This window comes from Pseudomonas sp. NPDC090201, from assembly GCF_044746825.1.
Lineage (GTDB): Bacteria > Pseudomonadota > Gammaproteobacteria > Pseudomonadales > Pseudomonadaceae > Aquipseudomonas > Aquipseudomonas putida_AD.
In genome coordinates this window covers 579,807-810,492 of the sequence record NZ_JBIVCX010000003.1, presented here as the reverse complement: position 1 = coordinate 810,492, position 230,686 = coordinate 579,807, and the positions used below count along the sequence as shown (strand labels likewise).

Below are 230,686 nucleotides of genomic sequence, written 5' to 3'. Positions count from 1 at the left end.
GGCGCGCACTTCACCGGCGATGGCGCCGCCGGTGTCCTGAGCCGCGACCGGACGCACCAGCGGTGTGCCATCGGGGCGGGTCGAGGACAGCCACAGCAGGCTGCCCAGCGGAATCACCTTGCGGTCGATGGCCACGCTGTAGCCAGCCGTCAGTGGTACGTTCAGCGAGCCACGTGGCCCCTCGGTGCTGTCCGGGCGCAGGGTGAAGAACACGTAGCTGGGGTTGCTGCCCAGTAGTTCGTGAACGCGCTCAGGATGGGCGATGGCCCAGTCACGGATTCGGCCCATGGACACTTCGTCCTTGGTCAACTGGCCTTGTTCCACCAACCAGCGACCGACCGGTTTGTAGGGGTGGCCGTTCTGGTCGGCGTAGGCGATACGCAGTTGGCGACCGTTCTCCAGTTGCACCCGGCCCGATCCCTGAATCTGCAGGAATTGCAGGTCGATGGGGTTTTCCAGCCAGGCAAGGACCGGCGCATTGACTCCTTTTTCGCCAATGGTTGCGGCGTCGTCATACGGGCGCAGGATGCGTCCATCCAGACGGCCACGCAGGCGTTTGCCCTTGAGTTCGGGGTAGATGCTGTCCAGATTGACGATGATCAGATCATCCGGTACACCGTAGATCGCCACCGGGTGCGCATCGTTGTGCTGCTCGCTGCCTTTGTAGATAGGCTCGTAGTAGCCGGTAATCAGGCCGTTGGCGCCATGCTCCGACGAGCGCAGGCTGTAGACCTGCAACTGGTTCTTGAGGAAATCGCGCACCGCCGCAGGGTTGGCCGGCACCTGTGCGGCCATGGCGCAGGTGCTGCCCCATACCGGATCTTTGGCCAGACGCTTGCAGGCCGAGAACCAGCTGTTGTACCCGGCCATCAGGTCCTGATCGCTCACGGCAGGCAGTTTGTCCCACTCGACGCTCACGTAGGTGGTGGCTTCGGACGGTTTGGTCTTGGGTGCACCGCCGTCACAGGCGGCGAGCAGGGCGATCAGCGGGGCGAGGCAAAACAGAAAGCGGCGCCAGTGCAGGCTTGGGGTCATCACGCGGGGTGTTTCCTGAAAACAAGTGAAGGCGGCTAGCTTGGTGAAAGGCGAGGGCGACGTCAAATCGGCGAAGCATTTTCCCAGGCCTGTGGGTGGGCGGGCGCGGGCCGATGTAAGGCCAATTTACCCCGATATCGCACTTTTTCCCGGTTTGTCGCTCTATCCATGGCCGGGACGCCGCGAGCCGCGGGGCGTCCAGATTGTTGAAACCTGTGATTGATGGCCTCTGATTCTTTCCCCATTCGAGTGCGCCGACGCGGCCGCGCCTTGTTGATGCTGTGCCTTGCGGCGCTCTGCGCCGTGGGCTGCACGCGCCAGGACGGTCGCGACGTGGCCACCCAGTTCAGCGAAACCAAACCCCAGGAATTCTTCCAGACCAGCGTCGATCGCATGGCGACCCTGGCGATGCACGACAACCTGGAAAGTTTGTATCTTTTGATGAACAAGCTGTATCTGCGCAACCCGGCGGAGTGGCGCAAATCAGGCTTTGTCGATGCCCGCTCGGCCGAACGCAATGTGCGCAATGCCATCGAGCAGCGTACACCGCTGGCGCAGTTGGGTAATCGCCGCGATCTGGCGGCCTTGAGCTACGCCCTGAGTCCTGAGTTTCTCGGGGATCGGGTCGGCGCGTTCATCTACGCCATCGGCAGCATGCTGGTCACCGCCCATGGCGGGCGGACCGAGTTTTTCATGACCGATCAGATCAATCCGACCTTTGTCAGCAACGCAGCGCGCAACATCGAGAAGGCCACCTGGCTCTTGGGTCAGCGGCAGAATGCCAATGGCGAGCTGATGCTGTTTTCCAACGAGATTTCGGAGGAGGGCACCAACCTGAGTTTCGCCACCGAGTTCGGCAAGATCGTGGCGCGGCTGGATTTGCTGGCGCAGATGCTCGATGAGCGTTATCGCAGGATCGGGCTCAATTATGCGCAGAGCCTGTTGTTTCTGAATTTTTTGCCGGTGCAGTGAGGCTTGGGTATGGGTCGCTTCGACTATCGTCCCCGCCGGCAAGCCGTGCTGCTAAGGGGCGGCGGGTGGCCGCACATTCAGCATGCGGCTTAGGCCCGTAGCAGCCGGGCTTGCCCGCGGGGCGATTTCAAGGACGCCGACGCCGGCGAGCCGGACTGCTACACAGACAACTGCTAGTAAGAATCGCCCCGAATATATTCTTCCATCTTCTGAATCAACCTGGCCTGTTCGGCGATGGCCGCCTTGACCAGGTCGCCGATGGACAGCAGGCCCACCAGTCGCCCGTCTTCGACCACCGGCAAGTGCCGCAGGCGACCGTCGGTCATGATGTTCATGCACTGGTCGATCTTGTGCTGAGGACCCACCGTCTTCACCTCGTGGGTCATGATTTCACTGATAGGCGTGCCTACCGAGGCGCGTCCGGCCAGTTCCATCTTGCGGGCGTAGTCGCGCTCGCTGACGATCCCCACCACCTTGCCGCCCTGTACCACCGGTACGGCACCAATGTTCATTTCGGCCATCAATTTGATCGCGTCGATCACCATCTGGTCGGGTCTGACGGTATGAACTTCACCGTGGTGCTTGTCTTTCAACTTCAGTAGTTCGGCTACGGTCGTCATGCTGGCCTCTCCGGCGCTTATAGGTGAACACGGCCCCGGGAGTCGGGCCGTCTCTAAAGAATCGTTGAGAGAAGGCATTCCGGCAAGTTTGGATGCGGCACGTATTGTGCGAAAAACGTCAGTTGGCGCTGTTTGTCACACTTTACCCCGTGGCCGGCGTTTCAAGGGCGGGGACGACGAGGGCGAGACACCACCGATTCGATGTTCTTGCGCCCGATCAACAAGGGGCTTTTGGCCTTGCGCGATGGCGGCATGTCGGCCAGCCATTTGAACATCACCAGGCAATCCACCAGTCCGAGGCGGGCGTGGCGATAGGCGCGGGGCAGGCGCCCGACGGTTTCGAAACCCAGCTTGTGCCACAGCGCCACCGCGACTTCGTTGGTCGCGACCACCGAGTTGAATTGCATAGCACTGAAACCGCTGTCCAGGGCCAGTTGCTGGGAGTGTTCGCACATCTGCCGGGCCACGCCGCGGCCACGGGCCTCTTGGGTGACCATGTAGCCGCAGTTGCTGACGTGGCTACCGGGGCCTGCGGCGTTGGCCTTGAGGTAATAGCTGCCCAGCAGCACGCCGTCGTCTTCGGCGATCAGGGTGTGCAGGGGATATTCAAGCCACAGGTGCAGGGCTTGCTCGTAGGTGAGGTCCGGATCGTAGGCATAGGTTTCCTGCGCCTTGATAACGGCCTGGAAGGTGGGCCAGAAGCGTTCGAAGTCTTCGGGCGTCATGGGGCGGATGTGGATCATGGGCAAGCGGCTTCATCAGGGCAAAGGTAGTTGTAGGAGCGCGCTTGCCCGCGACGCGTCGGGCCAGACGCCGTGAAGGTGGCCGGTGGACCCGTCGCGGGCAAGCGCGCTCCTACAGGGAGATGTGTCTCAGGAAACCACTCGATAGCACGGCACGTACGCCGCGCCACCTGGCAACTTCATCCGGTGCTGCTCGACGAACGACTGCAGCAGGCGGTCCAGCGGCTGCATGACCTCGGCGTCGCCGTGGATCTCGTACGGACCGTGCTCCTCGATCAGGCGGATGCCCTTGTCCTTGACGTTGCCCGCCACGATGCCGGAGAACGCCCGGCGCAGGTTGGCCGCCAGTTCGTGGGGCGGCAGGCTGCGGCTCAGTTGCAGGCTGGCCATGTTGGCGTGGGTCGGATCGAATGGCCGCTGGAAGCTTTCCTCGATCTTGAGCAGCCAGTTGAAGTGGAACGCATCGGCACGTTCGCGACGGAACTGGCGCACGGCGGCCAGGCCTTCGGTCATCTGCCGGGCGACTTCGGCCGGATCGTCGATGATGATCTGGTAATGCTTGTGCGCTTCCTCGCCCAGGGTGGCGCTGACGAACGCATGCAACTGCTCCAGGTAGCTGGCGGCGCTGCGTGGGCCGGTCAGGATTACCGGGAACGGCAGGCCGGCGTTGTCCGGGTGCATCAGAATGCCCAGCAGGTAGAGGAATTCCTCGGCGGTACCGGCACCGCCCGGGAAGATGATGATGCCGTGGCCGACCCGCACGAAGGCTTCCAGGCGCTTCTCGATGTCCGGCAGGATCACCAGTTCGTTGACGATGGGGTTTGGCGCTTCGGCGGCGATGATGCCGGGTTCGGTCAGCCCCAGGTAGCGGCCGCCATGGATACGCTGCTTGGCGTGGGCAATGGTCGCGCCCTTCATCGGGCCTTTCATCACGCCCGGGCCGCAGCCGGTGCAGATGTCCAGTTTACGCAGACCCAGTTCGTGGCCGACTTTCTTGGTGTATTTGTACTCGTCGGTGTTGATCGAGTGGCCACCCCAGCACACGACCATCTTCGGCTCGACGCCGGCGCGCAGGGTGCGGGCGTTGCGCAGCAGGTGGAAAACGTAGTCGGTGATGCCCTGGGAATTGCTCAGGTCGATGCGCTGGCTGTCCAGCTCGCTCTCGGTGTAGACGATGTCACGCAGGGCGCTGAAGAGCATTTCCCGGGTGCTGGCGATCATTTCGCCGTCGACGAAGGCATCGGCCGGGGCGTTCAGCAGTTCCAGACGCACGCCGCGGTCCTGCTGGTGAATACGGACTTCGAAGTCCTTGTAGGCTTCGAGAATGGTTTTTGCGTTATCGACATGGGCGCCGGTGTTGAGGATGGCCAGGGCGCACTGGCGGAAGAGGTTGTAGATGCTGCCAGAGCCTGCGGCGCTGAGCTGCTGGACTTCACGTTGCGACAGAGTCTCCAGGCTACCTTTGGGGCTGACTTGAGCGTTGATTACGTTTCTTGGAGCCATTCTGAATTCCTTGAAAGCGATGCCGGTCATCCGGTGTCGGTGGCAGGCATTGGAACAGTGAGCGAGTTCGCGCTCACCCTTGCAGCCATTTTTTACATTGCTCGGTCAGGAAAGCAAACGTTGTGAGTGAAAACCCCGTTCGGTCAGCGGATTTTTGATTTTCCGGCCCGCCCCGGTATGCTGCACCTCGACGTCCGGACGCCTGCGGCAACCTCGATACGATGTTTCCTACCTCATGATTTTCAATTTCTCGATATTCCTGGCCACCCTCATCGCCATGGAGGGTGTCGGCTTTCTTGCGCACAAGTACGTCATGCATGGCGTAGGCTGGTTCCTGCATCGCTCGCACCATGAAGAACAACTGGGCGCCTTCGAAACCAATGACATCTACCTGTTGGTACTGGGGCTGGTGGCGGTCGGGCTGATCGTACTCGGCAACAGCGGCCATGACCCGTTGCAGTGGGTGGGCGCGGGCGTGGCGGCCTTCGGGCTGATCTACATTCTGGTGCACGACGGCATGGTCCATCGCCACTGGCCGCTGCGGCCCCGACCACGCAACCGTTACCTGCGCAGGCTGTATCAGGCGCACCTGATGCACCACGCGGTCAAGGGCCGGCGCAATAGCGTGTCGTTCGGTTTCCTGTACGCGCCACCGGTGGCGACCCTGCAAAAGCAACTGCGGGAAATGAAACGCCCGCGCTCGTCCGAAGCCGCTCCCGGGGCACGAATCGACCTTGGCAACGCATCGCCTCTTTCCAGTCTCGATCAAGTCCCGTAGAACAGTGTGCTCGGGCTGGCTGACGGGTTTGTCGGCCAGCGTTCAAGGCATTTCATGTCAATCGGGAGAGCCTCGTGAATACAGCCACTGCATCTGCAGCATCCAGCAAGACCATCACCTATCAGCGTCCGGACGGCAAAAGCGTCAGCGGCTACCTGGCCAGCCCCGCGAAACCTGAAGGCGCACCCGCCATCGTGGTGATTCAGGAATGGTGGGGGCTCAACGACCAGATTCGTGGCGTGGCCGATCGCCTGGCGGCTTCGGGCTACCTGGCCCTGGTGCCGGACCTGTATCGCGGCGAGATGACCGTCGAGGAAGAAGAAGCCCATCACCTGATGAGCAAACTCGACTTCGCTGACGCCGCCACCCAGGACATTCGCGGTGCCGTGCAGTACCTCAAGGGCCACACCCAGAACGTCGGTGTCACCGGCTTCTGCATGGGCGGCGCCTTGACCTTGCTCGCGTTGAACTTCATTCCCGAACTGACGGCGGGCGTGGTGTTCTACGGTATGCCGCCGCTGGAATACCTCGATCCCAAGGCGATCAAGGTGCCGGTTCAGGCGCACTGGGCGACCCAGGACGAATTCTTTCCCGCAGAGAACGTCGACAAGCTCGAAGAGAAGCTCAGCGAGGGTGGGGTGGACATCGAATTTCATCGCTACCTGGCGCACCATGCGTTCGCCAACGAGACCGCCATCGGCACCGGACGCATCCCCGGCACCCAGTACGATCCGGTCTGGGCGCAACTGGCGTGGGACAGGGCGTTGACATTCTTTGGCCGTACGCTCTGGGGCTAAGCACAATTTCCGAGCGCAGATAATCCTGTAGGAGCGTGGCTTGTCCCGCGATCTGCCGGGAACCGGCAGCAAATCCGCATTACTCGGAGTGTCAGACACACCGAGTTCGCTGACTTTACGACTGCTGCGCAGCCGATCGCGGGACAAGCCACGCTCCTACAGGAAAACGCGAAAGGGGCGCGCTCCTTTCGTTGCCGAATGTGTCGGATTGAAATATATTGCGAACCATTATCATTTGGCCGCAGCATTCATCATGTCCGTCCCTCTCTCTTCCTCCAACGACCAGCAGGGCGTCGCTGCGCTTTATGGTGCGCATCATGGCTGGCTGGTGAACTGGCTGCGTGGCCGTCTGGGATGTTCCCATCAGGCGGCGGACATGGCTCAGGACACCTTCATGCGGGTGCTCCTGGCCGAGCGCAAGGCGCCGGTGGCCAGCGAGCTGGTCGAGCCCCGGCATTTTCTGGTGACCATCGCCAAACGAGTGATGATCGACAGCTTCCGGCGCACTTCGGTGGAGCAGGCCTATCTGCAGGTGCTGGCCGAACAGCCTGAACGTTTTGTGATATCCCCCGAAGAGCGGCTGATCCTGCTGGAAACCTTGCACGCGCTGGACGCCATGCTCAATGGCCTCGGCAGCCGGGTGAAGGAAGCGTTCCTGCTCTCGCAATTGCAAGGGCTCGGATACAAAGAGATCGCGGCGCAGATGGGCGTATCGGTCAGCTCGATCACCAAGTACATCGCCCGCGCCACCGAGCATTGCCTGCTGTTCGCGCTGGAGCATGGCCAGTGAGTTCTCCCGAACACCAGGCATTGAGCCTGGCCGCCCACTGGTTCGCCCGGTTGGGCGCGGCGCCGGGCGACGCGCTGGTGCAGCGCCAGTGGCAGGCCTGGCACGACGAAAACCCGCTGCATCAATGGGCCTGGCAGCGAGTCGGGCTGTTGCAGACGCAACTGGGCAATGCCAAGGGCGCGCTGGGTTATCAGGTGCTGGAGCGGGCAGGGCGTGGCGTTGCGGTGTCCGGACGGCGCGGGTTGCTCAAAGGCCTGGTGCTGGGTGTCGGCGTGGGCGCACTGGGTTGGGCGGGGTATCGTCAGGCACCGGTGCTGCTGGCCGATCTGCGCACCGGCACCGGCGAACGCTTGACCCACACCCTCGATGACGGCACGACGCTGGTGCTCAACACCGCCAGCGCCGTGGACATTGCCTACACCGCACAGACGCGCCTGATCGTGCTCCGCACCGGGGAGATTTTCATCGCCACCGCCAAGGACCCGCGACCCTTTATCGTGCGCAGCGTACAAGGCGCGATGCAGGCGCTGGGCACCCGTTTCAGCGTCAGGCAGCAGGATGGATTCACTCAATTGGGGGTGTTCGAGCACGCCGTCGCGGTTCGCCCGCAGGCCGGTGAGAGCGTCGTCATCCCCAGCGGTCAGGCCGTCAGTTTTAATACCCAAGCGCTGTTCGACCAGTACCCGCTGGATCCTTCTGCCGACGCCTGGATCAACGGCCGGCTGGTCATCGATGGCTGGCGCCTGGACCGTCTGATCGGCGAGTTGCAGCGCTACCGCAGCGGCTACCTGGGCTGCGCGCCTGAGGTCGCCCACTTGCGCATTTCCGGCTCCTATCCGCTGGATGACATCGACCTGGCATTGTCGGCCATCGCCCGTTCCTTGCCGGTGAAGGTCGAGCGGCGCACCGATTGGTGGGTCCGTCTGACCGCGAAAAGCGCCCTCGCATAATTATTTGATTCCGTTTCGCATTCGCATTGTCGATTTGCGCAAGCTCGCGCGACTCCTTGTGAGAAACCCTTACAACGCCCGCCAAGCGGGCCTCAGGAGAGAGCATGCGTAACCCGAACAAACCGGCTGCAAACCTTCGTGCATTCAAGCCCAAAAACACACTGAAACTCGCGGTGCTCGGGGCTTCGCTTGCCTGGCTGGAACCGGTCTTGTTGGGCGGTGCCTACGCGCAGGCGGCCAGCGTGCAGAAAAGCTATGCCATCGCACCGGGCCCGCTGGGTGCTGTGCTGGGGCGTTTCGCCAACGAGGCCGGCATCGTGCTGTCATTCCAGGCAGGCCTGACCGATGGCAAACAGAGCGCAGGGCTCAATGGCACCTACAGCGTCGAGCAGGGATTCGCCACCCTGCTGGCAGGTTCGGACCTGATTGCAGCCCCCGGTGCCCAGGGTGTCTACGTGCTGTACCGCGCAGAAAAATCCTCGGCCCTGCAACTGGGTGCCACCAGCGTGGTGGGCACCGGGATCGATGAAACCACCGAATACAGCGGCACCTACACGCCGCGCCAGACCAGCACCGCGACCAAGATGGGCCTGTCCCTGCGCGAGACGCCGCAGTCGGTCACCGTGATCCCGCGTCAGGTCATGACCGACCATCACCTGGCCTCGCTGGACGATGTGGTCAAGTTCACCCCGGGCCTGTCCAGCAACCACCGCGACAGCGATCGCTACACCTTTTATTCGCGCGGTTTCCAGATCCAGAACTTCGAGTACGACGGCATTCCTTCGCAGACGGTCAACGAATCCCAGCAGTTCACCAGCACCCTGGCTGACATGGCGATCTATGACCGTGTGGAAGTGGTGCGCGGCGCAACCGGCCTGCTCAGCGGCGCGGGTACGCCATCGGCCACGCTGAACCTGGTGCGCAAACGCCCCACCGACGATTTCCAGGGGTATGTGTATGGCGAGGCGGGGGCGTGGGACAAGTACCGCGCCGAGGCCGACGTGTCCGGCCCATTGACCGAGAGCGGCAACATTCGTGGGCGGCTGGTCAGCGCCTACGAGACTTCGCGATCCTTCGTCGACTGGTACAGCACGGAAAAACGCGTGATGTACGGCGCGGTGGACGTGGACCTGAGCGAGGACACTTTGCTGCGCTTCAGCCTGGACTATCAGAACAACGATTCGGACGGGGTCAGCTTCGGCCACATCCCGCTGTTCAATAGCAATGGAACAGCGACCCATTTCTCCCGCTCGTTCAACCCCGGCGCCAAGTGGAGTTACCTGGACAACAGCCACTACAACTTCAGCACCGTGCTGGAGCACAAACTGGCCAACGACTGGACCCTGAAGGCCGCTTACAGCCATCAGTACGCCTACCGTCACGGGGTGGTCGGCTCGGCCAGCGCAGGCGCTCCGGAGTTCGAGACCGGCACCGGGGTGTCGATGTACGTCAACCGCCTGGACAGCTACCAGACCCAGGACAACGCCGACCTTTACGTTACCGGGCCGTTCCAGTTGGGCGGGCGTGAGCACGAGCTGGTGTTCGGCGCCAACGTCGCCTACACCCACCTCAACTTCCCGACCTACGAGCGTGCCACGCCTTCGGTCGACAATATCTACCAGTACGACGGCAACCCCGGCGGCAAGCTGCACCTGGGTAAAACCGAAGAAAACCTCAGCCGCCTGAGCCAGAACGGTGTCTACGGTGCATTGCGCTTGAAGCCTACGGATTCGCTGTCGGTCATCCTCGGCACGCGGGTCAGTTCGTGGAACGAGCGTGACGACAGCAGCGACGATCTGACCGGCGAAGTCACCGGCCGCGACCGCACCAAAAAGACCGGCGTGGTGACGCCGTATGCCGGGGTGATCTACGACCTCAACGAGACGTACTCGGTGTACGCCAGCTACACCAGCATCTTCCTGCCGCAGACCTTCTACAAGACAGCGGGGGGCACGTCGCTGGAGCCGCTTGAAGGTGACAACTACGAGATCGGCCTGAAGGGCGAGTTCCTCGATGGCGCGCTCAATGCCAGCGTCGCGCTGTTTGAAGTCAAACAGAAAAACACCCCGCAACTGGTAGACGACAGCGGCCCGCAGGAAATCTACCGGGCGATCAGCGGCACCACCACGCGCGGTATCGAGACGGAAATCTCGGGTGAAGTCCTGCCGGGCTGGAACATCCTCGGCGGCTACACCTACCGCGAATCCCATGACAAGGACGACAACCGGGTCGAGACCAACCAGCCGATGAACCTGTTCAAGCTGGGGACCACCTACCGCTTGCCGGGCGAGCTGAACAAGCTGACCGTGGGCGGCAACATGACCTGGCAGAGCGATATCTACGCGGTCAACGAGGAGTTCAACACCAAGGCCCATCAGCGTCCCTATGGTGTGGTGGGGCTGCTGGCCAACTACAAGGTGGACGAGCACCTGAGCCTGGGGCTGAACGTCAACAACCTGTTCGACAAGAAGTATTACGACGGGCTGGGCACGTTCAACTCCGGCAGCTACGGCGAGCCGCGCAATGCGGTGGTCAATGCGCGCTGGAAGTTCTGATCAGAGACGCTGTTGTGGTGGGATCGAGTAAGTGCCCACCACATGCGCCACGGCGTCCGGCAGGCCTTCGGAGTAGAGCGAGACCTCGCCGATGGCCAGGGTCCTGCCGACCTTCATCAGTTGGCATTCGGCGATGATCCGCCGCCCGGCCTCGGGTTTGCGCAGGAAGTTGATTGTGAGGCTGGTGGTTACAGTCAAGGGCACAATGCCGATGACCCCGAGTACAGCGACATACAGCGCCACATCGGCCACCGCCATCAGCGTAGGCCCCGATACCGTGCCGCCTGGGCGCAGGTCGGTGTGTTCGACGACTTGGGAAATGGTCGCCCGCTGATCGCCGACCGCCTCGACCACAATCCGCGTCTGCGGAAATTCCCGGGCGATGAACGCCGCGATTTCTTCTTTACTCGCCATCGTAAGCTCCTGCCTGTGCCGATGGGCAAGAGTTGATGAGGCTGGGGCCGGTTGTCAACGAACCGCAGATCTCTGCCCACTCGAAGCCGCCCCCGCGGGCAAGCCCGGCTGCTACGGGATGATTGGCGTACCCGAGATTTGTGCCTCACCCCTGACCCGTAGCAGCACGGCTTGCCGGCGGGGGCGCCCTCGAAATCGCCATCGCCGGCAAGCCGGACTGCTACGTGGAGGCGTGAGTGTTGACGGAATTTGTGTCCCGCCGCATACCCCGTAGCAGCACGGCTTGCCGGCGGGGGCGTTTTCGGCATCGCCATCGCCGGCAAACCGGACTGCTACGCGGCATCAATCAAGATTGCCGGGCGGGGCGTTGAGCCAGGTGGAGGCTTTCCAGTACATCCAGGCAATCGCCGCCAGCAGCACAGCCCCTGCCAGGGTCGGTATCAGGATGAAGGTCCAGCCGGGCTGGGTCATGAAGATGATGATCGGGTTGCCGCCCGCAGGTGGGTGCGTGGTGCCGGTGATTGCCATGGCCATCACGCACAGCGCCACCGCAAGGGCCATGGGGGCGATGCCCGGGCCGAACAAGGCAAGGCATCCCACGCCGATGGTCGAGCACAGCACATGCCCGCCAATGACATTGCGCACCCTGGAGAACGGCCCTTTGGGAAAGCCGAACAGCAACACGCACGATGCGCCGAACGAGCCGATCAGCAGGGGCTGCTCGCTGAGCGTGGTCACTGCACCGACCACGCTCAATGCCAGGAATGCCCCCAGACCGGCCAGCAACAGCTGGCCGATCCGCGCCCGTCGGGAAGTGGCCAGAGTACCTGGCACCGTCGAAGAGAGCTGGGTCATGGGGCGTTACCGTTTTTTGAAGCGTTCGGCTTCTTCCGACCCTTTGGTCGCATTCCCCGCGCTGTAGGAGTGCGCGCCGACGCCGGCCAGTTTGCCGGCCTGGAGGATCAGATACTCGTCGCGGATCGGACGGTTCTCGAAATAACACTCGAGAATCTCCCGGGTACCTGCCGCATAGCGGGCCTGCGCCGAAAGGCTGGTGCCGGAAATGTGCGGGGTCATGCCGTGATGGGGCATGCCGCGCCATGGGTGATCGGCAGGTGCCGGTTGCGGGAACCAGACGTCGCCGCCGTAGCCTGCCAGTTGGCCACTCTCCAGTGCCGCCGCGATGGCGTCGCGGTCGCACAGCTTGCCCCGCGCGGTGTTGATCAGATACGCGCCGCGCTTGAAGTGCTTGAGCGAATCGCCGTTGATCATGTGCTCGGTTTCAGGGTGCAGCGGGCAGTTGAGCGTCACCACGTCACAGACCTTGGCCAGGCTTTCCAGCGTCGAGTGGTAGGTCAGGTTCAGCTCTTTCTCCACCGCTTCGGGCAGGCGATGGCGGTCCATGTAGTGCAGGTGCATGTCGAATGGCTTGAGCAGACGCAGCACGCGCAGGCCGATGCGCCCGGCAGCGACGGTGCCGACGTGCATGCCTTCGACGTCGTAGGAGCGGGCCACGCAGTCGGCGATGTTCCAGCCGCCCTTGAGCACCCAGTTGTGCGACGGCAGGTAGTTACGCACCAGCGCCAGGGTGGTCATCACCACGTGTTCGGCGACGCTGTTGCTGTTGCAGTAGGTCACTTCGGCCACCGTGATGCCGCGGTCCATGGCCGCCTGCGGGTCGGTGTGATCGGAGCCGATGCCGGCGGTGACGATCATCTTGAGTTTGGGTGCCTTGTCCATGCGCTCGGCGGTCATGTAGGCCGGCCAGAACGGTTGCGAAATGATGATCTCGGCATCGTGCAGTTCGCGATCCAGCACGCTGTCCACGCCGTCTTTGCTTGAGGTCACGACCAGTTGGTGACCGTTGGATTCCAGGTATTTGCGCAATCCCAGCTCACCCGAAACACTGCCCAGCAGCGTGCCGGGCTGGAAGTCGATGGCCTTGGGTGTCGGCAGCGTCTGGCCGTCGGGATAGCGTTCCAGATGGGGCAGATCATCGCGGGCGTAGGACTGGGGTTGGCCGTTGACCGGGTCGTCGTAGAGTACGCAAACAATTTTCGCCATGGTGCCTCCTGATTGTTGGATGAACGAGGGCGCGTCACGCCACTCGCCGAAGCGGATCGTTGCCGCTTGCGAGCCATCCTCGGGGAGGCTGCGATCCAGAGCCAATCGCTTGTTCCGATCTATAGATCGGACAGACCGATCAACAGCGCAGGAAGGAGTCGACCCGGCTTTGCAGGTCCAGTGAACGGATTACGTTCAGCGCCGAATTGATCAGCAGCGGTTGCGGATCGCGCCGCAGAAACACCAGGCCGATCTCCCTGGCCAGCTCCGGGACAATGGGAATCGCGGTAATTTCTTCGCGCATCTCGCTCATCGAGAGCGCGCTGTGGGGCACCACGCTGTACAACCCCGAGCAGCGTACGTGACCGTAAAGCACCATCATCGAGTCGGTCTCGACCCTGGGTGTCACGCATACGCCCGCTCTGGCAAAGGCGTCGTCCACCCCTTTGCGGCACTGCATGTTGCGGGTCAACAGGCACAGCGGCAGTTGCGCCACGGCGTCCTAGGTCAGGCTCTGTTCGTGGCTCAGTGCCGTGTCGTCCCGGGCGATCAGCACGTAGCGTTCCTTGAACAGCGGCAGCGTTTCGAACGCCTGCAAACGAACGTCGGCCAGGTACGTCATGCCCAGGTCCAGCTCGAAATTGGCCAGGCGCTGCAGGATGTCAGAGGTCGCCAGGGTGTACACCTCGTGATTGAGGCGAGGGTAGGCGGTCAGGCAGGAGTCGGTCATCAGCGGCACCATCGACAGCACCGTCGGGATGGCCCCCAGGCGCAACACGCCGGCGGGGTCTTGCTCGTTGTGGCCGGCCTCCTGACGCATGGCGCCACAATCGGCGAGGATCCGCCGCGCCCAGACCAGCACCTTCTCGCCGTCGCAGGTCAACCCTTCGAAGCGGCGACTGCGCTGCACCACTGAAATGCCCAGGTCCTGTTCCAGGTTGCGGATGGCCTCGGAAAAGGCCGGCTGCGAGACGTTGCATTTCTCTGCGGCACGGCCGAAGTGCTGTTCTTGAGCGAGCGTCACCAGGTAGGTCAGTTGGCGCAGGAGCATGGGGGAGCGGTTCCGTTGTCGTTGTTGTGGGTATTGGAGCGGTGCAGTTGTCACCGAAGGATACAGATCAGCACAGAGAACGATCGTTGTATAGCGTTGGATATAACGATGGGGCCGGGCGGGATGGACCTGGATGGCGTATCTCGCAGATGGCATTGATCTTGCCTTTTCATGAAGTGTTTACTTCATGAAAAGAGTGTTCGCCATGCAACCGCTTGATCTGCAGGTGATTCAACGGGCAATTCACTGGCTCGAATCGGGGCAGACGGTGTGGCTGTGCACCGTGATTGCCAGCTTCGGCTCATCACCGCGCCCGCCCGGTGCGATGCTGGTTGCCAAGGGCGATGGCGCGAGCTGCGGGTCGTTGTCGGGGGGCTGCATCGAGGAGGATTTCCTGCAGCGGGTTGCCCAGGGCGGCTTTGCCGAACCCATTGCACTGGTGCGCTATGGCGACGGCAGCGACGCTCCGCAAGTGCGTCTGCCCTGTGGCGGGGTGCTGGAGGTGTTGGTCGAGCGGCTTGAGGCGCATGGGACGAATATCGAGCACCTTCGTCGGCTGGAATCGGCGCTGCTGGGGCGCGGACGGCTGGTGCGGGAATGGCGCTTGCCGTTCGCTGATCCACAACTGCTCGAAGACAACCAGGACGGCCCGCGTGTGGAACGCTCCGGGGAGCGGTTGCGCGTGCGTTTCGGCGCGGCTCAGCGGTTGGTCATCGCGGGTGTTTCGACGGTGGCGTTGTTCTGTGCGCAATTTGCCGTGGCGCTGGATTTCGAGGTGATTATCTGTGAGCCCCGCGAAGAGTTTCAGCATCCATTGGGGATCGCCAATGTGCGCTTTGAACCGATTCTGCCGGCGCGTTATATCGCTGAAGGTGGCTGTCATGACGCGACGGCGGTGGTGGCGCTGACCCACGATCCACGGCTGGACGACCTGACCATGATGGAGGCGGTGAACAGCCCGGCATTTTACATCGGGGTCATGGGGTCGCAGAAGACCAGCGAAAAACGCATGGAGCGCCTGCACCGGATTGCCGGGATGGACGAGGCGACGCTGGGACGCATCCATGCCCCGATCGGCCTGGCGCTGGGCAGCAAGACACCCGCAGAGATCGCCCTGGCGGTGGTGGCGGACATCGTTCGCGTGAGAAACGGCGTGGCGCGGGAGCGGGTTTGAATGCGGTGTGCGCCGTGGTGGACACACGGGGTTTCATTCCGATGGCGCAAGGGCGTGCGTCCTGGGCTACGATTCGCAGGTTGTCACGCACGGATGGAGCAGGGCGCGCATGCACGAGTTGGTCATCGGTATCGATCTTTCCACCACCACCTGCAAGGCCATTGCCTGGGATGCGCGGGGCGTGCTGGTCGCCCAGGGGCGGGCGCCGCTTACGTTGTCGCGTCCGGCACCCAATGCCTACGAGCAGGACCCCGAGCACTGGTGGTGCGCCACGCAGCAAGCGGTGAAATCCTTGCTGACCCAGATCGAAGGCCGCTCCATCGCAGCCGTGGCGGTGGTCAACCAGCGGGAAACCGTGGCGGTCACCGACGCCCGTGACCAACTGCTGCGCCCGGCCATGCTCTGGCTCGACGAGCGTCGCAAGGATGAGGTATCGGCGCTGTGTCAGCGGGTCGGCCACGAGCGCCTGCACAGCATCACCGGCAAGCCCCACGACTGGGCGCCGGCCATTTACAGCCTGGCCTGGCTGGCCGATGCCGAGCCCGAGCTGTTTCGCAAGATTCGCCACGTCTACGATCCCCACGCCTGGCTCGTGCGCAAGCTCACCGGCGCGTTCGTGACAAGCTGGGCCAGCGCCGATCCGTTCGGAGCCTTCGACATCCACCAGCATCGCTGGGCGGAGGATGTGCTGGGGGCGCTGCCTATCCCGCTGGCCAGCGACTGTTTCCCCAAGGCCTGCGCTCCCGGCACTGTGCTGGGCACAATCACTGAAGACGCCCATGCACTGACTGGTTTGCCTGCCGGCACGCTCGTGGTCGCCGGCGGTGGTGACGGCCAGGCCGGCGGCCTTGGCATCGGTGTGGTCAGCCCCGGTACGGCGTATCTGAACCTGGGCACCGCGATCGTCTCGGGCGTCTACGCCGCAACCCCTCGGGTGAACGACGCCTTCCGCACCCTCTGCGCCATTGACCGCAAAGGCTACGTGCTGGAAACGTCCTTGCGCTCAGGCACGCTGCTGATCAACAGCCTGCTCAAGCAGTTTTTCGAAATCGACGTGGTTGCCCAGCCCGACAACCTGATCCGGCTGGAGATAGAAGCCTCCCGCGTCGCACCCGGCAGTGAGGGGCTGATCCTGTTGCCGTACTGGAACGGGGTGATGAACCCTTATTGGGACCAGGACGCGCGGGGCTGCCTGCTTGGGTTGTCACCGGATCACGGCCGGGCGCAGATCTACCGCGCCGTGCTCGAAGGCATCGCCCTGGAGCAAGCCCTGGCGACTCAGCGCATGGTCGAGGCCACGGGCGAGCCGGTCGATGCTTTCGTGGCCATTGGCGGCGGCGCGGCAAGCCGGTTGTGGTGCCAGATCATTGCCGACATCACCGACCGCCCGGTGATTCGCGCCGTCACCCAGGAAGCGTCGAGCCTGGGCGCCGGAATCGCAGCTGCCGTAGGGGCGGGCTGGTACGAGGATTTCGCCAGTGCGGCGCAGGCCATGACCCAGGGCGGCGAGACGTTCTCACCCAACCCCGCGCTGCGGGAATTTCATCGCGAACTGCTGGCGCTGTACAGCGAACTCTACCCGCGCTTGCGCGACCTTTATCCACGCCTGGCAAAACTCAACCAGCGCTGAATCCACCGTCCACCGTGAGGGTCACGCCGTTGATCATCGCTGCGTCCTCGCTGAGCAGAAAGGCGATGGTCGCGGCGATTTCATCCGGTTGCACGAAACGCCCCAATGGAATGCGCGACAGCATCGACGCCGCCTTGACCGGGTCGCTCCAGGCCTTGTCGGCCATGGGCGTGAGGGTCACCACCGGGTTGACGCTGTTGACCCGAATTCCGTACGGCCCAAGCTCCACGGCCATGACCCGCGTCAGCGCATCCAGCGCCGCCTTGGACGCGCAGTAGGCGGCGTGATCCCGCGTGCCCACCGCGGCGGCCAGGCTCGACACGTTGACGATGGCCCCCGGCACGCCACGGGCGATCAGATCCCGCGCAACCACCTGGGCCACCACCATCGGTGCACGGGTGTTGACCGCGATCATCTGGTCGAAGGTTTGCACCGAGGTGTCGAGAAAGGACTCAAGCTCGACCACGCCGGCGCAGTTGACCAGCAGGTCGATGGGCAGCATCGACGCCACCGCCGCCTGGGTTGCGGCCACGTCCGCCAGGTCAACCACCAGCGTCTGTTCGCAGTAGGCCAGATCGGCCGGATTGCGGCCCAGGGCGATCACCTCGGCGCCGCAGCGGCTGAGCCACTCGACGGTCTGGCGACCGATGCCTTTGCCCGCCCCGGTGACCAGAATGCGTTTGCCGATGAAATCATGGGAGGGCATGAAGGTGGCTCCAGAGGTTGGGTCAGGGTTCTTGTTCGAGCAGTTCGAGGGCTGCGCTCTCGTCGATCACCAGTTCGTGGACGACGTTGCGCAGCAGCACGGCGCGGATGATTTCGGCTTTGTACGGGCCTCCGGACACCAGCACCACTTTCTTGATCTTGCGCAGGTCGTCCGGGTCCAGCGAAATGGCCCGGCGGTTGAGCGGGTGATTGACCTCGATGCCGTCGCGGTCCAGCCAGCGCCCGAGCAGATCGCCCACGGCACCGGCGGCGCGCAGCGAGCGGGCGTCCTCGGGGTTGACCAGCCCCAGTTCCAGCATCAGCGAGCGCTCGCTCAGGTCACCCACGGTGAGCAACGCGACGTCCGCTTCCCGCGCCTTGCCCAACACCGCTTGCACCGAGGCTTCGGCCAGGATCATGTCGCGGTAGTGCTCCGACGGCGCGAAGAGCGGGGCGGCCAGGTAGTAATAGGAGCCTTGCAGCAACCCCGCGAGGCTCGAGGCGATTTCCACGGTGTTGTTTGCCGAACCGTAATGCAGGCCGCCCAGCAGCGAGACCACGGTGGTGTTCGGCAGCGAGCGGCCCTGCAGCTCGCGCACTGCCTGGCGCAGGGTCCGGCCCCAGCCCACGGCGACGATGCAGCCATCGCTCAGGGACTCCTCGATGCTCGGGGCCACGGCAACGCCCAGCACGCGAAAGATGCTCGACGGATCGTCCGGCGAGGGCGCCACGGTGACTCGCTCCAGGCCAAAGCGCTCCTGCAGGCGTTCCTCCAGGGCCACGCAGGAGGCCAGCGGCGAATTGATGCGGATCTGCACCACGCCGGTTTCGCGGCAGGTCGCCAAGGCCTTGTTGACCCGCACCCGGGTGATCCCCAGGCGGTCGGCGATCTGCTGCTGGGTCATGCTGTTGACGTAGTAATACCAGGCGATACGGATGTTCAGTTGATCCTCCGCGTTCACCGTTTCGGTGTCGGCGGTAAATTCCGGATAGCGATTGTGCACGGCGGCGTCCTTCAAAACCTGGGAAGCGCGGCGCCTATTTCACGGCGCCCATGGTCAGACCTTGTACCAGATGCTTTGAAACCATCAATGCAAAAATGATCACGGGGAACACGATCAGCGTGCCGGTGGCCATGATCTCGCCCCAGGGCAGATCATAGCCGCTCATGAAACTGGTGGCGGTCACCGGCGCCGTGCGCGCTACGTTGCGCGTCAGCACCAGGGCGTAGAGCAGTTCGTTCCAGGAAAAGATGAACGAGAAGATCGCCGACACCGCCACGCCCGGCATCGCCAGCGGCAGCGCGATGCGCCAGAAGATGGTGAAGCGCGAGGCGCCGGACAGGCGTGCGGCTTCATCCAGATCCTTGGGCACGCCGCGAAACTGGTCGGTGCAGATCCACACCACGATGGGCAGGTTGAAGGTCAGGTAGATCAGGATCAGCACCAGGTGCGTGTCGATCAGCCCCAGGTTGCGCGCCATCAGGAAGATCGGCAGCGCCACGACAATCGGGCTCAACATGCGGTTGGTGATGAACCAGAACCACAGGTCCTCCTTGCCCCTGAACTCGAATCGCGCCAAGGCATAGGCGGCAGGCGTACCCAGGCCCACCGCGAGCACGGTGGTGCAGGCGGCAACGATCAGCGAGTTGCCCAGGCTGTGCAGTACGTCGCGCTCGAACAGCACCTTGACGTAGTTGTCCAGGTGCGGGGTGAACAGCCACACCGGCGGCGAGGCCAACGCTTCGGCCTGGGTCTTCATGCTGGTGGCGACCATCCAGTAGAACGGAAACACCGCGAACAGGAAGATCGCCAGGAGGCCCACCAGATGCCAGGCGCTGACTTTCATGCGCGGGCGGGTGCGTGCAGGCTTGGCCACGACGTGGGCGGCAGGAACGGTTGCCATGTCAGATCTCCCGGTAGACGAATTTGATGTACAGCCGCGCCAGCACGATGGTCAGGATCAGCAGCAGGATCGCCTGCGCCGAGGCCACGCCCTGGTCGAACACCCGAAAGCCGATGCGCTGGATGTACACGCTGACCAGCTCCGTGGCCGCGCCCGGCCCGCCGCGGGTCATGGTGAATACGGTGTCGAACATCTTGAGGATGTCGGCGGTGCGCAGGATCAGGATCACCGTCGCGCTGGGCAGCAGAAAGGGCAGTTGCACGTAGCGCACGATCTGCCAGCGGCTGCGGGTTTCCAGGCGCGCGGCTTCTTCGATCTCATTGGGCACCATGGTCAGCCCGGCTAGCAGCACCAGTGCGCAGAAGGGTGTCCATTGCCAGATGTCCATCAAGGCCACGGCGATGAAGGCGTTGGTGGTGTCGCCCAGCCATTCCACGGGACCTGCGTGGAGCATCGCCAGCAAGGCGTTGGCCACGCCGAAATCGCGGTTGAAGATCAGCCGGCCGATCAACCCGGCCACGGCAGGGGCGGTGGCCAGCGGGATCACCAGGCTCATGCGCGCCAGCAGCTTGAAGCCTGACAGACCCGGCTTGTGCAGCAGCAGGGCGATGACCAGCCCCAGGGCCAGTTGAATCGGCACCACGGTGACCAGAAACAGCCCGGTACGCCCCAGCGCCGCCCAGAACGAGGCGTCGTTGAGCACGTTGAGGTAGTTGTCGAAGCCGATGAAGGGCGTCGGATCCTTGGGCCGCGCCAGGTTGTACTGGCGGAACGAATTGACCAGCGCGAACACGGTGGGAAAGATTCCGATCAGCGCCAGCGCAACGGTGGCCGGCGCCAGAAAGGAAAAGGCCGCCCGGGTGTTGTTCCAGAGCGTGGGGAAGCGTGGTTTCTTGTTATCGGACATGGGTCGAATCTCGTGTACGGACATCGATACAGCCCCGTAGGAGCGCGCTTGCCCGCGACGGCGTCGTGTCAATCACTCCAGATGGCGACAGGCACACCGCAATCGCGGGCAAGCGCGCTCCTACGGGGAGCAGGATCACTTCAGCAACTTGACCTTGCCGTCGTAATAGCCCGCCTTCTTGAGGATGTCCTCCATCTTCGTCCCGATGGCCTTGGCTCCGGCTTCGACGCTGGTCTTGCCGAGCATGATGGCGGTGCCGTTTTCGCCGACCACTTCGGAGATTTCCGGCCATTGCGGGAAGCGTGGACGGTAGTCAGGCACGCCGCCTTCCCAGGAGGTCACCATCGGCTGCACGAACGGGTATTTCTTCTGCACCTCAGGATCCTTGTAAACCGACATCCGCCCACTCACGCCACCGGCCTCCAGGTACGGCTTGGCCATGGATTCGGAGGTCACCCACTGGATGAACAGCCACGCGGCGGCTTTCTGTTTGTCGTCCGAGTGCGCGTTGACCCCCAGCGAGAACCCGCCCAGCGCCGGCTTGAGCCCCGCAGGCCCCTTGGGTTCGGTGGCCACGGCCAGGCAGTCGGTAATCTTGGATTTTCCGGGGTCTGCCAGGGTGCTGTAGAACGCCGACCACTCGGTGATCATCGCCACCTTGCCTTGGGCCAGCGCATTGACCGCTTCGTTGTGGTCATAGTCGACGATGCCCGGCGGCATGAACTTCATCAGGTCCTGGCGGAATTGCAGGCCTTCCTGAGAAGCCTTGGAATTGAGGTTGGACTTGAAGTTGGCGTCCAGCAACGAGCCGCCGAACGGCCAGAGGAAGCGCATGAAGCTGTCCGCCGACTGCGTCTCGCCACGGCGCGATTGCAGAGCGTAGGCGTAGCGGTCCTTGGCCTTGTCGGTGAGCTTGGGCCCATAGACCTTGAGCACCTCGTCCCAGGTCGCAGGCGGCTTGTCGAAGCCAGCATCCTTGAGCATGCACTTGTTGTAGAACAGCAGGCCCGAATAGTTGTCGAAGGGCAGGCCGTACGTCTGGTTGTCCCAGCCGCCGAAGGACTCCAGCAGGATCGGGAAGAAGCCGTCGAGCTTGAGGTCCGGGTCCGCGAGCTTGGGGTCCTTGGTGAAGGTGGTCACCGGTTCCAGCCAGCCGTTGCCGGCGAATTCGCCGATCCACACCACGTCGGTCAGCACCACATCGAGCTGTTCGCCGGAGGTGAAACTCAGCACCTGGCGTTCGCGGCTGTTCTCGTAGGGGATGGTTTCGTAGCTGACCTTGATCCCGGTTTTCTTCTCGAACTCGGGCAGCAGCTTGATGGCGGCGGCGTAGCCCGGGCGGTCGAGGAAAATGGCCTTGATCTCGGTGCCCTTGTAGGGCGTTGCGGCCTCTTCGAGCGTCCAGGCCTGGGCGGCGCCTGAGCCGAGTGCGATTGACAGGGCCAGGGCATTCCATACCAGCTTGTTCATTACGTGACCTCTTTGTTCTTGTTGGTGAGGATTACGCGTTGTGTGCGCTGACGCGCGTCGGGAGTTACAGCACTGCTTATTCGGGGTGGGGGAGAATCACCGTCTTGAGCGCCCCGTCGAGAAATTCCGAGGGGTAGCTGAACGCTTCTGTGGCCTGGGCCAGGTCGAAGCGGTGGGTCACCAGGCAATCGACGTCCACCGAGCCTTGGGCGACCAGTTCAATCGCCCGGTCATACACATGGCCCATGCGCCGGGACATGCGAATGTCCAGCCCCTTGCGCCGCAGCAACGAAGCACTCAGGGGCGCGTACTGGTCGCCATCGGGAATGCCCACCAGCACCACCCGGCCGCCGATGCGCGCCGATTGCGCGGCGATCTGAAAACCTTCCGGGGAGTTGGTCGCCTCCAGCACCAGGTCGACGCCGCGCCCCTGAGTCCATTCGGCGATGGCGGCGTGATCGGCGGACACCTCATCGGCACCCAACTGGCGGGCCTTTTCGGTGCGGTAGTTGATCGGGTCGATGGCGTAGATCGCCTTCTTGCACAGCATCCGCGCCAGTTGCAGCAGGCACAGGCCGATGGGGCCGCAGCCGATGATGGCGACGGTTTCGAAGAGTTTTTTACTGCCCGCCAGGTCCATCGCATGGATTGCCACGCCCAGGGGTTCGAGCATGACTGCCTGAACCGGGGTGAAGTGATCGGGGACGGGGTAGATCTGGCTGGGCGCGACCACAATGTATTCGGTCATCGCGCCGTGGGTGTGGGGCGGGGAGCCGAGGAACTGCACGTGGGGGCAGAGGTTGACGTGGCCGCGATGGCACCATTCGCACTGCCCGCAAGGTTTGGCCGGGTCCACGGCGACCAGTTGCCCGGCCGCAAGGTTCAAGTGCGGATGATCGTCGACCACACGGGCGGCAAATTCATGCCCGGCGATGAATGGCTGGGTGATGCGGGCATGGCCGATGGCGCCTTCCTTGTAGTAATGCAGGTCGCTGCCACACACGCCGACGGCGCTGACCCTCAACAAGACCTCACCGGCGGCAGGCACCGGCACCGGCTTTTCGCCGATGCGGATGTCGCGGATGCCATGGATATACGCAGCCCGCATTCGGTGTGCTCCTTGACATTTGTATTTTTAGAATTACAAATGATCGTAGAGCGAAATATTTTGCTGTCAAGTTCCAGACTTGCTGATATCGCCGTAGGAGCGCGCTTGCCCGCGACGGCGATGTGTCAGGCACCCGCGATGGCGACAGGCACGCCGCCGTCGCGGGCAAGCGCGCTCCTACAGATGCGACGCAACCCGACAACAATAAATCCAGGGGACACGATTTTGACTGAGCTCAGTTTGACCGGCATCGAGAAGGCCTACGGCGATATCAAGGTGTTGCACGACATCCACCTGAACATCGAAAGCCGCGAATTCGTGGTGTTCGTCGGGCCGTCCGGTTGTGGCAAGTCGACCCTGCTGCGCTGCATCGCGGGGCTTGAAAGCATCACCCAGGGCCAGATACGCATCGGCGCCCGGGACGTGACCTACCTTGAGCCCGCCGACCGGGGCGTGGCGATGGTGTTTCAGTCCTACGCGCTGTACCCGCACATGTCGGTCTACGACAACATCGCCTTCGGCCTGAAGATGCAGAAGACCCCTCGCGAGCAGATCGAAGCCAAGGTGCGCAACGCTGCGCGCATCCTGCAACTGGAACCGCTGTTGGAGCGCAAGCCCAAGGCGCTTTCCGGTGGTCAGCGTCAGCGGGTGGCGATCGGCCGTGCCATCGTTCACGAGCCCGAGGTGTTCCTGTTCGACGAACCGCTGTCCAACCTCGACGCCTCGCTGCGGGTGCAGATGCGCATCGAGATCGCCAAACTGCATGCCGACCTGCAGGCGACCATGATCTACGTCACCCACGATCAGGTGGAAGCCATGACCCTGGCCGACAAGATCGTGGTGCTGAACAAGGGCTGCGTCGAACAGGTGGGCTCGCCGCTCGAGCTGTATCACCACCCGCGCAACCGCTTCGTGGCAGGCTTCATTGGCTCGCCGCAGATGAGTTTCCTGCCGGTGCAGGCAGTGCTGGTGAGCGCCGAAGGGGTACAGGTCAGCCTGCCGGGCGGCGCCAGGCTGTTGGTGCCGGTCAAAGGTGAGAACGTCAGCCCCGGTCAGCCGCTGACCCTGGGTTTGCGCCCGGAGCACTTGTCCGAGCGTGGGGCAGGGGATGCGCAGATTCCAGTGACGGCATTGGTGGTTGAGCACCTGGGCGGCGAGACCTTCACCCATGCCCAGACCGCCGAAGGCAGCGACCTGATGGTCAAGGGCGACGGCATGTCTTCGGTCAAGGCCGGGCAGGCGCTGGCGGTGGGTGCATCAGGGGCGCGGTGTCATTTGTTCGACGAGCAGGGACAGGCGTTGGCGCACCTTCGGCATTACACCCAGACCTACACCGACGGTGGTGCCCTGCACGCCGTTTCGGTCATCGCGCAAGCCACCTCATCACCCCTGTAGCAGCCGGGCTTGCCCGCGGGTGATCTTGAAATCGCCCCCGCCGGCAAGCGGATCGCCGCCCGGCCGGGCTGCTACGAGGGATCGGCGTCGGAGCAATGGTTGGTGTTTTACTCCCGCTCCGACATCGTCTCCTCCAGGTGGTCGATGTGCTCGAAGCGCTCCACCAGAAAATCGATCAGGCTGCGCACCCTCGCCGACAGGTGTAATTGCTGCGGATACACCGCGTAGACGTCGGCTCGGGTCGGGGTCTGGTCTTCGAGCACCAGCCGCAGGCGACCACTGCGTACATAGCGAGCGATGTCCCACTCGGCGCGCAGCAGAATGCCGAACCCCTCCAGCGCCCAGTTCAGGGCCACCTCGCCATCGTTGCAGCCCAGCGCGCCTCGCACCTTGACGTTCTGCGTCTTGCCGCCGTTGGTGAAACTCCACACCCCGTAAGGCGTTTCGTTCTGGCGCAGAAAAATGCAGTTGTGATCCTGCAGATCTGCCAGGCGCGTCGGCACGCCATGTTTTTCCAGGTACAGGGGCGATGCGCACAACAGGCGCCGGTTGGAGGCGATCTTGCGGGCATGAAAGGCCGCGTCGGGCAGGGTGCCGAAACGGATGCCCAGGTCAAAACCGTGGGCGGTCAGATCCAGCGGGTGGTCGCTGATTTCCAGCTGGATTTCCACCTCCGGATAACGTGCGAAAAACGCCGCCAGCGCCGGGCCAATGTAGCGCCGCCCGAAGCCCAGTGACGCATTGACCCGGATCAGGCCCTTGGGCGTGGCGCGGCTGCTGCTCACCAACTGCTCCACCTCTTCGATCTGCGTGAGGATCCGCGCGGCGTGGGAAAAATACAGCTCGCCCTCGGCGGTCAGGCTCATGGAGCGGGTAGTGCGGTTGACCAGCCGGATGCCCAGCCGGGCCTCAAGGGCGGTCAGGCGCTTGCTCACCGCAGGCGGCGTCACGCCCAGCTCCCGGGCCGTCGCGGCGAGGCTGCCTTGCTTGGCCAGAAGATAGAAAAACTGCAGGTCCAGAGACTGATTCATTCGTAACTCAAAGTTATGGATGTAGTGATTTCAAGGAACTCACTGCTTTGGTTTCACTACATATACTCCGCTCACACCCCGCTTGAACAGCCCTGTTCGAGGGGAAAAACAAGAACGTTTCGAGAGTGGAGTTGAACATGAGCGCATACAAGATTGCAGCGATCCCGGGCGACGGCATCGGCGTGGAAGTGATTGCCGCAGGCGTCGAAGTGCTGCAGGCCCTGTCGAAGAAATCCGGCTTTGCCCTGGACTTCAAACACTTCGACTGGAACTCCGACAATTACCTGAAAAACGGTTACTACATCCCCGAGGGCGGTCTCGCGGAGCTTAAAACCTTCGACGCGATTTTCTTCGGCGCCGTGGGTGCGCTGAACGTGCCGGACCACATCTCGCTGTGGGGCCTGCGCTTGCCGATTTGCCAGGGCTTCGACCAATACGCCAACGTGCGTCCGGCCCGGGTGCTGCCAGGCGTGAAGAGCCCGCTGCACAACGGCGAGCAAATCGACTGGGTGGTGGTGCGCGAAAACTCCGAAGGCGAGTACTCGGGCAATGGCGGTCGCGTGCACCGTGGCCTGCCGGAAGAGGTCGCCACTGAGGTGTCGGTGTTCACCCGTGCCGGGGTCGAGCGCATCCATCGCTTCGCTTTCGAACTGGCCCGCAGCCGTCCGCGCAAGCACCTGACCATGGTCACCAAATCCAACGCCCAGCGGCACGGCATGGTGCTGTGGGACGAGATTTTCTACGAAGTCGCCAAGGACTTCCCGGACGTGAAGATCGACAAGGAACTGGTGGACGCCGTCACCACGCGCATGGTGCTCAAACCCGGGACGCTGGACGTGATCGTCGCCACCAACCTGCACGCCGACATTCTCTCGGACCTGGCCGCCGCGCTGTCCGGCAGCCTGGGCATTGCGCCCACCGCCAACCTCAACCCGTCCCGCCAGTTCCCGTCGATGTTCGAACCCATCCACGGCTCGGCCTTCGACATCACCGGCAAGGGCGTGGCCAACCCGGTCGCGACCTTCTGGACCGCCGCCCTGATGCTCGAACACCTGGGTGAGCCGGCGGCGGCCAAACAGCTGATGTCGGCCATCGAAGCCGTCACCGAAAGCGGCCTGCACACGCCTGATCTGGGCGGCACGGCGACCACCCGGCAGATCACCGATGCGGTGCTGGCGCTGGTCAATCGCTGATTCGAATCACAGGCTACACCGATGCTGATTGTAGGAGCGCGCTTGCTCTGGGCGGCATTCCGACGATTGCGGTAGGTCTGCAACGAATGAGTTGGCTGACACTATGTCATCGTCGGAATGCCGCCCAGAGCAAGCGCGCTCCTACAGAGACTGGGCTTCGGCCTGACCTCAGCTATTCCTGACAACAATAAAAAATCAGGGCCCTGTCATGAAAAGAATCCTGTCCAAGCTCTATGTCCAAGTGCTCATCGCGGTGATCCTCGGCGCCATCGTCGGCGTGCTGGTTCCCGACACGGCTGCCTCGCTCAAACCCCTGGGCGATGCCTTCATCAAACTCATCAAGATGCTGCTGGCCCCGGTGATTTTCCTCACCGTGGTGTCGGGCATCGCGCGCATGGAAAGCATGAAAGAACTGGGACGCGTGGGTTTTCGCGCGCTGCTGTATTTCGAGGTGGTCTCGACCCTTGCGCTGGTGGTCGGACTGATCGTGGTCGACGTGTTCAAGCCCGGCGCCGGGATGAACATCGACGTCGCGACGCTGGACACCTCGAGCCTTGCCACCTACACCGCAGCGGTCAAGCATGACTCGTTCATGGACTTCGTCATGAACATCATCCCCGACACCATCGTCGATGCGTTCGCCAAGGGCAACGTGCTGCAGATCCTGCTGTTTTCGATCCTGCTGGGCGTGGCGCTGGCGCAGGTCGGGCCGCGCGGCAAGGTGTTCGTCGATGCGCTGGACAGCCTGATGCAGGGCATGTTTCGCATCGTCAACATGGTCATGCGCCTGGCACCGATCGGCGCGTTCGGGGCGATTGCGTTCACCATCGGCAAGTACGGCTTCGGCTCGCTGTTCTCGCTGGGCAAGCTGATGGCGTGTGTCTACCTGACCTGCGCGCTGTTCGTGATCTTCGTGCTCGGACCGATCTGCCGCTACAGCGGTTTCAGCCTGTGGAAATTCCTGCGTTTCATCAAGGAAGAACTGTTCACCGTGCTCGGCACCAGTTCTTCGGAGTCGGTGCTGCCGCAGATGATTTCCAAGATGGAAAAGGCCGGGGTGTCCAAGCCGGTGGCCGGGATGATCATTCCCTCGGGTCTGACCTTCAACCCCGACGGCCAGGCGATCTACTACACCATCGCGGCGATCTTCATTGCCCAGGCCACCAACACGCCGCTGACCCTGACCGACCAGTTGATCGTGCTGGCGGTATTGATGTTCACCTCCAAGGGCTCGGCGGGGGTGACCGGTTCGGGCTTCATCATCCTGGCTGCAACCCTGGCATCGCTGGGGACGATTCCGGTGGCCGGGATGGTGTTGCTGCTGGGCGTGGACCGCTTCATGTCCGAGGCGCGTGCGATCACCAACACCATTGGCAACGGCGTCGGCACCATGGCCATCGCCAAGTGGGTCGGGGCGCTGGACACCGCGAAGATGCACCGTGCCCTCAACGGCGAGCCTGAGCCTGTCGCGCAGCCGCAGCCTGTCGAGAAAGCACCATCGTCGTCAACGGGGCTTCGGCCTGCGCTGGGGAGCGTTTCTCAGGGCTGATGCTTTGGCGCGCAGTGGATGAAGGTTGATGACTTGAGCCACTGCGCGTCGGGGTAGTAGATGAACAGCAGTTGCCCGTCTTTCAGGGTATCGATCAAGGGCCTGGCCACGGCGCTTCCCACAGCGGGGCAGCCGTGGCTTCTGCCGAGCCGGCCATTCTCGCGGGCGAAGGCATCGCTGACGTAATCGGCCCCGTGAATCACCACATCCCGTTCGAACGCCCGGTCATTGAAGCCCGGCTCCAGGCCGTCCATGCGCAGGGAATAGCCGTTGCGCCCGGTGTAGGGTTCGCGCGTGCTGTACAGGCCGATGCTAGACGCAAGACTTTGCGACTCGTTGGAGAAATGCGTGGCCAGGTTTTCGCCGCTGTTGCGCCCGTGGGCCACCAGCTCGCGAAACAGCAGGCTGCGCTTGGGCAGGTCGAATACCCACAGGCGCGGCGTCGTGGAGGGCAACGAGTAATCGATGACCGCCAGGCGTGTCGGCTCAAGCGGGGTTTGCCCGGCGCGGCATTGTGCCGACTGCACTGCAAGCTCGATCACCTTGGGGTCGGCATCCGGCGCGGCCTGTTGCAAGGCCGCTTGCAGCGAGGGCGGGGAGGCTGCACACGCAAGGTTTGTGCAGAGCATCAGCGCTGGCAGAATCCACGGTTTGAACGGCATCGGCAGGCACTGCACGGGCTGTGAAGGTAGCCGCCAATATCCTCAACCACACCCGTGTTTGGCAAGCCTCAGTGATCCCGATGTCACGCGCCCATTGCATAAAGCCAAAGGGCCACTATGCTGCTTCCAGCGACTTGTTTTACAGTTGCGCTTGCTGTTCGGCGTTCCATTCATAACAACCCATAACTTGTCGAAGACAGCTTGCGATGTTCCGTGCGTTGCTGCCTGGCGAGCCTTGAAATGGCACCGCAGGCGTGACACGGGTGCAGGAATGATCGGCCTCGCAAAGAAGGTTCGACGATGCGCCTCACTTCTCTGTTTACCGGCCTGTTGCTGACGCTGTTGGCAAGCTCCGTGCTGGCCGCCGACGCCACCCCGCAACCTGAGGCCGTGGTCAGCAAGGCTCAGGTACTGGAAGAAAAAGCTGCGGAAAAGGACGGCCCCACATCACCAGTGCCCAAGAGCGAAACCATTACCAAATCCGAAGCCCAGGCGGTGGATCCTGCTGGCGTGCAGCCGGTGGATGATGCGCTGGTGTGCCTGTCGCGCACCATCTATTGGGAAGCCAAGGGTGGCAGCGACGCGGACATGGAAGGGGTGGCCAGCGTGGTGCTCAATCGCCTTGGCCATGAAGGGTATCCAGACACCATCTGCGCAGTGGTCAAGCAGGGTGTTGAGAAGAAGGCCTGTCAGTTTTCCTGGTGGTGTGACGGGCGCTCCGATCAGGTCAAGGAGGATGACCGCTACGCCGCCTCCAAGGAAATCGCCCGCAAGGCCCTCAACCAGCAATTGACCGACCGCACCAAAGGCGCGATGTATTTCCACGACCGCAACGTCAAGCCAGACTGGGCCAGCGAGTACATCAAGACCGCCGAAACCGGGAAGTTCCTGTTCTACAAGCCCAGGGACGGCAAGGCGAAGTAAGAATCCTGTAGGAGCGCGCTTGCCCGCGACGGCGGTGTGTCAGACGCCATCCATGGGGCAGGTCTGACGCCATCGCGGGCAAGCGCGCTCCTACAGATCCAGTGGCGCTCAACGACTCCAGCCCGGACCTCGACCCGCTGTAGGAGCGCGCTTGCCCGCGACGGCGGTGTGTCAGATGCCATCAATGGGGCAGGCCTGACGCCATCGCGGGCAAGCGCGCTCCTACAGATCCAGTGGCGCTCATCCACCACCGTTGCCGACCGTCCCCAGCCAGCCATTGGGCCTTTGCGTTCCGCTACCCTTGTTCATGTGGTTCCGTTGAATAAGGACATTCCGATGAAAACGCAAACGAGCAACTCGACTCCGCTGCCCAGCCAGGTGACCGATTACGTGAACGGCTGGATACACCGCAATGCTGACCTGGTTGTATCTTCCATGGCAGACGGCGCCATCTACATAGACAAACCACACCCGCTCATCCCAAAGTCCAGGATGAAAGCCCATCTTGAACAGGTGGCGTGGGTCAACTTTCCTGACATGACGTTTGAAACGCTGATGCTGTTCGGCTGCGCCACTGCCCGCGCCTATGCATGGGAATGGGCGTTGCGTGCTTCGATGTGCGGCATTGTCGTCGGGGATCCGAAGAATCGGAACATCTACTGCGAGGGCGTGGACATTCTCACCCTCAACGCAGAGGGGATGATTGAGCGGTGTGTTTGCCACATCGACCGCAAAACCCTGTGGGATTCAGTCGTCCATTGAGCCCCTCATTGCTCATCAAAGGGCTAGCGAGGTGGAGGCAACGCCTGTAGGAGCGCGCTTGCCCGCGACGGCGGTGTGTCAGACTCCATCAATGGGGCAGGCCTGACGCTGTCGCGGGCAAGCGCGCTCCTACAGGTTTTGTGGCGCTCACCGATTCCAGGCAGGCTCCCGACTACTGCTGCACCCCAAACATCGCCGTCCAGTAAATCCCCGCATCGCTCTTGGGATCGGTCGCATAGGACGCGCCCAGTTCGCGGTACGCCGGGTTCATGAGGTTGGCGCAATGGCCGGGGCTTGCCAGCCAGCCTTCGACCACTTTGCGGGCGCTGTCCTGGCCTGCGGCGATGTTTTCGCCGATCTGCTGGCCGATGTAGCCCGCCAGTTCAGCCCGGTCCCCCGGCGTTCCGCCGTTGCGGCCCTTGTGGTCGAAGTAGTTGTTGTTGGCCATCGAGCGGGTGTGGCCCTCGGCGGCGCTGGCCAGGCTGTCGTTCCAGGTCAAGGGCGAAGCAGGGCCGTAAGGCTGTCCGCCACATTGATGGGGCACGCTGCGGGCGGCGTTGATGAGCCCGAGCAGTTTCTGCCCTTCAGCCTGGGAGTTGCCCAGCCCGCCTGCCAGCAGCGGCCGCGCCAGTACGATGCGCCAGTCACGGTCGACACGGCTGACACCCACATCGACGAATTGCGGATCGAGCACCACCTGGCAGAAGCTTTCCTGCACCGCCTTCATGGCCGACTGCGCATCCCGGGGGCCGGACAGTGAAATCGCCTGCACCGTCACCATCGGATACGAGGCCCGGGCCAGCACCTGTTGCAGATCGACGCTGCCAGTGGCCGGCAGGTTCAGGCGCGGGTCGGCGGTCAGGGGAGGGAGTTCCTGCGACACCACGTTGGCGCAAGGCTGGGCCTGGCTGCGGAAGGTATTGATGGACTGGATCAGTTGCGTTTCTTCGCTGGCCAGCGCGGTCCCGGTCAACATCAGCAGCGATGACAAGGCTGCAAGACCTGTAGTGAATGAGGTGAAGCGCATGTGGATCTCCCTTGAACTGGCTGCGGCCATGATGCGCGATTTTGTCAGTATCGAAATAGTCTGAGCGACAGAATCTGCGGAGGTTGCAGTGTGATGGCAGCTTTTTGCAATGATGTGGGCAAAAAACACTGTGACCAACTGCATCCTGCCTGAGTTGCCTTGCCACCATTCTGCTCGATTCACGCCTTGCATTGACAAGATTCCATCCATGAAAGCTCTTGCAGACAAGCACCTTCCAGCCAGTCCCCTCAGGAATGGCTGTTATCACCCGGCCCCGTCTTCTGAGCGGGCAGGCGGATTGAGAGGATGACGACGTCGAAACCCTCACCCTCTACAAGGAATACCGCCATGACCCTGCAAGCAAGACTCGATGCCTTCAAAGCCGATTTCGTCGCTGGCAAACCGCCTTACAACGCCCCGGCGCCGGTGCACGCGATCATGAAGCGCGCCACGGACGAACTGATCGCCTCAGGCCAGGCCCTGCGCACCCTGAAAGTCGGTGACAAGGCGCCGGTCTTCACCCTAAACGACCCGGAGGGCAACCCGGTGTCCTCCGCCGAACTGCTGGCCAAGGGGCCATTGGTGATCAGCTTCTACCGGGGCGTGTGGTGCCCATACTGCAACATGGAGCTGCAAGCGCTGGAAGAGGCACTGCCGCAGTACCGTGAGCTGGGCGCGAATCTGGTGGCGATCTCTCCGCAGACCCGCGTCAACAGCCGCAAGTCTGTGCGCCAGAATCACCTGAGCTTCCCGATTCTCAGTGACGTCAAAAGCCGCGTCGCCGAAGCCTTCGGTCTGCGTTTCAAACTGCCGGACTACCTGATCGACCTGTACAAGGGGTTTGGCAACGACCTGCCGGTGTTCAACGATGACGACGCCTGGGTGCTGCCGATGCCGGGCCGTTTCGTGATTGGCCAGGATGGCGTGATCGCATACGCCGAGGTCAATCCGGATTACACTCAGCGCCCGGAACCCACTGATTTGCTGCCCGCGCTGCGTGGCTGAAACCTGCAATGCAACCGGGCCGTCACTGTTGTGGCGGCCTCTTGCGTATTGATCTGTCTTGAGTCTTGCCGAGGAGTGTCGATGGATCGCCTGGCCGCGATGCAAACCTTTATCTGCGCTGTGGAAACCGGCTCGTTTTCCGCCGCTGCGAAGCGTCTGGGCGTCGGACAGCCGGCGGTGTCGAAGTCCATCGCGGCGCTCGAGGAGAATCTGGGCACGCGCCTGTTGCTGCGCACCACCCGGGGCCTGACGCCGACTGAAGCCGGGCAGACCTACTACGACGCTGCGCGCAGGGCCATCGATCAGGCCGACGAAGCCGATGCCGCCGTGCGCGGGGCAGGTTCGGGGTTTACCGGGCGCCTGCGGGTCAGCGCCGCCGTGACCTTCGCCAGCATGCACGTGGTGCCGTATCTGGGGCCGTTGCTGGCTCAGCATCCACAATTGGAAATCGACGTGGTGCTGGATGATCGCAGCGTCGATCTGGTGGAGGAGGGCATCGACGTTTCCCTGCGCATGGGTGACCTGGACGATTCTTCGATGACGGCCAGGCGCATCGCCCGGGGCAAGCGTCGGATCATTGCCACGCCCGCTTACCTTGAATGCTATGGCACGCCGAGCCATCCGCGGGATCTGGAACACCATCAGTCGGTGGTCTACAGCCGGGGCAGTGGTGGCAACAACTGGCAGATGCGCCGAGGGGATGAGGTGTGCAATGCATCGCCCATAGGGCGCTTGCGGGTGACGGCGGCCGAAGGCGTGCGAGCGGCGGTGCGCGCCAATCTGGGGCTGGTGATGGCTTCGGAATGGATGTTCGCCCCGGAGCTGGCGAGCGGCGAGGTGGTCACCGTGCTCGACGACTGGACGCTGCCCCCCATCGACCTGTGGGCGGTCTTCCCCGCAGGACGCATGAGCAGCGCCAAGGCGCGGGTGTTCGTCGATTACGTGGCCGCGTTGCTGGGCGGTCTGCCGGCCCCGGCGTAATGCTACGGGGCAGGCGTTACAACGTGGCCTTGACCTGCAAACCGACGATCAAGGTGTTGTCGATGTTCTCGCCATAGAACGCGCCGGGCTCGATGATGTACTGCACCGACGGGCGCAAGGTCAGCCATGGCGTCACTTGTGCGCCATAGGTCATCTCCACCAGACCTTCGCCACTGGCCAGGTCGGGGAAGTCCTGACCGTTGGCCAGCGCGGCATTTTCCTGCACGTCGCGGCTGCGGGAGTTGAAGACTGCGCGACCATAGCCGATGGCGACGGTGTCATTGGGGCGCGACACGAACGGCTTTTTCAACGCCAAACCGGTCGAGTACCAGCGACGAAACGGCGCGGCGGCTGCGCTGGCATTGGAGAACTGGCCGAACACATGCACGTTGCGGCCGCTCACCTCATCGGAATTCCACACGGCCTGGTCCATCAGGAAATACGAGCCTTCGCGGCCGGCGACTTCCTTGTTGGTGCCAATGCGCGGCGCGTCAGAGGTGTCGTAGTAGTAACCGATGCGGTACTCGCCGGGCATGTCGCCGAGCACGTTGTAGATCGCTTCGATGGGCAGGATGTTGCCGGTGCTGTCCTTGGGGGTGACGTGCCAGGCGCGGCTGGAATTGCCGTTGCTTGCGGCATCGACCTTGAAGGCGGCGACCTGCACGGCGAAATTCGGCGTGAAGCGGTACTTGGCCATGCCGCCCAGGTGCGCGTTGGGGTAGTTGCTCCAGCCGCTGCCGCCGGACATCGCCAGCGGGTGGCCGCAGAAACCGGCGTTCATGAAGTTGCACAGGATTCCGCTGGACAGCCCGCCCAGGTCGTTGCCCATGGCCATGTAGCCCAGCTTGACGTTCAAGGCCGGCGTGAACAGGGTGTTTTCGTAGCTCAGTTCGGTCAGGCGCGTGTACAGCCCGCCGTAGTTTTCCTGCACCGGCAGGCGGTTGCCCACCAGGTCGCCCGAGCCGTCGTTGCCGCGTCGGTCGTTGATGGTCAACTGCACCTTGCCGCCGCTTTCCAGGTCCAGGAGCTTGCCCAGATCGAACTGCGCACCCAGCTTGACGTTCTGCGAGTAACGGGTGCCGCGCTGCTTGCCGCCGTGGGCGTTGTAGACGGTCTCGCCGCTGTAGTCTCCGGTGAGCTTGACCCCTTGTTCCGCCAGGCGCGTACGGCTGCCATTCCAATCGCCGGTCATGGTCGAGCGGTCCATCCAGTCATCGGCCATCACCGGCGCGGACGCCGCCATTGCCAACACGGAACCGACGACCAGCGCCGTAGAAAACCCACGGCGCGAGCCGGAATCTGCGAAGAAATGCGAAGGAGTGCTCATCAAGAAACCTGAAATTACATAAGACCACCCCCAAGGGCGAGGGCGGCAAAAGAAGGGGATGCGCAGGCGCGCTCAAAAGCGGGCGACATGAAAACATATTTATGTACCGACTAGTTAATTCATTTTGGCGATTGCGACTATCGTCGTAGGTCATTGTTCCTGGACTACCTCGATCGGCATCTGGCCGATGTCTGTAGGAGCGCGCTTGCCCGCGATCTGGCGCGAAGCGGCAGCAACGTTGGTGGATGCGCAGTATCTGGAGGAACTGCGCCGTCTGGTTTTGCTGCCGGTCCCCAGCAGATCGCGGGCGAGCGCGCTCCTACGGTCTGCGGCCAGAATCCGTGTCAGTTCAGCCCTTCCACCAGCCGCCTGAAAGCCGGCAACGCCGGATTGTCGTTGTCGTGCCGCGAGACCATGTACAGCTCGGCATGCAGTTGCGCATCGAGCAGCGGCTTGAACACCAGACCCTCGCTGTGCAGCTGCGCGGCAGAGGCGGGGACGATGGCCAGGCCCAGTCCGGCCTTGACCATGCTGACCACCGTATGGGTCTGCCCCAGGTGGTAGACGTAGCGCGGCTTCACCCCGCTCAGGGCGAACTGGCCGGCGATGCAGTCGTAGAAATAGCGGCCTTCGTCGGGCGCATACATCACGAATGGCTGCTGATCGAGGGCGCTCACGGCAATGGCCGTCTCCCTTGCCAGCGGGTGATTGTGCGGCAGCACCACCAGCAAGGGTTCGCGGCTGATCAACTGCCCATCGAGCCCGTCGGCGTCGTTGATCTGCCGCACGAAGGCGACGTCGATCCGGTGCGCGGCCAGCGCTTCCAGTTGCGCGCTGGACACCATCTCCCTGAGGGTGAATTGCAAACCCGGCAGCTGTTCCTGCGCACGGGCCAGCAATTGGGGAATCATCTGATAGGCGCTGACCGCTGTGAACCCCAGCGTCAGGCTGCCGGCCTCACCCCGTGCCAGGCGTCGCGCGCCGTCGGCCGCCTGATCGGAAAACGCCAGGATGTGCCGCGCATCACGCAGGAATCCCGCCCCCGCAGTCGTCAGCCTGACCGAGCGGTTATTACGCTCGAAGAGTTGAATCCCCAACGCCCGTTCCAGCAACTGCACCTGTCGGCTCAGGGGCGGCTGGGTCATGTGCATGCGGATCGCGGCGCGGCCGAAATGCAGCTCCTCGGCCACCGCGACGAAGCAGCGCAGTTGATGTAATTCCACGATTCAATATCCGCATCAATCCATACAGTCTCTATGTTAGACCTGAATCGATCCCTGCTCCTATCATCGCGACGAGGTTGTACGACAACAAAAACAATATGCCCGCCCTACAGGGAGCGGGAGGGAGACACACCATGCTCAGCAAAGCCCTTCCAGCGGACTATGCCGACGCGCAAGCGAAGGTCGGCCGCCACCGTTTTCTGATTCTCTCGATGATCTTCATCGTCACCGTGATCAACTATGCCGACCGGGCGACCATGTCCATCGCCGGCACCGGCGTGGTCAAGGACCTGGGCCTGGACCCGATGATGCTGGGCATGATCTTCTCCGCATTCGCCTGGGCCTACGCCCTGGGGCAGATCCCCGGCGGCTGGCTGCTCGACCGCTTCGGCGCGCGGCGTGTGTATGGCGCAAGCCTGGTGCTGTGGTCGGTGTTCACCATGGCTCAGGGCACCGTGGGCTGGTTCGGCCTGATGGGCGCATCCGCGGCGATGAGCCTGTTCGCCATGCGCTTCATGCTGGGGCTGGTGGAGTCCCCGGCGTTTCCGGCCAACAACCGCATCGTCTCGTGCTGGTTCCCCACCAGCGAGCGCGGCACGGCCTCGGCACTGTTCAACTCGGCGCAGTACATGGCGGTCGTGCTGTTCACCCCGTTGATGGCCTGGCTGACCCACGCCCTTGGCTGGGAACACGTGTTTTTGTGGATGGGCGCGCTGGGCCTGGTGCTGAGCGTGTTCTGGTTCGCCCTGTACCGCGAGCCCCACAGTGACAAGCGCCTGAGCTCCAAGGAACTGGACTACATGCGCGAAGGCGGCGCCCTGGTGGATCTGGAACTCAATCGCACAAAACAGAAGAGCAAAATCAACTGGGGCGAAGTCCGTCAGCTGTTCACCAGCCGCACCCTGTGGGCGATCTACATGGGGCAGTACTGCATCACGGCGCTGACGTATTTCTTCATCACCTGGTTCCCGATCTACCTCATCAAGGGCCGTGGCATGACCATCATGGAGGCAGGCTGGGTGGCTGCGTTGCCGGCGATCTGCGGCTTCTCCGGCGGTCTACTGGGCGGGATGTTGTCTGACCTGCTGATCCGTCGCGGCATACACCCCTCCATTGCCCGCAAGACCCCGTTCCTGATCGGCATGCTGATGTCCACCGTGCTGGTGCTGGCCAACTTCACCGACGCCAACTGGATCGTCATCGCCCTGATGGCCATTGCGTTCTTCGGCAAGGGCCTGGCAGCGGTGGGCTGGGCAGTGCTGTCCGACACGGCGCCGAAAAACATGGTGGGGCTGAGCGGCGGCGTGTTCAACGGCATTGGCAACATCGCCGGGATCATCACGCCGCTGGTGATCGGCTACATCGTCGCCACCACCGGCTCGTTCAACACCGCCCTGTGGTTCGTGGCGGCCCACGGGTTGCTCGGGGTATTTGCCTATGCCGTTCTGGCAGGGCGTTTCGAGCGAGTGGTGCTGCGCTGATCCCCTGGCGCAGGGACGCGCTCGAACAATCATTGCAGGATGTATCAAGGCGGCGGACAGTGTTTCTTACTGTTGCGCCGTCACCCCCTGGTTTTCCTTCCCCACAGGTCAGTCCTGACCTGCCTTCGCTGATTGATGAATCCGACTCAAAAGCCTGTGCCATTCCCTGTGTATAGTCATCTTGGTTGCCCGCCGTTAACGTCGCCGTCTGACGCCCATGCCTGTTTTTTGGCTGGCGACGGGCCATTGGTCCAGTTCACGACACATCAGTGCTCACTTTTGCAGTGAAAGCCTGTCGGAATCAATGAACAGGCTGAGGGCATTACTGGCCCAGCTCATTTCCGCCCGTTTCACCAAGGCATTGGTCATTGCAGCAGGTAGGCGCTTGATGAAACAGCTCGATCTACAAGTGATACAAAAGGCCCGCCAGTGGCTCGCTGCCGGGGAGTCGATATGGTTGTGCACGGTGGTGTCGACCTTCGGCTCGGCACCTCGCGGGCCGGGGGCGATGCTGGTGGCGCTGCCCACCGGGGAGCATCGCGGCTCGCTGTCGGGCGGGTGCGTGGAGGATGATTTCCTTGAGCGCGTTGCCAACGGCCAGTTCCCGCCGGGCAATCAGGTGGTTCGTTACGGCGAGGGTGGGCTGGCCCCGACCTTGAAACTGCCGTGTGGCGGCGTCCTCGATGTGCTGGTGGAATTCATCACGCCGGATGAGGCCAACCGCGCCCATCTGGCCTGTGTCGAGGAGGCGTTGACCGGCGGTGAACTCGTCACCCGCCGGGTTTTTCTCGACAGTTGCGAAAGGACCCACCGCCCCGGCGCCATGAACGAGCCCCGTGTCGCGGTGGACGACGGCTGTATTTCGGTGCGCATTGGCGCAGCGTTTCGCCTGTTGCTGGCGGGGCTCTCACCGGTGGCCGAGTATTGTGCCAACTACGCGCTGGCGCTGGGGTACGAGGTCATCCTGTGCGACCCGCGCACCGAGGTGACCGCAGGCTTTTCCATGCCCGGAGTGGAGCTGGTGCCAGTGCTGCCTGCGGTTTTCATCTCGGAAGGGGGCTGCCACGGCGCAACGGCGGTGGTGGCGCTGACCCACGACCCGCGTCTGGACGACCTGACCCTGCTCGAAGCGGTTCGCACCCAGGCGTTCTACATCGGCGCCATGGGCTCCCAGCGCACCAGCGACACCCGCCGCGAGCGGCTGGTGCGCATTGGTGGGTTGAATGAGACCGCACTGGCCAGAATCCACGCGCCCATCGGGCTGAACCTTGGCAGCAAGACACCCGCTGAAATCGGCATCGCGGTGATGGCCGATATCATTCGGGTGTCCAGCGGCGTCGAACGCCGGGCGCTGTGACTGGCGGATCGGGATTAGCGTGCGGCTAATACGTCCTTGAGCAGCGGTACGGCAGACATCGCCTTCGGCCAGCCCACGTAAAACGCCAGATGAGTGACCACTTCCGCCGCCTGCTCGCGGGTCAGGCCGTTGTCCATCGCACGGTTGAGGTGGAAGGTCAGTTGGGCGGACTGGTTCTGAGTGATAAGCGCTGCCACGGTGATCAGGCTGCGGTCCCTGGGCGTGAGGTCAGTGCGGCGCCACAGATCACCGAACAGCACGCCATTGGTATAGCGCGCCAACTCCGGCGCCGTCGCGCCGACCGAGCCCTGAACCGAAGCTCGGCGTTTGGCCTCGCTGTCGGGGTCCAGTTGCAGGGGCTCGCTGGGCGGCGGGGTGATTTGCGCGGGGTCCAGCCCTCGTTCGGCAAACACCTGTTTAGCGACGCCCACTGCCGACATCGCGTTGGGCCAGCCGCTGTAGAACGCAAGGTGGGTGATAAGGCCGGTGATCTCGCTCGGCTTCACGCCATTGTCCAGCGCAAGCTTGATGTGCCCGGTCATTTGCGCCGTCTGGCCGCTGGCGACCAAGGCGGCCAGGGTAATCAGGCTGCGGTCGCGGGGCACCAGGCCCGGGCGCTTCCACACCTCACCGAACAACAGATCGGTGGTGTAGGCGTACAGTTGAGGCGTGACCTGCAGCACGTCCGGTGAGGGCTTGGGGTCGGGGCGCGGTTTGCCTTCTTCGGCACTGGCCAGCGCGGAAAACAACACGCTGGCCAGGGTGGTGGTGATGAGTTTCATGGGTGTGCACCTGTGCAAGGGCCCGTCCGCCACATAAGCGGCGAGGGGCGGTAAGGGACAGAATCAGCGGTTCACATTCTTTTGCAGGTGCGCGGGGTAGCGCTCGCCGACGATCTGGATCTGGCGCAGGGCCGAGTCGATGGCGTGCAGGTCCGAGACTGTCAGCTCGATGGCCGCCGCCCCGTTGTTTTCTTCCAGGCGATGGAGTTTGGTGGTGCCGGGGATGGGGACGATCCAGGGTTTTTGCGCGAGCAACCAGGCAATCGCGATTTGCGCGCGGGTGGCGCCTTTATCGTCCGCCAGCACCCCGAGTACCTCTACCAATCGGGCGTTGGCCTTGCGGTTTTCCTCGGTGAAGCGCGGCGCGACGTTGCGGAAGTCGTCCTGGGCGAAGGTGGTGTTGGCGTCGATGGCGCCGGTCAGAAAGCCCTTGCCCAGCGGACTGAACGGCACGAAGCCGATCCCCAGTTCTTCGAGCAACGGCAGGATTTCCTTCTCCGGCTCACGCCACCACAGCGAGTATTCGCTCTGCAGCGCCGCCACTGGCTGCACGGCGTGGGCACGGCGGATCGAGTCGACGCCGGCCTCGGACAGGCCGAAATGCTTGACCTTGCCTTCGGCGATCAGATCCTTGATGGTCCCGGCGACCTCTTCGATGGGAACGTTCTGGTCGACGCGATGCTGATAGAACAGGTCGATGCGGTCGGTCTTCAGGCGTCTGAGCGAGGCTTCGGCCACGGCACGAATGTTCTCGGGGCGGCTGTCCAGTCCTTGGGGGACTTCGCCGTTCTTGAAGCCGAATTTGGTGGCGATAACGACCTGATCGCGAAAAGGCGCCAACGCCTCGCCCAGCAGCTCCTCATTGGTGAAGGGGCCGTAGGCTTCGGCGCTGTCGAAAAAGGTCACGCCCTGGTCGAAGGCGGCATGAATCAACTCAATGGCGGCCGATTTTTCCATCGCCGGGCCGTAGGCGAAGCTTGCGCCCATGCAGCCCAGACCGATGGCCGAAACCCTGAAGCCGTTGTTGCCCAGTGTGCGCTGTTGCATCTGTTGTCTCCTCGATTGGCATTTAACACACCTTATATTCCTGTACCATCCTCAACAATCTTCCAAAGGCTGCATGAGTACATGAGGAAAATTCAGTAATGATTCGTGCCGACCTGCCCGAGCTGACCGCCTTCATCGCGATTGCCGAGCACCAGAGTTTCAGTGGTGCGGCCCGGGTACTGGGGGTTTCGCCTTCGGCGCTGAGCCATTCGATGCGCAACCTTGAGGCGCGTCTGGAGATGCGCCTGTTCAACCGCACCACGCGTTCGGTGAAGCTGACCGAGGCAGGTGCGCAGTTGCTTCAGGGCGTGCGCCCGTTGCTCGTTGACCTGACCAATGTGGTCAACGAAGTCACCTCGGCGCGCAATACGCCGTCAGGTTCGATTCGTATCAGCGCTTCGGAAACGGCGTTTCGTCCGCTGGTGCGGCATGTGGTGCCGGGTTTTCTGGCGAAGTATCCGCACATCCATCTGGAATTCATCGCCGACGGCAAGCTGCTGGACATCGTGGGGGAGGGGTTCGATGCCGGGATCCGCATTCTCGATGATGTACCCAAGGACATGATCGCCGTGCGTTTCGGTCCGCAGATGGTGTTTGGTGCGGTGGCGTCGCCCGATTATCTGGCGCGTCATCCAGCGCCGGTGACACCGCAGGATCTGAGGCAACATCGTTGTATCCGTTTTCGTTTTGCCAGTGGTGCGCTGTTTCGCTGGGACATGCAGTATCAGGAGCAGAGTACGAGCCTGGATGTCGACGGGCCGATCACCCTGGACAACCTCAATCTGATGATCGAAGCGGCGCTGGCCGGGGTCGGGATTGGCTGGGTGCCGCTGGACCAGGTGAGCGGGCACCTTAAGGCCGGGCGTCTGGTGCAGGTGTTGCCGGAGTGGGGCCCGACCTACCCCGCCCATTGCCTGTATTACCCGGCCAACCGCCATCCGCCAACGGCCTTGCGATTGTTTGCCGAAGCGGTGCGCGAATGGGCGGCAAGCCAGGAAGACAGGTAGCGATCTTGAGGACGCCCCCGCCGGCAAGCCGTGCTGCTACGGAATCGGAGGGGGTACGCAAGTCCTGTGAGCACCACAGATCCCGTAGCAGCCGGGCTTGCCCGCGGGAGCGATTTAATGGGCGCCACCGTGAGCAAGCCCTGCCGCTACGGATAATACCGCTCCATCACATAATGCAACGAAGCCGGCAGGGTCTGGCCGTGGCTCATGCCGTCGAAGCTGTGGTACTCAAGCTTCAACCCTGCAATCCCCTTGAGCCTTTCAACCAGTTGCCTGGCCAGCCGATCCGAACCCATCGCCGGTGTCGCTTGCGGGGTGGCGGGCTCGGCGCTGCCGCGCATCAGCAGCAGGCTGGCGTGGGGCGTACGCAATTGCCCGCTTTCCTCCTCGATCAGCTTCTCGTCCCACCACAACGACGGGCTGGCCGCCGCATAGTGGTTGAAGAGCAGCGGGCGGGTGAACAGCGTGTGCAGCACCAGCAGCCCGCCATAGGAGTGACCCCACACCGTTTGCTCATGTTCATCGAGCTTTAACTGCCCGGCCACTTGCGGCCGAATCCGGTCGCGCAGCAGGTCGAGAAACCGGTCGGCGCCGCCGCTGGGCACCTGGGTCAACGGATCGGTCTGGGGTGCGGCTCCCGGACGCTGCGGGGTGTAGTCCAGTGTGCGGGCATTACGCTCGATGCGCAGCGGCGTCTGGTAGCCGATGGCGATCAGCACGGGCGCCTGTCCCTGCGCCAGCTTCTTCAGGGCAGTCTCGTCGAACGCACCCATCGCCGCATTGCCATCGAGCATCCACAACGAGGGATAGCCCTGGGCAGATGCCGGCTTGTGCGGCTTGCCGATCCAGATCCGGTAATGGCGCTCGCCATCGGCTGAATCCAGATCGAACGAGGTGAAACTGTAGGGCAGGTCCTTGCGCTGCAGGATCTGCGTGTCCATCGGCTGGTCCGGTGCGGGCCGCGCCAGGGTGGTCAACCCCGGCACAATCAGCAGCAGGACGAGCGCCAGAGGTCTTGGCAAAAGGTTCATCAGGCGGTCTCGTCAGGTTCAGAACGATGCAGTCAGGCTGGTGTACAGCGTGCGGCCAGGCTCGTTGTAGGTCGCCGCGCCCGCGCCGTCGATGTTGGCCACGCCCTGTGCATTGCCCTCGCGGAACAAGCGCTTGTCGAACAGGTTGTCGACGCCTGCGGTCAGGCTCAGGTTCTTGGTGATGGCGTAGGTGCCGCTGACACCTGCGATGGCGTACGGCGACAGCTGGTTGTTGGAACTGCCGGTGACCCGCGCGCCGTGGTAGTCGTATTTCTTCGGCTTCTGTTTGCCGTACCACGCCACGCTGGCCTGGAACGACAGGTCGTTGGTGGCTTGCCAGTCGAGCATCGAGTTGAGGGTGTACTTGGGCGTCACCGACAGCACATCGCCGGTTTCCTTGTTTTTCGATTGCAGCATGTAGGTGAAGTTGTTGTTCCACGTCAGCGCCTCGGCCAGCGGAATCGTCAGGTTGCCCTCAAGGCCCTCGACCAGCGCCTTGGGCACGTTCTCCCACTGATACACCGCCGCGTTGGCATAGGTGCCGGTGCCGCCGGTGGCTCTGCCGACCGGGGACAGGCCTGACTCGATCTTGTTCTTGTAGTCGTTGCGGAAGTACGTCAGGCCCGCGACCCAGCCATCGGCCTTGTACTCGATGCCCAGTTCCTTGTTGACGCTGGTTTCGGCCTTGAGGCTGTCGTTGCCTTGCAGGTAGCAACTGGTGGTCTGGCCGTAGCAGCCCTGGCCGCGGCTGTAGAGCAGGTAGTTGGGGTTGAGCTGATACAGGTTCGGCGCTTTGTAGGCCCGGGCGATACCGGCCTTGAGGGTAAGGGTGTCGGTCAACTGGTGCGACAGGTTCAGCGACGGGCTCCAGTTGTCGCCGACGATGTCGTGGTGATCGAAGCGCAGGCCTGGGGTGAGCATGGTGCCTTCGAACAGCTCGATATTGTCTTCGGCGAACAGCGAGAAGATGTGCGCTTCGGAGCTGGTGTCGCGCCCGTTACTGGCCAGGCCGCTGACGGCGCCGCCTTCGCTGGTGGTCTGGGTGTTGGCGCTGGGGTCGTCGAGTTTCTGCTCGACCCACTCGCTGCCCAGGGTCAGGGTCTGGTCCACGCCTGCGTGCAGCGGCAGGTTGACTTCGCCATGGGCAGTCAGGTCGTGGAGAGTGGCGGTGTAGAAATCGCTGTTGCTGAAGATGCCTTCGGTGCCGCCCGCCAGGCCTTCGTTGATCCGCCGGTTGCGGGTCTTCTCGTATTGCAGGTAGGCCAGGGTGCTGCCGAAATCCCAGTCGCCGCGATGGGTCACCGAGTAGGTTTCGCGGTAGGTGCGGTTGGTTTCGTGGCCCAGCAGGTTCTTCACCGTGGCGTTGCTGTTGGTGTTCTGGGTGTCGCCGGTGTAGATGTTGCCCTGGCGGCTGAAGCCGGCTTCGAATTCCAGGGTCTGCTCGGGCGTCAGGTGCCAGCTGAGCAGGCCGTTGACGTCCTTGTTGCGTACGCCTTCGCGGCCAGCGGGCAGGGTGCCGATCTGGTTGCCGGTGCGCAGGGACTCGTGGCCTTCGTTGATGTCGGCGTCGTCGGCATCAGTCTTGGCGACGTTGCCGTACACCCGGTAGCTGAGGGTGTCGGTCAGCGGGCCGCTCAAGCCGAAGTTCATGCGCTTGGTGGCGCCTTCGTCCTTGTGGGTCGGGAACGAGGTGTCGACCGTGGCGCTGCCGTGGGTCTGGGTCCCGGCCTTCTTGGTGATGATATTGATCACGCCGCCCGCGGCACCGTTGCCATAACGCGCCGCAGCCGGGCCGCGGATGACTTCGATGCGCTCGACCTGATCGGCCGGCACCCAGTTGGTGTCGCCACGGCTGTCGCGCTCGCCTCGCCAGCCGTAGCGCACCGAATTTCGGCTGCCGACCGGTTTGCCGTCCACCAGGATCAGGGTGTTTTCCGGGCCCATGCCGCGGATGTCGATCTGGCGATTGTTGCCGCGCTGGCCACTGCTGGAGTTGCCGGTCAGATTCACGCCCGGCATGGTACGGATGATCTGCGACAGGTCATTGGCCGGCGGGCGTTTCTTGATGTCCTCGGCAGTGATGACCGACACCCCCGGTGCCTGCCTGATCTCTTCTTCGGCGGTGGCGACCACGTTCTGGTCAGGCAGCTGGATGGCGGTGGATGGCTCCGGTTCAGCAGCGGCGTGGACGGCGCCCGCCAGCAGGCAGCCGGACAGCAGCACGAAAGGGGCAAGTGAGGGCAGGGGGCGCAACGACATCGATGATCTCCGAGGGAACGACATGACGCAGGAAGATCACGAATGATAATGACTGCTTTTTGCGAGTAAAGCGCATTAACTTTCTAAACATACTCCGCCGTTTCACACACTTGCAGGAGCGCGCTTGCCCGCGACCGCTGTCTGACCGGCAATGCTTTATCGCCAGAACTATCGCGGTCGCGGGCAAGCGCGCTCCTACAGGTCGCAGGTACACAGGCGCAAGCGTCGGCGATTTCAAGGACGCACCCGCCAGCAAACCATGCTGCTACGGCTGGTGCTCATGGGCCGCTGGCAACGTCATGTGCATGATGAGCCCGGGCGTGCCGTTACTGGCCCACAGGTTGCCGCCTTGCAACTGCACTGCGCGGCGGGCGATGGCCAGGCCCAGGCCGAAGCCTTCGCTGCTGGTGTCCAGACGCTGGTAGGGCACGAAGATGGTTTCCAGATCACTCTCGGCCACCCCTGGCCCTTCATCCTGCAGGCACAGGTGCCAGTGTTCGTCCTCGCGCCAGCCGGAGAGGGTGATCTTGCCTTCGGCCGGGGAGAAGCGAATGGCATTGCGCAGCAGGTTTTCCAGGGCCTGGGCGACGCTGTCCAGATGCACCTGCACACAGCAGTCGGTATCCAGCAGGCACAACAGGCGCCGGGGTGACCAGCCACTTTCGAAACAGGCGTCTTCGCACAGCGCTTCCCAGATCGACAGCATCAGCACCGGCTCAGTGGGCAGTTGCGGGCGTTCGGTGTCCATCCAGGCCAGATCGAGGGTGTCTTCCAGCAGGCGCTGCATGTCGTTGATTTCAAGATCAAGCCGCGCTCGCAATTGCTCGGGGGCAAGATCGCTGTCGTGGGCGATGCGCAGGCGCGCCAACGGTGTGCGCAACTCGTGGGACAGGGTGCGCAACAACAGCCGCTGCTGGTTCAGGCTCTGGCGCAAACGCTCGGCCATGTGCTCGAAGGCGCCGGCCAGTTCACCCAGTTCATCGCGCCGGTTCATCAGCGGCAACCCTGGGCCGGCGCTGTCCAGGTCATCGGCCTTGAGGCTGTCGGCGCGGTCGCGCAGGCGGTTGAGCGGCACCACCAGATGGCGATAGATCAACAGCCCAAGCAGCGCCGCCAGCAGCGTCGGCATGACCCCGTGGCTGAGCACGTGGGTCCAGGGCGTCAGGCCGCCGGGCAGCAGGCGTTCGGGCAGTTGCATGACCAGCCGGCCCTGTTCCGGCGCCACGGGGAACTCGATGCTGACAAAGGGCAGCTCATCCTGAAGGCGCCGGCTCATGGGCCAGTCGAGTTTGCGCATGAAGGTCAGGTGACTGGATTCCAGTGCGGTCAGCCGCGTCGTGCCCAGGCTCTCCAGATGGGGACCGATGATCGCCACCCAGGTGTTCTCTTCATCCGCCAGCCGATGACGAAACTGCTCGATGCCTGTCGCACCCTGATCGCGCCAGATCTGCTCGGCCTGTTGCGCGTAGCGGGCCAGATAAAGCCGGTCCGCCTGATCCAGGAAATAGGTGCTGCGCTCGGCCGAGAGGCCCCAGGTCCAGATGATCCACGTCAGCAGCAGGCAGAAGGAAATCTGCAGAAGCGCCAGCTTCCACAGCAACGGATGACGACGCATCAGCTTCTGTCCGTGTCGATCAGGATGTAGCCCTGGCCGCGCACGGCCTGAATCTGCAGATGGTTGACCCCCACGGCGAGCAGCTTGCGTCGCAGGTTGCAGACGTGCACGTCCAGCCCGCGATCCAGCCGGGTGTAGATCCGGTGCAGCACCTGCTGATAGAGAAACGCTTTGCTCAGGGCTTCACCGGCGTGCTCGCGCAGGGTCATCAGCAGCCGGTATTCCGAAGCGGTCAGGCCTGCGCGCTGGTGGGCGTGGGTGACGTCCTGCACCTCGTCATCGAACTGCACCAGGGCGTCGTCATGGGCGACCCTGGGCGCCTGGGTGCGGGCCATTCGGCGCAGCAACGCATTGGCGCGGGCATCCAGTTCGGCGAGGCTGAACGGCTTGGGCAGGTAATCGTCGGCGCCCCGGGTAAACCCGGTGATGCGGTCCTGCTCGGCACCCAGGGCCGACATCAGCATCACCGGCGTGTCGTCCTCCGTGCGCAGAGTTTCGAGCAGTGTCAGGCCGTCCATGCCGGGCAACATGATGTCCAGCAGCGCCAGGTCGAAACGCTTCGCTCGCACCGCCGCCAGGCCCTGATTGCCGCATTGGCAGGCGGTCACGGCAAAGCCGCGCTTTTGAAAATGCAGGTCCAGGTCGTTGCGCAGGCGCGCGTCGTCTTCGACCAGCAGCAGAGTAGGGGTCATGGGGAGGCTTAGGTGAAATGACTTTATGAGAATCGTTCGCGGTTGCGAATATCTCATTCCTGGCCTGTTTGCGCAAACGTTCAGTGATGTCCTACGCGGCGCAGTGCCGACGCGGTTGACGTTCTGATTGTTGTGGATGTGCCGGTTTGAAGATCGACCCGCGGGCAAGCCCGGCTGCTACGGGCTTATGTCGATCCCCTCGTAGCAGCACGGCTTGCCGGCGGGGCGATCTTGGAAATGCCTCACACCGACTGCACACCCTCGCACCTTTGGTTGGCGTGACTGCGCTGCAAAGCCACAAGCGCCAATACCGCCAACCCCGCGATCACACTTGCCAGCACGCTGATCGCCACGTGCAGACTGAACAGGTCAATCAGGTACCCGGTCACCACCGGAATGATCCCCGCTGGCACATAACCGCCCATGTTGAAGATTGCGTTGGCCTCGGCACGGCGCTTGGGCGCGACGTTCCGGGCGATCAGGGTCAGGCCGCCCAGTTGACCAAAGCCTTGCCCGGCACCGGCCAGCAGTGCCGCGGCGATCAGCCAGGCCGGTGAGCCCAGTTGCAGGGCGGTCCACAGGCTGCCCATCGCCAGAATCGTCATCAGGCCGCTGAGCATGAACACCTGGTTCATGCCACGTTTCTTCGCTGCAAACTGCACACCCACGGCAGTGAGAAACATCGCAAAAGCCATGAAACCGGCAATCAGCGGGCTGTTGGCCTGCAACAGGGTGGCGAGCATTTTCGGCCCCAGCGCCAGCACGAAACAGGTGGACGTCAGCCCCGGACCGAAGAACGAAACGCCACGTGCCACGATGCCGACGTGTTCTGCGGCCACCGATGGCAGCTTCGGCCGAAAGCGCCCTGTGCCCAGCTTGACAGCGGGCTGGCGCATCACCACCAGCAAGGCAAGCAGCAACAGCAGGATTTCGCTGTTGAACACCCAGTCGATGGGCGCTGCAACGTATTGCGCGATCACGCCTGCCAGCAACGGCCCGGTGCCTGCGCCCAGGACCATCGACACCGAGGCGATCAACGAGGCGAAGGGCTTGCGCTGTTCGCTCGCGTGTTCGACCACATTGGCCATGCCCGCCGACACCACGATCCCCACTGAAATCCCGCTGAGCAGCCTGGCCAGCATCAGGATGGCGACGCTGTCTGCGTGTTCGAACAGCAAGGCGGCGACAATGGCGATCACCACTCCCGGCACCAACAGCGCCTTGCGGCCATAGTGGTCAGCCAGTTGCCCGGCCACGGCGAGGGTCAGCAGCAGGCCAAGGATGTAGCAGCCGAAAATCACCGTCAGGGTGCCGGAGCCGAACCCCAGGCTCTGCTGCCAGTGGCTGTAGAGCGGGGTGGCGGCGTTGGACAGGATGAACACCGCAGTGACGATCCAGGCGGCCCTGAAGATGGGCAGATTTCCCGAATGTGGGGGTTGAACGTTCATGGCAAAAGCCTCTCATGGATTTCTCTGTTGCCGCCGAGGATAGAGAGCAGCATGAGGGGCGGGAATTGGCCGCAGGCGCATACGGCATGTGAAAAAATTCACATGGGGTCGGGTGACGCCAGGCATTCGATGAGGAAATCCAGCACCACGCGAATCTTGCCTGCGTTGCGCAAGTCCTCGTGATAGGCCAGCCAGACGGGCAGGCTCAGGGCGGTGTCGCAGGCCGGAGCGCGCTTGAGCCGGTACTCGTGAGCGAGAAAGCCGGGCAGCAACACCAGCCCGCCGTCGCCGGCGGCCGCCTGGGCCTGGACCCGCAGGTCATTACTGGAAATCACCAGCGCCCGACCGTCCAGATGGCCGCGCAACCATTGCTGTTGCACCGAATGTTCCATGCTCTGGTCGTAGCCGATGAACTGATAGTCGGCAGGTGTGTGGTTGTCCAGGTAACGTTCGCTGGCGTACAGCGAGAAGGGCAGGTCGGCCAGGTGTTTGGCCACCACCTGGGCCTCTTCGGGGCGGGCGTAGAGCAGGGCGACGTCGGTTTCCTTGCGCGCCAGCGAAGCAATGGATTTGGAACCGACCATGCGCACCTTCAGCCCCGGATAGCGCTCGCGCAGCCGGCCGATGTTCGGGGCGATCAGGGTCGCGAGAAAGGCCGGGGGCGAGGAGATGACCACCTCGCCTTCGATGCGGTCATGCTCGCCACCGGCAAAGCGTTGCAGGGCGAAGGAGGCGCTGGACATCTGCTCGGCGAATTCACTGACCCGCAACCCGTCGGCGGTGAGTGTGTACACCCGGCCACGGCGGTCCACCAGCTTGAGTGCCAGCGACGCCTCCAGTGATGCAATGCGCCGCGCCACGGTCGCGTGCTCGACGCCCAGCGTGCGGGCTGCGGCGGCGAGGCTGCCTTCACGGGCAAAGGTTGCAAAGAAGCGCAGATCGTCCCAGTCGAACATGGTCGCGGCGGGGTCCTGAAAAAGTGGGATTGCGGCCGCTCACCTTAGCAATTCGAGCGCGCCGGCAGAAGCCGGTATGATGCACGGGTTCAGCCTTCATCAGGATTTCCATGTTCACCATCACGCGCCTTGCGAACACCCCACCGGAATCGATCGACAGCCAGATCATGCAGCTGGTGATCGACTACGTGACCGACATCAGCATGGTCGGCATCGCCCCGAGCAACCCGTTGTACCCGCTGTATCAGTACGGCGTGGGCCATGAAGTGCACCAGTACCTGCAGGCGATGGATGGCTCGCGGGGCATGCCGGTGGAATTGATCGTCGCGCTGGATGCCGAGGATCCGTCGATTGTCGCAGGCTTTCTGCTGTACCTGCCGGTGCAGGACGATCCGCAGGCCTGTGCGGTGGCGTACATGGCGGTGCAGGCAGCCCGGCGCAGGCAGGGTATCGCACGGGCGATGCTGGAGAAGATGCTCGAGCGTTATCCCCATGCGGAACTGGCCTGCTTTGTCAGCAAGGTGCCGTACTTCGAGGCGATGGGGTTCCAGGTGCTGTCCGCCCGCGGACCACAGGTGGTGATGAACACGCGGGACCGACAGACCGACGGCTTGCTCGCGGTGCTCGACGTCGCGCCGATCTACAGCTCGGTGGAAGTGCGGCAGATCCATGCGTACCTGCTCAACCAGCACGGCAAACGGGCCATGGTAGACGCCGAAAAACAGCGCGACCGCCACCTGGACCAGATGACCCGCCAGGCACGGTTGTTCGTGATGGGCCGGTTAGCCGCTAACGACCCGCAATCCCCAACCCAGTAGCAGCACGGCAGGGCGGCGTCGGGGATTTCGAGAACGCTGACGCCGGCAAGCCGGACTGCTACGGGGGTGAGGGTTGTTCTCAGGTTGCGTGACCACCGCGATTGCGTAGGAGCGCGCTTGCCCGCGAATGCGTCAGGCCAGACACCTCGATGTCGAGTGAACCACCGCCGTCGCGGGCAAGCGCGCTCCTACAGGTGTGTGCCAAACCCGGATAGCGCGCACCACGCAAATCCGTAGCAGTCCGGCTTGCCGGCGTCGGGGATTTAGAGACCGCCAACGCCGGCAAGCGGAGCGCCGCCCGGCCGTGCCGCTACGTGGGTGAGGGCTGTTCTCAAGTGGCGTGACCAACCCGATTCCGTAGGAGCGCGCTTGCCCGCGAATGCGTCAGGTCTGACACCTCGATGTTGAATGAGACACCGCCATCGCGGGCAAGCGCGCTCCTACAGGCTTGTGCCAGACCCGGATCGTGCGCACTACGCTCAAGCCTCCCGAACCTGCTCATCCAGATCGATGCCGCCTGGCTGTCTGCTCCAAGCTCCCGCAAATATCAGGCGCTTCACCTCGCTTTGATCTGTCTTGGAGGAATAGTCCGTAGGGATTTTTTCTAGCTGTTGTAGGAGGCGTCTTGATTTTTTCGGAGTCGGGCTGGCAATCAATTTCCTCCATAGAATCTGCGCTTCACAGTAGACCAGAGATCATATGTAATGGCGGCGCCACCACTAGCTCCTCCAGGAGTTTCGCTAGACAAAAACATGAGTGAAGCTTCCCGGCGGCGACAGCATTTTCATCGGGGCGGAGATGCATTTCTGTTTAGCTGGTTCTATACGCAAGTAAGGAATCGAGGGCCGTGGGATTTCAAACAGAGGGGCGCGCACTATGAGGCTTTTGGCAACTTTCATTATGGTGCTGTTGGAACTGCTGCCGGTTTCTCAAAGGAGACGCTGCTCCGTGCAGCAGGTGTAGCTCAGACATTTGCAGGGACGAGTGTGAGCGCTTTCGGACGATGGTGGTCGGCAGCACCATACGGTGATGACCCTCGTGACCAGCGTTGGATAAGGGATGGAATCGAGTATGCAAAGTCCAAGGGTTTTTAAAGTTCTGGCAGGATTGCTTTTCATCATCTGTGCCACTCAAACCGTCTGGATCCTTGGATACATGCCGAGTTCGGCAGTTCTATCAAAGGTAGTGCAGAAGTACTCAGTCGGTGAAAACGCAATGGTTTATGTCGTGCTGAGTGATGCAGGTGGTGCGACAGTCCCGGTTACGTATCACTACTTTCTGCATGTGCCCGTCATTGATGATCGTGCGCTGCTTGCAGAGCTGAACTCGTCAGGAAGTGCTTTTTTGGTGACCCGAGACAGCGACGCGAGAGTATCCACAGCTGATGGTCATATCGATATTGCTGTCAAAGGTAGTATCTACAGCTTCACAAATGTCGCTTTGTTGCGGCAAGGCGACCATTACCAACCGATAGGTATTGGGTTGGATGCACAACCCGATTTCTGACGGATTGATATCGGGCGAAATGACCCGGTCTACAGCCATGCGTGCTGCTTCGGGGCATTAGTTCAGTCCTCCCGAACCTGCTCATCCAGATTGATGCCGCCAGGCTGTCTGCTCCACACCTCCAGCAGGAAATCCGGTTCCTCGTGGCGCAGCGTGCGATGCAGTCGCAGCCTTGAATGCAGCAGGCTGTGGGCCTCGCGTCCGGTCATGGCGCAGCCGTCGATCGGTTGCAGCCAGTGGCAGGCCAGCACGGCGCCGTCGGGCGTCAGGCTGGCGAGCATGTGGTCGATCACCTCGATAAAGGACGCAGGCGTCAGGTAATAGGCCCACTCGCTGACCACGATCAGGTCGAACGCGCCTTCGGGCCAGTCCTCCGGCAACCGGCCCTGCACGACCCTGGCTTTGGAAAACCGCTTGAGCCGCTGCACGGCCAGTTCCACGGCGCGCGGGCAGAGGTCCATGCACACCAGGCTGTCGCAACGCCGGGCCAACGCCACGCTCAGCTCGCCGTTGGCGCAGCCGGGTTCGAACGCCCGCTCATAGCGCTGGCGGGGCAGTGCGGCCAGGGTCAGGTCGCGTTTGCGCTGCTCGTACCAGCGGGTGCGAAACGCCCAAGGATCGTCGCTGTCGGCGAACAGTTCATCGAAGTAGTCGGCAGGCAGGCTCACAGGAACACCAGTTCGAAAGGCTGCAGCATGCGCTCCAGCGTATCCGGGGCCAAGACCGGGGCGCTACCGGTGCTGGAGTCGGTCTGCAACTGGGTGGCATGGGCTTCGATGGCCCAGCGCTTGCGCCGCTGCTGCTCTTCATTGAGCACCAGCTTGCGTGCATGGGCCCAGGGGATTCGTGGGTCGTTGGGCTCGGCCCAGTGCCAGGCCCACACCGGTGTCTCAAGCAAGGTCGCACCGGTATTGGCCGCTGCCTGAGCGGCGCAATGGCCTACGGCTTCGTGATCGCAGTGGCCGTCATGCCGCCAGGTGGTGATCACCACATCGTCAGACCCCAGGTCTTCGCTGAGCAGGGCGATCAGCGATTCCGCCCGATCCGCCACCTGGCCGTCGGCGATGCCCAGGCGTTGCCAGCACAGACGCTGCACATCGAAGCCCAGCCGGGCGACGGCGCGCTCGCTTTCCTTGCGCCGCTCCAGACGCAGCATCATCTGTGGCCACTGCGGCGAATCCGCATGGCTGGCCTCGCCATCAGTCACCGAGATCAGTTGAACAGGATTGCGCCGCCCGACCATCCCCGCCAGCAGGCCACCGCAGGCGAGGATTTCGTCGTCCGGATGGGGCGCCAGCACCACCAGCCGCGAGCCGGTGGGCACCAGTTCGCTGAGGGTAATGGGGCGCACGCCTTGCAGTGCCGGGCTGGTCTGCCAGTCGGTCAAGGGTGTGCCACGCACGCCAAAGGGATCTGAGTTACTCAGGGCCATGTTCATAGGGTCCAATCCTCCGTTTCCTGTTTGGCCAGTAACTGGCCCAGGTGCGCCAGATCCCGTTCGGCGTGGCTCTGACGAATAAAGACCGGCAAATCCACTGCCAGCCGGGCAAAGTGCGAGTCGCGACAGAATGGCGTGGCGCCCAGTGCGCGGCCCACGTGCTGACACACCTGTTCGACAGTCATTTCCACCTGGGCGCGCAGGCGTTGCACTGCCAGTTGCGCGTCATCCCGGGGATGGGCGTCGATCCACGCGGCGCATTCGCGCAGGGCCGCTGCCGCGCCGCACAACGCGGCATCTACCGCGCCCAGGTGTGCGTCCCCATGAGGGTCGTCGCGGCCTTTGCCACGCTGCTCGCGCAGGGCCTTGGCCAGCGCCACCGCCGCGCCATACCACGCCGCAGCGATGCCTGCGCCGCCGTGCCAGAATCCGGGCCTGCTCAAGTAGGCGCCGGGCCCGCCGACGCTGTGGCCCACCACGCCGTCGAAGTGCACGTCGACACTGGCGGTGCTGGCCATCCCGACTGCCTGCCAGGCCTGGCCGTCGACACTCACGCCGGGGCTGTCCAGGCGCACCGCGACCAGTTGCGGTTGATCGTCCGCGCCCCAGACCGTCAGCAGCGCGTAGTCGATCTGCCGGGCGCCGGAACACCACGCCTTGCGGCCGCGCAGCAGCACTTCGGTGCCTTGTTGCTGGACGATAGAGACACGCGCATCCGGCGGCTCGGCCGCCCAGACACCCCAGATGCCGGGCAGGAAAAACGGGTTGAAAGACAACTCGGCGAGGATCGCCAGGGCATCGGTGTGACCCTCGTACAGCTTGAGCAGCGCCAGATCGATGCCGCCCACGGCTGCCAGTTGCTGCCAGCGCGCCAGGGTCTGGCCGCTGGCGGGCAAGGGCAGTTGGTCCAGGCCGTGCTCGATGCACAGGCGCATGGCTTCGGCCAGCGCGTCGCCGCTCATGGGCGGGTTGGGACGCCGGGCAAAATCGGCCAGCAGCGCGTCGAGGGTGAGTGCGGTGTCCGCCATGCCTGAAGTGCTCCCTGAGGTATCTGGCTGTCGAGCAGCTCCTGACATTCGGCACTGACCCGGGCGCGGGGTTCCGAGAGATTTCAGGTCAAATAAACCAGGCTGATAGAGATGCGCGGTTTTGTCGCACCCGCAAGTCCGGCCCCGTTACATCTCGGGGGGCGCAAGCAGGTAGAATGCGGCCCCATGAAACTCGTCCGAACCCACCAATCGCTCATTGCCTGGATGCTCTACGGCGCCATCCTGTTCACCGGGCTTGTGTGCAGTACCAGCCATGGACAGATGCTGCGGGCGTTCAATCAGGCCGGCCCATCGGCCGATTGCAGTGCCGACCATGGGATGTCGGGGCAGATGGACATGGCGCAGATGGGCGATCACGCGCAACTGATGAAACTGTCCATGACCGATTGCGCCTTCGCCGGCAGCCTGGCCCTGGCGCTGGTGTTCTACATCGGCCTGGGCTGGCTGGCGCGCACCTTGCGCAAGCGCGTGCCGCGTTCGGACTACCTGCTGCGCAAACCTCCGCGACATCTCTTCCCCGGTCTTTCGCCCCAGGCGCCCTGAACGCTGGCCGCGAAACCCGCTGACTGTTTGGCGTCGCCCGCCCTGGGGCCTAGAAGGCTGCAGGCCGGGCGAGTAAAGGCTGGCGCCAACGCTGGCCGCTGCTTCAGAGAGTTCGTCACATGAATGATTTATTGACCCGCCGTCAGGTCCTGACCGGCATCAGCGTGCTGGGCCTGGGCCTGCTTGCGGGCTGCGATGGCTCGACCACCGCGCTGGATTTCAAATACGGCAAGGATCTGTCCAACAAGATCATGGGCCGTACCTTCAAGCTCACCGACACTCAGGGCGAGGTGAAGACCCTGTCCAGTTATCGGGGGCTGATGCCGATGGTGTTCTTCGGTTTCACCCAATGCCCGGCAGTCTGCCCGACGGCCCTTGCCCGCGCGGCCCAGATCAAGAAGATCATGGGCGAGGACGGCAAGACGCTGCAGGTGATCTTCATCACTGTCGACCCCGAGCGCGACACGCCAGAGATCCTCGACGCCTACGTCAAGCAGTTCGACCCAAGCTTCGTCGCCCTGCGCGGCACCCTGGAGCAGACGCAGCACGTGGCCAAGGAGTTCGGGGTGTTCTACGAAAAAGTCCCGGCCGGTGAGACATACACCATGTCCCACACCGCCACCAGTTTCGTCTTCGACTCCCGGGGCAACCTGCGTCTGGGCCTGTCGCCATCACTGTCCGCCAAACAATGCGCGGAAGATCTGACCACTGTCATGGAGGTCTGCTGATGACCGCTCTGTTTTCCAAATCCGTACTGGCTTTCTCGTTGCTGCTGGGTGTGAGCCTGTCGGCCATGGCGCAGACCCGCGTGGACGATGCCTGGGTGCGCACCACGGTGCAGGGGCAGCCGACGTCGGGCGCGTTCATGCGCATCACCGCCGATACCGACAGCAAGCTGCTCAGCGTCAGCTCGCCGGTGGCCAGGGACGTGCAGATTCACCAGATGAGCATGACCGATGACGTGATGCGCATGGGCCCGGTGGATTCGGTGGCGTTGCCTGCGGGCAAGGCGGTGTCGCTGGACCCGGACGGGTACCACGTGATGCTGATGGGGTTGACCGGGGCGATCAAGGAGGGGGATCAGGTGCCACTGACCCTGATCATCGAGAACGACAAGGGCGTGCGCGAAGAAGTGCAGGTCACGGCCCCCGCCAAGGCCATGTCGAGCCAGATGGACATGGGCCACGATCACAGCAAGATGCATTGATGTAAGCGGGGGGCAACCGATATCGCCCCTCAGTCCCGTAGCCGCCGGACTTGCCCGCGGATCGATCTCGATCCCCTGTGGGAGCGGGCTTGCCCGCGAAAGCGTCAGGTCAGACACCTTGATGTTGAATGACCTACCGCCTTCGCGGGCAAGCCCGCTCCCACAGGTAATCGCTGGAACCCCGACGGCAAGCGGAACCCCGCCCGGCCGGACTGCTACGGTTCATGCCATTGCCATCCCTACCAGCAACACCAGGTTCAATCCGATAATCAACAACGCAATCCCCCACGCCAGCCCCGTCAACACCGGCCCGGTGACGAAACTGCCCATCAACTTCCGGTCCGATACGAAACGCACCAGCGGCACGATCGCGAACGGCAATTGCATCGACAGTATCACCTGGCTCAACACCAGCAACTTCGCCGTTCCTTCCGCACCATAAAGACTGGTCACCACAATCACCGGAATGATCGCCAGACCCCGGGTCAGCAGGCGTCGCACCCAACCCGGCAGTTTGAGGCGCAGGAACCCCTCCATCACGATCTGCCCGGCCAGGGTGGCGGTTACCGTGGAGTTGATCCCGGACGCCAGCAGCGCAATGGCGAACAGCGCTGAGGCTATCCCCACCCCGAGCATCGGCGAGAGCAGGTGATAAGCCTGCTCGATTTCCACCACGTCGGTCTTGCCCGCCTTGTGAAACACCGTGGCGGCGGTGATCAGGATCGCTGCGTTGACGAACAGCGCCAGCGTCAGTGCGATGGTGCTGTCCGTCACCGCCCAGCGCAGGCCGATGCGCCGGCCCTCATCGGTGCGCGGGTAGGCGCGGGTCTGCACGATGGAGGAGTGCAGGTACAGGTTGTGGGGCATCACCGTCGCGCCAATGATGCCGATGGCCAGGTACAGCGCCGCAGGGTTGGTGACGATTTCGGCCTTGGGAATGAAGCCTGCGAAGAGTTCGGCCATGTCCGGGCGGGCAAGCACCATCTGGATCGCGAAGCAGCCGAAGATAATCAGCAGCAACGCAATGACGAACGCCTCCAGCGCCCGAAAACCTTTGCCCATCAGCAGCAAGATCAGGAATACATCGATGGCCGACAGCACCGCGCCCCACACCAGCGGGATGCCGAACAGCAGGTTCAGGGCAATCGCCGTCCCGATTACCTCGGCCAGGTCGCAGGCGATAATCGCGATTTCACAGGCCAGCCACAGGGCAATGCACACCGGGCGGCTATAGCGCTCGCGGCAGGCCCGGGCAAGGTCCCAGCCGGTGACGATGCCCAACCGCGCCGAGAGCGCCTGCAACGCAATCGCCATGAGGTTGGACAGCAGAATCACCGACAGCAACAGGTAGCCGAATTGCGAACCACCGGCAATGTCGGTGGCCCAGTTGCCGGGGTCCATATAACCTACGGCGACCATATAACCCGGGCCGGTAAAGGCCAGCAGGCGTTTGAACCAGTGCGTGGTGTTCGGCATCGCGACACTGGCGCTGGGCATGCCGCCCCCCAGTGTGTCGTCGCCGGGGTTGGCCCGGTTCTTTATCGGTTGCATCACTCGCTTTCCCGCTCTGATGAGGATCGCCTGGGCGCAACGTCGACAATCCGGAACAGGCCCCCGGATCTCTGCGCGTACTCAGGGTTAGCTTAATAACGAAGAACTGGCCAGTGAATTTAGGTAATCGCCAAAACCTTCCCGGCAGCGGCATGCCTTGCGTGCGCTGGTGATGACGCTGTTGCGGGCGGTCCAGACGATCTGCGCGCCGCTGCGTTCGAGGTCTTGCACCAGGTGCACGTCCTCGTGGGCAGGCAAGGCGCGGAAACCGCCGGCCCGCACATAGGCCGTCGAAGACACCCCCAGGTTGGCGCCGTGGATGTGCCGGTGGTCTTCGACGAACCGGTAATGGGCGTCGTAATGAATCTGCACATGAGGCGGGTGTTCCGACCAGTCGGTGACCTGAACCACGCCGCACACGGCATCGGCGCTCAGGGCGACCTGCTGCGTCAGCCAGCCGTGAGGCACCACGGTGTCGGCGTCGGTGAAGGCCAGCCAGCGGGCACCGCGTTCGAGCATGCGCTGGGCGCCGGCGGCGCGGGTCATGCCGACGTTGCGATGGCTGCAGGCGACGGTCAACACGCCATGGGCCTGCGCAATCATGGCCGAATTGTCGGAGCAGTCGTCGAGCATGACCAGGATTTCTACCGCCTCGCCCTCGAGCCCGTCGTGGCGGGACGCTGCGATCAATGAACGGATGCAGTCATCCAGGAATTCTTCTTCGTTGTGGGCGGGGACGATGATCGCAATCATGGGCGAGCCTCTGACTGGCGCTCGCGAGAATCGCGCAGGCCTTTGTGATGTCGACGGGCCGCGAAAAAATTGGTTGCAAGTATTTTCGTTCAAGCCGACGCCGCGGCATGCGGCGTGGGCGTCTGACAACGAATCAGGCGGCGAGGAGGGCTTTGCCGATGGCTTCGTTGAAGGCTGGCAGGTCGTCTGGCGTGCGCGAGGTAATCAGCGTCCAGCCGTTGGCCGGGCACGCCTTGACCTGGGTGTCGACCCAGTCGGCAGCCTTGGCGTTGAGCAAGTCGATGCGCACGCTGGGGTAGGACGTCAGCGTCTTGCCGCCGACCACGCCCGCGTCGATCAGCAGCCAGGGGCCGTGGCAGATCGCGGCGACCGTCTTGCCGGCGTCGGCGAATTCCTTGACCAGACGCTGGGCATCGGCGTCCTGGCGCAGGGTGTCGGCGTTGACCGTGCCGCCAGGAATGACCAGCGCGTCGAACTCGGCGGCGGACAATCCGGCGAGGCGCGTATCGGAGGTGACGCTGGTGTCTTTCTCGGTGTCGTGCAGGAAGGTCTGCGCGTCACCGCCCTTGATGGTCGCGTGGGTCACCGTCGCGCCCATGCCTTGCAAGGCTTGCAGCGGCTTGAGCAGCTCATCGCGTTCGATGCCGGTGTTGGCGGTGATGATCAGGACTTTCTTGCCGGTGAGGGTCGTGCTCATGATGGTGATTCCTCTTGAGTTGAACAGCGCCCGACAGGTCGGGCGATATGGTTCTCTGAGGAAATCGGAAATACGAAGTTCAGCCCGATTGCATCACCGGGCCTTGGCCGCGACCTACAGGCAGTCGCGTGCCGCTTTCTCCAGAGCACTCTTGCCGAACGCCGAGGCCAGTGGCGCGCGCTGATAGAGGAAGGCGCGAGTATTGGGGTTGCCCTTGAACACTTCGAGGATATCGTCCTGGGCCACTTTGCCGGACACCAGCAACTTGTAATGACCCTTGGTCTCGGTCAGCGTGGTGTCTGGCTTGATCTTCTGCCACTTCTCGAAGACGCACTGCGCGTAGTCAGCGGCGGGCTTGGGAGTTTCCATGTTCACGGACGGATTGTTCGGGGTGGAACCACAGCCGGCCAGGGAAAGGGCCAGCACACTTGTCAGCAGTAAGAGACGCATCTATTTCATCCTGAAAACAGAAGTTGAAACACTTATTAGGCGATGAGCTGCCGCGCTATCAACGTGCCATTACCTGGCAGTTTCCAGGTGCCCGGCAAAGTGCTTGTTTTGTCTCGATTTAATATTGTTTGAAGTTAAGAAACAAAATCATTTGCGTTAATGATGGGCGCGCCCACTATTAGTTGGCGCGTATGTTGACCATCAATTCGGGAAATGAAAAGAGCGCATTCGAAAATATCACCCATGACCGTTCGTACGGAAAAACGAATATTTCTCAACGCCCGCGTGTTCACCTCACGAACACCGTCCGGCACTGGATGATCCAGGCGCCGGGTCTCACGGTACATGTAGCTACGTGGCATTTTGAGGCCACAGGCTGTTTTCTGTGCCCAAGCGAGATGTGCTGAGGTTTCGATTGCCCTGGGGGCAATGGTCTTCGATTTGCACCGGCTTTGTTTGCGGTTCGATAACCAGAACAAGAAGGTGGAGGTATTTATGCAATTCAAACAAGCGATCCTTGCTCTTGCCATTGGTGGGGTGCTGTCGGCATCCACCGTGCTGATTCCTGACTCGATCTCTCACTCCAGCAGCGCCTACGCCAAAGACGGCGGCGGTGGCGGTGGAGGCGGCGGTGGTGGTGGTAACGGCGGCGGTGGTGGAGGCAATGGAGGCGGCGGCGGTGGTAATGGAGGCGGTGGTGGTGGCCACGGCGGAGGCGGCGGTGGCAACGGTTCTGGAGGCGGTGGTGGCGGCTCCGGCGGCGGATCAGGCGGCGGATCAGGCGGCGGATCAGGCGGCGGCTCGGGTGGTGGCAATGGCGGCGGCAACGGCGGTGGCGCCGGTGGCGGAAACGGTGGCAACGCAGGTGGCCATGCCGGTAACGACCACGGCAACCACGATGGCGCCAATCATGATCGCGGCGATGACCATGGCAATCATGCAGCCAACCACGATGCAAATCATGAGGCCAACCACGAAGCCAACCATGAGGCGAATCACGCGGCCAACCACGAAGCCAATCATGAGGCCAACCACGAAGCCAATCATGAGGCGAACCACGAAGCCAACCACAACGTGGGCGACGACCGTGGCAACCACGCAGCCGATCACACCCAGATAGGGGACGATCGCGGCAACGACCAGGCTCGCGCAGGCGACGACCACGGCCGTGACCGTGGCAATCATGACCGTGGTGACGATCATGGCGGCCGTCGCGGCCATGCCCAGCCAGGTGATGACCACAGCGCCGACCAGGCTCGCGCAGGCGACGACCATGGCCGTGACCGTGGCAATCATGACCGTGGTGACGATCATGGCGGCCGTCGCGGCCATGCCCAGCCAGGTGATGACCACAGCGCCGACCAGGCTCGCGCAGGCGACGACCACGGCCGTGACCGTGGCAATCATGACCGTGGCGACGACCACGGTGGCCGTCGCGGCGTACAGGCTCAGGCCGCTGACGAAAGCCGTGTCTGACATGCTCTGAAGAACCGGGTGAAGCCGCAGGAAGCGGCTTCGTACCGGGCTGCAACCCTTCGGTATTACCCCCAATACCTCGTGAATTTCCCCACCGGCAGCGGGGACCAATCCCCGGTCCTGACATTTACCGTGCCAAGTTTTTGCATCAAATTGTTACGATATTTTTCACTGGAACCCGCGAGTTTCCTGACTCCGCTGGCCATCGTTTTAATGTCACAACGCGCGCTTTCTGACTCTGGCAAGGCTTTTGCCCCTTCACCCAATACCTGCGGACGCCACGGCGTCTGACCGCAGCCGTTGGATGAAACACAAATGCCCTGTGCATGAGTTGAAGGTGAGCCACCATGAAGCAACCCACGCGTTTAAAGTTCCCCTCCATCAACGGGCTTCAGCTTTTGCGCGGATCTTCCGCGGTATTGATCGCCCTGAGTATGGGGTTGACGGCGGTCCATGCCGGGCCGATCGACAACGAAGATCAACCTCCAGTCACCGACCCATCGGCCTACACCGATCCGCCTGCGGATCCAGCCGCTGCGTTGAACAACCTGCTGACGCTGCCTGAAGCCAACGAAGGTGCGCTGGACCTGCCCAATGGTATAGAGGGCACGCGCGCCTCGACCCGGGTTGAAAACGTGCTGCCGCCTTCGGCGCAGACCAGCTTCAATTACCCCACCAATGGCAAGCCCAGCCCGTTGTTCGGGGCCCAGCCATTCACTCAGCCAGTGCTGTTGTTCGAAGAGTTCGGGCCGACGAAGCTCGATCCAACCCAGACCTCGCAAGTTCCGTTCCCGCCGCCCACCCTGGGCCCGGGGCCTGCTCAGGACCCGACCAGCGTCGCCCGCAGCGGCCCGTCGCCTGAAGCCCTGGCTGCGTTTCTCGCGGCACCCGGCCTGACGCCGTATCCGACGCAGTACGCCAACTCGCTGGACCGCAACCCCTGGCAGGCGCAGATTCAGGATTTCCTGAACCGTCGCGTGGATGCACCGGCTGAAGGGCGTCCACCTGGAAAGGGCTGGTCCCATCAGCGCTGGAACGAGTTCTACCCGCAGATCGCCTACAAGACCGTGCAGACCGGTGCCCACAGCAACAGCGGGTTCCGCGATCACTTGCAGCTGCATGATTACAAAGGCGGGGAGTGGGGGCCAGGCGGGCTGAACTACTACCCGGACGGCAGCACCAACCATGGCGGCACCGCCAGCGGGATCGGCGTGCGCATTCACCCCTTGATGCCGGTGCAGGAACACAACTCGGTCTGGACCTTCGACGGCACCCTGCCGCCCAAGCTGCTCATGGTGCGCTACGGCCAGCCGGTGCTGATGCGTCACTACAACGGCCTGCCGATCGACCCGTCCGCCAACAAGGGCTTCGGTCTGCACACCATCTCCACTCACGAACACAACGGCCACAACCCGGCCGAGAGCGACGGCTATGCCAACGCGTTCTTCTTCCCGGGGCAGTACTACGACTATCGCTGGCCGATGCAACTGGCCGGCTACGACACCATCAACACAAACGCCAAGGATCCGCGTGCGGCGTTCCCCTGTGCGCCGGGCGAAACCCTGTGGGTCAACGATGACTCGCCAGGCCTCAAGACCTGCGACCACGGCACCATCAAGATCCGTGGCGACTGGCGCGAGACCATGAGTACCCACTGGTTCCACGACCACATGATGGATTTCACCGCCCAGAACGTCTACAAGGGCAACGCGGCGATGATGAACTACTACAGCGCCCTGGACCGCGGTAACGAAGCCATCGACGACGGCGTCAATCTGCGTTTCCCCAGCGGCTCGTACCTGGCCTGGGGTAACCGCGACTACGACGTCAACCTGACCGTGGCGGACAAGGCCTGGGATCAGAACGGCCAGCTGTGGTTCAACCCGTTCAACACCGATGGCTTCCTCGGCGATGAGATGGTGGTGAACTGGGGCTACAAACCGTACCTGGATGTGCGCGCCCGCAGCTATCGCTTCCGCATCCTCAACGGTTCGGTGTCGCGCTACGTGAAGATCGCCATGGTGCGCGAAATCAAGGGCAACGGCGGTGAATTCCCAGGGCCGCAAGGCTCCGGTGTGTCCTACGCCCGGGTGCCGTTCCACATGATCGCCAACGACGGCAACATCATGGAACACGCCGTTCCGTTCGACGGCACCATGGACCTGGACGGTGACGGTGACCTGAAAAACAACTTCGGCATCCTGCCAACCCAAGGCATCGCCGAGCGCTACGACATCATCGTCAACTTCGGCAAGAACGGGATCAAGGCCGGGGACAAGATCTACATGGTCAACGTCCTCGAACATGAGACCGGCAAAGGTCCGAAAGGCGAAGTGCCGCTGGGCGACGTGTTGTCCGGCAAGTATCAGGCGGTGATCAAACAGGGCAGCAAGGGGCCGCAATGGGACAAGGGCGATCCGGTGGTCGGCATGTTCATGCAGATCAACGTCAAGCCTTATACCGGCCAGGACCTGAGCATGGATCCGGTGGCGTACGAACCGGCCAAGCCCGGCAAGGCAGAAGGCAAGGTGATGATCCCGCTGACGATTCACCGCGACAACGCGGCGGATCAGGCGCTGTTGGCCAATGCGCGGCACCGCACCTTTATCTTCGGCCGCTCCGACGGGACCGACTCCACCCCATGGACCATCAAGACCGACGGCGGCCTGGGCTTCAACATGGACCCTCGGCGGTTGTCTGCCTCCACCCACCTGGCCAACGGGCCGACCTCGGCGGGGTACCAAGGCACCGGGACTCTGGAAATCTGGAAAATCCAGAACGGCGGCAACGGCTGGACCCACCCGGTGCACGTGCACTTCGAGGAAGGGATCATCCTCAGCCGTGGCGGCAAGGCTCCACCTGAGTGGGAAAAATGGGCGCGCAAAGACGTCTATCGCATCGGCACCGACAGTGGCGACAACGTAGAAATGGCGATCCATTTCCGCGAATTCGCCGGGACCTACATGGAGCACTGCCACAACACCCAGCACGAGGACAACTCCATGCTGCTGCGTTGGGACATCGAGCATCCAGGGCAATTCCAGCTGATGCCCAACCCGATGCCGACCTGGGATGGCGTGGGCTACGTCAGCTCTGCGGCGCTGCCTACCGCCTACACCGGCGACGGCAACGGTCCTTCGGTGAAACTGGTAACTGCCAGTGGTGGCACCAGCTCCGGCGGCGGTTCTTCCTCTGGCGGTGGCTCGGGTGGTGGCTCCGGTGGTTCCGGCTCGGGTTCGGGCGGTGGTTCCGGTTCGTCCGGCTCGGGCAAAGGCAAATAGCGATCCGGGGGATCGGGGAGGTTGAAGTCATGTTCCAGATGCTTCGCAAGGCGGCCATTGCTGTGACCGTATCGATGATCGCCATGGTCTGGGGCAGCGCCCCGGGCGTGGCCGGCGATGTTCAGCCGGACACGCCCTGGGGCAAGGACTTCTTCCCCAACACGGTGCTGATCAACCAGGACGAACAGCCCATGCGGTTCTTCGACGACCTGATCAAGGGCAAGGTAGTGGTGATCAATTTCATCTTCACCTCCTGCTCCGACTCCTGCCCGCTGGAGACTGCGCGCCTGCGTCAGGTGCAGAAGCTGCTGGGGGATCATGTGGGGCGTGACGTGTTCTTCTACTCCATCAGCATCGACCCGGAAACCGACACCCCGGCCGTGCTCAAGCAGTACGCGGCCAAGTTCAAGGTGGCGCCGGGCTGGCAGTTCCTGACCGGCAACAAGGACGACATCGTCGAGTTGCGGCGCAAGCTTGGGCTGTTCATCGAGGGTGTCGACAACGGTCGCACCACCGATCACAACCTGAGCCTGATCGTCGGCAACCAGGCGACCGGGCGCTGGATGAAAGCCTCGCCGTTCGAGAACCCCTACATCCTCGCCGACCACCTGGGCAAAAGCCTGCAGAACTGGAAAGTGGCCGACGCCAATCAGAACAGCTACGCCGATGCGCCTGAAGTACGGCCTCCAAGCCTGGGCGAACAGATCTTCCGCACCCGCTGCAGTGCCTGCCACACCCTGGGCAACGAAGGTGAGCAGACCACTGGTATTCGTGGGGTAGGGCCCGACCTGCTTGGGGTGACCCGTCAGCGCGACGGCGAGTGGCTGGGGCGCTGGCTCAAGGAGCCCGATGTGATGCTCGCCGAGAAGGATCCTGTGGCGATCAAGTTGTATGAAGCCTACAACAGGGTGGCCATGCCCAACCTGCGCATGGAAGACAACGACATCGGCCAGGTGATCGCCTACCTGCAAGAGGAGACCGACCGCCAACAGCCGCAAGAGCACATGCATATGGCCGGGGATGATCCCCATGCCGGGCACAACATGCATGAGATGCACGAAGGGCACGTAATGCCGTAGCAGTCCGGCTTGCCGGCGTCAGGACTTTGTGGTCTTCACGCCGTGCATGCCTCCCCAATCCCGTAGCAGTCCGGCTTGCCGGCGACGGCGCCCTTGAGGTCGCAATCGCCGGCAAGCCGGACTGCTACGGGGTTTTTGCTGTTCTCAGGTTCTTCATGCCTGCACCCATTCCCTGGGTGGCACGGCTTTGCTCGCTTCGGTGTTCTTGAAATCGCTCCCGCGGGCAAGCCCGGCTGCTACGGGGATTTGTGTTGTTCACGCGATCTTTGATGCGACCGCAACCCCGTAGCAGCACGGCTTGCCGGCGGGGCGTCTTCGGAATCACTGCAATCCCATGGTGTTTGGTTGTGATCGTTTGTGCTCGATGTGCGCGAAGTAATTTGACAATGCTCGTTTAATCTTTAGAGTGAGCGATATCGAGCATCATCGCTCTTCAAGCAAAACGAGGTAACTCCATGTCGATCGACCTGCAACGGGCCGCCTATTCGGTGCTGCTGCCTGCATTCTCCGGGCTGGAACTGACGGATGCCGTGCGCCGTTATCTCGAACGCGGCGGGGTGTCGATCCTGCTGGGCGAAACCCGTGACGAGTACCTGGCACGCAACATGAGTTTCGAACGTCGCCGCTCGGAGACCCACGCCCATTTCAGCCATATCGCCGAACAGGCTGCCGCGTTGGCGGGTGTGCCAGTGCTGGTGGCCGTAGACCAGGAACTGGGCGGTATCCAGCGTTTGCACCGGCTGGTGCCGGGCATGCCATCGGCCGCTGCGCTCAAGGAATTGACCGGCGATGAGATCGAAGCCCGAAGCTACGAAATGGCCAGTGCGGCGCGAGTCATGGGGGTGAATCTGTTCCTCGCGCCCATCGTCGATGTGGTCACCGGGGCCAACCCCTGGCTGCACAATCGCAACCTGGGAAGCGACCCGCACGAAGTGTCGCGCATCGCCTGCGCATTCATTCGTGGCGTGCAGAGGGCGGGGGTGATTGCCACGGCCAAACACTTCCCGGGGCACCATCAAACCGAGCATGATCCAGCAGTCAATGAAGCAACGGTGCACGGTTCACTGGCTGATCTTGAAGACGGCCTGCAGGTCTTCAGGCAAGTAATCGCCACCGGCGTGCAGGCGATCATGCCCGGCCCTGCGGTGTTCCCGGCGCTGGATGAACAGCAGTCGGCATCGACCTCACAGAAGGTCATCAGCCTGCTGCGCGATGAGCTGGGCTTCGATGGGCTTATCATCTCCGATGACCTGGACGCCGTATCGATCCTGCGTGGCAACAGCCTGGCAGAGACTGCCGTGGCTTCATTGCGCGCGGGTGCTCACTTGTTGCTCGTTTCCAGCGAAGCGGGACTGGATGACCTGGCCGCCGCCATCGTGGAGGCGGTGGAGCAGGGCAGACTGGCGCAGGACGCGCTGCTGCGTGCCGCGCAGAAAGTTCGGGACCTGGCCCAGACATCGCGGGCACAGGTTGACTCGGGTCTGTACGTCTCGTACCCGATTTCGGGTGGCCATCTGACTCGTCGCGTTGTGCGCTGAAACCATCGCGACAGAGCGATTTTGCCGTAGGCAGGACAGGGCGCGGCGCGGCACAATGGCGGCACGCTCAAAGACCTACCTCACCAAGAGTCTGCCGCCCATGTTCACTCCGCTTGCCATGCCCCGACTGCTGGAACTGGCCCAGCGTTCTGCCGCCGTCACTGAACCTTGCACTTGCATCAGCAAATCCCTGGCCGGATGGGAAGGGCTGCCGGTTTCACTCAAGGAATCGCAATTGCAACAGGTCGCTTCCCTGGTCGCGGCCGAGGAAGAAGACCTGACGCTGGACGAGTACCACCCCAACGGCACCCATTACTGGTCCGTCGAGGCACCCATCGCCCCACAATTTTTCCCCTACAACCGCTGCGGCGTGTGGGCTTGCACGCTGTGCAGCCGGCACTTCCTGCGCTACGCCGAGGCAGGGGCCTATCACATCGAACAACGCATCCGCAGCCTTGACCCGATGTTGATCGTGGACGTGCCGTTCACCGGCATAGGCCGCAGCTGATTTCCTACGGGTTTGGAGAGCCCTCGTAGGAGCGCGCTTGCCCGCGACAGCGCCCGGCCAGACCCCTCGATGTCGAATGACCCACCGCAGTCGCGGGCAAGCGCGCTCCTACGGCCTTCGGCCAGAATCACATGATACTCACGACGCAAACCTCGTAGCAGCCGGGCTTGCCCGCGGGAGCGATCTTGCGGACGCCCCCGCCGGCAAGCCGTGCTGCTACGGTGAGATCACCGCAATACCACCCCCATAAAAAATTATTTCAACCGCCCGTTGACAGCTTCGTTCGTTCAAAACTAATCTGCATACAGCGCTGCACACATGACGGCGCACATGCTCGTACATGAGCTGCACTTGTACCTTTCTGCCCAAAAACAAATACATCGGTGAGGTCAAAAATGCTTCGTTCCTTCTCTCGTTCCGTCCGCAACATGCTCCTCTGCGCCGCCGCCACCGGTGCGCTGCTCAGCCAGGCCCCGGCGCAGGCCGCCGATTCGCTCTGGCAGGGTGTGCAGAAAAACGGTGTCTTGCGTTGTGGCGCCGCAGTCGCTGCGCCTTACGTCATGCGCGATGCCAAATCCGGTGAATACAGCGGCTACTTCGTCGACCTGTGCCGTGACTTCGGCGAGCGTGTGCTGAAGGTCAAGGTCGAGTTCGTCGACACCAACTGGGACAACCTGGTGGCCGGGCTGCAAAGCGACAAATGGGACCTGGCCATGGCCCTGAACCAGACCCCTGAACGCGCGATGGCCGTGAGCTTTTCGGTGCCTGCCACCGACTACCAGGTGTCCTTGCTCATCAACAAGGACAACCCCAAGTTCGCCAACGCGCAAAACAGCCTCGCCGACTACGACAAACCTGACGTGACCTTCGCCGTGATGTCCGGCACCGCCCAGGACAAGGCCATTTCCGCGGTCATCAAACAAGGCAAGATCATGCGCCTGGCCGGCATGGACGAAACCCGCCTGGCGGTGATGTCCAAGCGCGCCGATGTGCTGGTCGACGCCAGCGACACCAACCACCTGTTTGCCGTGGCCAACCCGGGCTGGAGCAAAGAGGTCCTGCCAAAACCTGCGCTGGCCAAGCAGGGCGTAGCCTTCGGTTTGCGCCGTGATGCATCCCCGGCCGATCTGCAGGCGCTCAACATCTATCTCTCCCAACGTCGCGACACCGGCGAAATCGACGCGCTGGTGGACAAGGCATCGGTGCTGGCCAACGCCAAGCCTGCGCAGTAACCCTGGGCACATTCATTCAGCGCAATTCAGGGAGAGCCCCATGACCGATCTGGCACAACCACTGGCCGGGCAGACCATTCTGGTCACTGGCGCGTCCGGCGCCATCGGCAGCGCGATTGTCGAGCGACTGGCCGCCGAGGGCGCGCGCCCGATCATCCACTACAGCCGTGACCGGCAGGCAGCCGAGCAGTTGCTGGCGCGAGTGGGCGGCGACGGTTTCATCGTCCAGGCCGATCTGTCCGCCGAAGGTGGCGCCGATGGCCTGTGGGATCAGGCGCTGAGCCTGGCCGGGCGCATTGATGGCCTTGTCAATAACGCCGGCATTCGTACCGAGGTTTCAATCGATGCCGATGTGGATACCTGGCGCGCTGCCTGGAACCGCGAGTTTCAGGTCAACTTCTTCTCGGCAGTGGATCTGTGCCGTCAGGCCGTGAAGCACTTCCGCGAAAACGGCGGCGGCAAGATCGTCAACATGGCGAGCCGGGCAGGGCAGCGCGGCTACTCAGCCCAGGCACTGCCGTATGGCGCGACCAAGGCGGCGCTGATCAACCTGACCAAATCCATGGCTGCAAGCTTCGGCCCCCAGGGTGTGGTGGCGGTGGCCATCGCGCCGGGTTGGGTCAAGACCGAGATGGCCGACCAGTTCGTCGCCCAGTTCGGCAAGGCGGCAGCGGTGGCTGATATCCCGATTGGTGACATGGCTCAACCCTCGGAAGTGGCGGAACTGGTGGCGTTTGTGCTGCGCGACTCACAACGCTCTCTCAATGGCGCGACGCTGGATGTCAACGGCGCCAGTTATATTCGCTGACAGGAACTTCATACATGAAACGCTTTGCAGACAAAGTTGTGATTGTGACCGGTGGCGGTGGCGGAATTGGTTCGGCTATATGCCAGCGCTTTGCAGATGAAGGCGCCACGGTGGTGGTCACCGACATGAATAAGGAGGCGGCCCAGGCGGTTGTCAACGATATAACGGGCAAGGGTGGAAGTGCAGTGGCCATTGCGGCGGATATTGCTTCAGGTGATGCCTGCCGTGATCTGGTCCGGCAAGTTTTCGAAGCATTCGGGCGTATCGATGTACTGGCCAATAACGCCGGCATCAATCGCCGTGGCAACTTGCTGTCGCTGACCGAAGATGACTGGCACGCCAGCTTCGCGGTGAACCTTGATGCGATGTTTCATCTGTGCCGCGCGGTGTTGCCGCACATGATCGCCGCCGGTGGCGGGGCCATCGTCAACACTGCCTCGCAGTGGGGGCTGTACCCGGCGCCCAACCACATCGCCTACAACGTGACCAAGGCGGCGGTGGCGTCCTTTACCCAGAACCTGGCCCGGGATTACGCGCCGGACAAGGTACGGGTCAATGCCGTCTGCCCGGGCGAGGTGCACACGCCGATGCTCGAAGCCGGGGTCAGGCGTTCAGGTCGCACCATCGCCGACCTGGACCGGATGGTGCCCTTCGGGCGCATCGGCAAACCTGAAGAGGTGGCGGCACTGGTGGCGTTTCTGGCCAGCGACGAAGCGCAGTTCATGTGCGGCTCGTTAGTTGAAATAACCGGTGCACAAGCGGTCGCCTGATTTAACCCGCTATCAGGCAAGTCATTGGTGTTATCGAAACAACAAGAGCATGACGTGTTCAGTGCTCGCGGTGAAGTGTTGCCCGCGGGTACTGAAACTCACACTTTGCAACTTTACCGATTCCCGAAAACAGCCAACTTGCGGCGTTTTCCTGGAGAACCCGATATGACAGTTCCTCATCTCGTGGCCAGCACGCCACCGGTTTCGCTCGTCGACAACAAGCCAGGCGGCGACTTCATCCAGCTTCGCGACGTGTACAAATCCTATGGCGAAGGGTTGGTGGTCATGGATCGCCTGAGTCTGGACATGCGCGCCGACGACCGTCTGGTCATCATCGGCCCGAGCGGCAGCGGCAAGAGTTCGTTGCTGCGGGTGATGATGGGGCTGGAGAGCATTCAGGGCGGCACCATCAGTTTTCAGGGCAAGCCGTACATCGACGGCCAGGCGAAGAAATCCGGCAAGCCGCTGGACGCGCGCCTGCAGACCCAGGTCGGCATGGTGTTCCAGCATTACACGCTGTTCCCGCATCTCTCGGTGCTCGGCAACCTGATCCTCGCGCCAATGAAGGTCCATGGCCTGTCCCGGGCCCAGGCCACGGAGAAGGCTCGGTTGTTTCTTGCCCGTCTGGGCCTCGAAAGCAAGCTCAACGCCTGGCCCAGCCAGCTCTCGGGTGGGCAGAAGCAACGGGTGGCCATCGCTCGTGCGCTGATGCTCGAACCCAAGTTGATGCTGTTCGATGAAGTCACCTCGGCGTTGGACCCGGAAATGGTCATCGAGGTGCAGAACGTCATGCTGCAACTGGCCGAAGAAAAGATGGCGATGATCATCGTCACCCACGACATGCACTTCGCCCGACACATCGCCACCCGCGTGGTGTTCTGCGCCAACGGCAGGGTGGTCGAGCAGGGCCCGCCCGAGCAGATCTTCACCTCCCCCAGAGAGCCTCGCACCCGCGAGTTCCTGCAAAAAGTGCTGCATCTGGATTGAGGGCGCGACCATGAACTATCAGTTCGATTTTCACTTCCTGACCGGCAACTGGGGCGTGCTCTGGGATGGCCTGAAGGTCACCCTGGAGCTGGCGCTGATCTCCAATGTGGTGGGTGTGGTGCTGGGCTTCGGCCTGTGCCTGCTGACCCTGAGCCGCTGGTTTTTCGTCCGCTGGCCGGCGCAGCTGTTTATCGAGTTCTTTCGCTGCACCCCGGCGTTGCTGCAGATCGTCTGGTTCTTCTACTGCGTGCCGATGCTGTTCGACGTATTCATCGGCCCGATCACCATGGGCGTGCTGGCGCTGGGCCTGAACCTCACGGCCTTCAACGCCGAAGCCTATCGCGCCGGGGTTCAGGCGGTGCCTCGCGAGCATCTGGACGCCTGCGTCGCCCTGGGGCTCAAGCCTTGGCAGCGCACGCTGTACGTGATTCTGCCGCAGTCCCTGCGCACCGCGCTGCCGGTGCTGATGACCAACGGCATTTCGATCCTGCAACAGAGTGCGCTGGTGGCCATCGTCGCCGTCGCGGACCTGATGTACGTCGGCAAGAGCATCGCCACCGAGGCCTATCGCCCGCTGGAAACCTATTCGTTGATTGCCCTGATCTACCTCGCCCTGTCGCTGCCGATCGCGCAGTTCGTGCAGTGGCTGGAGCGTCGTCAGGACAGCGCCCTGGCGCGTTGAGGAGAAGCTCATGCAGATCGATTTCATGGTGGTGTTTTCTTACTGGCAGGTGCTGGCCAAGGGACTGGCGCTGACCCTGGCGTTCACCGTCAGCTGCGCGATCCTGGGCAGCCTGGGCGGGTTCTTCCTGAGCCTGTTGCGCCTCTCGAAAAACCGCTTCGTCAGCGTGCCGACCGGCCTCTACGTGGAGCTGTTTCGCGGAACACCCTTGCTGATCCAGCTGTTCTGGATCTTCTTCTGCCTGCCGGTGGTGTTCGGTATTTCGGTACCGCCGTTCGTGTCGGTGGCGCTGGCCCTGACCCTGTACATGACCGCGATCACCAGCGAGACCTTTCGCGGCGCGCTCAAGTCGATTCCCTCCGAGCAGCATGACGCCTGCGTCGCGCTCGGCGTGGCGCGCTGGAACAAGGTGCTCTACGTGATCTTCCCCCAGGCCCTGCTGCGTGCGGTTCCGCCGCTGCTTTCCAACGTGGTCAGCCTGTTCAAGGAGAGCGCGCTGATCTCCTCGGTGGGCATCGCTGACCTGATGTTCGTCGGCCAGAACATTTCCAACAGCACGGCGCGCCCGGTCGAGTTCCTCACCGCGGTGGCGGTCATCTATTTCCTCGTCGCGTTCCCGCTGACCCGGCTGGTCGGCGTGGTCGAGTCGCGAATGCTCAGACGCTACGCCTACTGAGCCAAGCCCTTACAAACCCCTGAATGCACCAAGTGGAGAGACGACCCATGCAACAACTCAAAGGCATCATGCCCGCCCTGGTTACCCCGTTCGACAAAAACGGCGCGGTGGATTACGACACCCTGGGCTCGCTGGTGGAGTTCCACCTCAAGCAAGGCGTCACCGGCCTCGTGCCGCTGGGTTCGACCGGCGAATCCTACGCCCTGACCAACGACGAGCGTCGTCAGGTCATGGCCACCGTGCGCGAAGTGGCAGGCAACCGCGCGATGCTGATCGCCGGGGCCAACGGTTCCTGCACCCGCGAGGTGATCGAGCAGGTGCGCCAAGCCCGCGACAGCGGCTACCGTAACGTGCTGGTGGCGCCGCCTTACTATGCGATCCCGACCCAGGAAGAATTGACCGGTCACTACCAGGCCATTCTCGATGCCGTGCCGGACATCAACGTGGTGCTCTACAACTACCCGATCCGTACCAACGTCGAAGTCGGCTACAGCGTGCTCGACGCCTTGAAGGACCACGACCGGGTGATCGCCATCAAGGAAAGCGCCGGCAACCTGCTGCGGGCCATCGAGATCGGCGACAAGTACAAGGGCAAGATCCAGCTGTCCTGCGGCTCGGACGATCAGGCGCTGGACTTCTTCCTGTGGGGCGCGACCAGCTGGATCTGCGCGCCGGCCAACTTCCTCGCGCCGCAGATCGTCTCGTTCTACAACAAATACACCTCCGGCGATCTGTCCGGTGCGCAACAGATCGTGCGTTCGATGTTCCCATTGATGAACAACCTGGAAAGCGGCAAGTTCATCCAGAAGGTCAAGTACGGCTGTGAGCTGGCCGGCTTCAAGGTCGGGGTGGCGCGCATGCCGCTGCTGCCGCTGACCGACGACGAGAAAACCGAATTCCGCAAGGAGTTCGAAAAGCTGTTGGGCTGATACCTTGCCCGCACCGATGCCCCGGGTGTCGGTGCGCGCGCCCTTGATCTCAATCCTGTCATGACCGAGAGCTTTTCTATGATGCCCATGCAATCTTCCACGCCGCTGCCGGGTGCAGAGTCGGCCCTGCGTGAAACCGCTGTCGTCGTGGGCGGCGGCATCGTCGGCGTGTGCTGCGCGTTGTACCTGCAGCGCGAGGGGTATCGGGTCACCCTGATCGACCCCGAAGCACCGGGCGACAGCACAGCCAAGTGGAGCTGCGGGCAGATGGCGGTCAGCGAAGTGATCCCGCTGTCCAAGCCCGGCATCCTGAAAAAGATCCCGGCCTGGCTGCTGGACCAGAAAGGTCCGCTGGCCCTGCGCCCCAGTGCGTTGCCGGGGATACTGTCGTGGTTCCTGCGCTTCGTCGCCTGTGCGCGGCATTCGCGGATCGTCGATATCTCCAACGAGATGGCGACTTTGACCCGCCACGTTTACACCGATTACGCACCGCTGCTCGAGGCCTGCCCGGACAAGACCCTGATGGGTGAACGGCCGATCATCGAAGTCTTCGACTCGGCTGCCGGCCTGCAGGGCGAAGCCGGACACATGGACCTGCGCCGCTCGCTGGGCTTTACGTCCGAAGTGCTGGACGCGGCGGCCATCGCCGACCTGGAACCGGCGCTGGCGGGAAAATTCAGCCACGGTCTGCTGTTCCCGGACTGGCGCGCTGTCAGCGACACCAAAGGTTTTATCGCGGCACTGACGGACAGTTTCGAAAAGCAGGGCGGGGTTCGGATTCGCAGTCAGGTTCGCCAACTGGATGAAAGCGCCGACCGCGCCACTGGCGTCACCCTGGCCAACGGCGAGCGGCATCGGGCCGACCATGTGGTGATCGCCGCAGGCACCGGGTCCAGTCGCTTCTTCCAGCAAGTGGGGAGCAAGGTCCCGTTGGCGGGAATCGCCGGGTATCAGGTGCTGCTGCCGGACGCCGGCGTCGATGTGCGCCATTCGGTGATCTACGCCGATGGCGGTTTCTGTTTCGCCCCCATGACCCGTGGCTTGCAGATCGGCGGGACCATCGAGTTCGCCGCTGCCGATGCGCAGCCCAATTTCAAGCGCGCCGAAATCATTCTGGAAAAAGCCCGCAGGATCCTGCCGGACCTCAAGCTCGACGACATCGAATACGGTGTCGGCTACCGGCCATTTTTGCCGGACACCAAGCCTGTGATCGACTGCAGCCAGCGCCTGGGCAACGTATTCATGGCCTTCGGTCACGGCCAGTTGGGCCTGACCCTGGGCGCGACCACCGGCCGCCTGATCGCTGACCTCGTGGCGGGCCGCAAGCCTGCCCAGGACCTCAAACCCTTTAGCGCCACCCGCTTTTGACGGAGCTGTTGATGAAATCCTATGCGCAGTTGTACATCGATGGACAATGGGTCAGCCCGGTCAAGGGCGGCCTTTTCGAAACGGTCGATCCTGCCAGTGAAGCGGTGATCGCCCAGGTGGCCGCCGCCACTTGCGAAGACATCGACCTGGCGGTGAAAGCTGCCCGTCGTGCGTTCGACGAAGGTCCCTGGCCGCAGATGAGCGGGGCAGAACGTGCCGCCGTGCTGCGGCGCATCGCCGAGGGTATTCGCGAGCGTCAACAAATGCTGGCGGAGCTTGAAGTGCGCGACAACGGCAAGCCTTTGCCCGAAGCGCTGTGGGACATCGGCGACACCGCCGGCTGCTTCGATTTCTACGCAGACCTTGCCCAGGGGCTGGACGATCAGCGCGAACAAAGCGTGGCGCTGGCCGATGAGCGTTTCAGCTCGGTGGCGCGCAAGGAGCCGGTGGGCGTGGCCGGGGCCATCATTCCCTGGAACTTCCCGATGCTGATGGCCGCCTGGAAAGTCGCGCCTGCACTGGCGGCGGGGTGCTCGATGGTGCTCAAGCCGTCGGAGATGACCCCGCTGACCGCGCTGGAACTGGCCGACATCGCCCATCAGGCCGGGCTGCCGGCCGGTGTCCTGAACGTGGTGCCGGGCCTGGGCCCTGATGCCGGTGCGCCGCTGAGCGAACATCCGGGCATCGACAAGCTGGCCTTTACCGGCAGCGTGCCCACCGGTTCGCGGATCATGCAGGCAGCGGCGCGGGACATCAAAAACATCAGCCTGGAGCTGGGCGGCAAGTCGCCGTTCATCATCTTCGATGACAGCGACATCGAGGCAGCGGTCGAGTGGATCATGTTCGGCATTTTCTGGAACCAGGGCGAGGTCTGCTCGGCCACGTCCCGGGTGCTGGTGCAGCGTGATCTGTATGAGCCGTTGCTGCAGCGGCTGGTGGAACAGACCCGCAGCCTGAAAATCGGCCAGGGCCTGGAAGAGGGCGTGTTGCTCGGCCCGCTGGTCAATCGTGGGCAGTATGACAAGGTGCTGGCGGCCATCGCCCGCGGGCAGGAAGAGGGCGCCACGCTGCTCTACGGGGGCACGCGTCCGGCCGGGTGCGACAAGGGCTTTTTCCTCACCCCGGCGATTTTTGCCGACGTGCCGCAGGACAGCTGGATCTGGAACGAGGAGATCTTCGGCCCCGTGGTGTGCGTGCGGCCATTCACCGATGAGGCCGAGGCTGTGCGCAGTGCCAACGACTCACGCTTCGGCCTGGCCGCAGCGGTGATGTCGGCCGACCTGCCACGGGCCGAGCGGGTGGCGCGCAAGCTGCGGGCCGGGATCGTCTGGATCAACTGCTCGCAACCGACATTCACCGAAGCGCCCTGGGGCGGTTACAAGCAGAGCGGCATCGGTCGCGAGCTGGGTGAGTGGGGCTTGAACAACTACCTGGAAACCAAGCAGATTACCCGTTATGACAGCCAGCAGCCCTGGGGCTGGTACATCAAATAGGAGCCGTTCATGCGCTGGAAGAAAACCCTGCAGATGGCCGATGTGCACTGCGAAGGCGAGATCGGCAAGGTGATAACCGGGGGCGTGCTGGATATCCCCGGCAAGACCATGCTCGACAAGATGAACTACATCAATGAGGTCGACGACAGCCTGCGCCGGCTGGTGGTGCTGGAACCGCGCGGCTGCCTGCAGATGTCGGTCAACCTTCTGCTGCCGCCGACCCGCCCCGAAGCCCAGGCCGGGTTCATCGTGCTGCAGGCCGACAAGGCGCACCCGATGTCCGGCAGCAACTGCATCTGTGTGGTCACCGCATTGCTGGAACTGGGGATTGTGCCGATGCAGGAACCCCGGACCACGGTGGTGCTGGACACCCCGGCGGGGCTGGTGACGGCCACGGCCGACTGTGAAGACGGGCGCTGCAAGCGTGTGTCGCTGGACATGGTGCCGGCGTTTGTCGAACAACTGGACGCCGTGATCGAGACCGAGGCGTTCGGCCCGATCAAGGCTGACATCGCCTTCGGCGGGGTGTACTACGCCCTGATCGATGTCGAGCAGATCGGCCTGACCATCGCCCCTGAAAATGCGCGGGCCCTGGCGACCCACGGTGTGCAGCTGCGCGGCCTGATCAACCAACAGGTCTCGGTGAGCCATCCGACACTGCCGTCGATCAATGAAGTGGCCTACGTGATGTTTCGCAATCGCGTGGACGACAGCACCTGGCAAACCTGCACCACCTTGCCGCCGGGCAGGGTGGATCGCTCGCCCTGCGGCACCGGCAGTTCGGCCAACCTCGCGACGCTCGCGGCCCGGGGCAAGGCGGTGCCGGGAGACCGGCTGACGTCGCGCTCGACCATTGGCGGCGAGTTCAAGGTCGAGCTGCTGGGCTTGACCGAAGTGGGGGAGCGCGCCGCGGTGCTGCCTCGGGTGACGGGCCGGGCGTGGGTCTACGGACTGCACCAGATCGGCGTCGACCCGGATGATCCGTTGGCGGCCGGTTTTATGCTGAGTGATACTTGGGGCGATGGTTTTTAACCTGGCCTGCGCTGGTGTAGAGTTGCGCGCCGGTCCATTGCCCGGCCGCATTGCCGAGAACAAGACCTGATGAGCAAAGACACCGCTGAACCCAGTGCCAAGCGCCATGGCGGGCGCTATATCTATGAGGAGCTGCGCAAGCAGATCCTGACCCTGAAACTCAAGCCCGGCGTGCCGCTGGACGAGGTGTCGCTGGCCGCCCAGTTCGGCCTGTCGCGCTCGCCGGTGCGCGATGCGCTGGCGCGTCTGATCAGTGAGGGGCTGGTGACCATCCTGCCCAACCGCACCACGCTGGTGACGCCGTTCGAGATCGAGGAATTTCCCAATTACGTATCGGCTTTGGACCTGATCCAGCGCGCCGTGACGCGGCTGGCGGCGCTGCACCGGACCGAGGAGGATCTGGTGCGCATCCGCGCAGCTGATGCGGCGTATCTGGAGGCGGTGACCTCGGGGGATTTCCAGGCGATGTCGGAGATCAACAAGGCCTTTCACATGGCCATCGCCGACGCGGGCAAGAACCCGTACTTCATCAGCTATTACGAGAAACTGCTGGGAGAGGGGCAGCGGTTGCTGCACCTGCATTTCGATTACATCGTGAGTTCTGTCAGCAGTTCGACGCAACTGGGCCGCGATCACGACGAAATCATCGACGCCATCACCGCCCGCGACGCCGACAAGGCCGAACAGGCCGCGCACGAACACACCATGCTGTTCCAGCGGCGTTTTCTGGCGTATCTGCAGCAGAACCTGACCCAGGGGATGTCGGTGAAGTAGCCGAATCCAACACCGCCCCGTAGGAGCGCGCTTGCCCGCGACAGCGTCAGACCAGACACCACGATGGCGAATGACCCACCGCCTTCGCGGGCAAGCCCGCTCCCACAGGTTCGGCACAAGCTCCGGATTTCGTGACCACCCCGATCCGTAGCAGCCGGGCTTGCCCGCGGGGGCGATTTCGAGACCGCCCCCGCCGGCAAGCCGTGCTGCTACGGGTCCTGTGTGAACGCTAATTTCACGCCAACCTCGATCCCCCGTAGGAGCGCGCTTGCCCGCGATAGCGTCAGACCAGCCACCACGATGCCGAATGACCCACCGCCTTCGCGGGCGAGCCCGCTCCCACAGGTTAGGCGGCGTGCTCATTGTTGTGGGCACCCTGAAAACCCGTAGCAGCCGGGCTTGCCCGCGGGGACGATCTTGAGACCGCCCCCGCCGGCAAGCCGTGCTGCTACGGGTCCTGTGTGAACGCCAATTTCACGCCAACCTCGATCCCCCGTAGGAGCGCGCTTGCCCGCGACAGCGTCAGGTCAGACACCACGATGCCGAATGACCCACCGCGGTCGCGGGCAAGCGCGCTCCTACGGCATTTGGCCAGAATCACACCGCAAACCCCGTAGCGGCCTGGCTTGCCGGAGATGGGGTCTAGAAGTAATACCCCACGTTCACGTACACCTGGTTTTCCCACTGGTTGCTGCCGCCGGCGCCCAGGCTCTGGGCGTAGTCGCTGCCGCCGATGTAGGGATCGTTCTTGCCGATCAGCCATTCGGTGGCGACCCAGAGTTTGCTCACCGAGAACGAGCTGCCGAGGATCACCCGCTGGGAGTCTTCATAACCTGAAGCGGACTTCTGATAGGCGCTGTAGTTGGCGTACAGCTTGACCCCACTGATCTGGTCGAACAGGTACTTGCCACTCACGTCGTAGCTCAGGTCGGCGACGTACAGGTTGGCGCGGCTGGCGACGTTGTAGGTGCCGTCGTAGCCGCCAAAGGTCACCACCTGGTCAGTACCGGGGTTGCGCGGCGACATCTGCTGGCGCGCCGCCTGCAATTGCACGCCCCACGGGCCGTTCTTGCCGATGTAGTGCACGGCCACCGCGTTGCGTCGGCCGTCGCGGTCGGTGTCGTTGTTTTCCAGTGTCGAGGTCAGACCCGACACGCCGACTTCAGAGGTCCAGGGCCCGACATCCAGCGCCTTGGCCACCCGCAGCACGACGGTATTGCGTTCCTGGTTGTCGCTGCCATCGGCCACATAGCTGTCTGCCTGGGAAACGACGCTGGAATACGTGCGGCCATGGCTGGTGCCCTTGCCTTGCCACGCGGGACGTACGTAGTAGCCGGCCTGAATGTTCCAGTCGCCGTGCTGCTGAATGTACTTGGCGCCCATTTCCTCGACGTCTTCCAGGCCCACCACGTTGCCGAGGGTCTCGAAAAACGTGCTGCCAAAATACGGCTGCAAGCCGAACGGCACCTGATTGAGCCCCACCTGAATCTGTTGCTCGGGGTTGAACTTGTAGCCTACCCAGGCGTATTCCGGGAACGACACATCGCCCACGTGCTTGGTGTATTTGTACGGATAGGAGTGACCATAGAAACGGTACTTGGCCGCACCGATCCAGCTGTCGGAGGTGTATTTGGCGGTGAGGAAGACCGTGTCGAAGTTGAATTTCTGGATGTCGCGATCCGGGTCGTAATCCCAGCGCGCACGAATGGCGCCGCCAAGGTCCAGGTGGTCGGTGACCTGCACGGCCATCGCCGGAGAACAGCAGACACACAGAAGGGTGAAGCACGACGCAGACAGCCGCAGGGAAGTGCAGGAAGGCATGGAACGCTCTCGCTTGTTTTTATTAGATGGCGCGCAGTCTTGTGATCCTGCCTGCAATCGACAAACGATAAATTGTCCGGGCAAACCTTCATCAAATGCATGTTACTGGGCGGAAAGTGGTGCAGGGCTCTGGCAGTACCGGGTGGGTCCATGGGATATTCGCCGCGTTTTCTGCCCCGACCGAGAGCGACACATGAAGCGCAAAATGCCCGGCCTCAACGCCCTGAAGGCTTTTGAAGTGGCCGGCAGCACCGGCAGTTTTACCCGCGCCGCCGAGCTGTTGAACGTGACCCAGAGCGCGGTCAGCCGGCAGGTTCGCCAACTGGAAGAGCAGTTGGGCGAAACCCTGCTGGAGCGCCGACACCATCATCTGGACCTGACCAGCGCCGGCCGCGTGCTGTTGCGAGCCCTGCACCAGTCCTTCGACAAGATCGAGATGACCGTGCGCAGCCTGCAACAGAAATCCCACTCCAATCGCCTGCGCATCAACGCGCCGCCCACCTTCACCAGCCGCTGGCTGATGCCGCGCCTGGGCCGCTTGCGCGAGCAGCACCCGGAGCTGGAACTGAGCATCAGCACCCGCTTGCAGGACAGCCTGGCGGAAACCAGCGTGCTCGACTGCGCCATTCGTTTCGGCAATGGCGAGTGGGACGGGCTGGACAGCTCGCTGCTGTTTCAGGAGCGGCATGTGGCGGTCTGCGCGCCGTCATTACTCGCTCGTGAATCCAGCGAGGAGGGTGTGGATTTCAACCGCATGACCCTGCTCCACGTGCTGGCCAGCGAGGACCAGCGCTACCTGACCTGGAAACACTGGCTCGATGCCGCGCGCATCCACGGCGTCGATACCCAGGGCGGCTACGAGTTCGACCTGCTGGACCTGGCGATCCGCGCGGCCACCGAGGGACTGGGCATTACCATCGCCGACTGGCACATGGTGGTGCCGGAACTGGCCGCCGGCGAGTTGACCCAGGTGCTCAACGTGCATGTCGAGGGGCATCAGTCGTACTGGCTGGTGACCCGTCCCGAGCAGGATTTGCCGCAATTGCAGGTGTTCGGGCAGTGGTTGCAGGAAGAAATCTGGCTCAGCCAACGCCAGCTCGAACCGTCTACGGCGGCCCTTACATCCATTCCGTGACCGAACGGGTAGGGTGTCGGGCAGTAACCTGCGTTTTATGAATGTTTGCCAGTGCAATAAATCGTTTGTGGCCGCCGTTGCGGATGACAAGACTGATCGTCATTCGGATAAAAACAACGGTGGACGCCCCACATGCGACTCGAACGAAATTTCATCAACGGCCAGTTTGTCGAGCCTGCCGACAGCGCACAGATCGCCGTGTACAACCCGGCCACCGAAGCGCTGGTCGGTCACGTCCCGGCCGCCACCTCCGGGCAGGCACTGGCTGCGGTGGATGCCGCTGCCGCTGCGCAGAAAACCTGGGGCGGCCTGACCAGCATCGAGCGCGGTGAACACCTGCGTGCCCTGGCCGATGCCCTGGATGCCTGCGCAGAAAACATTGGTGTAGCGCTGGCCGCCGAATCCGGCAAGAGCGTCGCCGACGCCAGTAACGAAGCGCGCTATGCCGCGCAGATCACCCGCTACCACGCCGAATGGGCACGCCGAATCGAAGGCGAGATCATTCCCAGCGACACCCCCAACGAGAACCTGCTCCTGCAACGCCAGCCCATCGGCGTGGTGGCGGCACTGATTCCGTTCAACTACCCGGTCTACACCCTGTTGCGCAAGATCGCCCCGGCGCTGATCGCAGGCAACACCGTGGTGGTGCGCCCGAGCAACAACACGCCGATTTCGGCCTTTGAAATCGCCCGGGCCGTTGAGCAGTCGGGCATCCCGGCCGGCGTCATCAACATCCTGACCATGGACCACGCCACTGCGGCGAGCCTGTGCACGCACAAGGCCGTGGGCATGATTACCCTGACCGGCAGCGTCAAGGCCGGGCGCATCGTGCTCGACTACTGCAAGGAAAACATCGCCAAGCCGTCGCTGGAACTGGGCGGCAAGACCCCGGCGATCATCGAGCCGGACGCTGATCTGGAAAAGGCTGCCAGCGACATCATCGCCTCCAAGACCACCCACTGCGGCCAGTTGTGCACAGCGGTGGAGCGTGTCTACGTTCATGAAGGCGTGCACGACCAATTCCTCGCGCTGCTCAAGGCCAAAATTTCTGCCGTCGCCTACGGTGACCGCGCCGAGGATGCCTCGCGCATGGGCCCGCTGGTCAGTGCCAGCGCGCAACAGAACATTCACGCCATGGTCGAGCGTGCCATCGGCGAAGGCGCGGTGCTGGAGGCGGGCGGCGTGCTGCCGGTCGGCAAGGGACATTTCTATCCGCCGACGCTGCTGAGCAACTGCCGCCAGGACATGGAAATCGTCCAGGAAGAAATCTTCGGCCCGGTGCTGCCGGTGCTCAAGTACCGCGACATCGACCAGGCGCTGGCGTTTGCCAACGATCACCAGTTCGGCCTGTCGTCGGTGCTCTATACCGAGAGTTACCGCACGGCGATGAAAGTCGGCAATGCCATCGAAGCCGGCGAGCTGTACGTCAACCGCACGCCCGCCGATCCGTACCAGGGCTTTCACGCCGGCTGGAAACGCTCGGGTCTCGGTGGCGATGACGGCAAGCACGGCATGCTCGAATTCACTCAGACCCGTTTGGTCGTACTGAAGTACTAGCGCCAAGCCTCAAGCTTCAAGCTGCAAGAAAAAACGCATCGCGTTTAAGCAGCGGTAAGTGACAACCTGCAAGGTACAAGGCAAGAGCACTTCACGGACTGCTTTAGCTTGTAGCTTGCCGCTTGAAGCTTGCCTCTGCGCCCAATAACAAAAACTACAATTGCCCCCGAAACCAGGGGGCGCTGAGGTCTGTTGTCATGTCCAAGCCTGCTTCTGTCGCGGCCGCTGTTCAGAATCCTGCCGCCTCTGTCGCCAAGAGCGACAAAGCCACCCGTTACCTGCAACTGATGCTGCTGGTGCTGGCCGCCGGGGCGATCTATCCGATCCTCTATCTGCGCCAGGTCTACCAGACCACCATGCTCGAAGTGTTCCAGATCAACCACAGCGAGCTGGGTTACCTGTACTCGATGCTGGGCACGATTTTCCTCATCAGCTACCTGCCAAGCGGTTGGCTGGCTGACCGCATCGCGCCACGTTTCCTGATTTTCTTCTCGCTGGTGGCCACCGGCGCCCTGGGCCTGTGGTACTCCACCGTGCCGTCGATGACGGGCCTGATGATTATCTTCGGCTGCTGGGGCCTGACCACCGGCCTGACCTTCTGGGCCTCGGTGCTCAAGCGGGTGAAGATGATCGCGCAGCATTCCGAGCAGGGTCGTTTCTTTGGCATTCTCGATGGCGGTCGCGGTCTGGTGGAAGCCTTGCTGGCGACCGTCGCGCTTGGCCTGTTCGCCTATGCCATCGGCACCGGCGGACAGACGGCAGCCGAAGGTTTCCGCCATGTCGTGTACCTCTATTCGTTCATCTGCATCGGCCTGGGTTGCCTGCTGGTGATGGTCAAGGACCCGAAATCAGTCGCCGCCGAAGCCTCGGCCACTGATGAAAAGCACAACCTGTTCAAGGATCTCGCCACTCTGGTGAAGATCCCTGAATTGTGGCTGGTCACGGCCATCGTGTTCTGCGGTTACCACATCTTCTGGGCCACCTACAGCTTCTCAGACTACCTGCAAGGCAGCGGCATGACCGCAGTCATGGCCGGCACCATCACCACCATCAAACTGTGGATGCGCCCAGTGGGCGGCATCGGCGGCGGCTGGCTGGGTGACAAGTATTCGAATATCTCGGTGCTGATCGTCGCGCTGGCCCTGGCCACCCTGGCGATGGCGGGCCTTGTGGTGTTCCCGGCCTTCAACAATCTGGGCCTTTTGGTAGTGACGGTGATTTTCATTGGCCTGATGACCTACGCCATTCGCGGCCTGTACTGGGCGATTCTCGACACCTGCAACATTCCGCTGCGTATCACGGGCCTGGCCATCGGCATCGTCTCGGTGGTCGGTTACCTGCCTGACACCTTCATTCCGCTGATCAACGGCTACCTCACCGAGCACTACCCGGGAGCCGCCGGTTACCAGCTGTATTTCAGCTACATCGCTTTCGTCGGCCTGATCGGCACCCTGGCAGCGCTGACGCTGCGGGCGCGGATCCGTCGCTCTTCCCTATCCAAGATTTCCAACGTCTAAGGTGCCCGAGATGAAAGTCATCGCCCTGGAAACCCATATCGTCGCCGTTCCACCCCCGCACATCGGTGGCATGTACTGGATCTTCGTCAAACTCAAGACCGACTGCGGCATTGAAGGCGTCGGTGAGATCTACGCCGCCACCTTCGGCCCCAAGGCCATGCTGCCGATCATCGAGGACGTGTTCGAGCGCCACCTGCTCAACCACGACCCGCATCACATCGAGCGCTTCTTCCGCCAGGCCTATTCGAGCGGCTTCACCCAGCGCCCGGACCTGACCATGATGGGCGTGGTCAGCGGCCTGGAAATGGCCTGCTGGGACATCATCGGCAAGGCGGCGAACAAGCCGGTCTATGAACTGCTGGGCGGCAAGGTGCATGAGCGCCTGCGTTCCTACACCTACCTGTACCCGGTCAATAGCCAGGGCGAGTACGACTACGACGACCCGGACCTGGCCGCCGAGTGCGCCATCGAAAACATGAACAAGGGCTTCACCGCGGTGAAGTTCGACCCGGCAGGCCCGTACACCGCGTACTCCGGCCACCAGATCTCGCTGGAGGTGCTGGAGCGTTGCGAAACCTTCTGCCGCAAGATACGCGAAGCGGTGGGCAACAAGTGCGACCTGCTGTTCGGCACCCACGGGCAGATGGTGCCGTCCTCGGCGATTCGCCTGGCCAAGCGTCTGGAGAAATACGACCCGCTGTGGTTTGAAGAGCCGGTGCCGCCTGGGCAGGAAGAAGCCATGGCGCAAGTGGCGAGCAAGACCAGCATCCCGATTGCCACGGGCGAGCGCCTGACCACCAAGTACGAGTTCCACAAGCTGCTGCAGGCCGGCGGTGCGTCGATTCTGCAAATGAACGTGGCCCGCTGTGGCGGCCTGCTCGAAGGCAAGAAGATCGCCAGCATGGCCGAGGCGCACTACGCGCAGATCGCTCCGCACCTGTACAACGGCCCGATTGGCGCTGCGGCCAGTTTCCAGCTGGCAGCCTGCACGCCTAACTTCCTGATCCAGGAAAGCATCGAGACCTGGGGTGGTTTCCATGCCGAAGTCCTGACCAAGCCGCTGCAATGGGAAGATGGCTACATCATCCCGTCCAGCGAGCCTGGCCTGGGTGTCGAGCTGAACATGGACGTGGTGCGCGCACACACGCCGTATACCGGGTCGCGCTTGCATCTGCAGATGGCTGCGCTGCCTGCGGATGTGAAGGATTTTTCCCCGGCCAAGGGCTGACACCTGTAGGAGCGCGCTTGCCCGCGACAGCAATCTGTCTGGCAACTCAATGTGCCTGATACGACGCCTTCGCGGGCAAGCGCGCTCCTACTGGCAGGAAGTTCGCAGGCTCACGCTTTTTTTATCGGTAACCGTGCATGACATACGACTACATCATCGCTGGCGCTGGCGCCGCAGGTTGCGTTCTGGCCAACCGGCTCTCGGCATCGGGCCAATACACCGTGCTGCTGCTCGAAGCGGGCGGCAAGGACAGCTCGCTGTGGTTCAAGATCCCGGTGGGCTTCGCCAAAATGTATTACAACCCCACCTTCAACTGGATGTACTACAGCCAGCCACAGAAGCAGCTGGGCAATCGCGCCATCTACGCCCCGCGCGGCAAGGTGCAGGGTGGTTCCGGCTCGATCAACGCGATGATCTACGTGCGCGGCCAGGCCCATGACTTCGACGACTGGGCCGCCAACGGCAACGACGGTTGGGGCTTCAAGGACGTGCTGCCGTACTTCCGCAAGCTGGAAAACCACCCGCTGGGCGACACCGAGTACCACGGCGCCAGCGGGCCGATCAGCATCACCCCGATGAAGGGCCAGACGCACCCGATCTGCGACGTGTTCCTCGAAGGTTGCGAGCAACTGGGCTACTCGCGCAGCGATGACTTCAACGGGCCGAAATTCGAAGGCGCCGGGCTGTACGACGTCAACACCCGCAATGGCGAGCGCTGCTCCAGCAGCTTCGCTCACCTGCACCCGGCGCTGAGCCGCAAGAACCTGACGCTTGAGCATTACGCCCTGGTCGATCAGGTGCTGTTCGATGACGAAGGCAAGCGGGCAGTGGGTGTCGAGATCAGCCAGAACGGGGTCAAGCGCACCTTTGCCGCGCGCAAGGAAGTGATTCTCTGCGCAGGCGCCGTCGACACGCCGAAGATCCTGCAACTGTCCGGCGTCGCGGATAAAACGCTGCTGGCAAAGCATGGCATCAAGCCGGTCAAGCACCTGCCAGCGGTGGGGCAGAACCTGCAGGATCACCTGTGCGTCAGCTACTACTACAAGGCCAATATCCCGACCCTGAACGATCAGCTCAGCTCGCTGTTCGGCCAGGCGCTGCTGGGCCTCAAGTACCTGTTCACCCGCAAGGGCGCGCTGGCGATGAGCGTCAATCAGGCCGGTGGCTTCTTCCGTGGCAACGACGATCAGAGCCACCCGAACCTGCAGCTGTATTTCAACCCGCTGTCCTACCAGATTCCGAAGAACAACAAGGCCAGCCTCAAGCCCGAGCCGTATTCCGGTTTCCTGCTGTGCTTCAATCCGTGCCGTCCCACCAGTCGCGGGCACATCGAAATCGCTTCGAACAACCCCCGTGATGCGGCGTTGATCGACCCCAATTACCTGAGCACCCAGAAGGACATCGACGAGGTGATCCAGGGCAGTCGCCTGATGCGTAAGATCATGTCGGCGCCTGCGCTCAAGGACATTACGGTGGACGAAGTGCTGCCGGGGCCTGTGGTCGAAACCGACGAGCAGATGCTGGAATACTTCCGCCACAACTCAGGTTCGATCTATCACCTGTGCGGCTCATGCGCCATGGGTGCCGACGAGCAGACCTCGGTGGTGGACAAGCGCCTGAAAGTGCATGGCATCGATGGGCTGCGCATCGTCGATGCGTCGATCTTCCCCAACGTGACCTCCGGCAACACCCATGCGGCGGTGCTGATGGTGGCGGAGAAGGGCGCGGATCTGATTCTGCAAGACGCCGCGGCGGTGTCGGCAAGCGCCGTGCAGGCCTCGCCTCACGCAGCCTAACGCCGCAGGTACGCTGCGAAATCGATATCCCCGGCGCTGAGGATCGCCTGCACCCGATTGTGCACGTTGAGCTTGCGCAGGATCGCCGAGACATGGGCCTTGACCGTGGTTTCGGCGATCGCCAGGCTGAAGGCGATCTGCTTGTTGGAGTCGCCCTTGGTCATACGTTCCAGCACCAGCAGCTGTTTGCGGGTCAAGGCCTGCAGCAGCTCGGGCGGGAAGTGCGGCGCTTCGCTGGCGCTGCGGCGGGAAGCGGGTTTCTGGCTGCGGATGATGTCCGATGGCAGGTAGACGTTGCCGTCGAGGATCTGCTCGATGGCATCGGTCATCTGCTTGCGGGGCGAGGATTTGGTGATGAAGCCCACCGCGCCGTAGGTAATGGCTTGCAGCACCACCTGTTTGTCCTGCTCGGCCGACACGATCACCACCGGAATCGTCGGCGCCTCGTTGCGCAGATTGATCAGGCCATTGAGCCCGTGCATGCCCGGCATGTTCAGGTCCAGCAGGATCAGGTCCAGGTCGTCGTGGTCGCGGGTCAGGGCCAGGGCGCTGTCCAGGTCCTGGGTTTCCATCACTTCGCTGCCGGGAAAGCCGTCGCTGATGACGTTGGCAATGGCCTCGCGAAACAGCGGGTGGTCATCGGCGATCAGGATCTTGTACATGGTTTTCCACCTTTATTATTGTCGCAACGCTTCAGCGCAAGGGTTCGGGTTGAGCGGGTTCGACTGCAAGCCCGGCAGCCAGCCAGGCGTCCAGGCCATCGCGGTACCAATACAGATGACTGTAGCCCAGACCGCTTGCCCGCTTGATCGCGTTCCAGCTCAGCCAGCAGTCTGAGCGGCAGTAGAACACAAGCGGCCGATCCTGCCGACCGTCGCTCAACCTGCGCAGGTTGAGGGTGAAGTACTCCATCCACAGCGGCGATAACTCGCCATCCCCGGTATTTGCCAGCCAGTGGCTGCCCGGCAGGTTGGCGTGGGATTCGTCTTCGATGAAGCGGCCTTGCAGCCATTGGCGGCGGTAGACGTCGATCAGCAGGGGCTTTTCGGATTGCTTGAGCAGGGTTTGCAATTGCTCGGTGTCGATGACCTGCGCGCCAGGGATCTGGTCCGGGGTGGGGCTGCGGTAGAGGGAAATGCGATAGCCGTCAGCGTTGAACAGCGCCGCGTCCTGGGCCTGGCACAAGGCGTTCGTACCCAGAAGGATCAGCAGACAGGCAGACAACAGCGCACGGGGCATGGCAGGTTTTCCTTTTTCTTGTGCCTGCATTACAAGCCAGTCCCGATGCTTTGTGAATGCGACCAATAGCGTGGAAAACCAGTACTAAAGTCGTAATTTTGTGCTCCCGATCACTCAATTCTGTGGGAGCGGGCTTGCCCGCGAAAGCGGTGTTGCTGACCCTGGATGTGTGGCGTCTGGTCCGTCGTCTTCGTGGGCAAGCCCACTCCCACAGGTTGTAAGGCGCGAGTGAAACCGGGGAAACGTCATGACGCTTTGCGCACCGCTGCATGCTGGGGGTTGAAGGTCAGCACCGCGAGGCTGGCGAAGACTGCCGTGAGGATCGCGCAGACGGCGAGGGCCAGGGGGTTGAAGCGTTCATACAAGGCAAATCGCACCAGCTCCACCGCATGGCTGAACGGGTTGACCGCGCACAGCCAGTACAGCCACTCGCTGGCCTCGCGCATTTTCCACAGCGGGTACAGCGCCGACGACATGAAGAACAACGGGAAGATCACGAAATTCATCACCCCGGCGAAGTTCTCCAGTTGGCGGATGGCGTTGGACAGCAGCAACCCCAGGGCACTCAACATCAGCGCCACCAGCAGCAGTGCAGGCAGGGCCAGGAGCAGGCCCCCGGCGGGCGGTTGCACGCCATAGACCCAGGCCACGCCGAGAAAGGCATACACCTGCAACAGCGAAATCAGCGAGGTTGCCAGCAGCTTGCACAGCAGCAGGAAGGTGCGCGGCAAGGGGCTGGTGAGCAGCACGCGCATGCTGCCCATCTCGCGGTCATAGACCATCGACAGCGAGCCTTGCATGCCGTTGAACAGCAGGATCATGCACGCCAGCCCCGGAATGATGTACACCTCGTAGGGAATGTAGGTGTCATAGGGCTCGATGATCGCAATGCCCAATGCCGCCCGAAATCCCGCCGCGAACACCAGCAGCCACAGCAGCGGGCGGACCAGCGCACTGAGAAACCGCGTGCGCTGCATCACGAAGCGCAGCCACTCACGCAACACGATGCCGCTCAGGCACTGCCAGTAAGCGTTCATCGTGACATCCCGCTAGTGGTGAGTTCCCTGAACGCGGCATCCAGCCCTCCGCCGTGTTCGGCGCTGACATCGCCTGCCTGACCGCTGGCTACAAGACGGCCCTGATGCAGGATCAGCAGATCGTCGTCGGGATGCACTTCGTCGAGCAGGTGAGTGGTCCACAGCACGCTGATCCCCTGGTCGTGGCACAGGCTGCGCACATGGGCGTTGAGCGCCAGGCGGCTGGCAGGGTCGAGGCCGACGCTGGCCTCGTCCAGCAACAACAGGCGCGGCTGGTGCAGCAGGGCGCGGGCGATTTCCACCCGCCGCCGATGGCCCCCGTTGAGGGCGCGCACCCGCTCGCGGCGGCGCTCGGTGAGCCCCTGGCGATCCAGTTCCAGCGCGACCCGTTCGCTCACGTCACGCCGCGCCAGCCCGTGCAACGCCGCGTGATAACGCAGGTTCTGCTCCACGCTCAGGTCAAGGTCCAGGGTGCTCTGCTGGAACACCACACCCATCTGGCGCAGGGCAGGTCGGGGCGACTGACGCAACGAATGCTCACCCATGCGCACCTCGCCTTTCTGCAGATCGTAGAGGCGCGTGAGCAGCGCGATCAGCGTGGATTTGCCCGCGCCGTTGGGGCCCAGCAGCGCGGCAAAGCGCCCCGGCGCGAGGTTGAATGACACCCCGCGCAGTGCCTCGCGTTCGCCGTAGGCAAAGCTCAGCTCGCTGACCTGCAGCGCGCTCATGGCGCCACCGCCACACCCCACGGGTAACGCCCGACCTTGACTGACTTGAGCACCTTGCGGCTGGCAACATCGATCACCGAAACATCACCGCTTACCCCGTTGGTGGCCAGCAAGCGGGTCTGGTCCGGGGTGAACGCCAGTTGCCAGACGCGCCGGCCCACCAGTAGGTAGTCGATCACTTCCAGGGTCTTCACGTCGATCACCGCCACGTGGTTGGCCGGTCCCAGGGCAACGAAGCCGTATTTGCCGTCATCGGTGATGCGGATGCCCACCGGTTGCACCTTGTCGGGGTGCACGCCCTTGATCTCGAACTTCAGGGTCTTGAGAATCTTGCGGCTGGCGACGTCGAGCACGGTCAGGGTTCCGCCGATTTCGGCCGAGGCCCACAGCTGGCTGCCGTCCTTGCTGAACTCGACGAAACGCGGGCGCTGATCCACCAGGGTGTTGTCCACCAGCTTCTGGGTCGAGGTGTCGATCCAGTGCAGCATGTTGGTGGTTTCACTGGTGTTGATCGCCCACTTGCCGTCGGGGCTGACCGCCATGCCCTCGGGCTCCACGCCGACGTCGACCTGGGCCAGCACCTTGGAGGTCTGGGTGTCGATCACCGTGACCAGCGAATCGTCCTCGTTGGAAACGTACAGCCAGCGGTCGTTGGGGTGCAGGGCGAATTGTTCGGGGTCTTTGCCGGAGGGCAGTTCCTTGATGATCTTCAGGGTCGCCACGTCCATCACCTGCACCCGGTCCGAGTCGCTGGCGCAGATGTACAACAGCTTGCTGTCGTGGGACAGCAACAGGCCGCGCGGACGCATGCCCACCGGCAGGGTCTTGGTCACCTGCAGCGTGTCCATGTCGATCAGGCTCAGGCTGTTGTCCTTTTCGTTGGAGACGAACGCAGTGGCGGCAAACGCAGGCGCGGCGGCAAGCAGCAGGGCAGCGAAGAGAAGTGTACGGCGCATGTTGGAGTCCTTGTTATGGGTATTGTCGGGGGCGTGCGCGGGTCAATAGGTGCAACTGACCTCCGGCTTGTCGTAGCCCAGGCTGTCGAGTTCGGTGCCGGGGTGCAGAAAACCTTCCTGAGGTGAAGTGGTGACCAGGGCCTGGGGCTGAACCACTGGAATCGGCTGGCGCAGCTCGCCGTTCCAGGGCCGGTAGCTGAGCTTGCTGCCCTTGAAACCGTCCAGCGGCAGGGTTTCGCTCAATTCCAGTTCACGAATCTGCATGGGATCGGTGCCGCGCAGCCGGGTGACGGCGCTGGCGACGCTGCGCACGGCCATCCAGGCGGCGAAGTCGCGGTCGTTCATCCAGCGCCCGGCGAGTGCCTCGAAGCGCTTCTGCAATTGTGCGGCGCCGTAGGTTTCAACGGTGCGGTGCCAGCCGGTGGGCGTCAGGCCCTGGGTGCCGGCCACCGGGCGCGGGTACCAGGTCTGGTAGGGCACGTATTCGCCAAAGTCGCCGCGTTCGTCGGCCACCAGCACCACGTCGTATTCGGCGGTCTGGGTGAACAGCGGCATGTCGGCCTGGGCGCTGCGGCGCTGGTCGTTGTCGAAACTCCAGGCTTTCTCGGCGACGATCTTGTGCCCGAAGCGCTTGGCGGCGCGGCGCAGGGCGGCGGCGTAGGCCTGGTCATCGGGTGTCTGGCCGACGATCAACAGCCAGCGCTGCCAGCGCCGCACCGTGAGGAACTGCGCCAGCGCGTCGGCCAGCATCGCCCGGCTGGGCAAGGTGTGCAGCACGTTGTGCAGGCAACTGGTGCTGCGCAGGCGGTCGTCGGCGCTGCCTGCGTTGAACAGCAGGCTGTCCGGTAGCGCGGTACTGAGCTGGCGCAAGGTTTCTGCCGGGGCGTTGACCACGAACAGTCGCAGGCCCTGATCGTGTTGCGCGCGGGCCTGCTCGAGCAGCGCCTCGGGGCTGGCGGCGCTGGCGCTGGTCAGGCTGTAGCTGTGCTTGAGAAAACGCCCGGTGCTGTTGCTGTCGACAATCGCCAGCTCAGCGCCGCGCAGCCCGGCGTCCTTGGGCTCGGGGGTGACGTTGGAGAGGATAGGGCCGGTGTCGGGAATATACGAAAGGTAGCCGATGCGCACGGCCAGCGGCTGATCATCGGCCATGGCCGAGAACGAAAGGGCGGCCAGCGCCAGGCACAGCAGGCGAGGGTACGGCAGCCAAAGGGACAGGGACAGGCGCATAAGGCACTCCATACAGGTGGTGCCAGCATAGGAACGTGCGCCTCGGCGGCAAATATGCAGATGGTACGGGTCTGCCAGTACCAAGGTAGTAGGGCGCGGCCACCAAAGCAGCATTCGGTGCGGTGGCAGCGGTTCTTAAGATGGACGCATGCCTTTTGCGTGCACCTTGAGGACATAACAATGACAACAATTTCCGTGAACCTGCCTGATGTCGCTTCCCGTTCCAGCAAACGCAGGTTGCTGTTGGGGGCCGTGGTCATTGGCGGGCTGCTGCTGAGTAATCTCGTCCAGGCCCACGGCGACGTCGTCCCCCACGCCGTGGCCACCGACGGCCTGGAACAACTGGGGCAGGACTGGCGGGCAGAGAACCCCTACCGCGACTCGAAAGACCACGACAAGGCGCTGGAAATCGGCAAGTCCGCCTACACCCAGAACTGCGCGGCGTGTCATGGCCTGGATGCGATTTCCGGCGGCATCGCCCCGGACCTGCGGCATCTGGACGTCGGCGCCAGCGGTGACGAGTGGTTCGTCGAGCGCGTGCGCAACGGCGCAGTGCGGGACGGCCGGGTGTACATGCCGAAAATGGCCGATTATCTGAGCCAGGAAGCCTTGTGGGCGGTGCGGACCTACCTGGACAGCGTGCACACCGAGGACTGATCGCCATGGGTGCGTTCACAAGGTGGTTGGCTGTGCTGTGCTGCCTGCTGGGCCTGATGTTTCAGCCTGCCAGCGCCCAGGTTCGCAACTACGACAGCATCATGGCCGCCGGGGTCATCAAGGTCGCGGTGTACCAGAACTTTGCCCCCTACAGCTTTCAGGTGGACGGTCAGGACCGTGGCGTGGACGTGGAGCTGGCCCAGGCGCTGGCCAAGGCCTTGGGGGTGCGGCTGGAGCTGATGTGGGCGCCGCCGGGCGAGAACCTCGACGGCGACCTGCGTGATCTGATCTGGCGCGGCAGCCAGCTGCGCGGCCAGCAACTGGCGGACATGATGATGCGCGTGCCTTATGACAAAGATTACACCCAGAAGCGCAACGACGTCGGCGAGCTGGAGAACGATCATGTGGTGATGTTCGCGCCCTACCAGACCGAGCGCTGGCAGGTGGCGTTCGACACCCAGCGGCTTGCGTCCGTGCCCAGTGTCGCGGTGTTCAACGAGCACCCGGTGGGGGTGGAAATCGACAGCGTGCCGTCGTTCTACCTGACGACCATTTTCAACGGCCAGTTCACCCACAGCACCCATCACTTTCCCTCCGTGCAGGACGCCTTCGCGGCCATGCACGTGGGCAAGGTCGATGCGGTGATGGCCATGCGCGGGGAGGTCGACTGGCAACTGCACCAGGCCGCCGATGCCCATTGGCAACTGGCCGAGAATGCCTACCCGAACATGGGCCGCCAGACCTGGGACATCGGCATGGCGGTGCATGAGAGCAACCGCCAGTTGGCCTATGCGGTGGAGGAGGCGCTGGAGACACTGATTCGCGAGGGCACCGTGCAGCGCATTTATGCCGCGTACGGCATGCGCTATGAAGTGCCGGAGATGTACCAGTGAACCGCGGCAGCATTGCGGCCTGGCTGGCGCTGCTGGTGTGCGTCGATGCCTGCGCCATCGACCCCGGAAAGGATCCGGTGCCGTCGGTGATGTGGAGTTTCTTCCAGCAGAAATTCCTCAACGGCCAACCCTACGTCTTCGACGACAAGATCCTGGTGCGGGCGCCGCCGTTTGCCGAGGACGCTCGCCAGGTGCCCATCGAGATCGACGCTCGGGCTTATCAAGGTCAGGTGGTGCGAATCCTGGCGTGGGCGGAGCTTAACCCGTTGCCGCAGATTGTCGATTTCGAGCCGCTGGATCGGGTGCTGCCGTGGTTGTCGATCCGCATTCGCATCGAGCAGGCGACACCCTTGCGTGCCGCTGCGCTGACCCGCGACGGCGTCTGGCACATCGGCTCGACCACCATTGAAGCCGCAGGCGGCGGTTGCACCGCGCCCAGCGTGGTGCGCACCCAGCCGGGCTGGGAAGAGCATCTGGGCGAAGTGCTCGGGGCGCGATTTCCCCGAGGCGATTACAGCCGTCTGCGGGTGCAGGTGTCGCACCCGATGGATAACGGCATGGTCAGCGGCATTCCCGAATTCTATCTGGATCAGGCGCAACTGACCGACGCCAGCGGCACGCTGCTCGCCAGGCTGCAATTGTTCCCGGCGGTCAGCGAGAACCCGACCCTGAGCCTGGATATTCAAGGGGCAGGGGAGACGCGCCTGTCTCAGCGGGATATCAGCGGCAATCCGTTCAGTGCGGTGATCCCTTGAGGCGCCTGACGCTTGCTGGGCTGTTGATGCTCTGGCTCCTGCTGCTGGCGCTGACCGCTTTCGCCGACATGGACTACCGCCTGCAACCCCGGCAGATCGCCGAAGGCACCTACCTGCTGGAGGGCAGCACCGAGAATTTCGCCCGAAGCAATGGCGGCAACATCGTCAATACCGGGTTCATCATCACCGACAGCGGCGTGGTGGTGATCGACACCGGACCTTCCCACCGTTACGGCGAAGCGCTGCGCAAGGCTATTGCGACGGTCACCGACAAGCCGGTGATGCAGGTGCTGCTGACCCATCATCATCCCGACCATGTGCTGGGCAACCAGGCGTTTGCCGACGTGCCCATCGGCGCCCTGGCCGGGACCACCGCGCAGATGCGCGCCCACGGCGATGCGCTGGCCGAAAACCTGTATCGCATGGTCGGTGACTGGATGCGCGGGACTGAAACCGTCCTGCCGACCCAGGTGCTGCAAAACGGCGTACTGGAGATCGGCGGGCATCCTCTGCGGTTGTTGGCACTGGCCGGGCATACCGGCTCCGACCTGGCGATTCTCGATGAGCGGACCGGGGTATTGTTCGCCGGTGACCTGCTGTTCTATCAACGTGCGCTCACTACGCCGGACAGCCCGGGATTGCAGGTGTGGCTGGCCGATCTTGAGCGGCTGCAGGCCTTGCCCTGGAAGCTTTTGGTGCCGGGGCACGGTCCGCTCGCCAGTGACGCAAGTCCCTTCGAACAGACCCGCGACTACCTGACCTGGCTGGACGCCCTGCTGCGTGAAGGCGCCGTACAAGGGCTGGACATGACCGAGCTGATCGCCAGCCCCATCCCCGACCGTTTTGGCAGCATCAGCCTGACCCGTTACGAGTTGATCCGCAGCGTCAGCCATCTGTACCCGGCCTACGAGCGGGTGCGCATGGCACGGGTGGACGGGCGATAAGGCCCGCGTATCGCCATTGCCCCTACCAAAGAACTAGAAACCTCCACACTGCGGGCAATTGTCGGGCTGTACCTGCAGGCGAACAATCCACCTGATCGGGAAATTCCCGAAGGGAAGACCAGAACAATAATCCGCAGAGGCAGCCGTCATGATCCAACCCGCACGTCGCCATTCCTTCGCTCTGGGCCTGTTGGTCAGCGCCATCCTGTCGTCTGGCAGCGTCATGGCTGCCGTGACCGATGAAGAGATTCTTCAGGACCCCAAGAATCCCGAGCAGATCGTCACCAACGGCCTGGGCGTCCAGGGCCAGCGCTTCAGCCCGCTGGACATCATCAACACGCAGAACGTCAAAGATCTGCGGCCGGTCTGGGCGTTCTCCTTCGGCGGGGAAAAACAGCGCGGCCAGCAGGCTCAACCGCTGGTCAAGGACGGGGTGATGTACCTCACCGGGTCCTACTCCCGGGTGTTCGCTGTGGATGCGCGCACCGGCAAGAAACTCTGGCAATACGATGCGCGGCTGCCCGACGACATCCGCCCCTGCTGTGACGTGATCAACCGTGGCGTGGCGCTGTACGGCGACCTCGTGTACTTCGGCACGCTGGACGCCAAGCTCGTGGCGCTGAACAAGGACACCGGCAAGGTGGTCTGGAGCAAGCAGGTGGCCGATCACAAGGCCGGCTATTCGATCAGTGCGGCGCCGATGATTGTCAACGGCAAACTGATTACCGGCGTGGCCGGTGGCGAGTTCGGCGTGGTGGGCAAGGTCGAGGCCTACGATCCGAAAAACGGCACGCTGCTGTGGACTAGGCCGACGGTCGAGGGCAACATGGGCTACGTCTACAAGGACGGTCAGGCTGTGGAAAACGGCATCTCGGGCGGCGAGGCGAACAAGACCTGGCCGGGCGATCTGTGGAAGACCGGCGGCGCCGCGCCGTGGCTGGGTGGTTACTACGACCCCAGCAACAACCAGATCCTGATCGGCACCGGCAACCCTTCGCCGTGGAACTCGCACATGCGCCCGGGGGACAACCTGTATTCCTCCTCAAGGCTGTCGCTCAATCCCGATGACGGCACCATCAAGTGGCACTTCCAGAGCACGCCCCACGATGGCTGGGACTTCGACGGCGTCAACGAGCTGATCTCCTTCGACTATCAGGAAAACGGCAAGACCGTGCAGGCCGCCGCCACCGCCGACCGCAACGGCTTCTTCTATGTGCTCAACCGCAAGGACGGCAAGTTTATCCGGGGCTTCCCGTTCGCCGACAAGATCACCTGGGCCAAGGGCCTGGACAAGGACGGCCGGCCGATCTACATCGACGAAAGTCGCCCGGGTGCGCCGGACGGTGAGGCCAAGGGCACGGCGGCATTCGTGGCGCCGGCGTTCCTGGGGGCGAAGAACTGGATGCCGATGGCCTACAGCCCTGACACCGGGCTGTTCTACGTGCCGGGCAACGAGTGGGGCATGGACATCTGGAATGAAGGCATCGCCTACAAGAAAGGCGCGGCGTTCCTGGGGGCGGGCTTCACCATCAAGCCGCTGAACGAGGACTACATCGGCGTGCTGCGCGCCATCGATCCGAAGACCGGCAAGGAAGTCTGGCGCCACAAGAACTACGCGCCGCTGTGGGGCGGGGTGCTCGCGACCAAGGGCAACCTGGTGTTCACCGGCACGCCTGAGGGTTTCTTGCAGGCGTTCAACGCCAAGACCGGGGAGAAAGTCTGGGAATTCCAGACCGGCTCCGGCGTGCTGGGCTCGCCCGTGACCTGGGAGATGGACGGCGAGCAGTACGTCTCGGTGCTCTCCGGCTGGGGCGGCGCGGTGCCGTTGTGGGGCGGCGAGGTGGCCAAGCGGGTCAAGGACTTCAACCAGGGCGGCATGCTCTGGACGTTCAAGTTGCCCAAGGAATTGGTGACCAAACGCTAACGCTAATAAAGCCCCGTAGCAGCACGGCTTGCCGGCGGGATCGTTCTCGAGGACGCCCCCGCCGGCAAGCCGTGCTGCTACGGTACGCGGTTGATCCCCCATCTCGGTAACACCCACGCCCCGTAGCAGCCGGGCTTGCCCGCGGGAGCGATTTTGAAGACGCCGACGCCGGCAAGCCGGACTGCTACGGTTTCGGGGGTGAGCTTCGGGGCACCCGGATCCCTTGTAGGAGCGCGCTTGCCCGCGACTGCGATCTATCAGTTGCAAATGAGTGGCTGACCTGGCGCGGTCGCGGGCAAGCGCGCTCCTACAGGTTTGGCGGTGGAGGCTTCCCGCTACCAATCCCTACCCCAATCAGTGCCAAAGTACTATTCGCCCCAATGCGCTGCCATGCGCTAATGAACCTGCCGGATCAACCCGGTCCATCAAGAGGAAAGGCCCATGTGGAAAAAACCTGCGTTCACCGATTTGCGCATTGGTTTTGAAGTGACCATGTACTTCGCCAGCCGCTGATCGGCATTCCCGGTCAATCGCCGTGTTGGCCGGGTTTTCCCCTCGCCCCAGGACCTCTGCCATGAGCCGACACCGTCAGTCATTGGTCCTATTGCATTACCCCGCAGATGCTCTAGGCTGGCGCTCATTCGCTGATAACAACAAGAATGCGCCTGATATGAGCCAGAGCCTCAACCAGCTTCGCAAATTCGTGTCCCCGGAAATCATCTTTGGTGCGGGCAGCCGGCACAGCGTCGGCAACTACGCCAAGACTTTCGGCGCGCGCAAGGTCCTTCTGGTCAGCGACCCCGGCGTGATCGCCGCCGGCTGGGTTGCTGACGTCGAAGCCAGCCTGCAGGCCCAGGGCATCGACTACGTGATCTACAGCGGCGTATCGCCCAACCCCCGGGTCGAGGAGGTCATGCTCGGCGCCGAGCTGTACCGCGAGCATCATTGCGACGTGATCGTTGCCGTGGGTGGTGGCAGCCCCATGGATTGCGGCAAGGGCATCGGCATCGCCGTGGCCCACGGTCGCAATATCCTTGAGTTCGAAGGCGTGGACACCATCCGCGTACCCAGCCCGCCGCTGATCCTGATCCCGACCACCGCCGGCACTTCCGCGGATGTCTCGCAGTTCGTGATCATTTCCGATCAGCAGGAGCGCATGAAGTTTTCCATCGTCAGCAAGGCGGTGGTGCCCGATGTGTCGCTGATCGATCCTGAAACCACCCTGAGCATGGACCCGTTCTTGTCGGCCTGTACCGGCATCGATGCGCTGGTGCATGCCATCGAAGCCTTCGTGTCCACCGGCCACGGCCCGCTGACCGACCCCCACGCGCTGGAAGCCATGCGCCTGATCAACGGCAACCTGGTGCAGATGATCGCCACCCCGGCCGACATCGCCCTGCGCGAGAAGGTCATGCTGGGCAGCATGCAGGCCGGGCTTGCGTTCTCCAACGCGATCCTTGGCGCGGTGCACGCCATGTCCCACAGCCTGGGCGGCTTTCTCGACCTGCCCCATGGCTTGTGCAATGCGGTGCTGGTCGAGCACGTGGTGGCGTTCAACTACAACTCGGCGCCGGATCGCTTCAAGGTGATCGCCGAAACCCTGGGCATCGATTGCCGAGGGCTGAGCCACGCCGCCATCAGCAAGCGCCTGGTGGAGCATCTGATTACCTTGAAACATCAGGTCGGGTTCCATGAAACCCTGGGCCTGCAAGGCGTGCGTACCAGCGACATTCCGTTTCTGTCGCGCCATGCCATGGACGATCCGTGCATCCTGACCAACCCCCGCGTTTCCAGCCTGCGGGACGTCGAAGTGGTGTATGGCGAAGCCCTCTGACGGCCAGGGTGCGCTCAATGCGTTGCTCGGGCTGGGCAACCATTCGACGCGCAAAAGCCATTACCCGGAGCTGACCCTGCGCCTGGGTGAGCTTGAAACCGAGCGCAACCGGTATAAATGGCTGTTCGATCACGCCGTGCACGGCATCTTCCAGGCCAGCCTGCACGAAGGCTTGCGCGCGGCCAACCCGGCACTGGCGCGCATGCTCGGCTACCGCGACGAGCAGGAAATGCTGCTGTTCCTGCATGACCTCGCCGGCACGCTGTTCATCGGGGCCCAGGTCGAGCTGAACGCCATCGCCCATGTTTTGCAGCGCGAGCGCAGCCTGCAAGGCTACGAAACCCGCCTGCGGCGCAAGGACGGCACCTACGTCGAGGTGTTGATGAACCTGTTGCTCAAGCCCGACGAAGACGGCCTGTTCGAAGGCTTCGTCGCCGACATCACCGAGCGCAAACAGGCCCAGCAGCGCTTGCAGGAGCTCAACGACCAGCTTGAACTGCGCGTCGCGGCGCGCACCGATGAGCTGCTGGAAACCAACCGCAAGCTGCAGAAACAGATCGCCCGGCGCGAGCGCATCGAACGCGACCTGCGCGAGGCCCGGGATGCCGCCGAAGCAGCCAACCGCAGCAAGGACAAATACCTCGCGGCCGCCAGCCATGACCTGTTGCAGCCGTTGAATGCCGCGCGGCTGTTGATCGCCACATTGCGCGAGCGAACCCTGCCCGGCGCCGAGCATCTGCTGGTGGAGCGTACGCATCAGGCACTGGAGGGCGCGGAGGATCTGCTCACCGACCTGCTTGACATCTCCAAGCTGGACCGCGCCGCGGTTCAGCCTGATATCGACCTGTACCGGCTGGACGAGGTACTGGCGCCGCTGGTGTCGGAGTTCGAGTCCGTGGCCTCGGCCGCCGGTTTGACGCTGCGCGCTCGCATCGGCCAGTTCGCGGTACGCACCGACCTGCGCCTGCTGACGCGCATCCTGCGCAACTTTCTCAGCAACGCTTGTCGCTACACCGACCACGGCAGCATCCTGCTGGCGGCGCGCAAGCGCGGGGACCGGTTGCGGATCGAGGTGTGGGACACCGGTCGGGGGATTGCCGCGGATCGGCTGGGGTCGATCTTTCTGGAGTTCAACCAGCTGGACGTCGGGCGTGCGGCCGATCGCAAGGGCGTCGGGCTGGGGCTGGCAATCGTCGAACGCATCGGGCGGATTCTTGGCAGTCCGATTCTGGTTCGCTCGCAACCTGGCGTGGGCTCGGTGTTTGCCATCGACGTGCCACTTTCTGACGAGATGCCAGCGCCGATCAGCGTCGCGGTGCAGCAGTTGCCAGGCGCAGGCAACCCTTTGCCGGGGCGGCGCTTGCTGGTGCTCGACAATGAAACCAGCATCCTGGAAAGCATGGCGGCGCTGCTGGGGCAGTGGGGCTGCGAGGTCCTGACCGCCACGGACAAGGCATCGTGCTACAGCGTCCTGCAGGGCCGTGCGCCGGAGCTGATCCTGTTCGACTTTCATCTGGATCACGGGGTGTTGGGCTGCGACGTGGTGGCCCATATCCGCAAGCATTTCGCCTGCGAGATACCCTGCGTGATGATCACCGCCGACCGTACCGACCTGTGCCGCCGCTCATTGCAGAAACTCAACGCCCCGCTGCTCAACAAACCGGTGAAACCTGGCAAGTTGCGGGCGGTGGTGAGTCAGTTGTTGGGGTAGTGTCGGAATTGATGACCCGTAGCAGTCCGGCTTGCCGGCGTCGGCGATTTCAAAATCGCTCCCGCGGGCAAGCCCGGCTGCTACGGGGGCGTGGGTGATACCGGGTTTTATGTTCGAGCGCGCACCGTAGCAGCACGGCTTGCCGGCGGGGGCGTCCTTGAAATCGCTCCCTCTAGTAAGTCAGGCTCCTACTTGCGAAGCGGTGTCGCCGGTCGTAGAGCTGGCGGATGGTGCGACTGACATGAACGTCGTGCTCGTCGGGCACGCCCACGCATGCGATGACCAGAAAGCGGCTCGAGCCGCCTGACGTATAGGGCCGGTGCAACGACCATCCCATATCGCCACTTTCGTCCATATAGAAATTCAAAGCGAAATCCGTTTCTCATGGGCAAAAAAAAGCCCCTCGCTAGGGGCTATCGGAATAGTTGGCGGTCCCTGAGGCCGGCTTCGCTCACAGCGTGCTTACGATGCGCCTGCATGCGGCACTTCGCGGTGACTCAGGATTTACCCACCTGCGGAAAAGAAGGCTACTGGATCTGGAATTTGAGTCAACCCGACGTTACAAGTGTGTCTGCTTATCAGTGCTGACAGATGGTGTAGGAAAATGCCGTGGTCGTTAGCCGCCGGTCATGTTCATGAACCGCACCACCTGCACGTCGTCGTTGATCTCGAAGTTGTGCTTGTACGGTTTCAGCTTCATGGCCTGGATGATTGCGTTCTCAAGCTTCTGCGGTTGGCCGGGGTTGGCGCGCAGGACGGCTTTGAGGTCGGCGGAGTGTTCGTTGCCCAGGCACAGCAGCAGGCGTCCTTCGACGGTCACGCGGACGCGGTTGCAGGTGGCGCAGAAGTTGTGGCTGTGGGGCGAGATGAAGCCGATGCGGATGTCCGGGGCTTCGGCCAGGCGCCAGTAGCGCGACGGGCCCTGGGTCGATTCGGTCGAATTGATGAGCGTGTAGCGTTCGGCGATGCGCTCGCGCACCTGATCGCTGGAGAAAAACGACTCGGCGCGGCTGTGTTCGCTGATGACACCCAGCGGCATTTCTTCGATGAAGGTGATGTCCAGGCCGCGATCGATGGCGAAGGCCACCAGGTCGTTGATCTCGTGGTCGTTACGGCCCTGCATCACCACGCAGTTGAGCTTGGTGTGGGTGAACCCGGCAGCATTGGCGGCGTCGATACCGGCAATGACCTTGCTCAGGTCACCGGTGCGGGTCAGTTCGTTGAAGCGCACGGGATCAAGGCTGTCAAGGCTGATGTTCAGGCGCTTGAGACCGGCCTCGAACAGAGGCGCCGCAAGTTTTTCCAGCTGCGAGCCGTTGGTGGTCATGCACAATTCGCGCAGGCCGGGCAGGGCGGCGATGTTCTTGCACAGGCCGACGATCCCCGCGCGCACCAGGGGCTCGCCGCCGGTCAGGCGAATCTTCTTGGTGCCCAGTGCCACGAAGCGCTCGGCGATCTGCTGGATCTCTTCCAGCGACAGCACCTGCTGGCGGGGCAGGAAGGTCATGTCCTCGGCCATGCAGTACACGCAGCGAAAATCGCAGCGATCGGTCACCGAGAGGCGAACGTAATCGACTTTGCGTGAATAGCCGTCTATGAGGACTCGATCCGACATGGTGTTCTCGAGAGTGCTGCGTGACTTAAGGGCCTTGTGACGATCATCGCAGCATTTGCAGCTTGTGCAAATCGCTAGTTCTGATGGGCTGATCGACGCTGTCTATCGCCTGCCCGGCAGGCGTCTAGCGCGGGGCTTTGGTCATGCTGCGCTCATAGCGCTCCAGCAGCGGCTGGATGCTGATGCCGTGCAAAAGGATGCTCAGTGCCACCACCGATAACGTCAGGCTGACGGTGGTTTTGACGCTTTCCTCCGGCAAGCCGTGTGCCAACGCATAACACAGGTAAAAAAGGGTGCCGATGCCGCGGATGCCGAACCAGCCGACCAGCGCCTTTTGCGGCCGTGTCAGCAGGCTGCCCCGGATGATCAGCCAGACGCTCAGTGGGCGGATCACACAGAACAGTGCGAGGCCGAGCAGCACTGCATGCCAGTCCCAATAGGACGCGACCACGGCACCGAGCAATGTAATCAGCAACACTTCCATGGCCCGTTCCACCAGACTGCCGAACGCCAGCATGTCGCCCATCATCACCCCGGCGGCCAGTTGCGACTGGCTCAGTTCGTCGTGGCGGGTGACCGTGCCGGCCTGGGGTTCGCTGTCCATGTGACCCAGCACGGGCCGGGCCACCTGTTCGGCGGGAACCTCGGAGCCGGTGGTGCGCACCTCGGCATGGCGCAGCCCCAGGCCTGCCGCAAACACCGAGAGAAACCCGAAGGCTCCCAGACCCTGGGCGACGACATAGGCCATGGCAATCAGCGCAAGGGCCAGAAAATCGTTGGGCGAGGTGGTGCTGTCGGCATTGCGGATGCGCAGGTAGATCATCAGGTGCCCCACGCCCCGGCCCAGGCCATAGCCGATCAACAGCCCGACCGGCACGCCCCAGAGGATGTTCTTCAGCAGCCAGCCCTGCACCCAGGAAAAATCCCCGGCGCCGTGGCTGACGCAGAGCAGCGCAAAGATCACGAACGGAAACGCCGTGCCGTCGTTGAGCCCGGCCTCGCCCGACAGGCCAAAACGCACGCGGTCGAAGTCCTGGGCATGGTTGACCTGTACCATGCCGGCCAGCACCGGATCGGTGGGCGACAGCATCGCCCCCAGCAGCAGGGCGATGGCCCAGGGCACATCGAGCAGGTAATGGGCGACCAGCGCCACTCCGACAATGCTGGCGAGCATGACCGGCACCGCCAGCAGATACGCCGAGTGCCAGGCCTTGCGGTTCAGCGGCAGGCGCAGTTTGATCCCGGTATTGAACAGCGAAAACAGCACCGCCACTTCGGTGAGGCGTTCCAGCCAGTGCCGGGCGTCGTGGATGTCCAGTTCGACCAGCGCCAGCCCCCAAGGGCCAATCCCTGCGCCAAAGGCCAGGCACACCGCAGAGGTGGTGACCGGCAGCCATCGCAAGTACGAAGATGTCAGTGCCAGCAGCATCAGCAGGACACCGAGTACCGTCATGCAAAGAATGAAACTCATTCGGCCTCGGTGTGCGAAAGTTGATGAACGATACCCAATGCTAAACCTTCAACCGGGCGGTGCATGCACCTGCCGCCCGGTTGCACCTCACTTGTTGCGCGTCACGCGCCAGACGGTATTGGAAAGGTCGTCCGCGATGATGAGCGCGCCCTTGGGGTCGACCGTGACGCCCACCGGGCGGCCTCGAGTCTTGCCGTCGGTGCCGCGAAAGCCGGTCGCGAAGTCCACCGGCTCACCACTGGCGTGGCCGTTGCTGAAGGGCACGAATACCACTTTGTAGCCCACCGGGTTGTCGCGGTTCCAACTGCCGTGCTCGCCGACGAACACCCCGTCCGCGAACTTCTCGCCCATGGCCGGGATCGAGAAATCCAGGCCAAGCGCCGCGACGTGTGAGCCCAGGCTGTAATCGGGCTTGATCGCCGAGGCGACCTTGGCCGGATCCTGCGGCTGGGCGCGTGTGTCGACATGCTGGCCCCAGTAGCTGTAGGGCCAGCCGTAGAAACCGCCTTCACGCACCGAGGTCAGGTAATCGGGCACCAGATCCGGCCCCAGTTCATCCCGCTCGTTGGCCACGGCCCACAGGGTGCCGGTCCCGGGCTGGATCTTCAGTGCCGTGGGGTTGCGAACACCGGTGGCGTAGGGTTTGTGGGCACCGCTTCTGGCATCGATCTGCCAGATCTGGGCGCGGTCCAGTTCAACCTCCATGCCGCGTTCGGTGACGTTGCTGTTGGAGCCGATGCCCACATACAGCTGGCTGCCGTCGGGGCTTACCGCCAGGGACTTGGTCCAGTGATGGTTGATCTTCGAGGGCAGCTCGGTGAGGGTGGTCGGCGCGCCGGATGCCTTGGTCTGGCCGTCGGCGTAATCGAAGCTGACCAGCGCATCCTGGTTGGCCACGTAGATCTTGCCGTTGGCGAACGCCAATCCGTACGGTGCGTTGAGGTTTTCGGCGAACACGGTCTTGAGTTCGTATTTGCCGTCTCCATCCGCATCGCGCAGTAGGGTCAGGCGGTTACCGCCCTTGACCTTGGTATTGCCCTGGGCCTTGATCACGCTGGCGATCACATCCTTGGGCTTGAGCTTGGGCGCCTCGGTGCCGCCTTTGCCTTCGGCGACCAGAATATCGCCATTGGGCAGGACCAGCGTTTGCCGCGGCACCAGCAGATCGCTCGCAATGGCCGAAATGCTGTAGCCCTCGGGCACGCTCGGTTTCTGGTCGCCCCAGGCCACAGGTTCGGCGATCTTCATGCTGGGCAGCAGCCCGCGTTCGGCCTGGGGCATCTGCGGGTCGGGGCCGTGGGTCTGCGGCGTATCCTTCTCGCCTCCGCAAGCGCTCAACAGCAGCGCCATGGCCAGTGCGCTCAGTGCGTAGGTCGGTCTCATCGGGCGTCTCCTGCACGAAGGTTGGTGAAGCCGGTCCAGGCCGATACACAGGCCAGCAGGGTCACGACGACAGACAGGATCAGCCCGTTGGGCATCACCGCCCAGGCATCCTTGGCGTGCTCGAATGCGTTGATCCAGCCCAGCGCCCAGGTGACCAGCAGCAGCAGGAAATACACCGTCGGCCGGCCGGACCTTGGCCTGGCGCGGATCAGGTTGACCAGGGCAAACAGCAACGTCAGCCCGCACAACAGCATGCCGCCGGCAATCAGCCAGGAGGCGAAGTTGCTCCACTGGATCAGGAAGGTCTTGAAGTAGGCGATGTCACTGAGCAAGGCGCCCAGGAACAACGCCACGGTGCCGCCCAGCAGCATGCCATGCAGCGGCCCGGGCGTGCTGCGGTACAGAGGGTAGGGGGTATCGGTCACGTCGGCTCCTTATCGTTCGTCGCTCAGGGGCTGGCAGGCAGCCCTGGATGCACGGTTCCATCGGGTTCGCGTCAACGGTGCGCGTTAACAGGGATCGCTCTGGGACGCGCTTAGTTCAACGCAATTGGCGGGTGTTTGTGCTGAACGACGGCCTGGCTCTGGGTGTCTATCCCGTCGAGGTGTCATAAGACCGACACTTTTGGGGCGCATGGTGATGCGAGCGTCGTCAGGACTCTGCGCGTTTGCTCACGATGTAATGTCACGGCCAGATGGGACGAACAATGGGTGCCATGGAAGCGAGTACAGCGAAATACAAAGGTTTGAAACAGCGGGCCACGGTGATTTATCGCCGCGACGGGGAGATCCTCTTCGTGCGCAAGCGGCGCTCGAAATGGAATCTGCCAGGCGGGCGGGTGGAACGTGGTGAAACGCCGCTGCAGGCGGCCAAGCGGGAAATGGCCGAAGAGACGGGTTTGCACTTCAGCCGGTTGGTTTATGTCTCGGAGTACAAGCAGGACAACGTGGTGCACTACCTGTTCGAGGCGCAACGCACTCACTCGAAGAAACCGCGTCCACTTAATGAAATCGATGATTGCCGGTGGTTGAGCACCAAGAAATTGAACAAGCGCAGCGTGCGCGAGCCGATCCGCGATCTGCTCAAACGCTGTGTGTCTGATATGCGCGGCAAGGCCAAAGCGGCCTGACCCGACCCGTAGCTGTCCGGCTCGGCGACGTCGGCGCATTTGAGTACGCCCCGCCGGCAAGCCGTGCTGCTACGGATTTGTAGTCGGGCCTGAATCCCGGGAACACCCAACGCCCTCGTAGCAGCACGGCTTGCCGGCGGGAGCGATCCTGAGGGCGCCTACGCCGGCGAGCCGGACTGCTACGGATGGGGTTGCGCCGGTACTAGCGCTCGATGCTACGGCTCCAGCGCGCATTCCACTCCGGCCGGATCTGGTTCACCTGGTCCCAGTCGATGGTTACCGCCGTCTCCAGGTACTTGTTCATGGCCTCGACCTGGCCCCGGGTGCGGTCGCTGGTCGGGGTTTTCGGGTTGGACGGGATCTGGTCACCCAGCTCCAGCGCAGGCGCCTGGGCTTGGGGTGTCAGCAGGAATTCGGCCAGTTTCTGGGCCAGTTCAGGCTGATCGTTATTGGCGATGGTGCACTCGGCCACGTTCAACACCACGGCGCCTTCCTTGGGCGGCGCGTACTCCACCGGCACGCCCTTGAGCTTGAGCGCGGTGACCTGGGTCGGCGTGAGCGGGAACAGCGCCGCTTCGCCGGTCTGCACCATCTCGGAAATCTTCGCCGAGCTTGCGATGTATTCCAGTACGTTAGGCCCCACGGTTTTTGGCCAGGCCTTGAACCCCGGCTCGACATTGGTTTCGTCCCCGCCCTGCAAGCGGTTGAACATCAGGAACCCGTGCAGGCCGAACGTGGAGGAGGCCAGCGACTGGAACACCAGTTTGTCCTTGTAGCGCTTGTCCGCCATGTCAGCCCAGGAGGTCGGTGCGCTCCAGCCGTTTTCCTGGAACATTTTGGTGTTGTACGCAAGACCGGTCACGCCCAGGCTCACGGCCACCGCCTCATCCTTGATCTTGCCCTTGGCCGGAATGTCGGCCAGGGTCGCGCTCGGTTGCAGCTTGCCGCACAGGCCCATGGAGATCGCCCGGTACATGATGCCGTCGTCGAGGAACATGACGTGCATCTGCGGGTTGTCCTTGCTGGCCTGGACCTTGGCCAGGATGTCAGACGAGGTGCCCGGCACGATCACCACCTTGACGTTGTTGGCCTTCTCGAAGGCCGGCAGCACCTGATCGGCATACAGGCGTTCCATGGTGCCGCCGTTCATCCCCAGGTAGAGGGTCGGCTCGGCGTGGGCGGGCAGCGTGACCACTGCTGCGGGCAGGCAGGACGCGCAGGCCAGGGCGAAACGTTTCACAGTGTGCAGGGTGTTCATGACGACGACCTTCCTCTGAGCAATGGGATGACGTTGCTCGTGTCCACGGCAGACACGGCGGTGACGGGTGGTGCAGCAGTTACGAAACGCGTGATGGAAAACGCTGCCAGGTCGATGTCCGGCGCGCCCTTGCAGACGATCTGCGCCAGTGCCTCTCCGGCAGCGGGGCCGATCTGAAAGCCGGAACCGGCGAAGCCGAAACCGTGAAGCAGGCCCGTTTGGGTTGTGCTGGCGCCTAGCACCGGCTCGCGGTCGGGCAGGTAACCTTCGGTGCCGCTCCAGGTGCGAATGGCCTGGGCGCCGGCCAGTGGCGGATAGAGTTCGACGGCGTTGCGCAGGATTTCCAGAATCGCTGCCTGACCCGGACGGGCCTTGGTCGGGTCCAGGGGAAAGCCCTGACCGCCACCCAGCACGCAGTTGCCCCGGGCGACCTGGCGGGCGTAGATACCGCCGCCCTCGACCCCGGTGCTGACGTCCATGAACATCGGCAGCGGCTCGGTGACCAGCATCGCCGGATGCCCTGCGCGCATTGGCACCGGCTCGCCGAACTGTTCAGCCAGTGCCGCCGCCCAGGCGCCTGCGCAGTTGAGCAGCCATGGCGCACGAAACGCCTGGCCGTCGGCGGTCCTCACGTTAAAGGCGTTGCCGTCATGACTGACGTCGATGACCTTGGCCTGTTCGAACACCTGAGCCCCGGCGCGCCGCGCTGCGTGAGCGAAGGCCGGGGAGACGATGCGCGGGTTGGCGTGGCCGTCGTCGGCGCACAGCGAGGCACCCACCGCCACATCACCGGCCCAGGCAAAGCGCGCCCGCAACTGGCTGTGATCGAGCAATTGCAAATCCAGCCCGAAGCCTCGAGAGGCCTGCTCGTAACTCACCAGTGCGGCCATGTCCTTGTCGCTGCGGGCCAGCTTCAGGTGGCCGGAGCGCAGGTATTCGCCGTCGATGCCGATCAGCGCCTGCAGATTGGCCCAGATCCCGTGGGCCCGCTGGGAAAGCGGTAACTGGGACAATGGCCGCCCCTGACGACGCACGCCGCCATAGTTGACGCCACTGGAGTGCGAGCCGAAGAAATCCCGTTCCAGCAACGCGACGCGCTGGCCGGCTCGGGCGAGAAACAACGCCGCCGAGCTGCCGACGATGCCGCCGCCGATGACCACCGCATCCACCTCGATCGGCAGGCTCATTGCTCCACCTCCACGCCGAAGGGCAGTGGCTTGATCGGCGCCTGTCCACGCAGACGTCCGACGCTGGCAATGTCCCGGCCCGAGGCCTGGGCGACGATCTCGGTCGCGGCCAATCCGCACATGCGCCCCTGACAGCGGCCCATGCCGACCCTGCACATGGCCTTGACCCGGTTGATCTCCCAGTGACCCTGCTCGACGGTGTGGCGGATGTCGCCGGCGCTGACTTCCTCGCAGCGACACACGGTCAGCTCATCAGGGGCTTTTGTTGCCCAGTCTTCGGGGAACGGGAAGGCGGTTTCCAGGCCGTGACGGAAACGCTCGATGGCTCCAAGTTTGCGTTGCAACCCGGCGCTGCGGGCCTGATCGATCTGATGCCCGCTGTCGGCCAGAAGCGTCAGCGCCGCCAGTTCGCCAGCCATCTCGGCGGCATCGGCGCCCATGATGCCCGCGCCGTCACCGGCCAGATAAACCCCCTCGACGCTGCTGCGCCCGCTGGCATCGCGTTGGGGTAGCCATGCGCGGTTGAGCCCGCTCCAGACGAATTCGCAGCCCAGCAGGTCAGCCAGTTGAGTTTCGCTGCGCAGTGCATGGGCAAAGCCCACGGCGTCGCAATCGAGTTCAACGATGTCCGCGCCGCGCTGCCAGTTCACGCCGGTGACGCGCTGCTCGCCCTCGATACTGTGTAGCTGCACGCCCTGATGCACCGGGATGCCCCGCGTGGTGAGCCAGGTGCGGTAGTAGATGCCCTTGGCCAGTGTCAGGGGTTGGCCGAGCAGCGCGGGAAAGGCGTGGGCCTGGGCCGACAGGGGCGAGCTGTCGAGCACGGCCACGACCTTGGCGCCGGCCTTGGCGTATTGATAGGCCACCAGATACAGCAGCGGCCCGCTCCCGGCAAAGACCACCCGCTCGCCAATGGCACAGCCCTGGAATTTGAGAGCGATCTGCGCCGCCCCCAGGCTGTAGACACCGGGTAGCGTCCAGCCTGGCACCGGCAATATGCGGTCGGTGGCGCCGGTGGCGACGATCAGTTGTTTGTACGGGACCTGAGCCGAAACGCCGTTGGGACCGTCGTTGAAGGTCAGGGTGTCGAGGGTGCGCTCCTCGGCGTTCCACACCAGGGTTTGCGGCCGGTAGTCGATGTCGGTTTGCAGGCGATCGAGGGTTGAATGCACCGCCTGCGCCTTGGCCGCTTCGAAGCCATACAAGGCTTTGGCGGGGCGTTTGAAGTTCGCCGGCTGGCGGCGATAGATCTGCCCGCCACCGCGCAGCCCCTCGTCGATCAGGCAAGGTTGCAGGCCATAGGCGACCAGCGTCTGCGCTGCCCGGATGCCGGCAGGCCCGGCGCCCACGATCACGATATCGCTGGTTTTCATAGGCTGCGCCCCGGCTCGCGAATAACGCAGTGGTCTGCCTCAAGCAGGGTCGAACAGGCGCGCACCCGGCGACCGTCGCCAAGCCGGACCCAGCAGTCCTGGCAGGCGCCCATCAGGCAGAACCCGGCCCGTGGGCTGGCGCTGAAATCACTGCCACGCAGATGCTCGCCGGCGGTCAGTACGGCGGTCAGCAGCGTGTCGCCGAGAAGGCCGGTGGCCGGCTGGCCGTCGAGGGTAAACGGCAGGACATCGCGGTCGGTTTCTGCCAGTCGTTTCAGCAATGCCATGGCGCTCTCTCTGTCAGGCAAAAACGCAATACGAGGGTGTTCATCAGTGTTTGCCCACCAGCACGCGGTCCAGGCCGTAGACCCGATCGAGAACGATCATGGTGGCGGCGGTGAGGGCGATGACCAGCGCAGACACCGCCGCCATCATCGGGTCGATGGATTCGGTGGCGTAGACGTACATGCGCACCGGCAGGGTCTGGGTCGAAGGCGAGGTGACGAAGATCGACAGGGTCACTTCGTCGAAGCTGTTGATGAACGCCAGCAGCCAGCCCCCGGCCACACCGGGCAGAATCATTGGCAGGGTGATTTGCCGGAACAGAGTGAAGCGGCTCGCACCCAGGGACTCGGCGGCCTGTTCGGCACTGCGGTCGACACCGATGGCGGCGGCGATCACCAGGCGCAGCACGTAGGGAGTGATGACCACCACGTGGGCGAACATCAGCCAGACAAAACTGCCGTTGACCCCCATCAGCGCGAACAGGCGCAGCATCGCCACCCCCAGCACCAGGTGCGGGATGATGATCGGCGACAGAAACAGGCCGTTGAGAAAGTCGCGGCCGGGAAACTGGTAGCGGGTGATCGCCAACGCCGCAGGCACCGCAATCAGCGTCGCCAGGGTTGCCGCCACCACCGCCAGGATCAGGCTGTTATAGAAGGCCTGAATGAAGTCGGCGCGCTCGAACACCGCTTCGAACCAGCGCAGGGAAAAACCGTCCCACGGCAGGCTCAGGGTGTTTTCCGGGGTGAAGGCCACCAGGCAGACCACCACCAGCGGCGCCAGCATGAAGACCACCACCAGGGCGTGAAAGGACAGGGCCAGAGGGCCGTTCTTGGACATCGGTCATTCCCCCAGGGATTTTTTGTAGCGGCTTTCCACCAGCCGGTTCCACGACAGCATCACCAACAGGTTGACCAGCAGCAGGGCCACCGCGATGGTCGCGCCCATGGGCCAGTTCAGTTCCGAGAGGTACTGGTCGTAGATCACCGTGGCGACCATCTTCAAGCGCCGGCCGCCCAGCAGCCCCGGAATGGCGAAGGAGCTGGCCGACAGGCCGAACACGATCAGCGTGCCGGACAGCACGCCGGGCATCACTTGCGGCAGCACCACCATGCGCATCACTTTGGCCTGGGTCGCGCCCAGGGACAGCGCCGCCTGTTCGGCGGACCTGTCGAGCTTCTGCAGCGAGGTCCACACCGGGATGATCATGAACGGCAGCATCACGTGGACCAGCGCCAGGATCACCGCGAACGGGGTGTACAGCAGTTTCAGCGGCCGCCCGCCGAGCGCCTGGATCGCCTGATTGACCAGGCCGTCGGCGCCCAGCAACAGACTCCAGCCAAAGGCGCGCACCACCACCGAAATGAGCAGCGGGGTGAGGATCAGAATCAGGAAAATCGACCGCCACGGCGCACCCATGCGGCTGAGGATGTACGCCTCGGGCACGCCGATCACCACGCACAGCAGGGTGACCAGCGCGCTGATCCAGAAGGTGCGGAAAAAGATCTCGTAGAAGTAGGAGTCGGTGACCAGGTTCAGGTATTGCGCCAAGGTCCAGGCGTCGCCCTTGACCCCGACTTCGTAGTCGAACACGTTGAACGACAGCACTAGGGTCAGCAGCAACGGCAGCACCAGCAGGCCGACGAACAGGGCCAGGGCCGGGGTTGATAACAGATAGCCGCGACCCGTGTCGCGCAACACGCCTGCGCCACTCATGCCGGCACCTCATCGGCGGTCAGCACCCGCAGCAGCTCGGCGGACCAGTCCAGCCCCACCACCATGCCTTCGTTGAACGGCGCGTCACCGTTGTTGCGGCGTACCACGGTCAGTTCGCCAATCGAGGTTTCCACGCGATACAGCCACTGGCTGCCGAGGAAATAGCGGGTGACGATCCGGCCTTGCAGGCGGCCTTTGTCGGCGTCCACCAGATCGATCTTCTCCGGGCGCAGGCTCAGGGTCAGTTCACCGTCGCCATGGGCTTCGCGTACCTGGGCCGCGCCGCTGTGATCGCGGTCGCCACGCAGCAGGTTGGCCTTGCCGACAAAGCCGGAAATGAACCGGGTGCGGGGATGTTCGTAGAGTTTGTACGGTTCGTCGATCTGGGTGATGCGCCCGGCCTGCATCACCACCACGCGGTCGCTGATCGACAGCGCTTCGGCCTGGTCGTGGGTGACCATCAGGGTGGTGATACCGACTTCGCGCTGGATGCGGCGAATCTCGAATTGCATCTCTTCGCGCAGGTTGGCGTCCAGGTTCGACAGCGGCTCGTCGAGCAGCAAGACCGGAGGCTCGATCACCAGCGCCCGGGCCAGGGCCACGCGCTGACGCTGGCCGCCGGACAGTTCGCGAGGGTAGCGCTCGGCGTGCTTGTCCAGGCGCACCAGTTCCAGCACCCGCGACACCCGGCGCTGGATATCGGCGCCCGCAACCTTGCGCATCTTCAGGCCAAAGGCGACGTTGTCGCGGACCGTCATGTGGGGAAACAGCGCGTAGGACTGGAACACCACGCCCAGGCCACGGCTGGCGGGTTTGGCGTGGGTGATGTCACGTCCGTCGAGCAGGATGCTTCCTGCGCTGACATCCACGAAGCCGGCGATCATTTGCAGGGTGGTGGTCTTGCCGCAGCCGGAGGGGCCGAGCAGGGAAACGAACTCGCCTTTGGCCACCGACAGATCAGTGGCGACCACCGCATCGACCGCGCCATAGCGCTTGCACAGTGCCTGGAGTTGTAGAAAAGCCATGACTGCTTCCACCTTTTTTGTCGTGCACACCTGGGGCGTGCGTTTTGTGTGGGCAGATGCGAAAAGAAAAACGTGCGTGCTGTTGCATGGACGCTGGCGCTCGATCGGGGTCGGCTACCGCTGTTATTCAAATCGCCCTGTGGACTGATCCTATGCCTGGGAATAGGATGGGCTCAACGATGAATTTCATTGAGCGAGTAGTATTTTCAAGTTTATGCGTTCAGTGGATTGATAAAGGTAAAACAGCAATATGAATTCCATTGAACGGAATAATGCCGAAAAAGAAACGGGTGTCGGTGCGGTGTCTCGGCTCTTCGCGGTTTTACGTTGTCTGGGCGATTGTCCGGAGGGTGGCGAGCGGGTCACGCAACTGGCGCAGCAGGTTGGCCTGTCGCAACCCACGACCCATCGCCTGCTGCGCAGCCTGGTGGACGAGGGCATGGTCGAGCAGGACGCCCGCAGCAAGCGTTATCGCTTGAGCCTTGAATTCTTCGCCCTGGCGGCCAAGGCCGGGCAGACCGGCAACCTGCGGGACGTGGTGCGACCCAGCCTGTTGCGGCTGTCGGCGTCACTGGGGGATTCGCTGTTCCTGCTGGCGCGCAGCGGTTTCGATGCGGTGTGCCTGGACCGCAGCGAAGGCCCGTATCCGATCCGCACCTTCACCGGTGACATCGGGGGCCGCGTGGCCTTGGGCGTAGGGCAGGGCAGCCTGGCGATTCTGGCGTTCCTGCCCGAGGAAGAACGCGAAACCGTGATCCGTTACAACCTGCCGCGGCTGCGGGACTTTCACCTCTATGACGAGGTGATGCTGCGCTCGGAGATCGATAACGTGCGCCGCCTGGGTTACGCCGCGCGCAACACCGGGGTGCTGGAGGGCATGGCGGGTCTTGCGGTGCCGATCCTCGACCGCGAAGGCCGGGCCGTGGCCGCACTCAGCGTGGCGACCATCAGCGACCGCCTCAACGCCGAACGCATGCCCACCGTAGTGGACATGCTCAAGCGCGAAGCCAGCGGCATCAGCCCGAAGATCAATCCCTTCGACCCCGTGCTGCGCCGGCCTTCGCAGGTGTTCGGGCAAAGGGAGTAGCGGTGATGCCCGTGGGCACGATCACCTATATTCTGACCAATTGATACCTGGTGTAACTAATCGTGAAACGCCACTTCGATGACATTCAACTGGGCAGCATCGAGCTGTTCTGCCTGGCCGCGGAGGCGGGGAGCTTCACTGCGGCCGCCCTGGCTGCTGGCGTCACGCCTGCGGCCGTCAGCCGCTCGATCTCCCGGCTGGAAGAGCGTCTGGGCGTGCGGATGTTCGTGCGCACCACCCGCAGCATTCGCCTGACCGACAGCGGCCGGCTGTACTTCGAGCAGTGCAACCAGGCCCTCGCGCAACTGATCGAGGCCGAGCGTCAGGTCTCGGGCCAGCAGCTCAAGCCCTCCGGGACGCTGCGCATGAGCATCCCCACCACCTACGGCCATCACCGCATCCTGCCGCTGTTGCCTGAATTTCGGCGTCGTTACCCCGAGGTGACGGTCGATATCAACCTGAGCAATCGCAACATCGACTTCGTGGCCGAGGGTTACGACATGGCGATCCGCGTGCGTACCCAGCCGGACTCGACCCTGATCGCTCGCAAACTGGAAGATGGCGCGCTGGTGCTGGTGGCCACGCCCGACTACCTGAAACGCGCAGGCACCCCGCAGACGCTGGACGATCTGGCCGACCATGACTGCATCCAGTACGAACTGCCGAGCAATGGCCGACGCATCCCCTGGCTGTTTCAGGAGAACGGCCAACTGCGGGACATCCTGGCCGAAGGCGGTTATTGCTGTTCCGACGACGTGCTGGGAGGCGTGACCCTGGCCAAAAGCGGGGCAGGCTTGTTTCAGGCCTATCGGTTCGTGGTGGAGAAAGAGCTGCGCGATGGCACGCTGGTTGAAGTGCTCAAGGCCAATGCCGGGCGCTCACGGCCGTTCACCTTGCTCTATCCCAGCAACCGGCACGTGCCGCTGCGCTTGCGGGCGTTCATCGATTATCTGAAAGAGTGTCAGGTGGCGTGGAGCGATTGATCCCGTAGGAGCGCGCTTGCCCGCGACAGCGTCAAGTCAGACAACATCGGTGGCAGGTCTGACGCGGTCGCGGGCAAGCGCGCTCCTACAGGGTTGCGACCACCTGTCGGATCTGTTCGATACACACTCAAGAACCCCGTCCCAGAGCCGATGCTTGTGCGTAAGCCCTGTGGTTTGACGTGATGTCAGACCCAGGCACAGGGAAGTGACACGCATGCAAACCTTCGGGCCATTCCCGAGGCTGTCCTCCCTGACGAGATTCCCCGTATGTCCAAATCCCTCAAATTGCAGATTCTGGCGCTGCTCAGCGGCAGCCTGGTGCTGGTGCTGCTGATCGCGCTGGCGTGCTTCCAGTTCCTGTCCAGCAACGTGCAGGCTTATCGCGGGTTGCTGGAAGGTCCGCTGCGTGCTTCGCAACTGGTCGATCAGGCCAACCTTCAATTCAAGATTCAGGTCCAGGAGTGGAAGAACGTCTTGCTGCGCGGCAAGCAGGCGGCTGACCGCGACAAGTTCTGGGGTCAGTTCGAGGATCAGGAGCGTCTGGTGCAGGATGCGCTGGGCAGCCTGAGCGCCATGAAAGGCCTGGATTCGGCGACCAGATCCCAGGTAGACAAACTGCGCGACGAGCACCGCGCGTTGGGCGTGGCCTACCGCAAAGGCCGCGATGCGTTCGTCGCTGCCAGCGGCGATCCGGTGGCGGGGGACCAGGCGGTCAAGGGCGTCGACCGCGCCGCGAGCGAGCAGATGAGCGAACTGGTGAGCAGCCTGCGCAAGCAGAGCGATCAGCAGTCTGCGGTCATCAGCAGCACCGCCGACCAGACCATCCTCATCGGTACGCTGGTGATGCTGGCTTCAGCGTTGCTGGTGGGCTGGCTGACCCTGTGGATGGTCAACCGCAATATCGTCGGCCCCATCAGCATGCTGATCGAATACGTCGCGCAATTGAGCCAGGGCCGCTTCAGTGATCGGGTCAACGTCACGCGTCAGGATGAACTGGGGCGTCTGGCGGTCGCCGCCAACGTGTTGCGTGATTTCCTCGCCGACACCTTCACGCGTCTCAAGCGCAGCACCACTGATCTGGACAGCGCCGGCGGCGAGCTCAAGGCCATTGCGGCGTTGATGGCCCAGGGCACCCACGAGCAGTTCGAGCGCACCGACCAGGTGGCCACCGCCATGACCGAGATGTCGGCCACCGCCCAGGAAGTCGCCCGCCATGCAGCCCAGGCGGCCAATGCCGCCGATGAAGCGGACCGCAGCTCCCAGGACGGCGGCAAGGTAATGAGCGCGACCATCACCTCGATCACCCGCATGCGCACTGAAATCAGCAACACTGCTGAGGTCATTCGCCGTCTGGAAAGTGACAGCGGCCGTATCGGCAAGGTGCTGGAAGTGATTCACGGGATTGCCGAGCAGACCAACCTGCTGGCCCTCAACGCGGCCATCGAAGCGGCCCGTGCCGGTGATGCCGGGCGTGGCTTTGCTGTCGTGGCCGATGAAGTACGCACCCTGGCCCAGCGCACGGCGGCGTCCACGGCGGAGATCAACCAGATCATCAACTCGGTGCAGACCGGCGCCATCGATGCTGCCCAGGCCATCGAAAACGGCCAGGCACGCAGCCAGGAAAGCGTGGAGCAGGTGACCCTGGCGGGCTCGTCCCTGCAACGCATTACCACGGCGGTCGAAGCCATCCGTGACATGAACCGCCAGATCGCCACCGCAGCCGAGGAACAGACCTCGGTGGCCGAAGACATCTCGCGCAACCTGACGGAAATCACCGCGATCGCCACCACCAACCAGAACAACGTGCAGCGCACGCAGACGGCGAGCAAAGACCTGCATGAATTGTCAGTGGGGTTGAACGACGTGATCTCGCGGCTCAGCGCCTAGATCCGGGAGGAACTCACAACCCCGTAGCAGTCCGGCTTGCCGGCGTCGGCGTCCTCAAGATCGCTCTCGCCGGCAAGCCGGACTGCTACGGTCCGCGTAAACCCTGTAGGAGCGCGCTTGCCCGCGACAGCGTCAGGTCAGACAACCTCGGTGCCAGGTCTGGCGCGGTCGCGGGCAAGCGCGCTCCTACAGGTCTGGTGCCTGGCGGAAAACCAGGGCCTTGAGGCCGCCGCCGGGTTCGGCATCGGCAAACTCCGGCGGGTTCTCCAGGCGTTGTTCAAAGCGCAACCCCGGCGCCTCACGCCCCATGCTTTCAATCAGAAAATCGGCACCCAGTGCCGGATCGTTCATGCAGGCCAGCACGCAACCGTCTGCGGTCAGCAACTCCGGCAGCTTTCTCAGCACACGCTGGTAATCCTTGGTCAGCAAAAAACTGCCTTTCTGAAACGACGGCGGGTCGATGATCACCAGATCGTAAGGCCCGCCGCTCTTGACCTTGCCCCATGACTTGAACAGCTCATGGCCGAGAAAACTCACCTTGCCCAGGTCATGACCGTTCAAGCGATGGTTGTCCCGACCACGACTCAAGGCCGCCCGGGACATATCCAGGTTGACCACGAAATCCGCACCGCCTTCGATCGCCGCCACGGAAAAACCGCAGGTGTAGGCAAACAGGTTGAGGATGCGCTTGCCCGAGGCATTGGCCCGCACCCAGTCGCGGCCATAGCGCATGTCCAGAAACAGCCCGGTGTTCTGCTTGCGGCCGAAATCCACCCAGTACCGCAGGCCGCCTTCGGTCAGCGCCCATTCGTCCGGCATCTCGCCCCGCAGCGCTTCGGTGAGGCTGTCGGGCAGGTAGCGATGTTGCAGCAACAAGGTATGGGCCTGGCTGCCGATCCACTCCGGCGACTGGCACAGCTCATCGAGCAACCGCTTCAAGGCCGCCAGCTCATCGGCTGCCGGTTCCTTGAACAGCGACACCAGCACCACGCCCTGCATCCAGTCTACGGTCAGTTGTTCCAGCCCCGGCCAGCGGCGGCCACGGCCGTGAAACAGGCGACGGGTTTCAGCGGGGGCGGCGGCGAGGGCAGTCAGCAGGTGCTGATTGAGGGTGTTCAGGGCGTCGGCATTCATCGGGTGGCGGCAGGTCGGCTGTGAAGAAGGGGCGGCATTCTAAACCCAATCAGCCCTTGAGCGTCTGCAAGGCTTCGAGAACCTGACGCAGTGCCTTGCCCAGCGGCTTGTCCTGGCGCAAGACGATTCCCAGCGTGCGCCGCAGCGGCGGCTGCAGCGGCATGACACGCAGCCCCCGACGATGATGTTCCCCGGCCACCGACATGCGCGGCACGATGCTGTAGCCCAGGCCTGCGCCGACCATTTCCTTGATGGCCTCGATGCTGCCCAGCTCCATCACCGGTTTGATCCGTAAACCGGCATGCAGATACCACTCATCGATCAGCAGCCGCGTGCTGCTGCCAGCCTCGAATACCACCAGCGGCAGTTCGATCAGCGCTTGAGGCGTGATGACGTCAGGCACCGCGTGGTGCTCGGCGCTGAATATCGCGACGAACTCGTCGTCCAGCAGCGGCGTGATCGACAGGCTGCGGCCCGATGCGGGGAGGGTGACCAGCGCCAGGTCCAGGCGGTTTTCCTCCACCGCACGCAGGATGCCATCGGTATTGCCGGTGCTGACGCGCACGTCGAGCGCCGGAAACTGGCGCCGCAGTTGCTGCAGGATCGGTGGCAGCAGATGGATGCAGGCCGTGGCACCGGTGCCGATGGCGACCTGACCGGCGACACCCTGAGCATGGCTGGACAGGTCAAGCAACGCGTCTTCGACCACCGCATCGATGCGGCCAATGTGCGTCAGCAACGTGCTGCCCGCAGAGGTGGGCTTGATGCGTTTGGCCACGCGCTCGATCAGGCGCAGGTTCAGACGCTCCTCCAACTGGCGGATGTGCAGGCTGACGGCGGGTTGGGTCAGGTTCAGGCGCTCGGCGGCGGCGGAAAAGCTGCCGTGGCGGATAACCATGGCGAAGCTGTGCAGATGGGTAAGGTTGAGCCGTTGCATGGCAAAGATTTACTTATGCTGACGATGACGAATCATAGCTTTGTTTTGAGTAGGGCGCGCCTCATCATTGCCTCACAACCTGTTTCTTGTACTGGAAGACCTCTCCATGCCCCACGACCTCATCCTGCGCGACGCCCGTGAAGACGACATGCCCACGGTACGTGAGATCTACGCCCATCACGTGATCCACGGCACCGCCAGCTTCGAACTGGAGCCGCCCACCCTCGCGCAGATCCTGCAACGCCGGGCGGATGTGGTCGGCCAGGGCCTGCCTTACGTGGTCGCCGAACGCGAAGGTGAAGTCGTCGGTTACGGCTACGCGACATTGTATCGGCCGCGTCCTGCATATCGTTTCACGGTCGAGGATTCCGTCTACGTGCGCGACGGCATGGCGGGGCTGGGTATCGGCCAGGCGCTGCTGGAGTTGATCGTCCAGCGTTGCATCGACGACGGCCGGCGGCAAATGGTGGCGGTGATCGGCAACAGCGAAAACACCGCATCGATCCGCCTTCACCAGCGCCTGGGCTTTCGGGTGGTCGGGGTATTCGAGTCGGTCGGTTTCAAGCATGGCCGCTGGCTGGACACGGTGCTGATGCAGCGCACCCTGGGCGAAGGCGACAGCTGTGTACCCTGCGGATAAACCCGCGCTCAGGGCGTGGGTGGTCTGGCGGCTGGGCATCGCGCAACTCATCAACTGGGGCACTTCGTTTTATCTGCTTGGCGCATTCGGCGAGGCAATGGCGAGGGACCTGGGGTTCAGCGGCCAGCAGGTATCTGCCGGCCTGTCGGTAGCGATGGTGGTGATGGGGCTGGTCTCGCCCTTGAGCGGCGGGCTGATCGAGCGGTTTGGCGGGCGGCGGATACTGCGTGCCGGCACGCTGATCAACGCCTCAAGCTGTGCCGCACTGGCCTGTGCGCCCCTGTCGCTGGCGGGTTTCTATGGGCTTTGGGCATTGCTGGGCGTCGGGATGCGGCTGTCGTTGTACGACGCATTGTTCGCCGCCATGGCGGGCCTGGACGGCGAACGTGCGCGCCCGGCCATGGTGCGGATCACGCTGCTGGGCGGCCTCGCCTCGGCGGTGTTCTGGCCTCTGGGGCATGAGTTGCAGGAACGCTGGGGCTGGCAGGGCGGATTGTGGTTGTACGTCGGGTTCATGCTGGTCAGCCTGGCGCTGGTCGGCGCGCTGCCCACCCGTCCTCATGCGGCAGCGATCAGGCCCCAAGGGCAGGTCGAGGAGGGCGACATATCCACACCATGGTCACGGCAATGCTTGTACGGCCTGGGCGTGACGCTCACTGGGGTATTGTCTGCCGGACTGGCGGCGCAGTTACCCGCGTTGCTCGGCGGCATGGGCGTGCCCGTCGGTCTGGTTGCGTTGTGGGGCATCGGCCAGACCTGCGCCCGCCTGACCCAAAGCCTGTTCGGCCGCAGGACGCCAGCGCTGTCGCTCAATCTGTGGGTGGGCATCGGGCTGCCGCTGTGCTTTGCGCTGGGCCTCGTGGCTCAGGGTCGAACAGCGCTGGCCTGCCTGTTCGTGTTCGGTTACGGCGCGCTGAATGGCCTGGCCACCTTACTGCGCGCCAGCCTGCCGTTCGAATTGTTCGACCACCGCCAGTACGCGCGACTGCAAGGGCGGCTGGTCGCGCCGGGGTTCATTCTGGCCGCCTTCGCGCCCTGGTGTTTTGCCGCCGTGCGTGACCACTCAGGGGATCGGGCCGTGCTCGGGCTGGCCTTGTCCATCGGTGTCGTCAGCCTGCTCACGGCGCTGCTGCTCGGGCACATTGTCCGCACTCAGGGTCTCGGGCACGGCCAGCCACAGCAGCAGGAAAGCCGCCGCAGCAATGGCGGCCAGGGTCAGGAAGGCGGCGCTGTAACCAGCGGCTTCGACCACCCAGCCTGCGAGCCCGTTACTCAGCGCAGCGCCCAGCCCGAAGACCGTTGAAATCGCCCCTAGGCTGACATTGAAACGGCCGGTGCCCTGGGTCAGGTCCTTGACCACCAGCGGCAACAGCGCGCCAAAGGCGCCGGCGCCGATGCCGTCGAGCAACTGCACGCCCACCAGCCAGTACGGGTTGTCCGACAGCACGTACAACACCCCGCGCAGCGGCAGGATGATGAAGCCTGCCAGCAGCAGCGGCTTTCGCCCCCAGTCGTCGGCTTTGGCGCCCACCAGCCATGCCACCGGCACCATCACCAGTTGCGCGGCGACGATGCAGGCGGAGGTAAGCGGGGTCGCCAGGTGCACGTCGATCTGCGACAGCTTCTGGCTGACCAGTGGCAGCATGGCGGCGTTGGCCAGATGGAACAGACCGCAGCAGATGGCGAAGGTCAGCAGCGGTCGATGGCTGAGCAGCAGGGCCAGCCCGGAAGGCTGCTCGTGGGACTGTTCATGGTCCGGGTTGAAGCCCCGGGCCACGTCGTGATCGATGGCGCTGGCGTCCACCAGGGCCACGGCAACGATGCTCGCCAGCGCCATGAAGGCCATCAGGTAAAACACCGCAATCGGCCCGAACAGCCAGGAAAATCCGCCAGCCAGCAGGGCTGCGCAGGCGTTGCCGGCATGGTTCCACGTCTCGTTGCGCCCGGTGCGGCGGGTGAATGCCTTGGGACCGGTGATCCCCAGGGAAATCGCGGCGATGGCCGGGGCGAACACCGAGCCTGCGATGGCGCTCAGTGCCTGGGTAACCAGCACCCAGGTGAAACTGTGGATGAACGGCAGGACCAGGCAACCGGCCGTCACCAGCAGCGCGGCGACGATCACCACCAGGCGCTTGCTGCGGGTGCGGTCAATCAGCGCACCCGCTGGCGTCTGGGTGACCAGAGCGGCTATACCTGCCAGGGTCATGACCAGGCCAATGCTGGCAGGGTCCCATTTGTGAACGGCCAGCAGGTAGATCGCAAGGTAGGGCCCGAGCCCGTCGCGAACATCGGCCAGGAAGAAGTTCAGACCGTCCAGTGAACGGTTGTTGCGCACGTCGGACGGGCTGTTCAAGGTCGGTCTCTGCCAGTGGGGCGCGTTGCCGGGTCGGCTGCCGCTCTTGGCTAATGACCCGGCGGCGCATGCTTCGTTCGCTGGCGTTGCAAGAGTTTGTCTGATGCACTGTTGCAGCTTTGGTAAGGGACTTTATTCACCTGCCATTTGAATCGGGGCCGGGGCAGGCATAAGCTTCGCGCCATTGAACCTGCGCACCTTCAGGTGCTGCGGTCGTTTTCGTACACTTTTTTCAGGAACTGCCATGTCCAGTCTGTTTCCCGCCGCTCGTCCACGTCGCCTGCGCAGCAATGCCAACTTCCGCGCGTTGTTCCAGGAAACCGAATTCACCCTGAACGATCTGGTGCTGCCGATATTCGTCGAAGAAGAAATCGATGACTTCGTGCCAATCACCAGCATGCCTGGCGTGCGCCGCATCCCGGAGAAGAAACTGGCCGAGGAAATCGAGCGCTATGCCCGCGCCGGGATCAAGTCGGTGATGACCTTTGGCGTGTCGCACCATCTGGACGCCAGCGGCAGCGACACCTGGCAGGAGAACGGCCTGGTCTCGCGCATGTCGCGGACCATCAAGGACGCGGTGCCGGAGATGATCGTGATGTCGGACACCTGCTTCTGCGAATACACCGACCACGGCCACTGCGGTGTGATGCACGGTGCCCACGTCGATAACGACGCCACCATCGAGAACCTCGGCAAGCAGGCCGTCATGGCGGCCCGTGCCGGTGCCGACGTGATCGCGCCCTCGGCGGCGATGGACGGCCAGGTTCGCGCCATTCGTGCGGCGCTGGACGCGGCAGGCTTTCATCAGACGCCGATCATGGCCTATTCGACCAAATTCGCGTCCTCGCTGTACGGGCCGTTTCGTGAAGCCGGTGGTTCGGCGCTCAAGGGCGACCGCAAGAGCTATCAGATGAACCCGATGAACCGCCGCGAAGCCCTGCGCGAGTCGCTGCTGGACGAGGCCGAAGGCGCCGACGCGCTGATGGTCAAGCCGGCAGGGGCTTACCTGGACATCATCCGCGACATCCGCGAAGCCTCGAACCTGCCGCTGGCGGCATATCAGGTCAGCGGCGAATACGCGATGATCAAATTCGGTGCCCAGGCCGGTGCCATCGACGAAGGCCGCGTGGTCCGCGAGAGCCTGGGCGCGATCAAACGCGCAGGCGCGGACCTGATCTTCACCTACTTCGCGATGGATCTGGCGCTGGAAGGGATCTGATCCCGTAGCAGTCCGGCTCGCCGGCGTAGGCGGTCTCAAGGTCGTCCCGCGGGCAAGCCCGGCTGCTACTTCGCCCGCCGGCGTACGCTGAATGTGTGGTCGCCTCATGACCCGTAGCAGTCCGGCTTGCCGGCGTCGGCGGTCTCAAGGTCGTATCGCGGTTTCTACAACTGCCAGCCCTTGCTCGCCTCGCCGAGCATTTCCTGGATCAGCACGCTGAACCGCTGGCTCAGCAAGCTTTGCGGCCTGTCTTCGGGCAGCATCAGGTAGGTCGAGAAGCGGATCTGCGGCAGGAATGGACGGGTCTCGATCCCCATGTGCAGGTATTCCCGCGCCACCATGGGGCTGACGATACTCACCCCCAGCCCCAGCGCCACCAGCGAGCAAACGGTCGCGGCGTAGGGCGTTTCGACGTTCAGTTTGCGGTATTCCCGATCTTCGGCGAACACCCGGTCGACCCGTGTACGCGAACCGTCGTTCAGCGACAGCGAAATGAACTCCTCGCCGTGTAGATCCTCCGGCTTGATCGACGACAGTTCGCTCAGCCGATGCCCCTTCGGAAACACGCATACCCCCGGTACATCGCAGATCTTCTGGGTGCTCACCCCCGGCATGTCCTCGCCCACATAGGACGCCAGCCCCACATGGCAGAACTGCGAAGCTGCCCAGTGAGCGACCATCGGCGAGTCGCTGGTGTGGATCGAAATCGCGGCTTCGGGATTTTCCTGGCGAAAGCGCTGGATGACCCTGGGCAAGACCGTCAGTGACAGCGACGGCACTGCAGCGATGCGCAGTTGGCCCGTCCCGCCACGGCGAATGTTCTGCGCCGACCGTTCCAGGCTCTGCAAACCGATGAACGCACGCTCAACGTCGGCGAACAGCGCCGCACCTTCATCCGTAGGCAAAAGCCGCCCACCCACGCGCTCGAACAATTTGAAGCCGCTGCCGCGTTCAAGCTGAGCGATCAACCGGCTGACGTTGGGTTGCGAGGTGTGCAGCGACTCGGCTGCTGCGGTCATCGAGCCGCTCAACATCACGGCGCGGAAAGCTTCGACTTGTTTGAAGTTCATGGCAGGCCATATCAATTCGGTATGGGTGACCAATGTATTGTCATTTGTTGGCATGAGCCAGAGGCTTTATAACTGTTTTCGACATCGATAGTTCGCGCAGACGAACACGGTGGCCCGGCATCTGTGTCTACCCGGCATGGCGTGGCAAACCCCGCTGAGCTCTTCCTTGAAGTCTGCCCTTGAAATCTTTGCGTGGCGCCGCGTTGCGGGGCACCTCGCTGATCGTCTACCAGGAGGCATTATGTCGTTTTCGTTGAAGTTCCTCGTTCGTGCTCTGGCTTTCTCATCTGTTTCCCTGGCAGGGATGGCGCAGGTTCATGCGGCCGATCTGCCGCCGGTACCCGACGAAATCAAGGAGGCCGGGCAATTGCGCGCCGGTGTGCGCTGCGACCAGCCTCCCTATGGCTTCCAGGACAGCAGCGGCGACTACGCGGGCGTCGAAGTCGAAATGTCCAAACAGATCGCGCTGTGGGCGCTGGGCTCCAGGGACAAGGTAAGCTTCACCTGCGTCACCGCCGAAAACCGCGTGCCACAGCTGATCGGACGCAAGGTCGACTTTCTCATCGCGACCCTGGGCGTGACCCCTGAACGGCAGCGGGTGATCGACTTCACCACGCCTTATCGCTGGGGGGCGAGCGACGTGGTAGTGAAGAAGGACAGCCCGATCAGGTCCATCAAGGACCTCAACGGCAAGACCCTGGCCACCCTCAAAGGCTCGGTGCAGGCCAAGTGGTTCGAAGATCACATGCCCGAGGTCAAGACACTGCGCATGAACAGCGCCGCCGATGCCCTGCAGACCTTTCGCCAGGGTCGGGCCGACGCCTACACCCACGATGCTGCAACCCTTGTGGTAGTGGCTGCCAACGACGGCGACGCCCGCCTTATCAACGAGCCGTTCCAGATTTCCGACGCCGCCATCGGGGTGCGCAAGAACGATGAACCATTGCGTGACTACCTGAGCGCTGCGGTGGCGAAGATGCACGAGGAGAAGCTGTTCGGCGGTTGGGTGCGTCAGTACGTGCCGCAGAACATCCAGAGCTACTACCTGAGCGTCTTCGAGCAGGCCAAGCCTGCTGAAAAACTCTGATCGGGCGCCGTCATGGATTTTGATTTCAATTATCTGTTGGCCCAGTGGCCAGCCTTGCTCGACGGCGTGCTGATGACGCTACGAGTGTCACTGCTGGCCATCGGTTGCTCGCTGCTGATCGGCGTTTTCGGTGGCGCGGTGCGGGCCTTCCGGATTCCGTTTCTGGCCCAGGCCGTGGTGCTGTACGTGGAGCTGATCCGCAACACGCCGATCCTGGTGCAGCTGTTCTTCATTTTCTATGGCCTCCCGGCCGTCGGCCTCGAGTTATCGCTGTTCTGGTCCGGTGTGCTGTGTCTGTCGCTGTGGGCCGGCGCCTATCAGGTGGAGAACATGCGCGGTGGTCTGGCGACGGTGGAGAACAAGATGCGCGAAGCGAGCATGGCGTTGAGCCTCAAGCCGCACCAGTACTTCTATCTGGTGGCCTTGCCGATTGCCTTTCGCACCAGCTTGCCAGCGGTGCTCAACACGGCGATCTCGCTGCTGAAAAACTCGTCCTACCTGCAAGCCATTGGTCTTGCGGAGTTGACGTTCGTGGCGGTCGACCGGATCGCCACCGACTTTCGGGCCATCGAGATGTTCAGCGCGATCTGCGTGATGTACCTGATTCTGGTGGCGATCCTGTCGCTTGCGACCGGACGCCTGTCGGCCCACCTGCAACGTCCTTTCAGGCACTGAGGCCAGTATGAATTTTCTGATCGAAAACTGGGGTTTCGTGCTCAAGGGACTGTGGATGACTGTACGCCTGGCGCTGGTGATCCTGCTGTTCACCACGATCATCTCGACGGTGTTCGGCGTGCTGGCGACCCTCAAGAATCGCCTGCTGTGGTGGACGATCCATGGCTACGTGGAGCTGTTTCGTTCGATTCCGCTGATCGTCAACGTGTTCTTCATCTTCTTCGGCGCGCCGATGTTCGGCCTTGATCTGAGCCCCTTTGCCGCAGTGGTCACAGGGCTCACGTTGTGGGGAAGTGCCAACGGCATCGAGATCGTGCGCGGTGGGCTTGAGTCGGTGAACCGCCACCAGTGGAAGAGCGCATGGACCCTGGGCCTGCGCCCCTGGCAGATCTATCTGCACGTGATTGCCCCGCAATCGATGAAGGCGATCCTGCCGGCCTACACGGGCTTGCTGACCATGCTGGTGCAGGCCACCTCGCTGGGAGCGCTGGTTGGAGTGGGCGAGTTTCTCAAAGTTGGCCAGATCATCGTCGAGCGCTCCACCGTGATGACGGGGGTGAGCCCCGCGTTCGCGGTCTATGGCCTGGTGCTGGTGGTGTATTTCGTTATCTGTTCGCTGCTGAGCTGGCTCAGCCGTTATCTCGAGCGTCGCCTGGGTCGTCCGGCGATGCGCGTTACTCGTGAAGGGGTTTGAACATGCAAGAATCCAAAGTCAGTCGTCGTTTGAAAGAAGCCACCGCCCCCGAGGTCAACGAGTTCATCTACCGGCCTCGTCTGGAAGGCTTCGCCGATGGTTTTCTCAACCTGGGCAACGTCAACAAGGCGCACATCGTGATGCTCGCCGAGCAAGGCCTGATCCGCGGAGAACATGCCACTGCCCTGGCCAAAGGGGTGCTGGACATGGAAGCGGCGGGGCCGGCGATGGTCACGCTGGACCCCTCCCGCGAGGACGCTTATTTCAACTATGAAGCGCACCTGATCGAGCAGATCGGCACCGATGTCGGCGGCCGCCTGCACACCGGTCGCAGCCGTAATGACATCCTCGCCACCCTGGACCGCATGCGCTGCCGTGAAGTGCTCATGGCCCTGATCGATGCGCTGATCCAGGCCCGCCAGACTGCGCTGAACAACGCCGAGGTGTTCGCCGAGGTGGTGATGCCCGGTTACACCCATCTGCAACCGGCGCAGCCGATCACCTACGGTTATTACCTGTCGGCGGTGGAACAGGCTCTTGAGCGTGACTGTAAACGCCTGAGCCAGACACTCGAATCGATGAACCAGAGCCCGCTGGGGGCCGCTGCCTTCGCCGGTACGCCGTTCGACATCGACCGGGCACGCACCGCAGAACTGCTGGGCTTCGACGGTTTTCTCGACAACGCACTGGATGCCGTGGGCTCCCGTGATTTCATTCTGGAAAGTCTGTCGCACTTGAGCTTGCTGTCGGTGTTCTGGAGCCGGGTGGCGCAGGACTACTTTGTCTGGAGCACCCACGAATTCAGCCTGTTCGACTTCCCGGACAGTGTCGCGGCGACGTCGAGCATCATGCCGCAGAAGAAAAACCCGACGGTGCTCGAGTATCTCAAGGGTCGCACCGGGCATATCGTGGGCCTGTTGATGGCCGCGAGCGTGACGGTCAAGGGCAGCAATTTCTCCCACACCGGGGACGCCAACCGCGAGGGCACGCGGGGGTTCTGGGAGGCCGCCGAAGAAAGCCTGCGTTGCCTGAAACTGCTGGAATTGGTGCTGCGTACCGCAACTCCGAACGCCGAACTGGCAAGCCGCCGGGCAGGGGAAGACTTCTCCACGGCCACGGGTCTTGCCGACCTGATCGTGCGAGAAGCCGATCTGTCATTCCGCGAAGCGCATCATATCGTCGGCGCTGCGGTACGCATGGCGATGGACGCAGGCTTGCCAGCCCATCGCATCGATACCGCAATGGTTGACCTGTGTGCCCGCGAGCAGTTGGGCCACGCTCTGAATCTGCCTGCCGACAAGGTGCGCGAGTGCCTGGACCCGACTGCCAACGTGCAGTCGCGCAACTCGGCTGGCGGGCCGGCGTTGTCCTCGTTGCTGCCCAGCCTGGCCCGTGCCAATGCGCGTCTGCACCAGGAGCGCCAGGCCAATCAGGCCCGTCGTGATCGGCTGCTGGCGGCCCAGGACAAGCTTCAGGCGGCTACCCGCGCGCAGGCCGGCCTATGAAACCGATGCTGACAGTGCGCGGGCTGCACAAGCATTTCGGCTCGGTGGAGGTGGTCAAGGGTGTCGACCTGGACGTGGCGCAGGGCGAGGTGGTGGTGATTATCGGGCCCAGTGGTTCGGGCAAGTCGACCTTCATTCGCTGCCTCAATAGCCTGGAAGAACCGTCGGCAGGCAGCGTGGTGGTCGATGGTGGCGACTCGGTTCGCGCCGACGACCGCAAGGCCATGGCGCGACTGCGTGAAGACATCGGCATGGTGTTTCAGGATTACACGCTGTTTCCGCACATGACGGTGATGGCGAACATGATCCTGGCTCCGGTCAAGGTCAAAGGCGTGAGCAAGACCGACGCCCGGGCCAGCGCGCTGGCTTTGCTTGATCGCGTGGGTTTGAAGCACAAGGCCGATGGCTATCCGGGCGAGTTGTCCGGCGGGCAGCAACAGCGGGTGGCGATTGTTCGTGCGCTGGCGATGAAACCGCGCCTGTTGCTGTTCGATGAGCCAACCTCTGCCCTGGACCCGGAGACAGTGGGTGAGGTACTCAGCGTGATGAAGGGCCTGGCCGCAGAGGGTATGACCATGATCGTGGTGACCCATGAAATGGGGTTTGCCCGGGAGGTGGCGGATCGCGTAGTGTTTTTCGATGGCGGCAAGATCGTCGAAATGGGCCCGCCAGCGCAGGTGTTCTCGGCACCAGAACATCCACGCACGCGGCAGTTCTTGCAGAGCGTTTTGCATTGATACCCATCGGTCCAATCCTGTAGGAGCGCGCTTGCCCGCGACGGCGGTGTTTCAGTCTCGAATCTGGGGACTGACACACCGCCGTCGCGGGCAAGCGCGCTCCTACAGGTCGGTGTTCAATCCGAGAAGTCGGTGTTCAATTCGAGAGGTCGGGGTCCGCGTTGAACCCCTCGGCCAGGTAATCCACGAACGCCCGCACCCGCGCCGACTGCCTGCGGTTGGCCGGGAGCAGGGCGTGGATGGGCAGGGCCGAAGGTGTCAGGGCCGGCAGCACTTGCACCACCCGACCCAGTGCAAGGTCCCGGTGATACAGCCATGTCGGCGACAACGAAATCCCCAACCCGCTGAGCACCATCTGCCGGATTGCCTCGCTGTTGTTGCTGCGCACATTGCCTTTTACCTGCACGTGATACTGCCCCGCATCGAACACCCAGGTGTCGAAATCGGCCAGCAGGTTGAACAGGATGCAGTTGTGCAGGCTTAGCTCCTCAGCCGTCTGTGGCGTTCCATGACGCTCAAGATAATCGGGCGCCGCGACCAGTAACCGCCGGGTCAGGCCGATCTGCCGGGCGATCAGGCTGCTGTCCTTCAGTTCGCCAATGCGGATCGCCACGTCCATGCCTTCGCTCACCAGATCGACGTTCTGGTCGCTGAGCAGCAAGTCCACCGTGACCTCGGGATAGCGCTCAAGAAACCCCTGCAACCTGGGGGGCGATCTGCAAGCGGCCAAAGCTCACCGAGGAGGCAATGCGCAACGGTCCCGCGACGGCCTCCCGGCCCGTCTGGAAACTGTGCTCTGCGTTGTCCACCGCCGCGAGGATCTCCCGGCACTGTTTGTAATAGCGGGTGCCCTCATCGGTCAGCGATAACTGACGGGTGCTGCGGGCGATCAGCCGGCCGCCCAGGCGTTTTTCCAGTGCGTTGATCTGTTTGCTGACGGTCGGCTGGGTTGTGCCAAGCTCCCTGGCGACGGCCGAAAAACTGCCGCGTTCGACTACCCGCACGAACATGGCCATGGCTTCGAGGGTGTCCATCGCGGGGCTCATTTAGTCAGATTCTGGAATAAGTACTATAGGCATTTATGGTCTTATTGGCATCAAGGCGTAGCGGCAAACTCTGTTCATCGCCTCGCATCGAGGCCGCTGAATCAGGAAAGCCGCCATGAGCACCATGCAAGCCGTCGTCGCCGTCGAACACAATGCCCCATTTGAACTGCACACTCTGGACATGCCCGAGCCCGGTCCTGGCCAGGTGCTGGTGCAAGTCATGGCCAGCGCAGTCAACCCGCTGGACACCAAGATTCACGCAGGCAAGGGCGGCCATGCCCGGCAACCCTTGCCCGCCGTGCTGGGCATGGACCTGGCCGGCGTGGTGGCAAAGCTCGGTGCAGGTGTCAGCGCTTTTGCGGTCGGCGACGAGGTGTTCGGCATGGCCGGTGGCATTGGTGGCAATCAGGGCGCGCTGGCGCAGTACATCGCCGTGGACGCCGACCTGCTGGCCCGCAAGCCGCGCAACCTGAGCATGCGTGAAGCGGCTGCCTTGCCGCTGGTGTTCATCACGGCGTGGGAAGGGCTGGTGGACCGCGCCAATGTGCGCAGCGGTCAGACCGTGCTGGTGCATGGCGGCGCCGGTGGGGTCGGGCATGTGGCGGTGCAGATCGCCAGAGCGCTCGGAGCCGAAGTCTTCGCCACCGGTTCCGCCCACAGCCTGGCGACCATCGAAAGCTTTGGCGCCACGGCCATCGACTACCGCGCCAGCAGCGTCGAGCAATACATGGCCCGGCACACCGCCGGCGAAGGCTTCGACGTCGTTTACGACACAGTCGGCGGCGCGACCCTGGACGATTCCTTCGCCGCTGCCCGCACCTACACCGGCCACGTGGTCAGTTGCCTGGGTTGGGGGGAGCACAAACTGGCGCCATTGTCGTTCCGGGCCGCCACCTATTCAGGGGTGTTCACGCTGCTGCCGCTGCTCACCGGCAAGGGTCGCAAGCACCACGGCGAGATCATGGCCCAGGCCACGCGCATGGCCGAAGCGGGACAACTGCGCATACTGCTGGACGATCAGCGTTTCACCCTGGCAACGGTCCATGAAGCCTACCAGCGTGTAAGCAGTGCAATCGCCAAGGGCAAGGTGGTGATCGATATCGCGTGAGCGGCTCAGGCCGTCGCAGTCTGCCCTGGTGCGTCATGGTCAGGCTGCGCGTCACGCCAGGCATCGAGCCCGCCGACCAGCGCCTTGCCCCGCGTCAGCCCGTGGGCGCTCAGCTTTTGCGCCAGCAATGCCGCCGACAGCTCGTTGGGGCAGGCGCAGTAGAACACCATGTCGACGTCGCCCAGTTGCTCGACCCAGGGCTGCAGCGGTTCTTCAAGGCTGATCGACACTGCGCCGGGGATGCCTTCGACGATTGCACTGTGGAATTTGGGCCGCACGTCGATGACCACCGGCGCATGGTCGCTGTCTTGCAGGGCCAGCAACTGCGGGACAGTGATGCGTGGCACCTGGGAGGTGCGGGCCAGCAAGCGGCGGCGCTTCCAGTACTTCCAGGCAATGAACAGCAGCAACGCGACCGCAGCACCGCCAATGGCCAGCGGCAGGTAGCCACTGAGCCAGTCCAGCATCGGGATCAGCGCGTCGGTAAACAGCATCCCCAGCAGCAGCGCAGAGCCTGCCCAGATGAACGAGCCCGCCAGCGAATAACGCATGAACACCCCAAACGGTGTGGCGTTCATGCCCGCCACCGTGGTCACCAGCGCACCGGCACCGGGCAGGAACTTGGACAGCAGCATCGCCCGAGGCCCGACCCGGTCATACACCGTCAGGCCCTGGCGAATGCAGGTGTCCTGGGAGAGGGAAATCTTGCAGATGGTTTTCAGCAGGACGCCGCCATAGCGTTTGCCCGCCCAGTACCAGAGGGTATCGGCGATCAGGCAGGCGAGCATCGCCACCAGCACGCCCGCGCCCAGCAGCGGTTTGCTCTGCATCGCCAGGGCGCCGGTGACGATCAGCGTCGGGTAGGCCGGCACCGGCAGCCCGATCTGCTCCAGTAGCACATTGACGAACACCAGCAGCAGGCCGTGGGTTTCGTTCAGTTGCTGGAGTTCGTTCATGGCAGGCACCGGGCGTTGAATCGCGGGCAGGAAAAAGGGGTGTCAGTACCGTGGCCTGAACACCCCTTCGTGTCAACGCTGTTTATCGCTCAGCGAAGAGGCCGGTCAGCGCAAGCGCTCGATGGCCGCAGCGACACCGGCGCCGTAGGCCGGGTCGGCCCCGTTGCAGTTGTCGATGTGGCGCTGCTGGACCGCTGCCGAAGCGCCGCTGATCGCCCGCGCGGTGTTGTCGAACAGCACCTGTTGCTGCTCGGCCGTCATCAGGCGGAACAGCGCGCGTGGCTGGGAATAGTAGTCATCGTCGTCCTTGCGGAAGTCCCAGTTCGCGGCGGCGCCGTACAGCTCAAGGGGCGGTTCGGAGAAGTCCGGCTGCTCGACCCACGCGCCCTTGGTGTTGGGCTCGTAGCCGATGGTGCCGCCAGCGTTGCTGTTGACACGCATCTGGCCGTCGCGGTGGTAGCTGTTGACCGGGCATTTGGGCGTGTTGACCGGAATCTGGTGGTGGTTGACCCCCAGGCGATAGCGCTGGGCGTCGCCGTAGGAGAACAGCCGGCCTTGCAGCATCTTGTCCGGCGAGAAGCTGATGCCGGGCACCACGTTGGCCGGGTTGAACGCGGCCTGCTCGACGTCGTGGAAATAGTTGTCCGGATTGCGGTTCAACTCCAGGGTGCCGACTTCGATCAGCGGGTAGTCGGCGTGCGGCCAGACCTTGGTCAGGTCGAACGGGTGGACCTTGTAGCTGTTGGCTTCCTGTTCGGGCATCACTTGCACGAACAGTTTCCACTGCGGGAAGTCACCGTTCTCGATGGCGTCGAACAGGTCGCGCTGGTGGGTTTCACGGTCGCCGGCCACGGCGGCAGCGGCTTCGGCGTCGGTCAGGTTCTTGATGCCTTGCTGGGTCTTGAGGGTGAACTTGACCCAGAAGCGCTCGTTCTGCGGGCTGATGAAGCTGAAGGTGTGGCTGCCGAAACCGTGCATGTGACGGTACGACGCCGGGATGCCACGGTCGCTCATGACCACGGTCACCTGATGCAGGGCTTCGGGCAGCGAGGTCCAGAAATCCCAGTTGTTTTCGGCGCTGCGCAGGTTGGTGCGCGGGTCGCGTTTGACCGCATGGTTCAGGTCAGGGAATTTCAGCGGGTCGCGCAGGAAGAACACCGGGGTGTTGTTGCCCACCATGTCCCAGTTGCCTTGTTCGGTGTAGAACTTCACCGCAAACCCGCGAATGTCACGCTCGGCATCGGCCGCGCCGCGCTCACCGGCCACGGTCGAGAAGCGGATGAAGATGTCGGTCTGCTTGCCGATCTGCGAGAACAACCGGGCCTTGGTGTAGCGGCTGATGTCGTGGGTCACGGTAAAGGTGCCGAAGGCGCCGGAACCCTTGGCGTGCATGCGACGCTCCGGGATCACTTCGCGGTCGAAGTGCGCCAGTTTCTCCAGCAGCCAGACGTCTTGCAGCATCAGCGGGCCGCGTGGGCCGGCCGATTGCGAGTTCTGGTTGTCAACGACGGGTGCACCCGCCACGGTGGTGAGTTTATTCATTGTCAGGCTCCGGTTTGGGACGGCTAGTCTTGCTCGATCAACTGTATTTTTATTGGACGCGTGTGCGTCTTTTTCCTTGTTGCAGATGGCGCGTTCGTGTCCGAACCCGCCAGCTAGAGGGCTTCGAAACTCAGGCAGCGTAGTCGTTCATAAAAAAAGCGCCCTGTCCGGGCGCTAAAGGAGGAGAGAACAGCACGCGATTTGAATCAGAAGCGGTAACTCTGGGCCGTGGTAAACGCCGCAATGCCCGGGCTGTGGGCCCACACCTCCATGGTCGAGAACCAGGTGTTGGGGCGCGGCGGCTGGCGACACTCGCTGGTAAACGAGGCGCCGGAAGGGATGTCCAGCTTGATCTTGCACACCAGTTGATTGGTGCGGTACAGCAGCTCGCTGACCAGGTTGGCGGTGGCGTAATCCCCTGCATCCACGGCCCGGTCCATGAAGCCCTGGGCCTGTGCGGTGAGGGTGGTCAGGTGTTGCGCCAACTGATGAATCTCCTTGAAGCACTCACGAAAGCCGGGGGCCTGTTCGGCGTCGGCCAGCGGCGCGGCGGTCAACCGGGCCTGGGTCACTGTGCCGTTGAGCATCTGCATGCGGCTTTCGAGGAAAGTCACGAATTCCCGGGTCGACTGATCCAGATCCTTGAACAGCTCCTTGATCGCCTGATAGTTCAGGCTGCGCAGGCGCCAGCGCACTTCCCGGGCAAAGCCACCGGCCTGTTCGGCGGTTTCGCGATGGGCGTCCAGCAACTGGAGAAACAGCTCACGCTCCTGGCCGTGCAGGGTGGTGTACAGCCCGTGGGCATCGGCGGCGAACTCGGCGTTGAGTCCTGGCTTTGGATCGACATCGGCAAACATGGCGAATCTCCTCGACGTGTGCTTCGACGGCCTGTCCGGTACGGTGTGCATCCCACGGCTTTGAGAGAGGTCTGGCCTGCATGACAGGAATGGCTCCAAGGTATTACTGCCGGCGCAGCGCGTCACTTGTACCTTGGTACCGGGAGGCGATACACAGGTGTTGGCAGGGCATACTTTGGTTTGTGGTGGCTCTGCGTTGACGAGCTCACTCCTACAGGTTCGCGTCTGGATTGGGCCCACGGCCCGCACCGAGGGTCATCACTGCCCTGTCTTGAACAACACCGCCTGTTCGCTGTACCGATCGGCAAACAACTGCTTGAGTTGCCCGACCTTGGGCAGGTCGTTGATGACGATGTACGGATACGTCGGGTGGGTGGTGAGGAAGTTCTGGTGGTAGTCCTCGGCCGGGTAGAAACCGTTGTACTTCTCGATTTTCGTTACGATGGGCGCGTTGAAGGATTTGGCAGCGTCCAGCTGGGCGATGTAGGCCTGGGCCACCGCTTGTTGCTCGGGGCTTTCGGGGAAGATCGCCGAACGGTACTGAGTGCCGCTGTCCGGGCCCTGGCGGTTGAGTTCGGTGGGGTTGTGGGCGACCGAGAAGAAGATCTGCAAGAGTCTGCCGTAGCTCACTTTCGACGGGTCGAAGGTGATCTCCACCGACTCGGCATGCCCGGTATCGCCATCGCTGACACGCTCATAATGCGCGGTGTCGGCCTTGCCCCCGGCGTACCCGGAAACCACTTTGGTGACGCCCTGCACATGCTGGAATACCCCTTGCACACCCCAGAAACAGCCACCGGCCAACACCGCGGTTTCGCTGCCGGCGGTGCTGACGATTTCGTCTTTCTGCGGCGGCGCGATGCTCACTGCGTCTTCACCGGCAAACGAACACGCGGCGGTCTGCAGCAACACGGCCCCGGCGAACAGATGCAGGCCGGCGCGTTTCCAGCGGGCGAAGGTCGAGGTCACGGGATTGATGTCTTTCATCTCTGCTACTCCTGAAGCGGGCTGGATCAACCGAAGGTGAAGGCGTAGGCCGACACGCCCGGATCCCTGAATTCGATGCTGAAGGTGTGGTCGGCGACATCGCCGGGCTGGCGCACCAACTGATACAGGCGCTGCTCGGTGACGGTGCCGCTGCCATCGGGTGCGACGTCGGTGCCGTGGGCGTCGCCCGGTGCCTTGCCGTCGATCTTCACGGTGAAACGCACCGGCTTGCCGTCGCTGCCAGGGCCCAGCACCAGGTGCAGGTCGCGGGCATGGAAGCGGTAGACGATCTTGCCGTTGGCCGCCGTCAGGCTTGCGCGCTCGGCGCCGATGTTCCACTGGCCGTCCAGACCCCAGTTGTTCAGCGCAAGGCTATGTGGCGTGCTGTAGCTGGCCGCGCGGTCACCCTTGGCGCCGCCCGGGGAGACGAAGTTCTCGGCGCGCTCGAAGCCCAGGTAGGTTTCCGGGGATTTCACCTCGCTCATCTGCGCTGCCTGTTGCACGCCTTTGCCGCTGGCGTCGATCAGGTCGCTGGTGATCTGGCCGTTGCCGGCCTCGCGCAGCAGCTCCTGGATGACACGCTCGGATTCATCGTAGGCGCCTTCACCGAAGTGGTGATACCGGATACGGCCCTGGGCGTCGGCGAAGTAGTGGGCGGGCCAGTACTGGTTGTCGAAGGCACGCCAGATCTTGTAATCATTGTCGACAGCCACCGGGTAGTTGATGCCCAGGTCGGCCATGGCCTTGGTCACGTTCTTCACGTCGCGCTCGAAGGCAAATTCGGGTGCATGCACGCCGATCACCACCAGCCCCTGATCTCGGTACTTGTCGGCCCAGGCCTTGACGTAAGGCAGGCTGCGCAGGCAGTTGATGCAGGAGTAGGTCCAGAAATCGACCAGCACCACTTTGCCCTTGAGCTGTTCGGCGGTCAGCGGCTCGGAGTTCAGCCATTGCACGGCGCCATTGAGCGAGGGCAACTTGCCTTCGACCGGCAGACTGGCGCTGGTGTTCTTCGCCGCCATCATGGCGCCCGAGGCTTGCATGCTGGCGCCGGCGTCGTCACGGCCAGGAATGTTCTGGGCCATCATCGTGCCGCCTTGCATCAGGTTGCCGTCTTTGGAGTTGCCGGTGAGGCGCCCCACCAGCGATTGCTCCAGGCTGCCAGTGGAGGCCGTGGAAATGCGGGTGAGAAGGCCGGTGTCCAGCCCCAAGGCAATGGCGGCGACACCTGCCAGCATGGCCGCACCCAGGCCGCGACGAATCCATTCACCGGCGCCCAGCGAACGCTTCATCGCGCTGAACACCTTGCCGCCCAGCAGCAGGGCCAGGGCCAACGACGTGGCAGCGCCCGCAGCATAGGCCAGCAACAGCAGGGTGGTGCCGACGCTGGCGCCTTGCAGGGCGGCGCCGGTCAGTACCAGGCCCAGGATCGGCCCGGCGCACGGCGCCCACAACAGCCCCGTGGCCACGCCGATCAGGAACGACGCCCAGGGGCTCGGCCTGGCATCCACGCCTGCGTTTTCCGACAGGCGACTGCCGGCAGCCACCAACGGGCGGGTCAGGCGCTCGGCCAGCCTGGGCAGCAGCAGGGTCAGGCCGAACAGCGCCACGAAGATCAACGCCAGGCCACGGCCATACTGGTTGAGCTGAACCACCCAGCCTCCGCCGACGGCTGCCAGAGTCGCCACCAGGGCGAAGGTCACGGCCATGCCCACCAGCAACGGCAGGCCACTGCGCACGAAGGGTTGACCGGTGCGGGCGAAGACGAAAGGCAGCACCGGCAGGATGCAGGGGCTGACGATGGTCAGCACGCCGCCGAGGTAGGCAAGGATGATCAGTAGCATGGTTTTGGTCCGTTCAAAATTGAGTCTGATTGACAGAGTGTCGTCGCATGGCCCGACGGGGCGCGGTTATGTCTGCGGGGCAAACGTCATCGCCAACCCGTTCATGCAATAGCGCAAGCCGGTGGGTTTCGGTCCGTCGGTGAACACATGGCCCAGATGCCCGCCGCAGCGGCGGCAGTGGACTTCCTTGCGCAACACGCCGAACGAGGTGTCGGTGCGGATCGCCGTGGCGTTGTCCAGCGGTTGCCAGAAGCTCGGCCAGCCGGTGTGGCTGTCGAACTTGGTGCTCGACGCGAACAGCGGCAACTGGCAACCGGCGCAGGCGAAGGTGCCGTTGCGGTGTTCGTCGTTCAGCGCGCTGCTGTAGGGGCGCTCGGTGGCTTCGCGGCGCAGCACCTGGAACTGCTCGTCAGTGAGCAGGGCGTGCCATTCGGCGTCGCTGTGGCTGACCTCGAAGGTGCCCACCGGGGAATCGGCCGGGGTGAGGCTTTCACCGTCGGCGAACTTGGGCAGCACGCCCAGGGCGATGGCTGCCACGCCTGCGCTGCTGCTCAGTACCATGAACTGTCGTCTTGAAAGCATGAGGGTCTCCTTGGCACCGGCTGCCTGCCGTGGTCGGGACAGGTCGAGGGTGCGATGCGGCCATCCTGCGCGGGGGCTGTTCCCAAAATCCTCACCGAGAGTTAAACAATTCGTGATAACTGCCCGCCGCCAAAATCGGCACAATGGCCCCATTGCGCATTCAAGCGCCCGCAAGGTTTGCCTTTCATGGATCAGCCCAAACGCATTCTGGTGGTCGAGGACGATAGCCATATCGCCGACCTGATTTGCCTGCATCTGCGGGACGAACACTTCGAGGTGGTGCACAGCGCCGACGGCGAAAAGGGCCTGCGCCTGCTCGAGCAGGGCGGCTGGGATGCGCTGATTCTGGACCTGATGCTGCCCGGCGTCGACGGCCTGGAGATCTGCCGCCGAGCCCGGGCCATGACGCGCTACACGCCGATCATCATCACCAGCGCCCGCTCCAGCGAAATGCACCGCATCCTGGGCCTTGAGCTGGGTGCTGACGATTACCTGGCCAAGCCCTTCTCGATGATGGAACTGGTGGCGCGGGTCAAGGCGCTGCTGCGCAGGGTCGATGCCATGGCCCGCAACCTCAAGATGGAGGCGGGCAGCCTGTCCAGCGCCGGGCTGTTCATCGATCCGCTGACCCGCGAAGCCTCGCTGGAAGGCCGGGCGCTGGACCTGACGCCCCGGGAGTTCGATCTGCTGTATTTCTTCGTCCGCCAGCCGGGCAAGGTGTTTTCCCGGCTGGACCTGCTCAATTCGGTGTGGGGCTACAACCACGAGGGCTACGAGCACACGGTCAACACCCACATCAATCGCCTGCGGGCCAAGATCGAGGCGGACCCGGCCCAGCCGCTGCGCATCCTCACGGTGTGGGGGCGCGGCTACAAGTTCGTCGATCCGGGGGACGCCTCGTGAAGATGACCCTGACCCAGCGCCTGTCCCTGGTGTTCGCGCTGTTGCTGCTGATCTGCTGCGGCACCTCGGTGTGGTTGCAGGTGCGTTCGAACAAGATGCATGAGCTGGAAGTGGTTCAGGGCCTGTCCCGTGACCTGGCCCAGCACATCGCCCGCGACACCCAGTTGATGGACGCCAACGGCCTCAAACCCGACGCCGTGCGTGAACTGTTCAGCCAGTTGATGCTGGTCAACCCCAGCGTCGAGGTGTACCTGCTCGACGGCGACGGGCGCATCGTCGGCGATGCCGCGCCCAAGGACCGGGTGCTGCGTGATCGCGTGGACCTGGCCCCGGTACGCGAGCTGCTGGCGGGCAAGCCGCTGCCGATCCTGGGTGACGACCCGCGCAGCATGGACGCACGCAAGGTGTTTAGCGCAGCGCCCTTGATGGTCATGGGCAAGCCTGCCGGGTTCCTTTACGTGGTGCTGCTGGGCGAGGCCCACGACCGCTTCGCCGAGCGCGGCGCGACCAGTGAGGCGTTGAACACGGCGCTGTGGTCCATCGGCCTGATCGCCTTGCTCTGCCTGTTCGCGGGTCTGGCGGCGTTTGGCTGGATCACCCGGCCACTGCGACGTCTGACGGATTCGGTCAGCCACTTCGATATCAATGCCGCGCCGGTGCTGCTGCCCGCCGAGGCGTCAGGGCATCCGCGCCATGGCGATGATGAAATTGCTGTGCTCGATGCGACCTTCAGGCAGATGCAGAACCGCCTGAGCGAGCAGTGGCAGACCCTGACCCGGCAGAGCCAGGATCGCCGCGAGCTGGTGGCGAATATTTCCCATGACCTGCGCACGCCGCTGGCCTCCTTGCACGGTTATCTGGAGGTGCTGTCGGTCAAGGACGCCAGCCTGAGCCCCGAAGAGCGCCGCCGTTACCTGGGCATTGCGCTGGACCAGAGCCGCAAGGTCGGCGGGCTGGCGCAGTCGTTGCTGGAGCTGGTGCGTCTGGAACACGGCTTCGTGGTGCCGGTGGTCGAGCGTTTCTCGCTGACCGACCTGGTGCAGGACATCTTCCAGAAGTTCGAACTGGGCGCCGAGGCCAAGGCGGTCACCCTGACCCCGAACTTCCCGCCGACCGTGCCAGGGGTGCATGCCGATCTGGGATTGATCGAGCGGGTGCTGACCAACCTGTTCGACAACGCCTTGCGCCACACGCCAACCGGCGGCGAGATCAGGATTGCCTTGCAGCCCCAGGGCAAATACGTGGAAGTGACGGTCAGCGACAGCGGCCCGGGGATTGCCGCCGAGTTGCGCGAGGGGTTGTTCCTGCGCCCGTTCAACATCGGCGGAGCGCGGCGTGACGGCGGACTGGGCTTGCGCATCGTGCATCAGATCTTGCAATTGCACGGGATCAGGATCGAGCTGGTCGACGTACCGGGGCAGGGCGCGACGTTCCGCTTTGCCTTGCCGGTGGATCAGGAGACGGCAGAGCAAGCCCTGCCCGATGCCTCATGAGTAGCCTGTAGGAGCGCGCTTGCCCGCGACGCGTCGTATCTGACAATACCAAGGCGCCTGACCCGCCGCCGTCGCGGGCAAGCGCGCTCCTACAATGGATATGCAGTGAAGCTCACGGCACCAACAACCCATGCTCCATCGCGTATTTCACAAGCCCCGCCGGCTTGTCGATGTTGAGTTTGCGGCGGATGCTCAGGCGGTGGGTTTCCACGGTCCGGACGCTGATGGCCAGGTCCCGGGCGATGGTCTTGTTGTCCAGCCCCTTGGCCAGGCCCACGAGCACTTGCACCTCGCGTGGGGTCAGTTCGTTTTCCTCGGGCTTTTTCGACACCAGCTTGAGCGTCACTTCGGCACTGTAGAAGGTCCCGCCGGTCGCAATGGCCTCGATGGCGGCGACGATCTCCCGCGAGGGGGCGTTTTTCAGCACGTAGCCGCTGGCGCCCGCGCGGATGGAGGTGGCGACGTACTCCTGATTGTCGTACATGCTCAGGATCAGAATCTTGATCGCCGGGCAGCGCTGGCGGATCAGTTGCGTCAGTTCCAGGCCGTTCATGTCCTGCAGGCCGATGTCCACCAGCAGGATGTCGGGCTTGACCTCTTCGCACAGGGTCAGCGCCTCGCGGGCGTTTTCCGCTTCGCCCACCACTTCGAACAGCGGGCGTGTCGAAAGCAGGGCGCGCACGCCGTCGCGAACCAGGGAATGGTCGTCGACCAGGGCAATGCGGATGGTCTGGCTGGCGCTCATGATCGGGGCGGGTTTCCTGTCTGATGAAGGGCCGTCATGCGGCAACGTTGACGGGCATGGTCACCGTCAGTTCGCTGTGGCCCGGTGCCGAATAAAGGTTGAGCTGGCCGTGGAAATGCTCGACGCGCTCGCGAATATTGCGCAGGCCAATCCCGCCCTGGACTTCCGGCAGATGAGCGACGTCCACCCGAAAGCCGATGCCGTCGTCGCGCACCGTCAGTTGCACCTGCTTCTTGTTGCCTTGCAGGTCGATGTAGACGTTCTGTGCGTGGGCGTGGCGTTCGATGTTGGTCAGCGCTTCCTGAAGTATACGGAACAAGGCCACCGGTGCGCCCTCGGCCAGTTTCAACTGGCCCAGGTTGTGGGTGTAGTGGATGGCGAGGCCGGTCTGTTGTTCGAACTCGGCCACCAGTTGCGTGACGGCGGCGGCCAGGCCCAGGGTGTCGAGCAGGGAAGGGCGCAGGTCGTGGGAAATGGTGCGGATTTCGCCGATGGCCTCGCCCAGGCGCTCGGTGCCTTGGCGCAACGTGTCGAGCCCACGCTGATCGTTGCCTTCGAGTTGCAGGCCGGCCAGTTCGAACTGGAACTTGATCGACACCAGCACCTGGCTGATGCCGTCGTGCAATTCGCGGGACAGCCGGGAGCGCTCTTCCTCCTGCAAGTTCATGATGCGCTGGTTGAGCATCTGCAGCTTGCGGTCGGCCAGGCGGTGTTCGCTGGCGTTGAGCGTGACGCCGCAGACGAACACCAGCAGCACCGCGATCAGCGCCACGGCGCCGATGTCGAGCATGGTCGCGTAGATGCCGCGGGCCACTTCCTGGCGCGCCTGCTGGGTGGCGCGTTCGACGTCTTCCAGGTAGATGCCGGTGCCGAGCATCCAGCCCCAGCGCTTGAGCATGACCACGTGGGCCAGTTTGTCGGTGACCTGCCCGGTGGACGGCTTTTCCCAGGCGTAATGCTGGAAACCGTCGCCGGACTCGGCGCTCTGCAGCAGCGCGCGGATTACCAGCAGGCCCTGGGGATCGGTCATGTTCCACAGATCCTTGCCCACCAGTGCGGCCTGGCGCGGGTGCATCAGGCTGCGGCCGTTCTGGTCATAGACGAAGAAATAGCCGTCGATGCCAAAGCTCAACCGCGACAGCTCATCGAGCACCTGGCGCTTGGTCTGCTCGTCATCGCGCCCGCTGTCGTAGGTCGGCGCCAATGCGCTCATGGCCATCTCTACGTAGTTTTTGAGCTCGGCACGTTTGCTGGCCAGGATGCTGTCTTCGATCAACTGCGCCTGCTGTTCGCCCAGGCGCTGGTTCTGCACGATGACCAGCGCGCAGATGACCGAAACCGCGAGGATCAGCGGCAGGATGCCCAAAGCGACGATCTTGTGTTTGAGTTGCATGGCGGCAGGTGTCCGGCGGGGCGGGGTGTTGTTGTGGGGAGTATTAGACACGTTAAGCGGATTGGCTGCATCTGTCGGAACCATCGACGCGATCACCCGTAGGAGCGCGCTCGCCCGCGACGGCGTCAGACCTGGCAACCTGAGTGGCTGAACCGACGCCGTCGCGGGCAAGCGCGCTCCTCCGGGGAAGGAATGCCGGTCTACGTAGTACTACGCAGTCAGCAACGTAGTAATGCGAATTTCTCTTGCTGACAGACGCGTGGATAGTGGCGACGCTCCGTTACCCCGGATCACACAATAACAATTACGCCACAAGCCATGAGCTTGGGCAGGAGACCCACAATGACCCGACTGACCAAACATCTGGGTTGGTTCGCCGTCGCTGCCCTCGGGGCATGCGCCTTGGGTGTCGTCGCGCTGCGCCGCGGTGAGGCCATCAACGCACTCTGGATTGTCGTCGCAGCCGTTGCGATCTATCTGGTTGCGTACCGCTACTACAGCCTGTTCATTGCCAATCACGTCATGCAACTGGACCCGACCCGGGCCACCCCTGCGGTGATCAACAATGACGGCCTGGACTACGTTCCTACCAACAAACACATCCTGTTCGGCCACCACTTCGCCGCCATCGCCGGCGCCGGTCCCCTGGTCGGTCCCGTGCTCGCCGCGCAAATGGGCTACCTGCCCGGCACCCTCTGGCTGATCGCCGGTGTGGTACTGGCCGGTGCGGTACAGGACTTCATGATCCTGTTCCTGTCGACCCGCCGTAACGGCCGTTCCCTGGGCGACATGGTTCGCGAGGAAATGGGCCGCGTACCGGGCACCATCGCCCTGTTCGGCTGCTTCCTGATCATGATCATCATCCTCGCGGTGCTGGCGCTGATCGTGGTCAAGGCCCTGGCCGAAAGCCCATGGGGTATGTTCACGGTGCTGGCGACTATCCCGATTGCGATGTTCATGGGCGTGTACATGCGCTATGTGCGTCCGGGCCGCATCGGTGAAATCTCCATCATCGGCGTCGTGCTGTTGCTGCTGTCGATCTGGGCCGGTGGCCAGGTTGCCGCGAGCCCTGAGTGGGCCCACGTGTTCACCTTCACAGGCGTGCAGATCACCTGGATGCTGGTCGGTTACGGCTTCGTCGCCGCCATGCTGCCGGTCTGGCTGCTGCTGGCACCACGCGACTACCTCTCGACCTTCCTGAAAATCGGCACCATCGTCGCCCTGGCGATCGGCATCCTGATTCTGGCACCCGAGCTGAAAATGCCGGCCCTGACTCAGTTCACCGACGGCACCGGTCCCGTCTGGAAAGGCGCACTGTTCCCGTTCCTGTTCATCACCATCGCCTGCGGCGCGGTGTCGGGCTTCCACTCGCTGATCGCTTCGGGCACCACCCCGAAACTGCTGGATAACGAGAAGAACGCTCGTTACATCGGTTACGGCGGCATGCTGATGGAATCCTTCGTTGCAATCATGGCCATGGTTGCGGCTTCGGTCATCGATCCGGGCGTCTACTTCGCCATGAACAGCCCGGCGGCTGTGGTCGGCGGCGACGTGGTTGCCGTGGCTCAGACCATCAGCAGCTGGGGTTTCACCATCAGCCCTGACACCCTGGTCGCTACCGCCAAGGACATCGGCGAGAACACCATCCTGGCCCGTGCCGGTGGTGCACCGACCCTGGCGGTCGGTATCGCCCAGATCCTGCACCAGGTGCTGCCAGGCCAGAACACCATGGCGTTCTGGTACCACTTCGCGATCCTGTTCGAAGCGCTGTTCATCCTGACTGCGGTTGACGCTGGTACCCGTGCCGGTCGCTTCATGCTGCAAGACCTGCTGGGCAGCTTCGTGCCGGCCCTCAAACGCACCGAATCCTGGACCGCCAACGTGATTGGCACCGGTGGTTGCGTGGCGCTGTGGGGCTACCTGCTGTACCAAGGCGTGATCGATCCGCTGGGCGGCATCAACACGCTGTGGCCGCTGTTCGGTATCTCCAACCAGATGCTGGCGGGTATCGCGCTGATGCTGGCGACCGTTGTGCTGATCAAGATGAAGCGCCAGCAATACGTCTGGGTCACCATTCTGCCGGCCTCCTGGCTGCTGATCTGCACCGTGACCGCAGGCTTCATCAAGCTGTTCGACCCAAGCCCGGCCGTCGGTTTCCTGGCCCTGGCGAAGAAGTACAGCACTGCCGCCGACGCCGGCCAGATCCTGGCCCCGGCCAAGACCGTCGAGCAGATGCAGCACGTGATCTTCAACGCCTACACCAACGCGGCGTTGACCGGCCTGTTCCTGTTCGTGGTCCTGAGCATCCTGTTCTACGCGGTGAAAGTCGGCCGCGCGGCATGGGTCAAGAAAGAGCGCAGTGACAAGGAATCACCATTCCAGGCCATGCCGGAAGCCAACTGATGTTCAATGACCTGAGTCGCCTCGGCAAATACCTCGGGCAGGCCGCCCGCCTGATGGTGGGCATGCCTGACTACGACAACTACGTCGAGCACATGCAAAAGACTCACCCCGACCAGCCGGTGATGTCCTACGAGGTGTTCTTCCGCGAACGCCAGGACGCCCGGTACGGCGGCAAGGCAGGACCCAAGTGCTGTTGATGGCTTGAACCCGCCTTAAAAGAAACGCGCCACGATTCGTCGTGGCGCGTTTTTTTATGGGCGCAATTTGTAGGACGTCTCCTTAAGTTTGTTCGGAAACGTCTCGGAAGCACCTCCCCGTCTGGCGTTGCCTCGCCAAATCAAAGATTGTTCACTCGCCTGAAAGGACTTCCCCTCACGTCCTCTGCTTTCACCCATTCGTAGCAGTCGAACTTTTTGACGGACCAGACATACGCAGGAGCGAACCTCACCGTGACCAATCTCTTTGCCCGCATTTACGCACTCGATAACCCCGACGCGCCGTTGCCGCCAGGTCTTGATATCTCTTCAAGAGAACCATCCCCAGTCAATGCCGAGAACCTGCAACCGGTCAAGAACTGGAGCCATCCGTTCCGGGACAAGCGCGATCCGCTGATGCAGCTCACCCACCTGGCAAAGGCCGGTGGCGGGTTCTATCCGCTGGCGGGCAATGGCCTGTGGCACGGTGGGGTGCATTTTGATGGCGGCACTGCAGGCACCGGGGATCAGTCCAGCGTGCATTGCCTGGCTGACGGTGAAGTGGTGGCCTACCGCATCGACACCCTGTCGCCGACCACCACCTACTGGATCAACAAGCTGCCGGTGCGCAGGCCGTTCTCGCGCAACTTCGTGCTGGTGCGCCATCGTCTGCAGGCCCCTGCCATCGAGGGCAGCAAGGACACGCCGCCCAGCCTGATTTTCTACAGCCTGTACATGCACCTGCAGGACTGGGTGCAGTACGACACCGACCCGACCATCCCACGACCGCCTTTCTGGTCCGAAGGCAGCACGCGCTACGTCAAGGACAACGTGAACGATGAGCGTGTCGGTCATCCCGGGGTGAAAGGCTTGAACATCCGTCATGTGGCGCACAAAGGTCAGGTGATCGGGCTGCTGCCACGGGGCGCAAAAGTCCAGGTCAGCGGCGAGGGGGCTTTTCGCCGGCTGGAGAACACCCCAGGCCCAGAACACCTGATAGGCGAAGATGGTGCACTGCGCGGCTACGTCGCCGCCGAACTTCTTGAGCCCATCCCGGGTGGCCTTTACCGGGTCAATACAAACGATCCGCTCAACATTCGTCCGCAGCCGGACACGCTGCAAGCGCCCATTGGCGAGCTGTTCAGAGACACCGAAGTCGCGGTTAGTGGCACCGGTACATTCCTGAAACTGGAACGCATCAACCAGTACGTCCACTACGACTCGTTGCAAGGCAAACAGGAACCGAAAGCCTTCGACAGCGTCGTGGTGCTCGACAAGCCAGTGCCCATCAAAGCAGGGGACCTGATCGGCCATATCGGTATCTATCAGGAAGCCCATGCCGACCGGCCGGAACACAAGCTGCATCTCGAAGTGTTCACCAGCGAACCAGTGGAACCGGTCATCAAGCGTTTCCGAACCTGGGAGTCGAAGCTGCCCGCCAGCGGCAGAACCTGGCTGAAACTGGTCAAGGGCACACCGGTGGTCCGACATCAGGAGCGCTATAGTGCCGAGCAACCACCGAGCCTGCACCACGACAGCACGCCCAGCGACGGCCAGTTGCTGGTGCCGAAAAGCCTGCTCGACGGCCTGCCGACAGCGTGCAAGATCGCCGTGCCTGAAAAAGACGGACGCAAGGCCTGCAATTGGTACCGCCTCGACAAACTGCTGCATGACGCCAGCCAGACCCTGCTCGACGGCTGGGTGCGTGAAGAGGTCGGGGTTACGCCCTGGGTCAGCCCCTGGGCATGGGAAGGCTTCGACACCCTGTTCAACTTCGACCCGCCCGAACACCTGATGGCCTCCTTCATGCGCGCCACCGGCCGTCTCAACGACGTGCAGCGCGCCCGCTATCGCGCCACCGCCGACAGAGTGGACAAGGGCCCGATTCAGGAACGTCTCTACGACCTCATCGACCGTAACCGCGACGGCAGGGTTACCGGAAGCGAAATCCAGACCGCCCTCAACCTGCCAGCCCACGCGCAGTCGATTGCACAACTGATCGTCCACAGCGACAGCGAATGGCACCACACCCCGCGCAAGTGGGACGCCCTGGATGAACTGCTCGGCCATAGCGGTTCAACGCCGAACAGGAACTGGCTGGCGGAGAAAGAGCGGATTCGGGAGATGAGTTGGTGGGGGCAGGTGGCGCCGGGGGTGGGGTTGCCGGGGCATGGGGGGGTGTATCACTTGCATCCGGTTGGGTTGCTGAGTGCCTTCAAAGCCGCAGATCAGCTAGACATCACAGCGGGACAACTACGGCAGATCTTCGATAGAGCGTCAGACTCAGATATAGATCATGTGCTCGCAGAGATGAACGGTCGTTGGGCGGAATTCAAGCTGGATTCCAGGTCCCTGCAACGCCACTTCTTCGCTCAAATAAAAGGAGAGGTTGGCAGGGCAATGATGGGAGTAACGGAGGACTGGGAGTTTTCGCCGAAAGCGTTGTTAGCAGCAAGCTCTTACTATCGAGCCAACCCGAATGAGGCCGAGGCCGACGGTTATCTGAAAGACGCTTCAGGCAAAATCATTCGACGCGCGAATCAGCGCGAAATTGGTCGCAAGCATTTTCAACGACTAAACGGAAATAGAGCTTCACATCCAGATGACGGCTACATCTTTCGGGGACGAGGCCTGATTCAAATCACGGGCTACGAAAAGTACTCAAAATTTATGCGCGACTACCCTCTGCATTGGGACGATAATCCTCCCAGCATAGTTCAAGATCCTGAATTGGTGAATAAGATGCCAACGGCAATTAGAACTGCTATGTGGTTTTGGGTAAAATATGAGATCCACAAAAAAATTACAGATGGGGGCATTGCTGACGTCGCAAGAATCACCCGTGCTGTGAATGGTGGAAACATGGGGCTTAAAGAAAGAGAAGAGGCATTTGAAATAGTCGAGAAGATTTTGAAATGAAGATTCTTCCTTTTATAGTACCGTTTTTTTGGATTCAAATTTCTTTTGCTGGCGAAGCAGACCCTCACCTCTGTAGAGGCCAGGAGATTAAAATCGCTGGATGTCAGTTAGCCGAAACCAAGGCGCGACTCTTATCATTTTGTGCAACGTCAGACAGAAAAACAATATTTTATAGATTTGGTAGTCGCTCAAATCTGGAAATGGAGCAGATATTTACGTCAGAAAATCCATTGCACAGGTGGGTAGATAAGGCGACATATACTACATATCTGGGCTTCAGGGTTTCGGCATACTCCTATGTTTTTGGCGTTCCGCAAGAGACTTTCGGAGCGCGGGCCTTCATAGGCGTAGAAAAGAATCAAGAGGAAATAATGAGCAGGCTGTGCACTCAGAATTCGTTCGGGGAAAAGCAGCTGCGTAGCAAATCGATCCGAGAGGCAGATGATGATAATATTCGGAATAATAATTTTATCTTCCCTCCACACTGACTGGATGCTTCTGAGTGCTGCTGCGAGCGCGAAGCCAGATAAGTGCACCCAGTACGGCAGAGAAATTGCTTATCCGTCGATCGTAAGCCAAGGTGCCACGATATGTTTCGTTTACACCGAAACACCTCAAGAGTATGACGGCCAGCTGTCTCGACCTGCAGATGGCGTTGCGGTTTACGCTGCGACGGATTTAGGAACTTTGCCAATCCCGTTTGAGCTTCCCTACGCGGGTACCGCTGGAATGATTGTTGATTCCTTTGTCGTAGCTGATGAGATGCTTGGCAAGGAAAAGCTTTTTGTAGTTCATAGCTTTATGACGCCCAGGTCATGGGAGGTTGTTGGAGATATTTACAGCGTAAGCGTGTTCGGTATCGAAGCAGGAGTTTTGGTGCGAGATGAAAACGCTTCTCGTTTTTTTGGTTTTGGTGGGGATTTGATACGAGAAGAAGTAGGGCTGCGATTCTCGTATCCGTTTAAAACAAGAAGAGATGTAGAATTAATAATCCAGTCATCGCTGTATAGAGCGCGTGTCGATCAGCGCGAAATTTACGCTTCGGTCAGTGAAAAAGCATTTCTATATGAGGGTGCGCTGGAACCTTTTGTTCAAGTCAAAGCAAAAAAGTATCTCTTAAAAGGTGATCGCGTTTTGGTGTTGGACGCTACGGAGGGGTGGTGCAAGGTTAGCTATGGACCTCCTGCAAAAAATATAGTTATGTGGCTGCAATGCAAATCTTTAAGTGTTTGATTATTTGCTTGCTCTGGCACGGTGGAGGAAAGGAAAGTAGGAAGCCCTCATCGGTTAGGGAGGGTGTCAAAGCGGTTGCGGGTGCAGGCATGTTAATGCTGAGCGCTTTTGCGATGCGTACTGCTTTGATGAGGTGCTGTTGCTATAGTACGAATTCAGGTGGGAGTGCATATAGACCCTAGTTACACGATTTGGAGCGTCGATTCTGGTTTGAATAAGCCTGTAAGTTCATACAGAACGAATGTACGGGCCTGCGCCGTGAAAGACACAAGTAAATTACAGATGGGGGGTGTTGCTAACGTCGCAAGAGTCACCCGTGCTGTAAACGGTGGAAATATGGGACTCAAAGAATGAGAAGAACCATTTGGAGTAGTCGAGAAGGTGTTGAGATGAAGATTCATCCTCTGGTGCCTGAAGAGCAATAGGGGAGGAGGTGGTGGTGAGAACTAAGGCGATAGGTATTCTTCTGCTTCTAATGGCGGTGTCTGCTCCGGCTACCTCTTTGGAAACGGGAGAATGCGCCAACGATGTATCTGAGCAAAATATTTACGTATGTTCAAAGGAAATGTTGGAGCGGGCAGATGCTGAACTGAATGAGATTTATAGACGAAGACAGAATGATATCGCCCAGTCTTATAGACATGATCCCGCTGCTGGGAAAATGCTGCTTGAGCATCTAAAGAAATCTCAAAGATCGTGGATCCCTCTAAGGGACGAAAATTGCCGAATGGAGAGTTTTTTTGTCGACGACCAAGCTCCTGCGTATGAGGTTATTAACAATGATTGCATAGCGCGAGAGTCGCGTAGTAGGACAGATTATTTAAAGGGCCTAAAGTTTTGAAGGAGCTAAGCTTATATAGCCCTGTTAGTATATTAATTTCTTGGATGGCTTGACCGGTTTTTGGTTTCTGGGAAGTGTGAGGAGGCAGTGTGCACATTAGTTTGCGTGGCTGAAATGTTGATTTTGATCTTCATGCTGGAGGCGGACGAGGATGAGGTTGAAATGAGTAGCTACACTGTTTTACACCTCGACGCCGCACAAGAACTGATATGCGGAGAAAGAGCGGACCAAGGAGATGAGTTGGTGTGGTCAGGTGGCGCCGGGGCTGGCGCTGCCGGGGCATGGGGGGAATTACTTGCATCCGGTGGGGGGTTGGTAAGTAGGAAGTTATTCGGAAGCTTCAATTATTTATTGGTTTCAAGGGGTAAGTTACCCAGAACTTAATGGAACTCTGAATAACATATATTTAACCGCCGCTTGCACTGGCGATTGCGCAACTGATCATCCACAGCGACAGCGACAGCGACAGCGACAGCGACAGCGACAGCGACAGCGAATGGCACCACACCCCGCGCAAGTGGGACGCCCTGGATGAACTGCTCGGCCATAGCGGCTCGATGCCAAACAGGAACTGGCTGGCGGAGAAGGAGCGGATTCGGGAAATGAGTTGGTGGTCGCAGGTGGCGCCGGGGGTGGGGTTGCCGGGGCATGGAGGGGTGTATCACTTGCATCCGGTTGGGCTGGCTAATCGATTTAGAGCTCACCCTACCTGCATTTTACTTACCGACGCTATCGCTCTAGCGCTAATTGTTAGCGGCGGTTATGAAGGCAGGAGCAAGCTGGACTACCACGCGCTTGCCGATGATTTTGATGGGCAAGGGACATCTTTTGGCCTGATTCAGTGGAATTTTGGCCAAGGAACGTTAGGAAAACTGCTTCTGAAGATGCTTCAGCTAGATAGCGCGGCCTTTGCAGGTAGCTTTCCCGAAAATACCGATTATGAGAAGCTAAAAGATGCTTTGCTATCGTCCAATATTATTTCGCAGATAGAATGGGCGGAAAATATTATACGAAATAATCGTATTGGTTGGAAAAAAGCTTTTACTGCATTGGGAGACGTGGAGGCATTCCAAGAAGTTCAGTTGCGTGAGGCTGCTAGGTTTCATGATAATGTGGAAGGGTGTGTCATAGAGATGCGCCGTTTATTCCCAAGTCTGATGGTAAGGGTCGAGCTCCGTACATATGTGGCACTCTATGATCTTTGCGTGCAGCAAGGTGGGTTGAATCGAGGAAAAACATTAGAAAATATTAGAATTAGATTGGGAAGCGAGAAAGTTAATTCTCAGCAAGATTTGTTAAAAATTTGCGTGCATGAGCGCGCGAAAACTGCGAGTCGTCAGTGGGCCGCGGATTGCTTGAGTCGTCGGCTGGGCATCATCGTGGGCAGTAGTCAGGCTGTTGAATTGAATGGTGTCAATGCTCGGAGAGCCAACGCGAATTTCCATATTCTTGAAGCGTATGAGGGTAAGCATGTTTGTGAAATATAGAATTTTACACACATTGGTATTGTTATTTTCTCTTAGCAACGTTTGGGCGGTCGAGCCTGTTGGGCACAACGTTTCCGATGGAAGTGATGGTGTAATGGCCCCAGAGTGCGAGGACGAACTTGAATGCGTAAGAGACATCACAAAGCTTGAGCCAAGCGTGGTTGAACTCTGCGAAAGTCCACGAGCTATTGTTCAATCGAATGGCTCCGACCCAGAACGTTTTTTAGTTAGCTGTGACTGCGAGTGTACTTCCCATGATAATTTTGGATGGCTTGTGGACATGCGAACTGGTCCAGGTGCTCCAGTGGTGCAGAAAACAGTTTTGGGGAGAGTGTATACGGCCCATATGCTGTCGAAGGCGCCTGTTGTGATTAGGGATGGTTTCTCCTCACACCCTTTTTGCGAAGTACTTGATTCTGAGAAGTTGCAAAGTGCAGTTTTTATTAGCTTGATGAAGCGTCCGACTGGTGCTGAGGATGTACCTTATTGTTATTATCCAGCTTATGTTCGAGATAAGAATGGGGTATTGAAAATTGAGACGGATACCTATAGGGATGGCTACGGTCGTGACCTTATGCTAGATCTGGAGGGGAATGAGGCGTCCGTAATAATTGAAGCATTAAGGAGGATTGTAAATAAGAAGGCTTCATAGTGCGCGGGTCCAAAGGCTAAAAGCAACTTTCGGCAAAATATAAAATTTCATGAGCTGGGTAGCTGTTTTCTAATGCCCTAGCTAGAGATACGAAGTGCTATCTACGACTTGAGCTTTCACCATGCCTACGATTAAGGCAGTACGAATCGAATGTGGCATCAGACTCAATTTCGTGGAAAAATCTTGATGGGCGAGTGCGGGACATTACCGTTGAACTCGTATACCAGCAAAGAAATATTGGGAAGAGGCAGTTTTCTTATATTCTCCCCAACGGTCCAGTGTCGCTGTCAGAATATATAAAAAATACGCCCGAATTAGCTCAGTATGAAAAAGGTCGGAGGCGAGCTCAATATCTCTTGGAGGACTAAAGGTCGTGCTGCATTTTATGCATTTACTTAATTATACCATTGGCGTTTTTATTTTTTGGCTTGTCAATTTCTACGCAGGTGATCGCTAAAGATGATGATCGTGAAGCGTGGGAGGGCTGTTATATAAGCAGGAGCGCTTTGTGCACGACCCCCGACACTGGTGAAGATTGCTCCGGTGAATTTAAAGACACTTTAAGAATAACGCAAGCTGATAAGGGGTATCTGATAGATCTGTACAGTACTCAGGCAAACTATCATGTTTGCGCTTTTTCCATGCATATGGATCTGGTGGGCGGATCACTGGTAGGAAAAACTCCCTCCGGAGATCTGCGACTGGAAATTAACAATCGCGCATTGGAGATTTTCTCGAAAGGTATAGATCCTACGGCTTCCGGATTAGGCGTGTGTGGGGCCTATGCGGATATAAATGGCTTACAGTTTCCATTAAACAGCAAAATCCAAACGGCGTGTGATTTGGCAAGGTAAGAAGCATGCTTACTCGAGAAAGTTGCCCCTGCCAAGCGCCGAAAAAATGACTTTCTGCGGGCTGCGGCAAGGCTAAGGCTGAATCGCTGGTGGTCTTGGCTCGCAAGCTTTGCCCATGTCCCCTATCCCTGATGCTAAACCTGGTTGGGTAGGAGGGTAGGCAGGACCCAAGTGCTGTTGATGGCTTGATCCGGCCTTGAAAGAAACGCGCCACGATTCGTCGTGGCGCGTTTTTTTATGGGCTCGGAAAGTGGCGCGAACAGTCATTTGGTAATTGCCGCCCGGCGGCGGTTGTCTTGACAGGGAAGGGGGCACTGCTAGCGTAAAACCTCTGCATCAAGGTGCACCTCGACCCGGTGAGGAACGATCATGGCGACCAAACGCAAAGTCCCCGGAATACGCGACTACGACGGCCCCGCAGGCGGGTGGGGTGCCTTGAAGGCCACGGCCACAGCGGTGCGAGAGCAGATGGACGCGTTCAAGGCGCCGGTCACCCTGCTGCGCACCAACCAGCCGGACGGCTTCGATTGCCCCGGTTGCGCCTGGCCTGACAGCGAACACAAGTCGACCTTCCAGTTCTGCGAAAACGGCGCAAAGGCGGTTACCTGGGAAGCCACTCATAAACGGGTGACGCCGGAGTACTTCGCGGCGCACCCGGTGGCGGATCTGTTGAAGCGTTCGGACTATGAACTTGAGGATCTGGGCAGGCTGACCCACCCCCTGGTGTATGACCGCAATTCAGACACTTTCAAAGCCATTGAATGGGAGGCAGCCTTCGCCCGAATTGGCGAAATACTGCGCTCGTTAAAACCCGATGACGTGGAGTTTTACACCTCCGGACGCGCTTCCAATGAAGCGGCGTATTTGTATCAATTGTTCGTTCGCGCCTACGGTACCAACAACTTTCCCGACTGTTCCAACATGTGCCACGAAGCCACCAGCGTCGGCCTGCCGCGTTCGATCGGCATCGGCAAGGGCACGGTGTCCCTGGAAGACTTCGACAAGTGCGAACTGATCATCTCGATGGGGCACAACCCCGGCACCAACCACCCGCGCATGATGGGCACGTTGCACGAAGCGGCCCGGCGCAAGGTGCCGATCATGGTCTTCAACCCGCTGCGCGAGCGGGCGCTGGAACGCTTTGCCGACCCGCAGGACATGATCGAGATGGCCACCTTCGGCTCGACGCCCATCGCGTCGTCCTACTTCATGGTCAAGGGGGGCGGTGACGCGGCGGCGATCAAGGGCATCATGAAGGCGCTGCTGGAGCTGGAGAAAAACGTCGGTCAGGTGCTGGATCATGCCTTCATCGCCGAGCACACCAATGGCTTCGAGGCCATGGCCGCTGACCTTGAAGCCACGGCGTGGGCTGACATCGAAAAGGCCAGCGGGCTGCATCAGGCCGATCTGGAAATGGTCGCCGCCGCCTATGCCAAATCCAACGCGACGATCCTGGCCTACGGCATGGGCATCACCCAGCACAACGAGGGGACGGCCAACGTTCGCCTGATCTGCGACCTGTTGATGCTGCGCGGCAACATCGGCAAACCGGGCGCGGGTATCTGCCCGCTGCGCGGCCATTCCAACGTGCAGGGTAACCGCACGGTGGGCATCACTGAAAAACCGTCTGCCGCCTTTCTCGGCAAGCTTGAAGAAGTGCTGGGCTTCAAGCCCCCGGCCGGTCACGGCCACGACGCAGTGCAGACGGCTCAGGCGATGATCAATGGCACGGCCAGGGCGCTGATCTGTCTGGGCGGCAATTTCGCGGTGGCCATGCCGGACCCTGCCCAGTGTTTCCCGGCCATGGCCTCACTGGACCTTGGGGTGCACATCGGCACCAAGCTCAACCGCTCGCACCTGTTGGTATCGAAGGAAACCTTCATTCTTCCGTGTCTGGGCCGCACCGAGCTGGACGTGCAGCAAGGCGTGCCGCAATCGGTGACCGTGGAGGACTCGATGTCGATGATTCACGCCTCGGCGGGCAAGCTCAAACCGGCGTCTGAGTTTCTGCGCTCGGAGCCTGCCATCGTCGCCGGCATCGCCCACGCGACCCTGCCTGGCAGCTCGGTGCCCTGGTTTGAGCTGGTGGCCGATTACGACAGGATTCGCGATCTGATCGAGAAGACGATACCGGGCTTCGAGGATTTCAACGCCCGCATTCGGGTACCCGGCGGTTTCCGCATGCCGCTGCCGGCGGTTGATCGCACCTGGAATACGCCCTCGGGCAAGGCCGAGTTCTACGTCTTCGAGGGGTTGCACGAGGATCTGGTGGTGGAGGGCGACGATGTCCTGCGGCTGGTCACGCTGCGCAGCCATGACCAGTACAACACCACGATCTACGGCCTGGATGACCGCTATCGCGGGGTGTTCGGGCGTCGCGATTTGCTGTTCATGAGCCAGGCGGACCTTGACGCCAGAGGGCTTGAGCACGGGGATCTGGTGGACATAGAAACGGTGTCCGACGGTACGCCGTTGCGCTACGAGGGGATCACCGCCATCGAGTTCAAGATCGCCCAGGGCACCATCGGCGCGTATTACCCCGAGGCGAACAGCCTGGTGCCGCTGGATTACCTGGACAAGGACAGCGGCACGCCGTCGTATAAATCCGTTCCCGTGCGGGTGCGGCGGGCTCATTAGTGATTCATTCACCGGCATAACAGCAGGCTTGAGGACGCCCCCGCCGGCAAGCCGTGCTGCTACGGGATAGGGGGCGGATCACAAATCTCGCGAGCACCCACCGCCAAGCCTCAATGAATACTCGACGCCAGTTCGAAGATCGGGATGTACATCAGGATCACGATCATCCCGATCAGCAACCCGATGAAGGTCATCAACAACGGCTCGAACAGGCGCACGAACCATTCGATCCAGCGGCTGATTTCCTCGTCGTAGAAGTCGGCGGTGCGTTCCATCATCTGGCCCAGGTTGCCCGACTGTTCACCGGCGCGCAGCATGCGCAGCGAGACCGGGGTCGAGAGGCTGTTCGCCTCCAGTGCCACCGACAGCGCCTGGCCTTCGCGAATGCGTTCGCTGGCCTGGTCGAGCCGCATCTGCGACGCGCTGCCCAAAAGGTTGCGCACCATGCCCATGGCCGTGAGGATAGGAATCCCGCCTTGCAGCAGAATCCCCAGTGAACGATAGAAGCGCGCCAGCTCGTACATGAACACCCGCTGATGCACCGTGGGCACCTTTTCTATCGTGCGGTTGAAGGCCAGGCGAAACCTGCGCTGGCGCACCAGCATCACCGAACCCAGCACGAATGCCGCCATGCCGATGGCGAAGTCCATCTGGTGGGCATGCAGGAACATCCCGGTTTCCATCAGGATGCGCGACAGCCACGGCAGGTTCGAGCCCAGCCCCTCGAACACCAGGCTGAAGCGCGGCACCACATACCCCATCAGGAACAGCACCACCGCGCCGCCGACGATCAACAGCAGCATCGGGTAGACCGACGCGCTGACGATGCGCTGGCGCACTTCGTCCATACGCTTGCGGTAGGCCACGTAGCGCCCCAGGGCTTCGCCGACTGCGCCGGTCTTCTCGCTCGATTGCACCAGCGCCACATATAAGGTGGGGAACACCGCCGGAAACTGGGTCAGCGCCTGGGAGAAGGATTTGCCTTCATAGAGCAGCCGAACCAGCCCGCCAAGGGTCTTGCGTGCTCCGGGAGCGGTTTCTTTTTCCGCCAGGCTTTCCAGCGCGTCGATCAACGGCAGGCCTGCGTTGAGCAGGGTGGTCAGTTCCTGGCTGAACAGCACCAGATTGAATGTTTCCGGTTTGCGAATGCCGCGGATCACCCAGCGCGATTCGGCGCGTACATTGAGCACGCGCATCCCCTGAGCTTCCACCAGACCCTGCGCATCGACAGAGCTGTCCGCATCCATCGCCAGAGACAAGACTTCGCCGCGCTTACCCACGGCCTTGATCAGATATTTCATGGTCGTCACTGCCAGTTGGTGACTTCAGCGTCTTCGCCCTCGCCACCGGGCTGCCCGTCCTTGCCCATCGACAGCAGGTCGTATTCGCTGTTTTCGCCGGGGTAGCGGTAGATGTAGTTGCGGCCCCACGGATCCTGGGGCACGGCTTTTTGCAGGTAAGGCCCGGTCCAGCGGGTTTCCTCGGGCGGCGCGGCGACCAGCGCCTGCAAGCCCTGTTCGGAAGAAGGGTAGTGGCCGACTTCCAGCCGATACAGGTCCAGGGCCTTGGACAGCCCTTCGATCTGTGCTCTGGCCACTTTGGTTTGGGAGCGACCCAGCTGACTGAAGTATTTGGGGGCCACGATGCCGGCCAGCAGTCCGAGCACCACCAGCACCACGAGCAATTCGAGGAGGGTGAAGCCGGCCTGGCGATGACCTTTGGACAGTGGGCTTTGGTACTGCGCACAACGGGTGAAATTCCCCATGGAAACCTCCGCAGACTGGGTTGTCTGTGAGGGTCATGCAATTGCCGTGCGCGCTGACAGCCCCGGCCTTGAGCTTTTTTCGCGGGCCTGCTGGGCCGGGCATTTGCCGGGTGATGGCAGTTCGGCACAGCCTTTGCGTTCAGCCCTGCCGTGGCACCGCGAGTGGGGAATAACCCCCAGTTTTAGCGAACGTGCCCCGGGAGGCACGATGGATCTTGAGCGTAGGTTCAGAGGCGTGATGCTGACGATGTGCACGCCGTTGTTGATAGCGCCGTTGTTGGTAGTGGCACCCGCCCAGGCCGACGTGTACATCTCCAGGAGCCCCAATGGCGGGTTCATCATTTCCAACGTCAAACGCCCCGGCCGTGATGTGCAGCGGGTCTTTCACGAGCCTGTGTATGCCGGCCAGGGCATCCGGGCGCCGATTGCCAATGACGTGGCCGCCGCCGACGGCAGCGATGAAAAGAGCATGACGGCCAGCCAGCGGCCCTATGCCCAGGAGGTTTCCCAAGCGGCGGCCAGCAACGATTTGCCTGAGGCGTTGCTCCACGCGGTGATTCGCATGGAGTCCGGCTACAACCCCTCGGCAGTCTCGGTGAAGGGCGCTGCCGGGCTGATGCAACTGATGCCGGACACGGCGCGGGAGATGGGCGTGACCAACGTCTGGGACCCGGGCTCGAACATCCAGGGCGGCGCCAAATACCTCAAGCAGCTGATGGTGATGTTCGGCAACGACGTGTCCCTGGCCGTGGCGGCCTACAACGCAGGCCCTGCGGCGGTGAGCAAACGCGGCAACGTCATCCCGCCGTTCGCCGAAACCCAGCGCTACGTGCCCAGTGTATTGCGTGATTACCACCGGTTGCTGGGCGATGCCGGCACGGCGCTGGCGAATTGAGCCGGGATGCATACGCGGTCCATGCAACACCAGATCCTGTGGGAGCGGGCTCGCCCGCGAAGAGGTCGGTACATCCGGTACATGTGTTTCGACGGGAATGCAGCCTTCGCGGGCAAGCCCGCTCCCACAGGATCGGGCGGCCATGAGGGAAGAATCAAAGGCGCTGGGGGTTGCCCCCACTTCCGGGGAATGGGTCTTTCGAGTGCTGGTCATTCCCCAGAAATTGAACGAAATACGCAGTCAAGTGCTTGATTTCATTGGCTCGCAGTTGTGGCACGGTCGTTGCTCAGAGCTCTCCAAGTGCAGTTTTGTACCCGATCCGTTACGGAGGACCCGTCACGATGAACCGGCTCAACTCATCCCGCTTGCTCAACTTCATCCTGTCTGCCGGCGCGCTGTTTGCCGTCGAGGACACCGTCGAGGCAGCCGTGCGCTGCGAGCGCAATCTGGTGGCCAATGTCGTGGCCCTGGATCAGCCCCTGATGTACAACCGCCTCGGTGCGCAGAATGCCAACGGCATGATCTACGCCCTGCGCGGCGACGTGGTGGACGAGAACAACGTGCTGCTGACCCAGGGTGGCGTCGCGGTGCCGGGCAAGGTGACGTTGCGGCCGGACAAGCGTCCGCGGCCGATGGTATTGCGCGTAGCGGCGGGGGATTGCCTGACCATCACCCTGCAAAACCTGCTGGCCCCCCAGGCCAACCCCAACAGCGATGGCTTCGACCCCGAAGAGCCGGAAGGCGCCGAGGGTGAGGATGAGAACGAAGCGCTCCATGCGGGCAGCGGGATGCCGGCTGAATTCGTGGTCAACGACCAGGTGTCCGAGCGTTTCGTGGGCTTCTCGGTCAACGGCATGCAGGCGGTCAACAGCATCGCCGACATGTCTTCCAACGTCGGGCGCAATGGCAACTTCCTGGTCGCGCCGGGCGGCACCCGTTCCTACACCCTGTATGCCGAGCGCGAAGGGGCGTTCAACGCCAACAGCCAGGCAGCGACCTTCGGCGGCGAAGGCACCTCCGGCAACATGGCCAACGGGCTGTTTGCCCAGGTTGTGGTGCTGCCCAAGGGCGCGCGGTCCTATCGCAACGTGCTCGCTGAGGAAGAGATGCGTCTGGCCAGCGTCGGCCGCGCACCGACCGGCCAGCCCATCGTCGATTACGAGGCGCGCTACCCGCAGCGCCAGCCGTGGATCACCGAGGGCAAGGCAGGCAAGCCGATCATCAACATGATCAACGGCAACGAGATCGTCAACAGCGAAACCGACGCCCTGGTGATGGGTCCGAACACCGACGGCAGCTTCCCGCCCTCGACCTATCCCCTGGAAAGCATCGGCAAGCGCAACCCGGCCTATCCCAACCGGCTGGAGCCGTTCCGCGATTTCGCCGCGGTGTTCAACGACGAATCGGCGGTCACCCAGGCGTTCCCCGGTTACTTCGCGGACCCGGTGTTCGGCCACATGCTGGAGCCGACCCGCGACGCCTTCATGATCAACTACGGCTCGGGCGGTATCGGTGCCGAAGTGATCGCCAACCGGCTGGGCGTGGGGCCGATGCACGACTGCCTGTCCTGCGCCTATGAAGAGTTCTTCCTCAGCTCCCACACCGTGGGCGATATCGGCATGCTGGTGGACGTTCCGGCGAACGTCGGTCTGGAGCAGATCCTGCCGGGCCAGGTGCCGCCCAGGGACGCCACCGGAATCAAGGCCAGCATGGCGCTGTATCCGTCGGAGCCTTCCAACGTCAACCACAGCTACATCGGTGACCTGGTCAAGATCCGCAACACCCACAACGGCAAGGAACAGCACATCTTCCACCTGCATGGCCACCAGTGGCTGTTCAACCCCAATGACGACAACTCCGACTACATGGACGCCCAGGGCATCGGGCCGGGTGTCGGCTATACCTATGAAATCGCCAACGGCGGTTCGGGCAACCGCAACCGGGTGTCGGGCGATGCCATCTATCACTGCCACTTCTATCCGCACTTCGCCCAGGGCATGTGGACCATGTGGCGGGTGCATGACGTATTCGAGGAAGGGACCCGGCTTGAGGTGTCTCAGGCCAGCAACGACGGGTTCCACACCACTCCGTTTGCCTTGCGCAGCGGTAAACCGGCGGCGGGTGCCCGCGCTTTGCCGGACGGTGAAATCGTTGCGGGCACACCAATTCCGGCCATCGTGCCGCTGCCGGGCAAGGCCATGGCGCCGATGCCTGGCAAGGTTGCCGTGGTGCCCAAGCTGGGCGAGCTGGTGGCAGCCAATGATGACGACGATGACGACGCCGGCCATGAGGGCGGGCAGAAAGTGATTGGCTCGGTGGTGCTGGTGGACCGCAGCGAAGCCAACCGCAACGCGGACGGTTCGCTGAAGAACCCAGGCTATCCGTTCTGGATCGGTGGCATGGAGAGCACCGTCGGCCAGCGTCCGCCGACGCCGCCTCTGGACATGCTTGATGCCGCCAAGGCCACGGCCTTGCGCAACAGCGGCAATGCCCTGTGGGCCAACCTCGACCCGCTGCAATCCGGTGGCTGGGACGGCGGTCTGCCGCGCCATGCGCTGGACGGCGTCGCGGCGGGCGGCGAAGCCGAGGTGGTGACCACGTCCACTGATCTGTCCAAGATCGTGCATAAGGCCAAGGCCGTCTTCATGCCGGAAGAGGGCACCGACGTCGAACAGGCGGCCATGCGCTTTCACGCCAAGGCCGATCACCCAAGCTTTGCGTTGCTCCCCGGCAAGCAGTTCGTGGCCAAGGCCTTCCGCACCAACGGCGCGTTGCCGGTGGCCGGTGCGCCATTCTATGAGCCGTGCATGGACGACCAGGGCAAGCGCCTCACTACCATGGCCGGCGCGGGGATGTTCAACAGCGGCGAGACGCTGAACAGCATGTCGTTCACCGGCTCCTCGCAGTACACCGCCGACAAGCCACGGGTCTACAAGGCCGCCAACCTGCAGTTCGATGCGGTCTATAACAAGGTCGGCTATCACTTCCCCCAGGCGCGCATCCTGGCGCTGTGGGAAGACGTGTGGCCGGTGATCAACAAGCAGCGCCCACCAGAGCCGCTGGTCATGCGCATGAACACCTTTGACTGCGTGATGTACCAGCAGACCAACCTGATTCCCAACGTCTACGAGCTGGACGACTACCAGGTGCGCACGCCGACCGACGTCATCGGCCAGCACATCCACCTGCCAAAATGGGACCTGACCGCTGCCGACGGTTCGGCCAACGGCTGGAACTACGAAGACGGCCTGCTTTCGCCCGCCACGGTGGTGGAGCGCATTCATGCCATTCGCCTGTTCAACCAGTGCTCGGAGGCCGACCCTCGCGACGGCACCCAGGCGTGTCCGAAAGCCAAATCCCACCCGTACTTCGGCCAGTTCGGCCGCGCCGACTGGATGGGTGCGCGCACGGCCATGCAGCGCTGGTTCGCCGACCCGGTCATCAATACCCGTGGCGTGGACCGTGGCCTGGGCACCATCTTTACCCACGACCACCTGGGCCCATCGACCCATCAGCAACTGGGCCTGTACGCCACCGTGCTGGCTGAGCCGGCCGGTTCCACCTGGTTCCACTCCGAGACCGGCGAACAGCTGTACAGCGGCGCACGGCAGGACGGCGGCCCGACTTCATGGCAGGCGGTCATCAACACCGGGGACCTGGACGGCGACGGCAAGAACGACAGCTACCGTGAGTTCTTCATGGAGTACAGCGACTTCGTGCATGCCTACGAGGCGGGCGTCTATGTCGGCGCCGGGCCCAACGGCGTGCCGAACGGCCGTGCCTATCCGGCCAGTGCCAACAGCTTCCGCTACGCCATCAATCCGCCGGGGCGCAAGGCGGCGTCGAATCTGCTCGATTCGGTGCTCGAAGCCGGCAGTGGCGAGCTGGAAGGTTGCCCGCTGCGGCCTTGCCCGCAAGCGATCTCGGTGGATGATCCGGGCATCTTCGTCGTCAACTACCGCCATGAGCCGGTCGGCCTTCGCGTCTACGACCCGAACCGCACCGCGCCCGACGGCAAGCCGGGAATGCAGGCCGCAGGGCTTGCGGGCGACCTAGCCTATGCGCTGGAAACCCGTACCGACCGTGCCATCCCGGCGCTGAACCTGGCACCGAGCGCGATCACCTCGGCCACCGGGCCCACCGGCGGCGTGACCCAGTTCCCGCCGCACATCAACCGTGGCGGCGACATGCCGGGCGACCCTTTCACCCCGATGCTGCGTACCTACACCGGCGACAACGTGCGTCTGCGCCTGCATGCCGGCGGTCATGAGGAAGAACACAACGTGACCCTGCACGGCGTGAAGTGGCTGCAATCGGGCACCGGTTTCGGCAACAGCTCCAATTCGGGGTGGAAGTCCTCGCAGATGGTGGGCATCTCCGAGCAGATGGGCTTCAACGCGCCGATCACCACCATCTCCAGTGCGGCCAGTGACACCGGCGACTACCTGTACTCAATGGACGCGTCGCTCGAAGGCTACTGGAACGGTATCTGGGGGATCATGCGCAACTATGGCTCGCAACGGAACGATCTGTTCGCGCTGCCCAACAACCCCAAGCCGGTGATCGCGCGCAACACCGTGGCCTTCGACGGCATCTGTCCGCGCTACACCGCCAACATCAACGGCGTCGGCACCCGGCCAACGGTGCAGCGTAACTTCGAGGTGGTGGTGGCCCTGGCCAACGACATCCTCGGCAACCCGCTGAACCTGACCATTGGCGATGCTACAGGGCAGGGCCAGCACGTGGGTGCGCCGCTCAATCCGGCGGGCGGTACGCTGGTGTACAACAAGCGTGCGGTGACCATTCCTCAGGCGACCGTGGTGGACGAGGAAACCGGCCTGACCCTGACCCTGGGCGGGCAATCCGGGCCGCTGCATGACCCGACCGCAATCCTGTACGTGCGCAAGGCCGACCTTGATCCGATCACCGGCAAACTCAAGGCCGGGGTGCCGATCGAGCCACTCATGCTGCGCGCCGCCGCCGGCGACTGCATCAACGTGACCCTGGAAAACCGCCTGCCTGCGGCCATGCCTGACCTGCCGAACTACGCCGTGATGGCCGGCACCGTCAAGCGCGACCGCAACGGAGCCCAGGGCTCGACCACCTTCAACAACAACCTGATCCGGCCGTCGAGCCACGTGGGCATGCACACTCAGTTGCTGGCCTACGACATCACCAAGTCCGACGGATTCAACGTGGGCCTGAACCCAGTGCAGACCGTTGCTCCGCGTGTCGGTAACTCGGGTGCCTGGCCGACCCGCGCCTACCAGTACTACGCGGGCCACCTGGAGCGTGAAGGCAAGCCGGTCTCGCAACTGGGCCGGGCGGTGGACAACATCAACACCACGCCCATCGAGTTCGGCGGCTTCAATCTGACCTCGGCGGACATGATCAAGCAGCCGCAGAAAGGCCTGGCCGGTGCCATGACCGTCATGCCGCTGGGCGCGACCTGGACCGAAGACAGCAGGTCGCGGGCCAACGCCACGGTCACCGTGACCGGGCAGACCGCCTATCGGGACTTCATGCTGGTGATGCAGAAGTCGCTGAACATGCGCTGGGCCAACGGTCGTCCCGTGGAGAACCTGGCCGCCGAAGGCAATGGCGTGCCAGCCGACCCGCAGGACAACTCCGGCATGGCCATGAACTACCGCTCCGAGCCTTTGTGGTATCGCTTCGGCAAAGCGCCGGACGCACCGTTCGGGCACGCCGACGGCCAGGGCTTTGCCGATGTGCCCAACGCGCACATGGCCTACAGCAACGCCCTGGTGGGTGGCGATCCGCAGACGCCGGTGCTATATGCCAAACCGGGGCAACCGTTCCGTACCCACCTGACCGTGCCGGGTGGTGGCAGCCGCGGAACCACCTTCCAGCTCGACGGGCACGTCTGGCCGATGCACCCGTTCCAGCCCGAGAAATCCGATGCCGGTGGCTACCCCATGGGGCCGTCGGGCGTGGGTTCGGTGCGCTTCGCCTACAACCCGATGTCGATGTACATCGGCGCCCAGGAAAGCCTGCTGCCAGCGGCGCATTTCAGCCTGATGTTCCCCAGTGCCGGGGGCGCCAACGCCGTACCGGGTGACTACCTGTTCCGTGACTACGCCGGGTTCGGCAACGTGTCGGGACTGTGGGGCATCCTGCGTGTGACCAATGATCCAGAACCTGCCGCAGCGCCCTAGGCGCGATGGCTGAACGAAGCGACCGGATGTAGCGGCAGGCCCAACAACAAGAATCAGGGCCTGCCCGACACAACTCATCGGAACCTGCGCGATGGCGCACCGTTCCTCAAGGGGGGGCAGCGTGAACGGATGGATCAGAGGGGCTTTTGCAGGAGGCGCGCTGGCGGTGACGCTGTCGTTGATGGGGCATTCGGGTGACACCCCCAAGAGTGCCGACGTGACGGCCAGTACCGGTGATACACCGCCCAGCATGCCCGTGGTCGCCAACCAGCGGGAAGTGAGCAGAAACGGGGTGACCGTCAAGTTCGAAGCGCGACCGCTGAACAACGGTCCGCTGACCGAAGGCATGTTCGCCGACGTGCGCTTCAGCGTGACCGACACCGCCACCGGCCAGCCACTGCCAGGCATCGCCCCCGGCGCCTGGCTGGACCCCAGCGTTGCCAGCGACGCGGGCGCCAATCATGACCAGCAATGCAAGTCGCGGGTGGGGTTGTACCTGAAAAGCACCATCGGCGCGCGGCCACTGCTGGACCTCAACAGCTACTTCCTGATGGTGCTGAACAAGGACGCCAGCGCCACGGTGATCGACCCGACGGTGTCGGTGGGCGGCATCACCAGCACCATGAGCCGCATTGCCCTGAAACAACCGGGCATGGACTGGACCTCGACCAACGACGACAAACGGGTGTTCGTGTCGATGCCAGGCGCCGATGAAGTGGCGATCATCGACGCCGAGAAATTCCAGGTACTCCTCAGCATTCCTGCCGGCACCCATCCGCTGCGCGTGGCCCTGCAGCCGGACGAACGCTATCTGTGGGTGGGCAACAACGCACCCAGCGAAGCGGCCAGCGGCGTGACGGTGATCGACACCCAGACGATGAAAGTCGTGAGCTTCCTGCAGACCGGCCTGGGGCATCACGAGATCGCCTTCAGCAAGGATTCACGCTACGCCTTCGTCAGCAGCCGCGACGCAGGCACCGTCAGTGTGATCGACATCGCCAGCCTGAGCCTTGCGAAAACCCTGAAAACCGGTACGCACCCGCTCTCCGTGGCCTATTCGCCGTTGTCGGATGCGGTCTATGTGGCCGACGGGCAACAAGGCACGGTCACCGTGATCGATGCCAACAGCCTGGAAGTGCGCAAGGTGATCACGGCGCAGCAGGGGCTGGGCCCGATGGATTTCAGTGGCGACGGGCGCTACGGCTTCGTGCTCAACACCTTCAACAACCACGCCGTGGTGATCGACGCGGCCAGCGACACCGTCATCCATAACCTGGAAGTCTCGCCCGAGCCGTTCCAACTGACCCTGACCCAGAAATACGCCTACATCCGCGGCCTGGCCTCGCCACGGGTAACCATGATCAACCTCGCAAGCCTGGGCAAGGACCGCCAGCCGATCCTGCAGTCTTTCGAAGCCGGCCCGTCGGCGCCCAGGCTTGCCGGGGATCTGCCGCTGGCCACGGGCCTGACCCAGGCGCGGGACAACGACGCGGTGTTCGTGGTCAACCCGGTGGACAACACCACCTACTTCTACGCCGAAGGCATGAACGCGCCGATGTCCGGCTATCTCAACCGGGGTAATGCCGCCCGTGCCGTGCGTGTGATCGACCGCAGCCTGCGGGAAGTCGAGCCCGGGGTGTACAGCTCGCGGGTGCGCCTGCCCAGTGCCGGAAATTTCGACGTGGCGTTCATGCTCAACCAGCCGCAGCTGATCCACTGCTTTACCGCTCAGGTGGAGGTCAACCCGGCGCTGGAAAAACGCCTGGCCGTGCCTCGAGTGGCGTTCCTGCTGGAGCGGCGCTTCGAGCCCGTCGGGCAACTGGTGCCGATCCGCATTCGCCTGGTTCATGGCCGTGGCGACCAACCCATGACCGGTGCCAAGGACGTCTACCTGCGCTACTTCCTGGCCCCAAGCTCACGGCCTCGGGAGGTGCTTGCCACCGAGATCGGCGACGGTATCTACGAGGCCAAGGCTGACCTCTCCGAAACTGGCGCCTATTACCTGCACGTGCGCTCCGAGTCGCTGGGCATCAAGGCCAGCGAGCAGTCCTACGCCAGTCTGCGGGTGATGCCGGTGGATCAGTCGCCGGTGCACCTGAATAACCAAAGCCCATCTGTTTCCGACAGGATGACGCCATGAAAACACTGTTGAGTTTTTCGCTGTTGGCCTTGTTGATCGCTCCATGCTCCTCCCAGGTGTACGCCCATGGCGGCGCCGACCATGCGCAACAACACAAACAGGTGACCCAGGAAAACGCCGTGGTGCGTTTCGCCGATGTGTCGCTGACCAACCAGAACGGTGAGCCGGTGAACCTCAAGCGCGATCTGGTCAGCGACAAGATCGTGGTGATGGGCTTTGTCTACACCACGTGCACCACGGTGTGCCCGGTGGTGTCGTCGATCATGGCCAAGGTGCAGAAGCAATTGGGTGCCAAGGTAGGCAATGAAGTGCAGATCGTGTCGATTACCGTCGATCCGCTGCGCGATACCCCGGCGCGCCTGCTCAGTTACGCCAACCGCTTCCAGAACGGCCCGGGCTGGGCCTGGCTGACCGGAACCCCGCAGGCGGTCAACGAAACCCTCAAGGGCCTGGGCACCTGGACTGCGGACCCTGCCAACCATCCGCCGCTGATCATGGTCGGCGATGGCCGTAGCAGCCACTGGACCCGCTATTACGGCTTTGCCGACCCGGCGCTGCTGGTCGAGCGGGTCGAACAACTGCGCGCCGACCGCGTGTCCAAGCCCGTGCGCCACGGGACCTATGTGATGGGGGATCAGCCATGACCCGCTCCCACCCACACCACCAATCCTGTAGGAGCGCGCTTGCCCGCGACGGCGTCGTGTCAGACACCGATGGGTTGAATGCTGCACCGCCATCGCGAGCAAGCTCACTCCTACAGGTTCTTTGCGCCTGTGCCGCAATGCCTCAACCACACCACCAACCCTGTAGGAGCGCGCTTGCCCGCGACGGCGTCGTGTCAGATACCGATGGGTTGAATGTTGCACCGTCTTCGCGAGCAAGCTCGCTCCCACAGGGAATGGGGTGTTTTCAGAATTGGCGGTGGGGCTGGGCATTGGTCTTGTCCGTGGCGATGCCGCTGGCCTGGGCCCACGATGGCCATGTGGAGCCGACGCTGGCCAAGGCTGCACCGGTGCAGGTCGCGCCGCCGTCCAGCGGCACCCATGACGCGCTGACCTATTTCACCGACACGCCGCTTCAGGACCAGGACGGCAACATCGTGCGTTTCTACAGCGACGAACTCAAGGACAGGCTGGTCCTGCTCAACGTGGTGTTCACTCACTGCGACGAGGCCTGCCCGTTGATCACGCGCAAGCTCAAGGACGTGCGCCAGGCCATGGGCGAGCCGCTGGCGAGCAAGGTGTATTTCATCACCCTGACCAGCGATCCGAAACGTGACACGCCCCAGGTGCTCAAGGCCTTCGCGGCCAAACACGGGGTGGACGGCCCCAACTGGCGATTCCTGACCGGCACCCAGGAGCAGATGGACCTGGTGCTCGGCAGGCTGGGGCACATCATTCCAACCCCCGAGCAGCATTCGACGCAGTTGATCGTGGGCGATGTGGCGACCAAGCGCTGGGCGAAGATCCGCCCGGACGCACCGGTCGATGCCATCGCGCAACGCTTGCAGTTTCTGACCCTGCCTGTGGCCGGGCGTTGAGGAGCAGACCATGAAGACCTCGCTGGCGCTGTTCAGCCTGCTGTGGTGCCTGACCGGAACAGCCCATGCCCTGGAGCTGAGCCCGTCCGAGGCCGCAGGAAAGCGCCTGTACCGCGAGGGTGTGTCGGCGAGCGGGGCAGAAGTGTCGGCGCGGATCGGCCTGTCGGGCACCCCGATCCCGGCAGCCACCGTGCCCTGCGCCGGTTGCCATGGCAGCGACGGGCGCGGGCGACCGGAAGGCGGCGTGCGTCCGCCGGACATCACCTGGCGCAGGCTCAGTGCACCCTATGCGCAGCAGGTCAGGGCAGGGCGCAGCCGACCGCCGTACAGCGAAAGCGGCTTCTCCCACGCGATCATCGAAGGCATCGATCCCGCAGGCCAGGGCCTGGACCCGGCCATGCCGCGCTTCGTCATGTCCAGCCAGGATCAATCCAATCTGCTGGCCTATCTCAAACGCCTGGAAGACGACGCAGACCCCGGCGTGCAGCCCAAGGCCCTGCGCCTGGGCACCTTGCTGCCGTCCGAAGGGGCGCTGGCGCCGCTGGGCGACACCGTGGCGGCGGTGTTGGTCGGCGCGCTCACCGCGATCAACGACGCAGGCGGCATACACGGCCGCCGGCTGGAACTGGAGATCGTCGACCCGGGCCCCGATGCCGCCAGCGCCGAACTCGCCCTCAAGCGCCTGAGCGGCGAAAAAGGCGTGTTCGCCCTGATCTCACCGCTGGCTCCGGCGCTGGACAGCCGCCTGGCCGGGTTGCTGGAACAGGCCCATCTACCGCTAGTGGGCTCGGTGTCCTTGCTGGGACTGCAACAGGACAGCCCAATGATTTTCGAGCCGCTGCCGGGCATGAGCGGGCAGTTGCAGGCGCTGGCCGACTACGCCGCCAGCCATCTGAACCTGACCCGCCAGAAAGTCATGGTGGTCTACGAAGACAGCCCTCTGGAGCGCACCCAGGCCGAAGGGCTCAAGCAGCACCTCAATGAACAGGGCTGGAGCGACGTCAATCTGCGGGTCTACGTGGCGGGTGGCGGGCTGGCGGGGGACGTGACGAGCGATCCTGCCCAGGGCGTGTTCTTCCTCGGCCGCCCCGATGACCTGCGCGCCATGGCCGAAGCGTTGCAGGAAGCCGGGCAGGCGCCGTACCTGTTCGCGACTTCCGCGCAAGCGCCGGGGGATGTCTGGAACTTGCCCGGGGTGTTTTCCCGTCGGCTGTTCCTGGCGTACCCGTTCGTGCCCAGTGACTGGACCGCCGAAGGCAAGGCCGCGCTCGCTTCGGTGCGCGAGCGCAGTGGCCTCAAGGGCCAGTACGCGGTGTTGCAGGTGGACGCCTGGTGCTCAGTGCTGCTGGTGGCCGAGGCATTGCGACAGATCGGTCGCAATCCCGCCCGCGAGCCGCTGATCAAGGCGCTGGAGGGGTTGCACGATGTGAAGACCGGATTGACTCCACTGTTGGGGTTCGGGCCGGGGCAACGGTTGGGCATGTCGGGTGCCCACGTGGTGACCGTTGATTTGCAGCAGCAGCGATTCGAACTGATAAGCCCCTATGTCAGGGTCAACGCTGCCAATTGAAGTGAGATTTCGCCATGAAGCTCAAGCTGTTGTTAATGATGTTGGCGTTGGTGTTACCCAGTCTGCTGCTGACGGTGGGACGCACCGAGGCCGTGGCAGACCCCACATTTGGGGAAATGGCCGTGGCGCGGGTCAACGGCGTGGAGATTGGACAGATGCAGCTTGAGCATTACTTCGTCGATTACTTGCAGGCCCAGGGGCGCATGGTCGGTTCGATCCGCAACCCGATCGCCTACAACCGCCTGCGCAGTGCGGCGCTGGACGACCTGATCGACAAGGAACTGCTGTGGCAGGAAGCCAGCAAGCGCGGCATTCACGTTGACGACCAGAGCGTTCAGGACAACTACACGGCGCTGCGCAATGAATTCACCTCCGATGAAATCTTCAATCGGCGCCTGGAAGACGCAGGCTTCAACAGCGTCACCTTCAAGGAATACCTGCGCCGCGAACTGACCAGCCAGCGCATGCTCGCCGATCTGAGCCAGATGGCCGCGGTGCCCCAGGCCGATGTGCAGGCCTTCTATCGCCAGGCGTCGCCGCGCATCCATGCCCGGCACATCCTGCTGCTGGTCGAACCCAACGCCGATGTCGAAAAGGCCGAGGACGTCCATCGCCAGGCGCTGCAGCTGCGGGCGCGGATTCTCAAGGGTGAGGACTTCGCCCAACTGGCCCGGCAGTACTCCCAGGATACCCGGGCAGCCGACGACGGAGATCTGGGCTATTTTTCTCGTGAAAGCATGGTGGCGGAATTTGCAGACGCAGCGTTCGGTCTCAAGACAGGAGCGGTCAGCGAGCCGGTGCGCACCATTTATGGCTGGCATTTGATAAAAGTTGAGAACACAGTCGAAGATAGCGTGATCAGCGATACTCAGGGCCTGGCCATGGCGCGCCATGCCCTGGAGCAGCAACGACAGGGCGAGGCGACCCGGTCGGCGCTGCAACGGCTGCGAGCGGCGAGCAAGATAGAACGGGTGGCAGAGCGATGACCCGGGTTTTCCCCGAAAGTGGGGGCAAATCCGGTAAGCGCTGGTTGATGCCCCCGGTAGTGGGGTTGCGGTTGTGCCTGTGCGCTTTGTTTTTTGTCGATGAAAATCAATGGCATGGGCGATTCCATTTTGCAGAGGAGGGTCTGGCATGAACAGTGCTCTTGTACCACTACAAGGCGGCATTCCCCAGACCGGGCCACAGGACCTGTCCCGAATTCAGGAGTCCACCTTGTTAAACAAAGTGATGGTTGTAGAGGACGAACAGATCCTGGCGCAGAACCTCCAGTCGTATCTGGAGGCCAAGAGCCTGGATGTACGGGTCGCGAACGATGGCGCTGGTGCCATCGACCTTGCAGAAGGTTTCGGGCCGGACGTGGTTGTCCTCGATTTTCGCTTACCCGATATGGAAGGGTTTCAGGTACTCGATGCGGTACGCAAACAGAAGGACTGCTTTTTCATTCTGATCACGGGACATCCGACCAGCGAAGTCTGCGGTCGAGCCACCGATCTGGGTGTCAGCCACATTCTGTTCAAGCCGTTTCCGCTGGCGGAACTCGCCCGAGCTGTCTGTGACTTGTTGGGTACTGAGCGACGGTCGGCGAACAAGGCGCCTCAGGCGGCCGGGTTCATCGAGCGGCGGCACAGCCCGGCAGAGACTTTCCCGTTGCAGTTGTACGACGGTACCTGGGTTCACTCGGATCGTCGTGGCAACAGACAGACCCCGTCGCCTGACAGCGAAAAGGCGGTCGTTGACGGGGAGGGCAAACTCTAGCCGGGTCCGGGGGACATAGATCCTCCGGGAACGGCAAACCGGCCAGGGAAGGTCAGGCGCGTCGAATGTGTGGTTCCTTTTTTGGGGTCCGGGAGTGCATTCGATGGAAAGTCTTACGCTCGTAGTCGAGAGACCGCCGCTGGCTTTGCCAGTCGTGTTACCCAGCCGTTTTCCCGGCAGCCTCCTGGCCGCCGCCAGGGAACGCGCCGCCGCTGCAAGCGAACGCCCGATCGAGGCGCTCGAAAGCCTTTCTGAACTTGAGCCTGCCGCCTTTACCCGCGCCCTGGGCGCCACCTTGCACTATCCCGTGCTGGATGCGTCGAGCCTGTTCAAGTGCACCCCGGAATTCGAACAGGTCAGCCTGGCCCAGGCGCTGAAACGCGAATTCGTCATGCTGCGCCACGAGGACGCGCTGATCGGCGTGTTCGCCGACCCCTTCGATGATGGCCGCCTGGCCTGGATCGACGAATGCCTTCAGGGTGCTGCGCTGTACCTGTGCCACGCTGCGGACCTTGCTGCCTACCTGGCCCGCCAGGAAGAGGGCTTCCACGCGGTCGCCGCGCTGGACACCCACGGCGACGAACAGCACGAGTTCGCCGCCCTGGAAACCCTGTCCCTGACCAGCATCAGCGAAGACGCCAGTGCCGTGGTCAAGCTGGTCAACTCCACCCTCTACGACGCGCTGAAGATGCACGCCAGTGACATCCACCTGGGCGTGACCGGCAGCGGGCTGGTCATCAAATACCGCATCGACGGCGTGCTGAACAACATCAGCAAGGTGCAGGGCGCCGAGTTCGCCGACCAGGTGATCTCGCGGATCAAGGTGATGGCCGAACTGGACATCGGCGAAAAACGCGTGCCCCAGGACGGCCGCTTCAAGATCGGCATCAATGGCCGGCAGATCGACTTCCGGATCTCGATCATGCCCAGCATCTTCGGCGAAGACGCCGTGCTGCGGGTGCTGGACAAACAGGACCTGGCCGACCGCGTCAGCGGCGTGCGCCTGGAAGCGCTGGGTTTTGAAGACGCCACCCTCATCAGCCTGCGCCGCCTGGCCGCCGAACCCTACGGCATGGTGCTGGTGACCGGGCCTACCGGCTCGGGCAAGACCACCACGCTGTACGCGATGATCACCGAGATCAACCACGGCGTGGACAAGATCATCACCATCGAAGACCCGGTGGAGTATCAGTTGCCCGGCGTCTTGCAGATCCCGGTCAACGAGAAGAAGGGCCTGACCTTCGCCCGCGGCCTGCGTTCGATCCTGCGCCATGACCCGGACAAGATCATGGTCGGCGAGATCCGTGACCCCGATACCGCGCAGATCGCCGTGCAGTCGGCGCTCACCGGCCACCTGGTGTTCACCACCATCCACGCCAACAACGTGTTCGACGTGATCGGCCGCTTCACCCAGATGGAAGTCGACCCCTACAGCTTCGTGTCGGCACTCAACGCCGTGCTGGCCCAGCGCCTGATCCGCCTGGTGTGCAGCGGTTGCGCGGTGCCGGTCACTCCCGGCGAGGACGAACTGCGCGCCTCGGGGCTGACCGCCGAGAACAGCGCTCACTACCACTTCGTTCACGGCGCCGGTTGCGGCCGCTGCCGTGGCACCGGGTATCGCGGCCGCACCGCGATTGCCGAACTGCTCCACCTTGACGACGAGATTCGCCAGATGATCGTCGAGCGCAGCCCCATTTCCCAGATCAAGCATTACGCCTGCAGCCGTGGCCTGCGCCTCTTGCGCGGCTCGGCTCTGGAACTGGTGCGCGATGGCCGGACCACGCTGGAGGAGATCAATCGTGTCACTTTCATTTCGTGATCACTACGTGGCCGTGATCGGCGCCAATGGCGTCGGTCTTTCCCGCTGCGACGCCCTTGGCCGCAAATGGCTGGGCAGCGCCGGGTTCATCGCCGATCGCCAGGGCACCCCGACACTGGCCCTCGACACCCTGCAACGCCTGCTGGGCGAACACGTCAAGGGCCGCGCGCGGCTGACCGTTCTGCTGTCCAGCCACTACAGCCGTTTCGGCTTGATTCCCTGGAGCGAACACATCCACACCCCGGACGAACTCCAGGCCTACGCCAGCGCCGTGTTCGAGGACACCTTCGGCAAATCCCCCGAGCCCTGGGCCCTGAGCCTGTCGCCCGAAAGTGCCGGGATGCCGCGTATCGCGGTGGGCCTGCCACAGGCCCTGCTGACCCAGCTGCGGGAGATGGTCAAGGCCCGCAGCCTGCGCCTGGTGTCGGTCCAGCCGTACCTGATGAGCGCCTTCAACCGCTTCCAGAAGAGTTTCGGCAATCGCGATTTCCTGTTCGTGGTCGCAGAGCCCGGCCGCAGCACCTTGCTGCTGGCCAGGGAAGGGCGCTGGTCGGCGGTGCGCTCGCTGCGCATTGCCGACAGCGACGCCGCCCTGGGCTCGATGATCGCCCGGGAGAGCGAGCTGCACGGGCTCAACGGCGACAAGCCGGTGGACCTGTTCGTCCACGCCCCGGCCCGTCATCACGACGCGCCGCAGATTCTCGGCGTACAGACCCTGGAATTGCCGTCAGGCGAGAGCGACATCCAGGACCCGTTGCACATCATGGCAGCGGCGGTGAACTGACATGCGCGATCTCAATCTGGAATTCCAACCGCAACGCAGCGGCAGCCGGCTTGGCTGGAGCGTGCTGGTACTGGGTCTGGTGCTCGGTGTGACGGTGGCCACCGGCGCCCACATCGTCGGGCAAGACATTCAGGACGAACAGAACCTGCTCGGCCACGCCCAGCGCAAGCTGCAAGTGCACACCGGCGGCACGGTCAGCAGCCTGACACCGGCCCAGCAGCGTGAGCAGGAACTGCGCCTGCTGGAAATGAAACAGGTGTCGGCCCAGTTGCGCCGCCCCTGGGAGCGTTTGTTCGCCGCGCTGGAAACCCTGCGCGGCAAGGACATCGCCTTGCTCACCCTGACCCCCGATGCGCGCAAGGGCCAGGTGCGGATCACCGCCGAGGCGCGGGATCTGGAGGCCATGCTGACCTTCCACCGGCAACTGCAAGACAGCCCCGAGCTGCGTGACGTGTCGCTGGTCAATCACGAGATCGTCGCCAACTCGCCGCAGAAACCGATCCTGTTCAACCTGCTGGCCACCTGGGAGGTGAGCGATGTCCGTCCCTAGCCTGATTCTGCGCGAACACGTTCAACGGGCAGGCCTGCCTGGCCTGGGAGGCGCGGCGCTGCTGGCGCTGGTGCTGGGTTACGGGGTGTTCGGCCTGCTGCCGGACTGGCAGTCCCTGGACACCCTGCGCCAGAACAGCCACAAGGCCAACGAGTTTCTGGAGAAGGTCGCCAATGGCACAGCCACCTTGCCGGTCGTGCCCTCCCAGCAACTGGACGAGTTCCACAAGGCCCTGCCGACCCAACTGGATGCGACCACGGTCATCGACCGCATCTACGCGATGGCCAGCAAGGAAAAGATCAACCTGGCCCGCGGCGAATACGCGCTGGGCATCGACCCCAAGACCCAACTGGCCCGTTACCAGATCCTGCTGCCCGTGCGCGGCAACTACCCGCAACTGCGGCGCTTCCTGCACGCGCTGCTGACCGAACTGCCCGCCGTGGTGGTCGAGGACGTGGATTTCCAACGCAAACGGATCGCTGATACCGAGCTGTCCGGGCGCATCCGCATGACCCTTTACCTGTCGAGGTCGTGATGAACAATCGTCGCGTAACAGGCTGGATCGCGTTTTTCGGCATCTGCGGGCTGATCGCCTGGATGCCCGAGCAATTCTTCGGCGAGTCGACCCAGGACGCTGCCAGCAGCGTGCAACCGGTCGCCGCCAGGCAGCAGGCAGCCATCGCCAGGGCCCGGGCGATCGTTGCCAGCGATGCAGAGAAATCGGAAAAAGTGGTGGTGCCCCAGGTCGACCTGTTCGCCACCCAGAGCTGGTACGTCGCCCCGGTGATCAGCGCCGAACAGCAGGCCGCTCTGGACAACGCCGTTGTAGCCCCATCGGTGCCCACAGCACCACCGCTTCCGTTCCAGTTCATTGGCAAGCTGGAAGACAGCCAGCAGTTGCAGGTGTTTCTGCAAAACGGAGAACGGCTCTATGTGGTCAGGGCCGGTGATGTGATCGACGAAACCTACAAGATCGATCGCATCTCGGCCACTGAAATGAGCCTCGTCTATCTGCCCTTGAAGTTTGCTCAGACCTTGTCTGTAGGGAGTGCGCCATGAGTCCGCTGCGGTTGTCGTCGAACGCGTTGTTGCTGGGCTTCATCATTGTGCTGGGAGTGCTGTTGTCTTCCTGTGCGTCGGACATTAACCGGGCGATTGGCCAGGACCTGATCGAGGAGGGCAAATACGAAGAGGGCATTGCCAAGTTGCAGGAAGCGGTCAATGCCAAACCTCGCGATGCCACCCTGCGCATTCAGCTGACCTCGGCCAAGGCCCGTGCGGTCAAGACCCTGCTGACCAAGGCTGATTCGGAGCGCTCGCAACGGGACTTCAACAGCGCCGCCATCGACTACTCGCGAGTGGTCGCCATCGAGCCCAACAATGGCCGGGCCCGTGACGCGCTGTACCTGCTGGAGCAGATGCGCAACATCAACAACATGCTGGTGCAGGGCCAGACCAGCCTGCGCCGCGGCGACGTGACCGGTGCCGAGAAACAGGCCCGCGCCGTGCTCGCCCTGGACCCGCGCCACGAGGGCGCCCAGCAGTTGCAGAAAGACGTCGACCTGCTGCGCTCGCGCAATGCCGTTCCCTATCCACAGCTCAAGACTCGCCTGGACCGGCCGGTGACCCTGGAGTTTCGCGACGCCAACCTCAAGGTGATCTTCGAGGTGCTGTCCCAGGTGGCGGGCTTGAACTTCATCTTCGACAAGGACATGCGCGCTGACCTCAAGGCCACCATCTTCGTACGCGAAGTACGCATCGAGGACGCCATCCAGTTGCTGCTGCAACAGAACCAGTTGCACCAGAAGGTGGTAAACGACAACACCTTGCTGATCTACCCGGATTCGCCGCAGAAGCTCAAGGATTACCAGGAGCTGGTGATGCGCACCTTCTACCTGACCAACACCGATGCCAACACCGCCCTGAACATGGTCAAGACCATGCTCAAGACCCGCGACGTGTTCATCGACGAGCGCCTGAACACCCTGACCATGCGCGACACCCCGGACGCCATTCGCATGGCCGAGAAGCTGTTCTTCTCCCAGGACCAGTCCAACCCTGAAGTGGTGCTGGAGGTGGAAGTGATGGAAGTGGCCCGTCAGCGCATCCTCGATCTGGGCCTGCAATGGCCGAGCACCTTCGGCATCATCAACAGCGACGGCACGGCGGTGAACGTGCTGAACCAGTTGCGCGGCATCAACTCCAGCCGGATTTCGATCTCGCCATCGCCACAGCTGAAAATCAACGCCCAGGACAACGACGTCAACACCCTGGCGAGCCCGACCATTCGCGTCAGCAACCGTGAACAGGCGCGCATCCACATCGGTCAGCGGGTGCCGATCATCAGCGCCACCTCCGTGCCCTCGACCCAGGGCCCGGTCATCACCGAAAGCATCACCTACCTTGACGTCGGTCTGAAACTGGAGGTGACCCCGATCGTTCACCTGGATAATGAAGTGGCGATCAAGATTGCCCTGGAAGTGAGTAACGCCACACCGCTGGAGGCCACCCGCAACGGAACCATCCCGGTTCAGGTCGACACCCGCAACGCCCAGACCACCCTGCGTCTGCACGACGGCGAAACCCAGATCCTGGCGGGCCTGGTGCGCAACGACACCCAGTCCACCGGCAACAAGATCCCCGGCCTTGGCGACCTGCCGGGTCTGGGCCGGCTGTTCGGCAGCAACAAAGACACCGTGGGCAAATCGGAGCTGGTGCTCTCGATCACCCCGCGCATCGTGCGCAACCTGCCGTACCAGGCGCCGAGCGACATGGAATTCGGCACCGGCACCGAGACCAGCATGCACATCGACTCGGTCAATCCGGACATGCCCGTGACGGTGGAAGTGGGCGGCAAGTCGCAGCCGCTGGCCGTCGTGCCTGCTGTCGAGAAGCCTTGACATGAACGCCCGGCACGCCACGCGCGGCTTCACCCTGATCGAGATGGTCGTGACCCTGGCCATCGTCGGTCTGCTGGCGAGCATCGCCGCGCCTTTGACCGAAACGATCATCCGCCGTGGCAAGGAGCAGGAGCTGCGCACCGCGCTGTATCAGATTCGCGATGCGCTGGACGCCTATAAGCGCGCCGCCGACTCGGGGCGCATCGAGAAGTCGGTGACCAGTAACGGCTACCCAGCCAGCCTCAAGGTGCTGGTGGACGGCGCCCGCGACCTGAAGAGCCCCAAGGGCGCGAAGATCTTCTTCCTGCGGCGCATTCCCAATGACCCGATGGCGGCCAGCAAGAGCCTGGGCAACAGCAAGAACAAGCACGATGCGGCGGACGACTGGGGCCTGCGTTCCTACGACAGCCCAGCGCAGAACCCGCGGGACGGCGAGGACGTGTTCGACGTGTATTCCAAAGCCAAGGGCGTTGGCCTCAACGGCATCGCCTATTCGCAGTGGTGACATCATGCGCAGACAGAACGGCTTCACACTCATCGAATTGCTGGTGGTCATGGCGATCATCGCCACCCTGATGACCATTGCCGTGCCGCGTTATTTCTCAAGCCTTGAGAACTCGCGGGAAACCGCGCTGCGCCAGAGCCTGTCGGTGATGCGCGAGGCGCTGGACCACTACTACGGCGACACCGGCCATTACCCCGAATCCCTGGAAGACATGGTCACCCAGCGCTACCTGCGCAGCCTGCCGGAGGACCCTGTCACCGGCCGCAACGACATGTGGGTCATCGTCGCGCCGCCTGAAGGCGTGCAGGGCTCGGTGGCGGATATCAAGAGCGGTTCTACCGGGAGGGCGCGTGATGGCAGTCTTTTCGGTCAATGGTAGCTTCGGCGGCGCCATGCCCCGCGAGCAAGGCTTCACCTACATGAGCGCCTTGCTGCTGATCCTGATGATGGGCACCGCGCTGGCGGCGGTGGGGCAGGTCTGGTCGACCATCGGCAAGCGTGAGCGCGAGCTGCAACTGATCTGGGTCGGCACCCAGTACGCCCAGGCCCTGCGCAGCTATTACAGAAGCGGCACTGGCGTGGCCCAGTACCCCGAGTCTTTGGACGAACTGCTGGAAGACCATCGCTTCCCGTCGATCCAGCGCCACATTCGTCGCCTCTACCCCGATCCCATGACCGGCACCGACAACTGGGGCCTGACCAAATCCATCGACGGGCGCATCACCGGCGTCTACAGCCGCTCGACCCTGACACCGTTGAAGGTCGCGAACTTTCCGACGCAGTGGCAGGAGTTCGAGAACATGACCAGTTACGCCGACTGGCGCTTCGTGGCCGAGAACGCGTTCCAGGAATCCACCAATAACCGTCCCGGTGCACCGGGCACGCCCGCCACCCTGACCGCGCCGCCGGCCACAGGTCCCGGGGCGACCCTGGGCACCTCGCTGGGCACGCCGATAGGAGGTGCCAGCCAATGAAAAGCCTGAACGCCAACCTCAAGGCCGTGTGCCTGGGCGCCGCCATGCTGCTGGCCGGGCTGCACGCCGGCGCGTGCCTGGCCGACGACGAAGACGAAATGATGGGTTTCATCGTCGACGACTGCATCTCGCTGGTCGGCCACAACTTCTACAACGCCTTTACCGACCGCCTGCGCGCCACCAGCCGTCTGGATTTCAACCTGGTGGTGCGTGAACGGCCCGACCCACGCTGGGGCAGCCTGATCTGGGTCGAGTATGACCAACGCATCGTGTACCGCCGTTTTCTGGCACCCAACGCCACCGAAACCCGCGCGCTGGCAGAAGAAGCCGCCGACCAGGTTCGCGCGGCAGTCGTTCAACGCAAATTGCAAGTTCAATTGCAGGACAACACTGATCTGGGGAAGGACGAATTATGAACAGAACAATAATCGCCGTTTCGACCTGCCTGTGTCTGAGCAGTTTCAGCCTTCTGAGCCAGGCCACGGAGCTGGTCTATACGCCGGTCAACCCGAACTTCGGCGGCAACCCGCTCAATGGCCCGACCCTCCTTAACGAAGCCCAGGCCCAGAACGATTTCAAGGACCCGGACCTGAAACGCTCGACCACCACCGCCACCACGGCGCTGGAGCGGTTCAGTCAGCAACTGCAGTCCAGCCTGCTGTCCCAGGTGCTCACCAACATCCGCAACGGCAATACCGGCAGTCTCACCACTGACGCGTTCATCATCAACGTCGTCGACGATTCGGGTGCCCTGAGTATCCAGATCACCGACCGTGCCACCGGCGAAGTATCGGAAGTGAACGTCAACGGACTCACCTCCAACTGACGGTTACTGAAGTTCCAGAGGAGCGAAGGACCATGAAAAAATGCATCTCGTTGTTGATGCTGGTGGCTGCACTGCAAGGCTGTGGTGTTCGTGCGCCGATGCCGGCCGAACAACCCAAGGACGTCCCGACCCTGACGCCGCGTGCATCGACGTATTACGACTTGCTCAACATGCCGCGGCCCAAGGGGCGACTGGTGGCGGTGGTCTATGGTTTCCGCGATCAGACCGGGCAGTACAAGCCAACCCCGGCCAGCTCCTTCTCGACCAGCGTGACCCAGGGCGCGGCGAGCATGCTGATGGACGCGATGCAGGCCAGCGGCTGGTTCGTGGTACTGGAACGTGAAGGCCTGCAGAATCTGCTGACCGAGCGCAAGATCATCCGCGCCGGGCAGAAGAAACCGCCAGCAGTGATGGGCCCCAACGGTGCTCCGGTGACGCCACCGACACCCAATGAGCTGCCACCGTTGCAGTCGGCCAACCTGATGCTCGAAGGCGGCATCGTCGCCTATGACACCAACGTCAGGAGCGGCGGGGAAGGTGCGCGGTATCTGGGGATTGGCGGCTCGCAGGAATATCGCGTGGATCAGGTGACCATCAACTTGCGGGCGGTGGATGTGCGCTCCGGGCAGGTGCTGGCGAACGTGATGACCAGCAAGACGATCTATTCGACGAGTTACAACGCAGGTGTGTTCAAGTTCGTGGAGTTCAAGAAACTGCTTGAACTGGAGGCGGGCTACACCACCAACGAGCCGGCGCAGTTGTGTGTATTGTCGGCCATCGAGGCTGCCGTGGGGCACCTGGTCGCCCAGGGGATCGAACGGCACATGTGGCAGGCAGCGGGCGACAACAGCGCGCCGAACGAGACGCTGGACCGGTACCTGAGCCAGAACAAACCGGCGGATGAAGGGCAGTAGGGATCCTGATGTGTCAATGGGGCCTTGATGGCCCCTTTTTTTGTCCCATGAATCCTCAGGCCCTGCGCCCCATCCAAAACCGCCCCGCGGGCAAGCCCGGCTGCTACGGGGGCGTGTGCACCCATCACTCGCGCCCACCCCACGCCCTGTAGGAGCGCGCTTGCCCGCGACAGGCCATGACAGGCGACAGTGCCGTGTCGGATGTACCGCCGCCGTCGCGGGCAAGCGCGCTCCTACGGTTTGTGGCGACTCGAACAACCCGTAGCAGCACGGCTTGCCGGCGGGAGCGGTCTCAAGATTGCCGCGCCGGTAGTTGGAGCAACTTCTCCCTGTGGGAGCGCGCTTGCCCGCGAATGGTTGTGTGATGCACGACAAGGGTGACAGGGGCCTGCGCCTTCGCTGGCAAGCCAGCTCCCGCAGGGGAAGGTTATCCTCCACCAGCAACAGGGCGTGGCTGCGGCGACCACAAAAAAGCCGCCTTTCGGCGGCTCTTGGTACTGCACTGCAATCTACTGCTGATGCACGGTCGCCTGGTTCGAGTTACCCACCTGGGTAATGCTCGCTGCCTGGTTGGTCGCGCTCTGGTTCACGTTGGCCTGGTTGAGGTTGCCGGACTGGCTCACGTAGGCGACGTTGTAGCTGTCAGCCTGCTTGACGACAATCTCGTTGCCATTGCCGTTCTGCGAGGTGAACGACTGGTTGTCGCTGCCCGATTGCGTCAGGTCGGTACTGTTGCCATTGCCGAAGCTCGAGCCCTGGGCGTAGTTGCCTTCGCCACGCTGATCGGCGATCAGGATGTTGTCGCTGCCGTTCTGTTCGAAATACAGCTCGTTGTAGTTGTCATCCTGCGTGGTCTTGGCATCGTTGCGATTGCCGTCCTGCTTCAGGTTGGTCAGGTTGCCAACGCCTTTCTGGGTCATGTTGATGACGTTGTCGTTGCCATTCTGGTTGAGGAAGGCGGTCTGGCCGATACCGAATTGCCCACCCAGGCGTGCCCCCTCGCGTTCGCTGGCCTGGACCTTGTTGCCGGAGCCGGTGGCGGAGGAGGTGAGGTTGTGACCGGTGCCCGCCTGCGAGCTGAAGTGCAGGTTGTCCTGGCCGTTCTGGTACACGTTGCTGGTGCTGTTGGTGACGTTGTACTGCGTCACGCTGGCGGCGTTGCGGTCACCCCACTGAACCATGTTGATGTTGTTCAGCGTGCCCTGGATCTGATCGAGCACACCTTCGTTGAAGGTGCCGGTCTGGGTCAGGCTGACGTGGCTGTCGGTCTGGGTGTCCTGGAACAGCTGGCCGGTGTTGAAATTGCCGTTCTGCTCGGCGGTGATCGAACCGCCATTGCCATAACGCTGATCGGAGTAGATGTAGTTGTCGTTGCCGTTCTGGTTGAGCTGGATCTGCCCGTTGAAGTGCTCGACCTGTTCGGTGGACGCCTGGTTGCGATCGCCGTTCTGGAAGACTTGCGCATTGTTGCCGGCGCCGCCGGACAGCTGCTCGGACCAGGCCTGGTTGTTGCTGCCGCTCTGCTCGATGTTGATGATGCTGCCCAGCTGATTCTCCTGGTAGGCGAAGGCAAAGTTGCCGTTGCCCGACTGCCGGGTGGTGGTCTGGTTGCCGGTACCCAGCGACTGGCTGGCCTGTGTGGAGTTGCGCTGGTCGTTCTGGCGCTGGGTGATCTTGCTGTCGGTCTCGTACAGCTGTTCGCCGTAGGCGCCGTTCTGGTTGCCTTCCTGGCGCTGGTCGATCTGCGAGTTGGTTTGCGTCTGATAGGCCGCAGTGTCGTTGCCATCACCGATCTGTACTTGCTGTACAGAGGCGTAGGCTGCGTTGACCTGTTGCACATCGGCAGTGTTGCCGCTTCCTTGCTGGTACTGACTCGAGAGGCTGTTGGCAGCCATCGCATGGCCTGCGACCATGACCAGAACCGCAGCAGCGACAGGGGTGAGTTTGAACATGATGTAGACCTCCTGATGGTAAGTTGCCGAGGTGTCGAGCGCGTCAACGAACTTGACGAACTTCTACGCTCTGGCCATTTCCAGACTGACTGATGCTGCTCTGCAGCCCGCTGCCTGCCTGTTCGATGCTGGCGCTGTTGTTGGCGCCCCGTTGCGAAATTGCTGCCTGATTGTCCGAGCCGGTCTGGGTGATCCGCGCCTGGTTGCCCGAACCCTGCTGGCTGATGTACGCCGTCAGGTCGCTGCCCTGTTGCAGGATGAACGCCTCCTGGGCACTGCCGACCTGCACGATGTTGCCCACCAGCGAAGTACCGTTCTGCGACAGGTTGGCGACGTTGGCGTTGCCCTGTTGCAGGATGCTGGCCTGCTGGCCACCGACGAAGGTGCCGCCCGGAAAACTGACCGGCGCACCGAGTTCCGAACCGCCGCCCAGCTCGTCACCGCTCAGCTCGTCGGCCTGCACCGACAGCCACGGCGCTAGCAGCACCAGCGCCATCAGCGCCTGGCACAGAACGGCCGGACGAGCGAACCGCGAACCCGCACATATCAGTGACATGCTGTTCTCCTGTCCCCGGTCACCGGCTGGCGACCCGGGACGCCTGGCCCGCCTGCGTCTTCACACAGACGGGCCGTACTTCATCAACGAACGGTGATCGGCAGTGTCCGGACCGTGCCCTTGGACGAGGTGGCGGTCGCGGTCGGGTTGGTCGCCCGTGGTGCGATGGTGTTGACCACCGAACTTCTCCAGCGCCCGGTCACGGGGACCGTCACGCGATCCAGCTCCTGCACGCCCGTCGGGGTGGTGACCGTGATCACGATGGTGTTGCCCGTGGTCACGGAACTGGTGCCCGAGATATCCCAACTGAACAGGGCGCCACCGCCACGCACCTGGACTGCGGCCGAGGTGATGGTCAGGGTCTCGTTGCCAGCCGGTGGCGCAGTGACCGAGATGTTGACCGTGGCAGGTGTCGACAGGGCTCCGAAGGAGTCAGCGGCCTGGTAGGTGAACGTCGCGGTGAACGGCGCGGTAATGGTGGCCGGCGGCGTGTAGGTCACGGTGGTGCCGTTGGTGGTCACGGTGCCGCGTCCGACAGCAGGCTGGGTCAGGTTGTTGACGGTCAGCGGTACGTTGCCTTCAGGGTCGGTGTCGTTGGCCAGTACGTTGACCACCAGCGGGCTGCCCGCCAGGGTGGCGCCGGTATCGGCACCGGCAACCGGTGGACGGTTAGGCGTCACGGTCACGCTCACGGTCGCCGGGGCCAGGGATTTGAGCCCTTTGCTGTCCACGGCCTTGTAGGTGAAGGTGGCAGTGAGCGGCGCGTTGACCACGGCAGGCGGTGTGTAGACGATCGATGTGCTGCCGTTCAGCGCGACGGTGCCTTGGCCTGTGGCCGGTTGGGTCAGGTCGCTGACGCTCAGCGGTACATCGTTGTCAGGGTCGCTGTCATTGGCGAGCACGTTCAGCGTCACAGGGACACCAAAGCCGGTACTGCCGCTGTCGTTGACGGCCACAGGCGGCTGGTTGGGCCCGGTATTGGGCGCCGTGCCGACCACGACCACCGCTTCGGTGTCCTCGCCGCCGCGTGCCGATTTGACGGTGATGAAGGCCGGTGGCTGCGACAGGTTAGGCACGGTCAATTGCTGGGTGACGCCGGACTTGGTCATCGGGCCGAAGCCCTGGGCAATCATGTCGGGCACTGAAGTTTCGTCACTGGACGTCGCTTGCAGGGTCAGGGTGTGGTTGCTCCAGGCGTACTGCGCGTTAATGATTTTCACCACGTCCACCAGCTTGGCCGACACCGCCGTTGGCTTGGTGGTGCCAAGCGGGTTGGTCGCGGTCAGGATCACGAACGGCGGCAGCGTCTGGGCCGAATGGGCCACGAAGAAATTGCCGTTGTTGTCGCCCAGCATGTTGAATTGGCAAGGTGAAGCCGGTGTGCCGGGGATCAGCGCAAGCGTCTCCCGGTAGCACAGGGCTGAGCTGTTCGGGGATGAGGCGAACAGCTCCACGCGAGTGCCGGAACCGTTGCGGCTGTAAGTGCCGCGACGGACTTCGACCGGGGTTTGCACCCGTGGGTCGCGCACCTTGCCGCTGACTGTGAAAAGGTTCTGGATCAGCGTGCCGGCAGGGCCTTCGATTTTCACGAAGTTGGTGCCGAACGGGCTGCCGGTCACTGCTTCTGGCACGTTGGGATCGCCCAGGTAGGTGTTCTGCGCGCCGGTTTCCGGGTCGATTTCGGTGTAGGGGCCGCCGACGCCCTTGACCCACGGACCGAGGTTGCCGGTCAGCGCGCCGCTGAAATCGCCAGGCGCACCGATGCCGATGTCACGGGTGAGGTTGATCGCGCGCCGCCCGGTGGTGGTGACGTTGAAAGTATCTACGCCGTAGGGATGGGTCACGGTGTAGGTCCCGGGCCGTCCGGCCGGGATGTCGATGCGCATGCGAATCCGCGCAAAGCTCTGTTGCGAGCCGTCGGTGGGCGGATCGGTGGCGAAGGCCGCTTCCACGCCTGCGGTGTAGATTTCAAGTCCGTAGCCGGCAATCGGGCTGACGTTGGTTTTGAGCTGCGCCTGTAGCAGGTACCAGAACATCTCGTCCGGGAAGTTATCCGGGTAGACCATGGGGAACGCATCGTCGTACAGACCGGGCACCGCACCGAGCGTACACATGTAGGCCGGTGGAACGGTGGCCGCGACCCGCGAGCTCACTGCGCGGGACTGGCACAGCTCAAGCTCCTGGGAGCCCGGTGTTGCGGCGGGCAGGTCGCGATACCACTGCGGAAAACGTCCTGTGGCGACGGTATAAGGCCCAGGGTCTACCGCATCGAGGGCGGCAACTGCCGCGTCGCTCACTGCGATCAGACTCATGGCGCCGAAAATCAGACTTGGCCAACTGTTCATGTTGCCTCCAGATTCGAGTGCAAGGAGTGGTTGCGATCAGGGAACGATCACCACTTCTTCGGTATCGCTGCCGCCATTGGATGAAGTCACCGTGACCTTCGCCGGTGGAATGGGCGAGATGTTGGTGGTCAGGGTGCGGACCGTGCCGGTGCTGCTCAGCGCGCCAATGGCGCCGCCGGAACTGCCGCTTGCGGTCAGGGTGACGTTGCCGGTTTCGTCACTGCTGCTGGCGGCCACGGTGATCTGGCCGTTGCTCAGGCTGTAGGTAGCGGTGCTGATCTTCACCAGGTCCGTCAGGGCGTGGGGCACAGTGGTCGGCGTGCTGGTGGCAATGGCCAGGTGGTTGTCGGCGGTGACCTGCACGTTGGCAGGCGGGCTCGGATTGGCCGTGGACTGGCCGTACCAGGCGCCGGTGGCCGTGCCTTCGGTCATCGGGACAGTGGCCGCCGAGGTGTCTGCGTACTGCGCAGTGCCCGGAGGTGGCGGTGCCAGGGCGAACACGTCTTCCTGGGCCTGGACGCCGGTTGTGCCGGGGCCGCCATTCTTGCGGGTGTAGTCGGCGCGAGGCACCACGACCGGGGTTGGCCGCACGACCGTGGACAGCTTGCCGGTGATGCCGAACACGTCGGTGCGCACGTCCAGGCCGTTGGGGCCCTGTACGCGGACGAAGTTGGTACCGAACGGGCTGCCGGTCACTTGCTCGGTCAGGTTCGGGTCGCCGATGTACTGCGAGGCGATCCCGGTGGTCGGGTCGGTTTCGGTGTACGGGCCGTTGACGCTGCGCAGGAAGGGGCCGACATCGCCACCCAGGGCGCCGGTGAACACGCCGGGCGAGGTGATGCCGATGTCCCGGGTCATGTTGATGGCCTTGATCCCGTTGGCGCCGCCGTTACCGTTGCCGTTGCCATTGGGCACGGGAGGATCGACGGTGAACACTTCCACACCATAGGGGTGGGTAATGGTGTACACGCCGGGCGCCGCGTTCATGCGGATGCGGATCCGCGCGAAGCTGATCTGATCGTTGGGCGCAGGGTCGCCGCCGCCGAACGCCGCCTCCAGCGCCGCGGTGTACTTGAGGTTGAGCGTGGTCGCCCCGGCCGTTGGAATGGCCGCGTCCGCGAGAAACCAGAAGGCCTCGTCGGGGAAGTTGGTGGGGAATACCATCGGCTGGTTGTCATCGAACACACCGGGCGCGACGGCCAGGGTGCACATGTACGATGGAACGCCGGGGGTGGAAGGCACCCTTGAACTCAGTGCCTTGCCAAGGCACAGGTCCAGGGTACGACCGTGGGTGTCCTGGTACCACTGGGCGAAGTTACCGATCTGCGGACTGTAGGGGCCAGGATCAACCGCAAACAAGGCGGCCTGGGCGGAACCGTGAATCGCTGCGATCAATGACAGCAACGTTACGGCGTGGGTCAGTTTGCTGGGCATTTGTCTTCCCTCTCGCAATGAACCGTGCCTCTGGCGTGGGTCGGACGGAGCGTCGGTTCCAGGAGGCTGAAAGCCCTAGCGCAACTTCTGTACCAGAATCTCAAACACACCCCGAAAGCCTTGATTCAAAAGGCCTCTGGCATTTTTATGGGGTAGTCGGGCGGGGCGTTTTACAGGTCAGGCACAAGCAGAGTGGGGCGCTCTCCCCACTGTTGGGGAAAGGCTGGGGAAGGGGGCAGTCCGTGGGGCGCAAAAAGTCGGACGGACGGTTTGCGTTCAACAAAGTTCAACGCTTTTCTGAAAACTGCTTTGCCGATCAGGGACTAAGCGCCGAACGGTCATGTTCAGTGGTGGCTTACTGATATCAATCGCCGCGTAGGTCGATGAAATGCAGCTATCTTAATGACTGTGCTTACGCTATACCGACTTTAAAAAACGTGTCCGGGACGGTTGTCATGGGATCTGTAGGACGCAACGAAATGCTGACCCAGGCCAGCATCAAAGAAATCGAAAAGAAGCCTCGCCCTCCCTTCAATCTGTTGCGTTGGTTCTCCATCGTCAGCCTCCTGGTGATCGCCTCGGTGGCCATCGGCCTGGGCCTGATCTCCACCCGTTTCGTGGTCAGTGAAGCGGTGCAGCGCGACTCCTTGCTGACCTCCCAGTTCGTCCACGCCATCGCTTCGGCCGAGATCCGCCACGCAGAAATTCCCACCAGCCGCACCATGGCTGAACTGCTCGACACCCGCCGCGACCTGCCCGTGGCCGACGTCGATCCAGAGACCCGGCGCAAGTCCCGGGACGAGTTTCTCGACCACATTTCTTCCTTGCCGGATGCCTTGCTGGTCAACGTCTACGCACCGGATCGGGTGATTATCTGGTCCACCAACCCGGCCCTGATCGGCAAGGCGATCCTGGGCAACGACGACCTCGAAGCCGCGTTCCATTCGCGCCAGCGCACGGGCACCGCACACCACGAAACCCAGCGCCGGCAGAACGAACAGAAATTCCTCAACCCGCCGGATTACCTCTTTATAGAGAACTACATTCCGCTGTTCGACGCCGAAGAAAAGGACGTGCTGGCCATCGTCGAAATCTACAAGGAACCCAAGGACCTGATCGCCAGCATCGAGCGCGGCTACGTGGTGATCTGGGTGTCCACCGGGCTTGGCGGCATGATCATTTACCTGGGGCTGTTCTGGATCGTGCGCAGGGCCTCGCGCCTGCTTGAATTCCAGCAGCGCCAGTTGATCAACAGCGAGAAGTTCGCAGCCTTGGGCGAGATGTCTTCGGCGGTCGCCCACAGCCTGCGCAACCCCCTGGCGACCATCCGTTCCAGCGCTGAACTTGCCCTGGAAGTGGTCGACCCTGCTGCGCAGAAGAACATCAACGACATCATCAACCAGGTTGACCGTATGTCGAAGTGGGTACGCGAATTGCTTCTCTCGTTGCGACCGATCAGTGGCGAGTCCGAGGCGGTGGATGTGGTGGCGTGCATGCAGGATGTGTTGCAGTCCTATGAACAGCAGATACGTCGCGCCAACATCCAGGTCGAGTTCGCGCCGCAGCCGGTTCCGATGGTGATCAGCCAGCGCATTCTGCTGGCGCAGATTCTCAACAGTCTGATGGCCAACGCCCTGGAGGCGATGACCAAGGACGGCAAGCTTGTGATCGACATCCAGGCAGAGCCTGCTCGCGGTCGGGTCTACCTGACCGTCGCCGACAACGGCAAGGGCATGTCCCGGCAGCAGGAGGCGATGGTGTTCAAGCCGTTCTTTACCACCAAACAGGGTGGGCTTGGCGTGGGGCTGGTATTGGTCAAGCGGATCATGGAGCGCTTCGCCGGCAAGGTCTCGTTGACCAGCCGGGAGCAGGAAGGCACTCGCGTGAAGCTGACTTTCAAAATTGCGGCAGGAGGGGGAGTCGATGGAACACAGCATACTCGTGGTTGAAGATGACGAGCTCCTGGCCAGTAACATCCAGACCTATCTGGAGCGTCGGGATTTCGAGGCGCGGGTCTGTCATTCGGCAGAAGACGCGCTCAAGACCCTCCAGACCTGGCGGCCAGACGTGGTGCTCACCGACAACTCATTGCCGGGCATGAGCGGCCATGAGTTGATCAACGCCTTGAAGCAAAGCGCGCCGGACCTGAAGCTCATCATGATGACCGGCTACGGCAACATCGAAGACGCGGTCACGGCGATGAAGGAGGGCGCCTTCCATTACCTGACCAAGCCTGTGGCGCTGCCGGAATTGAAGCTGTTGCTGGACAAGGCACTGGCCGCCGAACGCCTCGAGCGCACGCTGTCGTTCTATCAGGACCGCGAAGCCAAGCATTCCGGGTTGCAGGCGCTGATTGGCGACTCACCTGCCATGATGACGGTCAAGGGCGTAGTCACTCAGTTGCTTGACGCCGAGCGACGCATGACCAGCAGCGATCTGCCGCCGGTACTGGTCGAAGGCGACACCGGCACCGGCAAGGAACTGATCGCCCGCGCCCTGCATTTCGACGGGCCGCGCAGCAAGGGACCGTTCGTGGAATTCAACTGTGCGTCGATTCCGGCCCACCTGATCGAGGCCGAGTTGTTCGGCCATGAGAAGGGCGCGTTCACCGACGCCAAGGATCGTCGCACAGGGTTGGTGGAAGCCGCCGATGGCGGCACGCTGTTCCTGGATGAAGTGGGTGAAATGGACCTGTTGCTGCAGGCCAAGCTGCTCAAGCTGCTGGAAGACCGCACCGTGCGCCGCATCGGCTCGGTTAAAGAGCGCAAGGTCGACCTGCGGATCATCAGCGCCACCAACTGCAACCTCGAACAGATGGTGCAGCAGGGCAAGTTCCGCCGTGACCTGTTCTTCCGCCTGCGGATCATCTCGATCAAGGTGCCGCGTCTGCAGGCCCGTGGCGATGACGTGATCCGCCTGGCGCGACACTTCCTGCAGATGCACGGCAAGCGGTACGGCAAGAGCGATCTGTATTTCAGCAACGAAGCCGAGCACCTGTTGCGCAGCTACAGCTGGCCGGGCAACGTGCGCGAGTTGCGCAACATGCTCGAGCAGACGGTGCTGCTGACCCAGACCAACTGCATCGCGCCCCATCAACTGGGCCTGTGCATGAGCCTGATGGACGAACCCATGAGCCCGATGCCGTTCGTGCCGCACCTGGTGCCCAACACGCATTCTCACACACCTGCGCATCCGCAGTCGCATTCGGTCGATGAGGGGCTGGGCAACATGAACCTGCCGGAAGTCGAGAACGAGATGGTGCGCAAGGTGCTGGACAAGACTGACTGGAATGTCACCAAGTCTGCGCGGCTGCTGGGGCTGACCCGGGACATGTTGCGCTATCGGATCGACAAGCTGGGGCTGACCCGGCCGGACCGTACCCAGTCATAGTGATTGTCGATGGTTGCGATTGGTATGAGTGATTTCAGCTATTGAGTCATGCTCCCTAGAATGGTCACAACGAAACGCGACACAGACCACAGGGAGCAAACATGGCTATCGAAATCGGTATCAACCAACAGGATCGCGCAGAAATCGTCGAGGGTTTGTCGCGGCTGATCTCTGATACGTACGTGCTGTACCTCAAGACCCACAACTTCCACTGGAACGTGACCGGGCCGATGTTCCGCACGCTGCATTTGCTGTTCGAAGAGCAGTACACGGAGCTGGCGACAGCGGTTGACTCCATCGCCGAGCGTATTCGCGCACTGGGTTTTCCGGCACCGGGGACCTACTCGACTTACGCGCGGTTGTCTTCCATCGAGGAAGAGCCGGGGGTTCCGGCGGCTGCCGACATGATTCGCCAGTTGGTCAAGGGGCAGGAAGCGGTGGTACGTACGGCCCGTGGGCTGTTCCCCTTGCTGGAAAAAGTCAGTGACGAGCCAACGGCGGACTTGCTGACCCAGCGCATGCAGGTACACGAAAAGGCCGCGTGGATGCTGCGCTCGCTGCTCGAGGCGGATGCCTGACAGCGGTTGCCTTCAAGACCGCCGACGCCGGCAAGCCGGACTCCTCAGCGCTTCTGCAACCACCCCAGAAAATTGCTCTTCTTGATCGCCACCGGCTTGCGCAGCAACACGTGCTGGCTGCTCTGCTGACGAATCGCCTGAAGCTTGTTCAGCGCGGTGGTGATTTCGGCTCGTTGCTCCATGGCGCTGCGGGTCGCGGCCTTGTCGATGCGGTAGATCACGCACGAGGTGATCGCGTTGAACCGCCCCTCCGACGGTGTATCCGCCAGCACGCTCTGCTCACCCATCACCTCGCCAGGCCCCATGCGCCCGGCTTCGACCATGGTGCTGCCGTCCGGCACACTGGCCGACACCACGCCCGTGGCGATCACATACAACCCGTCAGTCACCTCACCCAACTCAATGATGGTCTGCCCGGCAGCGTATTCGCGGGCGACCATGGTTTGCGCCAACTGATTCTTCTCCTCGGCCGTGCTGGTACGAAACACCTTCACCTCATCGAGCAGTGCGCGCGGCCGAGACACGGCTTCAGCGGTGGTCTCTGATTGCCAGGCGATACCCGCCGCTTCCAGATGCCGGTAGGCTAGGTCGAACAGCAGGTTGCGCACATCGCTCTTGGTCGACAGATCGCTGATAAACCCCGTCACGGCATATTCGATGGTGGTGGGGCTGGTGTCCTTGACCACGGCGCGAGGGCGGGGCGTCTGCAACAGTGCGCTGCAACCCTGCAACGCCCGCTCCAGCGCATCGAGCACCCGGCGCGGGCGGATGTGCGGCGACATCATGATGTTGATCGACACCCCATGAATGTTGACCGGCCGGCTCAGGTTGACGATCTTCGCCTTGGCCGCCACCGAGTTGGGAATCACCACCATGGTCCCGACCCCGGTCAGCAGGTGCGTGGCACGCCAGTCGATGTCCATGACCTTGCCCTCCATGCCGTCGATGGAGATCGAATCATCGACCTGATACGGCTTGGTGGTGTTGAGGATGATCCCGGAAAACACGTCGCTCAAGGTGCTCTGCAAGGCCAGGCCGACAATGATCGCCATCGCCCCCGATGTCGCCAGCAGGCCCTTGACCGGCAACTGCAAGACGTAACCTGCGGCCGCGACGATGGCGATCAGGAAGATCACCGCACCGATCACCTCCTGCAACAGGCGGCCACTGTGGCCGACACGCCCGGTCAGCAACAGCCCCAGCACCACGGTCAGCGAGCGGGCGGCGTAGACCCACCAGACGATCGCCAGCGCCGTGGCGCCGAATTGCAGCGCGCTGTCGTCAGGCCAGTTGGGCGCCTCCAGCGGGCTGACCCCGGCATTGATGATGACCAGGCTGTAGGCGACGAACAGGCCCAGGCGGGCGCCCACCTGGGCAATCCGGCCGCGCTCGGCGAGCAGGTGCCAGGCCACCACGTCAGCGAGCAACAGAAGCAGGCTCCAGGCCAGCGAGTAATGGGGAACGACTGTCGACATTGGGTGATATCCGCTAGAGGTATTCTGGCCGCTGTGGCACGCGGGGATGGTAGGGACAGCGGGGGCGGGCTGTCTATAACCGATGGTGCATGGCCCAGGCTCGCTGCTCCATTACCTGCCGGTAACTACCCCTACAGGTAATATCCATGTTCATGTTTTGCTGGTTAGATAGGCACTGAATGAGAATGGATCAGCTGCGTTGCAACCGGCTCGCGGGCGTCTGCCCGTGGCTGTGTTCAGCGGTTCAGGGGCGTGCTTATCCACTTAAAGGACTGTGTGAACAACATGATCAGTGTCGGTCAGGCTACCGTCTCCCTGGAGTCGCGAGACGTTTTCAAAGACGGCGTTGCCCTGCGCATTGGCACTCGCGCGTTCGATATCCTTGAGCTGCTGGTACGCCATCAGGGGCATCTGGTGACCAAGGAGCAGATTCTGGAGCAGGTCTGGCCGGACACGGTGGTCGAGGAGAACAACCTGCAGGTGCACATTTCGGCCTTGCGCAAGGCGCTGGGCAGTGATCGTGACCTGATCCGCACAGTGCCGGGGCGCGGCTATCTGTTGCTGGCAGGCGAGTGCAGCGGTGGCGACGGGACGCCGCCGTCCCCGGCCAACCCCGTGCAACCGCCTTCTTTCAGCAACATCCGGCTGCCGGCCGCCGTCGAACTGGTGGGGCGCCAGGCGCTGCTCGCTGAGATCGACACCGCGCTGAGCGATTCTGCAGCGTTGGTCACACTGATCGGCCCCGGCGGTGTGGGCAAGACCAGCCTTGCCGTGGCCTTGGGCAGGCAACGGCTGGAGACGGGCTCCATGCCTGTCTGCTTCGTGCCCTTGGCGCAGTTGCAATGCCGCGAATCAGTGGCCCGGGCGCTGGGCACTGCGCTGGTGGTCGAGCGCCTGCAACCCGAACTGCTGCAGCAGGCTCTGATCGAACATCTGGAACGCAACCCTGGGCTGATCATCTTCGATAACTGCGAGCACCTCATCGATCAGGTGGCCGAGCTTGCGCAAACCTTGCTGCTGGCCGTGCCGTCGGTGCGCATCCTGGCCACCAGCCGCGAGCCGCTGCGCATTGCCGGCGAGCGCAGCCTGCGGGTGCCACCGCTGACATCCCCCGGACCTGAAGCCGGCCGCGAGGCGATTCTGGGCAGCGGTTCGGCGCAACTGTTCATGCGTCACTGGCGCTCGCTGGATTGCCAGATCGCCGCCACCCCTGACGCGGAGCTGGACGATTACAGCGTCGATCTGGTGGGCGAAGTCTGCCGTCGTCTGGACGGTATTCCGCTGGCGCTGGAAATGGCGGCCGCACGGGCGTGCGCCCTGGGCCTGTTCCAGTTGATTCAAAGCCTGGACGACAGCGTCCATTTGCTGTCAGCCAGCCTGCGCACCGCGCCGCCGCGTCAGCAAACCCTGCAATCATCACTGGCCTGGAGCTATCGTCTGCTCAATCAGGAGGAACGCACGGTGCTGCGGCTGCTGGCCGATCTGGACGGGCGTTTCACCCTTGATCAGGCCTGCACGGCGCTCGAGTGCGCAACCCTGGGCCGTGCCTGCATCATGGATTGCATGGTGCGCCTGGCGACCAAATCGATGCTGATGGTCACGGCGCAAGGGCCGTTCCGCTTCTACCGGATGCTCAGCGCAACCCGCGCCTGCCTGCGCACCGGCCATTTGCACGAGCTGGAAGGCCAGACGCTGCGGCCCGACCCATACACCTTTGATCCGCCCGCGACCCTGGCAAGCCTGCAGTCGGTTCGCGCTGTGCCAAGCGGCCCCGACGGGTATCATGCCCGGCATCAGAAAGCATTGGCGGCTGCCCGCTGAACCGACGGAAGCATTTATGAGAGCGACACCCAGGGTGTATGTGGTCGACGACGACGCGGCCATTCGCACTGCGCTGATGCGCCTGCTGAGCTCCGAAGACATCGCCTGCAGCGCCTTCGACAGCGCCGAGGCATTTCTTGCGCAGCCGGTGGAGGACGCACCCACCTGCCTGTTGCTGGACGTCAACCTGGCCCAGGGCACGGGGTTCGACCTGCAGGATGAACTGCTCGCCCGGGGCCTGCATTTCCCGATCATCTTCATGACCGGCTACGGCACCATCGCCATGTCGGTAAAGGCCATCAAGGCCGGCGCCCACGAATTCCTCACCAAGCCCTTCGAGCCCGAACAACTGCTGGACCTGGTGCGCGAGGCGCTGGCCAATGACGCCGCCAATCTGTCCGAGCGATGCCTGACCAGCACCGTACGCGAGCGCTTCAATACCCTCACTCCGCGAGAGAAAGAGGTCATGGCACTGCTGGTCACCGGCCGGATGAACAAGCAGATCGCCGTGGAGCTGGGCACCAGCGAAGTCACGGCCAAGGTCCACAAGAAGCACGTCATGACCAAGATGTGCGCGCGCAATGTCATCGAGTTGCTGAAGATGCACGAGCGTCTGGAAGTCGTCGCGTGACCCACCGTTCCCGCGGGGCGGCCCAGCCGCTGACGCTGCTGTCGGGCGTCGAAAGCCCGTTGCTGGTGCTCAGCGATCCGTCCGCTCAGCCCTTGTATGTGCGGGCCGACGAACCGTTCTCCGTGGAGCGCTTTCTGGATATCGCCATCGGTGCGGCAGCGGCGTTGTCCCAGGCCCACGTCAGCGGCCTGCTGCATAGGGACATCAAGCCTGGCAATCTGCTCGAAGGCGCCGATGGAGTGGTGCGCCTTACCGGCTTCGGGTTGAGTGTGCAGGCCCATCCTTCCGGGCACATGCCGGTGTCCGATTCGATCTGCGGCACCCTGGCGTACATGTCGCCGGAGCAGTCGCGCAAGGTCGAGCGGCGTGCCGACCAGCGCAGCGACCTCTACTCGCTGGGCATGACATTCTACGAGTGGCTGACCGGGCGCCTGCCGTTCGAGGCCCGCGATGCCGTGGAGTGGGTGTACTGCCACATCGCACGCCAGCCGACGGCCTTGAACCTTTATCGGGGGGACATCCCGCCAGTGCTCTCGCAACTGGTGTTCAAGCTGATCGCCAAGAACCCCGATGAGCGCTACCAGAGCGCCGCCAGCTTGCTGGCCGACCTGCGCACCTGCCGCTGCCAGTGGCGGCAGTTCCAGGACATTCCCGAACTGACCCTGGGCCAGTCGGCGGGGGATCCGGTTGCGCACCGGCCCGCGCTGTGCGCACGGCTGTCTGACGAGGAAGCAGCGGTTGTCTCGCGCAGCTCCATCAGCATTCCCGGTGGGCAGGACACCCTGGATTTGTCTTCGGTGATGAAGGCCGCCCAGGCCCTGAGCGAGGAAACCGATCAGGACCGGCTGATCGAAATGCTCATGAGCACCACCATGATCCACGCCGGGGCGCAGCGAGCGCTGCTGATGCTGGTCAAGAACGATGCGCCGCAGATCTGCGCATTGGGCCAGGGCGATGACACCGGGCTGCAGATCGAGCTCACGCAGATGGTCCCCACCAAGCTGCACTTGCCGCTGTCGATCCTGTATCGGGTGATGCGCACCCATCAGCGTCTGTTGATCGATGATGTGCGGGCGGATGCCTATTTCGGCGCCGATGAGTACCTCAAGGACCAGGAGGTGCGTTCGGCGGTCTGCCTGCCGTTGCTCAAGCAGCGCCGGCTGATCGGCGTGCTGTATCTGGAAAACAACCTGACGCCTGGGGTGTTCACGGCCAGCCGGGCAGGGGTGCTGGAGCTGTTGGCCGGGCAGGCGGCGACTTCGCTGGAAACCGCACGCCTGCATGACCAGTTGCTGCGGGAAAACGCTCGCCGTCAGGACATTGAAACCGCGCTGCGCACTGCCCGGGCAAGGCTTGCCCAGGTGTCCCAGGCGACGATGATGGGCGAACTGGCGGCCTCCATCGCTCACGAGATCAACCAGCCGCTGGCATCCATGGTGTCCAACGCCGCGGCGAGCCTGCGCTGGCTCAATCGCGAGACGCCGCGGATCGGCGAGGCGCTATCGGGCCTGCACGACATCGTCCAGGACGGCAAGCGCGCCGGAGACATCGTCAGGGCCTTGCAGTCACTGGCGCGCCAGGATGCGCAGCACCGTCGCGCGCTGCAGATCAACGACGTGATCCGCCATGTGGTTGCGCTGACCCAGGCGGAAGGCGAGCAGCAACGGGTGCTGATGACCACCGACCTGACCCGCTCGCCGCTGCAGGTGATGGGCTCCAGTGTGCAGTTGCAGCAGGTGGTGTTGAACCTGATCGTCAATGCGCTTGAGGCGATGAGTCCTGGCGATCACGTGTTGCGCCGGTTGTCGATTGCCAGCCATGCCGTGGCGGAGGAGTACCTGGTGGTCAGCGTGGAAGACACCGGCCCCGGCGTCGAGGCCGAGCACCTGGGCAAGGTGTTCAACGCATTCTTCACCACCAAGGACAAAGGCATGGGCATGGGCCTTGCGATCTGCCGCACCATCATCCACGCCCACGGCGGGCAGTTGTACGTGATGCCCGCGCGGTTTGGCGGGACGACGTTCGTGTTTACCTTGCCAGCGGCGGCGTAGCAGCCCGGCTTGCCGGCGTCGGTGATTTCAAGTCCGCCATCGCGGGCAAGCGCGCTCCTACAGGTTGAGGTGTCCGGCCGATATCGTTCATCCAACCCAATCCCGTAGCAGTCCGGCTTGCCCGCGGGAGCGATCTTGAGGACGCTACGCCGGCAAGTCGGACTGCTACGGGCTCGGAATCACGGCCAGCGCGCATCCAGTAGCTGTTTGCAGAATCCGTCCACTTTCATCTGCCGGTCATGAAACGTCAGCACATCGGCGTTCACCGTCCCCGAGGTACTTTGCGGGCGATGCATCTGGCCCAGCGCCAGGGTGTGCAGCAGCTTGACCTTGAAGCCAGGCTCATGGGGCAGGGCACTGAGGATTCGCGCCAGCGTATCGGGGCACAGCGTCTGGCAATGACGGCCCAGCAGATCGGCCTCCACCGCAGTAGCTAGCAGCGCAGTCAGTGCCGGTTTGTGCCGGGCGATTCCGGGCGTGGTGTGCAGGGCGATCGCATCCCAGACCCCGTCGATGTCCTCGCGGGAGCGCCCGAACCCGCGCAGGAATTCCGCCGCCGCATCCGCGCTGTCCACCTCGAAGCGCCGTTGCGAGTGTCGGTAGAGCGCCGTCACGCCGATGCGCAGAAAAAGCGCGCCAACGTACAGCAATTCCGGGCTGTAACGCAGTTCTCGTCCCTGACCCAGCAGGCTCGCGAACACAAAGGTACGCAGGGCCGAATCGAACAGCAGCCCGGACTGGGTGTCGCGCATCAGCTCGGTCGCCGCGCGTGCCATCGCGCTGTTGGGGATCGAGACGCCAGCTATGTATCGGGTGGTCACTTGCATCCCTCGCAGCGAACCTGCCTCGGAAAATTGACCATAGCGCTCACCGCCATGATCGTCTTTGTGCTGCACCTGAAAAGTTCTGAAAGCGTCTGCAACGGGCTCTTGAGACGGGTGACGTTATTAACCATTCAGAACATTTAATGCCTCAGGAAGGACTTTAAGGTGGTGCCCGCCCAGACTCCATGAACCGCCCTGATAAGCTGGAGAGCCCGAAATGAACGCCATGAACCCTTCACAGTTTCGCTCGCTGCTGGCCTCCATGCGTTCACTGCTGGGCAGTGAGCAGGAGTTGCTGGACCAGGTCGTTCACGAGCTGTCGGTGTATCTGAATCCGGTCGACGAACAGCCCGAACCTGACGCCTCGGCCGACCGCGTGGCGCTGTCGCCCTGGCAGGAACGCCGCGCCAAGGAGTTGATGGCCAGCCAGATGGACAAGGGCCTGTCGATTGCCCAGGTTGCCAATGAGTGCTCCCTGTCGCGTAGCCATTTTTCCCGCGCCTTCAAGAAAAACACCGGCCTGTCCCCCCGTGACTGGTACCTGCAACTGCGCCTGGACAAGGCCAAGGGCCTGCTCGGCGATTCGGCGCTGACCATCTCGCAGATCAGCCTGGATTGCGGCTTTGCCGATCAATCCCATTTCACCCGGGTGTTCACCCGTGAAGTGGGTATCACCCCGTTCAACTGGCGCCGCTCCATGGCCGGGGCGCCAGCTTGCTGCGCGCAGTGATCGGGCTTACTTGAGCAGGTCCAGCGGGTACTCCACCACGATATACAACCGGTCGATATCGTCGCCGCCCTGAGCTGCGTTACCCCGGTGAGCGACGTGGGAAAGGTTCAGCGACAGGTCCTTGGCCGGACCCGACTGCACCACATATTTCACATCGATATCCCGCTCCCAGTGTCGCCCGCCCTGGCCCTGGATCGGCTGATACCGCCCCGTCACCTCATCGAACGGTTGATAGACCGCACCCTGTGGCGCGTGGGTGCCGTCGATCTGGCTGCCGCGCACGTAGCGGGTCATGAACTTGAGCCCCGGCACGCCGAATGCACTGGCGTCCAGGTCATAACGCAGCTGCCAGGACTGTTCGTGGGCGCCGTTGAAGTCGGCGTACTTGATCGAGTTGGCGAGGTAGATCGAGTCGCCACCGACGAAATCGAACGGCGTGTCGCCATCTATCTTCTGCCAGCCCAGGGTGAACGCCTGGACGCCCACGCTGTACCGCGCCGAGAGGCTGTAGGCGGTGTTGTCGATTGCGCCAGCGCGGGCGCTGCCCTGATCCAGGGTGCGGTACAGATTGCTGTCCAGCAGCAGGGCACTGTTGTCCGAAAGCACGTTCAGGTAGTGCAGGTTGCCGTAGTACTGTCGCCAGGTGTCGGTCAATTGGGAGGCGTAGACCGAACCGCCCAGCGGTTCCTTGCCGGTGGTTTCGACACCCGCCAGGCTGATGGCGCGACCCCGTGTGCTGGCGCCGTATCCGTCGAAGTCGCCTCTGGACGTCGAGGCATTCTGATTCTTGAACGCGTTGAAGTGTCCGGCCACCAGCTTCAGACCGTCGATGTCTCGGCTGTCGAGCAGCAGGCCCGTCGCATACTCGGGTTGCAGGCGTTTGTCGCCAGTGTCGAAAACTGGCGTCTCGACTTCCATTTCGCCCACTTTCAGGGTGGTCTTCGACAGCCGCAGTTTCAGCGCGGCGCCGGCATCGGAATAGTCGCTCTCGGCACGGCCGTCGCTGTCCAGCGGCAGCAGCCCGGCGCCTGCATGGCCGCGACCGCCGTCGAGTTTCAGGCCGTAGAAACCATGGGCATCGACACCCACACCCAGGGTGCCTTGGGTGAAGCCCGAGTGCAGGTTGGCGATAAAGCCCTGGGCCCATTCCTGGCGATAACTCTGGTCCCGTTGCCCGGTTCGGTAGTCGTTTTGCAGGAAGAAATTACGCGACAGGACGTCAAGCGAGGTGTCGGCCAGAAAGCCATGTTCATCGTCGGTGGCGGCCATAAGGTCAGGGGAGATGGCGACCAGCGCCAGGGTCAGAACGGATAAGCGGCTTGCCATGGATCGGCCTTATTCAGAGAGCGAAAGCAGGGTGCCACTCTGTCAGGCATCGGCGATGCTTGAATTGATGCGCTGTGCTGATTTTAGTCAGTCAGTGCTGTGCAGCGATCCGGGGGCGTTTTCAAAGCGCACATTCGTTCAATTCCTCACGCGGCTAGGCGTGTATACCTGCGCAGGCTGGTTCGCGAAAATCCCGGTTCAACGACGCCGTTGCAAAGGATATGCTCATGCCCGCTCGCCGCTTCGGCATCCTCCACGCTGACCACGGAATGACTCAATGAATCGCAACGACCTGCGCCGCGTCGACATGAACCTGCTGGTGATCTTCGAAGCCCTGATGTTCGAACGCAACCTGACGCGGGTGGCCGAGAAACTGTTCATGGGCCAGCCGGCGATCAGCGCGGCCCTGGCGCGGTTGCGCGACCTGTTCGACGACCCGTTGCTGCTGCGCAACGGCCGGGCCATGGAGCCCACCGCGCGGGCTCTGGACATTCTCAAGGAACTCAAGCCTGCGCTGGATACCATTTCCGGTGCGGTGAGCCGCGCCAAGGAGTTCGATCCCTCCACCAGTTGCGACATCTTCCGCATCGGGCTCTCGGACGACGCCGAGTTCGGGCTGTTTCCGCCGCTGCTGACCCGGCTGCGGGAAGAGGCGCCGGGGATCATCGTGGTGGTGCGTCGGGCCAACTTCCTGTTGATGCCGGCACTGCTGGCCTCGGGAGAGATTTCGGTCGGCATCAGCTACACCACCGAATTGCCGGCCAACGCCAAGCGCAAGAAACTGCGGGATATCGGCGTCAAGGTGCTGCGCGGCGACAAGCGTCCGGGCACGCTGACGCTGGATGATTACTGCGCAAGGCCGCACACCATGGTGTCGTTCTCGGGGGACCTGTCGGGCAACATCGACCTGGACCTGGCCAAGGTCGGGCGGGCGCGCAAGGTCGTGGTGGCGGTGCCGCAGTTCAGTGGCTTGCGGGCGTTGCTGGCGGGCACGGAGCTGATTGCCACGGTCCCGGATTATGCCGCCTGTGCCTTGGTGGAAGGCTGTGCGCTACGCGCTGAAGATCCGCCGTTCGCCATCGAGCCTGCTGAGCTGTCGATGGTCTGGAGCGGCGTCCACGACAACGATCCGGCCGAACGCTGGTTGCGTTCGCGAATCACCGAATTCATGTCCCAGGAAACCCGGCCAATGCCGTGAGCCTCCCGGCATCCGCTGGGGCTTAGATATGTTCGGAAACAGTCGCTGCGTTGACCAGGTCGTACAGGGCAAATGCACGGTTGACCAGGAACACGGTCACGACGGAGAGGACGGCAGCGTTAATCAGGTGGATAGTCATGGCGATGGTCCTTTGAGCTGAATGGGGGATGAGCAAGTGATGGCGCGATGTTACGCGACCCTCTGGAAAGCTGAAGACAATCGTCTTTATGGTCGTCATTAACGGTAATGATGGGGGGCTGCAGCGGCTCTGGAACGCACCTCCCGTAGCAGCGCAGCTTGTCGGCGGGAGCGTATGTCGTTGAGAAACCAGTCGCCTGACACACCGCTCCCGCCGGCAAGCCGTGCTGCTACGGTCCGTGTGACATCCACTATTGTTACCGAAACGCAACTAATCGCCCGGACATCAACTAGCGCCAACTTGCACAATCGTGCTTTTCCATGGCGCTCGTCGAACTAATGGCGAACTAGCGGCTCGAAAATCTTGTGGTGAAAACCCTCCACCACCCGGCGGATTGTCCCGCAATCCCGGGCACGAATCGCTCTTTGGGACTACGCTGAACCCGTGCATCCAAACAGCGTTATCACCGCGTGCCATTTAGCGTGGTGTGTTAGCGGGTTGGCCGAGTGCGCGACTCAGGGAAGTTATCGTCGTTCGTTGTCAAATAACGGTCTTTCATTGGTTCAGGAAAGCAACCCCGGGCATTTCGCTCGCATCAACCGACATGACATCTGGAGCAATCGGTTATGAAGAGACAATTGATTATGGGCCTGACGGTTTCCGTGCTGGCTCTGGGTGTGTCCGCTGCATGCGCGGCCGACGAAGTGAAGGACAGCAAGACTGTCGCCGAGTACGGTTCGGAGAAAGTCGGACCGAACCGGACGGCATCCGACGGTGCGGACCATGTCGGCGCCAACGCAACGGCCTCCGATGGCGCGGATAATGTTGGTGCCAACCGCATGGCCTCGGACGGCGCGGATAATGTTGGTGCCAACCGCATGGCTTCTGACGGCGCGGATAAAGTCGGTGCCAATCGTGTGGCGGCCGATGGCGCAGACAAGGTCGGTGCCAATCGTGTGGCTTCTGATGGCGCAGACAAGGTCGGTGCCAATCGTGTGGCTTCTGATGGCGCAGACAAGGTCGGTGCCAATCGTGTGGCTGCCGATGGCGCAGACAAGGTCGGTGCCAATCGTGTAGCGGCTGATGGCGCAGATAAGGTCGGTGCCAATCGTGTGGCTGCCGATGGCGCAGACAAGGTCGGTGCCAATCGTGTGGCTGCTGATGGCGCAGACAAGGTCGGTGCCAATCGCGTTGCAGCCGATGGCGCAGACAAGGTCGGTGCCAATCGTGTGGCGGCCGATGGCGCAGACAAGGTCGGTGCCAATCGTGTGGCTGCCGATGGCGCAGACAAGGTCGGTGCCAATCGTGTGGCGGCTGATGGCGCAGACAAGGTCGGTGCCAATCGCGTAGCAGCTGATGGCGCAGACAGAGTCGGTGCCAATCGCGTAGCGGCCGACGGTGCCGATCACGTAGGTGCCAATTCGGTCGCTGCCAATGGCCAACCCGAGCGCGGCCTGGCCTCCGATGGCTCCGACAAGACAGGCGCCAATCGCACCGCCAACCAACTGGACCACATGAACTTCCGTGAAGTGGCCGGTGAGATGGATTACGACAGACTCACCAAGTAATCACCTCAAGCAAACCAGCGGTCATCCCGGATTCTGTCGGGGTGACCGTTTTTTTTGCACGGTAGAAGGGCTGGCGGATGATTGACGTCAAAGTGATGGCTGTTTACTATCGCCGCCATTGAATGATGTCACTGCGCCACTGCAAGGATGCTTCGTGAATCCCTCCAGCTCAACATCTGCTTCGACCTTGTCCGCCGGTATGAGCGGGCATCCAGCCAAGGCTTTCCGGTTGAAACAGATTCTGCTCATTACGTTTCTGGTACTCATGACAGTGCCAGCAGGAAAGGTGCTTTTTTCCTGGCGCCTGGACCCGAGCACCCAGGAAAAACTCGAACGGGCGGTTCAGGTTCTGAACAAGAACGCGCCCATGATGCTCGATGAAGTCACCCGCCTGGACGGCGCTGACCTCGTCGAAGGGCAGCAGATCGAGATGCGCTTTGCCCTGCCGGACGACGTGGTTCCAACGGACTATCGCGGGCAGTTCGAGCAGGTGATGCGCAAGTCGGTGTTGGGCAATGCCTGCAGCACGGCGTTGTATCTCGATTTGCTCAAAGGCGGCGCCCGGATCGGTTACTCCTACCGGGATTCGACCGGCGAGGTGGTTTCTCACTTCCAGGTCACCCGCGCCGATTGCCTGTAGCGCTCAGGCAACACCGTATCGAAGTGGTCGGCAGGGTCGTCTGCCGTGTTTTCAAATGAGGAAGTCATGTACAAAGCGATAGGAAGTCTGACGCTGCTCGGGGCTGTTTTGCTGGCCGGGTGCACAACGCCACTGGACAAGGCAACCGTATATTACGATCGCGCAGGATATGCGGCTCAGGTGGCCAGCCAGAATCCTGAAATTGTCAAACCGGTTCTCCAGCATGGTCGCTGCAACGTGGTGGTCGCAACACCGGGCTCGAATGTCGGCGGGATGAGTTTCTGCACCTATGCGCTTACCGACGATGGCTTGTCGGTGTTGGGCTGGGATGCCAAGACCCTGCATTACACCGAGATCGTCCAGCTCAAATGGACGGACCTGAAGGCCGTCAGCCTGGAAAACTTCGGCCTGACCCGGCAGGTGCAGTTCGTCGAGGCGCAGCGCCAGACCGGGCTCAGCGCGATCATCGACGATGGTGGCTATGTCGACCGCGATTCGACCCAGAAGCTGTTCGATTACGCCAAGGGCAAGGGCATCCACATCGTCGAGGCCGATGGCCTGATGAAGGGGCCTCAGGCCCCGACGACCTTCGTCCCCATCATCATTCCACGCTAGGTCCAGGCCTGGGCCTGTCGGCGGGCAGCGATGGCCTTCACACAGCCTCGTCAGCGGACCGGGGCTGTCCCACCGTTTTCTGTACCAGCTCGATGAACGCGTTGAGCGCCGGTGTGCGCACGCCCCGGCGCCAGGTCAGCCAGATATTGAGGTAGCGAAACGCCTCGCTGAGCGGATAGGCGTTGACGTTGCGGCAACCGGGCATGCTTTCGAGCATGCTGCGCGGCACCATCGCCACCCCGGCACCTGCGGTGACGCAAGCGAGCATGCCGTGGTAGGACTCCATCTCGAAGATCTTGCCGGGGGTCGCCATGTCGGCCTTGAACCACTCCTCGAAGTGCCGCCGGTAGGAGCAGTTCTGGCGAAAGGCATAGACCGTCTTGCTGCTGACGTCCCGGGCGCGGGTCACCGGATCGTGGGTGGCCGCGGTAATCAGCAGCATTTCTTCCTCGAACAGCTCGATGCCTTCCAGTTCCGGGTGGCGCAGCGGGCCGTCGACGAACGCCGCGCTCAACCGCCCCGACAGCACGCCATCGATCATGTCGCCCGAAGGGCCCGTGGACAAATCCAGCTCGACCTTGGGGTAGTGCTGGTGGAAGTCGGCGAGCAGGGAAGGGATGCGCACCGCCGCCGTGCTTTCCATTGACCCCAGGGAGAACACGCCCTGGGGCTCAGTGCCGGAAGTAGCCTGGCGGGCCTCTTCCACCAGCTCCAGGATGCGCTTGGTGTAGTCAAGAAAGGTCCAGCCTGTGGCCGAAAGACGCAGACGCAGTTTCTCGCGGATGAACAGATCCACCCCCAGTTCCTGTTCCAGTTGCTTGATGCGCGTGGTCAGGTTGGAGGGTACGCGGTGCAGGCGCTGGGCGGCGGCGGTGATGCTGCCTTCTTCGGCGATGGCCTTGAACAGTTCGAGTTGGGTCAGGTCCATGGGCGTCTCGTGTTCTTTCTCGATTAGAGAATGTATTTTTGATAATTATTCATTATCACAAATTTCAGCGAGAGATTATCGTGGCCCCAAGACTTCAGCAACGGGCGTCTGCCCGGCGGCGAAGGTCAACCGTCATCAGGAGGCTTTTGATTATGTCGAAACACGCATCCCCCACCCACGCCATCTCCTTGAACCCTGCCACCGGCGAGGTGTTTGCCGAGTATCCGTTCGAAAGCGCAGCCGATCTTGAGCAAACCCTCAGCCGCTCCGCCGCCGCCTTCAAGGCCTGGCGCAAGGAGCCTGTGAGCGTGCGCGCCGAGCAACTGCGCAAGGTCGCCAAGGCGCTGCGCCAGAATGCCGAAGCGCTGGCGCAGATGATGACCGCTGAAATGGGCAAGCCGATTGTCCAGGCCCGTGGCGAAGTCGAAAAAACCGCAGCCACCTGCGACTGGTACGCCGAACACGGCCCGGCCATGCTGGCGCCGGAAAAGACTCCGGTGGAAAACGACAAGGCCTACATCGATTACCTGCCGCTGGGTCCGATCCTGACCGTCATGCCGTGGAACTTCCCGATCTGGCAGGTGATGCGCGGCGCGATTCCGATGATCCTGGCGGGCAACACCTACGTGCTCAAGCACGCGCCGAACGTCATGGGCAGTGCTTATCTGCTGCGTGATGCCTGGGCTGAGGCCGGCTTGCCGGAGGGCGTGTTCGAGGTCATCAACGTCACCAACGAAGGCGTTTCCAGTGCCATCGCCGATCCGCGCATCGCAGCGGTCGCGGTCACCGGCAGCGTGCGTGCAGGCTCGGCGATTGCTGCGCAGGCCGGTGCGGCGTTGAAGAAATGCGTGCTGGAACTGGGCGGCTCCGATCCGTTCATCGTGCTGGCCGATGCTGACCTCGACGAGGCCGTGAAGGCTGCTGCGGTCGGCCGTTACCAGAACAGCGGGCAGATCTGCGTGGCCGCCAAGCGGATCATCGTCGAAGAAAGCGTGCTCCCGGCCTTCACCGAGAAGTTCGTGGCGGCGGTCAAGGCGCTGAAAATGGGCGATCCGACTGTAGACGAGAATTACATCGGCCCGATGGCCCGTTATGACCTGCGTGACGAGCTGCACGACCAGGTGCAGAAGACCCTCGGCGAAGGCGCTACCCTGCTGTTGGGCGGCGACAAGCTGGCGGGCGAGGGTAACTACTACCCGCCGACCATCCTGGCCAACGTCCGCCCGGGCATGACCTCCTTCAAGGAAGAGCTGTTTGGCCCGGTGGCGTCCCTGATCGTTGCCCGTGATGCCGACCACGCAGTGGAACTGGCCAACGACAGCGAGTTCGGCCTGGCCGGCAGCGTCTGGACTGCCGATGTGGAGCTGGCGCGTGACATCGCTGCGCGTCTGGAGACCGGCGGCGTGTTCATCAATGGCTACACCGCCTCCGATGCCCGCGTGCCGATTGGCGGCGTGAAGAAGAGCGGTTTCGGTCGCGAGCTGTCGCACTTCGGCATCCGCGAGTTCTGCAACGCGCAAACCGTGTGGCTGGATCGCCGCTAATCCTGTCTGATTCAGACTCGTAGCAGCACGGCTTGCCGGCGGGGCGATCTAAAAATCACCACCGCCGGCAAGCCTTGTGGCCACATCAATACCCCTTGCCCACGCCGACTATCGGCTTGCCGACCGATGTGTCGAGATTCTTCCTGCCGGCGTCTTCAACAGCGCCATCTTGCCCGCTAAGATGCGCGCCCTGCGTTGCCCGCTGCACAATTCCAATAAAGCCCCCGCCAGCAACGATACCTTTCTGTTTGTCCACTGAGGTCGTTATGTCTGTGCAATTGCTGTCCATGGCGCTGGCTCCGCTATTGGGTCTGTTTATCATGAGCATCAGCAGCGCGCTGATGTCGTCGCTGACGACATTGCGCCTGGATGCCATGGGTTTCTCCGCGACGATGGTAGGGGTGGTGTCGTCGGCTTATTTCATCGGCCTGACCCTGGGCTCGATCTTCAACGAGCGTCTGATTTCCCGCATTGGCCATATTCGTGCCTACAGCTGCTTCGCCGCGCTGATCGCGGTGACCATTTCGCTGCAAGGCCTGTGCAGCGATCCGTGGATCTGGTCGGCCCTGCGCCTGATCAACGGCTGGGCCATCGTCGGTGTGTACCTGGTGGTGGAAAGCTGGCTGCTGCTGGTGGCTGAACCGAAGATTCGCGGGCGCCTGCTGGCGCTGTACATGATCGCCCTCTACAGCGCGGGCCTGCTGGGGCAGTTGAGCCTGGGCACGGTGATGGGGGCGGGGCAGGATGTGCCGTTTACCATTGCGGCCATGCTGGCTTCGCTGTCGCTGGTGCCGATCGTGATGATTCCCAAGGTCACGCCGCTGGTGGAGCGCGCCGAGCCGTTGCATCCGGGCAAATTGCTGCGCATCACACCGACCGGGGTCATGGGCTGCTTTGGTTCGGGCGTGGCCATTGCGGCGGTTTACACCTTGCTGCCGCTGTACCTGCAAAAGGTGGGGCTGAACGTGACGGAGGTCGGGCACATGATGGCTGCAGTGATTTTCGGCGCCATGGTGCTGCAATATCCGGTCGGGCGCTGGTCGGACCGCAAGGACCGCCAGACCGTGCTCATCATCCTGGGCGCAGCGTGCGCGGTGCTGTCGGTTGCCGCCGTGCTGTTGCCGCCTTCGGGCTGGCCGATGGTGCTGGTGATGTTCCTGCTCGGTGGCGGGGTGTTCGCGGTGTATCCGGTGGCGGTCAGTCATGCTGCCGACAGCGCGCCGGATGGCGCCCTGGTGCGGATGATCCAGGGCCTGCTGCTGATCAACTCGCTGGGTTCGGCGGTAAGCCCGATGGCGATCTCCCCGGTCATGACCTGGGCAGGGCCGTCAGGGCTGTTCTGGGCGTTTGCGGTCATCAACCTGGGGATGGTGGCGTTCTTCGTCTGGCGTCGTCGCGCGCATCCGGTGCCGGTGGCGTCCGCGCCGTTTGCCGCCGCGGCGCAGTATTCGGCGACCGGCGTCGAGTTGCGCATGACCGAAGACCTCGCCCATGCGGTACAGGCCCATGAGGCCGATGAAGAGATGGCGAAGGCGGGGTAAGGCTTCAGGTCTGTATCGATCCTGACGTCGCCCCCGCCGGCAAGCCGTGCTGCTACGGACTGTGGTGCGGCGAATCGTTCTGTAGGAGCGCGCTTGCCCGCGACGGCGATCTCGATACCGCCGCGGCAAGCTGGACTGCTACGGTCAATCGAGACTAGTCGCTCACCGTCTCCAGGCGCTCTGCGGCGGGCATAGGCCGGCCAAAATAATACCCCTGGAAATGCGAGCAGCCCTCGCTGATCAACTGCTGCATCTGTTCGACAGTTTCGACCCCTTCGGCCGTGGTCTTGATCATCAGGCTGTTGCTCATGCCGGTGATCGCCCGCACGATGGCCAGCGCTTCCTTGCTGTTGGCCATTTCCCGCACGAACGACATGTCGATCTTGATCCGGTCGAACGGGAACGAGCGCAGGTAGCCCAGGGACGAGTAGCCAGTGCCGAAGTCATCCAGGGAAATCGCCACGCCCAGGGCCTTGAGCGCCCTCAGGGTGTTGACGTTCTCGTCGCTGTTTTCCAGCAACACCGATTCGGTGATTTCCAGCTCAAGCCGAGCTGGGGCCAGGCCCGAATCCGCCAGCGCCAGGGCAACGGCGTCGACCAGCCCGGGGTTGCTGAACTGCACCGGCGACAGGTTCACCGCCACGGTCTGCTCGGTGCCCCAGTTGGCCGCTTCCTGGCAGGCCAGGTTCAGCGCGCGGTTGCCCACTTCGTGAATGAGCCCGGTTTCTTCGGCCATGGGGATGAAATCCATCGGCATGATCGCGCCCTTGGTGGGGTGCATCCAGCGCAGCAGCGCCTCGTAGCCTGAAATCTGCCCGCCGTTCTGGCTGACGATGGGCTGGTAGTGAAGTTGCAGGTGGCCAAAATGCAGCGCTGTGCGCAGGTCGGTCTCCATCGAGCGACGGTAGCGCGCCGCTTCGTCCAGTTGCGCGCGGAACCGCTCGAAGCGGTTGCGGCCGTTGCGCTTGGCTTCGTACAGGGCCATGTCGGCGTAGCCCATCAACTGCTCGGGTGTGTCGTGGTCGTCCGGCGAGAGGGCGATGCCGATGCTCACGCCCACCGAGCAGCTGTGGCCTTCGATCAGGAAGGGCGGGCGCACGGCCTGGATCAGCCGTTGCGCCGTGAGTTCGGCAGCCTCGGCGGTGTCCAGTTCGGGCAACACCACCGCGAACTCGTCACCGCCCAGGCGGGCCAGGGTGTCGCGATCGCGCAGCTCGGAGCGCAGCCTGTTGCTCAGGGCGCGCAGCAGTTTGTCGCCAAAGCCGTGGCCCAGGGCATCGTTGATGTTCTTGAAGTCGTCCAGATCCAGGCACAGCGCGGCAGTCAGTTTTTCCGAACCTTGACCCTGGGCGAGGGTGGTCTTGAGACGGTCATGGAACAGCACCCGGTTTGGCAGGCCGGTCAGGGCGTCGTGGTGCGCCATGTGATGGATTCTGGCGGTCGCAGCCAACTCCACGGTCACGTCTTCGGCCACGTACAGCACGTAGTCGGTGGTGTTGCCGGGGTCGCGGTTGAGCACGGTGCGGCTTCTGAGCGTCTTGGGGCCCTTGTTGGTGCTGACCAGGGTTTCAGCGGTCCTGATGTCGCCTGCGCGCAGGTCGTCACCCATCTGCTGGTCCATATAGACCGCCACCTCGTGTGGGAGGCACTCACTGAGCATCTTGCCGACCATGGTGACGCCGCCCACCGACAGCAGCGCCTCGGCCTGCTGATTGGCCAGCAGCACGCGGTGGGTCTGGGCGTCCTTGACGATGACGCTGGCCGGGATGTTGGAGATCACCGAATCGAGAAAGCGCGACAGCGATGCCATCTCCGCGCTGTATTGCTCGGCCAGCACCTTGGCTTCCAGTACTTGAAGTTCGTTCTCGCGCCGCTCGCTGATGTCCCGGGTGATCTTGGCGAAGCCAATCAGGTTGCCCGCCGGGTCACGAACCGCGTCGATGACCACGTGGGCCCAGAACGATCCGCCATCCTTTTTCATGCGCCAACCCTGGGCTTCGAAGCGGCCAGTCTGGCGTGCGGTTTCCAGGTTCTGCCCCGGCTGGTCGCAGTCGCGCTCTTCCTGGCTGTAGAACACCGAGAAATGCTTGCCGACGATTTCAGCGCTGGTATAGCCCTTGGCCCGTTCTGCGCCCGGGTTCCAGTTGGCGACAATGCCCTCGGGGCTGAGCATGTAAATGGCGTAGTCCACGACACCCTGGATGAGCAGGCGGTACATGGCATCCGGGTCGTCGATCAACTGCATGAGAACCTCAGGGGAAACGGGTTGTGCCGGGCGAGGCCCTTCAATGTGATGGCATTGTGCCTTAAGGCGGGCGCATGGTTATACATTATGCAACGTCTGTACAAGTATTGTGTTCAAAAACGTTTCAGCATCGGGCGTACGCCGCTTTAACGAACACCTCATATCCGGTAGCAGTCGGGCTTGCCCGCGGGGGATGGCCTTGAAGTCGCTGTCCCAGCAAGCCCGACTGCTCCAGTCCGGCGGATGTTGTCATGGCAACACCGGTTCAACACTTTCGTTTGAAAACAGTCAGTTAGCGGGCTTTGCGGATGCTCGATGGCCTGTTTTCGCCTGTGTGGGATATGGCACAAAGCCTGCAATCGTCCAGGTCCGTTCCTGTCGATGCCCTGAAATGAATTTCGATGTTGCCTTCGCCCTTTCCACCTTGCCCGCGTTTATCACGGCGGTCGGCGTCACCTTGCAGGTGGGCCTGATCGCCATCGCCATATCGCTCTGTGTCGCGCTTATCAACGCGGCGATCGTGATGTTTCGCGTGCCGCTGCTGCAGCCGCTGGTGCGGGTGTATGTGGAACTGGCTCGCAACACACCGTTGCTAATCCAGCTGTTTTTCATTTATTTCGCCTTGCCCAGTATCGGCATTCGTATCTCCGGCTTTGCGTCGGCGATCATTGCCATGACCTTTCTCGGTGGCGCCTACCTGACCGAAATCCTGCGCGCCGGGATCGAAGCCGTTCCCCGTTCGCAGATCGAATCAGGGCTGTCCATCGGCCTGTCGCGCTGGCAGTTGCTGCGCCACGTGATCCTGCCCCAGGCCGGAATCCTCAGCCTGCCCGCACTGTTCGCCAACTTCGTTTTCCTGCTGAAAGAAACCACCGTGGTGTCGGCGGTGGCGGTGCCGGAAATCCTCTACACCACCAAGAATTACATCGCGCTGTATTACAAGACCTACGAGATGCTCGCGGTCATGACCGGGCTGTGTGTGGTGCTGTTCGTGCCGCTGTCGCTGTTGCTGCGGGCGCTGGAAAGGAGGCTTTCCCATGGCCAGTTCGGGTCTTGAATTGCTGTGGGTGTCGGCGCCGCAGCTGGCGACCGGCATCGGCCGCACCCTGGGTATCTCGGCGCTGGCCATCGTGTTCAGCAGTGTCGGCGGGCTGATCTACGGCGTGCTGCGCAACTTGGGCATTCGCTGGCTGGACCTGATCCTGCTGGTGTATCTGGAGCTGTTTCGGGCGATTCCGGTACTGGTCTGGCTGTACCTGTTTTTCTTCGGCCTGCCGATCTTCTTCGGCTGGAGCATCCAGGGTTTCTGGTGCGCGGTGCTGGTGCTGTCGCTGTGGGGTGCCTCGGAAGCTGGCGAAGTGGTACGCGGCGCCTTGCGCTCGTTGCCCCGTGGCCAGCGCGAGGCGGGGCTGGCGATCGGCCTGGACCTGCCGCGCCTGTACGGCAAGGTGCTGCTGCCCCAGGCCCTGCGACGCATGACAGCGCCGATGATCAACGTCTTTACGCGGCTGATAAAGACCAGCTCGCTGGCGGTGTTGATCGGCGTGGTGGACGTGATCAAGATCGGCCAGCAGATCATCGAGCGCACCTACGAATCGGTGCTGATCTACGGCTTTCTCTTCGTTTTTTTCTTTCTGGCCTGTTATCCGCTGTCAGCCGCATCCCGCGTGCTTGAGCGGCGGTGGAATCATTCATGAGTGTATTGATAGAACTGGCGGGGTTCTCCAAGAACTTCGGCAGTAGCCCGGTTTTGCAGGACATCGACCTCAAGGTGCGTGAAGGCGAGGTGGTGGTGATCCTCGGCCCCAGCGGCTGTGGCAAGAGCACCTTGCTGCGTTGCCTGAACGGCCTTGAGCTGGGGCACGCGGGCACCTATCGCTTCGCCGGGCGCGAGTTGCCGGCCAACACTGACTGGCGACTGGTGCGTCAGCAGATCGGCATGGTGTTCCAGAGTTATCACCTGTTCCCGCACATGAGCGTGCTGGACAACATCCTGCTCGGGCCCTTGAGCGTGCAGAAGCGCCCCCTGCAACAAGCCAGGGCCCAGGCTGAAACGCTGCTGGCGCGCGTCGGTCTGCTGGACAAGCGCGATGCCTACCCCCGCGAGTTGTCCGGCGGCCAGCAGCAACGTATCGCCATCGTTCGTGCCCTGTGCATGAACCCAAAAGTCATGCTGTTCGACGAAGTTACCGCAGCCCTTGATCCGGAGATGGTCAAGGAAGTGCTGGAGGTGATTCTGGACCTCGCCCGCAGCGGCATGACGCTGTTGATCGTCACCCACGAAATGGCTTTTGCCCGTGCGGTGGCGGACCGGATCCTGTTCATGGACGGCGGCCGAATCGCCGAACAGAGCGCCCCTGAAACGTTCTTCAGCTCCCCGCAGACCGCACGCGCGCAGCAGTTTCTGGAGAAGTTTTCCTATGTAGAAAATTTGCCTAAAAGGAATGCATCGTGAAGCTTAAATCTGCCCTCGTTTTCCCACTGCTTGCCGTCGGCCTGCTGGTCGGCGCCACCGCTGCCCATGCCGAAGGCTATCTGGACAAGATCAAGGCCCGCGACAAGCTGGTCGTTGGCGTATTCAGCGACAAGCCACCGTTCGGGTTCGTGGATGAGAAGGGCGACTATGTCGGGTTCGACACCGACCTGGGGCGCCGTTTCGCCAAGGACCTGCTGGGCGACGAGAAGAAAATCGAATTCGTGGTGGTGGAGCCCGCCAGCCGCATTCCGTTTCTGCAAAGTGACAAGGTCGACCTGATCCTGGCCAACATGACCGTCACGCCCGAGCGTGCGCAGGTGGTCGATTTCACCAACCCGAACCTGCGGGTCGCGGTACAGGCACTGGTGCCGGAGAAGAGTGCGGTCAAGAGCCTGGATGATCTGGCGAGCAAGACCATCATCGTCACTACCGGGACCACTGCCGACATCTGGCTGACCAGGAATCATCCTGACTGGAAGCTGCTCAAGTTCGAGAAAAACTCCGAGTCGTTGCAGGCGTTGGCCAATGGCCGGGGCGATGCCTATGCGCAAGACAACCTGGTGCTGTTCAGCTGGGCCAAGCAGAACCCGGGGTATCGCGTGTTGCCGCAGAAACTGGGCGACGAAGCGCCGATTGCGCCGGCGGTGAAGAAGGGCAATGCCGAGTTGCAGCAGTGGGTCAACGGTGAGCTGGCCAGCCTTGGCAAGGAGAAATACCTGCTGAAGCTGTACGACCAGTACGTGCGCCAGCAATTGGCGGCCGATACCGATCCTGCGGCAGTGATCGTCGAGGGTGGAGCCTGGAAGTAACCCCCCGATCACCCGTAGCAGCACGGCTTGCCGGCGGGGCGGCCTTGAGATCGCTGACGCCGGCAAGCCGGACTGCTACGGGTTTGCGGGATGTCTTCAATCATTGAATGGTCATGATCTGTGGGAGCGGGCTTGCCCGCGAAAGCGGTGGAACAGGCACCATCAAGGCGTCAGGCCCAACGCCTTCGCGGGCAAGCGCGCTCCCACAGGCTTTCGGTGCAGACCTCACAATTGTGGTCAGCACCGGTCCCGTAGCAGCGCGGCTTGTCGGCGGGGGCGTCCTTTAGATCGCCATCGCCGGCAAGCCGGACTGCTACGGGTTTGTGGGATGTCTTTAATCATTTACAGGTCATGATCTGTGGGTGCAGGCCTCACAATTGTGGTCAGCACCGGTCCTGTAGCAGCACGGCTTGCCGGCGGTGGCGTCGTCACGACCGCCGCCGGCCTTGCGTCTCAGATACTCGCCAACGCCTGCGCCAGGTCGGCGCGCAGGTCTTCGACGTCCTCGATGCCCACCGACAACCGCACCAGCGCGTCACCAATGCCCAACCTTGCGCGGTTGGCCGCCGGGATACTGGCATGGGTCATGATCGCCGGGTGTTCGATCAGGCTTTCGACACCGCCCAGGCTTTCGGCCAGGGCGAAGATCTCGACCTTCTCCAGAAACCGTCGCGCACCGGCCAAGTCGGTATTGAGGTCCAGGGAAATCATCCCGCCAAAACCGCGCATCTGCCGGCACGCCAGCGCATGCTGCGGGTGGGACGGCAAGCCGGGGTAATAGACCCGCGCCACTTGCGGCTGGCGCTCCAGCCATTGGGCCAGCTCCAGTGCATTCGCGCAGTGCCGTTCCATGCGCAGTGCCAGGGTCTTCACCCCGCGCAGGGTCAGGAACGCATCGAAGGGACCTGCGATAGACCCCACCGAGTTCTGCAAAAAGCCCAGCCGCTCGGCCAGATCAGCATTGTCCCCGACCACGGCAATCCCGCCAATCACATCCGAGTGACCATTGAGGTACTTGGTGGTCGAGTGCACCACAATGTCGAACCCCAACGCCAGCGGGTGCTGGATCCAGGGGCTGGCGAAGGTGTTGTCCGCCACGCAGATAATCCCGCGATCCCGACAGATGCGCGCAATGGCCGCCAGGTCCGTCAGGCGCAGCAGCGGGTTGCTCGGGGTTTCGACCCAGATCATCCTGGTGTCGTCTTGCAGGCCCGCTTCGAAGGCCGAGAGGTCTGTCATGTCGACGAAGCTGAAGCGGTGCCCGGCGCTGCGTTTGCGCACCTTGTCGAACAGACGGAAAGTGCCGCCGTACAGGTCATCGCCCGAGAGAATGTGCGAGCCGGCATCCAGCAATTCGAGGACCGAGCCGATGGCGGCCAGGCCTGACGCGAAGGCAAAGGCCTGGGTGCCGCCTTCCAGATCCGCCACGCAACGCTCCAGCGCCCAGCGAGTGGGGTTGTGCGAACGGCCGTAGTCCAGGCCCTTGTGCACCCCGGGGCTTTCCTGCAGATAGGTGGAGTTGGCGTAGATCGGCGGCATCAGCGCGCCGGTACTGGGGTCGGGCGCCTGGCCTGCGTGGATCACGCGGGTGGCGAAGGCGTGGGACGGGTGGCTGTCGTCGTGCTGAGTCATGCAAGGGATCTCCGCAAGTGATTGAGCAGGTCAAAACGGGTGATCAGGCCATGAAAGCCGGACGCGTCGGCGATGATGGCGACCAACCCGCGGTCCAGTTCTTCCTGAAGCTGCGCCAGGCTCGCATCCGGCGCCAGGGTTTCCAGCTTTTCGGTCATGACGTCAGCGACCACGGCGCGGAACTGCGAGGCATCCTTGTGTACGTTGAGCAGGATGTCGGATTCATCGATCACGCCGACCAGTTGCTTGCCATTGACCAGCACCGGTAGCTGGGAGACATCGGCCAGGCGCATGCGCTGGAAGGCGGTGAGCAGGGTGTCGTCGGGCCCCACGCTGATGACCCGGCCGTCTTCGAAGCGGCGGGCCACCAGGTCACGCAAGTCACCGTAATGGGTGCGTTGCAGCAGGCCCTGGTCGGTCATCCACTGATCATTGTAGACCTTGGACAGATAGCGGGTGCCGGTGTCGCAGACAAAGCTGACCACGCGCTTGGGCTCGGTCTGCTCGCGGCAATAGCGCAGCGCGGCGGCCAGCAGGGTGCCGGTCGAGGAGCCGCCGAGGATGCCTTCGGCACGCAGCAGCTTGCGCGCGTGTTCGAAGCTGTCTTCGTCGCTGATCGAGTAGGCGTGGCGCACGGTGGAGATGTCGGTAAACGACGGAATGAAGTCCTCGCCGATGCCTTCCACCGCCCAGGAACCGGGCGTGGGCAGGGTGCGAGTGCGGCTGTATTCGGCGACCACCGAGCCCACCGGGTCGGCCAGCACCATCTCAAGATCCGGCTGCACCCGCTTGAAGAACCGGGTCAGACCGGTGAGGGTCCCGGCCGAGCCGACACCCACCACGATAGCGTCCAGATCATGCTGAGTCTGCGCCCAGATTTCCGGTGCGGTGCTGCACTCATGGGCCAGCGGATTGGCAGGGTTGTTGAACTGGTCGGCGAAGAACGCGTCGGGAATTTCCCTGGCCAGTCTGGCGGCGACGTCCTGGTAATACTCCGGATGGCCCTTGCCGACATCCGAGCGGGTGATGTGCACCTCGGCGCCCATGGCCTTGAGGTGCAGGACCTTCTCGGTGGACATCTTGTCGGGCACCACCAGCACCACCCGATAGCCCTTGGCGCGCCCCACCAGCGCCAGGCCCAGGCCGGTGTTGCCCGCCGTGGCTTCGACGATGGTACCGCCGGGGCGCAGGCTGCCGTCGCGTTCGGCGGCGTCGATCATGGCCAGGCCGATGCGGTCCTTGATCGAGCCGCCGGGGTTCTGGGATTCGAGTTTCAGAAAGAGGGTGCAGGGGCCGGTGTCGATCCGGGTGACCTTCACCAGCGGGGTGTTGCCGATCAGTTCGAGTACCGCGGGACGAGAATCTGAAGACATGTCTAATCCTCTCTGCGTGATGCCTATGGGATGGACAGCGGTCTGTCGCCAATGTGCGCACCGATCATGAAAAGAACAGACTGCCCATGGGTTCAAAGGGTAGTTCACTGGGGAAAACGCAAGATATGTGTCTGGCGCATGTTGCTGACATTAGGTTATACCCAAATAGAATTTCACAACGCCGTTAAGAGTCTTTAGCTTATAAGCAGGAGCGTAGTTATACGCAAACGCTATAAATTAGCTGTCAAAGCTGGCGAGACCGTGCGCGCGGATCGTTCTGACCTGCCTTGAGAAGGCATCTGGAGACGAACGTGCGTTATCTGAAGAATCTGGCCGCCGGTGCTGCGGCCGCCTTGCTGAGCCTGTCCGCGCAAGCGCAAACCCTGGTGGTGGGCGATCAGAGCTACAACGCCCAGGCGGTGATGGAAGCGGCGGGGGTGCTCAACGATTTGCCTTATACCCTTGAGTTCAAGCAATTCACCGCAGGATCCCCGGTGGCCGAAGCGCTCAATGTCGGCAGCCTGGACCTGGGCCTGCTGGGTGACGCGCCGCCGCTGTTTCTTGGCGCGCTGGGGGCGCCGATCAAGGTGATTGCCATCACCCGCCAGAACCTGGGTGGCGTCGCCATTCTTGCGCGCAAGGACTCGGACATCCACAGCATCGCCGACCTTCGCGGCAAGCGGGCGGCGATCTGGAAAGGCTCGTGGAGCCAGCAATTGCTGTTCACAGCGCTGGACAACGCCGGTGTGCCGCGCGACTCCCTCGACCTGCGTTACCTCAGCGCCCTGGACGCTTCCCATGCACTGGACGGCGGCTCGGTGGACGTGATCGCCACCTGGGAGCCCTACGTTACCCAACAGGAGCGCCAAGGGGCGCGGATTCTGGCCACCGCTGAAGGGCTGATTCCGGCCCAGAGCTACGTGGTCGCCAACGCCCACATCATCGACACCAAGCGCGCTGCCATCGATGACTTCCTCAAGCGCCTGAAAAAGGCCCGTGAATGGACCCTCAAGGATTCGGCCAATACCGATGCCTACGCCGATGCCTGGGCCAAGCGCACCCGCGCCGACGCCGAGATTGCCCGGGTGTGGTTCGCCCGTGCCCGCACCAACGTCGAGCCACTGAGCCCGCAAGTGATTGCCGACGCGCAGAAGACCGTGGATTTCTTCGCAGGTCTGGGCCTTATCAAGTCGTACCCGGCCGCGAGCCTGTTCGATCAGTCGTTCAGCGCACCCCTGCAAACCGCCGCTGCGACCGTCCAGCCATAACGCCTGGGGAGCCTTGAACCATGAGCAAACGACAGATCAAGCTGGGCGCCCTGACCATGGGCTGTGGCGGGCCGGGGCGGCACAACCTGTGGCTCGACCCGGAGCTGCCGGCCGATGCCAGCGTCAATATCGACTGGTACATCGACATCGCGCGGCAGGCAGAGGCGGCGCTGTTTGACTTGATGTTCATTGTCGACAGCCAGTTCATCACGCCAGGCTCGCCGTCCCATTACCTCAATCGCCTGGAACCGCTGACGCTGCTCTCGGCGCTGGCGGTGAGCACGCGACATCTGGGCCTGGTCGGCACGCTGACCACCTCCTATAACTCGCCGTACAACGTGGCCCGGCGGCTGGCGTCGCTGGACCTGATCAGCAAGGGCCGCGCCGGTTGGAACGTGGTCACCAGCGGCGATGCTGGCACTGCGGGCAACTACAGCCGCGACGAGCACTACGACTACGACACGCGCTATGGCCGCGCCGCCGAGCATGTGAAGGTGGTGCAGGGGTTGTGGCAGTCCTATGAAGACGACGCCTTTGTGCGGGATCGCGCCAGCGGGCAGTTTCTCGATACCGACAAGCTGCATGCGCTCAATCACAAGGGCGAGCACTTCAGCGTGGTAGGGCCGCTGAATATCCAGCGCTCGCCTCAGGGCCAGCCGGTGATCTTTCAGGCCGGGGATTCGGAGCAAGGGCGTGAGCTGGGCGCGGCGACGGCGGATGTGGTGTTCACCCATGCGGCCAGCATCGAGCAGGGCCAGGCCTTCTACCGCGACGTCAAGGGCAGGGCGCAGCGACTGGGACGCGATCCTGAGCAACTGCTGGTGCTGCCGGGGGCCGAGATCTACGTCGGCGACACCGATGAACATGCCCGGGAAATCGAACGGCATTACCATCAGGCCGACCACAGCTTCGAGTTGGCGCTCAAAGAGTTCGGGCGCAATTTCGGCTGGCACGATTTCAGTCAATATGACCTTGATGCGCCGTTCCCGCAGGAAAGCCTTGAGGCCGCGCGCAGCAGCTTTTTCACCAATGCCAAGCGCATTGCCGACCAGGCGCGGGAGAAGGAGTTCACCCTGCGCCAGGCGGTGGAATTCGGCCGCCAGTTGCGCCCGGGCGCCTTCGTGGGATCGGCCGAAACCGTGGCCTGCAAGATGACCGAGTGGTTCGAAGCGCGGGCGCTGGACGGGTTCAATATCTACATCGGCCATCCGGGTCAGTTCAAGCGTTTCACCGGGGAAGTCATACCGTTGTTGCAAGAACGCGGGGTGTATCGCACGGCGTATGAAGGCACGACCTTGCGCGAAAGCCTGGGGCTCGAGATCCCGAGGTTCTGAATACCCCGATCGCGGGTTTACATGCCTCCCTTGTAGGAGCGCGCTTGCCCGCGATCTGGCGCGCAGCGGCAGCAAATTCGGTGAATGCGGTGCACCTGACAGGACGCGGTGTCTGGTTTTACTGCCGCTGCCGCTGCCGCTGCCGCTGCCGCTGCCGCTGCCGCGCCAGATCGCGGGCAAGCGCGCTCCTACGCCCTGCGGGCAGAATCAAGAGCGCATCGTGGCGGCCCCGCCAGATCCCCAATCCGTTTGTGCCGAAGGCTGTAGGAGCGCGCTTGCCCGCGATCTGGCGCGCAGCGGCAGCAAATTCGGTGAATGCGGTGCACCTGACAGGACGAGTGTCTGGTTTTACTGCCGCTGCCGCACCAGGTCGCGGGCAAGCGCGCTCCTACGCCCTGCGGGCAGAATCAAGAGCGCATCGCGGCCGCCCCGCCAGATCCCCAATCCGCTTGTGCCGAAGGCTGTAGGAGCGCGCTTGCCCGCGATCTGGCGCGCAGCGCCAGCAAATTCGGTGAACGCGGTGTGCCTGACAGGACGCGGTGCCTGGTTTTACTGCCGCTGCCGCACCAAGTCGCGGGCAAGCGCGCTCCTACGCCCTGCGGGCAGAATCAAGAGCGCACCCGGGCTCAACCCACCCGTTCGATCAGCTCAAGCTCACGCATCAGCCAGTCGGCGAAGGCCTTGGCCAGGTCGTTGTCGCCCCGAGGCGGCATGATGATGAAGTAGGGGTGGGGCGCGGGGAATTCGACGTCGAACAGGCGAATCAACGTGCCTTGGGCCAGTTGCTCGCCGGCCAGGATGTGGTCGCTGATGGTGATGCCCACCCCGGCGATCGCCGCGCCGATGGTCAGCGAGGCGTCGGGCAGGAATATGTTCTGTCGGCCTTGCAGGCTGGGAATTCCTGCCGCCAGAAAATAGCGGCTCCAGTCATAGCCGTCGTCCTCGTGCAGCAACACCTGGCGCGCCAGGTCCCGTGGCTTGCGCAGGGGTTCGCTGCCGTTGAGCAGGCGCGGGCTGCACACCGGGAAGTACAGAATGTCGCCCAAGGCCGCGATACGCTGGCCTTGCACCTCGCTGTCGCCAAAAGAAATCACCATGTCCACGTTCTGCGTGGCGTGCTCGATGGGCAGCAGGTGCAACGAAACTTCAGGGTAGTCGCGCAGAAAACGCTCCAGCATCCCCGAGATCCGTGCCAGCAACGCCGGGGCGCAGGCGATGCGCAGGCTGCCGGAAGGTGTGACCGTGGGCAGGGCATTCTGGATATCGCGCAACTGCTCGAATGCGCCGTTGACCAACTGGCTAAGCTTACGCCCCGCTGAGGTCAGGTGAACGCCCTTGCCATTGCGCTCGACCAGCGCGACTTCCAGTTCCTCCTCGAGCTTTTTGATCTGATGGCTGATCGCGCTGTGGGTGACGTGCAACTCCAGCGCCGCAGCACCGGTGCTGCCTTGGCGAACCAGTGCGTCAAAAGCGCGCAAGGCGATCAGGGAGGGGAGGCGGCGTGTCGCTTTCAGGGGCATTTTTGAGGTTTTCAGTGAATTGAATTCACATGAAACCTAGAAAACAAATCAGTTGAAGTCAATTTAATTTGCCATGACGATAGCTGCACAGGACGGCGTCTGGCACGCCTACGCAGGAGGAAGATCCCATGTCGATTTCCCCGGAACATTTCGTCGATCTGCAACAGTTGGGCAAGTGCTATGGCGCAACCCGTGCGCTGAGCGACATCACCCTCCATATCAAACGTGGCGAATTCCTCACCCTGCTCGGGCCGTCCGGTTCCGGCAAAAGCACCACGCTGATGATGCTCGCAGGTTTCGAGCAACCCAGTGAAGGCCGGATCCTGTGCAATGGTCGGGACATCACCGGCTTGCCGGCCGATCAGCGCAATTTCGGCGTGGTGTTCCAGGGCTACGCGCTGTTTCCGCACATGACCGTAGAGCAGAACATCGGCTATCCGCTGAAGATTCGCAAGATGGCCCCGGAGCAGATCAAGCAGCGGGTCGGGCGGATGATCGAGCGGGTCGGGCTCGACGGCATGGGCACCCGTGGCATCAAGCAACTGTCCGGCGGCCAGCAACAACGCGTGGCGCTGGCCCGGGCGCTGGTGTTCGAGCCACCGCTGTTGCTGCTCGATGAGCCGCTGTCGGCGCTGGACCGCCGCCTGCGTCAGGAGATGCAGGGTGAGCTGGCACGCATGCACAAGGAGTTCGGCACCACCTTCGTTTTCGTCACCCACGATCAGGAAGAAGCGCTGGCGCTCTCGGACCGCATCGCCGTGTTCAACCGGGGGCGGCTGGAGCAACTGGGCACGCCCCAGGAAGTCTACGAGCGTCCCGCCAGCCGCTTCGTCGCCAATTTCCTTGGCGATACCAATCTGTTGGGTGTCAACGACATCAGCCGCCAGGACGGCGCGCTGGTGTGCAATTACCAGGGCCGGTCGCTGCGCATCACTCAAGGCGTGGAGCGGCCGTTGTCATTTGCCAGCACCGAGCACTGGCTGGCGATTCGTCCCGAGCATCTGGACCTCAAGCCTGTGGACCAGACCGGCAACGGCAATGGCGTGGTGGCGCGGATGGAAGCCATCACCTACCTGGGCACTCACGTCAGCGTCGATCTGCGCACCCAGGATGCCCAGCCGATTGCCCTGCGCATCCCCGTCAGCCATCCCTTGTTGAACAGTCTTGAACGGGGGCAGCCGTACTGGTGCTCCTGGTCCCAGCAGCACGGTCACCTGATTTCAAACCAATAACAACATTTCGATCACCTGCCGCCACTTTGCAAAGGGAACCGAGAATGAAAGACAAACAGCACTTTATCGAGGACGTTGCCCAGATCGCCCAGCAGCGAGTGGAGGCGGGCACCCTCAGCCGTCGCAGCTTCAACCAGTTGCTGATGGTGATGGCCGCCGCCGCAGGCATGGGGCCTTTGCGCAAGGTCTTTGCCGACAGCGGCTCGGTGGTGGTGGCGAACTGGGGGGGCGATGCGGTCCCGGCGTTCGAGAAAAGCTTTCAGGCCTTCAACGCCGCTGGCATGAAGCTGCAGGTGGACGGCAGCGGGCCGACCGAGGGCGCGGTGAAAACCCAGGTCAACAGTGGCGCGGTGCGTTGGGACGTGTGCGACGGCGAGATGTACTCGTCCTATCGCCTGGGCAAGGAGGGCGTACTGACGCCCATCGACTACAGCGTGGTCGACAAGTCCCTGATCGGCTATGGCGACGTCCACGAGTTCGGCCTGGCCAATTACAGCTACAGCTATGTGATGGGCTATGACGCGAAGAAATTCGGCAAGAACCCGCCCAAGAGCTGGGCCGACTTCTGGGACGTGAAGAAGTACCCCGGCAAACGCACGCTGTACAAGTGGATGAGCGCCAACCTCGAATGCGCGCTGCTGGCCGACGGCGTGACCCCGGACAAACTCTATCCGCTGGATGTCGACCGCGCCCTGCGCAAGATCGAAGAACTGATGCCGCACATCGTCACCCACTGGTCCACCGGCGCCGAATGCCAGCAGTTGCTGCGTGACGGCGAGGTGAGCATGGCGCAGATGTGGCACACCCGCGCGCAACTGGTGAAGCAGGACACTGGCGGCGCCATCGACTGGGGCTTCGACAACGCCATCGTCGCGCCATCGGTGTGGATGGTGCCCAAGAACAATCCCGCCGGCGCCGCCAATGCCATGAAGTTCATCGCTTTTGCCTTGCGTCCCGAAACCCAGGCCAAGTTGATGGAGGTCTACAACATGGGGCCTGTGGACAGCAAGGTGAACAGCCTGCTGTCGGCCGATCTGCAGAAGATCAACCCCACCGCGCCGGACAACCTGCGCAAACAGGTGCAGATGAACAACCTGTGGTACGCCGACCACTACAGCGACACCCTCAACCGTTACCTGGCCCTGATCGGTGGCTGACATGCGCATCAGTTTCCACGGCGCGTTGCGCATCTATGCGCTGCTGATCCTGCCCCTGCCGTTGTTGATCGTGGTCGGCTACCTGCTGCCCACCGCGGGCGTGCTGGGCTGGAGCCTTAGCCTGCCGCAACCGGGCTTGCAGAACTACGCGACGATTCTGGACACGCCCTCGATCCACACGGTGATCTGGCGCACGCTGCGCATCTGCCTGCTGACCACGGCGATCAGCGTGGCGATTGCCTACCTGATCGCCTTCCGCTGGCGCTTTGCCTCGGCCCGTGGGCGGATGTTGATCGAGCTGTTCGTGCTGCTGCCGTTCTGGCTGTCGATGCTGATCCGCGCCTTCGCCTGGCTGGTATTGCTGCGCAACGATGGCCTGGTCAACCAGGGCCTGCTGACCCTGGGCCTGGTAGATGAGCCCCTGGCGCTGGTGCGCAACGAGCTGGGCGCGCTGATCGGCATGGTGCATTTCATGGTGCCCTACGCCGTCCTGCCGTTGCTGTCGTCCATGGGCCAGGTGGACGACAGCCTGCTGCGCGCCTCATCGAGCCTGGGCGCCGGACGCTGGGAAACCCTGCGCAACGTGTTCTTCCCGCTGACCCTGCCGGGTGTCGCGGCGGCGATGGCCACGGTGTTCGTGTTCAGCCTCGGGTGCTTTGTCACGCCAGCTCTGCTGGGCGGCGGCAAGGCGGCAATGTTGGCCGAGAGTATCTACATCCAGATGTTCCAGCTGTCGAACTGGGGCCTGGGCGCGGCGTTGAGCATCGTGCTGATGGCGATGGTCGCGGTCTGTGCCGTGGTGTTCGTCAAGCTGGTGGGCGTCGGGCGGTTTACCGGGAGGCAGGCATGAACATGGGACGCACCTTGAGCAATCCTGCCACCGTCGCACTTGAACCGCAGTCGCGCCGGCCGAAGGTGAACATCGCCCGCTGGCTGTCGATGGCTGCTATGTGGCTGGCGGCGCTGTTTCTGCTGCTGCCGATCCTGGTGATCGTGCCGTTGTCGTTCGGCGACCAGCGTTACCTGTCGTTTCCCGACGGCGCCTGGTCGCTGCGCCACTACCTGACGCTGCTGGACGGCGCGTGGCTCAGCTCGATCCTGCAAAGCCTGGGGCTGGCCGTGGTGGTGGGGATGGTGAGCACGGTTCTGTCGTTTCTGTTCGCCACCGGCATCTGGCTGGAGCCGCGTTATCGCGTGGCGCTGACCCTGATCGTGTTGTTGCCGATGATCGTGCCGCAGGTGGTGTCGGCGATGTCGATCTACTACCTGGGTGCTTCGGTCAAGCAGCTGGACTCGCTGATCGGTGTGGGTTTCGGGCACCTGATGATGGCCTTGCCATATTCGCTGATCGCCATGCTGGTGGCCTATAGCCGGCTGGACAGCAGCCTGTACAAGGCCTCCCGTTCACTGGGTGCAGGCTTGGGTTCGACCATCGTTCAGGTCTTGATGCCCAACGTGCGCGGCGGCTTAGCGGGCAGTTTCTTCATGGCATTCATCATGTCCTGGGAGGAGGTGGTAGTGACCCTGTTCACCAGCGGCCTGAACGTCATCACCTTGCCCAAGAGAATCTGGGACGGCCTGCGCTACAACCTCGACCCGGCGATTGCCGCCGTCTCCACGCTGATGGTCTTCATCACGCTGATGGTGCTGCTGGTGCGCATGTACCGGCATGACCGCAACGCTTCACCGGGCGGCTGACCCGCCCGGATCGACCTCTGGCTGCATATACCTGAAAAACGCTCACCTTTTCCCTAAGGAGGGAATCGTCATGATGACTGCTTTTCCGCTGCGCACCTACCGTCAACGTATCGAGGCCGTGAAGCGACGCATGACTGCGCGCGGGCTGGACGCCCTGGTGATCAATTACCCGGACAACATCAACTACCTGACGGGCTTCGACAGCCTGGGGTTCCTCTGGTATCAGGCGCTGGTCATCTCGCCGAAACTGGCCGATCCGATCTTCCTCACGCGCACCAGCGAAGAGCCTTGCACCTATGAGCTGTCGTGCCTGGAAGAGGGGATCTTCTACGACATCGCCAAACAGGACCCGCTGCGCATCGTCGCCGATTCGCTCGAAGGGCTCGGCTTGAGCCAGGGCCGTATCGGTCTGGAAATGCAGGCCTCGACCTTCAGCGCGCTGCAATACACCACGCTGCTCAAGCACATGCCCCACGCCCATTTCGAAGACGCCTCGGTGGTGGTCGCCGAAGAGCGCCTGATCAAGACCGCCGAAGAGATCGAGTACCAGCGCAGCGCCGCGCGAATGGCCGACCAGGGCATGCTCGCCGCGTTCGAGGCCCTGCGGCCGGGAATGTCCGAGGTGCAAATCTCCGGGATCGTCGCCAAGGCGCTGGGCGATGCGGGCAGCGAGTACGCAGCGATCAGCCCGATGTGCGCCACCGGCCGGCGCAGCACCATGACCCACGCCATGCCGCACCGGCTGACCATCAGCCCCGGCGATGTGGTGATCCTCGAACACGCCGGGGTGTGCAACCGCTACCACGCGATCCTGATGCGCAGCGCGGTGATCGGCAAACCGACAGCCCGAGTGCGGGAAGTCTCGACGCTGCTCACCGAAGCCTTCAACGCCGCCATCGACATCGCCAAGCCAGGCACGCCGGTGGGTGAGGCCAACCGCGTGTGCAACGCGATCCTGGATCGCATCGACCTGTCGCGCACTCGCGTACACCGCATCGGCTACAGCCTGGGGCTTGCCTATCCGCCGACCTGGCTTGAGGCGATGATGGTCGATGAGGCCGACGATCATGTGTTCCAGCCCAACATGTCGTTCTCCATCGAACCGAACCTGTCGCTCTACAGCGAAGGCTTCGGCCTGAAACTGGGCGACACGGTGTTGTGCGGCAAGGACGGCTCCAGGAGCCTGTCGGACATTCCACCTGAACTGCACGTGATTGACTGAGGACGCCGCCATGACGCCATCGATGGACGTGTTCTGGCATGACGACGTGCTGCGTCACGACACCGGCTACGGAATGTTCGAAGCGCCACCCAGCGATTTGCTGGAATTCCAGATCCAGCACCCGGAAAGCGGCCCGCGGCTGGTCAATATGCGGGCCATCCTGCACAACGGGCCGGTGGCCGGGCATCTGGCCTGGCACAGCGGGCGGCACGCGACCGATGCCGAACTGCTGCGCTTTCATACGCGCGAGTACCTGAGCCGGATTCGCGATGCCGAGCCGAACGGCCAACGCTTCAGCAGCACCACACTGATGAATCCCGGCAGCCTGCAGGGCCTGCTGGCAGCGGCGGGCACCAGCATCGCCGCCGTGGAAAAGACTCTGGCCAGCCGCCGCCCGACCATGGCCCTGGTGCGTCCGCCAGGCCACCACGCGGCACCGGACATGTGCGACGGCTACTGCTTTTTCAATAACGTCGCCGTCGCCGCCCAGGCAGCGAGGGCGGCCGGCATCGAACGGGTGGCGATCATCGATTGGGACGTGCACCACGGCAACGGCACCCAGGCCGGCTTTTACGCCGATTCCTCGGTGCTGACCGTGTCCCTGCACATGGATCACGGCGCCTGGGGTCCCAGCCATCGGCAGACCGGGGCAGTGGACGAGCGCGGCGAAGGCAAGGCTTTGGGCGGCAACCTGAACATCCCGCTGCCCATGGGCTCGGGCGACCTGACCTATGAGCTGGCGTTCGAACGCTTCGTCAAGCCCACCGTCAGGACCTTCGCACCGCAGTTGTTGATCATCGCCAACGGCCTCGACGCCTCGCAGTTCGACCCCAACGGCCGGCAGTTGCTGACCATGCACGGCTTCAACCACTTGGCGCGGCAGGCCAGAGCGCTGGCGGACGAACTCTGCGAAGGGCGGTTGCTGATCGTTCAGGAGGGCGGCTACAACCCGGCGTACAGCGCGTTCTGCCTGCATGCCACGGTTGAGGGTTTCATAGGCAGTTCATCGACGCTCGCCGATCCGTTGGCGTATATGCCGATGTTCGAGGGGCGCAGCCGGGCCGATGTCGATGCGTTGGGGGTGGCGCTTGAGCAAGCAGGGTGGCGGTCTTGAAACCACATGATCCATGAAACTGGTCGCGTAACTCTGACTTAACGCAATACTGAAAACAGTGAATCTGAATTGCACGATATGTTTCATTGGATTTACATATCGTCATAAGCAAGTAAACAACTGGGAGCCATGTCGGCTCCCTGTCGTTATTTGAAAGTTGATAAAGTTTCAACTTCCGTCCCCTTTTTTGCCGCAAAACCCGATGCGTGTTCTATAAGTAAGTTCAGTATTTCGTTTATACACAACGCACCGGTTTGTCGGAGGGATTCGTATGGCCACGCCTTTGCTCGCACCCAATAAAGATAACTATCTGGTCTCTGCCAACGGCCGGCTCGGCAACCCGCCGCAAAGTGCCATTACCGAGGTCTCGCGGATACTCGACCATGCCATGCAGCAAGGGCCGGCCAACGGTCTGGTGATCCACATGCACGGGGGACTGGTCAGCCGCGACTCCGCCTTGAATGACATAACCGCGAGGCTGACCCCGCGTTATCAGGAAGCCGGCGCCTACCCGTTGTTTTTTGTCTGGGAGTCCGGGTTCAAGGAAGCGCTGCTCAACAACAAGAGCGACATTCTCAACGACCCGGCCTTTCGGGAGTTGGTAAAGAAAGTGTCCGAGTGGGTGGTGGCAAAGATTTCTCCGGTCGGGGGCGTCAACTTCAAGGGGGCGGGAGGCGTCCCTATTACCGATGTCGACCGGTTCCGGCAGGAATATGACCGCTGGTTCGATAACCTGCGCCAGGCGCCGCCCGTAGAAGACAGCGATATTGCCGGCGACGCTCAGGCTACGACGCGGTCGAACGCCGGCATTCCCGATCTGGATGACCTGGCGAGCGATATCGAGCGGCAACTGGACGATGATCCTGAATTCAAGAGGGTGCTCGGGCGAGCCTTCAATGCCGCCAACCCGCCCGGCGTCGTGGTCACCACCAAGGGAGCCGGAACGACGGAGCGCGCCACGGTGCTGCTCATCAGTCCGGATGCACTGGATGAGATGTTCCCTGCCACTGGACCGGCTTCAACCGATGCCCGGGTCAAGACCCGGGGCGTCTTCACCTGGCTCAACGTGGCGCGCTATGCCGCCGGGATCGTGATAGCGGTCCTCAAGCGCTTTCGCAGCCATCGCGATCACGGCGTGTACTGCACCATCGTCGAGGAGGTGCTGCAGTCCGCCTACGGTGACCTGATTGGCGCCACCGTCTGGAACGCCATGAAGAAGGACACCCTGGACAGCTTCGCCGACGGCACCGACACCTGCGGCCGGTTGGTGGTGCAGAAGATCAGGGAGATGGAAAAGGCCGGCAAACAGTTCAAGAAGATCACCCTGGTCGGCCACAGCACCGGGGCGATCTACATCTGCAATTTTCTCGATGCTGCCAGGGCCGCGGGGCTGGAGACGCCGATCCAGGTGGTGTTCCTCGCACCTGCCGTGACCTGCCAGCGATTCGCCCGGGCCATCAATGACCATGAAGGCACCTACCTTCGCGACTTTCGCATGTTCGCCATGCGTGATGCCCGCGAGCAACAGGACGCGATGCTCAAGCCGCTTTACACGCGCAGCCTGCTGTATTTCGTCTCGGGGTTGCTGGAGGGCAATGACGTGGACGGCAAGTGGACCTCGGAGGAGGACATGCCGCTGGTGGGAATGGAGCGCTTCTTCACGCAAGCCGCTTTCAGCAACGATGCGCAGGTGCAGAAGGTCTGGCAGTTCTTCAATGCCAAGGCCAATCGTCTGGTCTGGTCCAGGGCGGCGGACGCGGGGGTCGGTCTGAATAGCGATTCGCAGCACCATGGCGATTTCGACAATGACGAATCCACCCTGATTTCCTTGATGAACATCATCCGGGGGTGAGCGGCCCATGGCTACCGACGATCGCGCAATCCTGGTGGGCATCGCCCGCTATCGGGACAGCGACTCGTTCCCCACCCTCGACGGTCCGTTGAACGACATCGAGCGGGTCCGGGACTGGCTGACCGACCCGCAGGGTGCCGCTGTGCCCGGCGGCAATGTGGTGACCTTGACCACGCCCCAGGAATTGCTGGCGCTACCCGGAACCGGCTGGCCGGAGAGCACCGTCTGGTCGCCCAACGCCTGGTCGTTCTCCCAGGAGTTCAACAGGATCGCTTTTGACGACAAAGGCGAGCCGTTGCGCCGCAAGAGCCGTCTCTACCTGTACTTCTCGGGGCATGGCTTCTCGCTCAGTGAGGACGGCTACCCCAGTGCCGCACTGTTCAGCGCCGACAACTACGGGAGCATCCATTCCAATCTTGCGGGGTCCGTATACGCTGCCGCCATCAAGCGCGCCGGGCTGTTCAGCGAAGTGGTGCTGATCATGGACTGTTGTCGTGACGTGTTCGGCAACTTCACCTACAACCCGCCCAGTTTCAATCGTGTGGAAAACAGCGCTGCCGAGAACACCAAGGTCTATGCGCTGTATGCAGCACCCAGGCGAGGCAAATCCCAGGAACGCGAGCTGCCAGGCTCCAACGGCAAGGTGGTCGGCTTGATGACCGATGCCTTTCTGCGGGCGCTGGAAGATGCGCCCAGC

199 protein-coding genes and 5 pseudogenes (2 of these 204 only partly in view) are annotated in these 230,686 nt (G+C 62.7%); 123 read left to right on the top strand and 81 right to left on the bottom strand.

The genetic code is table 11. The features are described 5' to 3' along the window. Positions 1-1,035, bottom strand: partial view of a murein transglycosylase A gene (locus tag ACIPOO_RS13765; protein ID WP_400607789.1) — the 5' portion only. It extends 123 nt beyond the left edge of the window; only the first 1,035 of its 1,158 coding nucleotides appear in the window; it begins with the start codon at positions 1,033-1,035; its stop codon lies beyond the left edge, outside the window. Positions 1,036-1,311: 276 nt separating this feature from the next. Between ACIPOO_RS13765 and ACIPOO_RS13760 the strand changes: the two genes are divergently transcribed. Continuing rightward, on the top strand, positions 1,312-2,007 hold the full coding sequence (locus tag ACIPOO_RS13760) for a hypothetical protein (protein ID WP_400607786.1): 696 nt from the start codon (positions 1,312-1,314) through the stop codon (positions 2,005-2,007). A 173-nt stretch (positions 2,008-2,180) separates the two neighbouring features. On the opposite strand, the gene ACIPOO_RS13755 is transcribed toward ACIPOO_RS13760, so the two are convergent. The 3 genes from ACIPOO_RS13755 to ppnN all read right to left on the bottom strand — a co-directional run bounded on the left by ACIPOO_RS13755 (position 2,181) and on the right by ppnN (position 4,873). Next, positions 2,181-2,627, bottom strand: coding sequence for a CBS domain-containing protein (locus ACIPOO_RS13755; protein WP_274133970.1), 447 nt, complete (start codon positions 2,625-2,627; stop codon positions 2,181-2,183). A 161-nt stretch (positions 2,628-2,788) separates the two neighbouring features. Further along, positions 2,789-3,370, bottom strand: coding sequence for a GNAT family N-acetyltransferase (locus ACIPOO_RS13750; RefSeq protein ID WP_400607605.1), 582 nt, complete (start codon positions 3,368-3,370; stop codon positions 2,789-2,791). 129 nt (positions 3,371-3,499) lie between these two features. Next, a complete protein-coding gene (gene ppnN, locus ACIPOO_RS13745; protein ID WP_274133968.1) occupies positions 3,500-4,873 on the bottom strand; it encodes a nucleotide 5'-monophosphate nucleosidase PpnN in 1,374 nt (457 codons plus the stop codon). 235 nt (positions 4,874-5,108) lie between these two features. On the opposite strand from ppnN, the gene ACIPOO_RS13740 reads away from it, so the two are divergent. The 5 genes from ACIPOO_RS13740 to ACIPOO_RS13720 all read left to right on the top strand — a co-directional run bounded on the left by ACIPOO_RS13740 (position 5,109) and on the right by ACIPOO_RS13720 (position 10,743). After that, positions 5,109-5,651, top strand: a complete 543-nt coding sequence (locus ACIPOO_RS13740) for a sterol desaturase family protein (protein WP_400607602.1) — start codon at positions 5,109-5,111, stop codon at positions 5,649-5,651. A 74-nt stretch (positions 5,652-5,725) separates the two neighbouring features. Next, a complete protein-coding gene (locus tag ACIPOO_RS13735) occupies positions 5,726-6,448 on the top strand; it encodes a dienelactone hydrolase family protein (protein ID WP_274133966.1) in 723 nt (240 codons plus the stop codon). 253 nt (positions 6,449-6,701) lie between these two features. Next, the gene (locus ACIPOO_RS13730) at positions 6,702-7,238 is read left to right on the top strand and encodes a sigma-70 family RNA polymerase sigma factor (protein ID WP_400607600.1); all 537 of its coding nucleotides are present in this window, start codon (positions 6,702-6,704) and stop codon (positions 7,236-7,238) included. After that, the gene (locus ACIPOO_RS13725) at positions 7,235-8,188 is read left to right on the top strand and encodes a FecR domain-containing protein (RefSeq protein ID WP_400607598.1); all 954 of its coding nucleotides are present in this window, start codon (positions 7,235-7,237) and stop codon (positions 8,186-8,188) included. The genes ACIPOO_RS13730 and ACIPOO_RS13725 overlap by 4 nt, the downstream gene beginning before the upstream one ends. Positions 8,189-8,292: 104 nt before the next feature. Beyond that, on the top strand, positions 8,293-10,743 hold the full coding sequence (locus ACIPOO_RS13720; RefSeq protein WP_400607595.1) for a TonB-dependent siderophore receptor: 2,451 nt from the start codon (positions 8,293-8,295) through the stop codon (positions 10,741-10,743). On the opposite strand, the gene ACIPOO_RS13715 is transcribed toward ACIPOO_RS13720, so the two are convergent. The 4 genes and pseudogenes from ACIPOO_RS13715 to ACIPOO_RS13700 all read right to left on the bottom strand — a co-directional run bounded on the left by ACIPOO_RS13715 (position 10,744) and on the right by ACIPOO_RS13700 (position 14,272). After that, on the bottom strand, positions 10,744-11,157 hold the full coding sequence (locus ACIPOO_RS13715; protein ID WP_400607593.1) for a PaaI family thioesterase: 414 nt from the start codon (positions 11,155-11,157) through the stop codon (positions 10,744-10,746). Positions 11,158-11,499: 342 nt separating this feature from the next. Further along, on the bottom strand, positions 11,500-12,012 hold the full coding sequence (locus tag ACIPOO_RS13710) for an HPP family protein (RefSeq protein WP_400607590.1): 513 nt from the start codon (positions 12,010-12,012) through the stop codon (positions 11,500-11,502). Between the two features lie 6 nt (positions 12,013-12,018). After that, on the bottom strand, positions 12,019-13,221 hold the full coding sequence (locus ACIPOO_RS13705; RefSeq protein ID WP_400607588.1) for an NAD-dependent formate dehydrogenase: 1,203 nt from the start codon (positions 13,219-13,221) through the stop codon (positions 12,019-12,021). 139 nt (positions 13,222-13,360) lie between these two features. Then, positions 13,361-14,272 (bottom strand): annotated as a pseudogene (locus ACIPOO_RS13700) (LysR family transcriptional regulator). Between the two features lie 205 nt (positions 14,273-14,477). Between ACIPOO_RS13700 and ACIPOO_RS13695 the strand changes: the two are divergent. Continuing rightward, the gene (locus ACIPOO_RS13695; RefSeq protein ID WP_400607586.1) at positions 14,478-15,446 is read left to right on the top strand and encodes an XdhC family protein; all 969 of its coding nucleotides are present in this window, start codon (positions 14,478-14,480) and stop codon (positions 15,444-15,446) included. A 109-nt stretch (positions 15,447-15,555) separates the two neighbouring features. Further along, complete coding sequence (locus tag ACIPOO_RS13690; protein ID WP_400607584.1) at positions 15,556-17,076, top strand: FGGY-family carbohydrate kinase; 1,521 nt, start codon at positions 15,556-15,558, stop codon at positions 17,074-17,076. Here ACIPOO_RS13690 and ACIPOO_RS13685 read toward each other — a convergent pair. The 6 genes from ACIPOO_RS13685 to ACIPOO_RS13660 form a co-directional block, all read right to left on the bottom strand. Continuing rightward, positions 17,063-17,782 (bottom strand): SDR family oxidoreductase, encoded by a 720-nt coding sequence (locus ACIPOO_RS13685; protein ID WP_400607582.1) that lies wholly within the window; start codon positions 17,780-17,782, stop codon positions 17,063-17,065. The genes ACIPOO_RS13690 and ACIPOO_RS13685 overlap by 14 nt on opposite strands. Positions 17,783-17,804: 22 nt before the next feature. Beyond that, the gene (locus ACIPOO_RS13680) at positions 17,805-18,785 is read right to left on the bottom strand and encodes a sugar-binding transcriptional regulator (protein WP_400607580.1); all 981 of its coding nucleotides are present in this window, start codon (positions 18,783-18,785) and stop codon (positions 17,805-17,807) included. A gap of 34 nt (positions 18,786-18,819) precedes the next feature. Beyond that, positions 18,820-19,686 (bottom strand): carbohydrate ABC transporter permease, encoded by an 867-nt coding sequence (locus ACIPOO_RS13675; protein ID WP_400607578.1) that lies wholly within the window; start codon positions 19,684-19,686, stop codon positions 18,820-18,822. A gap of 1 nt (position 19,687) precedes the next feature. Further along, positions 19,688-20,593, bottom strand: coding sequence for a carbohydrate ABC transporter permease (locus tag ACIPOO_RS13670; protein WP_400607575.1), 906 nt, complete (start codon positions 20,591-20,593; stop codon positions 19,688-19,690). 135 nt (positions 20,594-20,728) lie between these two features. Next, positions 20,729-22,063: an ABC transporter substrate-binding protein gene (locus ACIPOO_RS13665; protein ID WP_400607572.1), complete on the bottom strand. Its 1,335-nt coding sequence runs from the start codon at positions 22,061-22,063 to the stop codon at positions 20,729-20,731. A gap of 76 nt (positions 22,064-22,139) precedes the next feature. Then, positions 22,140-23,171, bottom strand: coding sequence for a zinc-binding dehydrogenase (locus ACIPOO_RS13660; protein ID WP_274133951.1), 1,032 nt, complete (start codon positions 23,169-23,171; stop codon positions 22,140-22,142). A gap of 225 nt (positions 23,172-23,396) precedes the next feature. Between ACIPOO_RS13660 and ACIPOO_RS13655 the strand changes: the two genes are divergently transcribed. Further along, the gene (locus ACIPOO_RS13655) at positions 23,397-24,566 is read left to right on the top strand and encodes an ABC transporter ATP-binding protein (protein ID WP_400607570.1); all 1,170 of its coding nucleotides are present in this window, start codon (positions 23,397-23,399) and stop codon (positions 24,564-24,566) included. 107 nt (positions 24,567-24,673) lie between these two features. On the opposite strand, the gene ACIPOO_RS13650 is transcribed toward ACIPOO_RS13655, so the two are convergent. Beyond that, on the bottom strand, positions 24,674-25,597 hold the full coding sequence (locus ACIPOO_RS13650) for a LysR family transcriptional regulator (RefSeq protein ID WP_400607568.1): 924 nt from the start codon (positions 25,595-25,597) through the stop codon (positions 24,674-24,676). A gap of 137 nt (positions 25,598-25,734) precedes the next feature. Between ACIPOO_RS13650 and ACIPOO_RS13645 the strand changes: the two genes are divergently transcribed. Further along, a complete protein-coding gene (locus ACIPOO_RS13645; RefSeq protein ID WP_400607565.1) occupies positions 25,735-26,790 on the top strand; it encodes a tartrate dehydrogenase in 1,056 nt (351 codons plus the stop codon). A 208-nt stretch (positions 26,791-26,998) separates the two neighbouring features. Beyond that, positions 26,999-28,339, top strand: a complete 1,341-nt coding sequence (locus ACIPOO_RS13640; protein ID WP_274133947.1) for a dicarboxylate/amino acid:cation symporter — start codon at positions 26,999-27,001, stop codon at positions 28,337-28,339. Here the strand turns inward: ACIPOO_RS13640 and ACIPOO_RS13635 are convergent. Then, positions 28,330-29,001, bottom strand: a complete 672-nt coding sequence (locus ACIPOO_RS13635; protein WP_400607561.1) for a murein L,D-transpeptidase catalytic domain family protein — start codon at positions 28,999-29,001, stop codon at positions 28,330-28,332. The two genes, ACIPOO_RS13640 and ACIPOO_RS13635, sit on opposite strands and share 10 nt — an antisense overlap. A 300-nt stretch (positions 29,002-29,301) precedes the next feature. Here ACIPOO_RS13635 and ACIPOO_RS13630 point away from each other — a divergent pair, with 300 nt between their 5' ends. Then, positions 29,302-29,925 carry a cell wall hydrolase gene (locus tag ACIPOO_RS13630; protein WP_274133946.1) on the top strand — a complete coding sequence of 208 codons (624 nt, stop codon included), beginning with the start codon at positions 29,302-29,304 and terminating at the stop codon, positions 29,923-29,925. A 336-nt stretch (positions 29,926-30,261) separates the two neighbouring features. Next, on the top strand, positions 30,262-30,687 hold the full coding sequence (locus ACIPOO_RS13625; protein ID WP_400607559.1) for a hypothetical protein: 426 nt from the start codon (positions 30,262-30,264) through the stop codon (positions 30,685-30,687). 172 nt (positions 30,688-30,859) lie between these two features. Here the strand turns inward: ACIPOO_RS13625 and ACIPOO_RS13620 are convergent, their stop codons facing one another. Continuing rightward, positions 30,860-31,714 carry a CAP domain-containing protein gene (locus tag ACIPOO_RS13620; RefSeq protein WP_274133945.1) on the bottom strand — a complete coding sequence of 285 codons (855 nt, stop codon included), beginning with the start codon at positions 31,712-31,714 and terminating at the stop codon, positions 30,860-30,862. Positions 31,715-32,062: 348 nt separating this feature from the next. Between ACIPOO_RS13620 and ACIPOO_RS13615 the strand changes: the two genes are divergently transcribed. Together ACIPOO_RS13615 and ACIPOO_RS13610 are read left to right on the top strand one after the other, a co-directional pair. Beyond that, positions 32,063-32,719, top strand: a complete 657-nt coding sequence (locus tag ACIPOO_RS13615; RefSeq protein WP_400607556.1) for a peroxiredoxin-like family protein — start codon at positions 32,063-32,065, stop codon at positions 32,717-32,719. 81 nt (positions 32,720-32,800) lie between these two features. After that, complete coding sequence (locus tag ACIPOO_RS13610) at positions 32,801-33,700, top strand: LysR family transcriptional regulator (protein ID WP_400607553.1); 900 nt, start codon at positions 32,801-32,803, stop codon at positions 33,698-33,700. Between the two features lie 16 nt (positions 33,701-33,716). Here ACIPOO_RS13610 and ACIPOO_RS13605 read toward each other — a convergent pair whose 3' ends face one another. Beyond that, entirely contained in the window at positions 33,717-34,943 is a 1,227-nt protein-coding gene (locus tag ACIPOO_RS13605) for a carbohydrate porin (protein ID WP_400607784.1), read from the bottom strand. Between the two features lie 428 nt (positions 34,944-35,371). After that, positions 35,372-36,250 (bottom strand): LysR family transcriptional regulator, encoded by an 879-nt coding sequence (locus ACIPOO_RS13600; protein WP_400607547.1) that lies wholly within the window; start codon positions 36,248-36,250, stop codon positions 35,372-35,374. 134 nt (positions 36,251-36,384) lie between these two features. Between ACIPOO_RS13600 and ACIPOO_RS13595 the strand changes: the two genes are divergently transcribed. Then, the gene (locus ACIPOO_RS13595) at positions 36,385-37,731 is read left to right on the top strand and encodes an MFS transporter (RefSeq protein WP_400607544.1); all 1,347 of its coding nucleotides are present in this window, start codon (positions 36,385-36,387) and stop codon (positions 37,729-37,731) included. Positions 37,732-38,119: 388 nt separating this feature from the next. Further along, the gene (locus ACIPOO_RS13590; protein WP_274133939.1) at positions 38,120-39,088 is read left to right on the top strand and encodes an XdhC family protein; all 969 of its coding nucleotides are present in this window, start codon (positions 38,120-38,122) and stop codon (positions 39,086-39,088) included. A 14-nt stretch (positions 39,089-39,102) separates the two neighbouring features. Here ACIPOO_RS13590 and ACIPOO_RS13585 read toward each other — a convergent pair whose 3' ends face one another. Together ACIPOO_RS13585 and ACIPOO_RS13580 are read right to left on the bottom strand one after the other, a co-directional pair. Continuing rightward, complete coding sequence (locus ACIPOO_RS13585) at positions 39,103-39,870, bottom strand: carboxymuconolactone decarboxylase family protein (RefSeq protein WP_400607540.1); 768 nt, start codon at positions 39,868-39,870, stop codon at positions 39,103-39,105. A 63-nt stretch (positions 39,871-39,933) separates the two neighbouring features. Continuing rightward, complete coding sequence (locus ACIPOO_RS13580) at positions 39,934-40,917, bottom strand: aldo/keto reductase (RefSeq protein WP_400607537.1); 984 nt, start codon at positions 40,915-40,917, stop codon at positions 39,934-39,936. Positions 40,918-41,015: 98 nt separating this feature from the next. Here ACIPOO_RS13580 and ACIPOO_RS13575 point away from each other — a divergent pair, with 98 nt between their 5' ends. Then, positions 41,016-41,924 carry a LysR family transcriptional regulator gene (locus ACIPOO_RS13575; RefSeq protein WP_400607534.1) on the top strand — a complete coding sequence of 303 codons (909 nt, stop codon included), beginning with the start codon at positions 41,016-41,018 and terminating at the stop codon, positions 41,922-41,924. Positions 41,925-42,070: 146 nt separating this feature from the next. On the opposite strand, the gene ACIPOO_RS13570 is transcribed toward ACIPOO_RS13575, so the two are convergent. The 6 genes from ACIPOO_RS13570 to ACIPOO_RS13545 all read right to left on the bottom strand — a co-directional run bounded on the left by ACIPOO_RS13570 (position 42,071) and on the right by ACIPOO_RS13545 (position 49,925). Then, positions 42,071-42,955 (bottom strand): alpha/beta hydrolase, encoded by an 885-nt coding sequence (locus tag ACIPOO_RS13570; RefSeq protein WP_400607531.1) that lies wholly within the window; start codon positions 42,953-42,955, stop codon positions 42,071-42,073. An 18-nt stretch (positions 42,956-42,973) separates the two neighbouring features. Further along, positions 42,974-45,214, bottom strand: a complete 2,241-nt coding sequence (locus tag ACIPOO_RS13565; protein ID WP_400607528.1) for a TonB-dependent siderophore receptor — start codon at positions 45,212-45,214, stop codon at positions 42,974-42,976. Between the two features lie 265 nt (positions 45,215-45,479). After that, positions 45,480-46,829 (bottom strand): histidine kinase sensor domain-containing protein, encoded by a 1,350-nt coding sequence (locus tag ACIPOO_RS13560; RefSeq protein ID WP_400607525.1) that lies wholly within the window; start codon positions 46,827-46,829, stop codon positions 45,480-45,482. Then, on the bottom strand, positions 46,829-47,521 hold the full coding sequence (locus ACIPOO_RS13555; protein ID WP_400607522.1) for a response regulator transcription factor: 693 nt from the start codon (positions 47,519-47,521) through the stop codon (positions 46,829-46,831). The genes ACIPOO_RS13560 and ACIPOO_RS13555 overlap by 1 nt, the downstream gene beginning before the upstream one ends. 242 nt (positions 47,522-47,763) lie before the next feature. Next, positions 47,764-48,969 carry an MFS transporter gene (locus ACIPOO_RS13550; protein WP_400607519.1) on the bottom strand — a complete coding sequence of 402 codons (1,206 nt, stop codon included), beginning with the start codon at positions 48,967-48,969 and terminating at the stop codon, positions 47,764-47,766. A 98-nt stretch (positions 48,970-49,067) separates the two neighbouring features. Beyond that, the gene (locus ACIPOO_RS13545) at positions 49,068-49,925 is read right to left on the bottom strand and encodes a LysR family transcriptional regulator (RefSeq protein ID WP_400607516.1); all 858 of its coding nucleotides are present in this window, start codon (positions 49,923-49,925) and stop codon (positions 49,068-49,070) included. 110 nt (positions 49,926-50,035) lie between these two features. On the opposite strand from ACIPOO_RS13545, the gene ACIPOO_RS13540 reads away from it, so the two are divergent. From ACIPOO_RS13540 to ACIPOO_RS13530, 3 genes are all read left to right on the top strand, one after another. Further along, positions 50,036-50,743 (top strand): GNAT family N-acetyltransferase, encoded by a 708-nt coding sequence (locus ACIPOO_RS13540; RefSeq protein ID WP_400607513.1) that lies wholly within the window; start codon positions 50,036-50,038, stop codon positions 50,741-50,743. A gap of 704 nt (positions 50,744-51,447) precedes the next feature. Then, positions 51,448-51,837: a polymorphic toxin type 44 domain-containing protein gene (locus tag ACIPOO_RS13535; protein WP_400607511.1), complete on the top strand. Its 390-nt coding sequence runs from the start codon at positions 51,448-51,450 to the stop codon at positions 51,835-51,837. After that, positions 51,815-52,249 carry a hypothetical protein gene (locus tag ACIPOO_RS13530; RefSeq protein WP_400607508.1) on the top strand — a complete coding sequence of 145 codons (435 nt, stop codon included), beginning with the start codon at positions 51,815-51,817 and terminating at the stop codon, positions 52,247-52,249. The genes ACIPOO_RS13535 and ACIPOO_RS13530 overlap by 23 nt, the downstream gene beginning before the upstream one ends. A gap of 62 nt (positions 52,250-52,311) precedes the next feature. Here the strand turns inward: ACIPOO_RS13530 and ACIPOO_RS13525 are convergent, their stop codons facing one another. From ACIPOO_RS13525 to ACIPOO_RS13515, 3 genes are read right to left on the bottom strand one after another with little or no spacing between them, the layout of a single operon-like run. Further along, a complete protein-coding gene (locus ACIPOO_RS13525; protein WP_400607505.1) occupies positions 52,312-52,917 on the bottom strand; it encodes a class I SAM-dependent DNA methyltransferase in 606 nt (201 codons plus the stop codon). Beyond that, complete coding sequence (locus tag ACIPOO_RS13520) at positions 52,914-53,687, bottom strand: PIG-L deacetylase family protein (protein WP_400607503.1); 774 nt, start codon at positions 53,685-53,687, stop codon at positions 52,914-52,916. Before ACIPOO_RS13520 ends, ACIPOO_RS13525 begins: the two co-directional genes overlap by 4 nt. Next, positions 53,684-54,715, bottom strand: a complete 1,032-nt coding sequence (locus ACIPOO_RS13515; RefSeq protein WP_400607500.1) for an acyl-CoA dehydrogenase family protein — start codon at positions 54,713-54,715, stop codon at positions 53,684-53,686. Before ACIPOO_RS13515 ends, ACIPOO_RS13520 begins: the two co-directional genes overlap by 4 nt. 186 nt (positions 54,716-54,901) lie before the next feature. Between ACIPOO_RS13515 and ACIPOO_RS13510 the strand changes: the two genes are divergently transcribed. The 3 genes from ACIPOO_RS13510 to ACIPOO_RS13500 all read left to right on the top strand — a co-directional run bounded on the left by ACIPOO_RS13510 (position 54,902) and on the right by ACIPOO_RS13500 (position 56,486). After that, positions 54,902-55,279, top strand: a complete 378-nt coding sequence (locus ACIPOO_RS13510) for a DUF2946 family protein (RefSeq protein ID WP_400607498.1) — start codon at positions 54,902-54,904, stop codon at positions 55,277-55,279. A 119-nt stretch (positions 55,280-55,398) separates the two neighbouring features. Then, complete coding sequence (locus ACIPOO_RS13505) at positions 55,399-56,007, top strand: SCO family protein (RefSeq protein WP_400607495.1); 609 nt, start codon at positions 55,399-55,401, stop codon at positions 56,005-56,007. Then, positions 56,007-56,486 carry a copper chaperone PCu(A)C gene (locus ACIPOO_RS13500; protein ID WP_400607493.1) on the top strand — a complete coding sequence of 160 codons (480 nt, stop codon included), beginning with the start codon at positions 56,007-56,009 and terminating at the stop codon, positions 56,484-56,486. Before ACIPOO_RS13505 ends, ACIPOO_RS13500 begins: the two co-directional genes overlap by 1 nt. Positions 56,487-56,708: 222 nt before the next feature. Here the strand turns inward: ACIPOO_RS13500 and ACIPOO_RS13495 are convergent, their stop codons facing one another. From ACIPOO_RS13495 to ACIPOO_RS13470, 6 genes are all read right to left on the bottom strand, one after another. Beyond that, positions 56,709-57,983 carry an Nramp family divalent metal transporter gene (locus ACIPOO_RS13495; protein ID WP_400607782.1) on the bottom strand — a complete coding sequence of 425 codons (1,275 nt, stop codon included), beginning with the start codon at positions 57,981-57,983 and terminating at the stop codon, positions 56,709-56,711. Between the two features lie 141 nt (positions 57,984-58,124). Beyond that, complete coding sequence (locus ACIPOO_RS13490) at positions 58,125-58,790, bottom strand: glycosyltransferase family 2 protein (protein ID WP_274133923.1); 666 nt, start codon at positions 58,788-58,790, stop codon at positions 58,125-58,127. A gap of 133 nt (positions 58,791-58,923) precedes the next feature. After that, positions 58,924-59,487, bottom strand: a complete 564-nt coding sequence (locus ACIPOO_RS13485; protein ID WP_274133922.1) for a type 1 glutamine amidotransferase domain-containing protein — start codon at positions 59,485-59,487, stop codon at positions 58,924-58,926. Positions 59,488-59,601: 114 nt separating this feature from the next. Next, positions 59,602-59,937, bottom strand: coding sequence for a hypothetical protein (locus tag ACIPOO_RS13480; protein WP_274133921.1), 336 nt, complete (start codon positions 59,935-59,937; stop codon positions 59,602-59,604). A gap of 351 nt (positions 59,938-60,288) precedes the next feature. Then, entirely contained in the window at positions 60,289-60,645 is a 357-nt protein-coding gene (locus ACIPOO_RS13475) for a hypothetical protein (RefSeq protein ID WP_400607490.1), read from the bottom strand. Between the two features lie 81 nt (positions 60,646-60,726). After that, complete coding sequence (locus ACIPOO_RS13470; protein WP_400607487.1) at positions 60,727-61,416, bottom strand: hypothetical protein; 690 nt, start codon at positions 61,414-61,416, stop codon at positions 60,727-60,729. Between the two features lie 431 nt (positions 61,417-61,847). Between ACIPOO_RS13470 and ACIPOO_RS13465 the strand changes: the two genes are divergently transcribed. The 15 genes from ACIPOO_RS13465 (at position 61,848) to ACIPOO_RS13395 (ending at position 78,570) form a co-directional block, all read left to right on the top strand. Beyond that, complete coding sequence (locus tag ACIPOO_RS13465) at positions 61,848-64,694, top strand: multicopper oxidase domain-containing protein (RefSeq protein ID WP_400607780.1); 2,847 nt, start codon at positions 61,848-61,850, stop codon at positions 64,692-64,694. Between the two features lie 38 nt (positions 64,695-64,732). Further along, entirely contained in the window at positions 64,733-65,773 is a 1,041-nt protein-coding gene (locus tag ACIPOO_RS13460) for an SCO family protein (RefSeq protein ID WP_400607778.1), read from the top strand. A gap of 455 nt (positions 65,774-66,228) precedes the next feature. Beyond that, entirely contained in the window at positions 66,229-67,311 is a 1,083-nt protein-coding gene (locus ACIPOO_RS13455; protein ID WP_400607484.1) for a glycoside hydrolase family 3 N-terminal domain-containing protein, read from the top strand. A 100-nt stretch (positions 67,312-67,411) separates the two neighbouring features. Continuing rightward, complete coding sequence (locus tag ACIPOO_RS13450) at positions 67,412-67,819, top strand: hypothetical protein (protein ID WP_400607481.1); 408 nt, start codon at positions 67,412-67,414, stop codon at positions 67,817-67,819. 395 nt (positions 67,820-68,214) lie between these two features. Continuing rightward, positions 68,215-69,051, top strand: a complete 837-nt coding sequence (locus tag ACIPOO_RS13445; protein WP_400607479.1) for a transporter substrate-binding domain-containing protein — start codon at positions 68,215-68,217, stop codon at positions 69,049-69,051. Positions 69,052-69,091: 40 nt separating this feature from the next. Further along, positions 69,092-69,859, top strand: a complete 768-nt coding sequence (locus ACIPOO_RS13440; RefSeq protein WP_400607476.1) for an SDR family NAD(P)-dependent oxidoreductase — start codon at positions 69,092-69,094, stop codon at positions 69,857-69,859. A 14-nt stretch (positions 69,860-69,873) separates the two neighbouring features. Further along, entirely contained in the window at positions 69,874-70,629 is a 756-nt protein-coding gene (locus ACIPOO_RS13435; RefSeq protein ID WP_400607473.1) for an SDR family NAD(P)-dependent oxidoreductase, read from the top strand. Between the two features lie 165 nt (positions 70,630-70,794). Next, positions 70,795-71,616: an amino acid ABC transporter ATP-binding protein gene (locus tag ACIPOO_RS13430; protein WP_274133914.1), complete on the top strand. Its 822-nt coding sequence runs from the start codon at positions 70,795-70,797 to the stop codon at positions 71,614-71,616. Between the two features lie 10 nt (positions 71,617-71,626). Continuing rightward, positions 71,627-72,298, top strand: coding sequence for an amino acid ABC transporter permease (locus ACIPOO_RS13425; RefSeq protein WP_400607470.1), 672 nt, complete (start codon positions 71,627-71,629; stop codon positions 72,296-72,298). Between the two features lie 10 nt (positions 72,299-72,308). Beyond that, the gene (locus ACIPOO_RS13420; RefSeq protein ID WP_274133912.1) at positions 72,309-72,974 is read left to right on the top strand and encodes an amino acid ABC transporter permease; all 666 of its coding nucleotides are present in this window, start codon (positions 72,309-72,311) and stop codon (positions 72,972-72,974) included. A gap of 47 nt (positions 72,975-73,021) precedes the next feature. After that, complete coding sequence (dapA, locus tag ACIPOO_RS13415; RefSeq protein ID WP_400607467.1) at positions 73,022-73,903, top strand: 4-hydroxy-tetrahydrodipicolinate synthase; 882 nt, start codon at positions 73,022-73,024, stop codon at positions 73,901-73,903. A 78-nt stretch (positions 73,904-73,981) separates the two neighbouring features. Further along, positions 73,982-75,271 (top strand): NAD(P)/FAD-dependent oxidoreductase, encoded by a 1,290-nt coding sequence (locus ACIPOO_RS13410; RefSeq protein ID WP_400607465.1) that lies wholly within the window; start codon positions 73,982-73,984, stop codon positions 75,269-75,271. A gap of 11 nt (positions 75,272-75,282) precedes the next feature. Beyond that, on the top strand, positions 75,283-76,764 hold the full coding sequence (locus ACIPOO_RS13405; protein ID WP_400607463.1) for an aldehyde dehydrogenase family protein: 1,482 nt from the start codon (positions 75,283-75,285) through the stop codon (positions 76,762-76,764). Positions 76,765-76,773: 9 nt separating this feature from the next. Beyond that, positions 76,774-77,796 (top strand): proline racemase family protein, encoded by a 1,023-nt coding sequence (locus ACIPOO_RS13400; RefSeq protein ID WP_274133908.1) that lies wholly within the window; start codon positions 76,774-76,776, stop codon positions 77,794-77,796. A 69-nt stretch (positions 77,797-77,865) separates the two neighbouring features. Next, positions 77,866-78,570: a GntR family transcriptional regulator gene (locus tag ACIPOO_RS13395; protein ID WP_274133907.1), complete on the top strand. Its 705-nt coding sequence runs from the start codon at positions 77,866-77,868 to the stop codon at positions 78,568-78,570. Positions 78,571-79,212: 642 nt separating this feature from the next. On the opposite strand, the gene ACIPOO_RS13390 is transcribed toward ACIPOO_RS13395, so the two are convergent. Next, positions 79,213-80,319: a hypothetical protein gene (locus tag ACIPOO_RS13390; RefSeq protein ID WP_400607775.1), complete on the bottom strand. Its 1,107-nt coding sequence runs from the start codon at positions 80,317-80,319 to the stop codon at positions 79,213-79,215. 265 nt (positions 80,320-80,584) lie between these two features. Here ACIPOO_RS13390 and ACIPOO_RS13385 point away from each other — a divergent pair, with 265 nt between their 5' ends. The 5 genes from ACIPOO_RS13385 to ACIPOO_RS13365 all read left to right on the top strand — a co-directional run bounded on the left by ACIPOO_RS13385 (position 80,585) and on the right by ACIPOO_RS13365 (position 87,624). Then, the gene (locus ACIPOO_RS13385; protein WP_400607460.1) at positions 80,585-81,526 is read left to right on the top strand and encodes a LysR substrate-binding domain-containing protein; all 942 of its coding nucleotides are present in this window, start codon (positions 80,585-80,587) and stop codon (positions 81,524-81,526) included. A gap of 132 nt (positions 81,527-81,658) precedes the next feature. Further along, positions 81,659-83,083 carry an aldehyde dehydrogenase gene (gene aldA / locus ACIPOO_RS13380; protein ID WP_400607457.1) on the top strand — a complete coding sequence of 475 codons (1,425 nt, stop codon included), beginning with the start codon at positions 81,659-81,661 and terminating at the stop codon, positions 83,081-83,083. A gap of 197 nt (positions 83,084-83,280) precedes the next feature. Continuing rightward, on the top strand, positions 83,281-84,600 hold the full coding sequence (locus ACIPOO_RS13375) for a nitrate/nitrite transporter (protein WP_400607455.1): 1,320 nt from the start codon (positions 83,281-83,283) through the stop codon (positions 84,598-84,600). Positions 84,601-84,610: 10 nt separating this feature from the next. Continuing rightward, on the top strand, positions 84,611-85,828 hold the full coding sequence (locus ACIPOO_RS13370; protein ID WP_400607452.1) for a mandelate racemase/muconate lactonizing enzyme family protein: 1,218 nt from the start codon (positions 84,611-84,613) through the stop codon (positions 85,826-85,828). A 137-nt stretch (positions 85,829-85,965) separates the two neighbouring features. Further along, positions 85,966-87,624, top strand: coding sequence for a GMC family oxidoreductase (locus ACIPOO_RS13365; RefSeq protein WP_400607450.1), 1,659 nt, complete (start codon positions 85,966-85,968; stop codon positions 87,622-87,624). Here ACIPOO_RS13365 and ACIPOO_RS13360 read toward each other — a convergent pair. The 6 genes from ACIPOO_RS13360 to ACIPOO_RS13335 all read right to left on the bottom strand — a co-directional run bounded on the left by ACIPOO_RS13360 (position 87,621) and on the right by ACIPOO_RS13335 (position 92,811). Beyond that, complete coding sequence (locus ACIPOO_RS13360; protein WP_274130621.1) at positions 87,621-88,286, bottom strand: response regulator transcription factor; 666 nt, start codon at positions 88,284-88,286, stop codon at positions 87,621-87,623. The genes ACIPOO_RS13365 and ACIPOO_RS13360 overlap by 4 nt on opposite strands. Before the next feature lie 31 nt (positions 88,287-88,317). Beyond that, positions 88,318-88,863, bottom strand: a complete 546-nt coding sequence (locus tag ACIPOO_RS13355) for a PQQ-dependent catabolism-associated CXXCW motif protein (protein ID WP_400607447.1) — start codon at positions 88,861-88,863, stop codon at positions 88,318-88,320. 245 nt (positions 88,864-89,108) lie between these two features. Beyond that, on the bottom strand, positions 89,109-89,900 hold the full coding sequence (locus ACIPOO_RS13350) for an ABC transporter permease (protein WP_400607445.1): 792 nt from the start codon (positions 89,898-89,900) through the stop codon (positions 89,109-89,111). Next, a complete protein-coding gene (locus tag ACIPOO_RS13345; protein WP_400607442.1) occupies positions 89,897-90,628 on the bottom strand; it encodes an ABC transporter ATP-binding protein in 732 nt (243 codons plus the stop codon). The genes ACIPOO_RS13350 and ACIPOO_RS13345 overlap by 4 nt, the downstream gene beginning before the upstream one ends. Then, a complete protein-coding gene (locus tag ACIPOO_RS13340) occupies positions 90,625-91,584 on the bottom strand; it encodes a YVTN family beta-propeller repeat protein (RefSeq protein WP_400607440.1) in 960 nt (319 codons plus the stop codon). The genes ACIPOO_RS13345 and ACIPOO_RS13340 overlap by 4 nt, the downstream gene beginning before the upstream one ends. Positions 91,585-91,626: 42 nt before the next feature. Beyond that, positions 91,627-92,811 (bottom strand): ABC transporter substrate-binding protein, encoded by a 1,185-nt coding sequence (locus ACIPOO_RS13335; RefSeq protein WP_400607437.1) that lies wholly within the window; start codon positions 92,809-92,811, stop codon positions 91,627-91,629. Between the two features lie 180 nt (positions 92,812-92,991). Here ACIPOO_RS13335 and pedF point away from each other — a divergent pair, with 180 nt between their 5' ends. The 8 genes from pedF (at position 92,992) to ACIPOO_RS13295 (ending at position 101,529) form a co-directional block, all read left to right on the top strand. Then, positions 92,992-93,468 (top strand): cytochrome c-550 PedF, encoded by a 477-nt coding sequence (pedF, locus tag ACIPOO_RS13330; RefSeq protein WP_274130628.1) that lies wholly within the window; start codon positions 92,992-92,994, stop codon positions 93,466-93,468. Between the two features lie 5 nt (positions 93,469-93,473). Continuing rightward, positions 93,474-94,361, top strand: coding sequence for a substrate-binding periplasmic protein (locus ACIPOO_RS13325; protein ID WP_400607433.1), 888 nt, complete (start codon positions 93,474-93,476; stop codon positions 94,359-94,361). After that, on the top strand, positions 94,358-95,116 hold the full coding sequence (locus ACIPOO_RS13320; RefSeq protein WP_400607431.1) for a quinoprotein dehydrogenase-associated SoxYZ-like carrier: 759 nt from the start codon (positions 94,358-94,360) through the stop codon (positions 95,114-95,116). Before ACIPOO_RS13325 ends, ACIPOO_RS13320 begins: the two co-directional genes overlap by 4 nt. A gap of 26 nt (positions 95,117-95,142) precedes the next feature. After that, complete coding sequence (locus tag ACIPOO_RS13315; RefSeq protein ID WP_400607429.1) at positions 95,143-96,060, top strand: quinoprotein relay system zinc metallohydrolase 1; 918 nt, start codon at positions 95,143-95,145, stop codon at positions 96,058-96,060. Between the two features lie 148 nt (positions 96,061-96,208). After that, positions 96,209-97,984 carry a PQQ-dependent methanol/ethanol family dehydrogenase gene (locus tag ACIPOO_RS13310; RefSeq protein ID WP_400607427.1) on the top strand — a complete coding sequence of 592 codons (1,776 nt, stop codon included), beginning with the start codon at positions 96,209-96,211 and terminating at the stop codon, positions 97,982-97,984. A 441-nt stretch (positions 97,985-98,425) separates the two neighbouring features. Beyond that, positions 98,426-98,497 carry a pyrroloquinoline quinone precursor peptide PqqA gene (gene pqqA, locus ACIPOO_RS13305; protein ID WP_020289857.1) on the top strand — a complete coding sequence of 24 codons (72 nt, stop codon included), beginning with the start codon at positions 98,426-98,428 and terminating at the stop codon, positions 98,495-98,497. Positions 98,498-98,654: 157 nt separating this feature from the next. Then, entirely contained in the window at positions 98,655-99,818 is a 1,164-nt protein-coding gene (ercA, locus tag ACIPOO_RS13300) for an alcohol dehydrogenase-like regulatory protein ErcA (protein WP_274130634.1), read from the top strand. Then, on the top strand, positions 99,802-101,529 hold the full coding sequence (locus ACIPOO_RS13295; RefSeq protein ID WP_400607425.1) for a NahK/ErcS family hybrid sensor histidine kinase/response regulator: 1,728 nt from the start codon (positions 99,802-99,804) through the stop codon (positions 101,527-101,529). Before ercA ends, ACIPOO_RS13295 begins: the two co-directional genes overlap by 17 nt. A gap of 616 nt (positions 101,530-102,145) precedes the next feature. On the opposite strand, the gene moaA is transcribed toward ACIPOO_RS13295, so the two are convergent. The 4 genes from moaA to ACIPOO_RS13275 form a co-directional block, all read right to left on the bottom strand. After that, positions 102,146-103,144, bottom strand: coding sequence for a GTP 3',8-cyclase MoaA (gene moaA / locus ACIPOO_RS13290; protein WP_400607423.1), 999 nt, complete (start codon positions 103,142-103,144; stop codon positions 102,146-102,148). Positions 103,145-103,268: 124 nt separating this feature from the next. Then, entirely contained in the window at positions 103,269-104,615 is a 1,347-nt protein-coding gene (locus ACIPOO_RS13285) for a cation:proton antiporter (protein WP_400607421.1), read from the bottom strand. A gap of 87 nt (positions 104,616-104,702) precedes the next feature. Further along, positions 104,703-105,998 carry a sorbosone dehydrogenase family protein gene (locus ACIPOO_RS13280; RefSeq protein ID WP_274130642.1) on the bottom strand — a complete coding sequence of 432 codons (1,296 nt, stop codon included), beginning with the start codon at positions 105,996-105,998 and terminating at the stop codon, positions 104,703-104,705. Next, entirely contained in the window at positions 105,995-106,423 is a 429-nt protein-coding gene (locus ACIPOO_RS13275; protein ID WP_274130644.1) for a DUF2231 domain-containing protein, read from the bottom strand. The genes ACIPOO_RS13280 and ACIPOO_RS13275 overlap by 4 nt, the downstream gene beginning before the upstream one ends. A 281-nt stretch (positions 106,424-106,704) precedes the next feature. On the opposite strand from ACIPOO_RS13275, the gene ACIPOO_RS13270 reads away from it, so the two are divergent. Continuing rightward, on the top strand, positions 106,705-107,127 hold the full coding sequence (locus tag ACIPOO_RS13270; protein WP_400607417.1) for an NUDIX hydrolase: 423 nt from the start codon (positions 106,705-106,707) through the stop codon (positions 107,125-107,127). 202 nt (positions 107,128-107,329) lie between these two features. On the opposite strand, the gene ACIPOO_RS13265 is transcribed toward ACIPOO_RS13270, so the two are convergent. The 7 genes from ACIPOO_RS13265 to ACIPOO_RS13235 are packed head-to-tail and all read right to left on the bottom strand — an operon-like array spanning position 107,330 to position 113,971. Continuing rightward, positions 107,330-108,385 carry an ABC transporter substrate-binding protein gene (locus ACIPOO_RS13265; protein WP_400607415.1) on the bottom strand — a complete coding sequence of 352 codons (1,056 nt, stop codon included), beginning with the start codon at positions 108,383-108,385 and terminating at the stop codon, positions 107,330-107,332. Next, positions 108,382-109,572: an NAD(P)/FAD-dependent oxidoreductase gene (locus ACIPOO_RS13260; protein ID WP_400607413.1), complete on the bottom strand. Its 1,191-nt coding sequence runs from the start codon at positions 109,570-109,572 to the stop codon at positions 108,382-108,384. The genes ACIPOO_RS13265 and ACIPOO_RS13260 overlap by 4 nt, the downstream gene beginning before the upstream one ends. After that, positions 109,569-110,945: an FAD-dependent oxidoreductase gene (locus tag ACIPOO_RS13255; protein ID WP_400607411.1), complete on the bottom strand. Its 1,377-nt coding sequence runs from the start codon at positions 110,943-110,945 to the stop codon at positions 109,569-109,571. The genes ACIPOO_RS13260 and ACIPOO_RS13255 overlap by 4 nt, the downstream gene beginning before the upstream one ends. Next, complete coding sequence (locus ACIPOO_RS13250) at positions 110,942-111,232, bottom strand: (2Fe-2S)-binding protein (protein WP_274130651.1); 291 nt, start codon at positions 111,230-111,232, stop codon at positions 110,942-110,944. The genes ACIPOO_RS13255 and ACIPOO_RS13250 overlap by 4 nt, the downstream gene beginning before the upstream one ends. Before the next feature lie 43 nt (positions 111,233-111,275). Then, on the bottom strand, positions 111,276-112,070 hold the full coding sequence (locus ACIPOO_RS13245) for an ABC transporter permease (RefSeq protein WP_400607407.1): 795 nt from the start codon (positions 112,068-112,070) through the stop codon (positions 111,276-111,278). Between the two features lie 3 nt (positions 112,071-112,073). After that, positions 112,074-112,946 carry an ABC transporter permease gene (locus ACIPOO_RS13240; RefSeq protein ID WP_400607404.1) on the bottom strand — a complete coding sequence of 291 codons (873 nt, stop codon included), beginning with the start codon at positions 112,944-112,946 and terminating at the stop codon, positions 112,074-112,076. Beyond that, positions 112,943-113,971 (bottom strand): ABC transporter ATP-binding protein, encoded by a 1,029-nt coding sequence (locus ACIPOO_RS13235; protein WP_400607402.1) that lies wholly within the window; start codon positions 113,969-113,971, stop codon positions 112,943-112,945. Before ACIPOO_RS13235 ends, ACIPOO_RS13240 begins: the two co-directional genes overlap by 4 nt. A 250-nt stretch (positions 113,972-114,221) precedes the next feature. On the opposite strand from ACIPOO_RS13235, the gene ACIPOO_RS13230 reads away from it, so the two are divergent. The 3 genes from ACIPOO_RS13230 to ACIPOO_RS13220 all read left to right on the top strand — a co-directional run bounded on the left by ACIPOO_RS13230 (position 114,222) and on the right by ACIPOO_RS13220 (position 117,928). Next, on the top strand, positions 114,222-115,058 hold the full coding sequence (locus tag ACIPOO_RS13230; RefSeq protein WP_400607400.1) for an IclR family transcriptional regulator: 837 nt from the start codon (positions 114,222-114,224) through the stop codon (positions 115,056-115,058). 62 nt (positions 115,059-115,120) lie between these two features. Continuing rightward, on the top strand, positions 115,121-116,041 hold the full coding sequence (locus ACIPOO_RS13225) for a LysR family transcriptional regulator (protein ID WP_400607398.1): 921 nt from the start codon (positions 115,121-115,123) through the stop codon (positions 116,039-116,041). A gap of 267 nt (positions 116,042-116,308) precedes the next feature. After that, positions 116,309-117,928 carry a methyl-accepting chemotaxis protein gene (locus tag ACIPOO_RS13220; protein WP_400607395.1) on the top strand — a complete coding sequence of 540 codons (1,620 nt, stop codon included), beginning with the start codon at positions 116,309-116,311 and terminating at the stop codon, positions 117,926-117,928. A 186-nt stretch (positions 117,929-118,114) separates the two neighbouring features. Here ACIPOO_RS13220 and ACIPOO_RS13215 read toward each other — a convergent pair whose 3' ends face one another. Next, positions 118,115-119,062, bottom strand: coding sequence for a class I SAM-dependent methyltransferase (locus ACIPOO_RS13215; RefSeq protein WP_400607392.1), 948 nt, complete (start codon positions 119,060-119,062; stop codon positions 118,115-118,117). A 49-nt stretch (positions 119,063-119,111) separates the two neighbouring features. Continuing rightward, on the bottom strand, positions 119,112-119,999 hold the full coding sequence (locus ACIPOO_RS13210) for a LysR family transcriptional regulator (RefSeq protein ID WP_400607390.1): 888 nt from the start codon (positions 119,997-119,999) through the stop codon (positions 119,112-119,114). 106 nt (positions 120,000-120,105) lie between these two features. Here ACIPOO_RS13210 and ACIPOO_RS13205 point away from each other — a divergent pair, with 106 nt between their 5' ends. Both ACIPOO_RS13205 and ACIPOO_RS13200 read left to right on the top strand, forming a co-directional pair. After that, a complete protein-coding gene (locus tag ACIPOO_RS13205) occupies positions 120,106-120,639 on the top strand; it encodes a GNAT family N-acetyltransferase (RefSeq protein ID WP_400607388.1) in 534 nt (177 codons plus the stop codon). Continuing rightward, positions 120,623-121,774 (top strand): annotated as a pseudogene (locus ACIPOO_RS13200) (MFS transporter); the annotation flags it as partial. The gene ACIPOO_RS13205 and the pseudogene ACIPOO_RS13200, both read left to right, overlap by 17 nt. On the opposite strand, the gene ACIPOO_RS13195 reads toward ACIPOO_RS13200, so the two are convergent. Further along, positions 121,703-122,992 (bottom strand): MFS transporter, encoded by a 1,290-nt coding sequence (locus ACIPOO_RS13195; protein ID WP_400607385.1) that lies wholly within the window; start codon positions 122,990-122,992, stop codon positions 121,703-121,705. The pseudogene ACIPOO_RS13200 and the gene ACIPOO_RS13195 overlap by 72 nt on opposite strands. 244 nt (positions 122,993-123,236) lie before the next feature. Between ACIPOO_RS13195 and hemB the strand changes: the two genes are divergently transcribed. Then, positions 123,237-124,211: a porphobilinogen synthase gene (gene hemB / locus ACIPOO_RS13190; RefSeq protein ID WP_400607383.1), complete on the top strand. Its 975-nt coding sequence runs from the start codon at positions 123,237-123,239 to the stop codon at positions 124,209-124,211. Positions 124,212-124,375: 164 nt separating this feature from the next. Here the strand turns inward: hemB and ACIPOO_RS13185 are convergent, their stop codons facing one another. After that, positions 124,376-125,281: a LysR substrate-binding domain-containing protein gene (locus ACIPOO_RS13185; protein WP_274130664.1), complete on the bottom strand. Its 906-nt coding sequence runs from the start codon at positions 125,279-125,281 to the stop codon at positions 124,376-124,378. Between the two features lie 241 nt (positions 125,282-125,522). Here ACIPOO_RS13185 and ACIPOO_RS13180 point away from each other — a divergent pair, with 241 nt between their 5' ends. From ACIPOO_RS13180 to ACIPOO_RS13160, 5 genes are read left to right on the top strand one after another with little or no spacing between them, the layout of a single operon-like run. Further along, a complete protein-coding gene (locus ACIPOO_RS13180) occupies positions 125,523-126,368 on the top strand; it encodes a transporter substrate-binding domain-containing protein (protein WP_400607380.1) in 846 nt (281 codons plus the stop codon). 12 nt (positions 126,369-126,380) lie between these two features. Then, entirely contained in the window at positions 126,381-127,043 is a 663-nt protein-coding gene (locus ACIPOO_RS13175) for an amino acid ABC transporter permease (protein ID WP_400607378.1), read from the top strand. A 7-nt stretch (positions 127,044-127,050) separates the two neighbouring features. Further along, the gene (locus ACIPOO_RS13170; RefSeq protein WP_400607376.1) at positions 127,051-127,737 is read left to right on the top strand and encodes an amino acid ABC transporter permease; all 687 of its coding nucleotides are present in this window, start codon (positions 127,051-127,053) and stop codon (positions 127,735-127,737) included. Between the two features lie 2 nt (positions 127,738-127,739). Next, positions 127,740-129,242, top strand: a complete 1,503-nt coding sequence (gene argH, locus ACIPOO_RS13165) for an argininosuccinate lyase (RefSeq protein ID WP_400607374.1) — start codon at positions 127,740-127,742, stop codon at positions 129,240-129,242. Further along, positions 129,239-129,979 carry an amino acid ABC transporter ATP-binding protein gene (locus tag ACIPOO_RS13160; RefSeq protein ID WP_400607372.1) on the top strand — a complete coding sequence of 247 codons (741 nt, stop codon included), beginning with the start codon at positions 129,239-129,241 and terminating at the stop codon, positions 129,977-129,979. Before argH ends, ACIPOO_RS13160 begins: the two co-directional genes overlap by 4 nt. A gap of 136 nt (positions 129,980-130,115) precedes the next feature. On the opposite strand, the pseudogene ACIPOO_RS13155 reads toward ACIPOO_RS13160, so the two are convergent. Further along, positions 130,116-131,013, bottom strand: a pseudogene (locus tag ACIPOO_RS13155) (LysR family transcriptional regulator). 136 nt (positions 131,014-131,149) lie between these two features. Here ACIPOO_RS13155 and ACIPOO_RS13150 point away from each other — a divergent pair. After that, complete coding sequence (locus tag ACIPOO_RS13150; RefSeq protein ID WP_400607771.1) at positions 131,150-132,133, top strand: zinc-dependent alcohol dehydrogenase family protein; 984 nt, start codon at positions 131,150-131,152, stop codon at positions 132,131-132,133. A 5-nt stretch (positions 132,134-132,138) separates the two neighbouring features. Here the strand turns inward: ACIPOO_RS13150 and ACIPOO_RS13145 are convergent, their stop codons facing one another. The 6 genes from ACIPOO_RS13145 to msrB all read right to left on the bottom strand — a co-directional run bounded on the left by ACIPOO_RS13145 (position 132,139) and on the right by msrB (position 138,901). Next, positions 132,139-133,089: a VTT domain-containing protein gene (locus ACIPOO_RS13145; protein ID WP_274130671.1), complete on the bottom strand. Its 951-nt coding sequence runs from the start codon at positions 133,087-133,089 to the stop codon at positions 132,139-132,141. Positions 133,090-133,194: 105 nt separating this feature from the next. Beyond that, the gene (locus tag ACIPOO_RS13140; RefSeq protein ID WP_400607369.1) at positions 133,195-134,631 is read right to left on the bottom strand and encodes a catalase; all 1,437 of its coding nucleotides are present in this window, start codon (positions 134,629-134,631) and stop codon (positions 133,195-133,197) included. A gap of 206 nt (positions 134,632-134,837) precedes the next feature. After that, positions 134,838-135,488 carry a ferritin-like domain-containing protein gene (locus tag ACIPOO_RS13135; RefSeq protein ID WP_400607367.1) on the bottom strand — a complete coding sequence of 217 codons (651 nt, stop codon included), beginning with the start codon at positions 135,486-135,488 and terminating at the stop codon, positions 134,838-134,840. A 258-nt stretch (positions 135,489-135,746) separates the two neighbouring features. Further along, positions 135,747-136,475 carry a peptide-methionine (S)-S-oxide reductase MsrA gene (gene msrA, locus ACIPOO_RS13130; RefSeq protein WP_400607364.1) on the bottom strand — a complete coding sequence of 243 codons (729 nt, stop codon included), beginning with the start codon at positions 136,473-136,475 and terminating at the stop codon, positions 135,747-135,749. A 26-nt stretch (positions 136,476-136,501) separates the two neighbouring features. Beyond that, entirely contained in the window at positions 136,502-138,319 is a 1,818-nt protein-coding gene (locus ACIPOO_RS13125; RefSeq protein ID WP_400607362.1) for a cytochrome c biogenesis protein DipZ, read from the bottom strand. Positions 138,320-138,385: 66 nt separating this feature from the next. Next, positions 138,386-138,901: a peptide-methionine (R)-S-oxide reductase MsrB gene (gene msrB, locus ACIPOO_RS13120; protein ID WP_400607359.1), complete on the bottom strand. Its 516-nt coding sequence runs from the start codon at positions 138,899-138,901 to the stop codon at positions 138,386-138,388. A gap of 186 nt (positions 138,902-139,087) precedes the next feature. Between msrB and ACIPOO_RS13115 the strand changes: the two genes are divergently transcribed. Further along, complete coding sequence (locus ACIPOO_RS13115) at positions 139,088-139,804, top strand: response regulator transcription factor (RefSeq protein WP_274130677.1); 717 nt, start codon at positions 139,088-139,090, stop codon at positions 139,802-139,804. Continuing rightward, complete coding sequence (locus tag ACIPOO_RS13110; protein WP_400607357.1) at positions 139,801-141,297, top strand: sensor histidine kinase; 1,497 nt, start codon at positions 139,801-139,803, stop codon at positions 141,295-141,297. Before ACIPOO_RS13115 ends, ACIPOO_RS13110 begins: the two co-directional genes overlap by 4 nt. Positions 141,298-141,409: 112 nt before the next feature. Here the strand turns inward: ACIPOO_RS13110 and ACIPOO_RS13105 are convergent, their stop codons facing one another. Further along, positions 141,410-142,042, bottom strand: coding sequence for a response regulator transcription factor (locus tag ACIPOO_RS13105; protein WP_274130680.1), 633 nt, complete (start codon positions 142,040-142,042; stop codon positions 141,410-141,412). 34 nt (positions 142,043-142,076) lie between these two features. Beyond that, positions 142,077-143,435 (bottom strand): cache domain-containing protein, encoded by a 1,359-nt coding sequence (locus ACIPOO_RS13100; RefSeq protein WP_400607355.1) that lies wholly within the window; start codon positions 143,433-143,435, stop codon positions 142,077-142,079. 342 nt (positions 143,436-143,777) lie between these two features. Here ACIPOO_RS13100 and ACIPOO_RS13095 point away from each other — a divergent pair, with 342 nt between their 5' ends. From ACIPOO_RS13095 to ACIPOO_RS13055, 9 genes are all read left to right on the top strand, one after another. Beyond that, positions 143,778-145,838, top strand: coding sequence for a carbon starvation CstA family protein (locus tag ACIPOO_RS13095; protein WP_274130684.1), 2,061 nt, complete (start codon positions 143,778-143,780; stop codon positions 145,836-145,838). Beyond that, on the top strand, positions 145,838-146,035 hold the full coding sequence (locus tag ACIPOO_RS13090; protein WP_166598714.1) for a YbdD/YjiX family protein: 198 nt from the start codon (positions 145,838-145,840) through the stop codon (positions 146,033-146,035). The genes ACIPOO_RS13095 and ACIPOO_RS13090 overlap by 1 nt, the downstream gene beginning before the upstream one ends. Before the next feature lie 252 nt (positions 146,036-146,287). Then, entirely contained in the window at positions 146,288-148,951 is a 2,664-nt protein-coding gene (locus ACIPOO_RS13085) for a hypothetical protein (protein ID WP_400607352.1), read from the top strand. Next, positions 148,948-149,439, top strand: coding sequence for a hypothetical protein (locus ACIPOO_RS13080; RefSeq protein WP_400607350.1), 492 nt, complete (start codon positions 148,948-148,950; stop codon positions 149,437-149,439). The genes ACIPOO_RS13085 and ACIPOO_RS13080 overlap by 4 nt, the downstream gene beginning before the upstream one ends. Next, positions 149,393-150,184 (top strand): hypothetical protein, encoded by a 792-nt coding sequence (locus ACIPOO_RS13075; RefSeq protein ID WP_400607348.1) that lies wholly within the window; start codon positions 149,393-149,395, stop codon positions 150,182-150,184. Before ACIPOO_RS13080 ends, ACIPOO_RS13075 begins: the two co-directional genes overlap by 47 nt. Before the next feature lie 475 nt (positions 150,185-150,659). Beyond that, a complete protein-coding gene (locus ACIPOO_RS13070) occupies positions 150,660-151,025 on the top strand; it encodes a lysozyme inhibitor LprI family protein (RefSeq protein WP_400607768.1) in 366 nt (121 codons plus the stop codon). A gap of 602 nt (positions 151,026-151,627) precedes the next feature. Next, a complete protein-coding gene (locus ACIPOO_RS13065; RefSeq protein ID WP_400607346.1) occupies positions 151,628-152,512 on the top strand; it encodes a hypothetical protein in 885 nt (294 codons plus the stop codon). Further along, the gene (locus ACIPOO_RS13060) at positions 152,496-153,164 is read left to right on the top strand and encodes a hypothetical protein (RefSeq protein ID WP_400607344.1); all 669 of its coding nucleotides are present in this window, start codon (positions 152,496-152,498) and stop codon (positions 153,162-153,164) included. The genes ACIPOO_RS13065 and ACIPOO_RS13060 overlap by 17 nt, the downstream gene beginning before the upstream one ends. A 1,223-nt stretch (positions 153,165-154,387) precedes the next feature. Next, complete coding sequence (locus ACIPOO_RS13055; RefSeq protein ID WP_400607342.1) at positions 154,388-156,655, top strand: FdhF/YdeP family oxidoreductase; 2,268 nt, start codon at positions 154,388-154,390, stop codon at positions 156,653-156,655. Between the two features lie 110 nt (positions 156,656-156,765). On the opposite strand, the gene ACIPOO_RS13050 is transcribed toward ACIPOO_RS13055, so the two are convergent. Beyond that, positions 156,766-157,956, bottom strand: a complete 1,191-nt coding sequence (locus ACIPOO_RS13050) for a type II secretion system F family protein (RefSeq protein WP_400607340.1) — start codon at positions 157,954-157,956, stop codon at positions 156,766-156,768. A gap of 5 nt (positions 157,957-157,961) precedes the next feature. Next, entirely contained in the window at positions 157,962-158,420 is a 459-nt protein-coding gene (gspG, locus tag ACIPOO_RS13045; protein WP_274130690.1) for a type II secretion system major pseudopilin GspG, read from the bottom strand. A 238-nt stretch (positions 158,421-158,658) separates the two neighbouring features. On the opposite strand from gspG, the gene ACIPOO_RS13040 reads away from it, so the two are divergent. The 20 genes and pseudogenes from ACIPOO_RS13040 (at position 158,659) to ACIPOO_RS12945 (ending at position 181,771) form a co-directional block, all read left to right on the top strand. Then, positions 158,659-159,315: a lytic transglycosylase domain-containing protein gene (locus ACIPOO_RS13040; RefSeq protein WP_400607766.1), complete on the top strand. Its 657-nt coding sequence runs from the start codon at positions 158,659-158,661 to the stop codon at positions 159,313-159,315. Positions 159,316-159,656: 341 nt separating this feature from the next. Then, on the top strand, positions 159,657-165,491 hold the full coding sequence (gene mnxG / locus ACIPOO_RS13035) for a manganese-oxidizing multicopper oxidase MnxG (RefSeq protein WP_400607337.1): 5,835 nt from the start codon (positions 159,657-159,659) through the stop codon (positions 165,489-165,491). 181 nt (positions 165,492-165,672) lie between these two features. Beyond that, positions 165,673-167,631, top strand: a complete 1,959-nt coding sequence (locus tag ACIPOO_RS13030) for a cytochrome D1 domain-containing protein (protein WP_400607764.1) — start codon at positions 165,673-165,675, stop codon at positions 167,629-167,631. Further along, complete coding sequence (locus tag ACIPOO_RS13025) at positions 167,628-168,275, top strand: SCO family protein (RefSeq protein ID WP_274130692.1); 648 nt, start codon at positions 167,628-167,630, stop codon at positions 168,273-168,275. The genes ACIPOO_RS13030 and ACIPOO_RS13025 overlap by 4 nt, the downstream gene beginning before the upstream one ends. A 254-nt stretch (positions 168,276-168,529) precedes the next feature. Further along, positions 168,530-169,171, top strand: a complete 642-nt coding sequence (locus tag ACIPOO_RS13020) for an SCO family protein (RefSeq protein WP_400607335.1) — start codon at positions 168,530-168,532, stop codon at positions 169,169-169,171. Between the two features lie 10 nt (positions 169,172-169,181). Then, a complete protein-coding gene (locus ACIPOO_RS13015) occupies positions 169,182-170,741 on the top strand; it encodes an ABC transporter substrate-binding protein (RefSeq protein ID WP_400607333.1) in 1,560 nt (519 codons plus the stop codon). Positions 170,742-170,755: 14 nt separating this feature from the next. Beyond that, positions 170,756-171,727 (top strand): peptidylprolyl isomerase, encoded by a 972-nt coding sequence (locus tag ACIPOO_RS13010; protein WP_274130695.1) that lies wholly within the window; start codon positions 170,756-170,758, stop codon positions 171,725-171,727. A gap of 229 nt (positions 171,728-171,956) precedes the next feature. Then, a complete protein-coding gene (locus ACIPOO_RS13005; protein ID WP_400607761.1) occupies positions 171,957-172,499 on the top strand; it encodes a response regulator in 543 nt (180 codons plus the stop codon). A gap of 103 nt (positions 172,500-172,602) precedes the next feature. Continuing rightward, a complete protein-coding gene (locus tag ACIPOO_RS13000; protein ID WP_274130696.1) occupies positions 172,603-174,318 on the top strand; it encodes a GspE/PulE family protein in 1,716 nt (571 codons plus the stop codon). After that, on the top strand, positions 174,299-175,102 hold the full coding sequence (locus tag ACIPOO_RS12995; RefSeq protein WP_400607330.1) for a hypothetical protein: 804 nt from the start codon (positions 174,299-174,301) through the stop codon (positions 175,100-175,102). The genes ACIPOO_RS13000 and ACIPOO_RS12995 overlap by 20 nt, the downstream gene beginning before the upstream one ends. Position 175,103: 1 nt before the next feature. After that, complete coding sequence (locus ACIPOO_RS12990) at positions 175,104-175,652, top strand: pilus assembly protein (RefSeq protein WP_400607329.1); 549 nt, start codon at positions 175,104-175,106, stop codon at positions 175,650-175,652. Further along, positions 175,639-176,187: a GspMb/PilO family protein gene (locus ACIPOO_RS12985; RefSeq protein WP_400607327.1), complete on the top strand. Its 549-nt coding sequence runs from the start codon at positions 175,639-175,641 to the stop codon at positions 176,185-176,187. Before ACIPOO_RS12990 ends, ACIPOO_RS12985 begins: the two co-directional genes overlap by 14 nt. Beyond that, on the top strand, positions 176,187-176,711 hold the full coding sequence (locus tag ACIPOO_RS12980) for a hypothetical protein (protein WP_274130700.1): 525 nt from the start codon (positions 176,187-176,189) through the stop codon (positions 176,709-176,711). The genes ACIPOO_RS12985 and ACIPOO_RS12980 overlap by 1 nt, the downstream gene beginning before the upstream one ends. An 11-nt stretch (positions 176,712-176,722) precedes the next feature. Next, positions 176,723-178,552, top strand: a complete 1,830-nt coding sequence (locus ACIPOO_RS12975) for a secretin N-terminal domain-containing protein (protein ID WP_400607759.1) — start codon at positions 176,723-176,725, stop codon at positions 178,550-178,552. A gap of 1 nt (position 178,553) precedes the next feature. Beyond that, positions 178,554-179,057: a type II secretion system protein gene (locus ACIPOO_RS12970; protein WP_274130702.1), complete on the top strand. Its 504-nt coding sequence runs from the start codon at positions 178,554-178,556 to the stop codon at positions 179,055-179,057. Positions 179,058-179,061: 4 nt separating this feature from the next. After that, positions 179,062-179,436, top strand: a complete 375-nt coding sequence (locus ACIPOO_RS12965; protein ID WP_274130703.1) for a type II secretion system protein — start codon at positions 179,062-179,064, stop codon at positions 179,434-179,436. Continuing rightward, positions 179,411-179,929 (top strand): annotated as a pseudogene (locus tag ACIPOO_RS12960) (type II secretion system protein); the annotation flags it as partial. The gene ACIPOO_RS12965 and the pseudogene ACIPOO_RS12960, both read left to right, overlap by 26 nt. Positions 179,930-180,075: 146 nt before the next feature. Further along, entirely contained in the window at positions 180,076-180,447 is a 372-nt protein-coding gene (gene csgE, locus ACIPOO_RS12955) for a curli production assembly/transport protein CsgE (protein WP_274130889.1), read from the top strand. Further along, positions 180,444-180,857 (top strand): curli assembly protein CsgF, encoded by a 414-nt coding sequence (locus tag ACIPOO_RS12950; RefSeq protein ID WP_274130705.1) that lies wholly within the window; start codon positions 180,444-180,446, stop codon positions 180,855-180,857. The genes csgE and ACIPOO_RS12950 overlap by 4 nt, the downstream gene beginning before the upstream one ends. A 32-nt stretch (positions 180,858-180,889) precedes the next feature. Continuing rightward, positions 180,890-181,771: a CsgG/HfaB family protein gene (locus tag ACIPOO_RS12945; RefSeq protein WP_274130706.1), complete on the top strand. Its 882-nt coding sequence runs from the start codon at positions 180,890-180,892 to the stop codon at positions 181,769-181,771. A gap of 509 nt (positions 181,772-182,280) precedes the next feature. Here ACIPOO_RS12945 and ACIPOO_RS12940 read toward each other — a convergent pair. The 4 genes from ACIPOO_RS12940 to ACIPOO_RS12925 form a co-directional block, all read right to left on the bottom strand. Continuing rightward, positions 182,281-183,723 (bottom strand): curlin, encoded by a 1,443-nt coding sequence (locus ACIPOO_RS12940; RefSeq protein WP_400607322.1) that lies wholly within the window; start codon positions 183,721-183,723, stop codon positions 182,281-182,283. Positions 183,724-183,766: 43 nt separating this feature from the next. Next, a complete protein-coding gene (locus ACIPOO_RS12935) occupies positions 183,767-184,279 on the bottom strand; it encodes a curlin (RefSeq protein WP_400607319.1) in 513 nt (170 codons plus the stop codon). 83 nt (positions 184,280-184,362) lie between these two features. After that, positions 184,363-186,624 carry an Ig-like domain-containing protein gene (locus ACIPOO_RS12930; RefSeq protein WP_400607316.1) on the bottom strand — a complete coding sequence of 754 codons (2,262 nt, stop codon included), beginning with the start codon at positions 186,622-186,624 and terminating at the stop codon, positions 184,363-184,365. 36 nt (positions 186,625-186,660) lie between these two features. Then, positions 186,661-188,058 (bottom strand): hypothetical protein, encoded by a 1,398-nt coding sequence (locus ACIPOO_RS12925; RefSeq protein WP_274130711.1) that lies wholly within the window; start codon positions 188,056-188,058, stop codon positions 186,661-186,663. 479 nt (positions 188,059-188,537) lie between these two features. Here ACIPOO_RS12925 and ACIPOO_RS12920 point away from each other — a divergent pair, with 479 nt between their 5' ends. From ACIPOO_RS12920 to ACIPOO_RS12910, 3 genes are all read left to right on the top strand, one after another. Then, a complete protein-coding gene (locus ACIPOO_RS12920; protein ID WP_274130890.1) occupies positions 188,538-190,007 on the top strand; it encodes a sensor histidine kinase in 1,470 nt (489 codons plus the stop codon). Further along, positions 189,982-191,448, top strand: a complete 1,467-nt coding sequence (locus tag ACIPOO_RS12915; protein ID WP_400607313.1) for a sigma-54-dependent transcriptional regulator — start codon at positions 189,982-189,984, stop codon at positions 191,446-191,448. The genes ACIPOO_RS12920 and ACIPOO_RS12915 overlap by 26 nt, the downstream gene beginning before the upstream one ends. 101 nt (positions 191,449-191,549) lie before the next feature. Beyond that, positions 191,550-192,026: a Dps family protein gene (locus ACIPOO_RS12910; RefSeq protein WP_400607311.1), complete on the top strand. Its 477-nt coding sequence runs from the start codon at positions 191,550-191,552 to the stop codon at positions 192,024-192,026. A gap of 44 nt (positions 192,027-192,070) precedes the next feature. Here the strand turns inward: ACIPOO_RS12910 and ACIPOO_RS12905 are convergent, their stop codons facing one another. Continuing rightward, on the bottom strand, positions 192,071-193,501 hold the full coding sequence (locus ACIPOO_RS12905; protein ID WP_274130717.1) for a mechanosensitive ion channel family protein: 1,431 nt from the start codon (positions 193,499-193,501) through the stop codon (positions 192,071-192,073). Positions 193,502-193,786: 285 nt separating this feature from the next. On the opposite strand from ACIPOO_RS12905, the gene ACIPOO_RS12900 reads away from it, so the two are divergent. The 3 genes from ACIPOO_RS12900 to ACIPOO_RS12890 are packed head-to-tail and all read left to right on the top strand — an operon-like array spanning position 193,787 to position 198,004. After that, complete coding sequence (locus ACIPOO_RS12900) at positions 193,787-195,322, top strand: ATP-binding protein (protein ID WP_400607309.1); 1,536 nt, start codon at positions 193,787-193,789, stop codon at positions 195,320-195,322. Between the two features lie 16 nt (positions 195,323-195,338). After that, the gene (locus ACIPOO_RS12895) at positions 195,339-195,953 is read left to right on the top strand and encodes a response regulator transcription factor (RefSeq protein WP_400607307.1); all 615 of its coding nucleotides are present in this window, start codon (positions 195,339-195,341) and stop codon (positions 195,951-195,953) included. After that, positions 195,950-198,004, top strand: coding sequence for an ATP-binding protein (locus tag ACIPOO_RS12890; RefSeq protein ID WP_400607305.1), 2,055 nt, complete (start codon positions 195,950-195,952; stop codon positions 198,002-198,004). Before ACIPOO_RS12895 ends, ACIPOO_RS12890 begins: the two co-directional genes overlap by 4 nt. Positions 198,005-198,183: 179 nt before the next feature. Here ACIPOO_RS12890 and ACIPOO_RS12885 read toward each other — a convergent pair whose 3' ends face one another. Beyond that, positions 198,184-198,831, bottom strand: coding sequence for a phosphohydrolase (locus ACIPOO_RS12885; RefSeq protein ID WP_400607303.1), 648 nt, complete (start codon positions 198,829-198,831; stop codon positions 198,184-198,186). A 214-nt stretch (positions 198,832-199,045) separates the two neighbouring features. Here ACIPOO_RS12885 and ACIPOO_RS12880 point away from each other — a divergent pair, with 214 nt between their 5' ends. Beyond that, positions 199,046-199,558, top strand: coding sequence for a helix-turn-helix domain-containing protein (locus ACIPOO_RS12880; RefSeq protein WP_274130725.1), 513 nt, complete (start codon positions 199,046-199,048; stop codon positions 199,556-199,558). 6 nt (positions 199,559-199,564) lie between these two features. Here ACIPOO_RS12880 and ACIPOO_RS12875 read toward each other — a convergent pair whose 3' ends face one another. After that, a complete protein-coding gene (locus ACIPOO_RS12875; protein ID WP_400607300.1) occupies positions 199,565-200,884 on the bottom strand; it encodes an OprD family porin in 1,320 nt (439 codons plus the stop codon). 277 nt (positions 200,885-201,161) lie between these two features. Here ACIPOO_RS12875 and ACIPOO_RS12870 point away from each other — a divergent pair, with 277 nt between their 5' ends. The 4 genes and pseudogenes from ACIPOO_RS12870 (at position 201,162) to ACIPOO_RS12855 (ending at position 205,044) form a co-directional block, all read left to right on the top strand. Beyond that, positions 201,162-202,082 carry a LysR family transcriptional regulator gene (locus ACIPOO_RS12870; protein WP_274130726.1) on the top strand — a complete coding sequence of 307 codons (921 nt, stop codon included), beginning with the start codon at positions 201,162-201,164 and terminating at the stop codon, positions 202,080-202,082. A gap of 1,095 nt (positions 202,083-203,177) precedes the next feature. Continuing rightward, positions 203,178-203,453: pseudogene (locus ACIPOO_RS12865) on the top strand (phage infection protein); the annotation flags it as partial. Positions 203,454-204,075: 622 nt separating this feature from the next. Next, positions 204,076-204,429, top strand: a complete 354-nt coding sequence (locus ACIPOO_RS12860) for a hypothetical protein (protein ID WP_274130727.1) — start codon at positions 204,076-204,078, stop codon at positions 204,427-204,429. 180 nt (positions 204,430-204,609) lie between these two features. Next, positions 204,610-205,044 (top strand): hypothetical protein, encoded by a 435-nt coding sequence (locus tag ACIPOO_RS12855; RefSeq protein ID WP_400607297.1) that lies wholly within the window; start codon positions 204,610-204,612, stop codon positions 205,042-205,044. A 37-nt stretch (positions 205,045-205,081) separates the two neighbouring features. Here the strand turns inward: ACIPOO_RS12855 and ACIPOO_RS12850 are convergent, their stop codons facing one another. Continuing rightward, positions 205,082-205,972: a LysR substrate-binding domain-containing protein gene (locus ACIPOO_RS12850; protein ID WP_400607295.1), complete on the bottom strand. Its 891-nt coding sequence runs from the start codon at positions 205,970-205,972 to the stop codon at positions 205,082-205,084. A gap of 152 nt (positions 205,973-206,124) precedes the next feature. Between ACIPOO_RS12850 and ACIPOO_RS12845 the strand changes: the two genes are divergently transcribed. Together ACIPOO_RS12845 and ACIPOO_RS12840 are read left to right on the top strand one after the other, a co-directional pair. Beyond that, positions 206,125-207,516 (top strand): aldehyde dehydrogenase family protein, encoded by a 1,392-nt coding sequence (locus tag ACIPOO_RS12845; RefSeq protein ID WP_274130730.1) that lies wholly within the window; start codon positions 206,125-206,127, stop codon positions 207,514-207,516. A 266-nt stretch (positions 207,517-207,782) separates the two neighbouring features. Then, positions 207,783-209,057 (top strand): MFS transporter, encoded by a 1,275-nt coding sequence (locus ACIPOO_RS12840; RefSeq protein WP_274130732.1) that lies wholly within the window; start codon positions 207,783-207,785, stop codon positions 209,055-209,057. Between the two features lie 154 nt (positions 209,058-209,211). Here the strand turns inward: ACIPOO_RS12840 and ACIPOO_RS12835 are convergent, their stop codons facing one another. After that, positions 209,212-211,302 carry an EAL domain-containing protein gene (locus ACIPOO_RS12835; protein ID WP_400607292.1) on the bottom strand — a complete coding sequence of 697 codons (2,091 nt, stop codon included), beginning with the start codon at positions 211,300-211,302 and terminating at the stop codon, positions 209,212-209,214. A gap of 391 nt (positions 211,303-211,693) precedes the next feature. Between ACIPOO_RS12835 and ACIPOO_RS12830 the strand changes: the two genes are divergently transcribed. From ACIPOO_RS12830 to ACIPOO_RS12815, 4 genes are read left to right on the top strand one after another with little or no spacing between them, the layout of a single operon-like run. Continuing rightward, complete coding sequence (locus tag ACIPOO_RS12830) at positions 211,694-212,359, top strand: amino acid ABC transporter permease (protein WP_400607289.1); 666 nt, start codon at positions 211,694-211,696, stop codon at positions 212,357-212,359. Continuing rightward, positions 212,340-212,999, top strand: coding sequence for an amino acid ABC transporter permease (locus ACIPOO_RS12825; protein WP_400607287.1), 660 nt, complete (start codon positions 212,340-212,342; stop codon positions 212,997-212,999). The genes ACIPOO_RS12830 and ACIPOO_RS12825 overlap by 20 nt, the downstream gene beginning before the upstream one ends. Continuing rightward, positions 212,996-213,757, top strand: coding sequence for an amino acid ABC transporter ATP-binding protein (locus ACIPOO_RS12820; RefSeq protein ID WP_274130736.1), 762 nt, complete (start codon positions 212,996-212,998; stop codon positions 213,755-213,757). The genes ACIPOO_RS12825 and ACIPOO_RS12820 overlap by 4 nt, the downstream gene beginning before the upstream one ends. Then, positions 213,754-214,587 (top strand): transporter substrate-binding domain-containing protein, encoded by an 834-nt coding sequence (locus ACIPOO_RS12815; protein ID WP_400607285.1) that lies wholly within the window; start codon positions 213,754-213,756, stop codon positions 214,585-214,587. The genes ACIPOO_RS12820 and ACIPOO_RS12815 overlap by 4 nt, the downstream gene beginning before the upstream one ends. Before the next feature lie 453 nt (positions 214,588-215,040). Here ACIPOO_RS12815 and ACIPOO_RS12810 read toward each other — a convergent pair whose 3' ends face one another. Both ACIPOO_RS12810 and ACIPOO_RS12805 read right to left on the bottom strand, forming a co-directional pair. Beyond that, entirely contained in the window at positions 215,041-216,219 is a 1,179-nt protein-coding gene (locus ACIPOO_RS12810) for a cystathionine gamma-synthase (protein ID WP_400607283.1), read from the bottom strand. After that, a complete protein-coding gene (locus ACIPOO_RS12805; protein ID WP_400607281.1) occupies positions 216,216-217,592 on the bottom strand; it encodes a pyridoxal-phosphate dependent enzyme in 1,377 nt (458 codons plus the stop codon). Before ACIPOO_RS12805 ends, ACIPOO_RS12810 begins: the two co-directional genes overlap by 4 nt. Positions 217,593-217,903: 311 nt before the next feature. On the opposite strand from ACIPOO_RS12805, the gene ACIPOO_RS12800 reads away from it, so the two are divergent. Together ACIPOO_RS12800 and ACIPOO_RS12795 are read left to right on the top strand one after the other, a co-directional pair. After that, complete coding sequence (locus ACIPOO_RS12800; RefSeq protein WP_400607279.1) at positions 217,904-218,860, top strand: ABC transporter substrate-binding protein; 957 nt, start codon at positions 217,904-217,906, stop codon at positions 218,858-218,860. A 20-nt stretch (positions 218,861-218,880) separates the two neighbouring features. Then, positions 218,881-220,194, top strand: a complete 1,314-nt coding sequence (locus ACIPOO_RS12795) for an LLM class flavin-dependent oxidoreductase (RefSeq protein ID WP_400607277.1) — start codon at positions 218,881-218,883, stop codon at positions 220,192-220,194. 626 nt (positions 220,195-220,820) lie between these two features. Here the strand turns inward: ACIPOO_RS12795 and ACIPOO_RS12790 are convergent. Next, the gene (locus tag ACIPOO_RS12790; RefSeq protein WP_400607275.1) at positions 220,821-221,714 is read right to left on the bottom strand and encodes a LysR substrate-binding domain-containing protein; all 894 of its coding nucleotides are present in this window, start codon (positions 221,712-221,714) and stop codon (positions 220,821-220,823) included. Positions 221,715-221,842: 128 nt separating this feature from the next. On the opposite strand from ACIPOO_RS12790, the gene ACIPOO_RS12785 reads away from it, so the two are divergent. From ACIPOO_RS12785 to ACIPOO_RS12750, 8 genes are all read left to right on the top strand, one after another. Next, complete coding sequence (locus ACIPOO_RS12785) at positions 221,843-222,946, top strand: ABC transporter ATP-binding protein (RefSeq protein WP_400607272.1); 1,104 nt, start codon at positions 221,843-221,845, stop codon at positions 222,944-222,946. A 44-nt stretch (positions 222,947-222,990) separates the two neighbouring features. Then, complete coding sequence (locus ACIPOO_RS12780; RefSeq protein WP_400607270.1) at positions 222,991-224,103, top strand: ABC transporter substrate-binding protein; 1,113 nt, start codon at positions 222,991-222,993, stop codon at positions 224,101-224,103. Between the two features lies 1 nt (position 224,104). After that, a complete protein-coding gene (locus ACIPOO_RS12775; RefSeq protein ID WP_400607268.1) occupies positions 224,105-224,953 on the top strand; it encodes an ABC transporter permease in 849 nt (282 codons plus the stop codon). Continuing rightward, positions 224,950-225,801 carry an ABC transporter permease gene (locus tag ACIPOO_RS12770; protein ID WP_400607266.1) on the top strand — a complete coding sequence of 284 codons (852 nt, stop codon included), beginning with the start codon at positions 224,950-224,952 and terminating at the stop codon, positions 225,799-225,801. The genes ACIPOO_RS12775 and ACIPOO_RS12770 overlap by 4 nt, the downstream gene beginning before the upstream one ends. A gap of 70 nt (positions 225,802-225,871) precedes the next feature. Further along, complete coding sequence (locus ACIPOO_RS12765) at positions 225,872-227,023, top strand: M24 family metallopeptidase (RefSeq protein ID WP_400607264.1); 1,152 nt, start codon at positions 225,872-225,874, stop codon at positions 227,021-227,023. Between the two features lie 10 nt (positions 227,024-227,033). Beyond that, the gene (locus tag ACIPOO_RS12760; RefSeq protein WP_400607262.1) at positions 227,034-228,137 is read left to right on the top strand and encodes a hypothetical protein; all 1,104 of its coding nucleotides are present in this window, start codon (positions 227,034-227,036) and stop codon (positions 228,135-228,137) included. A 271-nt stretch (positions 228,138-228,408) separates the two neighbouring features. Further along, entirely contained in the window at positions 228,409-229,989 is a 1,581-nt protein-coding gene (locus tag ACIPOO_RS12755) for a hypothetical protein (RefSeq protein WP_400607260.1), read from the top strand. Positions 229,990-229,996: 7 nt separating this feature from the next. Continuing rightward, positions 229,997-230,686 carry the 5' portion of a caspase family protein gene (locus tag ACIPOO_RS12750; protein ID WP_400607258.1) on the top strand. 423 nt of this gene lie beyond the right edge of the window, so the window shows 690 of its 1,113 coding nt (coding positions 1-690); the start codon lies at positions 229,997-229,999; its stop codon lies beyond the right edge, outside the window.

Coding starts and splice junctions, on each gene's coding strand:
- ACIPOO_RS13760 (WP_400607786.1), top strand. CDS start 1,312: ATGCTGTGCCTTGCGGCGCTCTGCGCCGTGGGCTGCACGCGCCAGGAC.
- ACIPOO_RS13755 (WP_274133970.1), bottom strand. CDS start 2,627: ATGACGACCGTAGCCGAACTACTGAAGTTGAAAGACAAGCACCACGGT.
- ACIPOO_RS13750 (WP_400607605.1), bottom strand. CDS start 3,370: ATGATCCACATCCGCCCCATGACGCCCGAAGACTTCGAACGCTTCTGG.
- ppnN (WP_274133968.1), bottom strand. CDS start 4,873: ATGGCTCCAAGAAACGTAATCAACGCTCAAGTCAGCCCCAAAGGTAGC.
- ACIPOO_RS13740 (WP_400607602.1), top strand. CDS start 5,109: ATGATTTTCAATTTCTCGATATTCCTGGCCACCCTCATCGCCATGGAG.
- ACIPOO_RS13730 (WP_400607600.1), top strand. CDS start 6,702: ATGTCCGTCCCTCTCTCTTCCTCCAACGACCAGCAGGGCGTCGCTGCG.
- ACIPOO_RS13720 (WP_400607595.1), top strand. CDS start 8,293: ATGCGTAACCCGAACAAACCGGCTGCAAACCTTCGTGCATTCAAGCCC.
- ACIPOO_RS13715 (WP_400607593.1), bottom strand. CDS start 11,157: ATGGCGAGTAAAGAAGAAATCGCGGCGTTCATCGCCCGGGAATTTCCG.
- ACIPOO_RS13710 (WP_400607590.1), bottom strand. CDS start 12,012: ATGACCCAGCTCTCTTCGACGGTGCCAGGTACTCTGGCCACTTCCCGA.
- ACIPOO_RS13705 (WP_400607588.1), bottom strand. CDS start 13,221: ATGGCGAAAATTGTTTGCGTACTCTACGACGACCCGGTCAACGGCCAA.
- ACIPOO_RS13695 (WP_400607586.1), top strand. CDS start 14,478: ATGCAACCGCTTGATCTGCAGGTGATTCAACGGGCAATTCACTGGCTC.
- ACIPOO_RS13690 (WP_400607584.1), top strand. CDS start 15,556: ATGCACGAGTTGGTCATCGGTATCGATCTTTCCACCACCACCTGCAAG.
- ACIPOO_RS13685 (WP_400607582.1), bottom strand. CDS start 17,782: ATGCCCTCCCATGATTTCATCGGCAAACGCATTCTGGTCACCGGGGCG.
- ACIPOO_RS13675 (WP_400607578.1), bottom strand. CDS start 19,686: ATGGCAACCGTTCCTGCCGCCCACGTCGTGGCCAAGCCTGCACGCACC.
- ACIPOO_RS13670 (WP_400607575.1), bottom strand. CDS start 20,593: ATGTCCGATAACAAGAAACCACGCTTCCCCACGCTCTGGAACAACACC.
- ACIPOO_RS13665 (WP_400607572.1), bottom strand. CDS start 22,063: ATGAACAAGCTGGTATGGAATGCCCTGGCCCTGTCAATCGCACTCGGC.
- ACIPOO_RS13660 (WP_274133951.1), bottom strand. CDS start 23,171: ATGCGGGCTGCGTATATCCATGGCATCCGCGACATCCGCATCGGCGAA.
- ACIPOO_RS13650 (WP_400607568.1), bottom strand. CDS start 25,597: ATGAATCAGTCTCTGGACCTGCAGTTTTTCTATCTTCTGGCCAAGCAA.
- ACIPOO_RS13645 (WP_400607565.1), top strand. CDS start 25,735: ATGAGCGCATACAAGATTGCAGCGATCCCGGGCGACGGCATCGGCGTG.
- ACIPOO_RS13640 (WP_274133947.1), top strand. CDS start 26,999: ATGAAAAGAATCCTGTCCAAGCTCTATGTCCAAGTGCTCATCGCGGTG.
- ACIPOO_RS13635 (WP_400607561.1), bottom strand. CDS start 29,001: ATGCCGTTCAAACCGTGGATTCTGCCAGCGCTGATGCTCTGCACAAAC.
- ACIPOO_RS13630 (WP_274133946.1), top strand. CDS start 29,302: ATGCGCCTCACTTCTCTGTTTACCGGCCTGTTGCTGACGCTGTTGGCA.
- ACIPOO_RS13625 (WP_400607559.1), top strand. CDS start 30,262: ATGAAAACGCAAACGAGCAACTCGACTCCGCTGCCCAGCCAGGTGACC.
- ACIPOO_RS13620 (WP_274133945.1), bottom strand. CDS start 31,714: ATGCGCTTCACCTCATTCACTACAGGTCTTGCAGCCTTGTCATCGCTG.
- ACIPOO_RS13615 (WP_400607556.1), top strand. CDS start 32,063: ATGACCCTGCAAGCAAGACTCGATGCCTTCAAAGCCGATTTCGTCGCT.
- ACIPOO_RS13610 (WP_400607553.1), top strand. CDS start 32,801: ATGGATCGCCTGGCCGCGATGCAAACCTTTATCTGCGCTGTGGAAACC.
- ACIPOO_RS13605 (WP_400607784.1), bottom strand. CDS start 34,943: ATGGCGGCGTCCGCGCCGGTGATGGCCGATGACTGGATGGACCGCTCG.
- ACIPOO_RS13595 (WP_400607544.1), top strand. CDS start 36,385: ATGCTCAGCAAAGCCCTTCCAGCGGACTATGCCGACGCGCAAGCGAAG.
- ACIPOO_RS13590 (WP_274133939.1), top strand. CDS start 38,120: ATGAAACAGCTCGATCTACAAGTGATACAAAAGGCCCGCCAGTGGCTC.
- ACIPOO_RS13585 (WP_400607540.1), bottom strand. CDS start 39,870: ATGAAACTCATCACCACCACCCTGGCCAGCGTGTTGTTTTCCGCGCTG.
- ACIPOO_RS13580 (WP_400607537.1), bottom strand. CDS start 40,917: ATGCAACAGCGCACACTGGGCAACAACGGCTTCAGGGTTTCGGCCATC.
- ACIPOO_RS13575 (WP_400607534.1), top strand. CDS start 41,016: ATGATTCGTGCCGACCTGCCCGAGCTGACCGCCTTCATCGCGATTGCC.
- ACIPOO_RS13570 (WP_400607531.1), bottom strand. CDS start 42,955: ATGAACCTTTTGCCAAGACCTCTGGCGCTCGTCCTGCTGCTGATTGTG.
- ACIPOO_RS13565 (WP_400607528.1), bottom strand. CDS start 45,214: ATGTCGTTGCGCCCCCTGCCCTCACTTGCCCCTTTCGTGCTGCTGTCC.
- ACIPOO_RS13560 (WP_400607525.1), bottom strand. CDS start 46,829: ATGCGTCGTCATCCGTTGCTGTGGAAGCTGGCGCTTCTGCAGATTTCC.
- ACIPOO_RS13555 (WP_400607522.1), bottom strand. CDS start 47,521: ATGACCCCTACTCTGCTGCTGGTCGAAGACGACGCGCGCCTGCGCAAC.
- ACIPOO_RS13550 (WP_400607519.1), bottom strand. CDS start 48,969: ATGAACGTTCAACCCCCACATTCGGGAAATCTGCCCATCTTCAGGGCC.
- ACIPOO_RS13545 (WP_400607516.1), bottom strand. CDS start 49,925: ATGTTCGACTGGGACGATCTGCGCTTCTTTGCAACCTTTGCCCGTGAA.
- ACIPOO_RS13540 (WP_400607513.1), top strand. CDS start 50,036: ATGTTCACCATCACGCGCCTTGCGAACACCCCACCGGAATCGATCGAC.
- ACIPOO_RS13535 (WP_400607511.1), top strand. CDS start 51,448: ATGGCGGCGCCACCACTAGCTCCTCCAGGAGTTTCGCTAGACAAAAAC.
- ACIPOO_RS13530 (WP_400607508.1), top strand. CDS start 51,815: ATGCAAAGTCCAAGGGTTTTTAAAGTTCTGGCAGGATTGCTTTTCATC.
- ACIPOO_RS13520 (WP_400607503.1), bottom strand. CDS start 53,687: ATGAACATGGCCCTGAGTAACTCAGATCCCTTTGGCGTGCGTGGCACA.
- ACIPOO_RS13515 (WP_400607500.1), bottom strand. CDS start 54,715: ATGGCGGACACCGCACTCACCCTCGACGCGCTGCTGGCCGATTTTGCC.
- ACIPOO_RS13510 (WP_400607498.1), top strand. CDS start 54,902: ATGAAACTCGTCCGAACCCACCAATCGCTCATTGCCTGGATGCTCTAC.
- ACIPOO_RS13505 (WP_400607495.1), top strand. CDS start 55,399: ATGAATGATTTATTGACCCGCCGTCAGGTCCTGACCGGCATCAGCGTG.
- ACIPOO_RS13500 (WP_400607493.1), top strand. CDS start 56,007: ATGACCGCTCTGTTTTCCAAATCCGTACTGGCTTTCTCGTTGCTGCTG.
- ACIPOO_RS13495 (WP_400607782.1), bottom strand. CDS start 57,983: ATGCCCAGCGCCAGTGTCGCGATGCCGAACACCACGCACTGGTTCAAA.
- ACIPOO_RS13490 (WP_274133923.1), bottom strand. CDS start 58,790: ATGATTGCGATCATCGTCCCCGCCCACAACGAAGAAGAATTCCTGGAT.
- ACIPOO_RS13485 (WP_274133922.1), bottom strand. CDS start 59,487: ATGAGCACGACCCTCACCGGCAAGAAAGTCCTGATCATCACCGCCAAC.
- ACIPOO_RS13480 (WP_274133921.1), bottom strand. CDS start 59,937: ATGCGTCTCTTACTGCTGACAAGTGTGCTGGCCCTTTCCCTGGCCGGC.
- ACIPOO_RS13470 (WP_400607487.1), bottom strand. CDS start 61,416: ATGTCAGACACGGCTTTCGTCAGCGGCCTGAGCCTGTACGCCGCGACG.
- ACIPOO_RS13465 (WP_400607780.1), top strand. CDS start 61,848: ATGGGGTTGACGGCGGTCCATGCCGGGCCGATCGACAACGAAGATCAA.
- ACIPOO_RS13460 (WP_400607778.1), top strand. CDS start 64,733: ATGCTTCGCAAGGCGGCCATTGCTGTGACCGTATCGATGATCGCCATG.
- ACIPOO_RS13455 (WP_400607484.1), top strand. CDS start 66,229: ATGTCGATCGACCTGCAACGGGCCGCCTATTCGGTGCTGCTGCCTGCA.
- ACIPOO_RS13450 (WP_400607481.1), top strand. CDS start 67,412: ATGTTCACTCCGCTTGCCATGCCCCGACTGCTGGAACTGGCCCAGCGT.
- ACIPOO_RS13445 (WP_400607479.1), top strand. CDS start 68,215: ATGCTTCGTTCCTTCTCTCGTTCCGTCCGCAACATGCTCCTCTGCGCC.
- ACIPOO_RS13440 (WP_400607476.1), top strand. CDS start 69,092: ATGACCGATCTGGCACAACCACTGGCCGGGCAGACCATTCTGGTCACT.
- ACIPOO_RS13435 (WP_400607473.1), top strand. CDS start 69,874: ATGAAACGCTTTGCAGACAAAGTTGTGATTGTGACCGGTGGCGGTGGC.
- ACIPOO_RS13430 (WP_274133914.1), top strand. CDS start 70,795: ATGACAGTTCCTCATCTCGTGGCCAGCACGCCACCGGTTTCGCTCGTC.
- ACIPOO_RS13425 (WP_400607470.1), top strand. CDS start 71,627: ATGAACTATCAGTTCGATTTTCACTTCCTGACCGGCAACTGGGGCGTG.
- ACIPOO_RS13420 (WP_274133912.1), top strand. CDS start 72,309: ATGCAGATCGATTTCATGGTGGTGTTTTCTTACTGGCAGGTGCTGGCC.
- dapA (WP_400607467.1), top strand. CDS start 73,022: ATGCAACAACTCAAAGGCATCATGCCCGCCCTGGTTACCCCGTTCGAC.
- ACIPOO_RS13410 (WP_400607465.1), top strand. CDS start 73,982: ATGATGCCCATGCAATCTTCCACGCCGCTGCCGGGTGCAGAGTCGGCC.
- ACIPOO_RS13405 (WP_400607463.1), top strand. CDS start 75,283: ATGAAATCCTATGCGCAGTTGTACATCGATGGACAATGGGTCAGCCCG.
- ACIPOO_RS13400 (WP_274133908.1), top strand. CDS start 76,774: ATGCGCTGGAAGAAAACCCTGCAGATGGCCGATGTGCACTGCGAAGGC.
- ACIPOO_RS13395 (WP_274133907.1), top strand. CDS start 77,866: ATGAGCAAAGACACCGCTGAACCCAGTGCCAAGCGCCATGGCGGGCGC.
- ACIPOO_RS13390 (WP_400607775.1), bottom strand. CDS start 80,319: ATGGCCGTGCAGGTCACCGACCACCTGGACCTTGGCGGCGCCATTCGT.
- ACIPOO_RS13385 (WP_400607460.1), top strand. CDS start 80,585: ATGAAGCGCAAAATGCCCGGCCTCAACGCCCTGAAGGCTTTTGAAGTG.
- aldA (WP_400607457.1), top strand. CDS start 81,659: ATGCGACTCGAACGAAATTTCATCAACGGCCAGTTTGTCGAGCCTGCC.
- ACIPOO_RS13375 (WP_400607455.1), top strand. CDS start 83,281: ATGTCCAAGCCTGCTTCTGTCGCGGCCGCTGTTCAGAATCCTGCCGCC.
- ACIPOO_RS13370 (WP_400607452.1), top strand. CDS start 84,611: ATGAAAGTCATCGCCCTGGAAACCCATATCGTCGCCGTTCCACCCCCG.
- ACIPOO_RS13365 (WP_400607450.1), top strand. CDS start 85,966: ATGACATACGACTACATCATCGCTGGCGCTGGCGCCGCAGGTTGCGTT.
- ACIPOO_RS13360 (WP_274130621.1), bottom strand. CDS start 88,286: ATGTACAAGATCCTGATCGCCGATGACCACCCGCTGTTTCGCGAGGCC.
- ACIPOO_RS13355 (WP_400607447.1), bottom strand. CDS start 88,863: ATGCCCCGTGCGCTGTTGTCTGCCTGTCTGCTGATCCTTCTGGGTACG.
- ACIPOO_RS13350 (WP_400607445.1), bottom strand. CDS start 89,900: ATGAACGCTTACTGGCAGTGCCTGAGCGGCATCGTGTTGCGTGAGTGG.
- ACIPOO_RS13345 (WP_400607442.1), bottom strand. CDS start 90,628: ATGAGCGCGCTGCAGGTCAGCGAGCTGAGCTTTGCCTACGGCGAACGC.
- ACIPOO_RS13340 (WP_400607440.1), bottom strand. CDS start 91,584: ATGCGCCGTACACTTCTCTTCGCTGCCCTGCTGCTTGCCGCCGCGCCT.
- ACIPOO_RS13335 (WP_400607437.1), bottom strand. CDS start 92,811: ATGCGCCTGTCCCTGTCCCTTTGGCTGCCGTACCCTCGCCTGCTGTGC.
- pedF (WP_274130628.1), top strand. CDS start 92,992: ATGACAACAATTTCCGTGAACCTGCCTGATGTCGCTTCCCGTTCCAGC.
- ACIPOO_RS13325 (WP_400607433.1), top strand. CDS start 93,474: ATGGGTGCGTTCACAAGGTGGTTGGCTGTGCTGTGCTGCCTGCTGGGC.
- ACIPOO_RS13315 (WP_400607429.1), top strand. CDS start 95,143: ATGCTCTGGCTCCTGCTGCTGGCGCTGACCGCTTTCGCCGACATGGAC.
- ACIPOO_RS13310 (WP_400607427.1), top strand. CDS start 96,209: ATGATCCAACCCGCACGTCGCCATTCCTTCGCTCTGGGCCTGTTGGTC.
- ercA (WP_274130634.1), top strand. CDS start 98,655: ATGAGCCAGAGCCTCAACCAGCTTCGCAAATTCGTGTCCCCGGAAATC.
- ACIPOO_RS13295 (WP_400607425.1), top strand. CDS start 99,802: ATGGCGAAGCCCTCTGACGGCCAGGGTGCGCTCAATGCGTTGCTCGGG.
- moaA (WP_400607423.1), bottom strand. CDS start 103,144: ATGTCGGATCGAGTCCTCATAGACGGCTATTCACGCAAAGTCGATTAC.
- ACIPOO_RS13285 (WP_400607421.1), bottom strand. CDS start 104,615: ATGAGTTTCATTCTTTGCATGACGGTACTCGGTGTCCTGCTGATGCTG.
- ACIPOO_RS13280 (WP_274130642.1), bottom strand. CDS start 105,998: ATGAGACCGACCTACGCACTGAGCGCACTGGCCATGGCGCTGCTGTTG.
- ACIPOO_RS13270 (WP_400607417.1), top strand. CDS start 106,705: ATGGGTGCCATGGAAGCGAGTACAGCGAAATACAAAGGTTTGAAACAG.
- ACIPOO_RS13265 (WP_400607415.1), bottom strand. CDS start 108,385: ATGAACACCCTGCACACTGTGAAACGTTTCGCCCTGGCCTGCGCGTCC.
- ACIPOO_RS13260 (WP_400607413.1), bottom strand. CDS start 109,572: ATGAGCCTGCCGATCGAGGTGGATGCGGTGGTCATCGGCGGCGGCATC.
- ACIPOO_RS13255 (WP_400607411.1), bottom strand. CDS start 110,945: ATGAAAACCAGCGATATCGTGATCGTGGGCGCCGGGCCTGCCGGCATC.
- ACIPOO_RS13250 (WP_274130651.1), bottom strand. CDS start 111,232: ATGGCATTGCTGAAACGACTGGCAGAAACCGACCGCGATGTCCTGCCG.
- ACIPOO_RS13245 (WP_400607407.1), bottom strand. CDS start 112,070: ATGTCCAAGAACGGCCCTCTGGCCCTGTCCTTTCACGCCCTGGTGGTG.
- ACIPOO_RS13240 (WP_400607404.1), bottom strand. CDS start 112,946: ATGAGTGGCGCAGGCGTGTTGCGCGACACGGGTCGCGGCTATCTGTTA.
- ACIPOO_RS13235 (WP_400607402.1), bottom strand. CDS start 113,971: ATGGCTTTTCTACAACTCCAGGCACTGTGCAAGCGCTATGGCGCGGTC.
- ACIPOO_RS13230 (WP_400607400.1), top strand. CDS start 114,222: ATGAATTCCATTGAACGGAATAATGCCGAAAAAGAAACGGGTGTCGGT.
- ACIPOO_RS13220 (WP_400607395.1), top strand. CDS start 116,309: ATGTCCAAATCCCTCAAATTGCAGATTCTGGCGCTGCTCAGCGGCAGC.
- ACIPOO_RS13215 (WP_400607392.1), bottom strand. CDS start 119,062: ATGAATGCCGACGCCCTGAACACCCTCAATCAGCACCTGCTGACTGCC.
- ACIPOO_RS13210 (WP_400607390.1), bottom strand. CDS start 119,999: ATGCAACGGCTCAACCTTACCCATCTGCACAGCTTCGCCATGGTTATC.
- ACIPOO_RS13205 (WP_400607388.1), top strand. CDS start 120,106: ATGCCCCACGACCTCATCCTGCGCGACGCCCGTGAAGACGACATGCCC.
- hemB (WP_400607383.1), top strand. CDS start 123,237: ATGTCCAGTCTGTTTCCCGCCGCTCGTCCACGTCGCCTGCGCAGCAAT.
- ACIPOO_RS13185 (WP_274130664.1), bottom strand. CDS start 125,281: ATGAACTTCAAACAAGTCGAAGCTTTCCGCGCCGTGATGTTGAGCGGC.
- ACIPOO_RS13180 (WP_400607380.1), top strand. CDS start 125,523: ATGTCGTTTTCGTTGAAGTTCCTCGTTCGTGCTCTGGCTTTCTCATCT.
- ACIPOO_RS13175 (WP_400607378.1), top strand. CDS start 126,381: ATGGATTTTGATTTCAATTATCTGTTGGCCCAGTGGCCAGCCTTGCTC.
- ACIPOO_RS13170 (WP_400607376.1), top strand. CDS start 127,051: ATGAATTTTCTGATCGAAAACTGGGGTTTCGTGCTCAAGGGACTGTGG.
- argH (WP_400607374.1), top strand. CDS start 127,740: ATGCAAGAATCCAAAGTCAGTCGTCGTTTGAAAGAAGCCACCGCCCCC.
- ACIPOO_RS13160 (WP_400607372.1), top strand. CDS start 129,239: ATGAAACCGATGCTGACAGTGCGCGGGCTGCACAAGCATTTCGGCTCG.
- ACIPOO_RS13150 (WP_400607771.1), top strand. CDS start 131,150: ATGCAAGCCGTCGTCGCCGTCGAACACAATGCCCCATTTGAACTGCAC.
- ACIPOO_RS13145 (WP_274130671.1), bottom strand. CDS start 133,089: ATGAACGAACTCCAGCAACTGAACGAAACCCACGGCCTGCTGCTGGTG.
- ACIPOO_RS13140 (WP_400607369.1), bottom strand. CDS start 134,631: ATGAATAAACTCACCACCGTGGCGGGTGCACCCGTCGTTGACAACCAG.
- ACIPOO_RS13135 (WP_400607367.1), bottom strand. CDS start 135,488: ATGTTTGCCGATGTCGATCCAAAGCCAGGACTCAACGCCGAGTTCGCC.
- msrA (WP_400607364.1), bottom strand. CDS start 136,475: ATGAAAGACATCAATCCCGTGACCTCGACCTTCGCCCGCTGGAAACGC.
- ACIPOO_RS13125 (WP_400607362.1), bottom strand. CDS start 138,319: ATGCTACTGATCATCCTTGCCTACCTCGGCGGCGTGCTGACCATCGTC.
- msrB (WP_400607359.1), bottom strand. CDS start 138,901: ATGCTTTCAAGACGACAGTTCATGGTACTGAGCAGCAGCGCAGGCGTG.
- ACIPOO_RS13115 (WP_274130677.1), top strand. CDS start 139,088: ATGGATCAGCCCAAACGCATTCTGGTGGTCGAGGACGATAGCCATATC.
- ACIPOO_RS13105 (WP_274130680.1), bottom strand. CDS start 142,042: ATGAGCGCCAGCCAGACCATCCGCATTGCCCTGGTCGACGACCATTCC.
- ACIPOO_RS13100 (WP_400607355.1), bottom strand. CDS start 143,435: ATGCAACTCAAACACAAGATCGTCGCTTTGGGCATCCTGCCGCTGATC.
- ACIPOO_RS13095 (WP_274130684.1), top strand. CDS start 143,778: ATGACCCGACTGACCAAACATCTGGGTTGGTTCGCCGTCGCTGCCCTC.
- ACIPOO_RS13090 (WP_166598714.1), top strand. CDS start 145,838: ATGTTCAATGACCTGAGTCGCCTCGGCAAATACCTCGGGCAGGCCGCC.
- ACIPOO_RS13080 (WP_400607350.1), top strand. CDS start 148,948: ATGAAGATTCTTCCTTTTATAGTACCGTTTTTTTGGATTCAAATTTCT.
- ACIPOO_RS13075 (WP_400607348.1), top strand. CDS start 149,393: ATGATGATAATATTCGGAATAATAATTTTATCTTCCCTCCACACTGAC.
- ACIPOO_RS13070 (WP_400607768.1), top strand. CDS start 150,660: ATGGCGGTGTCTGCTCCGGCTACCTCTTTGGAAACGGGAGAATGCGCC.
- ACIPOO_RS13065 (WP_400607346.1), top strand. CDS start 151,628: ATGAGTTGGTGGTCGCAGGTGGCGCCGGGGGTGGGGTTGCCGGGGCAT.
- ACIPOO_RS13060 (WP_400607344.1), top strand. CDS start 152,496: ATGTTTGTGAAATATAGAATTTTACACACATTGGTATTGTTATTTTCT.
- ACIPOO_RS13055 (WP_400607342.1), top strand. CDS start 154,388: ATGGCGACCAAACGCAAAGTCCCCGGAATACGCGACTACGACGGCCCC.
- ACIPOO_RS13050 (WP_400607340.1), bottom strand. CDS start 157,956: ATGAAATATCTGATCAAGGCCGTGGGTAAGCGCGGCGAAGTCTTGTCT.
- gspG (WP_274130690.1), bottom strand. CDS start 158,420: ATGGGGAATTTCACCCGTTGTGCGCAGTACCAAAGCCCACTGTCCAAA.
- ACIPOO_RS13040 (WP_400607766.1), top strand. CDS start 158,659: ATGCTGACGATGTGCACGCCGTTGTTGATAGCGCCGTTGTTGGTAGTG.
- mnxG (WP_400607337.1), top strand. CDS start 159,657: ATGAACCGGCTCAACTCATCCCGCTTGCTCAACTTCATCCTGTCTGCC.
- ACIPOO_RS13030 (WP_400607764.1), top strand. CDS start 165,673: ATGGGGCATTCGGGTGACACCCCCAAGAGTGCCGACGTGACGGCCAGT.
- ACIPOO_RS13025 (WP_274130692.1), top strand. CDS start 167,628: ATGAAAACACTGTTGAGTTTTTCGCTGTTGGCCTTGTTGATCGCTCCA.
- ACIPOO_RS13020 (WP_400607335.1), top strand. CDS start 168,530: ATGGGGTGTTTTCAGAATTGGCGGTGGGGCTGGGCATTGGTCTTGTCC.
- ACIPOO_RS13015 (WP_400607333.1), top strand. CDS start 169,182: ATGAAGACCTCGCTGGCGCTGTTCAGCCTGCTGTGGTGCCTGACCGGA.
- ACIPOO_RS13010 (WP_274130695.1), top strand. CDS start 170,756: ATGAAGCTCAAGCTGTTGTTAATGATGTTGGCGTTGGTGTTACCCAGT.
- ACIPOO_RS13000 (WP_274130696.1), top strand. CDS start 172,603: ATGGAAAGTCTTACGCTCGTAGTCGAGAGACCGCCGCTGGCTTTGCCA.
- ACIPOO_RS12990 (WP_400607329.1), top strand. CDS start 175,104: ATGCGCGATCTCAATCTGGAATTCCAACCGCAACGCAGCGGCAGCCGG.
- ACIPOO_RS12985 (WP_400607327.1), top strand. CDS start 175,639: ATGTCCGTCCCTAGCCTGATTCTGCGCGAACACGTTCAACGGGCAGGC.
- ACIPOO_RS12980 (WP_274130700.1), top strand. CDS start 176,187: ATGAACAATCGTCGCGTAACAGGCTGGATCGCGTTTTTCGGCATCTGC.
- ACIPOO_RS12970 (WP_274130702.1), top strand. CDS start 178,554: ATGAACGCCCGGCACGCCACGCGCGGCTTCACCCTGATCGAGATGGTC.
- ACIPOO_RS12965 (WP_274130703.1), top strand. CDS start 179,062: ATGCGCAGACAGAACGGCTTCACACTCATCGAATTGCTGGTGGTCATG.
- csgE (WP_274130889.1), top strand. CDS start 180,076: ATGCTGCTGGCCGGGCTGCACGCCGGCGCGTGCCTGGCCGACGACGAA.
- ACIPOO_RS12950 (WP_274130705.1), top strand. CDS start 180,444: ATGAACAGAACAATAATCGCCGTTTCGACCTGCCTGTGTCTGAGCAGT.
- ACIPOO_RS12945 (WP_274130706.1), top strand. CDS start 180,890: ATGAAAAAATGCATCTCGTTGTTGATGCTGGTGGCTGCACTGCAAGGC.
- ACIPOO_RS12940 (WP_400607322.1), bottom strand. CDS start 183,723: ATGTTCAAACTCACCCCTGTCGCTGCTGCGGTTCTGGTCATGGTCGCA.
- ACIPOO_RS12935 (WP_400607319.1), bottom strand. CDS start 184,279: ATGTCACTGATATGTGCGGGTTCGCGGTTCGCTCGTCCGGCCGTTCTG.
- ACIPOO_RS12930 (WP_400607316.1), bottom strand. CDS start 186,624: ATGAACAGTTGGCCAAGTCTGATTTTCGGCGCCATGAGTCTGATCGCA.
- ACIPOO_RS12925 (WP_274130711.1), bottom strand. CDS start 188,058: ATGCCCAGCAAACTGACCCACGCCGTAACGTTGCTGTCATTGATCGCA.
- ACIPOO_RS12920 (WP_274130890.1), top strand. CDS start 188,538: ATGCTGACCCAGGCCAGCATCAAAGAAATCGAAAAGAAGCCTCGCCCT.
- ACIPOO_RS12915 (WP_400607313.1), top strand. CDS start 189,982: ATGGAACACAGCATACTCGTGGTTGAAGATGACGAGCTCCTGGCCAGT.
- ACIPOO_RS12910 (WP_400607311.1), top strand. CDS start 191,550: ATGGCTATCGAAATCGGTATCAACCAACAGGATCGCGCAGAAATCGTC.
- ACIPOO_RS12905 (WP_274130717.1), bottom strand. CDS start 193,501: ATGTCGACAGTCGTTCCCCATTACTCGCTGGCCTGGAGCCTGCTTCTG.
- ACIPOO_RS12900 (WP_400607309.1), top strand. CDS start 193,787: ATGATCAGTGTCGGTCAGGCTACCGTCTCCCTGGAGTCGCGAGACGTT.
- ACIPOO_RS12895 (WP_400607307.1), top strand. CDS start 195,339: ATGAGAGCGACACCCAGGGTGTATGTGGTCGACGACGACGCGGCCATT.
- ACIPOO_RS12885 (WP_400607303.1), bottom strand. CDS start 198,831: ATGCAAGTGACCACCCGATACATAGCTGGCGTCTCGATCCCCAACAGC.
- ACIPOO_RS12880 (WP_274130725.1), top strand. CDS start 199,046: ATGAACGCCATGAACCCTTCACAGTTTCGCTCGCTGCTGGCCTCCATG.
- ACIPOO_RS12875 (WP_400607300.1), bottom strand. CDS start 200,884: ATGGCAAGCCGCTTATCCGTTCTGACCCTGGCGCTGGTCGCCATCTCC.
- ACIPOO_RS12870 (WP_274130726.1), top strand. CDS start 201,162: ATGAATCGCAACGACCTGCGCCGCGTCGACATGAACCTGCTGGTGATC.
- ACIPOO_RS12850 (WP_400607295.1), bottom strand. CDS start 205,972: ATGGACCTGACCCAACTCGAACTGTTCAAGGCCATCGCCGAAGAAGGC.
- ACIPOO_RS12845 (WP_274130730.1), top strand. CDS start 206,125: ATGTCGAAACACGCATCCCCCACCCACGCCATCTCCTTGAACCCTGCC.
- ACIPOO_RS12840 (WP_274130732.1), top strand. CDS start 207,783: ATGTCTGTGCAATTGCTGTCCATGGCGCTGGCTCCGCTATTGGGTCTG.
- ACIPOO_RS12835 (WP_400607292.1), bottom strand. CDS start 211,302: ATGCAGTTGATCGACGACCCGGATGCCATGTACCGCCTGCTCATCCAG.
- ACIPOO_RS12830 (WP_400607289.1), top strand. CDS start 211,694: ATGAATTTCGATGTTGCCTTCGCCCTTTCCACCTTGCCCGCGTTTATC.
- ACIPOO_RS12825 (WP_400607287.1), top strand. CDS start 212,340: ATGGCCAGTTCGGGTCTTGAATTGCTGTGGGTGTCGGCGCCGCAGCTG.
- ACIPOO_RS12820 (WP_274130736.1), top strand. CDS start 212,996: ATGAGTGTATTGATAGAACTGGCGGGGTTCTCCAAGAACTTCGGCAGT.
- ACIPOO_RS12810 (WP_400607283.1), bottom strand. CDS start 216,219: ATGACTCAGCACGACGACAGCCACCCGTCCCACGCCTTCGCCACCCGC.
- ACIPOO_RS12805 (WP_400607281.1), bottom strand. CDS start 217,592: ATGTCTTCAGATTCTCGTCCCGCGGTACTCGAACTGATCGGCAACACC.
- ACIPOO_RS12795 (WP_400607277.1), top strand. CDS start 218,881: ATGAGCAAACGACAGATCAAGCTGGGCGCCCTGACCATGGGCTGTGGC.
- ACIPOO_RS12790 (WP_400607275.1), bottom strand. CDS start 221,714: ATGCCCCTGAAAGCGACACGCCGCCTCCCCTCCCTGATCGCCTTGCGC.
- ACIPOO_RS12785 (WP_400607272.1), top strand. CDS start 221,843: ATGTCGATTTCCCCGGAACATTTCGTCGATCTGCAACAGTTGGGCAAG.
- ACIPOO_RS12780 (WP_400607270.1), top strand. CDS start 222,991: ATGAAAGACAAACAGCACTTTATCGAGGACGTTGCCCAGATCGCCCAG.
- ACIPOO_RS12775 (WP_400607268.1), top strand. CDS start 224,105: ATGCGCATCAGTTTCCACGGCGCGTTGCGCATCTATGCGCTGCTGATC.
- ACIPOO_RS12770 (WP_400607266.1), top strand. CDS start 224,950: ATGAACATGGGACGCACCTTGAGCAATCCTGCCACCGTCGCACTTGAA.
- ACIPOO_RS12765 (WP_400607264.1), top strand. CDS start 225,872: ATGATGACTGCTTTTCCGCTGCGCACCTACCGTCAACGTATCGAGGCC.
- ACIPOO_RS12760 (WP_400607262.1), top strand. CDS start 227,034: ATGACGCCATCGATGGACGTGTTCTGGCATGACGACGTGCTGCGTCAC.
- ACIPOO_RS12755 (WP_400607260.1), top strand. CDS start 228,409: ATGGCCACGCCTTTGCTCGCACCCAATAAAGATAACTATCTGGTCTCT.